208 protein-coding genes, 10 pseudogenes and 2 riboswitches (2 of these 220 cut by a window edge) are annotated in these 226,091 nt (G+C 61.0%); of the genes and pseudogenes, 98 read left to right on the top strand and 120 right to left on the bottom strand.

Annotated features, from left to right (window positions below):
* The 5 genes from FW789_RS05615 to FW789_RS05635 all read right to left on the bottom strand — a co-directional run.
* A protein-coding gene (locus tag FW789_RS05615; protein ID WP_103437182.1) for a sensor histidine kinase crosses the window boundary here: on the bottom strand, positions 1 to 1,043 show its 5' portion. 340 nt of this gene lie to the left of the window's left edge; 1,043 of the gene's 1,383 nt are visible here — the first part of the coding sequence; it begins with the start codon at positions 1,041 to 1,043; its stop codon lies off the left edge, out of view.
* Complete coding sequence (locus tag FW789_RS05620; RefSeq protein ID WP_101319013.1) at positions 1,021 to 1,701, bottom strand: response regulator transcription factor; 681 nt, start codon at positions 1,699 to 1,701, stop codon at positions 1,021 to 1,023. Before FW789_RS05620 ends, FW789_RS05615 begins: the two co-directional genes overlap by 23 nt.
* 167 nt (positions 1,702 to 1,868) lie before the next feature.
* Positions 1,869 to 2,888 carry a branched-chain amino acid aminotransferase gene (locus tag FW789_RS05625; protein ID WP_103437183.1) on the bottom strand — a complete coding sequence of 340 codons (1,020 nt, stop codon included), beginning with the start codon at positions 2,886 to 2,888 and terminating at the stop codon, positions 1,869 to 1,871.
* A 107-nt stretch (positions 2,889 to 2,995) separates the two neighbouring features.
* Positions 2,996 to 4,576, bottom strand: a complete 1,581-nt coding sequence (locus FW789_RS05630) for an ABC-F family ATP-binding cassette domain-containing protein (RefSeq protein ID WP_207074133.1) — start codon at positions 4,574 to 4,576, stop codon at positions 2,996 to 2,998.
* A gap of 188 nt (positions 4,577 to 4,764) precedes the next feature.
* Positions 4,765 to 5,130, bottom strand: coding sequence for a glyoxalase superfamily protein (locus tag FW789_RS05635; RefSeq protein WP_101319019.1), 366 nt, complete (start codon positions 5,128 to 5,130; stop codon positions 4,765 to 4,767).
* Between the two features lie 282 nt (positions 5,131 to 5,412).
* Between FW789_RS05635 and FW789_RS05640 the strand changes: the two genes are divergently transcribed.
* Genes FW789_RS05640 through ureG form a run of 8 tightly spaced genes read left to right on the top strand, consistent with a single transcriptional unit; the run spans position 5,413 to position 10,962 of the window.
* Entirely contained in the window at positions 5,413 to 6,246 is an 834-nt protein-coding gene (locus FW789_RS05640; RefSeq protein WP_207074131.1) for an urease accessory protein UreD, read from the top strand.
* Positions 6,247 to 6,256: 10 nt separating this feature from the next.
* Positions 6,257 to 6,559, top strand: a complete 303-nt coding sequence (locus FW789_RS05645; protein WP_101319021.1) for an urease subunit gamma — start codon at positions 6,257 to 6,259, stop codon at positions 6,557 to 6,559.
* Between the two features lie 10 nt (positions 6,560 to 6,569).
* Positions 6,570 to 6,887, top strand: coding sequence for an urease subunit beta (locus tag FW789_RS05650; protein ID WP_103437185.1), 318 nt, complete (start codon positions 6,570 to 6,572; stop codon positions 6,885 to 6,887).
* Positions 6,884 to 8,587, top strand: coding sequence for an urease subunit alpha (gene ureC / locus FW789_RS05655; RefSeq protein WP_207074130.1), 1,704 nt, complete (start codon positions 6,884 to 6,886; stop codon positions 8,585 to 8,587). The genes FW789_RS05650 and ureC overlap by 4 nt, the downstream gene beginning before the upstream one ends.
* A gap of 10 nt (positions 8,588 to 8,597) precedes the next feature.
* A complete protein-coding gene (ureE, locus tag FW789_RS05660; protein ID WP_150571947.1) occupies positions 8,598 to 9,095 on the top strand; it encodes an urease accessory protein UreE in 498 nt (165 codons plus the stop codon).
* A 12-nt stretch (positions 9,096 to 9,107) separates the two neighbouring features.
* Positions 9,108 to 9,653 carry a HupE/UreJ family protein gene (locus FW789_RS05665; protein ID WP_101319029.1) on the top strand — a complete coding sequence of 182 codons (546 nt, stop codon included), beginning with the start codon at positions 9,108 to 9,110 and terminating at the stop codon, positions 9,651 to 9,653.
* Positions 9,653 to 10,327 carry an urease accessory protein UreF gene (locus tag FW789_RS05670; protein ID WP_446431112.1) on the top strand — a complete coding sequence of 225 codons (675 nt, stop codon included), beginning with the start codon at positions 9,653 to 9,655 and terminating at the stop codon, positions 10,325 to 10,327. The genes FW789_RS05665 and FW789_RS05670 overlap by 1 nt, the downstream gene beginning before the upstream one ends.
* A gap of 11 nt (positions 10,328 to 10,338) precedes the next feature.
* Positions 10,339 to 10,962 carry an urease accessory protein UreG gene (ureG, locus tag FW789_RS05675; RefSeq protein WP_103437189.1) on the top strand — a complete coding sequence of 208 codons (624 nt, stop codon included), beginning with the start codon at positions 10,339 to 10,341 and terminating at the stop codon, positions 10,960 to 10,962.
* Between the two features lie 96 nt (positions 10,963 to 11,058).
* Here the strand turns inward: ureG and FW789_RS05680 are convergent, their stop codons facing one another.
* The 5 genes from FW789_RS05680 to FW789_RS05700 form a co-directional block, all read right to left on the bottom strand.
* Entirely contained in the window at positions 11,059 to 12,840 is a 1,782-nt protein-coding gene (locus tag FW789_RS05680; protein ID WP_446431113.1) for a hypothetical protein, read from the bottom strand.
* Positions 12,837 to 13,589 (bottom strand): hypothetical protein, encoded by a 753-nt coding sequence (locus FW789_RS05685; protein WP_207074127.1) that lies wholly within the window; start codon positions 13,587 to 13,589, stop codon positions 12,837 to 12,839. Before FW789_RS05685 ends, FW789_RS05680 begins: the two co-directional genes overlap by 4 nt.
* A gap of 239 nt (positions 13,590 to 13,828) precedes the next feature.
* Positions 13,829 to 14,125, bottom strand: coding sequence for a hypothetical protein (locus tag FW789_RS05690; protein WP_446431114.1), 297 nt, complete (start codon positions 14,123 to 14,125; stop codon positions 13,829 to 13,831).
* A gap of 125 nt (positions 14,126 to 14,250) precedes the next feature.
* Entirely contained in the window at positions 14,251 to 15,603 is a 1,353-nt protein-coding gene (locus FW789_RS05695; protein ID WP_446431115.1) for a GntP family permease, read from the bottom strand.
* 109 nt (positions 15,604 to 15,712) lie between these two features.
* Entirely contained in the window at positions 15,713 to 16,252 is a 540-nt protein-coding gene (locus tag FW789_RS05700; protein WP_103437194.1) for a gluconokinase, read from the bottom strand.
* Between the two features lie 206 nt (positions 16,253 to 16,458).
* Here FW789_RS05700 and FW789_RS05705 point away from each other — a divergent pair, with 206 nt between their 5' ends.
* The 3 genes and pseudogenes from FW789_RS05705 to FW789_RS05715 form a co-directional block, all read left to right on the top strand.
* Positions 16,459 to 17,478, top strand: coding sequence for a LacI family DNA-binding transcriptional regulator (locus tag FW789_RS05705; RefSeq protein WP_186698313.1), 1,020 nt, complete (start codon positions 16,459 to 16,461; stop codon positions 17,476 to 17,478).
* A 159-nt stretch (positions 17,479 to 17,637) separates the two neighbouring features.
* A pseudogene (locus tag FW789_RS05710) lies at positions 17,638 to 18,354 on the top strand (PAS domain-containing protein); the annotation flags it as partial.
* A gap of 108 nt (positions 18,355 to 18,462) precedes the next feature.
* A pseudogene (locus tag FW789_RS05715) lies at positions 18,463 to 18,891 on the top strand (methyl-accepting chemotaxis protein); the annotation flags it as partial.
* Here FW789_RS05715 and FW789_RS05720 read toward each other — a convergent pair.
* The 7 genes from FW789_RS05720 to FW789_RS05750 all read right to left on the bottom strand — a co-directional run bounded on the left by FW789_RS05720 (position 18,866) and on the right by FW789_RS05750 (position 25,356).
* Positions 18,866 to 22,123 (bottom strand): transporter substrate-binding domain-containing protein, encoded by a 3,258-nt coding sequence (locus FW789_RS05720; protein WP_446431116.1) that lies wholly within the window; start codon positions 22,121 to 22,123, stop codon positions 18,866 to 18,868. The pseudogene FW789_RS05715 and the gene FW789_RS05720 overlap by 26 nt on opposite strands.
* An 11-nt stretch (positions 22,124 to 22,134) precedes the next feature.
* Positions 22,135 to 22,749 carry a response regulator transcription factor gene (locus tag FW789_RS05725; protein ID WP_103437197.1) on the bottom strand — a complete coding sequence of 205 codons (615 nt, stop codon included), beginning with the start codon at positions 22,747 to 22,749 and terminating at the stop codon, positions 22,135 to 22,137.
* A gap of 227 nt (positions 22,750 to 22,976) precedes the next feature.
* Positions 22,977 to 23,219: a DUF1272 domain-containing protein gene (locus FW789_RS05730; RefSeq protein ID WP_103437198.1), complete on the bottom strand. Its 243-nt coding sequence runs from the start codon at positions 23,217 to 23,219 to the stop codon at positions 22,977 to 22,979.
* 61 nt (positions 23,220 to 23,280) lie between these two features.
* Positions 23,281 to 24,036 (bottom strand): precorrin-4 C(11)-methyltransferase, encoded by a 756-nt coding sequence (cobM, locus tag FW789_RS05735; RefSeq protein ID WP_207074124.1) that lies wholly within the window; start codon positions 24,034 to 24,036, stop codon positions 23,281 to 23,283.
* 30 nt (positions 24,037 to 24,066) lie between these two features.
* A complete protein-coding gene (locus FW789_RS05740) occupies positions 24,067 to 24,471 on the bottom strand; it encodes a cobalamin biosynthesis protein (protein WP_103437200.1) in 405 nt (134 codons plus the stop codon).
* A complete protein-coding gene (locus FW789_RS05745; protein WP_186698304.1) occupies positions 24,471 to 25,160 on the bottom strand; it encodes a CbtA family protein in 690 nt (229 codons plus the stop codon). The genes FW789_RS05740 and FW789_RS05745 overlap by 1 nt, the downstream gene beginning before the upstream one ends.
* Positions 25,161 to 25,170: 10 nt before the next feature.
* Positions 25,171 to 25,356, bottom strand: coding sequence for a CbtB domain-containing protein (locus tag FW789_RS05750; RefSeq protein WP_101319064.1), 186 nt, complete (start codon positions 25,354 to 25,356; stop codon positions 25,171 to 25,173).
* A gap of 99 nt (positions 25,357 to 25,455) precedes the next feature.
* A riboswitch (cobalamin riboswitch) is annotated at positions 25,456 to 25,679 on the bottom strand.
* A 117-nt stretch (positions 25,680 to 25,796) separates the two neighbouring features.
* A riboswitch (cobalamin riboswitch) is annotated at positions 25,797 to 25,993 on the top strand.
* 100 nt (positions 25,994 to 26,093) lie between these two features.
* Between FW789_RS05750 and cobW the strand changes: the two genes are divergently transcribed.
* Genes cobW through FW789_RS05770 form a run of 4 tightly spaced genes read left to right on the top strand, consistent with a single transcriptional unit; the run spans position 26,094 to position 32,612 of the window.
* Positions 26,094 to 27,161, top strand: a complete 1,068-nt coding sequence (gene cobW, locus FW789_RS05755; RefSeq protein ID WP_340610737.1) for a cobalamin biosynthesis protein CobW — start codon at positions 26,094 to 26,096, stop codon at positions 27,159 to 27,161.
* 3 nt (positions 27,162 to 27,164) lie between these two features.
* Positions 27,165 to 30,926, top strand: coding sequence for a cobaltochelatase subunit CobN (gene cobN, locus FW789_RS05760; RefSeq protein WP_446431117.1), 3,762 nt, complete (start codon positions 27,165 to 27,167; stop codon positions 30,924 to 30,926).
* Between the two features lies 1 nt (position 30,927).
* Positions 30,928 to 31,944 (top strand): ATP-binding protein, encoded by a 1,017-nt coding sequence (locus FW789_RS05765; protein ID WP_446431118.1) that lies wholly within the window; start codon positions 30,928 to 30,930, stop codon positions 31,942 to 31,944.
* A 53-nt stretch (positions 31,945 to 31,997) separates the two neighbouring features.
* The gene (locus FW789_RS05770; protein ID WP_103438766.1) at positions 31,998 to 32,612 is read left to right on the top strand and encodes a vWA domain-containing protein; all 615 of its coding nucleotides are present in this window, start codon (positions 31,998 to 32,000) and stop codon (positions 32,610 to 32,612) included.
* 125 nt (positions 32,613 to 32,737) lie between these two features.
* On the opposite strand, the gene FW789_RS05775 is transcribed toward FW789_RS05770, so the two are convergent.
* A complete protein-coding gene (locus FW789_RS05775) occupies positions 32,738 to 33,004 on the bottom strand; it encodes a hypothetical protein (RefSeq protein WP_101319072.1) in 267 nt (88 codons plus the stop codon).
* Positions 33,005 to 33,336: 332 nt separating this feature from the next.
* Between FW789_RS05775 and FW789_RS05780 the strand changes: the two genes are divergently transcribed.
* Entirely contained in the window at positions 33,337 to 34,662 is a 1,326-nt protein-coding gene (locus FW789_RS05780) for a sigma-54 dependent transcriptional regulator (RefSeq protein WP_101319074.1), read from the top strand.
* A gap of 51 nt (positions 34,663 to 34,713) precedes the next feature.
* On the opposite strand, the gene alkB is transcribed toward FW789_RS05780, so the two are convergent.
* Positions 34,714 to 35,358, bottom strand: a complete 645-nt coding sequence (alkB, locus tag FW789_RS05785; protein WP_207074118.1) for a DNA oxidative demethylase AlkB — start codon at positions 35,356 to 35,358, stop codon at positions 34,714 to 34,716.
* Between the two features lie 256 nt (positions 35,359 to 35,614).
* On the opposite strand from alkB, the gene FW789_RS05790 reads away from it, so the two are divergent.
* The gene (locus FW789_RS05790; RefSeq protein ID WP_103437205.1) at positions 35,615 to 35,911 is read left to right on the top strand and encodes a hypothetical protein; all 297 of its coding nucleotides are present in this window, start codon (positions 35,615 to 35,617) and stop codon (positions 35,909 to 35,911) included.
* A gap of 100 nt (positions 35,912 to 36,011) precedes the next feature.
* Here the strand turns inward: FW789_RS05790 and FW789_RS05795 are convergent, their stop codons facing one another.
* On the bottom strand, positions 36,012 to 36,146 hold the full coding sequence (locus tag FW789_RS05795) for a hypothetical protein (RefSeq protein ID WP_256585737.1): 135 nt from the start codon (positions 36,144 to 36,146) through the stop codon (positions 36,012 to 36,014).
* A gap of 124 nt (positions 36,147 to 36,270) precedes the next feature.
* On the opposite strand from FW789_RS05795, the gene FW789_RS05800 reads away from it, so the two are divergent.
* The gene (locus tag FW789_RS05800) at positions 36,271 to 36,771 is read left to right on the top strand and encodes a methylated-DNA--[protein]-cysteine S-methyltransferase (protein ID WP_446431119.1); all 501 of its coding nucleotides are present in this window, start codon (positions 36,271 to 36,273) and stop codon (positions 36,769 to 36,771) included.
* On the opposite strand, the gene FW789_RS05805 is transcribed toward FW789_RS05800, so the two are convergent.
* Positions 36,768 to 37,517 (bottom strand): carbon-nitrogen hydrolase family protein, encoded by a 750-nt coding sequence (locus tag FW789_RS05805; protein ID WP_186698290.1) that lies wholly within the window; start codon positions 37,515 to 37,517, stop codon positions 36,768 to 36,770. The genes FW789_RS05800 and FW789_RS05805 overlap by 4 nt on opposite strands.
* A gap of 87 nt (positions 37,518 to 37,604) precedes the next feature.
* Here FW789_RS05805 and FW789_RS05810 point away from each other — a divergent pair, with 87 nt between their 5' ends.
* Together FW789_RS05810 and FW789_RS05815 are read left to right on the top strand one after the other, a co-directional pair.
* A complete protein-coding gene (locus tag FW789_RS05810; protein WP_103437207.1) occupies positions 37,605 to 38,120 on the top strand; it encodes a DUF2867 domain-containing protein in 516 nt (171 codons plus the stop codon).
* A gap of 5 nt (positions 38,121 to 38,125) precedes the next feature.
* Positions 38,126 to 38,821: a metallophosphoesterase gene (locus FW789_RS05815; RefSeq protein WP_207074117.1), complete on the top strand. Its 696-nt coding sequence runs from the start codon at positions 38,126 to 38,128 to the stop codon at positions 38,819 to 38,821.
* On the opposite strand, the gene FW789_RS05820 is transcribed toward FW789_RS05815, so the two are convergent.
* Positions 38,799 to 39,419, bottom strand: a complete 621-nt coding sequence (locus tag FW789_RS05820) for a LysE family translocator (protein ID WP_446431120.1) — start codon at positions 39,417 to 39,419, stop codon at positions 38,799 to 38,801. The genes FW789_RS05815 and FW789_RS05820 overlap by 23 nt on opposite strands.
* 74 nt (positions 39,420 to 39,493) lie before the next feature.
* Positions 39,494 to 40,312 carry an AraC family transcriptional regulator gene (locus FW789_RS05825; protein WP_446431121.1) on the bottom strand — a complete coding sequence of 273 codons (819 nt, stop codon included), beginning with the start codon at positions 40,310 to 40,312 and terminating at the stop codon, positions 39,494 to 39,496.
* Between the two features lie 134 nt (positions 40,313 to 40,446).
* Here FW789_RS05825 and FW789_RS05830 point away from each other — a divergent pair, with 134 nt between their 5' ends.
* Positions 40,447 to 41,070, top strand: a complete 624-nt coding sequence (locus FW789_RS05830; protein ID WP_207074114.1) for a LysE family translocator — start codon at positions 40,447 to 40,449, stop codon at positions 41,068 to 41,070.
* On the opposite strand, the gene FW789_RS05835 is transcribed toward FW789_RS05830, so the two are convergent.
* The 13 genes from FW789_RS05835 to FW789_RS05895 all read right to left on the bottom strand — a co-directional run bounded on the left by FW789_RS05835 (position 41,067) and on the right by FW789_RS05895 (position 54,684).
* Positions 41,067 to 43,499: an autotransporter family protein gene (locus FW789_RS05835; protein ID WP_446431122.1), complete on the bottom strand. Its 2,433-nt coding sequence runs from the start codon at positions 43,497 to 43,499 to the stop codon at positions 41,067 to 41,069. The two genes, FW789_RS05830 and FW789_RS05835, sit on opposite strands and share 4 nt — an antisense overlap.
* Before the next feature lie 95 nt (positions 43,500 to 43,594).
* Complete coding sequence (locus FW789_RS05840; protein ID WP_101319093.1) at positions 43,595 to 43,870, bottom strand: peptidylprolyl isomerase; 276 nt, start codon at positions 43,868 to 43,870, stop codon at positions 43,595 to 43,597.
* Positions 43,871 to 43,944: 74 nt separating this feature from the next.
* On the bottom strand, positions 43,945 to 44,712 hold the full coding sequence (hbdH, locus tag FW789_RS05845) for a 3-hydroxybutyrate dehydrogenase (protein ID WP_103437213.1): 768 nt from the start codon (positions 44,710 to 44,712) through the stop codon (positions 43,945 to 43,947).
* 91 nt (positions 44,713 to 44,803) lie between these two features.
* A complete protein-coding gene (locus FW789_RS05850; RefSeq protein ID WP_207074111.1) occupies positions 44,804 to 45,466 on the bottom strand; it encodes a glycosyltransferase in 663 nt (220 codons plus the stop codon).
* Positions 45,463 to 46,062 (bottom strand): class I SAM-dependent methyltransferase, encoded by a 600-nt coding sequence (locus FW789_RS05855; RefSeq protein WP_411561733.1) that lies wholly within the window; start codon positions 46,060 to 46,062, stop codon positions 45,463 to 45,465. The genes FW789_RS05850 and FW789_RS05855 overlap by 4 nt, the downstream gene beginning before the upstream one ends.
* Positions 46,059 to 46,814 carry a PIG-L deacetylase family protein gene (locus FW789_RS05860; RefSeq protein WP_446431123.1) on the bottom strand — a complete coding sequence of 252 codons (756 nt, stop codon included), beginning with the start codon at positions 46,812 to 46,814 and terminating at the stop codon, positions 46,059 to 46,061. The genes FW789_RS05855 and FW789_RS05860 overlap by 4 nt, the downstream gene beginning before the upstream one ends.
* Positions 46,811 to 47,881 (bottom strand): acyl-CoA dehydrogenase, encoded by a 1,071-nt coding sequence (locus FW789_RS05865; RefSeq protein ID WP_446431124.1) that lies wholly within the window; start codon positions 47,879 to 47,881, stop codon positions 46,811 to 46,813. Before FW789_RS05865 ends, FW789_RS05860 begins: the two co-directional genes overlap by 4 nt.
* A gap of 94 nt (positions 47,882 to 47,975) precedes the next feature.
* Entirely contained in the window at positions 47,976 to 48,992 is a 1,017-nt protein-coding gene (locus FW789_RS05870; protein WP_446431125.1) for an ABC transporter permease, read from the bottom strand.
* Entirely contained in the window at positions 48,992 to 50,053 is a 1,062-nt protein-coding gene (locus FW789_RS05875; RefSeq protein WP_207074108.1) for a microcin C ABC transporter permease YejB, read from the bottom strand. The genes FW789_RS05870 and FW789_RS05875 overlap by 1 nt, the downstream gene beginning before the upstream one ends.
* Entirely contained in the window at positions 50,050 to 51,876 is a 1,827-nt protein-coding gene (locus FW789_RS05880) for an extracellular solute-binding protein (RefSeq protein WP_446431126.1), read from the bottom strand. Before FW789_RS05880 ends, FW789_RS05875 begins: the two co-directional genes overlap by 4 nt.
* 118 nt (positions 51,877 to 51,994) lie before the next feature.
* On the bottom strand, positions 51,995 to 52,276 hold the full coding sequence (locus FW789_RS05885; protein WP_101319110.1) for a peptidylprolyl isomerase: 282 nt from the start codon (positions 52,274 to 52,276) through the stop codon (positions 51,995 to 51,997).
* Positions 52,277 to 52,417: 141 nt separating this feature from the next.
* On the bottom strand, positions 52,418 to 53,485 hold the full coding sequence (locus tag FW789_RS05890; RefSeq protein WP_446431127.1) for a 3-deoxy-7-phosphoheptulonate synthase: 1,068 nt from the start codon (positions 53,483 to 53,485) through the stop codon (positions 52,418 to 52,420).
* A gap of 533 nt (positions 53,486 to 54,018) precedes the next feature.
* Positions 54,019 to 54,684 (bottom strand): response regulator, encoded by a 666-nt coding sequence (locus tag FW789_RS05895; protein WP_446431128.1) that lies wholly within the window; start codon positions 54,682 to 54,684, stop codon positions 54,019 to 54,021.
* A gap of 202 nt (positions 54,685 to 54,886) precedes the next feature.
* Between FW789_RS05895 and FW789_RS05900 the strand changes: the two genes are divergently transcribed.
* On the top strand, positions 54,887 to 55,522 hold the full coding sequence (locus tag FW789_RS05900; protein ID WP_446431129.1) for a response regulator: 636 nt from the start codon (positions 54,887 to 54,889) through the stop codon (positions 55,520 to 55,522).
* A 10-nt stretch (positions 55,523 to 55,532) separates the two neighbouring features.
* Here FW789_RS05900 and FW789_RS05905 read toward each other — a convergent pair whose 3' ends face one another.
* Together FW789_RS05905 and exaA are read right to left on the bottom strand one after the other, a co-directional pair.
* Positions 55,533 to 56,177: a pentapeptide repeat-containing protein gene (locus FW789_RS05905; protein WP_446431130.1), complete on the bottom strand. Its 645-nt coding sequence runs from the start codon at positions 56,175 to 56,177 to the stop codon at positions 55,533 to 55,535.
* A gap of 96 nt (positions 56,178 to 56,273) precedes the next feature.
* Complete coding sequence (gene exaA / locus FW789_RS05910) at positions 56,274 to 58,139, bottom strand: quinoprotein ethanol dehydrogenase (RefSeq protein ID WP_103437222.1); 1,866 nt, start codon at positions 58,137 to 58,139, stop codon at positions 56,274 to 56,276.
* Positions 58,140 to 58,396: 257 nt separating this feature from the next.
* On the opposite strand from exaA, the gene pedF reads away from it, so the two are divergent.
* On the top strand, positions 58,397 to 58,834 hold the full coding sequence (gene pedF / locus FW789_RS05915) for a cytochrome c-550 PedF (RefSeq protein ID WP_181087847.1): 438 nt from the start codon (positions 58,397 to 58,399) through the stop codon (positions 58,832 to 58,834).
* 155 nt (positions 58,835 to 58,989) lie between these two features.
* Here pedF and FW789_RS05920 read toward each other — a convergent pair whose 3' ends face one another.
* Together FW789_RS05920 and FW789_RS05925 are read right to left on the bottom strand one after the other, a co-directional pair.
* Positions 58,990 to 60,141, bottom strand: a complete 1,152-nt coding sequence (locus FW789_RS05920; RefSeq protein ID WP_186698260.1) for an acyl-CoA dehydrogenase family protein — start codon at positions 60,139 to 60,141, stop codon at positions 58,990 to 58,992.
* A gap of 16 nt (positions 60,142 to 60,157) precedes the next feature.
* Complete coding sequence (locus FW789_RS05925; RefSeq protein WP_103437225.1) at positions 60,158 to 61,228, bottom strand: enoyl-CoA hydratase/isomerase family protein; 1,071 nt, start codon at positions 61,226 to 61,228, stop codon at positions 60,158 to 60,160.
* A 340-nt stretch (positions 61,229 to 61,568) separates the two neighbouring features.
* Between FW789_RS05925 and FW789_RS05930 the strand changes: the two genes are divergently transcribed.
* A complete protein-coding gene (locus FW789_RS05930; protein WP_446431131.1) occupies positions 61,569 to 62,753 on the top strand; it encodes a porin in 1,185 nt (394 codons plus the stop codon).
* Between the two features lie 86 nt (positions 62,754 to 62,839).
* On the top strand, positions 62,840 to 63,376 hold the full coding sequence (locus FW789_RS05935; protein ID WP_411561725.1) for a sterol desaturase family protein: 537 nt from the start codon (positions 62,840 to 62,842) through the stop codon (positions 63,374 to 63,376).
* Here FW789_RS05935 and FW789_RS05940 read toward each other — a convergent pair.
* From FW789_RS05940 to fni, 5 genes and pseudogenes are all read right to left on the bottom strand, one after another.
* Positions 63,321 to 64,247, bottom strand: a pseudogene (locus tag FW789_RS05940) (phytoene/squalene synthase family protein); the annotation flags it as partial. The gene FW789_RS05935 and the pseudogene FW789_RS05940 overlap by 56 nt on opposite strands.
* Complete coding sequence (locus FW789_RS05945; RefSeq protein ID WP_103437228.1) at positions 64,244 to 65,734, bottom strand: phytoene desaturase; 1,491 nt, start codon at positions 65,732 to 65,734, stop codon at positions 64,244 to 64,246. The gene FW789_RS05945 and the pseudogene FW789_RS05940, both read right to left, overlap by 4 nt.
* Positions 65,731 to 66,897, bottom strand: coding sequence for a lycopene beta-cyclase CrtY (gene crtY, locus FW789_RS05950; protein ID WP_446431132.1), 1,167 nt, complete (start codon positions 66,895 to 66,897; stop codon positions 65,731 to 65,733). Before crtY ends, FW789_RS05945 begins: the two co-directional genes overlap by 4 nt.
* Positions 66,882 to 68,168, bottom strand: a complete 1,287-nt coding sequence (locus FW789_RS05955; RefSeq protein WP_446431133.1) for a glycosyltransferase — start codon at positions 68,166 to 68,168, stop codon at positions 66,882 to 66,884. Before FW789_RS05955 ends, crtY begins: the two co-directional genes overlap by 16 nt.
* Positions 68,165 to 69,211 (bottom strand): type 2 isopentenyl-diphosphate Delta-isomerase, encoded by a 1,047-nt coding sequence (gene fni / locus FW789_RS05960; protein WP_446431134.1) that lies wholly within the window; start codon positions 69,209 to 69,211, stop codon positions 68,165 to 68,167. Before fni ends, FW789_RS05955 begins: the two co-directional genes overlap by 4 nt.
* Before the next feature lie 165 nt (positions 69,212 to 69,376).
* Here fni and FW789_RS05965 point away from each other — a divergent pair, with 165 nt between their 5' ends.
* Together FW789_RS05965 and FW789_RS05970 are read left to right on the top strand one after the other, a co-directional pair.
* Entirely contained in the window at positions 69,377 to 70,357 is a 981-nt protein-coding gene (locus FW789_RS05965) for a polyprenyl synthetase family protein (RefSeq protein WP_411561721.1), read from the top strand.
* Complete coding sequence (locus FW789_RS05970; RefSeq protein ID WP_103437233.1) at positions 70,354 to 70,578, top strand: hypothetical protein; 225 nt, start codon at positions 70,354 to 70,356, stop codon at positions 70,576 to 70,578. Before FW789_RS05965 ends, FW789_RS05970 begins: the two co-directional genes overlap by 4 nt.
* A 79-nt stretch (positions 70,579 to 70,657) precedes the next feature.
* Here the strand turns inward: FW789_RS05970 and FW789_RS05975 are convergent, their stop codons facing one another.
* Both FW789_RS05975 and FW789_RS05980 read right to left on the bottom strand, forming a co-directional pair.
* Complete coding sequence (locus FW789_RS05975; protein WP_446431135.1) at positions 70,658 to 72,784, bottom strand: TonB-dependent siderophore receptor; 2,127 nt, start codon at positions 72,782 to 72,784, stop codon at positions 70,658 to 70,660.
* 161 nt (positions 72,785 to 72,945) lie between these two features.
* Complete coding sequence (locus tag FW789_RS05980; RefSeq protein ID WP_150569337.1) at positions 72,946 to 74,949, bottom strand: peptidase U32 family protein; 2,004 nt, start codon at positions 74,947 to 74,949, stop codon at positions 72,946 to 72,948.
* A gap of 177 nt (positions 74,950 to 75,126) precedes the next feature.
* Between FW789_RS05980 and FW789_RS05985 the strand changes: the two genes are divergently transcribed.
* The 3 genes from FW789_RS05985 to FW789_RS05995 are packed head-to-tail and all read left to right on the top strand — an operon-like array spanning position 75,127 to position 78,805.
* Positions 75,127 to 75,633 carry a (2Fe-2S)-binding protein gene (locus FW789_RS05985; protein ID WP_150569336.1) on the top strand — a complete coding sequence of 169 codons (507 nt, stop codon included), beginning with the start codon at positions 75,127 to 75,129 and terminating at the stop codon, positions 75,631 to 75,633.
* Positions 75,630 to 76,616 (top strand): FAD binding domain-containing protein, encoded by a 987-nt coding sequence (locus tag FW789_RS05990; protein ID WP_446431136.1) that lies wholly within the window; start codon positions 75,630 to 75,632, stop codon positions 76,614 to 76,616. Before FW789_RS05985 ends, FW789_RS05990 begins: the two co-directional genes overlap by 4 nt.
* Positions 76,616 to 78,805 (top strand): xanthine dehydrogenase family protein molybdopterin-binding subunit, encoded by a 2,190-nt coding sequence (locus FW789_RS05995; protein ID WP_411561718.1) that lies wholly within the window; start codon positions 76,616 to 76,618, stop codon positions 78,803 to 78,805. Before FW789_RS05990 ends, FW789_RS05995 begins: the two co-directional genes overlap by 1 nt.
* A gap of 54 nt (positions 78,806 to 78,859) precedes the next feature.
* Here FW789_RS05995 and FW789_RS06000 read toward each other — a convergent pair whose 3' ends face one another.
* Both FW789_RS06000 and FW789_RS06005 read right to left on the bottom strand, forming a co-directional pair.
* A complete protein-coding gene (locus FW789_RS06000) occupies positions 78,860 to 80,959 on the bottom strand; it encodes a TonB-dependent receptor family protein (RefSeq protein ID WP_446431137.1) in 2,100 nt (699 codons plus the stop codon).
* Between the two features lie 45 nt (positions 80,960 to 81,004).
* The gene (locus FW789_RS06005) at positions 81,005 to 81,385 is read right to left on the bottom strand and encodes a RidA family protein (protein WP_103437241.1); all 381 of its coding nucleotides are present in this window, start codon (positions 81,383 to 81,385) and stop codon (positions 81,005 to 81,007) included.
* Between the two features lie 164 nt (positions 81,386 to 81,549).
* Here FW789_RS06005 and FW789_RS06010 point away from each other — a divergent pair, with 164 nt between their 5' ends.
* Positions 81,550 to 82,248, top strand: coding sequence for a tRNA (adenine(22)-N(1))-methyltransferase (locus FW789_RS06010; RefSeq protein ID WP_103438769.1), 699 nt, complete (start codon positions 81,550 to 81,552; stop codon positions 82,246 to 82,248).
* Between the two features lie 4 nt (positions 82,249 to 82,252).
* On the opposite strand, the gene FW789_RS06015 is transcribed toward FW789_RS06010, so the two are convergent.
* Positions 82,253 to 82,522 carry a DUF2790 domain-containing protein gene (locus FW789_RS06015; RefSeq protein ID WP_446431138.1) on the bottom strand — a complete coding sequence of 90 codons (270 nt, stop codon included), beginning with the start codon at positions 82,520 to 82,522 and terminating at the stop codon, positions 82,253 to 82,255.
* A gap of 120 nt (positions 82,523 to 82,642) precedes the next feature.
* Here FW789_RS06015 and FW789_RS06020 point away from each other — a divergent pair, with 120 nt between their 5' ends.
* Entirely contained in the window at positions 82,643 to 83,575 is a 933-nt protein-coding gene (locus FW789_RS06020; protein ID WP_103437243.1) for a LysR family transcriptional regulator, read from the top strand.
* Between the two features lie 47 nt (positions 83,576 to 83,622).
* Here the strand turns inward: FW789_RS06020 and FW789_RS06025 are convergent, their stop codons facing one another.
* From FW789_RS06025 to FW789_RS06035, 3 genes are all read right to left on the bottom strand, one after another.
* A complete protein-coding gene (locus FW789_RS06025) occupies positions 83,623 to 83,904 on the bottom strand; it encodes a hypothetical protein (RefSeq protein ID WP_186698235.1) in 282 nt (93 codons plus the stop codon).
* Between the two features lie 96 nt (positions 83,905 to 84,000).
* On the bottom strand, positions 84,001 to 85,293 hold the full coding sequence (locus tag FW789_RS06030; RefSeq protein ID WP_101319166.1) for an MFS transporter: 1,293 nt from the start codon (positions 85,291 to 85,293) through the stop codon (positions 84,001 to 84,003).
* A gap of 214 nt (positions 85,294 to 85,507) precedes the next feature.
* Positions 85,508 to 86,434, bottom strand: coding sequence for a LysR family transcriptional regulator (locus FW789_RS06035; RefSeq protein WP_186698233.1), 927 nt, complete (start codon positions 86,432 to 86,434; stop codon positions 85,508 to 85,510).
* 93 nt (positions 86,435 to 86,527) lie between these two features.
* Here FW789_RS06035 and FW789_RS06040 point away from each other — a divergent pair, with 93 nt between their 5' ends.
* From FW789_RS06040 to FW789_RS06070, 7 genes are all read left to right on the top strand, one after another.
* Positions 86,528 to 87,475: a ketopantoate reductase family protein gene (locus FW789_RS06040; RefSeq protein WP_411561715.1), complete on the top strand. Its 948-nt coding sequence runs from the start codon at positions 86,528 to 86,530 to the stop codon at positions 87,473 to 87,475.
* The gene (locus tag FW789_RS06045) at positions 87,472 to 87,867 is read left to right on the top strand and encodes a VOC family protein (protein WP_101319171.1); all 396 of its coding nucleotides are present in this window, start codon (positions 87,472 to 87,474) and stop codon (positions 87,865 to 87,867) included. The genes FW789_RS06040 and FW789_RS06045 overlap by 4 nt, the downstream gene beginning before the upstream one ends.
* Positions 87,864 to 88,319: a MaoC family dehydratase gene (locus tag FW789_RS06050; RefSeq protein ID WP_186698228.1), complete on the top strand. Its 456-nt coding sequence runs from the start codon at positions 87,864 to 87,866 to the stop codon at positions 88,317 to 88,319. The genes FW789_RS06045 and FW789_RS06050 overlap by 4 nt, the downstream gene beginning before the upstream one ends.
* On the top strand, positions 88,316 to 89,548 hold the full coding sequence (locus FW789_RS06055) for a CaiB/BaiF CoA transferase family protein (protein ID WP_446431139.1): 1,233 nt from the start codon (positions 88,316 to 88,318) through the stop codon (positions 89,546 to 89,548). Before FW789_RS06050 ends, FW789_RS06055 begins: the two co-directional genes overlap by 4 nt.
* Complete coding sequence (aroE, locus tag FW789_RS06060) at positions 89,545 to 90,363, top strand: shikimate dehydrogenase (protein WP_186698224.1); 819 nt, start codon at positions 89,545 to 89,547, stop codon at positions 90,361 to 90,363. Before FW789_RS06055 ends, aroE begins: the two co-directional genes overlap by 4 nt.
* A 4-nt stretch (positions 90,364 to 90,367) precedes the next feature.
* Positions 90,368 to 90,805 (top strand): type II 3-dehydroquinate dehydratase, encoded by a 438-nt coding sequence (gene aroQ, locus FW789_RS06065; RefSeq protein ID WP_186698222.1) that lies wholly within the window; start codon positions 90,368 to 90,370, stop codon positions 90,803 to 90,805.
* A 114-nt stretch (positions 90,806 to 90,919) separates the two neighbouring features.
* On the top strand, positions 90,920 to 91,795 hold the full coding sequence (locus tag FW789_RS06070; protein ID WP_446431140.1) for an AEC family transporter: 876 nt from the start codon (positions 90,920 to 90,922) through the stop codon (positions 91,793 to 91,795).
* Between the two features lie 9 nt (positions 91,796 to 91,804).
* On the opposite strand, the gene FW789_RS06075 is transcribed toward FW789_RS06070, so the two are convergent.
* The 8 genes from FW789_RS06075 to FW789_RS06110 all read right to left on the bottom strand — a co-directional run bounded on the left by FW789_RS06075 (position 91,805) and on the right by FW789_RS06110 (position 102,000).
* Positions 91,805 to 92,947 (bottom strand): HlyD family secretion protein, encoded by a 1,143-nt coding sequence (locus tag FW789_RS06075; RefSeq protein ID WP_446431141.1) that lies wholly within the window; start codon positions 92,945 to 92,947, stop codon positions 91,805 to 91,807.
* Positions 92,944 to 94,593 carry an MFS transporter gene (locus tag FW789_RS06080; RefSeq protein WP_103437247.1) on the bottom strand — a complete coding sequence of 550 codons (1,650 nt, stop codon included), beginning with the start codon at positions 94,591 to 94,593 and terminating at the stop codon, positions 92,944 to 92,946. Before FW789_RS06080 ends, FW789_RS06075 begins: the two co-directional genes overlap by 4 nt.
* Before the next feature lie 86 nt (positions 94,594 to 94,679).
* Entirely contained in the window at positions 94,680 to 95,702 is a 1,023-nt protein-coding gene (locus FW789_RS06085) for an XdhC family protein (protein WP_103437248.1), read from the bottom strand.
* A gap of 107 nt (positions 95,703 to 95,809) precedes the next feature.
* The gene (locus FW789_RS06090; protein ID WP_103437249.1) at positions 95,810 to 97,156 is read right to left on the bottom strand and encodes a c-type cytochrome; all 1,347 of its coding nucleotides are present in this window, start codon (positions 97,154 to 97,156) and stop codon (positions 95,810 to 95,812) included.
* Between the two features lie 22 nt (positions 97,157 to 97,178).
* Positions 97,179 to 99,422, bottom strand: coding sequence for a molybdopterin cofactor-binding domain-containing protein (locus tag FW789_RS06095; RefSeq protein WP_446431142.1), 2,244 nt, complete (start codon positions 99,420 to 99,422; stop codon positions 97,179 to 97,181).
* A complete protein-coding gene (locus tag FW789_RS06100) occupies positions 99,419 to 99,877 on the bottom strand; it encodes a (2Fe-2S)-binding protein (RefSeq protein ID WP_103437251.1) in 459 nt (152 codons plus the stop codon). The genes FW789_RS06095 and FW789_RS06100 overlap by 4 nt, the downstream gene beginning before the upstream one ends.
* A gap of 154 nt (positions 99,878 to 100,031) precedes the next feature.
* Positions 100,032 to 100,922 carry a LysR family transcriptional regulator gene (locus FW789_RS06105; RefSeq protein ID WP_446431143.1) on the bottom strand — a complete coding sequence of 297 codons (891 nt, stop codon included), beginning with the start codon at positions 100,920 to 100,922 and terminating at the stop codon, positions 100,032 to 100,034.
* Positions 100,923 to 101,100: 178 nt separating this feature from the next.
* Positions 101,101 to 102,000: a LysR family transcriptional regulator gene (locus FW789_RS06110; RefSeq protein WP_103437253.1), complete on the bottom strand. Its 900-nt coding sequence runs from the start codon at positions 101,998 to 102,000 to the stop codon at positions 101,101 to 101,103.
* Positions 102,001 to 102,099: 99 nt separating this feature from the next.
* Between FW789_RS06110 and FW789_RS06115 the strand changes: the two are divergent.
* Positions 102,100 to 102,156 (top strand): annotated as a pseudogene (locus FW789_RS06115) (DUF1348 family protein); the annotation flags it as partial.
* A 25-nt stretch (positions 102,157 to 102,181) separates the two neighbouring features.
* Here FW789_RS06115 and FW789_RS06120 read toward each other — a convergent pair.
* The 3 genes and pseudogenes from FW789_RS06120 to FW789_RS06130 form a co-directional block, all read right to left on the bottom strand.
* Positions 102,182 to 102,703, bottom strand: coding sequence for a methyl-accepting chemotaxis protein (locus FW789_RS06120; RefSeq protein ID WP_258035208.1), 522 nt, complete (start codon positions 102,701 to 102,703; stop codon positions 102,182 to 102,184).
* Between the two features lie 30 nt (positions 102,704 to 102,733).
* Positions 102,734 to 103,234 (bottom strand): annotated as a pseudogene (locus FW789_RS06125) (PAS domain-containing protein); the annotation flags it as partial.
* Between the two features lie 142 nt (positions 103,235 to 103,376).
* Positions 103,377 to 103,592 carry a TIGR02450 family Trp-rich protein gene (locus FW789_RS06130; protein WP_103437256.1) on the bottom strand — a complete coding sequence of 72 codons (216 nt, stop codon included), beginning with the start codon at positions 103,590 to 103,592 and terminating at the stop codon, positions 103,377 to 103,379.
* 135 nt (positions 103,593 to 103,727) lie between these two features.
* Here FW789_RS06130 and FW789_RS06135 point away from each other — a divergent pair, with 135 nt between their 5' ends.
* The 18 genes from FW789_RS06135 (at position 103,728) to FW789_RS06220 (ending at position 123,801) form a co-directional block, all read left to right on the top strand.
* Positions 103,728 to 104,033 (top strand): DUF6482 family protein, encoded by a 306-nt coding sequence (locus FW789_RS06135; protein WP_446431237.1) that lies wholly within the window; start codon positions 103,728 to 103,730, stop codon positions 104,031 to 104,033.
* 296 nt (positions 104,034 to 104,329) lie between these two features.
* Positions 104,330 to 105,952: a methyl-accepting chemotaxis protein gene (locus tag FW789_RS06140; protein WP_446431144.1), complete on the top strand. Its 1,623-nt coding sequence runs from the start codon at positions 104,330 to 104,332 to the stop codon at positions 105,950 to 105,952.
* Between the two features lie 131 nt (positions 105,953 to 106,083).
* A complete protein-coding gene (locus FW789_RS06145; protein WP_103437259.1) occupies positions 106,084 to 107,325 on the top strand; it encodes a cystathionine gamma-synthase family protein in 1,242 nt (413 codons plus the stop codon).
* 141 nt (positions 107,326 to 107,466) lie between these two features.
* The gene (locus FW789_RS06150) at positions 107,467 to 108,906 is read left to right on the top strand and encodes an amino acid permease (RefSeq protein WP_103437260.1); all 1,440 of its coding nucleotides are present in this window, start codon (positions 107,467 to 107,469) and stop codon (positions 108,904 to 108,906) included.
* Between the two features lie 49 nt (positions 108,907 to 108,955).
* Complete coding sequence (locus tag FW789_RS06155; RefSeq protein ID WP_103437261.1) at positions 108,956 to 109,846, top strand: LysR substrate-binding domain-containing protein; 891 nt, start codon at positions 108,956 to 108,958, stop codon at positions 109,844 to 109,846.
* 32 nt (positions 109,847 to 109,878) lie between these two features.
* Positions 109,879 to 111,267, top strand: a complete 1,389-nt coding sequence (gene thrC / locus FW789_RS06160) for a threonine synthase (RefSeq protein WP_446431145.1) — start codon at positions 109,879 to 109,881, stop codon at positions 111,265 to 111,267.
* Positions 111,264 to 111,701: an Lrp/AsnC family transcriptional regulator gene (locus FW789_RS06165; RefSeq protein WP_103437263.1), complete on the top strand. Its 438-nt coding sequence runs from the start codon at positions 111,264 to 111,266 to the stop codon at positions 111,699 to 111,701. The genes thrC and FW789_RS06165 overlap by 4 nt, the downstream gene beginning before the upstream one ends.
* Before the next feature lie 103 nt (positions 111,702 to 111,804).
* A complete protein-coding gene (locus FW789_RS06170; RefSeq protein WP_446431146.1) occupies positions 111,805 to 112,845 on the top strand; it encodes a homoserine dehydrogenase in 1,041 nt (346 codons plus the stop codon).
* Positions 112,846 to 112,858: 13 nt separating this feature from the next.
* A complete protein-coding gene (locus FW789_RS06175; protein WP_446431147.1) occupies positions 112,859 to 114,277 on the top strand; it encodes an aldehyde dehydrogenase family protein in 1,419 nt (472 codons plus the stop codon).
* A 151-nt stretch (positions 114,278 to 114,428) separates the two neighbouring features.
* Positions 114,429 to 115,451 carry a LacI family DNA-binding transcriptional regulator gene (locus tag FW789_RS06180; RefSeq protein WP_446431148.1) on the top strand — a complete coding sequence of 341 codons (1,023 nt, stop codon included), beginning with the start codon at positions 114,429 to 114,431 and terminating at the stop codon, positions 115,449 to 115,451.
* Positions 115,452 to 115,514: 63 nt separating this feature from the next.
* On the top strand, positions 115,515 to 116,294 hold the full coding sequence (locus FW789_RS06185; protein WP_207074082.1) for an AP endonuclease: 780 nt from the start codon (positions 115,515 to 115,517) through the stop codon (positions 116,292 to 116,294).
* Positions 116,287 to 117,237, top strand: a complete 951-nt coding sequence (locus FW789_RS06190) for a sugar kinase (protein ID WP_446431149.1) — start codon at positions 116,287 to 116,289, stop codon at positions 117,235 to 117,237. The genes FW789_RS06185 and FW789_RS06190 overlap by 8 nt, the downstream gene beginning before the upstream one ends.
* 65 nt (positions 117,238 to 117,302) lie before the next feature.
* Positions 117,303 to 118,589 (top strand): MFS transporter, encoded by a 1,287-nt coding sequence (locus FW789_RS06195; RefSeq protein WP_103437269.1) that lies wholly within the window; start codon positions 117,303 to 117,305, stop codon positions 118,587 to 118,589.
* A gap of 9 nt (positions 118,590 to 118,598) precedes the next feature.
* Positions 118,599 to 119,579, top strand: a complete 981-nt coding sequence (locus tag FW789_RS06200; protein WP_103437270.1) for a 2-hydroxyacid dehydrogenase — start codon at positions 118,599 to 118,601, stop codon at positions 119,577 to 119,579.
* 251 nt (positions 119,580 to 119,830) lie between these two features.
* Entirely contained in the window at positions 119,831 to 120,553 is a 723-nt protein-coding gene (locus FW789_RS06205) for a GntR family transcriptional regulator (RefSeq protein WP_103437271.1), read from the top strand.
* Positions 120,550 to 121,338 (top strand): SDR family oxidoreductase, encoded by a 789-nt coding sequence (locus tag FW789_RS06210; RefSeq protein WP_446431150.1) that lies wholly within the window; start codon positions 120,550 to 120,552, stop codon positions 121,336 to 121,338. Before FW789_RS06205 ends, FW789_RS06210 begins: the two co-directional genes overlap by 4 nt.
* A gap of 91 nt (positions 121,339 to 121,429) precedes the next feature.
* On the top strand, positions 121,430 to 122,362 hold the full coding sequence (locus FW789_RS06215) for a 3-keto-5-aminohexanoate cleavage protein (protein ID WP_103437273.1): 933 nt from the start codon (positions 121,430 to 121,432) through the stop codon (positions 122,360 to 122,362).
* Between the two features lie 98 nt (positions 122,363 to 122,460).
* Entirely contained in the window at positions 122,461 to 123,801 is a 1,341-nt protein-coding gene (locus tag FW789_RS06220) for an MFS transporter (protein WP_207074076.1), read from the top strand.
* Between the two features lie 67 nt (positions 123,802 to 123,868).
* On the opposite strand, the gene FW789_RS06225 is transcribed toward FW789_RS06220, so the two are convergent.
* Complete coding sequence (locus FW789_RS06225; RefSeq protein WP_103437275.1) at positions 123,869 to 124,540, bottom strand: DUF3313 domain-containing protein; 672 nt, start codon at positions 124,538 to 124,540, stop codon at positions 123,869 to 123,871.
* 329 nt (positions 124,541 to 124,869) lie between these two features.
* Between FW789_RS06225 and FW789_RS06230 the strand changes: the two genes are divergently transcribed.
* Both FW789_RS06230 and FW789_RS06235 read left to right on the top strand, forming a co-directional pair.
* Entirely contained in the window at positions 124,870 to 127,737 is a 2,868-nt protein-coding gene (locus tag FW789_RS06230) for an HD domain-containing phosphohydrolase (protein WP_446431151.1), read from the top strand.
* Between the two features lie 107 nt (positions 127,738 to 127,844).
* Positions 127,845 to 129,029, top strand: coding sequence for an MFS transporter (locus tag FW789_RS06235; protein ID WP_103437276.1), 1,185 nt, complete (start codon positions 127,845 to 127,847; stop codon positions 129,027 to 129,029).
* A gap of 46 nt (positions 129,030 to 129,075) precedes the next feature.
* Here the strand turns inward: FW789_RS06235 and FW789_RS06240 are convergent, their stop codons facing one another.
* Both FW789_RS06240 and FW789_RS06245 read right to left on the bottom strand, forming a co-directional pair.
* Entirely contained in the window at positions 129,076 to 130,209 is a 1,134-nt protein-coding gene (locus FW789_RS06240) for an MFS transporter (RefSeq protein WP_446431238.1), read from the bottom strand.
* A gap of 195 nt (positions 130,210 to 130,404) precedes the next feature.
* Complete coding sequence (locus FW789_RS06245; protein ID WP_186698183.1) at positions 130,405 to 131,292, bottom strand: LysR family transcriptional regulator; 888 nt, start codon at positions 131,290 to 131,292, stop codon at positions 130,405 to 130,407.
* Between the two features lie 137 nt (positions 131,293 to 131,429).
* Here FW789_RS06245 and FW789_RS06250 point away from each other — a divergent pair, with 137 nt between their 5' ends.
* The 4 genes from FW789_RS06250 (at position 131,430) to FW789_RS06265 (ending at position 134,629) form a co-directional block, all read left to right on the top strand.
* Positions 131,430 to 132,785 (top strand): MFS transporter, encoded by a 1,356-nt coding sequence (locus FW789_RS06250; protein WP_103437277.1) that lies wholly within the window; start codon positions 131,430 to 131,432, stop codon positions 132,783 to 132,785.
* Between the two features lie 15 nt (positions 132,786 to 132,800).
* The gene (gene aroQ / locus FW789_RS06255; protein WP_186698178.1) at positions 132,801 to 133,238 is read left to right on the top strand and encodes a type II 3-dehydroquinate dehydratase; all 438 of its coding nucleotides are present in this window, start codon (positions 132,801 to 132,803) and stop codon (positions 133,236 to 133,238) included.
* Between the two features lie 255 nt (positions 133,239 to 133,493).
* On the top strand, positions 133,494 to 134,165 hold the full coding sequence (locus FW789_RS06260; protein ID WP_446431152.1) for a dTMP kinase: 672 nt from the start codon (positions 133,494 to 133,496) through the stop codon (positions 134,163 to 134,165).
* A complete protein-coding gene (locus FW789_RS06265) occupies positions 134,162 to 134,629 on the top strand; it encodes a PQQ-dependent sugar dehydrogenase (RefSeq protein WP_446431153.1) in 468 nt (155 codons plus the stop codon). The genes FW789_RS06260 and FW789_RS06265 overlap by 4 nt, the downstream gene beginning before the upstream one ends.
* 6 nt (positions 134,630 to 134,635) lie before the next feature.
* Here the strand turns inward: FW789_RS06265 and FW789_RS06270 are convergent, their stop codons facing one another.
* The 5 genes from FW789_RS06270 to FW789_RS06290 all read right to left on the bottom strand — a co-directional run bounded on the left by FW789_RS06270 (position 134,636) and on the right by FW789_RS06290 (position 139,888).
* Positions 134,636 to 135,370, bottom strand: coding sequence for a peptidase (locus tag FW789_RS06270; protein WP_446431154.1), 735 nt, complete (start codon positions 135,368 to 135,370; stop codon positions 134,636 to 134,638).
* Between the two features lie 77 nt (positions 135,371 to 135,447).
* Complete coding sequence (locus tag FW789_RS06275; RefSeq protein ID WP_446431155.1) at positions 135,448 to 136,227, bottom strand: transglutaminase family protein; 780 nt, start codon at positions 136,225 to 136,227, stop codon at positions 135,448 to 135,450.
* Positions 136,224 to 137,174, bottom strand: coding sequence for an alpha-E domain-containing protein (locus FW789_RS06280; RefSeq protein WP_207074068.1), 951 nt, complete (start codon positions 137,172 to 137,174; stop codon positions 136,224 to 136,226). The genes FW789_RS06275 and FW789_RS06280 overlap by 4 nt, the downstream gene beginning before the upstream one ends.
* A 3-nt stretch (positions 137,175 to 137,177) precedes the next feature.
* Positions 137,178 to 138,587 (bottom strand): circularly permuted type 2 ATP-grasp protein, encoded by a 1,410-nt coding sequence (locus tag FW789_RS06285; protein ID WP_103437281.1) that lies wholly within the window; start codon positions 138,585 to 138,587, stop codon positions 137,178 to 137,180.
* 254 nt (positions 138,588 to 138,841) lie between these two features.
* Complete coding sequence (locus FW789_RS06290; protein ID WP_446431239.1) at positions 138,842 to 139,888, bottom strand: diguanylate cyclase; 1,047 nt, start codon at positions 139,886 to 139,888, stop codon at positions 138,842 to 138,844.
* 231 nt (positions 139,889 to 140,119) lie between these two features.
* On the opposite strand from FW789_RS06290, the gene treS reads away from it, so the two are divergent.
* The 3 genes from treS to FW789_RS06305 all read left to right on the top strand — a co-directional run bounded on the left by treS (position 140,120) and on the right by FW789_RS06305 (position 143,076).
* Positions 140,120 to 142,183 carry a maltose alpha-D-glucosyltransferase gene (treS, locus tag FW789_RS06295; protein ID WP_446431156.1) on the top strand — a complete coding sequence of 688 codons (2,064 nt, stop codon included), beginning with the start codon at positions 140,120 to 140,122 and terminating at the stop codon, positions 142,181 to 142,183.
* A 138-nt stretch (positions 142,184 to 142,321) separates the two neighbouring features.
* The gene (locus tag FW789_RS06300) at positions 142,322 to 142,549 is read left to right on the top strand and encodes a hypothetical protein (protein ID WP_446431157.1); all 228 of its coding nucleotides are present in this window, start codon (positions 142,322 to 142,324) and stop codon (positions 142,547 to 142,549) included.
* A 77-nt stretch (positions 142,550 to 142,626) separates the two neighbouring features.
* A complete protein-coding gene (locus FW789_RS06305) occupies positions 142,627 to 143,076 on the top strand; it encodes a GNAT family N-acetyltransferase (RefSeq protein ID WP_207074065.1) in 450 nt (149 codons plus the stop codon).
* A 25-nt stretch (positions 143,077 to 143,101) separates the two neighbouring features.
* Here the strand turns inward: FW789_RS06305 and FW789_RS06310 are convergent, their stop codons facing one another.
* Positions 143,102 to 143,512 carry a YybH family protein gene (locus FW789_RS06310; protein WP_103437285.1) on the bottom strand — a complete coding sequence of 137 codons (411 nt, stop codon included), beginning with the start codon at positions 143,510 to 143,512 and terminating at the stop codon, positions 143,102 to 143,104.
* Positions 143,475 to 143,732 (bottom strand): annotated as a pseudogene (locus FW789_RS06315) (DMT family transporter); the annotation flags it as partial. The gene FW789_RS06310 and the pseudogene FW789_RS06315, both read right to left, overlap by 38 nt.
* A 202-nt stretch (positions 143,733 to 143,934) precedes the next feature.
* Here FW789_RS06315 and FW789_RS06320 point away from each other — a divergent pair.
* On the top strand, positions 143,935 to 144,192 hold the full coding sequence (locus FW789_RS06320; protein ID WP_103437286.1) for a hypothetical protein: 258 nt from the start codon (positions 143,935 to 143,937) through the stop codon (positions 144,190 to 144,192).
* Between the two features lie 27 nt (positions 144,193 to 144,219).
* Positions 144,220 to 144,456 carry a hypothetical protein gene (locus tag FW789_RS06325; protein ID WP_103437287.1) on the top strand — a complete coding sequence of 79 codons (237 nt, stop codon included), beginning with the start codon at positions 144,220 to 144,222 and terminating at the stop codon, positions 144,454 to 144,456.
* Positions 144,457 to 144,480: 24 nt separating this feature from the next.
* Here FW789_RS06325 and FW789_RS06330 read toward each other — a convergent pair whose 3' ends face one another.
* The gene (locus FW789_RS06330) at positions 144,481 to 148,209 is read right to left on the bottom strand and encodes an autotransporter domain-containing protein (RefSeq protein WP_446431158.1); all 3,729 of its coding nucleotides are present in this window, start codon (positions 148,207 to 148,209) and stop codon (positions 144,481 to 144,483) included.
* Between the two features lie 500 nt (positions 148,210 to 148,709).
* On the opposite strand from FW789_RS06330, the gene FW789_RS06335 reads away from it, so the two are divergent.
* The 3 genes from FW789_RS06335 to FW789_RS06345 all read left to right on the top strand — a co-directional run bounded on the left by FW789_RS06335 (position 148,710) and on the right by FW789_RS06345 (position 151,047).
* Positions 148,710 to 148,958, top strand: coding sequence for a CsbD family protein (locus FW789_RS06335; protein WP_101319281.1), 249 nt, complete (start codon positions 148,710 to 148,712; stop codon positions 148,956 to 148,958).
* Between the two features lie 325 nt (positions 148,959 to 149,283).
* Complete coding sequence (locus FW789_RS06340) at positions 149,284 to 150,012, top strand: AraC family transcriptional regulator (RefSeq protein WP_103437288.1); 729 nt, start codon at positions 149,284 to 149,286, stop codon at positions 150,010 to 150,012.
* A 78-nt stretch (positions 150,013 to 150,090) separates the two neighbouring features.
* Complete coding sequence (locus FW789_RS06345) at positions 150,091 to 151,047, top strand: DMT family transporter (protein ID WP_103437289.1); 957 nt, start codon at positions 150,091 to 150,093, stop codon at positions 151,045 to 151,047.
* 143 nt (positions 151,048 to 151,190) lie between these two features.
* Here FW789_RS06345 and FW789_RS06350 read toward each other — a convergent pair whose 3' ends face one another.
* The 5 genes from FW789_RS06350 to FW789_RS06370 all read right to left on the bottom strand — a co-directional run bounded on the left by FW789_RS06350 (position 151,191) and on the right by FW789_RS06370 (position 156,217).
* Positions 151,191 to 152,129: an alpha/beta hydrolase gene (locus tag FW789_RS06350; protein ID WP_103437290.1), complete on the bottom strand. Its 939-nt coding sequence runs from the start codon at positions 152,127 to 152,129 to the stop codon at positions 151,191 to 151,193.
* Between the two features lie 61 nt (positions 152,130 to 152,190).
* Positions 152,191 to 153,207, bottom strand: coding sequence for a transketolase family protein (locus FW789_RS06355; RefSeq protein WP_103437291.1), 1,017 nt, complete (start codon positions 153,205 to 153,207; stop codon positions 152,191 to 152,193).
* Positions 153,204 to 154,052, bottom strand: a complete 849-nt coding sequence (locus tag FW789_RS06360; protein WP_340610584.1) for a transketolase — start codon at positions 154,050 to 154,052, stop codon at positions 153,204 to 153,206. Before FW789_RS06360 ends, FW789_RS06355 begins: the two co-directional genes overlap by 4 nt.
* 17 nt (positions 154,053 to 154,069) lie before the next feature.
* The gene (locus FW789_RS06365) at positions 154,070 to 155,368 is read right to left on the bottom strand and encodes an MFS transporter (protein ID WP_207074056.1); all 1,299 of its coding nucleotides are present in this window, start codon (positions 155,366 to 155,368) and stop codon (positions 154,070 to 154,072) included.
* Between the two features lie 99 nt (positions 155,369 to 155,467).
* Entirely contained in the window at positions 155,468 to 156,217 is a 750-nt protein-coding gene (locus FW789_RS06370; RefSeq protein WP_103437294.1) for an SDR family NAD(P)-dependent oxidoreductase, read from the bottom strand.
* A 195-nt stretch (positions 156,218 to 156,412) separates the two neighbouring features.
* Here FW789_RS06370 and FW789_RS06375 point away from each other — a divergent pair, with 195 nt between their 5' ends.
* Positions 156,413 to 157,330: a LysR substrate-binding domain-containing protein gene (locus FW789_RS06375; RefSeq protein WP_446431159.1), complete on the top strand. Its 918-nt coding sequence runs from the start codon at positions 156,413 to 156,415 to the stop codon at positions 157,328 to 157,330.
* A 29-nt stretch (positions 157,331 to 157,359) separates the two neighbouring features.
* On the opposite strand, the gene FW789_RS06380 is transcribed toward FW789_RS06375, so the two are convergent.
* Positions 157,360 to 158,178: an alpha/beta fold hydrolase gene (locus FW789_RS06380; RefSeq protein ID WP_103437296.1), complete on the bottom strand. Its 819-nt coding sequence runs from the start codon at positions 158,176 to 158,178 to the stop codon at positions 157,360 to 157,362.
* 65 nt (positions 158,179 to 158,243) lie between these two features.
* Here FW789_RS06380 and FW789_RS06385 point away from each other — a divergent pair, with 65 nt between their 5' ends.
* On the top strand, positions 158,244 to 158,558 hold the full coding sequence (locus FW789_RS06385; RefSeq protein WP_446431160.1) for an ArsR/SmtB family transcription factor: 315 nt from the start codon (positions 158,244 to 158,246) through the stop codon (positions 158,556 to 158,558).
* A 1,038-nt stretch (positions 158,559 to 159,596) separates the two neighbouring features.
* Positions 159,597 to 159,671 (top strand): helix-turn-helix domain-containing protein, encoded by a 75-nt coding sequence (locus FW789_RS06390; protein ID WP_446431240.1) that lies wholly within the window; start codon positions 159,597 to 159,599, stop codon positions 159,669 to 159,671.
* A gap of 37 nt (positions 159,672 to 159,708) precedes the next feature.
* On the opposite strand, the gene FW789_RS06395 is transcribed toward FW789_RS06390, so the two are convergent.
* The 4 genes and pseudogenes from FW789_RS06395 to FW789_RS06410 form a co-directional block, all read right to left on the bottom strand.
* Positions 159,709 to 163,704, bottom strand: a complete 3,996-nt coding sequence (locus FW789_RS06395) for an NACHT domain-containing protein (protein WP_446431161.1) — start codon at positions 163,702 to 163,704, stop codon at positions 159,709 to 159,711.
* A 774-nt stretch (positions 163,705 to 164,478) separates the two neighbouring features.
* Positions 164,479 to 165,318: a hypothetical protein gene (locus FW789_RS06400; RefSeq protein ID WP_446431162.1), complete on the bottom strand. Its 840-nt coding sequence runs from the start codon at positions 165,316 to 165,318 to the stop codon at positions 164,479 to 164,481.
* Between the two features lie 153 nt (positions 165,319 to 165,471).
* Positions 165,472 to 165,771: pseudogene (locus FW789_RS06405) on the bottom strand (hypothetical protein); the annotation flags it as partial.
* A gap of 243 nt (positions 165,772 to 166,014) precedes the next feature.
* Positions 166,015 to 168,831, bottom strand: coding sequence for a tetratricopeptide repeat protein (locus FW789_RS06410; protein ID WP_446431163.1), 2,817 nt, complete (start codon positions 168,829 to 168,831; stop codon positions 166,015 to 166,017).
* A gap of 548 nt (positions 168,832 to 169,379) precedes the next feature.
* Between FW789_RS06410 and FW789_RS06415 the strand changes: the two genes are divergently transcribed.
* The 5 genes from FW789_RS06415 (at position 169,380) to FW789_RS06435 (ending at position 176,436) form a co-directional block, all read left to right on the top strand.
* Positions 169,380 to 170,435: a ComEC/Rec2 family competence protein gene (locus tag FW789_RS06415; protein WP_446431164.1), complete on the top strand. Its 1,056-nt coding sequence runs from the start codon at positions 169,380 to 169,382 to the stop codon at positions 170,433 to 170,435.
* Positions 170,436 to 171,719, top strand: a complete 1,284-nt coding sequence (locus tag FW789_RS06420) for an ABC-three component system protein (protein WP_446431165.1) — start codon at positions 170,436 to 170,438, stop codon at positions 171,717 to 171,719.
* Positions 171,697 to 172,245: an ABC-three component system middle component 1 gene (locus FW789_RS06425; protein WP_446431166.1), complete on the top strand. Its 549-nt coding sequence runs from the start codon at positions 171,697 to 171,699 to the stop codon at positions 172,243 to 172,245. Before FW789_RS06420 ends, FW789_RS06425 begins: the two co-directional genes overlap by 23 nt.
* Positions 172,226 to 175,348, top strand: coding sequence for a hypothetical protein (locus FW789_RS06430; RefSeq protein ID WP_446431167.1), 3,123 nt, complete (start codon positions 172,226 to 172,228; stop codon positions 175,346 to 175,348). The genes FW789_RS06425 and FW789_RS06430 overlap by 20 nt, the downstream gene beginning before the upstream one ends.
* Before the next feature lie 350 nt (positions 175,349 to 175,698).
* Positions 175,699 to 176,436: a DUF6710 family protein gene (locus tag FW789_RS06435; RefSeq protein ID WP_446431168.1), complete on the top strand. Its 738-nt coding sequence runs from the start codon at positions 175,699 to 175,701 to the stop codon at positions 176,434 to 176,436.
* Positions 176,437 to 176,514: 78 nt separating this feature from the next.
* Here the strand turns inward: FW789_RS06435 and FW789_RS06440 are convergent, their stop codons facing one another.
* Positions 176,515 to 176,919 carry a hypothetical protein gene (locus FW789_RS06440; RefSeq protein ID WP_446431169.1) on the bottom strand — a complete coding sequence of 135 codons (405 nt, stop codon included), beginning with the start codon at positions 176,917 to 176,919 and terminating at the stop codon, positions 176,515 to 176,517.
* 112 nt (positions 176,920 to 177,031) lie between these two features.
* On the opposite strand from FW789_RS06440, the gene FW789_RS06445 reads away from it, so the two are divergent.
* The gene (locus FW789_RS06445) at positions 177,032 to 177,301 is read left to right on the top strand and encodes a helix-turn-helix domain-containing protein (protein ID WP_446431170.1); all 270 of its coding nucleotides are present in this window, start codon (positions 177,032 to 177,034) and stop codon (positions 177,299 to 177,301) included.
* Between the two features lie 191 nt (positions 177,302 to 177,492).
* On the opposite strand, the gene FW789_RS06450 is transcribed toward FW789_RS06445, so the two are convergent.
* From FW789_RS06450 to FW789_RS06505, 12 genes and pseudogenes are all read right to left on the bottom strand, one after another.
* A complete protein-coding gene (locus tag FW789_RS06450; RefSeq protein ID WP_446431171.1) occupies positions 177,493 to 177,855 on the bottom strand; it encodes a hypothetical protein in 363 nt (120 codons plus the stop codon).
* Between the two features lie 41 nt (positions 177,856 to 177,896).
* A complete protein-coding gene (locus tag FW789_RS06455) occupies positions 177,897 to 179,999 on the bottom strand; it encodes a hypothetical protein (protein ID WP_446431172.1) in 2,103 nt (700 codons plus the stop codon).
* The gene (locus tag FW789_RS06460; protein WP_446431173.1) at positions 179,986 to 181,506 is read right to left on the bottom strand and encodes a tyrosine-type recombinase/integrase; all 1,521 of its coding nucleotides are present in this window, start codon (positions 181,504 to 181,506) and stop codon (positions 179,986 to 179,988) included. Before FW789_RS06460 ends, FW789_RS06455 begins: the two co-directional genes overlap by 14 nt.
* An 11-nt stretch (positions 181,507 to 181,517) precedes the next feature.
* A complete protein-coding gene (locus FW789_RS06465) occupies positions 181,518 to 182,771 on the bottom strand; it encodes a tyrosine-type recombinase/integrase (RefSeq protein WP_446431174.1) in 1,254 nt (417 codons plus the stop codon).
* Positions 182,772 to 183,313: 542 nt separating this feature from the next.
* Positions 183,314 to 183,535: a hypothetical protein gene (locus FW789_RS06470; RefSeq protein WP_446431175.1), complete on the bottom strand. Its 222-nt coding sequence runs from the start codon at positions 183,533 to 183,535 to the stop codon at positions 183,314 to 183,316.
* A 151-nt stretch (positions 183,536 to 183,686) separates the two neighbouring features.
* On the bottom strand, positions 183,687 to 184,997 hold the full coding sequence (locus FW789_RS06475) for an MFS transporter (RefSeq protein WP_446431176.1): 1,311 nt from the start codon (positions 184,995 to 184,997) through the stop codon (positions 183,687 to 183,689).
* 92 nt (positions 184,998 to 185,089) lie between these two features.
* A complete protein-coding gene (locus FW789_RS06480; RefSeq protein WP_207074052.1) occupies positions 185,090 to 186,307 on the bottom strand; it encodes a fumarylacetoacetate hydrolase family protein in 1,218 nt (405 codons plus the stop codon).
* Positions 186,308 to 186,333: 26 nt separating this feature from the next.
* Positions 186,334 to 187,391: pseudogene (locus FW789_RS06485) on the bottom strand (Ldh family oxidoreductase).
* Between the two features lie 4 nt (positions 187,392 to 187,395).
* Positions 187,396 to 188,988 (bottom strand): aldehyde dehydrogenase (NADP(+)), encoded by a 1,593-nt coding sequence (locus FW789_RS06490; protein ID WP_446431177.1) that lies wholly within the window; start codon positions 188,986 to 188,988, stop codon positions 187,396 to 187,398.
* Between the two features lie 35 nt (positions 188,989 to 189,023).
* A complete protein-coding gene (locus FW789_RS06495; RefSeq protein ID WP_446431178.1) occupies positions 189,024 to 190,565 on the bottom strand; it encodes a UxaA family hydrolase in 1,542 nt (513 codons plus the stop codon).
* 158 nt (positions 190,566 to 190,723) lie between these two features.
* A complete protein-coding gene (locus FW789_RS06500) occupies positions 190,724 to 191,692 on the bottom strand; it encodes a LysR family transcriptional regulator (protein ID WP_446431179.1) in 969 nt (322 codons plus the stop codon).
* Between the two features lie 34 nt (positions 191,693 to 191,726).
* A complete protein-coding gene (locus tag FW789_RS06505; protein WP_103437304.1) occupies positions 191,727 to 192,677 on the bottom strand; it encodes a LysR family transcriptional regulator in 951 nt (316 codons plus the stop codon).
* 100 nt (positions 192,678 to 192,777) lie between these two features.
* On the opposite strand from FW789_RS06505, the gene FW789_RS06510 reads away from it, so the two are divergent.
* The 3 genes from FW789_RS06510 (at position 192,778) to FW789_RS06520 (ending at position 195,780) form a co-directional block, all read left to right on the top strand.
* Positions 192,778 to 194,091 (top strand): L-fuconate dehydratase, encoded by a 1,314-nt coding sequence (locus tag FW789_RS06510; protein WP_150569265.1) that lies wholly within the window; start codon positions 192,778 to 192,780, stop codon positions 194,089 to 194,091.
* Between the two features lie 66 nt (positions 194,092 to 194,157).
* Positions 194,158 to 195,459 (top strand): MFS transporter, encoded by a 1,302-nt coding sequence (locus FW789_RS06515; RefSeq protein ID WP_411563125.1) that lies wholly within the window; start codon positions 194,158 to 194,160, stop codon positions 195,457 to 195,459.
* 153 nt (positions 195,460 to 195,612) lie between these two features.
* The gene (locus tag FW789_RS06520) at positions 195,613 to 195,780 is read left to right on the top strand and encodes a hypothetical protein (protein ID WP_181003859.1); all 168 of its coding nucleotides are present in this window, start codon (positions 195,613 to 195,615) and stop codon (positions 195,778 to 195,780) included.
* Positions 195,781 to 195,876: 96 nt separating this feature from the next.
* On the opposite strand, the gene FW789_RS06525 is transcribed toward FW789_RS06520, so the two are convergent.
* The 4 genes from FW789_RS06525 to FW789_RS06540 form a co-directional block, all read right to left on the bottom strand.
* Entirely contained in the window at positions 195,877 to 196,155 is a 279-nt protein-coding gene (locus FW789_RS06525) for a DUF6555 family protein (protein ID WP_103437307.1), read from the bottom strand.
* A 114-nt stretch (positions 196,156 to 196,269) separates the two neighbouring features.
* A complete protein-coding gene (locus FW789_RS06530; protein ID WP_103437308.1) occupies positions 196,270 to 196,809 on the bottom strand; it encodes a hypothetical protein in 540 nt (179 codons plus the stop codon).
* Positions 196,810 to 196,820: 11 nt separating this feature from the next.
* Positions 196,821 to 198,041 carry a zinc-dependent alcohol dehydrogenase gene (locus tag FW789_RS06535; RefSeq protein WP_103437309.1) on the bottom strand — a complete coding sequence of 407 codons (1,221 nt, stop codon included), beginning with the start codon at positions 198,039 to 198,041 and terminating at the stop codon, positions 196,821 to 196,823.
* Between the two features lie 114 nt (positions 198,042 to 198,155).
* Positions 198,156 to 198,707: an ATP-dependent Clp protease proteolytic subunit gene (locus tag FW789_RS06540; protein WP_103437310.1), complete on the bottom strand. Its 552-nt coding sequence runs from the start codon at positions 198,705 to 198,707 to the stop codon at positions 198,156 to 198,158.
* Between the two features lie 186 nt (positions 198,708 to 198,893).
* Between FW789_RS06540 and FW789_RS06545 the strand changes: the two genes are divergently transcribed.
* From FW789_RS06545 to FW789_RS06565, 5 genes are read left to right on the top strand one after another with little or no spacing between them, the layout of a single operon-like run.
* A complete protein-coding gene (locus FW789_RS06545) occupies positions 198,894 to 199,811 on the top strand; it encodes a DUF72 domain-containing protein (protein WP_207074048.1) in 918 nt (305 codons plus the stop codon).
* Positions 199,808 to 200,593 (top strand): endonuclease/exonuclease/phosphatase family protein, encoded by a 786-nt coding sequence (locus FW789_RS06550; RefSeq protein ID WP_103437312.1) that lies wholly within the window; start codon positions 199,808 to 199,810, stop codon positions 200,591 to 200,593. The genes FW789_RS06545 and FW789_RS06550 overlap by 4 nt, the downstream gene beginning before the upstream one ends.
* Positions 200,590 to 201,792 (top strand): cardiolipin synthase ClsB, encoded by a 1,203-nt coding sequence (gene clsB, locus FW789_RS06555; RefSeq protein ID WP_446431180.1) that lies wholly within the window; start codon positions 200,590 to 200,592, stop codon positions 201,790 to 201,792. Before FW789_RS06550 ends, clsB begins: the two co-directional genes overlap by 4 nt.
* Positions 201,792 to 202,751: a lysylphosphatidylglycerol synthase domain-containing protein gene (locus FW789_RS06560; RefSeq protein ID WP_186698097.1), complete on the top strand. Its 960-nt coding sequence runs from the start codon at positions 201,792 to 201,794 to the stop codon at positions 202,749 to 202,751. The genes clsB and FW789_RS06560 overlap by 1 nt, the downstream gene beginning before the upstream one ends.
* 50 nt (positions 202,752 to 202,801) lie before the next feature.
* Positions 202,802 to 203,230, top strand: coding sequence for a hypothetical protein (locus FW789_RS06565; RefSeq protein ID WP_103437315.1), 429 nt, complete (start codon positions 202,802 to 202,804; stop codon positions 203,228 to 203,230).
* 91 nt (positions 203,231 to 203,321) lie between these two features.
* On the opposite strand, the gene FW789_RS06570 is transcribed toward FW789_RS06565, so the two are convergent.
* Complete coding sequence (locus FW789_RS06570) at positions 203,322 to 203,552, bottom strand: metallothionein (protein WP_103437316.1); 231 nt, start codon at positions 203,550 to 203,552, stop codon at positions 203,322 to 203,324.
* Complete coding sequence (locus FW789_RS06575) at positions 203,549 to 204,031, bottom strand: phosphotransferase system, HPr-related protein (protein ID WP_181106290.1); 483 nt, start codon at positions 204,029 to 204,031, stop codon at positions 203,549 to 203,551. The genes FW789_RS06570 and FW789_RS06575 overlap by 4 nt, the downstream gene beginning before the upstream one ends.
* 188 nt (positions 204,032 to 204,219) lie before the next feature.
* On the opposite strand from FW789_RS06575, the gene ligD reads away from it, so the two are divergent.
* Positions 204,220 to 206,733 carry a DNA ligase D gene (gene ligD / locus FW789_RS06580; protein ID WP_446431181.1) on the top strand — a complete coding sequence of 838 codons (2,514 nt, stop codon included), beginning with the start codon at positions 204,220 to 204,222 and terminating at the stop codon, positions 206,731 to 206,733.
* Positions 206,733 to 206,981 (top strand): hypothetical protein, encoded by a 249-nt coding sequence (locus tag FW789_RS06585; RefSeq protein WP_446431182.1) that lies wholly within the window; start codon positions 206,733 to 206,735, stop codon positions 206,979 to 206,981. Before ligD ends, FW789_RS06585 begins: the two co-directional genes overlap by 1 nt.
* A gap of 41 nt (positions 206,982 to 207,022) precedes the next feature.
* Here FW789_RS06585 and ku read toward each other — a convergent pair whose 3' ends face one another.
* Positions 207,023 to 207,895 carry a non-homologous end joining protein Ku gene (gene ku / locus FW789_RS06590; RefSeq protein WP_446431183.1) on the bottom strand — a complete coding sequence of 291 codons (873 nt, stop codon included), beginning with the start codon at positions 207,893 to 207,895 and terminating at the stop codon, positions 207,023 to 207,025.
* Between the two features lie 18 nt (positions 207,896 to 207,913).
* Entirely contained in the window at positions 207,914 to 208,042 is a 129-nt protein-coding gene (locus FW789_RS06595; protein WP_277989744.1) for a PSPA7_2676 family Cys-rich small protein, read from the bottom strand.
* A 159-nt stretch (positions 208,043 to 208,201) separates the two neighbouring features.
* Here FW789_RS06595 and FW789_RS06600 point away from each other — a divergent pair, with 159 nt between their 5' ends.
* Positions 208,202 to 208,705, top strand: a complete 504-nt coding sequence (locus FW789_RS06600) for a CinA family protein (RefSeq protein ID WP_411563121.1) — start codon at positions 208,202 to 208,204, stop codon at positions 208,703 to 208,705.
* A gap of 11 nt (positions 208,706 to 208,716) precedes the next feature.
* Here FW789_RS06600 and FW789_RS06605 read toward each other — a convergent pair whose 3' ends face one another.
* From FW789_RS06605 to FW789_RS06640, 8 genes and pseudogenes are all read right to left on the bottom strand, one after another.
* On the bottom strand, positions 208,717 to 209,868 hold the full coding sequence (locus FW789_RS06605; protein ID WP_446431184.1) for a carboxylate-amine ligase: 1,152 nt from the start codon (positions 209,866 to 209,868) through the stop codon (positions 208,717 to 208,719).
* Positions 209,869 to 209,872: 4 nt separating this feature from the next.
* Positions 209,873 to 210,826 (bottom strand): methyltransferase, encoded by a 954-nt coding sequence (locus tag FW789_RS06610; protein ID WP_186698518.1) that lies wholly within the window; start codon positions 210,824 to 210,826, stop codon positions 209,873 to 209,875.
* On the bottom strand, positions 210,826 to 212,166 hold the full coding sequence (locus tag FW789_RS06615) for an iron-containing redox enzyme family protein (RefSeq protein WP_446431185.1): 1,341 nt from the start codon (positions 212,164 to 212,166) through the stop codon (positions 210,826 to 210,828). The genes FW789_RS06610 and FW789_RS06615 overlap by 1 nt, the downstream gene beginning before the upstream one ends.
* Positions 212,167 to 212,184: 18 nt before the next feature.
* The gene (locus FW789_RS06620; RefSeq protein WP_101319445.1) at positions 212,185 to 212,388 is read right to left on the bottom strand and encodes a hypothetical protein; all 204 of its coding nucleotides are present in this window, start codon (positions 212,386 to 212,388) and stop codon (positions 212,185 to 212,187) included.
* A gap of 55 nt (positions 212,389 to 212,443) precedes the next feature.
* Positions 212,444 to 212,563 (bottom strand): annotated as a pseudogene (locus FW789_RS06625) (KGG domain-containing protein); the annotation flags it as partial.
* Between the two features lie 176 nt (positions 212,564 to 212,739).
* Complete coding sequence (locus FW789_RS06630) at positions 212,740 to 214,035, bottom strand: NTP/NDP exchange transporter (protein WP_186698081.1); 1,296 nt, start codon at positions 214,033 to 214,035, stop codon at positions 212,740 to 212,742.
* Positions 214,036 to 214,039: 4 nt separating this feature from the next.
* Positions 214,040 to 214,948, bottom strand: coding sequence for an aldo/keto reductase (locus tag FW789_RS06635; protein ID WP_446431186.1), 909 nt, complete (start codon positions 214,946 to 214,948; stop codon positions 214,040 to 214,042).
* Positions 214,949 to 215,048: 100 nt separating this feature from the next.
* Positions 215,049 to 215,927: a Dyp-type peroxidase gene (locus FW789_RS06640; RefSeq protein ID WP_446431187.1), complete on the bottom strand. Its 879-nt coding sequence runs from the start codon at positions 215,925 to 215,927 to the stop codon at positions 215,049 to 215,051.
* A gap of 192 nt (positions 215,928 to 216,119) precedes the next feature.
* On the opposite strand from FW789_RS06640, the gene FW789_RS06645 reads away from it, so the two are divergent.
* A complete protein-coding gene (locus FW789_RS06645) occupies positions 216,120 to 217,025 on the top strand; it encodes a bile acid:sodium symporter family protein (RefSeq protein WP_103438776.1) in 906 nt (301 codons plus the stop codon).
* Positions 217,026 to 217,030: 5 nt separating this feature from the next.
* On the opposite strand, the gene FW789_RS06650 is transcribed toward FW789_RS06645, so the two are convergent.
* A complete protein-coding gene (locus FW789_RS06650) occupies positions 217,031 to 217,504 on the bottom strand; it encodes a sterol desaturase family protein (protein WP_411563118.1) in 474 nt (157 codons plus the stop codon).
* 95 nt (positions 217,505 to 217,599) lie between these two features.
* Between FW789_RS06650 and FW789_RS06655 the strand changes: the two are divergent.
* A pseudogene (locus tag FW789_RS06655) lies at positions 217,600 to 217,929 on the top strand (MgtC/SapB family protein); the annotation flags it as partial.
* A gap of 7 nt (positions 217,930 to 217,936) precedes the next feature.
* Here the strand turns inward: FW789_RS06655 and FW789_RS06660 are convergent.
* The 3 genes from FW789_RS06660 to FW789_RS06670 are packed head-to-tail and all read right to left on the bottom strand — an operon-like array spanning position 217,937 to position 220,561.
* Positions 217,937 to 219,490 (bottom strand): sensor domain-containing diguanylate cyclase, encoded by a 1,554-nt coding sequence (locus tag FW789_RS06660; protein WP_411563117.1) that lies wholly within the window; start codon positions 219,488 to 219,490, stop codon positions 217,937 to 217,939.
* A gap of 37 nt (positions 219,491 to 219,527) precedes the next feature.
* Entirely contained in the window at positions 219,528 to 220,322 is a 795-nt protein-coding gene (gene xth / locus FW789_RS06665; RefSeq protein WP_103437330.1) for an exodeoxyribonuclease III, read from the bottom strand.
* Positions 220,319 to 220,561 carry a hypothetical protein gene (locus FW789_RS06670; protein ID WP_101319466.1) on the bottom strand — a complete coding sequence of 81 codons (243 nt, stop codon included), beginning with the start codon at positions 220,559 to 220,561 and terminating at the stop codon, positions 220,319 to 220,321. The genes xth and FW789_RS06670 overlap by 4 nt, the downstream gene beginning before the upstream one ends.
* A 178-nt stretch (positions 220,562 to 220,739) precedes the next feature.
* Here FW789_RS06670 and FW789_RS06675 point away from each other — a divergent pair, with 178 nt between their 5' ends.
* Positions 220,740 to 221,240: a DUF4142 domain-containing protein gene (locus tag FW789_RS06675; protein WP_101319468.1), complete on the top strand. Its 501-nt coding sequence runs from the start codon at positions 220,740 to 220,742 to the stop codon at positions 221,238 to 221,240.
* A gap of 25 nt (positions 221,241 to 221,265) precedes the next feature.
* The gene (locus tag FW789_RS06680) at positions 221,266 to 221,517 is read left to right on the top strand and encodes a hypothetical protein (RefSeq protein WP_101319470.1); all 252 of its coding nucleotides are present in this window, start codon (positions 221,266 to 221,268) and stop codon (positions 221,515 to 221,517) included.
* A 79-nt stretch (positions 221,518 to 221,596) separates the two neighbouring features.
* Here FW789_RS06680 and FW789_RS06685 read toward each other — a convergent pair whose 3' ends face one another.
* Complete coding sequence (locus FW789_RS06685; RefSeq protein WP_181003798.1) at positions 221,597 to 221,773, bottom strand: DUF6021 family protein; 177 nt, start codon at positions 221,771 to 221,773, stop codon at positions 221,597 to 221,599.
* A gap of 59 nt (positions 221,774 to 221,832) precedes the next feature.
* Entirely contained in the window at positions 221,833 to 222,819 is a 987-nt protein-coding gene (locus tag FW789_RS06690) for a DNA-binding protein (RefSeq protein WP_103437332.1), read from the bottom strand.
* A gap of 293 nt (positions 222,820 to 223,112) precedes the next feature.
* Between FW789_RS06690 and FW789_RS06695 the strand changes: the two genes are divergently transcribed.
* Positions 223,113 to 225,437: a putative bifunctional diguanylate cyclase/phosphodiesterase gene (locus FW789_RS06695; protein ID WP_446431188.1), complete on the top strand. Its 2,325-nt coding sequence runs from the start codon at positions 223,113 to 223,115 to the stop codon at positions 225,435 to 225,437.
* Between the two features lie 91 nt (positions 225,438 to 225,528).
* On the top strand, positions 225,529 to 226,091 hold the 5' portion of the coding sequence (locus FW789_RS06700; RefSeq protein ID WP_446431189.1) for a site-specific integrase. It continues 388 nt past the right edge of the window; 563 of the gene's 951 nt are visible here — the first part of the coding sequence; it begins with the start codon at positions 225,529 to 225,531; its stop codon lies beyond the right edge, outside the window.

The raw sequence follows: 226,091 nt of genomic DNA on the forward strand, positions 1-226,091 counted from the left end.
AGCACCGACAACTGCGCTGGCTGCTCAAGTTGCAGCTCGATAGTGCGGTCCTCGGCCAGCGGCAGGTAGAAGTCATGCAGCTCGACCAGCAGCGCCTGTGGATCAAGCTGGACGAAGCCGGCGCGGCGCTGGCGGTCCTCCAGTTCACTGATCCGCAACAATCCGCGAAACCGCGCCATCAACGTGTCAGTCTCGCCGATGGCCTGATCCAGCGCCTCGGCCTGGGCAGAATCCTCGCTGCTCTGCTGGCGAATCCGATACAGCTGCGCACGTAGCCGCGTCAGGGGCGTGCGCAGGTCATGGGCAATGTTGTCGCAGACGCCTTTGACTTCATGCATCAGCCGCTCGATGCGGTCGAGCATGGCGTTGACGATGGCCGCCAGCATGTCCAGTTCATCGCGCCGGGCCGACAGTGGCAGGCGGTGGGTCAGGTCGCCGGCAACGATCAGTTCCGCGCTGGCCTGCACCGCGCGGATCCGCTTGAGCGGCCGTCTGCGCAGCAGGTACCAACCGGCAAAGCCTGGTATCAGGGTCAGGGAGATACCCCACAGCAACGCATCCAGGATGATTCGCGTGACCACGAACAACGAACCGTTGTCGCGGAACAGTACCAGCCAGCGACCGTCCTGCACCTTGATCGCAACCGCGTCGCAGGTTTCGTGGATCATGCCCGGGTCGGCGCTGTCCAGGCAGTGCTTGAGCTCATGCACCTTGCCGTCCAGGCGCAGCTCCTTGGGGATGGCGCGGATACGCCCGCCCAGTGGATTGAGCTGTGCGTCGAACAGGCCATAGGCGTCGAAACTGCGCTCTTCGAAAGCCTGGCTGGCGATCAGGGCGTCGTCCAGCTGCTTGCCGCTCATGTGCGCAAACAGATGCTGACGCTGCAGCATGGAATGACGGGTGAGCTTGTTCAGGTAGCTAGAAACCTCGAAATACAGCACCCCCATGAGGATGCTGCTCCAGGCCACGAAGAGAAAGCTGTACAGCGCCAGCAGGCGACTGGTGGACGAGCTCCAGCCTTTAGACGGGTTCAGCAATGGCATAGCCCGAGCCCCGCACGGTTCGAATCAGTGCGCACTGGCCGGGAGCGTCGATCTTCTTGCGCAAGCGGCCGATGTGCACGTCGATCAGGTTGGTGCCTGGGTCGAAGTGATAGCCCCACACCTCCTCGAAAATCATCATCCGGGTGATTACCTGGCCGGCGTGGCGCATCAGGTATTCGAGCAGCTTGTATTCGGTGGGCAGCAGGTTCAGCGTTTGCTCGCCGCGACGGGCTTCATGGCTGATCAGGTCCAGCTCGAGGTCCGCCACCTGCAGGCGGGTCTGGGTCATCGGCACGCTGTTACGGCGCAGCAATACTTCGACCCTGGCAGCCATTTCATCGGAGGCAAACGGCTTGGTCAGGTAATCGTCGCCGCCGGCACGCAAGCCGCGCACGCGTTCGTCAACGTCGGAAAGGGCGCTGATCATCAGGATCGGCGTGGCAATCTTCAGGCTGCGCAGGGTGGTGACGATGGTCAGGCCATCGACTTCGGGCAACATGCGGTCCACGGTGATCAGGTCGTAGCCACCGGCAATGGCCTTGGCCAGGCCTTCGCGGCCATTGTCTGCCCACTCTACATCCAGGCCGTGGCTGGTCAGTTCAGCGACGATTTCCTGGCCGGTGACGGCGTCGTCTTCGATGGTCAGTACGCGGGGCATGCTGGTTCCTGGGCGGCGAATTAAGGTTCGATTGTGCCAAAGAATAGCCAAACGGCGATTTAAGAAAAATTCATCTGGCTAAAAAGCACTACGGGGCAAGCCCACTCTCACCCAACCGCACGCGGTAGTGAGAGCAGACTTGCCCCGCAAGGACCTGGCGTTATCGCTTACGCGACCTTGACGATCCAGCCAGCCGGCGCTTCGACGTCGCCGCTCTGGATGCCGGTCAGCTCGTTGTACAGCTTGGTGGTGACCGGGCCGACTTCGGTTTCACTGTGGAACACATGCAGCTTGCCGTTGTACTGGATGCCACCAATTGGCGTGATCACTGCCGCGGTGCCACAGGCACCGGCCTCGACGAAGCGCTCGAGGTTGTTGATCTGTACGTCGCCTTCGACGACCTTCAGGCCTAGACGCGATTCGGCCAGCTCCATCAGCGACAGGCGGGTGATGCCGGGCAGTACCGAAGCCGACTTCGGCGTGACGAACTCGTTGTTGGCAGTGATGCCAAAGAAGTTGGCCGAACCGACTTCTTCGATCTTCGAGTGGGTCAGCGGGTCGAGGTAGATGCAATCGGCGAAGCCGGCTTTCTTCGCCTCATAGCCCGGCTGCAGGCTAGCCGCGTAGTTGCCACCGACTTTGGCGGCACCGGTGCCCTGCGGCGCGGCGCGGTCGAAATCGGAGATCAGGAACTTGTGCGGGGTCATGCCGCCCTTGAAGTACGAACCGACCGGGATCGCGAATACCGAGAAAATAAACTCAGGTGCAGTACGCACGCCGATATTGTCACCGGTACCGATGACGAACGGACGCAGGTACAGAGCGCCCTTGCCGTGTGGCGGCACGAACCGGTCGTTGGCCTTGACTACCTGTTTGCAGGCTTCGATGAACTGCTCGGTCGGCACCCGCGGCATCAGCAGGCGGTCGCAGCTGCGCTGCATACGCAGGGCGTTCTGATCCGGGCGGAACAGGTTGACGGTGCCATCCTTGCAGCGATAGGCCTTGAGGCCCTCAAAACATTGCTGGCCGTAGTGCAGAGCGGTCGAGCCTTCGCTGATGTGCAGCACGTTGTCATCGGTCAGGGTGCCCTTGTCCCACTCGCCATCGCGGAACACGGACAGGAAGCGCTTGTCAGTCTTGATGTAGTCGAAGCCCAGCTTGTCCCAGTTAATGCTCTCGTTACTCATGACACCCTCGATTGTCTTGCAGATGCCCGATCACTCGGGCTGCTGTTATTTGCGCACCACGCCACGATAATACATCCGCCGCAGATCGGAAACGTCCAGTCTCAGATTCATCCAAGCCGTAGCGAATCGTGCAGTTGCAGACGTTGTAGAAAAGCCTGGTCATGGGAGACCACCAGTAGACCACCGCAGAACTGATCGAGCATCCGTTCCAGCGCCAGCAGCGACGGCAGGTCGAGGTGATTGCTCGGTTCGTCCAACAGCAGCAGGTCGACCGGCCACTGGCGGTAGATGAGCCCGGCCAGAGCGGCCTTGAGCCGTTCGCCGCCGCTGAGCAGGGCAGTGGGCATCTCCACCCTTGCCGCGTCCAGGCCCAATTGCGCCAGGCGGGTCCGCACCTCGCTGTGGGCCAGCCCTGGGTTGGCCAGGCGCAGGAAGGCGAGGGCGCTCAGTTCGGCGGGCAGCAGGCTGTAATATTGGTCGAGCAGGGCGACCTCACCGTATACCTGAAAGCTACCTGCGCTGGCCTGGAGCTGGCCCGCCAGCACTTTCAACAGTGTCGATTTGCCGGTCCCGTTGGCGCCGATCACAGCCATGTGCTCACCGCTGCGCAGATGTAGATCGAGCGGCTTGCAGTTGCCCCGGGGCAACTGCAAGCCGCTGACGCTCAGCACCGATTTGCCTTGGCTGCGGCCAGCGTCCGGCACGTGCATGACGATGGGGCGGTTGCGTTCGACCTGCTCGTTGGCCTGGCGCAGTTGCGCGCGCAGCTTGGCCTCGGCTGCCTGGTGTTCGCGCTGCTGTCTACCGGCAGTGGCCTGGCTGCGCTGCTGCTGACGGCCGATAAGGATTTTTGCTTGATTGGCTTTTCTGGCCTGGCGCCCCGCGTCGGCTTGCCGCCGCTCGAGGCTCTCGCGTTGCTGTTGCAGCGCCTGCGTCTGACGGCGCCGTTCGTGCTTGAGGCGATCAAGGGTGTTCAGGGCACACGCCTGCTCATGCGCTTTGGCGTGCTCATAGTGCCGGTAGTCACCGGCGTAGCTGCGCAGGCCTTGCGGGGTTAGCTCGACAATCCGCTGCATGTGCCCAAGCAGGGTGCGATCGTGGCTGATTACCAGCAGGCCTTTGTCCCAGCCCAGCAGCATCTGGTGCAGTAGCTGGCGAGCATCCACGTCGAGGTGGTTGCTCGGCTCATCAAGGATCAGATAATCGGCCTGGCTAACCAGCGCGCCGATCAGCGCCACACGCATCGCCTGGCCCCCGCTCAAGCTCGCTGCATCGCGCTCCAGCTCAAGCTGGCCGAGCCCATGGCGGTCCAGCTGGGCTTGTACTCGCTCGCGGATATCCCAGCGTTCAGCCACTAGGTCGAAATCTACCGGGTCAGCGCTGCCTGCTTCTATACGCTGCAGCGCAGCAACGACCGAACCCACCTGCGCCAGCTCTGCCACTGTGCTGCACTGGCTTATAAAATGTTGATGAAGGTAATGCACCCGGCCGCTGCGCAGGCAGCAACCCTCGCTGGGTGCCAGCGAGCCGGCGAGTATCTGCCCGAGCAGGCTCTTGCCCACGCCATTGACACCGACCAGGCCGGTGCGGCGTTGGTCGAAGGATTCACTGATCGGGGCAAACAGCTGCCTGCCATCCGGCAAGGCCAAGGTGACGCCGTCCAGCGTCGGGATCGAGGTATTGGTCATGCACAACTCCACTCATGCCGCGACATCCCCAGGCGAGAGCTTAGGGCTGAAGGCTGGCCGTCGAGGTGACGGCGGCATCAATGGCGCATTGGACCAATACCTGTTTGAAGGGATGAAGGCCAAGCCTAGCGGATGCCCTGGCATGGGTAAAGCCTGAACCCGCTAGGCCGGCTGGCCGAGGGCAACCGTTAGTCTTCGCTCTGCTGGCAGAAGCGCAGGCGGTTGCCGAACGGATCCCAGATCTGCATCTGCAAGCCCCAATCGACGGTTTCGGCCTCGGGGCGGGCATAGCCGTACTGTTTGTCCTGCAGTTCACGCTCCAGCGCGCGCAGGTCGTCGATGCGGGCAAAGATGGTAGAGCCGGGCGAGGCGTCACCGTGGTGTTCCGACAGATGCAGGATCAGCCCATCGCGACGGATTTGTGCGTACAGCGGCAGATCCGGGCTGAACCGGTGCTCCCAATCGAGCGTGAACCCGAGAAAATCGAGATAGAACTCTTTGGCCTTGTCGACCGAGAAGATCCGCAGGATCGGGATGGCAGGGGCTAATTGCATGGTGACTTCCTTGGTCAGCTGAAGGCGCTACTGTAACCCGCTTCGCGTCCTCCAGCACCAAACTGGCAGCACTGAAACGGGGCCGGGCGGCGCCCTCTAAGTGTGCGGCATGCCCCCCGGTGCCCCTTGCCAGAGCGGTTTATGCCTCGCGCCAGGGCAAAGTTGGCCCGCAATCTGCAAAGCATCCCCAAAGCAAAATTGATCGACTGGTCAGACGCGGCGCGCAACGGCGCCACGCTGATCGGCTCAGGGCCGCAGGGCCGGGATTTTCAGGGGGCCAGGATGTCTTTGGCGCAACAGATCGAGCAGCAAGACGACGACAGCGGGTGGAGCGCCTACCTGCAACTGCGCTTTGTGCAACGCGACGGCGTGACCCGCCTTGGTGCGCGCAAGCATTTCGGACCTCTTTTGGTGCAGCGACCGTTTTACCCGGAAGGCAGCCCATGCCACGTGTACATCCTGCACCCGCCAGGCGGCATCGTCGCCGGCGACCGGCTTGAGCTGGACATCCAGCTGGAAGCCGGCAGCCACGCGCTGCTGACCATGCCCGGTGCGAGCAAGTTCTACCGCAGCATCGGCCCGACCGCACGCCTGCATCAGCACTTTCACCTGCAGGCCGGGAGCACCCTGGAATGGCTGCCTCAGGACAGCATCTTCTTTTCCGGCGCCAGGGCGAGCCTGGACAGCCGCTTCACTCTGGAGCCGGGTGCGCGTTTGCTCGCCTGGGAAACGCTATGCCTGGGCCGTCCGGTAATGAACGAGCGCTTCGAGCAAGGCGCGCTGGACAGCCGCCTGCGCGTCGAACTGCCGGGCGATCCGGGCCTGCACGAGCGCCTGCGCATCGAGGGCGGGCGCCTGGACAAGGTCGGCGGGCATCCACTGCTGGCGACCTTTTGCGCCGCGCCCGCTGACCAGGCGTTGCTGGAGCAGGTCCGCGAGCTGCTCGACAGCCTTGGCAACCCGGTCGGGGCAACCCTGCTGGGCGAGCTGCTGGTGATCCGCCTGCTCGATCACGACAACCAACATCTGCAACACACCCTGCAGCGCCTTTGGCATGTGCTGCGCCCGGCCGTTCTCGGCCTGGCGCCATGCTCGCCGCGCATCTGGGCTACCTGAGAGAGACGCCGTGGAACTGACCCCCAGAGAGAAAGACAAGCTGCTGCTGTTCACTGCCGCATTGCTGGCCGAGCGCCGCCTGGGCCGTGGCCTGAAGCTCAACTACCCGGAAGCCCTGGCGTTGATCAGCGCCGCGGTGATGGAGGGTGCCCGCGATGGCCGTACCGTCGCCGAACTGATGAGCCTTGGCCGTGAGGTGCTGCGGCGCGATCAGGTCATGCCCGGCGTACCGGAAATGATCCATGACGTGCAGGTCGAGGCAACCTTTCCTGACGGCACCAAATTGGTGACCGTTCATGATCCTATCGTCTGAGGAGGCCGGCATGATTCCGGGTGAAATCCAGGTCGCCGCTGGCGACATCGAGCTCAACGTGGGCCGGGCAACGGTCAGCGTCAAGGTTGCCAATCACGGTGACCGGCCGGTACAGGTCGGCTCGCATTACCACTTCTATGAAGTCAACGACGCGCTGGTGTTCGAGCGTGAGCCGACCCTGGGCTTTCGCCTGGATATCCCGGCCGGCACCGCGGTGCGCTTCGAGCCCGGCCAGGCGCGTACCGTGCAGTTGGTGGCCTACGCCGGCAAGCGCGAGATATATGGTTTTCAGGGCAAGGTGATGGGCCCATTGGAGGGCAGGCCATGAGCCGGCTGTCGCGTCGCGCCTATGCCGACATGTTCGGTCCGACCGTGGGCGACCGGGTGCGCCTGGCGGACACGGCGCTGTGGGTCGAGGTCGAGAAAGACTTCACCATCTATGGTGAAGAGGTCAAGTTCGGCGGCGGCAAGGTCATCCGTGACGGCATGGGTCAGGGCCAAATGTTGGCGGCCGAGGCGATGGACCTGGTCCTGACCAACGCACTGATCATCGACCACTGGGGCATCGTCAAGGCAGACATCGGCATCAAACACGGGCGGATTGCCATGATCGGCAAGGCCGGCAACCCGGATGTGCAGCCTGGCGTCACCGTACCGGTCGGCCCTGGCACCGAGGTCATCGCCGCCGAGGGCAAGATCGTCACTGCGGGCGGCATCGACTCGCATATCCACTTCATCTGCCCACAGCAGGTCGAAGAGGCCCTTACCAGTGGCGTCACCACGTTTATCGGCGGCGGGACCGGGCCGGCCACTGGCACCAACGCCACTACCTGCACACCTGGCCCTTGGTACATGGCGCGCATGCTGCAAGCGGCCGACAGCCTGCCGATCAATATCGGCCTGCTCGGCAAGGGCAATGCCTCGCGCCCTGAAGCGCTGCGCGAGCAGATCGCTGCTGGCGCAGTCGGGCTCAAGCTGCATGAAGACTGGGGATCGACTCCGGCTGCGATCGACTGCTGCCTGAGCGTGGCCGAAGAGATGGACATCCAGGTCGCGATCCACACCGACACACTCAATGAGTCGGGCTGTATCGAAGACACTCTTGCCGCCATCGGCGACCGCACCATTCATACCTTCCACACCGAAGGCGCCGGCGGCGGCCATGCCCCGGACATCATCCGCGCAGCAGGGCAGGCCAACGTGCTGCCTTCGTCGACCAATCCGACCTTGCCGTACACCGTCAATACCGTCGACGAACACCTCGACATGCTGATGGTTTGCCATCACCTCGACCCAAGCATTGCCGAAGACGTAGCGTTTGCCGAGTCGCGCATTCGCCGTGAGACGATTGCCGCCGAGGACATCCTCCATGACATGGGCGCATTTGCCATGACCTCGTCCGATTCGCAGGCCATGGGCCGAGTTGGCGAAGTGGTCATTCGCACCTGGCAAGTAGCCCATCAGATGAAGCTGCGCCGCGGCCCGCTGGCATCCGACAGCGACTACAGTGACAACTTCCGGGTCAAGCGCTACATCGCCAAGTACACCATCAACCCGGCAGTGACCCACGGCATCGCCCATGAAGTCGGCTCGCTGGAAGTCGGCAAGCTGGCTGACCTGGTGCTTTGGAAGCCTGCCTTCTTCGCGGTCAAACCGGCCTTGGTGATCAAGGGTGGGATGATCGTCACCGCGCCGATGGGCGATATCAACGGCTCGATTCCAACGCCGCAGCCTGTGCACTACCGGCCGATGTTCGGCGCACTGGGCGCCGCTCGCCATGCCACACGCATGACTTTCGTGTCGCAGGCAGCGCTCGATCAGGGCGTGGTCGAGCAGCTCAACCTGCAGAGCCTGATCGGCGTGGCCAAGGGCTGCCGCCAGGTGCGCAAGCGCGACATGGTCCTGAACACGCTGCAACCGCAGATCGAAGTCGATGCACAAACCTATCAGGTGCGTGCCGACGGCGAGCTGTTGGTGTGTGAACCAGCCAGCGAACTGCCGTTGGCGCAGCGCTATTTTCTGTTTTGAAGGAGCACCCATGATTGTTCTCAACCGGCGCATCAGCGCCGCCGACAGCGCCGAGCAGACGATTACCGGCACCGTGACCCTGAGTGTCGATAGCCGGATCAAGAGCCGCCTGCGGGTGACCCTGGACGATGGCCGTGATGCCGGCCTGATGCTTGAGCGTGGCCACCTGCTGCGTGGCGGCGAGCTACTCGGCGATGCCGACGGCGTGCACCTGGTGCGCGTGCTGGCTGCTGCAGAGTCGGTCTCGACCGTGCGCTGCAGCGACCCGTTGCTGCTGGCGAGGGCAGCCTATCATCTGGGCAACCGCCACGTGCCGTTGCAGATCGATGCCGGCCTGCTGCGTTATCAGCATGACTATGTGCTGGACGACATGGTCCGTGGCCTTGGCCTGCAGGTCACGGTCGAGCAGGCACCGTTCGAGCCTGAAGCCGGCGCTTACCAGAGTGCGCCACACAGCCATGCCCACGGCAATGATCACCCCTTCGTGCGTATGCCCGCTGCCCACTAATAAGGAACCCAGATGAAAAAGACACTCGCCCTTGCCCTACTGTTGGTGGCCGTACCGGCCTTCGCGCACCCCGGTCATGACAGCAGCCCGCTGCACGATGGCCTGCTGCATCCGTTGACCGGCCTTGATCACTTGCTGATGTTGCTCGGTACCGGCGTGCTGGCGGCCTTGACCCGGCGCAACTTGCTGTTGCCGCTGGCAACCCTGGCAGCGATGTTTGCCGGTGCTGTGTTTGGCCATCTGTTCGGTGGTGTGCTGGGCATGGAAAGCATGATCGTCGGCTCGCTATTGGTGGCAGCAGCGGCGTTGCTGGTACCTGGCCGGCAAGTGTTGCTGGCCCTGGCAATGCCGCTGTTCGCGCTGTTCCACGGCTGGGCACATGGCGTTGAAGCAACCCCAAGCGCCTTCTGGCTGTTCAGTGCCGGGTTCGTTACCGTCAGCGGTTTGCTGCTCGCCGCGGGCTTTACCGTCGGTTGCCTGCTACGCCGCCACGCCAAGCTGCAGAAAGCCTGTGGCGGCGGCCTGCTGGCGTCGGCCGCTGTCATGCTGGTCGGCTGATGGGCAGCGACCTGGCGTTGCTGCGTTTACTGCAGCTGGCCAGCCCGGGCCTGCCGGTGGGCGGCTTCACCTACTCGCAAGGCCTGGAATGGGCGGTCGAGGCCGGCTGGGTAAGCACCACCGAAGGTTTCTGCAACTGGCAGCGTGAGCAGTTGCACGACACCCTCGGTTATCTCGACTGGCCGCTGCTGGCCCGCCTGTACCGCGCGTGCGAGCGCGCTGACGTCGGGGCTTTCGGGCGCTGGAGTCAGTTTCTCCTGGCCAATCGCGAGACCGCCGAGCTGCGCCTTGAAGAGCGCCAGCGGGGTTACGCGCTGGCGCGCATTCTTGACGGCTGGCAGCTCGGGCAAGACCTTGCCTGGCGGCCGCAGCTTGAACTCACCCAGCTAGGCGCGATGGCATGGCTCGCCGTGCACTGGGCAATTCCTTTACGCCAGCTGGCGCTGGGGCTCGGCTTTGCCTGGCTGGAAGGCGCGGTCATGGCGGGCGTCAAGCTGGTGCCGTTTGGCCAGCAGGCGGCGCAGACCGTACTGCGCGACCTGGCCGCCGAACTGCCGGCGGTGCTGGACATGGCGCTGGAGCTGGAAGACGAGCAGTTGGGCGGCGGCCTGCCGCTGCTGGCCATCGCCTCGTCGCGTCACGAAACCCAATACACCCGTTTGTTCCGTTCTTGAGGACTGCCAACATGCAAAGCTATCAGCAACCCCTGCGCATCGGTGTCGGTGGCCCGGTCGGCTCCGGCAAGACTGCGCTGCTCGAGGCCCTGTGCAAGGCCATGCGTGATCACTACCAGATCGCCGTGGTCACCAATGACATCTATACCAAGGAAGATCAACGCATTCTTACCGAAGCCGGCGCCCTGGAGCCCGAGCGGATTGTCGGCGTGGAGACCGGCGGCTGTCCGCATACGGCGATCCGCGAAGACGCCTCTATGAACCTGGCTGCGGTCGAAGCACTGGCGCGCAAGTTCGGTAACCTTGAGGTTATCTTCGTCGAGAGCGGCGGTGACAACCTCAGCGCTACTTTCAGCCCCGAGCTGGCCGACCTGACCATTTACGTCATCGATGTTGCCGAGGGCGAGAAGATTCCGCGCAAGGGCGGCCCAGGGATTACCAAATCGGATTTGTTGGTGATCAACAAGACTGATCTGGCGCCCTATGTCGGCGCATCGCTTGAGGTCATGGAGCGTGATACCAATCGCATGCGTCCAGAGCGGCCCTGGACGTTCAGCAACTTGAAAAAGGGCGAAGGGCTGCAAGCGGTGATCGACTTTATCGTCGAGCGCGGCATGCTTGGTGTCAGGTCGTAAGGCACAAGCGACATCAGTCATGGCTGCAGCAACTGGTCGGCCCTTGAGGGGCCGACCAGTAGGGTTGGTTACCAGCGGGCTATCAGCGCTGCGGGATCAAGCGCTCAATTCGTCGCGGTAGCTGGCCAGGTAGGTCAAGCGCTGATGACTGGCCTTCTCACGGTCGTCGATGATCATTTTCAGGGTGAAAGATGCCTGGTCCAGATACGCTGGCAGCTCCTGGCCAGTAATGTACGTGCCTGACAGTTTGTTGAGTTTGCTCCAGCCATCCTTGAAGGTCTGGGCAAATCGGTCCGATACCACCCCAACCGCCAGCCACTGTCCTGCCTGGCTGATAAAGAATTCGTCGGTAGAGCGGACCAACTGGGCCAGGCGATTGGCACGCAGCCGTGCGCTATTGCCGGCGCTCTCATAGCTGGAAACCTGATCCGTCGCCTGGTCGAGGATGACCTGCATGAAATCGGAGAACGATTTGAAAAAGAAGGCCATTTCTTCAACGATTTCCTTGGTCCGTTTGAGCGCGCTCACGCTCAGGTTCAACGATCGAACGGCAAGTTCGATGTTCTGTTTCTCGTTGCGCTGACCGGCAAGCAGGGCAGTGAGGTTTACTAGCTCGGAAGCTTGCTCACGGCGGGTATTTTCGTATTCCTCGGCTTTACCGAGCATCTGCATCTGCATGTCGCGCAAATTGCCTGCTTGTTTGCGTTGCTCCTCACTCAGCGATGCGGCATGTTCGCCGATGGCTTTGAGCGCCGCCTCCAGTTGTGACAGCTCCTGGCTGAGTTCGCCTTGCCGTGCGGCTACCTTTTCAAGGTCGGCCTGGACATCGCTGATACGGCCATCGAGGGTACCCTTGGCCGGATCAGCGGCGTCGGCGTTGCGCTTGCTCAAGTCATCCAGGTTGGACTTCAACTTGTCACGCTGCTCGTTGAGCAGCGTTTGCTCTGCACGCAGCTCGGAGCGCGCTTTTTTCATCTGGATACCTTTGTGCAGGCCATCGGCCTGGTTCTGCTGGCCAAGCCCCGCCGCGGCCGCCATCGAGGCGCCGCCAATCACGGCCGATGCGCCGCCGGTAGCTCCCATGGCTACCATGGGCAGCAGCGCCCCCAGCATCTGTGCGCCGGTCTTCAAAAGCGACGCCCAGAACGATTTTTGCTCGGCGGTCTTCGCCTGTGAACCGTATTCCTGCGCCAGCTTTTCATAGCGGGCAACCTGTTGCTGCAAGTCGGCGACCAGACCCTCGAGCATCTCGCGCCGAGCATTAGCGATGACGAGTTCGCTCTGCAGCTTGCTATCTGCCTGAATGGTATCGCTTAGCGCGACTTCGCTGCGTGCGGTCGCGTCGGCGGTGTTACGGATGATGACATCGTATCTGTCCGCGATCGTGGTAAGGCTGTCGCGCACGGTAATTGCCGCTTGGGTGACTTCGTTGGCCATGGCCAGCAAATCAGCGGTGACGAATTCCTTGATTTCCTCCGGGTCACCGCCTTCCTTCACGTCAAGCCAGTCGGGTAGGCAGTTGCGCAAGGTAGTGCCGATTCTATTGGCGACGCGAATAGCACTCTTGATGCTTCGCTCACTCTCCTGCTGAGCGGTGATCAAGTCATTCATAATCGAGCCGATCCTGACGCGGATGTCTCCCTGCTCCTGGGGCGTGGTGTTGTAGGCGATGTAGAGCAGGTCGATGGCATGGTCGGTATCGTGCTTGGCCCGACTGGTGTCATAGGTGCCTTCGATCTTCTCGACATAGTTGGCGACCAGCGCAGTCTGCTCGGCAGGTAAGCGCAGCGGTGTGGCCCTGCTCAGCGCTTCGATATGGCTGCTTATAGCGCTATCGATACGGGCATTGCGGCTGATGAATGGAATGACTTCGCTCATGGGAATGGCCTTTTTGGTGGGTTATCGGGGCTGCAGTCCACTTCCCAGGAGGTCGGGAAGCGCACGCCTTGGTCGCGTAAAGGCGACCAGGCTTTTTCCAGAAGACGCCGGCCGGCGATCAGGTTGGCTTGAGCAGGCGGCTCAAGCAGGGCAAGGGCGTCGGCTTGGCATTTACGCGGATTGGCCGTGTTTCCAGCGCAGTCGTCGCCGGCAAACAGGAAATCGTCAACGTCGTGGGTAATGCTCTGCCTGGTTTCGCGTGACGAGGCCAGCAGCGACTTGACTGCTGCGATCTGGCGCTCGGCCGAGCGGCCGATGGCAATGCTGTATTGGATAGCCGCTATCTCGTTACTAATGCTGCGCAGAGCCTGGTCGTGTTCAGGTCGCCACGGTAGGGATTGGTAGCGCTGGCGTTCCTGTTGCAGCTGTCGCTCCAGACGCCCGCGTGCGGCTTCCAGCTCAGGCAGGCGCCTGATCTCGCCGCCGACACTGTTTTCGATGTGCTGAATACGGCTAATCATCAGTTTTTCCACGCTTTGCAGGTGTCCTGTGCAGACAGCCATGCGTGCCTCCAGCACGGGCTCCAGGCTGGCATGGGCTGCGTTGCCGTAAAGCACTGCACCCAGCGCGAGCAGCACGCACGGCTGAGCAAGCGATGAGTGCAACCTGTGGCACATTCGGAAAGTGATTTTCATTGGGCACCTCGCTACGAATTCCCTTGAACACCCGTCACGGACTGCTGCAAACACGCGCGACGGTGGTCCTCAGGTGGTGCCGGGATTAAGCCCCGGGCGCCATCTGCGAATAAGCAGGAAAGGCTCTACTTGGAGCTGAGCGCTGAGTTAAGTGAGGAAGCTCAAGCGTGGAGACGAGCCCGAGAGGGCGGAGGAGGGGTAACGCTTGAGGCCAAGCGTTACCAGGCGAGGGTCATCAGTTGCCTACGATCTGGCCAGCATTCGCCGCAAGCCATCGTCGGGCAAGCGTCATTTCAAGGCTGAGGGTTACTGCTGCCAGATCCCTCGCCCTTGCCCACGGGAGCGTCGGGAGTACCCATGCCCGGCAGCTTGTGATCATTGCTCTGGCTGGCAGGAGGACTGTCTGGATCATTGCCGTTCAGGCGAGGGTCAGTGTTGCGTGGCATGGGTGTTTCGATAGGATTGAGTGTGCTGTCTGCACCAGGCTTGGGCGCGCTGTTATGCGGGTCGTCCGGGTAGGTCGGGCCAGTACCGGCGGCCATGGCCAAAGGCGTTGCGAGCACGGCGGCAAGCAGCAGGAAGCGTTTCATGGGCAAGCTCCTTTGCGTGGATAAAGTGCCAGCCTTGCCGCTGAACAGAAGCTGATCACACGGCAAGGCCCTTATCTCACTTGAGCCTGACACCCCACGCTAGGTGCCAGTATCCCGACCAACGGTCAGACGAACTGCGCCAGCAACATGATGAAGATGATGCCGACCACCGACAGGATGGTCTCCATCATGCTCCAGGTCTTGAACGTTTCTGCTACGGTCATGTTGAAGTACTGCTTGACCAGCCAGAAACCGGCGTCGTTGACGTGGGACAGAATCAGCGAACCGGCGCCGGTGGCCAGCACCAGCAGCTCACGGTTGACCCCTGGTACCAACGCGATCACCGGTGCAACGATACCGGCGCCGGTGATGGTCGCTACCGTTGCCGAGCCTGTGGCGATCCGGATGACCGCCGCCACCAACCAGGCCAGCATGATTGGCGATATCTGCGCTTGCACCGCCATCTGGCCGATGACGTTGCCTACGCCAGTGTCAACCAGCATCTGCTTGAAGCCGCCGCCAGCGCCGACAATCAACACGATGGCAGCGGTGGGGGCCAGGCTCTGGTCAAGCATCTTCATGATCTGCTGACGGTTGAAGCCGCGCGCCGCGCCGAAGGTGTAGAACGCCAGCAGCAGCGCCGCGAGCAGGGCGGTGATCGGGTGGCCGATCAGGTCCATCCACTGGCGCACGAGGTTTTCAGCGGGCAGCACCACATCAGCAAACGTCTTCAGCAACATCAGCACTACCGGCAACAGCACGGTGATCAGGGTGATGCTGAAGCTTGGCAGGTTGCGCTGGTCGGACTCGCGAGCAATCTGGTCCATCAGCTCTTGCGACGGGTTGCCCGGGATGTAACGCGAGATGAAATTGCCGTACAGCGGGCCGGCGATGATTGCCGTCGGCAGCGCTACCAGCAAACCGTAGAAAATGGTCTTGCCGATGTCGGCATTGAAAATGCCGATCGCCAGCAGCGGGCCTGGATGCGGCGGGACCAGTCCATGCACGACGGACAGGCCTGCCAACAGCGGAATACCGATCTTGACCAAGGACACCCCGGTGCGCCGAGCTACGATGAACACCAGCGGGATCAGCAGCACGAAGCCGATTTCGAAGAACAGCGGGATGCCCACCAGAAATGCGGCGAACATCATGGCCCAGTGCACCTTCTGTTTGCCGAAGGCGCGGATCAGGGTCTGCGCGATCTGGTCAGCGCCGCCGGAGTCGGCCATCAGCTTGCCGAGCATGGTGCCCAGTGCAAGCACGATGCCGACAAAGCCAAGCACGCCGCCAAAGCCGTCCTGAAACGACTTCATGACCTTGGCAACGGGCATGCCCGAGGTCAGGCCGAGAAAGCCCGCAGCCAGGGTCAGGGCAACAAAAGGATGCACCTTGAAGTGGGTGATCAGCAGAATGAGCCCGATGATGGTCACCAGGGCATCGAGTAGCAGGAACGTATCGGTAGCCAGTCCGAACATGATTAATGAGCCTCGGTTTTGTCTTTGTTGTTAGGCGTAGCGTTATGGAACTTCTGGTGCTTTTTGACGTCGAGACAGCGCTGTCTTTGGTGAGCTGGTAAACCGCCGCTCAGGCGATTCGCGCCAATGTCCGCTCACCGCAGGGCTTTAACCAGTCGTGTACGCTTTCGGCCAATGCGGCTACCGGCTGGGTTGCGTCCAGCGCCAAAGTGAGTGGCTCGCCACGAGGGGATTCGAGGGCGGCAAACTGGCTTTCGATAAGGCTGGCAGGCATGAAGTGGCCAGGACGGGCCAGCACGCGCTTCTCGGCCTCGGCAGGGGTCAGTTCGAGGAACACGAAGCCCAGCTCAGGCACGGCTTCACGCAATGCATCGCGATAGCGGCGCTTCAACGCAGAGCAGGTCAGGATTGGTCGTTCGCCGGCCTTGAGCGTGGTCTGTAGTTCCTGGCCGAGCAGCACCAGCCAACCGGCACGGTCGGCATCATCGAGCGGCACGCCAGCGCTCATTTTTTCGATATTGGCAGCGGGGTGAAAAGCATCGCCTTCGATCAGCCGACCGCCACTGCGGGCGGCAATGGCAGCGCCGATGCAGCTTTTGCCGCAGCCTGCTACACCCATCACCACGATCGCGGACAGGGGAGAGTTCATCAGTACCTCCTGCAGGTAAGATAGCGCTGTCTCGACATGGGCGTCGATGTGTGGGCGCCACCCTCCCGGATGTTATTGGTCTTGTCTAACGCAGTATGGTCGCTCGACGCAGGGCAATTGAGAAAGATTACATTGCCTGTGTCCTGGGACAGCGCTACCTTAGTGGCCGTTCCCCACCCTTGGCAAGTAGTAAAATTACAACACCCATGTCACGCACCGGCTCCCGCACTACTGGTCGTCCCACCCTGGCAGAAGTTGCCAGGCTCTCCGGCGTTTCACCGATAACGGCCTCGCGGGCGTTGCGCGGGGTCGCCACCGTTGCCCCTGAACTGGCCGAAAAAGTCCTCGCTGCGGCGGCCACCCTGGGTTACATCGCCAACCCGGCAGCCCGCGCGCTGGCCTCGGCGCGCAGCCATTCGGTGGTGGTATTGATCCCATCGCTGTCCAACCAGCTGTTCATCGATACCCTCGAAGCGATCCACGCAGTGATGCGTCCGCGCGGTCTCGAAGTGCTCATCGGCAACTATCACTACGACGTTGATGAAGAAGAGAACCTGATCCGCAACTACCTCGCCTATCAGCCCTGTGGCGTACTGTTGACCGGCTTTGATCGCACCGAAGGTTCGCGCCATTTGCTGGCTGCCAGCCGAGTGCCCTGTGTGCACATGATGGAGCTGGGTGAGCAGGCAGATGCGGTGTCTGTAGGGTTCTCTCAGCAGCAGGCAGGCTACGCTGCCGCCCGCCATTTGATCGAGCGGGGTCGACGGCGGCTGGCGTTCATTGCCGCGCAGCTCGACCCGCGGGTAATGCAGCGCGCCGCAGGCTTTCGCCAGGCGTTGCTTGAGGCCGGATTGCAAGCGCCCGAACTGGAGCTGCTGGCCGCACAGCCCTCGTCAATTGGTCTTGGCGGCGAACTGTTCAGCCGCTTGTTGGCACAGGCGCCAGAGGTCGACGGGGTGTTCTTTTGTAACGATGACCTTGCTCAGGGCGCAGTCCTGCAGGCCCTGCGCCAAGGCATCGCAGTGCCGCAACGGGTGGCCATGGTCGGCTTCAACGACCTGCCAGGTTCTGCGCACATGGTGCCGCCGTTGACCTCGATCCGGACCCCGCGTGCTGCCGTTGGTCGGGCCGCGGCGCAAGCGCTGCTGGCGATGCTTGATGGCAAGCGGGTGAGCGCTACGCGTCAGGATCTGGGCTTTGAGCTGATGGTTCGGGAGAGTACCTGAAGCGGCTGATTGCAAGGTGATATCAGCGGCCTTGCGCCGTTTCGCCGGCGATCTATGCTGAGGGCACCCCGTCCACGCAAGGAGCCCGGCGTCATGTTCGATTACCATCGCAAATCCGATATCGTCGAAATCCAGCGCTGTCATCAGGCCTTGGTGGGGATGGAGGCCAGACTGGCCGCGATCAGTCGGTCGATGGCCATGATCGAGTTCACTGCCGACGGCACTATCATTGCCGCCAACGATAAATTCTGCCGGGCATTGGGCTATAGCGCCCAGGAGATCGCGGGCAAGCATCATCGCCTGTTCTGCGATCCGGAGTACGCCAAAAGCCCGGCTTACCAGCAATTGTGGCAAGCGCTGGGCAGAGGCGAGGCCATCAGCGGTACCTTCGAGCGCGTCGACAAGGCTGGCCGCGAGGTCTGGCTGCAAGCCAGTTACATGCCCGTGCTGGATGAGCAACAGCGCGTCACCAGTGTGATCAAGGTCGCTTCTGACATCACTCAGCGGATCCACGGCGAGCACGAAAGCGAAGCCCTGCTGCAGGCGATTGGCCGATCCATGGCAGTGATCGAATTCACACCACAGGGGCGGGTACTGACTGCCAATACCAACTTCTTGCAAACCATGGGCTACCGGCTCGAAGAAGTGGTGGGCCGTCATCATGGACTGTTTTGCCTCGCCCATGAGCGTGAGTCGGCCGAATACCGCGAGTTCTGGGCCTCACTTAACCGCGGTGAGTACCATTTGCACCGTTTCGAGCGAATCAACAAGCAAGGGCAGATTGTCTATCTGGAAGCTTCATACAACCCGATCTTCGATAACAAGGGCCGGTTGGTCAAAGTGGTCAAGTTCGCCAGCGACATCACCGCCCAAGTCAGCACTCAGCAAAGCGCTGCCGATGCCGCCCACGCCAGCTCCGTGCAGACTGACGCCTGCGCGCGTAAAGGCAGCGAGGTGGTGCAGCAGACCGTACAGGTGATCGAACAAATCTCTCAAGAGCTGAGCGACGCTGCGCGGACCATCGACGCTGTCAGCAAGCAGTCGGAGATCATCGGCCAGATTGTATTGACCATTCGCGGCATTGCCGACCAGACCAACCTGCTGGCACTCAACGCCGCAATCGAGGCGGCGCGCGCCGGTGAGCATGGCCGTGGTTTCGCTGTGGTAGCCGATGAAGTACGTAATCTCGCTGCACGCACCAGCAAGGCCACCCTGGAGATCGTCGATGTGGTCAGGCAGAACCATGACTTGTCACTGACTGCGGTCGCCAGCATGCAATCGAGCTTGTCGCACACAGGGCGCGGCGTGCAGTTGGTCAACGAGGCGGGCACGGTCATTCTGGAGATTCAGCAAGGCTCACGGCACGTTGTCGATGCAATCGGTCAGATCAGTTCGACGCTGCAATTGCATTGAGCCCAGCGCGCAGTTCACCTTGCAGGGTGTGCAGGCTTGCCTGCAATTGCTGGCGGGCGGCTGCGCTGGGTTGGTCCGAGGCCAAGACCTGCTCGAGTGTCTCGCAGTCGCGCACGACCCCGCGCACCTTGAGCATTTTCGCGCCGCCCTTGATGCGATGCGCAAGGGCGCGTAGCGCAGCGCTCGGCGGGTTTGCTCCCAATGCGTGCAGGGCGGCCAGGTCTTCAGCGGCAGTGCGTGCCAGTTGCTCGAGCAGACGTCTGATCAGTTGCTCGTCACCTTGGGTCAAATTACGCAACTGATCGATGTCGAATCCGCTTGGGCGCGGAGTCGGCGGATTCAATGCGTAGCGCGGCAAGTGCGCCTTGAGGGTATGCAGCCCGATCGGTTTGAACAGACAGTCGTTCATGCCGCTGTCCAGACAGCGGACGCGCTCCTCGGCCTGCGCGTTGGCAGTGACGCCAATGATGGTGCAGGCAGGCTGGCCACTTGCGCGTTCCAGCGCACGAATGCTGCGGCTGAGCTCATGACCATCCATGACCGGCATGCTGCAGTCGGTGATAACCAGATCGAACTCGCCCGCTTGCCAGCTGGTCAGGGCCAGTTGGCCGTTTTCAGCCAACGTCACCTGATGACCGAGGCTGTTCAGTTGTTTGTCGAGCAACAGCAGGTTGGCCGGGTAGTCGTCGACTACCAGAATGCGCAGAGGTTGACCGGGTTGCTGCTGGGTGGCCTCGCTCGTCTGCGGCTGCGATGCAGGCGTTGCGCTGGGCAGCGCCAGGCTGACCTCGACGCGTGTGCCAAGGCCCTCGACGCTTTGCAGCTGCAGCGTGCCGCCCATCAGTTGGGCCAGGCTGCGACTGATCACCAGACCCAGCCCTGCACCTTGCTGGGCGCGTGGGCCGTCGACCTGGGCAAAGCTGTTGAACAGGCGCGCCTGGTTGATGGGGTTGATACCCACGCCACTGTCTTGCACGCATAAGGTCAGTTGCAGCAGCTCTGCCGAGGCCGGCGCGCAGGTGAGGCTAACGAGGATCTCGCCGCGGTCGGTGAACTTGATCGCATTGCTCAGAAGATTGGCCAGGACCTGCTTGAAACGCAGCGGATCGACCAGCACCCAGAGTGGCTGCTCAGGCAGCTCGCTGCGCAGTTGCAGGCGTTTGATCCGGGCATTGCCGTCAAATACGCGCAAGCTGGCACGGACCAGTTCGATCAGATCGGTCGGCACCGGGGTCAGGGTCATGTGGCCAGCTTCGATGCGCGAGATGTCGAGGATGTCGCCAATCAGCTCAAGCAGACCAATTGCCGAATCGTGGGCAGTCTGCAAGGTCAGTGGGTCGCTGCGAGTGCCATCTTCCAGGGCCAGCTCCAGCAAGCCGATAACCGCGTTCATCGGCGTGCGAATCTCGTGGCTCATGGTGGCCAGGAAGGTGCTTTTAGCCTGACTGGCCTGCTCGGCAGCGTCCTTGGCCTGGCGTAGCTGCTCAAGCAGGCCCCGACTGAGGAGCAGTTGCGCCTGCAACGCCCGTTGGGCCTCGGTGCGCTGCTGGATCAGCTTGCGCAGGTAGGTGTTCCAGAACACGACACCGGCCAGCAACACGCCGCCGAGAACCAGCACCTGCAGGGCCAGGCTGCGATAATTGCGCCACGGGCTGTCACTGACCAGGGTGGTGTTGCGCCATCGGTTGACCAGTTGATCCAATTCGTCGGGCGGTATGCTCAGCAGCGCCTTGTCGACAATCGCATGCAGCTCCGGCTGATTGGCAGCCATGGCGAAGGCAGCCATCGCCGGTTCCTCGCCGAACAAGGCGGCAATGCGCAGGCGATTCTTGAACACATGATCTATGTAATAGCGCGCATTGATATGGCTGCTCAAGGCGACTTCTGCTTCACCGTTGGCCACCGCTTCCATCAGCCCCAGTGGTGAATCGACTTCCACCAGCTTGGCCTGTGGATGTTGGCGCTGCACCAGTGCACCCGGCGGAGAGCCACGTACTACTGCGATCCGGCGGTTGTCGATCAATGCCGCCGGGGTGCTGCCGGGGTTGCCGGCGCGGGTGACCAGCACCCGCGGACTGACCAGGTAGGGGCGAGTGAAGCGCAAGCGTGCCGCGCGCTCGCTGCCGTAACCGATCGCGCCGATCATTTGCGCCTCGCCCCGCAGCAGTTGGTCAACCATCTCCTGGACGGCTTCCACTTCGCTGATCTGAAAATCCAGCCCGGTGCGCAAGCTGATCTGCTTGAGCAGATCGAGGGCGACCCCACTGGGGCGTTGCTCGGCGTCGTTGAAGGTTAGCGGCGCCAGGGACGGCGTGACCAGCACCTGGACGCTGCGGTTATGTTCGATCCATTGTTGTTCGGCAGGGGTCAGCGGGGTGTTCAGGCGCTGGAGCAGGAGGCTGGTATTGCCGCTGCTCCAGCGACGCAGAATGTTCAGCCGCTCGCTGTCGCTGATGCGGCTCAGGGCCTGGTTGAGCAACCTGAGCAGGCGCGAGTTGTCGCGGCGTGTCGCGAAGGCGAACGAGCCGCCGGGCAGCGCCGAGAAATGGTCGATGCGCACCTGGCCTTGGTAGCTCTTGCCGATCAGGTAGTCGGTGCTGATTGCGTCGCCCAGGTAGACGTCGGCGTCGCCCATGGCGACCGCAGACAAGCCGCTCAAGGTCGAGCGATAAAGTTGCAGCTGTGCCTGCGGATACTGGGCCTTGACCGTACTGGCCGGCAAGTAATGGTCGACCATCGCCAGCCGCAGCCCAGCCAGGTCATCGCCGTGGCGCAGGGTCTGGACCTGTCGAGCGACGATCACCGGCAGGTCGTCTGCATATGCCTGGCTCAAGGTAAGCTCGGCATTGCTGGCTTCGGTTGCGTTGGAACTGCCCAGCAGATCGATTTGCCCGTCCTGCAAGGCTTTGATGGCCTGTTCGCGGCTGTCAAAGCGCTGCACTTGAACGGCTATGCCCAACTGCTCGCCGATCAAACCAGCATAGTCAGCATTGAGCCCTTCATGATCGGCTGGGGTGATATTGATTTCAAAAGGCAGGTAATCCGGCCCTGAGCTGCCGAGTACCAGCACCTTGTGCTGGTCCAGCCACTCGCGGTCATCGTCGGCAAGGTCCAGTGGAGCAGCAGCGCTGCTCGAGCGTGCCAGCAACTGCCGTGGCTGACTGTCAGCGAGCACGGCCGCAGACACGCCGCTAAGGCTGATCAGGAGTAGCAGTGTGCGCAGGCCGGTCATGACGTAAAGCTTCAGTTGACGTTGTTGCGCTTGGCCAGATCGACCATTTCCACCAGCGACTCCGACTTGAGCTTCTCCATGATGCGTCCGCGGTAGGTGCTGATGGTCTTGGCGCTAAGGTTCATGGATTCGCCAATGGCCTTGTTGTTTTCGCCCCGAGCCAGCCTGCGCAGTACCTCCATTTCACGGTTGGACAAGCTGTCCAGTCGGGCGCTTTCAGACTCCAGCGAATTGCTGTTGACCGACATTTGCGGAAAGGTCGAGTAGCCCTTGATCAGTGCCTTGAGGGCGAATACCACCGACTCGATGTCTTCATTCTTGTTGACGAAAGCGCCAATCCCGGCGTCCAGGCAGCGCCTGACGTAGAGGTCGGCAGGCTGCCCGGTTAGGGCCATGATCTTGGGTGGTGGGTCCAGCAGCTGCAGGCGCTTGATCACCTCCATGCCGTCCAGTTCGGGCAGGCCGATGTCAACGATCACTACCTGGGGTGAGAGTTTGCGGGCCAGTTCCACGGCTTCCTTACCGTCTTCGGCGGTGCCAATGACTCGAAAACGTTCGCGCTCAAGCAGCATGCGTACAGCCGTTAGAACGATTGGGTGGTCATCGACCAGCAGCACGGTAGTCATTGCTAGCTCCTGTGGTGAAGAGGGTCCGTTGCCTGAATCACACAGGAACGTAGCTGAGGGTTGATCCGCAAACCTCAGGCAGCGCGCAAGATACGTCGATTCTCAGTCCGTGGTAATGCCGAGTATAGGCGTGATGAACAAACCAGGTGATTCTGAGGAAAATTCCTACAAAAAAGTACGGTAACAATCCGGATGTGGCAGGCCTTCCGGCCTGCCGGCGGTAGGAATCAGGGGCAGGGCGCGTGGTCTTTGATGACGCGCTTAGTGGAGGCGGGGTTGTTGCTCAGTGCGTTACCAACGCGGGTCGGCCGGCTTTGCAGCTGACCAGCGCAGTTCGGGCAGCGTCCGTGCAGACGTTGTTCGGCACAGCTACGGCAATACGTGCATTCGAACGAGCAGATCATTGCATCCGGGCTGTCGCCGGGCAGTTCGACGGCGCAGCATTCACAGTTGGGGCGTAGTTCCAGCATGGGCGTGGTTCCGATAGCAACAAGGTTGGTCGAGTCTGCTCTGCGCTGGCGGCGCTGGCAATCAGCCGTTGCCGGGGCGATACAGGTGAGCGTGGCCGGCGCGATACAGGGCTGATTCGGCGAACGGTGTATCCCCCAGGACGTGACCGACCAGGATCAGCGCAGTTCGCCGAAAATCCCGTGTACTGATCAGTTCGACGATGTCCGCCAGCGTGCCTCTGACCCAGTCCTGATCAGGCCAGGTGGCGCGATGGATGACCGCAACCGGGCAGTCAGCACCGTAATGTGGCAGCAGCTCTGCAACGATCCGTGGCAGGTGCTTGACGCCGAGGTGAATCGCCAGGGTGCTGCCATGCCGGGCCAGATCGCCGAGTTGTTCGCCGGCGGGCATCGGCGAGCTGTCGCCGTAACGGGTGAGGATGACCGTTTGGGCGATGCCCGGCAGGGTCAGTTCACAACCCAGCAGTGCGGCGCTGGCCGCCGTTGCCGTTACCCCAGGGATGATCTGGTAGTCGATGCCCAGCTCGCGCAAGTGACGGATCTGCTCGCCGATGGCGCCATACAGGCTCGGGTCACCGCTGTGCACCCGCGCCACATCTTGGCCTAACGCATGCGCGCTGTGCATGGCGTCGATGATCTGCTCAAGGTGCAGTTCGGCGCTGTTGATGACAGTTTCGGCGCTGTGACCCTCGAGCACTGCGGCGGGGACCAGCGAGCCCGCGTAGATGATCACCGGGCAGTGCCGGATCAGGCGCTGGCCTTTGACCGTGATCAGTTCCGGATCGCCCGGGCCGGCGCCGATGAAGTAGACCGTCATGGCAAATCCTTGCAAATAAGATGGAGGCGATTATCCAGCACTGGCGAGGGCGAGGGTAGCGCCCGCCAACGTTTGCCGGGTGAGCACCAGCCGCGCGCTGCCGTGAGCATGCGCGGCAAAGGCCAGGGCGGTGCTTTCGGCTACGCCCCAGCAGCCGCTGTGGGCGAAGGCTGTAGCGGAGTGCTGGCTGAGCTGGGGGGCAAAACGCTGCAACTGCTCTGCGGGAAAAAACTCCAGCGCCAGTTGCAGGCGATCGGCCAGTTGATGCAGGCCAGCCTCGCTGACTTTCAGCTCGATACTGGCGATGCCCTGCACTGCATGCAGGGTTAAGCCAAGGCTGGCAAGACTTTGTAGCAGCAGGGCCTCAAGCAGGTCGGCGGGGCAGCCCTTGCGGCAGCCAACGCCGACATACACGGCGGGTCGCGGCTCAGACATCAAGCCTGCCGCGAACGGCGGAACAACCACGCACTGAGCAAGCCCAAGGCAATCCAGAAGGCGGCATTGGTCAGCCACGAGGCGATTTTGAACTGGGTTGCCAGGGCCTCAGGCGCAAGACTTTCATGCACGCTCGGCTGCGGCGCGCCGATCACGTGTGGCAGCGCCAACAGCAGTACGCCGACTACCTTCAGCAGCCAATGCTGGGCAAACACAATCAGGCCCAGGCCGACCGCAGTTGCGGCCGCAGTGCCGATCCACCAGGTCTGACGTTGGCCAAGGTTGGCTGCCGCCGTGCCCGGCAGCTCGGCCGGCAAGCCCAGGGTTGGCGCCAGGCAGAACACGGCAAAACCGGCCAGGCCCCACAGCGCTCCGGTGGCGACCCGGTTGGGTTCGCGCAGGCTGTACAGCGCTGCCAGCATCAGGGCAAAGCCGACCGCAACCACCAGGTTGCCGCCGGTGGTGGCCAGCACGCGCTGCCAGCCGTCTTCAGGCGCCCAGGCTTCGGCGCTGTGCTCGTGGGCAGCAACGGCGCTGTCATCATGCTCGTGCTGGCCAGCCGGCGCTGGGCTCTCGAAGGTTTCCGCTTCGAGGATCAACGGGCTGATCCAGAAGCTTTGCAGCAGGGTCAGCAGCAGGGCGGCGAGCAGGCCGCTGAACCCTGCAGTACGGGCAATGCGCGTGATCATGCGAGTCTACTCAGTGGCAGGGGAAGGCAGCGCTGTGGCGCGTATCGTGGGCTGCGTTGTGCACCGCTTCGATGTGCGAGAAACCGGCGAAGTACACCAGGCACAGGCCAACCAGGCTGGCGCCGACGGCGATGACCAGGCGTTGACTGAGGCTGACGGGGGTGGCGATGCTGTGTTTGGCACTGGTGATGGGCATGACGCAATCCTCTGCTTGTTATAGGCAGGGGGCAGGCGCACCGGCCCCGGGCGCGGATGGCCCAGGGCAATGCGACAGCGCCCGCCCACCGCGGGGTGTTGATATTCGACTACGCAGGCCGGTCTCCGGGCTCACGAGGAGGAGCAGGGCTCCTTGAAAAGCGTCACCTTCCCATGCCCTACAGCCTGGCACAGTGGTCAAGACACTTCGCTCGCTTACCGTTGCGGGGGCAGCACCGGAGTAGTCGGGCTCTCTATTGAGGCCAGCGACGCACCGGTTTCCCGTTTCACCCCATAGGGGGCACCTGAACGCAAGGCGCTAGCAAACCATGCCGCAGCGGCGCGCTGCAAGTGACAAGTTGCACGCCAGTGTGCATTCAGCCGCCTATATAAGGCAGATGACAGCCCCTAAAGCCGCTTGCAGCTTGCCGCCGGGGTGCGTAGCCTTGTCTGCTTCGAGGTTCTCCGGCGTGGCCGGAGCTAAGACGGGAACGCGGTCAAGCCGCGGCTGCCCCCGCAACTGTAAGCACTGATCAGGATCGACACAGCCACTGCGCCTTGCGCGGGAAGGCGTCATCTAACCGGCCCGGCGCCGGTGCGGTGCAAGCCAGGAGACCTGCCTCGAGACGATTTCGACTTTAATCCGGGCGGGGTGATCCGGAGGCGAACAAGCCCGGCTGTGACAGCCTGCGGCGCTCGTCCTGCATGCCCGCGCCATTCTGCCAAGGGCACGCATCCATGAAAACACTGGCCAAACTCCCCGTCACCATCGTCACCGGCTTCCTCGGCTCGGGCAAAACCACGTTGCTGCGGCACATGCTCGACAACGCCCAGGGTAGGCGCATCGCGGTGATCGTCAACGAGTTCGGCGAACTCGGTATCGACGGCGAAATCCTTAAACAATGCACCATCGGCTGTACCGAAGAAGAAGCCTACGGGCGTGTCTTCGAGCTGGCCAACGGCTGCCTGTGCTGCACCGTGCAGGAAGAGTTCTTCCCGGTCATGCGTGAACTGGTGGCACGTCGCGGCGATCTGGACCACATTCTGATCGAAACCAGCGGCCTGGCCTTGCCCAAACCGCTGGTGCAAGCCTTCCAGTGGCCAGAAATCCGCAACGCCTGCACGGTCGATGCGGTGATCACCGTGGTCGACAGCCCGGCAGTGGCTGCCGGCACCTTCGCAGCGTTCCCTGACCAGGTCGATGCCCAGCGCAAGCTCGACCCGAACCTGGATCATGAGTCGCCGCTGCACGAACTGTTTGCCGACCAGCTGGCCAGCGCTGACCTGGTGGTGCTGAACAAGGCTGACCTGATCGACGCCGAAGGCCTGGCCAAGGTTCGCGCCGAAGTCTGCGAAGAGCTGCCGCCGGCGGTCAAGGTCATCGAAGCCAGCAGCGGCCGCCTGCCGCTGGATGTGCTGCTGGGCCTGGGTGCCGAATCGGAAGCGCACATTGATGGGCGCCGAACTCATCATGACAGCCACCATGACGACGATGATCATGACGATCACGACCATGATGCCTTCGACTCGATCTCGCTGGATTTGCCAGAGGCCGATGAGCGCTTGCTGCTGACGGCCCTCAACCAGTTGGTAGTGGAGTTTGGCATCCTGCGCGTGAAAGGCTTTGCAGCCATCCCGGGCAAGCCGATGCGCCTGCTGATCCAGGGCGTAGGCACCCGCTTCGACAAGCATTTCGACCGGGCCTGGGGCGCTGACGAGGCGCGCATCACGCGCCTGGTACTGATTGGCCAGGAGCTTGACGCCAGTCAGCTCGAAGCCCGTCTGCGTCAGGCTCTGGAAGCCTGATCCATGCACCTGTTGCGCACCCAGCCCGGTGGTTTTGTCCCAGACGACAGTATTGCCGACCTCGGCCAGACTGCCGCCGAACTGGTCATTCTGTGCAGTGGTGACTCGCACCTGGCGCTGCTGGCCGAAACCGCGGAGCAGCTGCCTGGCGACTACCCCAGCGTGCGCCTGGCCAATCCCATGCAGGTGCAAAATCATGCCTCGGTCGACCTGTATGTCGACCAGGTGCTGCGCCATGCAAAGTTGATCCTGATATCACTGCACGGCGGCGTTGGCTACTGGCGCTACGGCATCGAGCAGTTGGTCGAGCTGGCGGCGCGCGGGGTTCAGGTGATCATGGTTCCGGGCGATGATCGGCCTGACCCCGAGCTCACCGGTTTGAGCACGGTCAGCAGCGACCAGGCCGAGCGCTTGTGGCACTACCTGCGCCAGGGCGGCAAGGCCAACGCGCTGAATCTGTTCAACTGCGTGGGCAACCTGTGGTTCCAGCGCGACTATGCCTGGCAGGAGCCGCAAGCGCTGGCCCGTACTGTGGTCTACCACCCAGCCAAGGCCAGTGCGCAGTTGCCGGACTGGTATGCCGACTGGGACCCTGCGCTGCCGGTGGCGCCGCTGCTGTTCTACCGCTCGCACCTGCAGGCGGCCAACACCGCGTTTATCGACGTGTTCTGTCAGCGTCTGCAGTTGGCGGGGCTCAACCCGTTGCCGATCGCTGTAGCCAGCCTTAAAGAGCGGGCCTGTCTCGATCAGGTTGAAGCGTGGATGGATGAGGCCGAGGCCGAGGTGGTGATCAACACCACTGGCTTTGCCTTGTCCAACCCCGAGCGCCCCAACGCGCGGCCCCTGCGCCGGGATGTACCGGTGTTGCAGGCGATCTGCGCGCAGGACAATCAATTGGGCTGGGAAACCAGCGAGCAGGGCCTCGGCGGCCGCGATCTGGCCATGCACATCGTGTTGCCGGAGCTGGACGGGCGGATCATCACCCGGCCGGTCAGCTTCAAGGACCTGGCCTGGCGCAGTGAACGCAGCCAGGCTGATGTGGTGTGCTATCGCGCCCACCCGGAACGCATGGACTTCGTCGCCGAGCTGGGCCGTCGCTGGGTCGCGCTGGCGCGCTTGCCGAATGAGCAAAAGCGTGTCGCGCTGATCCTCGCCAACTACCCGACCCGTGATGGCCGGATTGGTAACGGTGTCGGCCTGGACACGCCGGGTGCGGCCTTGAACATCCTTGAGGCGATGCGCGCTGCGGGTTATCCGCTGGACGAGCTGCCGGCCACCGGCACCGCGCTGATCCAGCACTTGCTCGGCGGCGTGACCAACGACCTCGACAATCTCGATCAGCGCCCGTGCGCGCAGAGCCTGAGCCTGGCCGACTACCAGGCCGCGTTCGCTCGGTTGCCGGCAGAAAACCAGGCGGCCGTGCTAGCCCGTTGGGGCGCCCCTGAAACGGACCCGATGTGCCGCAGCGGCCGCATGATGGTCGCGGGCCTGCGCTTTGGGCAGACCTTCGTCGGTATCCAACCGGCGCGCGGTTATCAGGTGGACCACAGTGCGGTGTACCACGACCCGGATCTGGTTCCGCCGCATGGCTACCTGGCCTTTCACTTCTGGCTGCGCCACGCTTATGCAGCGGACGCCGTCATTCATGTCGGCAAGCATGGCAACCTCGAGTGGTTGCCAGGCAAGGGCGTCGGTCTGTCGGCGCAGTGCTGGCCCGACGCGCTGCTGGGGCCGATGCCGAATATCTACCCGTTTATCGTCAACGACCCGGGCGAGGGCGCCCAGGCCAAACGCCGCACCCAGGCGGTGATCATCGACCACCTGATGCCGCCGCTGACCCGCGCCGAGAGCTACGGCCCGCTGCGTGATCTCGAACAGCTGGCCGACGAATACTACGAAGCCCAGCTGCTTGATCCGCGCCGTGCGCAAGAGCTGCAGCGCGACATTCTGGCGCTGGTCAAGGCCAACCATATCGACCGAGAGCTGCAGCTTGAAGGTCAGCTGGATGATGCTGCCGTGTGGCTGCCGCGCCTGGATACCTACTTGTGCGATTTGAAAGAGTCGCAGATTCGCGATGGTTTGCACGTGTTCGGCCAATCGCCGCAAGGCCGCCTGCGCAGCGATACGCTGCTGGCATTGCTGCGGGTCGAGCGCGGTGACGGCAAAGGCGGCAACGCCAGCCTGATTCGTGCTCTGGGCAAAGCCTTCGAGCTCGGCTTCGATCCGCTCGACTGCGACCTCGGTCAGCCTTGGCAAGGGCCACGGCCGGCCATGTTGCAGGCGCTGGACGACGCGGCCTGGCGCACCCACGGTGATACGCGCGAGCGCCTTGAACAACTGGCATTGACGTTGATTGAACAAACGCTGGCCGGCAGCCTGAAGCTGCCCACCGAAGAACAATGGCACGGCGTGGCACAGGTACTTGAAGAGCTGCTCTCGGTTGTCGCGCCAAACCTCGACAGCTGTGGCGGCGCCGAGCTCGAGGGCCTGCTCGCGGCACTGGCTGGGCGCTTCGTCGCGGCAGGCCCCAGTGGCGCGCCGAGCCGCGGCCGGCTTGATGTGCTGCCAACTGGGCGCAATTTCTACACCGTCGATGTGCGCAACTTACCCACCACCACTGCGTGGCGACTGGGCTTCGCCTCGGCCAACCTGATTCTTGAGCGGCACCTGCAAGACCATGGCGATCATTTACGCCAACTCGGCCTTTCGGTCTGGGGCACCGCGACCATGCGTACCGGTGGCGACGACATTGCCCAAGCCATGGCCTTGATGGGCGTACGCCCGGTGTGGGCCACCGGTAGCCAGCGCGTCGACGACTTCGAGATCCTGCCGGTGAGTTTGCTCGACCGGCCACGGGTCGACGTCACCCTGCGTGTATCAGGCTTCTTCCGTGATGCGTTCGGTAACCTGATCCGCCTGTTCGACGCCGCCGTGCAGGCAGTCGCAGCACTGGACGAGCCAGATCACCTCAACCCGCTGGCGGCCCGCGTGCGGGCTGAGCGTCAGGCCCTGATCGAGCAAGGCGTCGAAGCCGAGCAGGCTGCGCGCCAGGCTGGTTGGCGGGTGTTCGGCGCCAAGCCCGGTGCCTATGGAGCCGGGGTGCAGAACGCCATCGACGGCCGCCTGTGGCAGGACCGCAAGGACCTGGCGCAGGTCTACCTCAACTACGGCGGCTACGCTTACGGCGCCAGTGACGAGGGCACGCCCGCCCGTGCCCAGTTCGCCACGCGGCTGGGCCAGGTACAGGCAGTGCTGCAGAATCAGGACAACCACGAGCACGACCTGCTCGATTCCAACGATTATTACCAGTTCCAGGGCGGCATGCTGGCCGCTGCCGAAACCTTGCACGGCGAGGCGGTAGCGAGTTACCACGGCGATCACAGCCAGGTTGACCGACCACGCATCCGCACTCTCAAGGAAGAGCTCAACCGGGTTATCCGTGCGCGGGCGCTGAACCCAAAGTGGATCGACGGCGCCAAGCGCCACGGCTATAAAGGCGCGTTCGAACTGGCAGCGACGGTCGACAACCTGTTCGCCTTCGACGCTACCACGCACCTGATCGACGATCATCATTACCAGGCGCTGGCCGAGGCCTATGTGCTTGCCCCGGCGACCCGTGAATTCATGCGCGAGCACAACCCCGAGGCCCTGCGCGACCTGACCGAGCGTTTGCTGGAGGCCCAGCAACGCGGCCTCTGGGAAGAACCCGGCAGTTACCGTGAAGCCCTTGAGGAGCAGTTGCTCGAAGGTGAGGAAGACCACTGAAATGATTGAACCGATGCAGTTTCCGCTGGCCGCTGTGGTCGGCGCCGAGGCGCTCAAGCTGGCGTTGTGCCTGACCGCAATCGACCCAAAGATCGGCGGGGTGCTGATCGAAGGCCCGCGCGGCATGGCCAAGAGCACCCTGGCCCGTGGCCTGGCAGACCTGCTCGGCAGCGCCGAGCAGCAGCCACCCTTTGTCACCTTGCCGCTGGGCGCGACCGAAGAGCGTCTGGTCGGCACGCTGGACCTCGACGCAGCGCTGGGCCAGGGCAAAGCGCAGTTTTCCCCTGGAGTGCTGGCCCACGCCGATGGCGGCGTACTGTATGTCGACGAAGTCAACCTGCTGCCCGATCCGCTGGTTGACTTGTTGCTGGACGTTGCTGCCAGCGGCACCAACCGCATAGAACGCGACGGCATCTCCCATCGTCATTCGGCGCGGTTTGTTTTGATCGGCACGATGAACCCGGAGGAGGGCGAGCTGCGCCCGCAACTGCTTGATCGCTTCGGCCTGAACGTGTCGCTGGACGAATTGCCCGAGCCGCAGGCACGCCAGCAGATCATCCGCCGGCGCTTGGCCTTCGACAGCGATCCGCAAGGCTTCTGCGCCGAGTGGGCCGGTGCCCAGCAGGACCTGCGCGAGCGCTGCCAGGCAGCGCGCGCGCGCCTGGAACAGATTGCGCTGGATGACCAGGCCCTGGCCTGGATTACCGAACGCTGTTTTGCTGCCGGGGTCGATGGCCTGCGCGCAGATCTGGTCTGGCTGCGAGCTGCACGTGCTCACGCTGCCTGGCGCGGCAGCGAGCACATCGATGAAGAAGACGTCACCGCCGTAGCCGAGTTTGCCTTGCGCCATCGCCGCCGCGAAGCCCCAGCCCAGCAACCGCCAAGCCCGGCGACGGCGCAGTCGCCAGCCAGCAGCAAGGCCAGCGCGGGGCAGGGCGGCGACAGTGGTGCACTGCCAGCCCAACCGGTTGCAGCGGGGCTGCGGCGCGAGGTACCAAACTGGGCAAAAAAGCCCTGAGCATCCGTCAGCAAGGTTTGTCCGCGGCGGATGCCAAGCCCCGGCCAGGCAGCTTGCGCGGTGCTGCGCGTGGACAGGCGCGCAAGGCCGCTGCCGGGCGTGTCGCCTGGCCGGCGACCCTGCTCAAGGGCCGGCCAAAGCAGCGTGGCGATTTGTGCTGGCAGCAGCGTCAGGGGCAACCGGCAGAGCTGTGGCTGGTGATTGTCGACGCCTCGGCGTCAACCCGCCGACATCAGGCGCTTGCCCAGACCAAGGGCGTGCTTGCCGAGCTGTTCGATCAAGCCTATCGCCAACGCGCACGTCTGGCTCTGCTGACCGCTAGTGGCCGTTCGGCCCAGTGGCAGCGGCATGGGCTGAAAGCTTCGGCGGCGCTCCAGCCCTGGTTGCAGGCCCTCGGCGCGGGTGGCGGCACGCCGCTGATCAGCGCCTTGGAGCAAGCTCGGCAATGGCTGCAGGCACGACACCAGCGTCATCCGCAGGAGGTCCAGCGTTGCCTGGTGTTTACCGATGGTCGCCTGCAACGCTGGGGCGCGCTGCAGCCGATGCCCTGCACGACCTGGTTGATCGACATGGAATTGGCGCCAGTGCGGGTCGGTAAAGGCAGATTGCTAGCGCAGCAATTGCAGGCCGAGTATCAGCATATCGAGCACTTCAAGCAGCTGCGCTGATATATAAGGACGTTACAAATGGCGGCTGCGACAGGATGTCGCGCTAACGAGAGAGTTGCCATCAAGGCACAGTGCGAGTTGCTAAAAGTGCGCGCCAGGCACGCACTTTTAGCATGAACAAATGCTTACTTGGGCATTGACCAAGGTTGCAAGTCATAACCCTTCTGACACAGTTCGGCGCGCACTTCCTCGATCAGGCTGGCCCACTGCGCCGGGTCTGAATAAATACGCGAGGAGACTTGCTTGCTGCCGATACGGGTGTTGGTCCGGTCGATCACTGCCAGGCTCAGTTCACCAGTACCGTTGGGTGCATCCCAGGCAACGCACTGGAAGGGTTCGAAGGCGTGGTCGGCAATCAGCAGTGCTTCGTTGACACGGAGCGGGGCATTCATGGTTCGGTCTCTCTATGGTCCCAAACAGCGAAAGTAAGTCCGCGCTGTATCAAAGGTGCCAGGGTAAATAGCGCGGGGTTATGGATACTGATGCTCGATGAGTAGGATGAAGTCACAGCCTTGACGAATTTTTTTTGCAAATAGTCCAATCCGCGCAGGTGCCCGGCTCAGACGGCAACAATTTGTAAAAGCCGGCGTGTAGCGGAGTTGCCGGTGGGCATTCGGCAGACCAACGGTACTGGGTAAGTTGGAGTTCGTTGCTACTGTTAATTCGGGCGCTGCAACGTACTGTTTCTACTTAAAAAACCAACATTTGGCGCCAAGGAACGGTCATGCTCGAAGCTGCAGCGCAACGTCGCCTGTTGATCGTCGACCCGTGCGACGACTGCCACCGTCTGTTACCGGGCCTGCGCGGTGCCGGTTGGGACGTGCACAGCTGCACCCTGGCGGCGGCGCTTGAGCATCCTTGCGATGTAGGTGTCCTGCGCCTGCAAGCGTCGCACCTGCAGGCGCCTGATGCGGTCAAGGACATGATCAAGCGCAGCAATACCGAATGGATCGCCGTGCTCAATGCCGAGCAACTGCGTGCGCAGAACGTTGGCGACTTTGTCTGCGAGTGGTTTTTTGACTTTCATACCTTGCCGTTCGACGTTTCTCGGGTGCAGGTAACCCTGGGCCGCGCCTTCGGCATGGCCCGCCTGCGTGGCAAGGGCGCAGTGCAGGTGGACAAGCCCGAGCATGAACTGCTGGGTGACAGCCGGCCGATACGCGAGCTGCGCAAGCTGCTCGGCAAGCTGGCGCCGACCGAGTCGCCAGTACTCATCCGCGGCGAGAGCGGTACCGGCAAGGAGCTCGTCGCGCGGACTCTGCACCGGCAGTCGCAGCGGCACGATAAGCCGTTTATCGCGATCAACTGCGGGGCGATCCCTGAGCATCTGATCCAGTCCGAGCTGTTTGGCCACGAGAAGGGTGCATTCACCGGCGCGCACCAGCGTAAGGTCGGGCGCATTGAGGCAGCCAACGGTGGGACCCTGTTCCTCGATGAAATTGGCGATCTACCGCTTGAGCTGCAGGCCAATCTGCTGCGTTTTCTGCAGGAAAAGCACATCGAGCGTGTTGGCGGCGATCAACTGATCCCTGTTGATGTGCGGGTTTTGGCTGCTACCCATGTGGACCTTGAGCAAGCCATCGAGCGCGGCAAGTTTCGCGAAGACCTGTATTACCGGCTCAACGTGCTGCAGGTGGTCACTGCGCCCCTGCGCGATCGGCACGGTGATCTGTCGATGCTGGCCAGCCATTTTGCCCAGTTTTACAGCCTGGAGACCGGGCGCAGGCCGCGCTCGTTCAGCGACAGCGCGCTGGCCGCGATGGGCCGGCATGAGTGGCCGGGCAATGTGCGCGAGCTGGCCAATCGGGTCAGGCGCGGGCTGGTGTTGGCCGAGGGCCGGCAGATCGAGGCGCAGGATCTGGGTTTGCAGGTGCTGGTACCCGAGGAGCAGCCGCTGGCGACGCTGGAGGATTACAAGCACCGTGCTGAGCGCCAGGCCTTGTGCGATGTGCTCAACCGGCATTCGGACAATCTGAGTATCGCCGCCAAGGTGCTGGGCATCTCTCGACCCACCTTCTATCGACTCTTGCACAAACACCAGATCCGTTGATTGGGACGTGCAATTGCTTTCCTGCTGCTCTTGGACATTGAGCTCGGCCAGTTAACCCGCCCGGCGCAGGGTGAGGTTGATCCGGCGTGCGCCCATCCGTGGGTGGTTGCCGGGCTTGACCGGCATTACCCCGTGAAAGCGCAGGCGGTCTTCGCCGCCCCATACCAGTACGTCACCGTGATTGAGGGCGATGCGCTGGGTCGGATCCTTGCGTTGCATCCCGCCGAACAGAAACACCGCCGGCAACCCTAGCGAGATGGACACGATCGGATGGGCGAAGTCGTTTTCGTCGTGGTCCTGGTGCAGGCTCAGCTTGGTGTCGGCAAGGTAGTGGTTGATCAGGCAGGCATCGGGGGTGAAATCATCGAAGCCAGCGGTTTGAGCCGCGTTACGGGCGACCTGCAAGAAGCTCTCAGGCAGGGCTGGCCAGGGCTGTTGGGTGAGCGGATCGTGCGTGCTGTAGCGGTAACCTTGCTGGTCGCTGACCCAGCCAAGCGAGCCGCAATTGGTGAGCGCGACGGCCATGGCCTGGCCACCTGGGGTGCGCATGTGCCGAAACGGGGCTGCGCGCAGGATTGGCCGCAGGTCGTCCAGCAGGGTTTCGACCTGAGGCAGGACAAAACCTGGAAGCAGGACCGTCTGCGCAGCCAGGCGCTGCGGGGATGGGCCGAACAGGTCGAGGTCGGACTGAATCATCTGGCTAAGGCTTGGCGTCGGTGGTTTGGGTTCAGGTGTAGCTAGCGATGCAACCCATACTAACGGCAGGTTGCGCGTCATGTCGCGCTGGTCCGCTCGGCGGAGCTCCTACCAGACAACGCCAAGGCGTCTGCAAACGTGGTTCGGCAACTGGTAACGTACTGCCAAGTCTACGCCTTGATCCGGCGCTGGCAGGTCAGGCCAAACTGAGCTATTGCTGATGAACTGGCGGTGAGGCCGCGCGTGGAGGTAAACGATGAAACGAGTATTGAGCATCATCGCATTGGTATCGCTGGCCGGCGTCGCCAACGCAGAGATCCCGATGGTGAACGCAACCTGTCCGGGCAACCTTGAGGTTCATGCCGATGAAGGCGGGCCGTTGTTCATCAATGGCAAAGAAGCCAAGCTGAAGAAGATCAATGACAATTACTTCGAGGCCAAAGGCAGCGGTGTGACCGTATCGTTATCGCTCAGCCCTGATGGTACGCCGAGTATTTCCTATACCGGCAAAGGCGGGGCGAATGGCATGTGCGAAATAGCCGAAGAAGATTAGATCGTGAAGGTTGCCACAAGGGTTCACCAATCGCCCTTCGCACAACCTGACCCTCCTCAGCGCGAGCTATGTGCTCCAAACCAGCGGGTAGCAAAGGCCGTCAGCGCACTTCGCAGACCCACTTGTGGTTGCACCGGTACGGGGTGCGTGTAAACCGAACCTGGACCAGACGGGTCAGCCCCTGCTGGGCCAGGACATCGGTGAGCTGGGTGAGTGTCTCTGCTTCGATAGTCATCGCTGTTACCTCTTCAGATTACTTTGCTCATGATTATCGACTGGCACACCCGCGCAACAATTCAATTTGATTAGCTCGGCATCGATTGCAGTAAGCTGATGATTCTTTGCTCATGGTCCGCCTTATGCCCAGTTCATTCATGCTCATGCCTTCGCCCGTTGGCGTGCTCACCCTGGTCGCCCGCGATGACCGCCTGGCTGCGGTACTGTGGGAGCAGGAGCGAGCAAACCGGGTGCGTTTGGGTGAGCTGCTGCGTGACGACGAGCATCCGCTGCTGCAGCAGACCGCGCTGCAGTTGGGTGAATATTTCGCCGGGCAGCGGCGCCACTTCGAGCTTGAGCTGGACTTTGCCGGCACCGCGTTTCAGCGTGAGGTGTGGTCGGCGTTGCTGACCATCCCGTTTGGCGAAACCCGCAGCTACGGCGACATTGCCCGACAGATCGGCAAGCCGAGTGCGGTGCGCGCAGTTGGCGCGGCCAATGGGTGCAACCCGCTGTCGATCATCGCGCCGTGCCACCGGGTGATTGGCGCCTCGGGTAGTCTGACCGGGTTTGCCGGCGGCTTGCAGGCCAAGCAGTTTTTGCTGGCTCTGGAAGGGCGCCAGAGCCTGGCCCTGGATTTTTAACGGCCGTCAGGCAGCTCGGGTAACGCAATCACCGCAGCACTGGCGCTGGAAGTGTCGAGCATGAGCAGGCCTTCGCTGTGCTCATCCAGCGCTGCCAGCAGCCGGCCCTGGCTGTCCCAGGCTGCCGAGCAGCCGGCGCCAATGAAGGTGTCCGCCGGGCCCACGCAATTGGCCAGCAATACAGGCATGCTCAGCCGGCTGGCAACGGCGGGATAATGGGCAAAACCTTCACCGATGCCTTTGGCTGATTTGGCTACGCTGACCAGATACACCTCTGCGCCGTCTTTGCGGGCCTGCATCGCGTGCTCAAGAAACATCGACTCATAGCAGATCGCCGGAGCGACCCGCAGCTCACCTGCAGTGAACACCAACTGATTGTCCCCTGCGGTAAAGAAGTCCATCTCGTCGGCATGCAAGCGCTGTTTCGCGTACACCAGTGCAGGTTTCGCAGGGCGCAGAATCGGCATACCGATCTGCACGCCACTTGCGGCCTGCAGCGGCAAGCCCAACGCCACGCTTACTCCAAGCTGGTCACACAGCATTTGCACCGGCTCCAGCCAGACCGAGTCTGCGGTTTGCGCCAGCGCTTGGGCGAGGGCGGGCTCGTAGCCGCTCAGGGATAACTCTGGAAACACCACCAACTGCGCGCCGGCACGTGCCGCCTGCTCGATGCAGTACAGGTGTCGACGCAGGTTGCCAGCCAGGTCACCCCTGAGCGCTGCCAGTTGTACTGCACACAGTTTCATGACCAATCCCTGGATGACGCCGCTGAAACACCGAGGATACTATCGGAGCAATTACCCACGCCAGTGGGACCCACGGACGGAGACGAGATGAGCCAGCAAGCAGCTATTCCACCTGATTCATTGATCTGGCCCAGCGCCCAGCAAGCCAGCTTTAGTCATTGTCAGTCGATCACGCTCGTGGACCATGGGCTGCCGGCGATGGCGCATTACCTGCAGATGATGCGCGGCATGCCGCGCTGGATCGACAATTTGATGGTGCTGCGCAATCGACTGGTCCAGATGGTGGGGCTCAAGGATCTGGGCCGGCTCAGCGCAGTCAATTCGCAGCGCTCTCCGGGCAGCTATGAAGCAGGGCAGCGGGTGGGCATTTTTACGCTACTGGCCAATACTGATGATGAGGTGCTGCTGGTCGACAGAGATCGCCATCTGGATGTGCATGTAGCCTTGCTGCGTCGACCGTCTGCACAGACCGGGCAGTGTGAGGTAGTGGTTAGCACCGTGGTGCGAACCCACAACCTGTTGGGACGTCTGTATATGTTGCCCGTGGCGCCGTTTCACCGGCTGATAGCACCGATTGCCTTGCGTCGTTTGCGAAAGGGGTAGTTGCAATGCAGCGTTTCCAGCAGGTAGCCGCCAATGAGCTGGGCAGGGACTTGGCAGTTGGTGATATCCACGGTCATTTTCCGCGTTTGCAGCAGTGCCTGGACGAGGTGGCGTTCGATCCGCAGGTTGATCGCTTGTTCAGCGTCGGCGATCTGGTCGACCGCGGGCCGCACAGTGAAGAGGCCCTGCAGTGGCTGGCGCAGCCTTGGTTCCATGCAGTGCAGGGCAACCACGAAGCGCTGGCGGTGAGTTATCTGTGCGGCGACCCGCTGGATCTGGACATGTACCGCGCGGCAGGCGGCGGCTGGTTTCTGGATTTGCCCAGTGCTGAGCAGCAACGCTATGCCAGTGTTTTCGTTACCCTGCCGCTGGCCCTGCAGGTGGCCACCGCAGAGGGGCCGATCGGCCTGGTGCATGCCGATAGCCCATTCAATGAGTGGTCACAGTTACGTACCAGCCTGTTGGGTGAGGATGACCCGCGTGTCCGCGAGATCTGCCAATGGTCGCGGCGGCGTTTGCGTGAGGGCGATACGCATACGGTAGAGGGCTTGAGAGCGCTACTGGTGGGGCATACCGCGGTGCTGCAGGTAAAACAGCTGGGCAATGTCTGGCACCTGGATACCGGCGGCTGGAACAAGGGCCATTTCAGCCTGCTGGATATGCAGCGGCTGGTCCTGCTCAGCCCCGCCACAGATGAATAAGCACGACGCTGGCGAGCAGAATCAGCAGTGCCCCTGAGGCACGTTCCAGCCATGGCAAGGCGTGGATGAAGCGGCTAAGCAAGCGGCGGTTGCCAATGGCGCAGGCGACCAGCAGGTCCCACAGCAACACCACGCCGAACATCCAGCTGGCATAGGCAAGTTTCCACGCGTTGCTGGTACTGGCGAGCATGCTTGCCAGGCTTACGTAGAACAGCGCGTTCTTCGGGTTGAGAATGGCCGAAGCAAAGCCCATCAGCAGGCACCTCAACCAGCCTTGCGCGGCCTGCACGGGTTCGCTTTCGACCTCACCAAAGCTGCTTTCGCCGGCATGGCGCAGGAACAGTCCGCCGATGTACAGCAAGTAGGCGCAGCCTGCGATTTGCAGCGCGATAAACAGTGCACTGCCGTCCTTGAGCACCGATACCCCGGTAAACGCTGCACCGATAAATACGCCGTTCGCCAGTGCGATACCCAGGCAGGCGCCGCTGGCTACCCGCCAGCCGGCTTTGATCGAGCTGCGCGCAACCAGAAAGAAGTCAGGGCCGGGTGACAGCAGCGCGAGGAAATGGGCGCTGGCGACTATCAGAAATTGCTCCATGGGGCGGCACTACTCAGGCATTGGAGGCGCAATTCTGCGGCCCGCCCGGGATAGCGTATTGAACAATATTGCAGTCAGCGCATCAGGCGATAGCGCCCCGGCGTTGTGCCGGCATGCGCCTTGAAGACCCGCTGAAAATGGCTCTGGTCGGCAAAGCCCAGTTTATAGGCGACTTCTGCCAACGGCAGGCCTTGGCGTAGGCACTGCCGTGCCCGATTGACCCGCGCATTGAGCAGGTAGGCGTGCGGGGTCAGGCCGGTGGCCGCCTGGAATGCGCGGATCAGCTGATAACGTCCAAGCCCGGCTTGGGCTGCGAGAGAGGCCAGACTGAGCTCGGCCAACTCGGCCTGGTCGATAGCCGCGATAACGTCCACAAGGGCGGCACCGCTCAAGGACGGTGCAGGAGCTGTCGGAGAGGGCGCATACGCTGAGAAGTCGTGCTCGGCCATGAATTGGACCAGCGCAGTCTCTTTGTGCAGCGGCGCGGCGGCGGAGAACAGCAGCGTGTTCAGTTGACAAAAGTGTCGATAGGCCTGCGGGCAGCGGCTGATTCTTGCCGGTCCGCCACGGTCGCCTGCGACGACGCCGGATTCTGCGCGCAACTGACTTAGCCACTGCGCATCGATGTGCACCATCTGATAACTCCAGGCCTGCCCGGATTCAGGGTTGCACGCATGCACCCGCTGCGCGGGCACCAGTACCAGAGCGCCCGGGCTCAAGCGTTGCTGGCCTGCACCGGCACCGCTGAAGCGGCTGAAGCCGGCATCGACGGCGCCAATCGAGAAGGTCGGATGGCTGTGCGCCTTGTAGCAGGCACGGCTGTGACAGGCGCGTCTGCTCTCGACGAAGGGTAACGCCGGGTCATGCCAGATTTCGCTGCTTGCGGTGTGCATCAGTGGCCTGTTTGAGTTGCTGTGCAGACCTGCGAGTCTACCTGCTCGGTACTGTGCCGGCCATTTGCCGCGTGACTGTGCTTGACCCGGTTCCAGAGCGGGGCGACCCTTCGCAGGTATCGAGGAGAACAACAATGGACATGTCGAGCCTGCTGCTATTCGTCCCCGCCTGCTTTGCCCTGAACATGGCGCCTGGACCGAACAACCTGCTGTCACTGCATAATGCCAGCCGTTATGGCCTGCATACTGCCTGCCTGGCCGGGGCCGGCCGAATTCTGGCGTTCAGCGGCATGATCGCCCTGGCAGCGATGGGCCTCGCTGTGGTGCTGCATACCAGCGCCTGGCTGTTTCTGACCATCAAGTTGATCGGGGCGGGCTACCTGTTCTATATCGCCTGGCAGCTATGGCGGGCGCCGGTGGGTGAGGCAGCTTTGGGAAGCGGCGAGCCTCGCGGGATCTGGCGGCTGGCCCGGCAGGAGTTCTGGGTGGCGGCGGGCAATCCAAAAGCCATATTGCTGTTCACCGCGTTTTTGCCGCAGTTCGTCAGCACCGACAGTCCCATGCCGGTAGGCGAGCAGTTCCTCTGGTTGGGCGTGTGGTTCCTGTTGCTGGAATGGGCAGCCATCGCCATCTATGGCGCACTCGGTGCCTACCTGCAGCGTTGGTTCAACCAGCCGCGGCCTCGGCGGTTGTTCAACCGGGTCAGTGCCTCACTGTTAGGCCTCGCCGGCGTGGGCTTGCTGGCTGCGCGTCGCTAGTACTGCCAGCGCAACCCCAGGTTGATGCCGCTGCTTTGTTGCTGATGGCTGTCGAGGTTGGTGCTGTACTGAACACCGACATGTACGCCCAGCGCTTTGTTGACCTGGGCTACCAGACCGCTTTCAAGCTGCAGTGAGGTGTAGCGGTAATCGGTCTTGATCGTGTCGACACCGTCAAAGACCAGGCTGTCAGGGCCGCCGTCGCCGTGCCACAGGTTCAGTTGTAGGTAAGGTTGCAGCATGCGCTTGTCGGCATCGGTGAACGTGCCCTCGAGGCGAGCGCCGAGCCTGCCGGTCAACTCCAGTTGAGCATCGTGGCTCACCTGCGCGACGCCATCGCCCGCGCTGTCCAGTTTCACTTTCTGGGCAATCAGCTGGGCTTGCGGCTCCAGCGTCCAGTGCTCGGACAGGGCAAGCGGGTAGCCGCCCTCCAATGAGCCGGACCAGCTGCGACCGTCGAGATCGAGTTGCCTGCCACGTTCTGAGCGAGCACGACCGCTCAGATCGGTAAACTGGAGTACCGCATCGAGATAGCTGCCCTGTGCGCCTACCCGTGTCCAGTAGGCACCGACGCTATCGCCCTCCAACCGCAGTTTGCCAACATCGACGTTCCGCTGGGCCAAGGCAAAGCCTGTGGCATCGGCGTCCAGGCGACTGTGGCTGAAATAGACACCAAACTGCTGGCGTACACCGTCTGCGTCTACATGGGCATAGAGATCCTGGCCGACCTTGTAGCCCTGATAGTCACCGTCCAGCCCTGGGCTGACGGTGCCGCTCCATTGCTGGCGAATGGCACCGCCGTATGCCTGCCCCCAACTGGCGCCGAGTGAGCCGGATCCAGCCAACAGGCGCTGATCGCCCTGGCGTTGATGGAATGTGCCCAAAGCCTGCCTGACGATGATACCTGCGGCGCGTGGCGCGGCAGCGTACAGCGCGACCTCGGGGCGATACAGCGGGATATCTTGGCCTGGCTGGACGGTCGGCAGCGCGGCCTGGCCGGGTGCAACGGCCGTGACCGGCGCAGCTATTGCCACTTCGCCTGGTGGCGCCTCAGGTGCGGCGACAAGGCTCGAGCGCAGGTACCAGCTGTTCTCGCTGCCCGCTGTCACACCCCCTTTGAACAGTCGATAGTCATAGGCGCCCGCCGAGAGCACCTGGCTTTGCACGAACGCGGTGTTGCTGCTGGTAGCACCCTCGCGCGCTTCGACCACTTGAATGCCATTATGCGAGGTCGAAGCGCCTGAACCAGCGAGGTTGGTCACCTGCAAGGCAGTGCTGCCGCTCAGCGTGCCCTGGCTGACGACCAGCCGGTCAGAGGCGGCGCCGTCACCCGCGAGCACACTGTTGATGCGCAAAATGCCATTGTCACCCTGATAATTGCCCAGCACCTGCAGGCGTCCTTGAGCGTCGCCGCCGCTGCCTAGGTCAAGTGTGCCAGCGTTGATCAGGGACGCGTTCTGGCCAGGAGCAAAAGGGCTGACACTGCCTTGGCGGGAGATCACGCTGCTGCTGGGGGCGACGGTCAGCACACCCGTGCCACTGTTGGCGTCGCCCAGTACCAGCGAGTCATTGAGTGTCAGCCGGCTCGCATCTTTCAGTATGATTTTTTCGAATTGGCTATAGAGTGCGCCACCCGTGGGCTGACTGGCCTCGAAGGTCAGTGTGTCCTCGCCTACGCCGCCGTTGATGGCGGTGCGCAGCGCCTGAGTGTCCAGGTTCTTGAGCAGGGCTGTGTCATCATCGGCGCCGAGGTCCACTCGGCCACCGATAGTGCCGCCGTCCCAGACAAAGCGATCGTTGCCAAAACTGAGCAGAATGTTGCCACCCACGCGCCCACCATGGATCAACACCTGGTCATCGCCACCGCTGACACTGATGTTACCGCCCACGTCGCCCGCAAAAATCTCCACCAGATCGGTGTCGAAAGCGGTGCTGATATTACGATCGATGGTACCGCCGCGCATGATGAACACATTCTTGTCGAGCAACATGTTGACGTTGCCGATCCGTCCTGCGGTCATTTGCGCGTAGTCGCCGCTGAGAAAAGTGCCGACGATATGCCCGCCGGTCATGCTGAAGGTGTCCAGGCCATCGCCTTGATTGAGGTTGCCGCGGATGATGCCGCCGCTCATGGTGAAATCGTCGATGCCACCCCCCTGATCAACGTTGCCGCCGATTTCACCTGAGGCCATGGTGAGCGCGTCCTTGCCATCGCCAAAGGAGACATTGCCGGTGATCACCCCATTACCGCCAGCGGGGAAGGACAGGCTGTTGTCGCCCGCATTGTCCGTCAACGAGGGCGCGCTGCCACTGTCGCAGACATGCGCGTCGTTACCAGGGCCTGGAGTGAAGCTACAGGCGGCCTGAACATGAGCAGTGCTCAGCAGCGGTAAGCTAACTATGAAGCAAAGCGTGGTTGGGCGAATCATACAGACCTCCGATGTCCTCGACTTGGGCGAGTTTCAGAGGTCGCATCCTGTGCTGGCAACTGGCAAAACTGATGGGTGGCAAGGCGCCATCAGTATCAGTCGCGGTACACCACCTGGACCAGGTGATAACCAAACTTGGATTTGATCGGGCCGTGGATTTCGCGCACGGCTTTCTTGAAGATCACCTGGTCAATTGCGCCGACCATCTGCCCGGGGCGCACTTCGCCCAGGTCGCCGCCACGCTTGGCAGAGGGGCAGGTTGAGAACTTCTTGGCCAGCACGTCAAACGCCTCGCCCTTGGCGATACGCTGCTTGAGCTGCTCGGCTTCAGCGGCGGTCTTGACCAGAATATGGCGGGCTTGAGCTTTCATGGGACACCTGCGTACCGGGAAAAAAAGGCGGCCATTATGCCTGATCGCGGCGCGCACGGCTGGCCGCTCGACGGTTACTGGGCGAGCCAGCCGCCATCCACGTTCCACGCAGCGCCACGGACCTGGCTGCCGGCCTCGCTGCACAGGAACACCACCAGCTCACCCAGATGCGCAGGGGTGACGAACGCGCCTGAGGGCTGCTTCTCGGCCAGCAGATCGTGCTGTGCCTGCGTCAGATCGACACCTGCCGCGATGCGATCGTCAATCTGCTTTTGCACCAGCGGGGTGAGCACGAAGCCTGGGCAGATGGCATTGCAGGTGACGTTGCTGGCGGCGGTTTCCAGGCCAACCACCTTGGTCAGGCCGATCACCCCGTGCTTGGCTGCCACGTAGGCCGATTTGCCGACCGAGCCCACCAGGCCATGCACCGAGGCGATATTGATGATCCGCCCCCAGTTGCGCTCACGCATGCCCGGCAACACCAGGCGGGTGCCGTGGAACACTGCGGAGAGGTTCAAGGCGATGATCTTGTCCCAGCTCTCGGCGGGGAACTGCTCGACCGGGGCGACATGCTGGATACCGGCATTGTTGACGAGAATATCGACGCCGCCAAAGCGCTCGGCAAACGCGAACAGCTCTTCGAGCTGGGCGATGTCAGAGAGGTCAGCCGGATGATGGGCGACTTGCACGCCGTGTTGATTGATTTCGGCAAGGGCAGCGCTTGCATCGCCAAAACCGTTGAGAACGATATTGGCACCCGCGCCGGCCAGCACCTTGGCTATACCCAGGCCGATGCCGCTGGTTGAACCGGTGACCAGTGCAGTTTTACCTTGTAGAGACATGCAAAGCTCCTGGAGTGCTGGCGCTTGTGGGCAGCGCCTCGGCGAGGAACTTGAGGGTAGCACTTCTGTCTCTGCAGATGCCTGCCCCGCACTAGCCTGTTACGGTTTCCAGCCCAGCTAGATAATCGCCAAAACCCTCGCGTGCACGGCTGTCACGGCGGCTGCTGGTGGCTACGCTGTGCCTGGCGGTCCAGACTATCTGTGCGCCTTGAGCCTCAAGCGCCCGCACCAGGTGCACGTCTTCATGGGCGGCCAGCGGAGCAAAGCCGCCAGCCAGGGTATAGGCTCTGGCGCAGATGCCAAGGTTGGCCCCATGAATATGCCGGTGGCCCTCACGAGCTTCATAGCGGCTGAGGTACAACTTGCGCAGCGCTGCCGTCTGCCACGGCTGCCAGCGCTCGATATGCACCGTGCCGCAAACTGCCTGCGCTTCGCAGGCCAGTTGCGACAACAGCCAGTGGCCGGGCACGCAGCTGTCGGCGTCAGTGCACGCCAACCAGGTTGCGCCGCGCTCCAGCATCAGTGCCGCGCCCGCCTGGCGCGCGGCACCGACACTGCCCGCGTTGACGCTCAGCGTCTCCACCTGATGACGGCGGGCAATGGCTGCGCTGCTGTCCGTGCAGCGATCCAGCACCACCAGTACTTCTACCTGATGCCCGGCCTCGCGTGCCAGCGCGGCGGCGGCATTGACTGACTTCAGGCAGCGGCCAAGGCGGCGTGCCTCGTTATGGGCGGGGATGATCACGGCAATCATGCGCACCTCTCGTCGACATCGACCACGCGGGGCTGACACGACCAGTACTCGAGCAGGAAGTCAGCCTCTTCATGGCGAAACTGGGCGTACAACGGTAAATGTCTGGCGAGCATCGCATGCACCTGGCGGCCGTTCTGCGGGCATCCGGCGATCGGGTGAAGCCAGTGGCAAAGGACCAGGCCACCGTCATCGTCCAGGCTGGCTACCGCTTGTTCAAGCACCTGCAACCAGTCGGTAGGGTCCAGGTAGTAGCCAACCTCGCTCAGGACAATAAGATCGAAACGCTCAGCTGGCCAGTCACCCGGCAAGCGCCCGCGCTCGACGCTGACATGCTCCATACCGGCTGTGCGCTGGCGGGCCAACTCTACGGCGGTCGGATCAAGGTCCTGGCATACCAGCTCCGCGCAACGCTCAGCCAGCAGCACACTCAGTTCGCCGTTGGCGCAGGCAGGTTCAAATGCGCGCTCATAGCGCTGGCGCGGCAGGCTGGCGACCAGCAGCTCGCGCTTGCGCCGTTCATACCAGCGGCTGCGGAATGCCCATGGGTCATCATTACCGGCGTACAGGTCGGCGAAATACTGCGAATCAACACTCATAGAAACACCAGTTCGAAAGGTTGCAGCAGGCAGTCGAGCAAATGTTGCGGCAGCACCGGCGGCTGGCTGTCATCGGCCTCCAGTTGGCTTGAATGGGCGCCGATGGCTTTGCGCTTGCGGGTTTGGCGCAAGTCGTCGAGCGGGTAGCGGTGCGCGCGTGACCATGGTAGGCGTGGATCATCCGGTTCAGCCCAGTGCCAGGCCCATACCGGCACCTCAGCCAATTGCGCGCTGCGCGCCTGAGCCGCCTGCGCGGCGGCGCGGCCTACGGCTTCGTGGTCGCAGTGGCCGTCGTTGCGCCAGGTGGCCATGAGCAGGTCATCCGGCTTGAGCAATTGATTGAGATGGTTGACCAGAAATGCCTCGTCGCGGCGCACGGCACCGTCTTTCAGACTCAGCCGGCGCCAGTCCAGTTTGTTCAGGTCCAGATCCAGCTGCTGCAAGGCGTGGCGGCTTTCAAGCGGCCGCTGCCGGCGCAGCCGGTGCTCGCTCCACTGGGCAGAATCCGGGTGGCTGCCCTCGCCATCGGTTACCGATACCAGCACCAGATCCTCCTCACGGCCTTGGAAGCCGGCCAGTAGCCCGCCGGCCATGAGGATTTCGTCGTCTGGGTGCGGTGCCAGTAGCACCAGCCGGCGACCGGGCGGGCACAGCGTGTTAGCGTCGATCCACTTGCTGCGGGCCAGGTGCGCAGAATGCTGCCAGTCTGCCCAAGCGGTGCCGGTGCTCGCCTGGATCAAGTTCTTGGTCATAGCTGCCAGGCTCCTGCTGGCTGTTGTGCCAGCTGTTGTCCAAGGGTTGCCAGGTCCCGCTCGGCGTGGCTCTGGCGCAGGTAAACGGGTAAGTCGGCGCTGAGCCGGGCGAAGTGGCTATCACGGCAGAACGGCGTCGCACCAAGGGCGCGGCCCACATGATGAATAACGCACTCTGCTGCCTGTTCGACCTGGGCACGTACGCGGCGCACCGGCAAACTGGCGTCTGCCTGCGGATGTTGATCAATCCAGGCGGCGCACTCGTGCAGCCCGGCCCTTGCGGCGGACAACGCCCCGTCAACGGCGCCGAGGTGGGCGTCACCGTGGGGGTCCGGGCGTGTCTTGCTCCGCTGCTGATGTAGATACTCCCCGAGCGCTTCGGCGGCGCCATACCAACAAGCGGCAATGCCGCCACCGCCCTGCCAGAAGCCAGGGCGAGCGAGGTACTGCCCAGGCTCGCCGACGGCAACGCCCATCGCTCCGTCGAAGACGATGTCGGCGCTGGCTGTGGCAGCCATGCCGAGCGCCTGCCACTTTTCCAGCTCAATCCGCAGGCCAGGCTGGCGCAGATCAACGGCTACCAGTTGCGGCTGGTCATCGTCGGCCCAGGCAGTGATCAGGGCATGGTCGACCTGCAGCGCGCCGGAGCACCAGGCTTTGCGGCCCGCGAGGCGCAGCTGCTCGCCGCTGCGCGAATTGATCAGCGTGCGGGCATCCGGTGGCTCTGCAGCCCACACCGCCCATATGCCATTGCCAGCAAGCCGCGCAGCACCGCATTCGGCCAAAATCGCCAGGGCATCGGTATGGCCTTCGTAAAGTTTGGCCAGGGTCAGATCGCAGCCGCCAATCTGCGCCAGCATCCGCCAACGTTGAAGCGTCTGGCCATGGCCGGGCAATGGCAGTTGGTCGAGCTGTGCCGCTTGCAGTGTGTGCATCAGCTCGGGCAGTTGAGTGTCCACATTCACCTGTAGCGGTCGCTCGGCGAATGCCTGCAGCAGTGGGAGTAACTGATGTTGCGGCTGGCCAGCAGTTTCCGTACGCAGGCACGCCTGCAGGGGCTTCTCCATGATGGCTCCAGGACAATCGACAAGTCTCTAGAGTGGGAGAGGGCGGAGCAGTCCAGAGTTCAATCGATTCGCGGCGCGGGCAGTTGTGCCGCGCTTAAGCACGCGGATCGAATGCCTCGCGCAGCGCATCGCCGATGAACACCAGCAACGACAGGATCAACGCCAAGGCAAAAAATGCGGTAAAGCCCAACCATGGCGCTTGCAGATGCTGCTTGCCCTGGGTCACCAGTTCACCCAGCGACGCGCTGCCGGCGGGCATGCCGAAACCGAGGAAGTCCAGAGCCGTCAGGGTGGTGATCGCCCCGGTGAGCATGAATGGGACGTAGGTCAGGGTCGCATTCATGGCATTGGGCAGAACATGGCGCAGCATCACCTGCATGTCCGTCAGGCCAAGCGCACGTGCCGCCTTGACGTATTCAAGGTTGCGCCCGCGGAGAAACTCGGCACGCACCACGTCGACCAGCGCCAGCCAGGAAAACAGCGCCATGATCCCCAGCAACCACCAGAAATCCGGCTCGACGAAACCGCTGAGAATGATCAACAGGTACAGCACCGGCAGGCCGGACCAGACTTCCAGCAGGCGCTGGCCAAGCAAGTCGACCCAGCCGCCGTAATAGCCCTGCAAAGCGCCGGCAGATATGCCAATCAGGACGCTGATGGCGGTCAAGGCGAACGCGAACAGCAGTGACACGCGCGTGCCGTACAGCACCCGAGCCAGCACGTCCCGGCCTTGATCATCGGTACCCAGCCAATTGCTCGCGGAGGGTGGGCTGGGGGTGGGTACCTGCAGATCGTAGTTGGGGGTGTCGGCACTGAACGGGATCGGCGCAAACAGCATCCAGCCGCCCTGATCCCCGATCAGCTGGCGCACATATTGACTGCGATAGTCGGGCTGGAACGGTAACTGGCCGCCAAACTGCTGCTCGGTGTAGCGTTTGAGGGCCGGTACATACAACTCGCCCTTGTAGCCGAGCAGCAGCGGCTTGTCGTTGGCGACCAGTTCGGCGCCCAGGGTCAGCACCAGCAGGCCGGCAAACAGCCACAGGGCAATCCAGCCGCGGCGGTTGCGGCGAAAGCGTTGCAGGCGGCGCAGGGTGACGGGCGAGAGCATCAGTGCGCCCTCCCGTCGAAGTCGATCCGCGGGTCCAGTACGGTGTAGCAGAGGTCACCGATCAGGCGAATCAGCAGCCCGGCCAGGGTGAAGATGAACAGCGTGCCGAACACCACCGGATAATCGCGCGAAACCGCTGCTTCATAACTCATGCGGCCCAGGCCATCGAGCGAGAAGATCACTTCGATCAGCAGGGATCCGGCGAAAAACACCGTGATCAGCGCCTGGGGTATGCCGGCCACTACCAGCAACATGGCATTGCGCAGCACATGCCCGTAGAGCACCCGCCGCTCGCTCAGGCCTTTGGCGCGAGCAGTCACCACGTATTGACGAGAGATTTCTTCGAGAAACGCATTCTTGGTCAGCAGGGTAAGCGTGGCGAAACCGCCGATTACCAAGGCGCCTACAGGCAATACCAGATGCCAGAAGTAGTCGGCGACCTTGCCCAGCACACTCAACTGATCGAAGTCCTCGGAAACCAGCCCGCGCACCGGGAACCAGTTCAACGAGGTGCCACCGGCAAACATCACGATCAACAGCAGGGCGAACAAGAATGAGGGCAGGGCGTAGCCGATCACGATCAGCGCGCTGCTCCAGGCATCGAAGCGGCTACCGTGGCGCACGGCCTTACGGATGCCCAGGGGGATCGACACCAGGTAAGTGATCAAGGTCGCCCAGAAGCCCAGCGACAAGGTCACCGGCAGCTTCTCCACGATCAGGTCGGTAACCTTTGCCCCGCGAAAGAAACTGTTGCCAAAATCCAGCCGGGCGTACTGACCCAGCATCAGCCAAAGCCGCTCGGGGGCAGTCTTGTCGAAGCCGTATTGGCGCTTGATCTCCTCGATCAGTTTCGGGTCCAGGCCACGGGTGGCCCGGGACTGTGCATGAACCACTTCGCTGCCGGCGCCTGGCGTACTGCCACCGCCGAGACCCTGCAAGCGCGCTACCGCCTGTTCGACCGGCCCGCCAGGCGCGGCCTGAACGATGGCGAAGTTGACCAGCAGAATGGCCAGCAGGGTTGGGATGATCAGCAGCAAGCGGCGCAGGATATAAGCGGTCATGGCGAAGCCTTCAGCCGTTTGGCCATCTGCTCATTGGTCAGTGCGGTCGGGCTGACCTCCCACCAGCTGTCCAGGCCTTCATCATAGGCGGCCTGGACCTTGGGTCGGCCAAAGCGGTTCCACCATACCGTGGAGCTGCCGGGCGGGTAGTAGTTGGGGATCCAGTAGTAATTCCATTGCATCACCCGGTCCAGTGCATGCGCGTAACGGCGCATGCTGGCCTGGCTGTCGGCCTGTATCAGCCCAGCCAGCAGGCTATCCACGGCGGGGTCCTTGAGCACCATCAGGTTGTTCGAACCTGGATCGTTGGCGGCCGCCGAGCCGAAGTAGTTAAACAGTTCGCTGCCGGGCGAGAGGGTCACCGGATAGCCGGTGACGATCATGTCGTAGTCGCGCGCCATCAGCCGGTTGACGTATTGCGCCGAGTCGACGTTGCGAATGTTCAAGGTGACGCCGATCTGCGCCAGGTTGCGCTTCCACGGCAGCAGCATGCGCTCAAGCCCTGCCTGGCCGTTGAGAAAGGTGAACTCGCACGGCTGGCCCTCGGCGTTGACCAGGCGGTCACCAAGCGGCCGCCAGCCGGCAGCTTGTAGCAGTGCCAGTGCCTGAAGTTGTTGCTGGCGGACGATCCCTGAAGCATCGGTCACCGGCGCGGTGAACACCTGCGTAAAGACCTCGTCCGGCACGCGACCGCGTAGCGGCTCAAGCAACTTCAACTCTTGCGCGTCCGGCAACGCACGGGCAGCCAGCGGGGTGTTGGCGAAGATGCTCTGCTGGCGGATGTACATGCCGCGCATCATCTGCCGGTTGCTCCACTCGAAATCCCAGAGCATGGCCAGCGCCTGGCGTGTGCGGCGATCCTTGAACATCGACTGGTCGAGGTTGAATACAAAACCCTGGGCCACCTGCGGCTTGGCTGGGCCCAGGTGGGCGCGCTGCAAACGACCGTCGTCCAGCTGCGCGCCGTTGTAACCGAGGGTGTAGGCGGTGGCCGAGAACTCGCGGTTATAGTCAAAACCGCCACCACGCAGCACCTGCCGGGCAACCTCGGTATCGCCAAAGAACTCGATGCGCATGCGTTCGAAATTGTAGCGGCCACGGTTGACCGGCAGGTCCATCGCCCACCAGTTCGGGTCGCGCTCGAAGGTGATGCTGCGGCCATTGTCGATCTTGCCGATGCGGTACGGGCCGCTGCCCAGCGGTTTGCCGAAGCCCGCACCCGTGGCGAAGTCGCGCTGCTGCCAGTCGTGCTCAGGCAGTACCGGCAGGGTGGCCAGATCCAGCGCCAAGGTGCGCCCATGGGGTTGTTTGAAGTCGAAGCGGACAGTGCGCGGGCCCTCTATGACAACCGCCGCAACCTCGGCAAACTGCGTGCGAAACTTCAGGCTGCCTTTGCTTAACAACAGCTCATAGGTAAAGCGCACGTCTTCTGCGCGGACGGGTTTGCCGTCGGCGAACGTCGCGCGGGGATCGATCTCGAAGCGCAACCAGGCGTCGTCCGGCCCGCGTTCCATGCGCCGAGCAATCAGGCCGTAGACCGTGTAGGGCTCGTCGAACGAACGTACTGCCAGTGGCGCATACAACCAACCGTCGACTTCGCTGACGCCGGTGCCTTGGTCGATGTAGGGCAGGACATGGTCGAACTGGCCAATCTCCATCGCCGAGCGGCGCAGGCTGCCGCCTTTGGGGGCGTGAGGGTTGACGTAGTCGAAATGCTGGAAGGTGGCGGGGTAGCGTGGTGCTTCGTCATAGACCGTAAGGGCGTGCCTGGGCTCCGCCTGGGCGAAGGTAACAAGGCAACCGGCAAGCAGCACTGTCGCCACACGACAAAAGCGCCCAATACGCGCGACAGCGCCTCCCTGGCGTGCGCCAGGTCGGTCGCCATCGCAAGCCATGCCCGGCGCCGCAGCGAAACTGCAGAGGCGGGCAGGCAGGACTGGATCAGTCCTGACGGCTGGTCACTTCCAGCAGGTGGTAGCCGAACTGGGTCTTGACCGGACCTTGAACTTCATTCAGCGGCGCGCTGAAGACCACGGTGTCGAACTCCTTGACCATCTGGCCTGGGCCAAACGAACCCAGATCACCGCCTTGGCGGCTGGATGGGCAGCTGGAGTTGGCCTTGGCGACTTCAGCGAAATCGGCGCCGCCCTGGATCTGCGCTTTGAGCTCGTTGCACTTGTCTTCGCTGCTGACCAGGATGTGGCGGGCGGTGGCTTTGGCCATGGGAAATGCTCCTTTTGAATGAGTCCGCAAGCCTAGCGCAAACCACACGCGGTTGTCTGCCATGGTTGTTGTCGCTGACAGCCAACACCGTTTGCAGGGCGCCGCAAGTGCCGCTGCTGCGCGCCGTGTCTGCGCCGGGTACTACTGACGCAGGCGCATGGCGCAGCGTTGCAACAGTCGCTCGCTGGCCTCCCAGCCAAGGCATCCGTCGGTGATCGATACCCCGTAGGCGAGGTCGCCTTTGCCGAGGGCCTGGCAGCCATCGTACAGATGCCCCTCAAGCATCATGCCAACCACCGATTGATCCCCCGCCAGCCGCTGTGCCAGCACATCGTCGAACACGGCTGGCTGCCGAGCTGGGTCCTTGCCGCTGTTGGCATGGCTGCAGTCGACCAAGATGCGCGCAGCGAGCCCCGCCTTGGCCAGGCTCTGTCGCGCACGAGCTATGCTCTGCGCATCGTAGTTAGGCCCATCATGGCCGCCGCGCAGGACCAGGTGGGTGTCTGCGTTGCCCAGCGTTTCGATGATCGCCGGATGACCCTGAGCGTCCATGCCAAAGTGCCGATGCGGATGGGCGGCGCTGCGCATGGCATCGGTCGCAACCGTGATGCCGCCGTCGGTGCCGTTCTTGAACCCCACCGGCAGCCGCAGACCGCTGACCATCTCGCGGTGAATCTGCGACTCGGTGGTGCGTGCACCAATCGCTGCCCAACTGAGCAGGTCATCGAAGTAGCCGGCAGCCATCGGCTGGAGCAATTCGGTGGCGATCGGCAAGCCGCGTTCAAGCATGCTCAGCATCAAACCACGGGACAGGGCGATACCGGCGTGCATGTCGTCGCTGCCATCCAGATGCGGGTCGTAGGCCAGGCCCTTCCAGCCGACTGTAGTACGCGGCTTTTCGACGTAGGCGCGTATCACCAGCAGCAGCTTGTCCTCGACCTTACGGCTGAGTGCAGCGAGGCGGTCGGCGTATTCCAGCGCTGAGCGTGGGTCATGAATCGAACACGGGCCGACAATCACCAGCAGGCGCGAGTCACGGCCTTCGAGAATGGCGCGGATGGCCTGGCGGTGCTGCTCCACTTGCTGGGCAAGTTCAGGCGTGAGTGGCATTTGCTGCTTGAGCAGGTGCGGGCTGGGCAGACGTTGGCTGACAGCGGAATTGGCAGCAACAGGTTGGGTCAGGGGCAGGGCGAGGGTAGCGGCTTGCATAGTTCTGTTTCCCTGGGCGGACAGCGGGTTCAGGCCCGCGTGGTCGGCCCTATCGAGGTGTTCGACAAATCGTCAAATGCGGTTCTTGTGCGGCATCGCCACCGGAAATCGACCGAACGGAGGCGGCAGGCTGGCCCGAACGGGATTGGCTAAATCGCCAGGTATAGGTGGCTGCGCGGTAGGAAGTGCGGTAGTTCATGTTGAAATCCTCGATATGTTTGGTGTTTTTCAAAGGTCTGGAAATGCAAAACCCCCGGTCGGGAAGCCGACCGGGGGTTGAGTATTCTCATGTTCGGCGGCCCCTCGAAGAGTGGGCGCCGGTGGGTATCAGCGGCGCCTAGTGGCTAAACCAATACCCAAAATAAACGGTGGAGACGACCGAACCAGGCACGACAGCCAGCAGCCGGCGCGCAGTGCGTGCGGTGCAGGTGGCAGTGTGGTGGTGGCTGTGGGTCATGTTGTACTCCAGTAATTAAGTCCGAGCTTACTGCACTTGCAACGGCGCATTCAATGGCTGAATGCGCTTTTTTTCCTCAGCGCCGCAGGTAGGCGGTGAAGTCGATATCGCCGGCGCTGAGGATCGCCTGCACCCGGTTGTGCACATTGAGCTTGCGCAGGATCGCCGATACGTGAGCCTTGACCGTGGTCTCGGCAATGTCCAGGTGGTAGGCAATCTGCTTGTTCGATTCGCCCTTGGTCATCCGCTCAAGTACCAGCAGTTGCTTGCGGGTCAGCGCCTGCAGCAGCTCCGGGGCGAAGCTCTGCGCTTCGCTGACCGCACGGCGGGCGCCGGGCTTCTGCGTGCGAATGATGTCCGGTGGCAAGTAGACGTTGCCGTTGAGAATCTGCTCGATGGCGTCGGTCATCTGCGCCCGCGGTGAGGACTTGGTGATGAAGCCGACCGCGCCATAGGTAATGGCCTGGAGCACCACCTGCTTGTCCTGCTCGGCCGAGACGATTACCACCGGAATGGTCGGCGCCTCGTTGCGCAGGTTCATCAAACCGCCCAGACCGTGCATGCCGGGCATGTTCAGGTCGAGCAGGATCAAGTCGAGGTCGTCGTTTTCGCAGGTCATCGCCAAAGCGCTGTCGAGGTCGGCGGTTTCCATCACCTCGCTGCCTGGAAATCCATCGGCAATCACGTTGTGCATGGCCTCGCGGAACAATGGGTGATCGTCGGCGATAAGAATCTTGTACATGGCTGTGCACCTTATTGTTGTATGTGTGCTCGCACGCAGGGGCAGTTTGCTTGGCAGCAGCCCTCGTTATGCCGCTATTAAGAGCCGGTAGCAAGGCTTTGTGAATGCGACCATCGCCATGCGAAGCAGTACCAAAGTAGTAGGTCTGGGCAGCGGCAGGGCTTCTAGCATGGAGGCCTGCACTGTACAGGAGGCACAAGGCATGGCCATTTTGCTGGTAGACGACCACCCGTTGCTGCGCGCCGGCATTACCGCGACCCTGGCCCAGGCGTTGCCGCAGATGCCCTTGCTGCAGGCCAGCGATGGCGAGCAGGCGCTGGCCATGGTGCAGGCGCAGGTGCCGGGGCTGGTGATCATGGATTTCGACCTGCCGGGCATCAGTGGCCTGGAAACCACCCGCCGTCTGCGCCAGCGTTTGCCACAGCTACGCGTGCTGTTTCTCAGTGAACATGCGCAACTGAGCCTGGTGCGTCAGGCATTGGCGGCTGGGGCTTGCGGCTTTCTGTCCAAGCAGATCACCCCTGAGGTACTGGTCGAGGCGGTGCGCAAGGCCCTTAGCGGACATGCCTATATCGAGCAGGGCTTGGCGACCGCGTTGGCCTGTCAGCCCGCGCAGGCTGAGACCGACTGCCTGCATGGCCTGACGCCGCGCGAGGCCGAGATTTTCCTGCTGCTGGCCAAGGGCACGGCGTTGCGCAGTATTGCCACCCAGCTGTGTATCAGCAGCAAGACCGTGTCCAATCACCTGACCCTGCTCAAGAGCAAGTTGCGCGTCAGCAGCCAAGCGGAGCTGGTCCACCTGGCACTGCAGGCAGGGTTGCTCAAAGCGGTCGCCTGAACAGACCGGATTACTTCCAGGTCTGCGGGCAGCCTTTGCAGCCTTCCATGTTGCTGTCCTGGAAATTCGCATAGTGCTGACGGGTGCCGCGCAGGTCAGCATTTTCCAGATTGCTTTCGCCAAGCTTGGCTTCCTGCAGATTGGCATCGGCCAGGCTTGCGCCCTTCAAGTCGGCTTTGCTCAGCCAGGTCATCTCAAGGTCAGCCGCATGCAGCTTGGCGCCGTGCAGTTTGGCCCCGGACAGGCGTGCGAATTCCAGATAGGCCGCCGACAAATCGGCATTTTCAAAATTGGCGCCTTGCCCGTACATGCCCCAGGCCTGCACTGCGACCAGTGTTGCGTTCTGCAGTTGCGCCAGACGCAGGTTGCTTTGCTGCAGGCTGGCACGGGTCAGGTTGGCGCCGCGCAGGTCGGCTTTTTCCAGGTTGGCCAGATCCAGCCGGGTATGGCGCAGGTTGGCCTCGCGCAGGTCGGCGCCAGACAGGTCGATCTTGCGCAGGTCCTGATTGCTCAGATCGGCGCCGCGCAGGTTGGCGTTGGCGCACTTGCTTTCGGCGGCGATCACGCAGCCATTGATGGTAAGTGGGGCATCGCCCAGTTCATCGGCAACAACCGGGCTGAGCGCCAGAATCAACGCGAAGGGAAGGTAGTTCATGGTGGCTCCTCAGAGGAGGGCGAGGCCCTCGTTCACGGCGCTTGGCCGCAGCCACAACCAGCGCACGAGGCGCTGGTGGGGCCGCAGCCAGGCAACTCAGCGCTGGGCTGTCTTGCTCTTGCTGTCCCAGGCCGGGATCTTGAATACCCAGAACGAGCCACCCTGTGCCACAGGTTTGGTCAGCTCGGCCATGTCGCCACCCCACAGCGGTACCGCGCCACCGTAGCCGACGGTTACGCCGATGTACTGCTCACCGTCCTGGTCCCAGGTGATCGGCGGCGAGACGATGCCGCTGCCGGTCTGGAATTTCCAAAGCTCCTCGCCGGTCTTGGCGTTGAACGCCTTGAAGTAACCGTCGCCGGTACCGGTGAACACCAGGTTGCCTTTGGTTGCCAGCACGCCAGCCCAGAGCGGCAGGCGCTCCTTGTGCTCCCAGACCATCTTGCCGGTGGTCGGGTCCATCGCGCGCAGGGTGCCGACGTGGTCGTCATACATGCGTTTGATGCGGAAGCCCATGCCCAGGTACGCCGAGCCCTTCTTGTAGTTGACCTCTTCGGTCCAGTATTCCTCTTTCCACTGGTTGGCCGGCACGTAGAACAGCCCGGTGTCCTGGCTGTATGCCATCGGGTTCCAGTTCTTGCCACCGAGGAACGGCGGCGAAACTTCGACTGGCTTGCCCTTGGTCTGGCCTGGCTCAGGCTTGGCCGGACGCTGCCCTTCGTTTTCAACCGGGCGTCCAGTCTTGAGGTCGATGTGGCTGGCCCAGGTGATGTTGTCGGCGAACGGGAAGGCGTTCTTCAACTTGCCGTTGGTGCGGTCGACCACGTAGAAGAAGCCGTTGCGGTCAGCATGTGCGGTGGCTTTGAATTGCTTGCCGTCCTTGTCCTTGTAATCGAACAGGACCAGTTCGTTGTTGCCGGAGAAGTCCCAGGCATCGTTCGGCGTGTGCTGGTAGAACCACTTGACCTCACCGGTGGTGGGGTCGACGCCGACCTGGCCGGAGGTGTACAGGCTGTCGTAGTCGTGCGGGTTGCCGTCCTTGGAGGTGCGCGCCCAGGTGTTCCACGGGCCAGGGTTGCCGGCGCCGACAATGATGGTATTGGTTTCGGCATCGAAGCTGGCGCTCTGCCAAGGGGCGCCGCCGCCGTGGCTCCAGGCCTCGACCTTGCCGGTTGGCGAGCTTGGATCATCCGGCCAGGACGGCGCTTTGACGTCGCCGGTCGGGGTGCTGTCCTTGCCGTTCAGGCGGCCCATGTGCCCTTCGACAAACGGTCGCATCCAGACTTCTTCGCCGGTGTCCGGGTCACGTGCATACAGCTGACCCACCACGCCGAACTCATCGCCCGAGCTGCCGTGAATCAGCAGTACCTTGCCGCTCTTCTGGTCTTTGATCAGGGTTGGCGCGCCGGTCATGGTGTAGCCGGCGCTATGGTCGCCGAACTTCTTGTTCCAGACCACCTTGCCGGTGTCCTTGTTCAGCGCCACCACCCGTGCATCGAGAGTGCCGAAGAAGATCTTGTCGCCGTAGATGGCCGCGCCCCGGTTGACCACGTCACAGCAGGGGCGAATGTCGTCCGGCAGGCGGTGGTTGTAGGTCCACAGGCGCTTGCCGGTCTTGGCGTCGAGGGCAAATACCCGCGAGTAGGAGCCGGTGACGTAGATCACGCCATCGTTGATGATCGCCTGGGATTCCTGGCCACGTTGTTTTTCGTCACCGAAAGAAAACGACCAGGCCGGGGTCAGTTTGAATACGTTCTGGTCATTCACCAGCGCCAGTGGGCTCCAGCGCTGGGCGTTGGTGCCCATGCCGTATTGCAGCACGTTGCCGGTGGTCTTGTGGTCGTCGGCGATATCTTCCCAGGTAACCGACTTGGCCTGGGCAGCGCCGCCGCAGGCCAGGCTGGCCAGGAGCAGGGCGGCAGAAAGAGGCGAAAGCAGGACGGGTGATGTTCTTGTTGTCATGGTGGAGTTCCCAGTGAGGTTGTGCCTGGTTAGCCTGGAACGCCGCCGCTGATCGAGATACGGAAAAAGTCCCGGTCACTGCGGGAAATCTTCCCAGTCCGGGCATGATTTGGCACTGCGCCGCAAGCGCTACTACCAAGGGATAAGGGCGCGACCCCCAAAGCAGCATGTGGCCGCAGGCACTGGCTTTCTAGGATGGTCAGGCCGCCTCCGTTCGAGAGGCGCAGCGTGCAACTTCAGCAGTCGAGGGCAGAACAATGACAACCCCTAAAAGCGCCTGGCACCTTTCCCTGTTGCTGGCTGGCCTGTGCGCCGCCGGTGGCAGCTTCGCCCACGGCAACGTAACGCCATCGGCGGTCAACACCGATGGGCTGGAGCCCTTGGGCAGTGAATGGCGTAGCGAAAACCCCTACCGCAACAGCAAGGATCATGACAAGGCGCTGTCGATTGGCGCGTCGGCCTATAACCAGAACTGCGCCGCGTGCCATGGCCTGGAGGCCAAGTCCGGTGGCATCGCCCCTGATCTGCGGATGCTCGATGAAGGCGCGGTGGGTGATGAGTGGTTTGTCGAGCGGGTGCGCAACGGCGCGGTGCGCGATGGCCGCGTGTACATGCCAAAGATGGCCGACTTCCTCAGTCAGGAAGCGTTGTGGGCGGTGCGCACGTATCTGGATAGCGTGCACGTCAGCGAGTGATCGAGTTGGGCAATACAATGCTGGGGGCGCTTTGCGCCCCTTTCGCGACACAAGGCCGCTCCTACATGGACCGCGTTAGCCTGGGTGTACGCGGTGCGTGAGCGGCCTTGTGTCGCGAAAGGGCTGCAAAGCAGCCCCGGCGCACTCAACCACACTTACAGCGGGTAGTGCCTCAACTCCCGCGCAATCAACATCCGTTGAATTTCGCTCGATCCTTCATAAATCTGGGTAATCCGCGCATCGCGGTAGTAGCGCTCCACCGGATAATCCTCCAGATACCCGTAACCACCGTGCACCTGAATCGCCATCGAGCAGACCCGCTCAGCCATTTCCGAAGCGAACAGCTTGGCCTGCGAAGCCTCTGATAGGCACGGCTTGCCGGCACTGCGCAGGCGCGCCGCGTGCAGGATCAGTAAGCGAGTGGCATTGACCTGGACCTGCATGTCGGCGAGCAGGTTGGCGATGCTTTGGTGCTCGTTGATCGGCTTGCCGAACTGGATGCGGTCTCGCGAGTACACCAGTGCTGCTTCGAATGCCGCACGGGCGATGCCCAGCGCCTGGGCGGCGATACCGATGCGGCCGCCTTCCAGGTTCGACAGTGCAATCGCCAGGCCCTTGCCACGCTCGCCGAGCATGTTGGCTGCGGGGATGCGGCAGTTGTCGAGGCTCACGGCACAGGTGTCGGACGCGCGAATGCCCATCTTGTGTTCACTGCGGTCGACCTTGAAGCCAGGGTTGTCGGTCGGTACCAGAAACGCCGACAGGCCTTTTTTGCCCAAGTCGGGGTCAGTCACTGCAAAGACGATCGCCAGACCGGCGCGGCGGGCATTGCTGACAAACTGCTTGCTGCCGTTGATCACCCATTCGCCATCGATCAGTTCCGCACGGGTGCGCAAGTTGTGCGCCTCGGAGCCGGCCTGCGGTTCGGTCAGGCAGAAGCAGCCAATCACTTCGCCGCTGGCCAGGCGTGGCAGCCAGTGCTGCTGTTGTTCAGGCGTGCCGTAGGCCAGCAGCGGGCCGCAGCCTACCGAGTTGTGAATGCTCATCAAGGCGCCGGTCGCGCCGTCGCCAGCCGAGATTTCCTCGACCGCCAGGGCATAGGCCACGTAGTCGGTGAAACTGCCGCCAAACTGCTCCGGCACGACCATGCCAAGCAAGCCCAGCTCACCCATCTTGCGCACCACACCGTCGTCGATCCAGGCGGCTTTTTCCCAGGCCTGGGCATGCGGGGCGATTTCGCCGCGGGCAAAATCGCGTGCCATGTCGCGGATCATGATCTGTTCTTCGTTCAGTTCCAGGTCTTGCATCTGCGTACTCCCAGGCTCACAGCCCTTCGAAGAATTGGTCGACCCGCGCCTGCGCTAGCTCTGCCAGGGTCGGCGGGTTCCAGCGTGGCTGCTTGTCTTTGTCGATGATCAGGGCGCGCACGCCCTCGATGATGTCGCCATGGGCGAACCACTGCCGGTCCAGGTGCAGCTCCATGGCAAAGCACGCCTCCAGGCCAAGTTTGCGCCCGCGCCGGAGCATCTCCAGGGTCACGGCCATGGCCAGCGGCGAGCGGCTTTGCAGCAGGTCGGCGGTGGCCAGCGCCCAGGCCTGGCTGTCGCCGATCCGCACCGTGCGCAGTTGTTCGATGATGCTGGCAAGGTCGGCCTGGGCGAAGTAGTGGTCGATCACCGGGCGCAGCTTGGCCAGCGGCGCGTCGGCCAGTACCTGGGTGCCGAGGCGGGCCAGGGCTCCCTGCAGGTCCTTGAGCGGATGCTGACCGAAGCTGAGCTGGTCCAGGGCCTGATCGAGCTGAGCGAGCTTGTCGCTGCTCAGGTACCAGTTGGCGAGGCCGCAATACAAGGCATCGGCCGCCTGGATCTGGCAGCCGCTGACGCCCAGGTAGGTGCCCAGTTCGCCCGGCACGCGCGACAGGAAGTAACTGCCGCCGACGTCCGGGAAGTAACCGATGGCGGTTTCCGGCATGCCCAGCCGGCTGCGCTCGGTAACCACGCGCAGGTCGGCGCCTTGTGCCAGGCCCATGCCGCCGCCCAGCGTGAAGCCGTCCATCAACACCAGGGTCGGTTTGGGGTAGTGATGGATGCACAGGTCGAGGGCGTATTCCTCGACGAAGAACTCTTCATGCAGGCTGCTGCCGGCTTTGAAGCTGTCGTACAGCGAGCGGATATCACCGCCGGCGCAGAAGCCTTTTGGCCCTTCACCGCGCAGGACCACAGCCTGCACCTGCGGGTCGGCCGCCCAGGCGTCGAGCGCCTGCTGCAGGCTGCGCACCATGTCCAGGGTCAGCGCGTTGAGCCCGGCCGGGCGATTCAAGGTGAGGTAGCCAATCTGATTGCGGACTTCAGCCAGCACATGATCGGTGGATGAAATTCGAGCGTGCGCGGTCATCGCGATCTCCCTGCTTTGTTATTGATTTTCCAAGTGAAGTCTGGAGTGCACTGGAGGATCAAAGGATCCTGCCATGCAAATATGTCCTGCACAATCGACATATCTGCAGCAGCTGACTGCATGAATGTGCCATGTACCCGCTTTGTGCACCCCGCCTTGCGAGTGAGTTACTGCCACTTTAGCCGAGTGCGCCCCAAGGAGCGGGTCGTAGTGCTTGCAGGTGCAAGCCGCTCGGCACCGGCCAAGGAACTGGCCAATCGCCGCCAAGGCAGCGTAGGGCCGCGTGCGTGGGCTTTCGATAATCGCCTGGACACCTGTCCAACCGATTGCGGAGCGCGTCATGCACAACAACAATAACAACTCCCACCGTCGTATCCTGCCGCTGCTTGGCGGCCTTGCCAGCCTGGCCTTGGCCCCATTGGCGGGGGCCGAGATCATGCTCTACGACAAGGACCAGACCACCTTTTCCACCGACGGCTACATCAACGCCTTCTACGTCAACAGCGATATCGACCGCGCCGGCGAGCAATATGATCGGCGCCAGTCACGGGTGAAAATGGGCTTTCTGCCCAATACCCTTGGTTTCAACATGACGCGCCAGATCGACGATCTCAAGCTGGGTGGACGTGCCTCGTTCTGGGTCAGCATCAACGACAGTGAAACCAACGGCACCGACACCGCCATCGATGTCCGCCAGTTCTACGGCACGGTGGCCAACCCGGAGTGGGGCGAGGTGTTGATCGGCAAAGACTTCGGTTTGTTTGCCCGCTCCAACATCCTCCTCGATGAACTGCTCACTGGCTACGGCCAGGTCAGCGACACTCTTGGCCTGGTTGACGGCGGCGGGGTCTCGTTCGGCAACATCGGCAGCGGCTATCCCTATCCTTTCCCGACCTCGCAGATCACCTACCGCACACCGGTAATGGACGGCCTGCGCGTGGCCGTGGGGATCATGGACCCGGTCGACACCAACGACGACAGCGCGGTCGGCAAGGCCTATCAGGAGAATCCGCGCACCGAGAGCGAGATCACCTACCAGTTCGATCTGGGCGGCGCGAAGATCTACAGCTGGCTCAACGGCAGTTACCAGACCTCCGACAACACCGACAGCAACGTCGACTCGGTGACTTCCAAAGGTCTTGGCTACGGCGTACAAGCCAAGATGGGTGCGTTCTCGCTGACAGGCTCGGGCTTCAGCGCCAAGGGCATCAACCCGTTCTTCACCAACAATGCTGGCGAGGCGACCCTGCGTGAGGTCGACAGCCAGGGTTATCTGGTGCAGGGCTCGTACACCTTTGGCAAAAACCGCCTGGCGCTGTCGTATGGCAAGACCAAGGATGACGGCAACGGTGCAGTGAACACTGGCGCCGACTATGAAACCCGCGGCATTGCCCTGTTTCGCGAAATCAATGCCAACTTGAAACTGGTCGCCGAATACAACCAGTTCGAGATCGATGGCCACGAGGGCGATGCGCAAAACGAGGACACCGATACCATGGCCCTGGGGGCTGTGCTGACCTGGTAAGCGGGCGGCTGGCGCGGCGGCATGCCGCTGCAATACGCTGGGGCATTTGTTGTATGCTCACAGGCATTGCCAGGAGATGCCGCGCCATGCTCACCAGTCTGCTGACGTTTCTGATCACCCTTGCCGCCATGGAAGGCGTTGCCTATCTGGCCCACAAGTACATCATGCATGGCTTTGGCTGGGGCTGGCACCGCTCGCATCACGAGCCACGCCACGGTGTGTTCGAAAAGAACGACCTGTACGCCGTAGTGTTTGCCGGGCTGGCCATCACCCTGATTGCGTTGGGCACTGCCGGCTGGTATCCACTGCAGTGGATCGGTGCCGGCATGACCGGCTATGGCCTGCTCTACTTCATCGCTCATGACGGCCTGGTGCACCGGCGCTGGCCGCTGCGGATCGTGCCGCGCCATGGCTACCTCAAGCGCCTGTACCAGGCCCACCTGATGCACCATGCGGTGCAGGGCAAGGACGGCTGCGTGTCGTTTGGTTTTCTCTACTCGCCTACGATTGAGCAGTTGAAGGCGCAGCTGCGTGCGCGTCATGGTGGACCGTTGCGCGAGCAGCGAGTGGACGCTGCCAAAGCTGCAGCGCCCGTGGCGGATAGCGACGCCAGCCGCGGCTGAGAGCCTGCCACAGGCCACTGGCAACGGCGGCGAGTTTCTCCCCCTTGCTGGTCGAAAGGCGCCCGTCCCAGGCGGCATCACCCGCCGCCAGAATCTTCAGGCCGATGCGCCGATACACCGAACCCGCTGTTGCCACAGCCCATGCTGAACGCCAGGGCAGGGCGCTCAAACCGGCCTGGGCGCTGGCATAGTAGGGCTCTGCCTGCTCCACCAGACGTGTGCCCATGCGCGCCACGGCAGTACGGTGGCGTGGTTCGGCAAGCTGTTCGGCAGTGACCGCAAACTCGTCCAGCCAGACTTGCGGCAGATAGCAGCGGCCAACCTTGGCATCATCGACGATATCCCGGGCAATATTGGTCAGTTGCATGGCCAGGCCAAGGTCGCAGGCGCGATCGAGCACGGCGTCATCGCGTACGCCCATGACCCGCGCCATCATCAGGCCGACCACGCCGGCCACGTGGTAGCAATAACCCAGTGTTTGCTCTAGCGTCTGGTAGCGCTGGCCGGCAACGTCCTGCTCAAACCCCGCCAGCAGGTCGAACGCCTCTGCCTGCGGTACACCATGGCGCCGGGCAACTTCGCGCAGTGCAGCAAAGGCGGGGTCGGTGACCGGCTGATCGGCGCAGGCAGCTGCGGTTTGCTGATACAGGCCGGCCAAACGCTGGCGGGCTTCCTCAGTCTCCAGCACGCTAGCCTGATGGCCGGCTTGCTGGCCGTCGATCACGTCGTCGCAGTGGCGGCACCAGGCGTACAACAGCACTGCGCTGCGGCGGGTGACCGGGTCGAACAGGCGCGAGGCCGCAGCGAAGCTTTTCGAGCCGACGGCGATGCTGTGTTCGGCGTGGGCGAGCAGTTGCTCATCGCCACTCATCGCTGCAGATCCTCGAGCATCAAGCCTGCGGTGGCCTTGGCCGAGCCGATCACGCCCGGAACGCCAGCGCCTGGGTGGGTCCCGGCGCCGACCAGGTAGAGGTTGCTCACCTGCGCATCACGATTATGCGGGCGGAACCAGGCACTTTGGGTCAACACCGGCTCCAGCGAGAACGCCGAGCCCAGGTGGGCGTTGAGCTCGTCACGAAAATCTACCGGGGTGAAGCTGCGGCAAGTGACCAGGTCTTCGCGCAGCCCAGGGATGTAGTAGCGCTCGAGGTAATCGAGGATTTTCTCCTGGTAGCGTGGGCCTTCGACCGCCCAATCGACTGGCGCGTTGCCCAGGTGCGGCACTGGCGCGAGCACGTAATGGCTGGAGCAGCCGTCCGGCGCCATGTCCGGGTCGGTCGCGCAGGGCGAGTGCAGATACAGCGAGAAGTCTTCCGGCAGGTTGGGGCCGTTGAAGATTTCCTGCACCAGCTCACGGTAGCGCGGGCCGAAGCAAACCGTATGGTGACGCAGCTGCGGCTGCCGGCGCTTGAGGCCGAAATGCACAACGAACAACGAGTTGCTGAAGCGCTTGCTTTTCAACCGGCGTGCTTCGGATTGACCGCGCCGGTGCGCGCCGAGCAGGTCGGCGTAGGTATGCACCACGTCGGCGTTGGAGGCGATCGCATCGGCCGTCCAGTGGCGGCCGTCGCGGCTGCGCGCACCGATCAGGCGGTCGCCCTGGGTATCGAAGCTGACCACGTCGGCGTTCAGTTCGAGGGTGCCACCGAGGTCGGTGAACAGCCGCGCCATGCCCTCGACCAGCGCGCCGGTGCCGCCTTTGGCAAACCACACGCCCCACTCACGCTCCAAGGCGTGGATCAAGGTGTAGATGGCTGAAGTGGCGAATGGATTGCCGCCCACCAGCAGGGCATGGAAGGAGAACACCTGGCGCAACTGCGGGTTGCGGATGTACTGTCCGACCATGCTGTAGACACTGCGCCAGGCCTGCAAACGGGCCAGTTGCGGGGCGGCATGGAGCATGTCGCGGAAGGTCAGGAACGGCACCGCACCAAGCTTGATATAGCCCTCTTCGAGGACTGCTCGGGAGTACTTCAAAAAGCTCTGATAGCCGGCGACATCGGCCGGCTCCATGGCGTGGATCTGCTGCTCGAGCTCGGCTTGATCGTTGCTGTAGTCGAACTGCGTGCCGTCTTCCCAGCACAGCCGGTAGAACGGCGCGACCGGCAGCAGCTCGACGTAATCGGCCATCGGCTTGCCGGCCAGCTCGAACAGCGCTTCGATCGCGGTCGGGTCGGTGATCACCGTCGGGCCGGCGTCAAAGGTATAGCCCTGGTCGTGGTAGACGTAGGCACGCCCGCCCGGCAAGTCGCGACGCTCCAGCAACGTGGTGTGAATCCCGGCCGCTTGCAGGCGAATGGCCAATGCCAGGCCGCCGAGGCCTGCACCAATCACCAGCGCGGTTTTGCCTTGGGTCATGACTGCTCCTTGAAATGCTGTGGAGAATGGCGCAACGCCGCCCGTAGCGCTTGGCCGACGGGGACTGGCGGTTTGCCCGAAAGAATGCGCAGGCGATCAGCCGCAGAGCTTTGGCCTGCATAAAAACGTGCGATCAAGCCTTCCGGCAGGCGATAGAAGCGCTGCATGACCTGCCAGCGCTGCTGCGCGCTGCCAGCCAGGAACAGCATGCGATTGAGCAGCCGATAAAAGCCCTGGCCGCGCCAGCGCTGCGCTAGATACGTGCCCATCGCCCGGTGCAGTTGCGCACTGCTGTCAAACGGCTGCGTTGCCAGCCAGTCGGCCAGGCGCACCGCCTCCGGCAGTGAATAACCGGTCGTACAGTGGCACAGCCCGGCGCGTAGCCCGGATGAGACCTGGCCGTGCTGCTGCGCCCACCAGGCCGGAAAGTCTTCTGCCAGGGTGATCGGCAAGTCGCCTTGTTCTTCGCGCAGGCACTCGGCGACCCGCCAACCGTGCTGACGCAGATAGTCATCGATATTGCTGCGCAACAGCGCTGCAACTGGCGGGCTGTGGTCGACGTAGTGGGTGTCCTCGATCAGCAGGGTATCGGCGCTGAACGGCAACACGTAGACAAAGCGGTAACCGTTGCCCTGGGCGACTCGGGCATCCATCAGGATCGGTGCTTGCAAGCCGTGGGGCTGCTCAAGCCGCAGCACCTGGCCTAGAAACGCCTGGCGGCCAAGCACCCGGTGCGGGCTGGCCTCGGCGCCACGGCCATCGATGGTGACCCGCGCCTGCAGCACCTCGCCGCTGGCCAGGTTGACCTGCTCCGGCGCAAGCGAGGTGATCTCGCAGCCGGTACGCAGTGCCGGCCCCAAGGCCTGGGTGATGACCTCGGCAAAGCGCTCGCTGGTGATGCTCGCATAGCCACTGGCCAGCCGCCGCGACAAGTGCGGGAAGTGCACGTGGTAGGCCGGCCAGCGCTTGATCACCAACGGCTCCAGCCAACGCTGCTGGGCGGGCGTAAGGTCGGCATCATGGAACGACCAGGTATGGTTGCCACCCAGGCTGGCGTCACGCTCAAGGCACAGCAGTTTCAGCTCAGGCCGCAGTTGGCTCAGGCGCCAGGCGATCAGGCCATTGGCCAGGCCGCCACCGGCAAGGATCAGGTCGTAATGCATGGTGAATTCTCTGCCAGTATCGGTTGTTGACTGCACAGTGCAGCCTCGACGATGTCCGCCGCCTTGGCCACACCACCGGCTGTGGCCAGTTCGCGCTGCAGCGCAGTCAGCCTGGGCAGCGGTTCGCGCAGCAGGTGGGCGAGGGCGCTGCGGATGGCGCTGACACTGGCCCGTCGCGACAGCGCCACGCCCAGACGATGATAGGCAACCCGCGCCGCCACGCCCGGCTGATCGAATGCAATCGGCATGACCAACAGCGGCGTGGCCGCGGCGATGGCATCCAGCACGGTGTTCAGGCCGCCATGGCTGATGACCACGTCGGCGCGGCGCACCGCCCATTGCTGGGGTGCGAAGTCGGTCACGAAAGTAGCGCCCTGTTGCCGCAACTGCGCTTGCTGAGCGTGATCAAGGCCGCCGCAGTGGGCGATCAGCAGCTGCACATCCAGCGTCTGGCAGGCCTGGCTGATCTTGCTGAACAACTCGAAGCGATGGCCCTGCAAGGTGCCCAGGCTGGCAAACACCAGTGGCCGCGCCGGATCCAGGGGCAAGTCGGCGGCGTCCTGCTGCGCCGCCACCCGCAGCGGTCCAACTGCATGAAAGTGCGCCGGCAACGCCTGGCGCGGGAAATCAAAGCTGGGCACGGTCTGGCTGATTTGCGCCAGCGGCGACAGCCAGTCATGCAAACCCTCACGTTCGACCAGGCCATGTTCGCGGCAGGCTTGGCGCAGCACGCGCCCCAGTGGCTGCATCAACCAGTCGAAGACCTCGGTGCTGCCGCGGTACAGGCGCCGCTTGAAGCGGCTTTGGCCGTAGTCGAATGGCATCACCGGCAAGGGTATGCCGGGTTCGCGGTTGATCGGCAGCGCGCACGCGATGGATATCCAGGGAATACCCGCCACTTCCGCCGCCAGCGCCCCGGCCGGCTCCATCTGGTCACAGAGCATGGCATCCACCTGCTGCGCAGCGAGCGCCTCGGGCAGGCAGGCGCAGAGCATCGCGCCGGTGCTCGCCAACTGGTCGATCAAACGGCGCAGATGCATCGGCCCACTGGGGATGGCGGCCAGGCGCAAGGTCTGTTCAAGATGGTCGTCGGCAAGCCGCCCGTGGCCAACCGCGACAAAGCCGATGCGTGGGTCGCTGAGCCAGCGCTGCGCGGCAGGTTGGTGAAAAAAACTCACGCGGTGGCCGCGCTCGACCAGCTCCCCGGCCAGCGCCTGCAAGGCCTGGAAATGGCTGGGGTAGGGCGGGGCGACCACCGCAAAGTGACTCATGACAGGTCCAGCCCGGCCGCCAGCAAGCGCGCCCGACGCAGCGCTGCCAGGTCACGCGAGCCGGTGCAGAAGCACGCGACGCGCAGCTGGCGAATGATGATCTCGAAGTGCTCGACCACCGCCTCGGTCGACTCGGTGGCGGCCTGCAACACGCCGGCTGCCTGACCGACGAGATTAGCGCCGAGGCGGATCGCCTTGGCCGCATCGATGCCGTCACGAATACCGCCGGAGGCAATCAGCACGCTATGGGGCAAGGACCGGCGCAATGTCTGCAGACACAGCGGCGTCGGAATGCCCCAGTCCGCGAAAGCCATGGCCACAGCGCGATCGGCGTGGGTGCTGGCACGCTCGGCTTCAACCGCTGCCCAGCTGGTGCCGCCGGTGCCGGCCACGTCGATCACCTGCACGCCGGCCGCGAGCAGGTCGCGGGCCACGCTCGGCGAGATCCCGGCGCCGACTTCTTTGATGATCACTGGCACCGGCAGCGCTGCAGTCAGCGCCGAGATCTGCGCGAGCACGCCGCGCCAGTCGCGGTCACCTTCGGGCTGCACTGCTTCCTGCAGCGGGTTGAGGTGGATGATCAAGGCGCTGGCTTCGAGCATATCGACGGCGCGTCGGGCCAGATCCAGGCCGTCGGCTTCGCGCAGTTGCGCCGCGCCAAGGTTGGCCAGCAGCGGGATATCCGGGGCCAGCCGGCGTAGCTCGCGGGTCAGGCCCTGGTCGTCGGCGCTGCGCAGGCTGACTCGCTGCGAGCCGACACCCATGGCAATCCCCAGCGCCTGCGCAGCCTCGGCCAGATGGCGGTTGATGCGTGTGGCGCGCTCGGCGCCACCGGTCATCGAGCTGATCAGCAGCGGCGCGCGCAATGGCATACCCAGCAAGGAGCTGCTCAGGTCGATGCTGTCAAGGCACAGTTCAGGCAGGGCGCAGTGCTCGAAACGGACCGCGGCCCAGCCTGCATCGGCATGCGCGGTGGTTTTATCTGCGCCCAATACGATGTCAAGATGATCGTCCTTGCGCTGGCTCAACACGCTTTTTTTCATTCCGGCTCCGCTGGCAATGAATCATTGGGTGAAAATCATGGCCTTACCTTGTACAACGCTAGTAGCTTTGTACAGCTATGCTGGGAAACAGTACAGTTCTGGCAACGGCCCCTGATAGTCGTTCCGTCAACTCGCGGCCTAGACCGCACCACCGAAGAGGCCAGGATGACCACTATCGCCCGCACAACCTCGGCCACTGACGCCGACTTCGCTGTTTACCTTGCTCGCATGCGGGCAGAGCTGGACAGCCGCCTCAGCGCGCTGCTGCCAGAGGTCAGTCACGAACGCGATCTGCTCGCCGCCGCCATGCGCGACAGCGCCCTGGCGCCGGGCAAACGCCTGCGTCCGTTGCTGTTGCTGCTGACTGCCGAGAGCTTAGGTGGTTGTAAAGCGGCAGCGCTGGATCTGGGCTGTGCGACCGAGATGGTGCACGCCGCCTCGCTGGTGCTCGATGACTTGCCCTGCATGGACAACGCCGCGCTGCGTCGTGGCCGGCCCACGCTGCACCTGGCGTTTGGCGAGGACGTTGCCATCCTTGCCGCCATTGCCTTGCTGTCGCGCGCCTTTGGCGTGGTGGCGGCGCTACACACGGTCGAGCCGGAGCAGCGCAATCGCCTGATCGCGATCATGTCGCAAACCATCGGTGCCCACGGCCTGGTCAAAGGCCAACTGCAAGACCTGCGTGACGGTGCAACAGTGCGCAGTGCCGAGCAGATCGCCGAGACCAATCAGCTCAAGACCGGCGTGCTGTTTGCCGCGATCATGGACATGGCCTGCCTGCTCGGCCACGCCCATGAAGGCGTGCGGCAGCCTTTGCAGCGCTTTGCCAGCGAGCTGGGCCAGGCGTTCCAGCTGCAGGATGATCTGCGCGATTGTGACCCGGACACCGGCAAGGACCTGGGCAAGGACGCCGGCAAGTCGACACTGTTTGCCTTGTGCGGCGAAACCCAGGCTCGCCATCGCCTGCACAGTCACCTTGAGGCTGCCGAGCAGTGCCTGGAGCAGGTATTTCTTGCCGAGCAACCGATTGGTAGCCTGCTGCGTGCAGTGTTCGCCAATGTACGTTCACCCGTGGCCCAATCAAACTTTTGCGCCAGCGTGCGATCTGCTGAAGTACAGGTAGATATCTCAAGGAGCACGCCATGACCGACCACGACCCGCAACACACCGGCGACAAGGTGCCACGTCCACTGTCCTCCGAGCAGACCCAGCAAGGCCAGCGCGTAGAGGGCAAACCGCTGGAGCGGCCGGACCCGGACACCGAAACGGTCGACAAGGTGATTACGCCCACCTCGATCAAGGAGCTGGAAGAGCAGACCGCAGAGATCGAGCGGCGCCTTCGTGAGGCGCGGGAGAAGGGTTTGTAATTGCTTGAAGGCCAGCCTGCTGATTGCCAGCAGGCTGGGACGCTTGGCACCGCGCCTGCAAGGGCGCGGTTGATCAACGTCAGAAGGTATAGGCAACCCCGGCCTGCACAGTGCGTGGCTCACCTGGGTAGGCGTAGCGGTTGAACGCGCTTTCGTCATAGCCTTTGTTGAATACGTTACGCACATCCAGATTCAGCCGCACATGCTCGTTCAACTGATAGAAGCTCAGCAGGTCGACCACGGTGTATTGCTCCATGGTGTAAGTGCTGGCGGCCGTCTGACCCTGGCGGTCATCCACGTATTTGACGCCCATGCCCATACCGAAACCTTTGGCCAGGCCGTCCTGGAATTCGTAGGTGTTGAGCAGGCTGAAGCTATTGCGTGGGATGTTGGCCAGACGGGTGCCGGTAGGCAGGGTCGTGTCCTTGGTGACTTCAGCATCCACATACGCGTAGCCACCGATTACCCGCCATTCAGGTGTCAGGTTGCCGGCCACGTTGATATCCAGGCCACGGCTGCGGACTTCACCGGCGGCAATGCTGAAGGTGCCGGTTGGGTCGGCGGGATCGCGGGCCAGTACGTTCTCTTTGACGATGTGATAGATCGCCGCGTCGATGCTCAGTTGGCGATCCAGGGGCTCCCACTTGACGCCCAGTTCGTAGGATTTGCCCTTTTCAGGGTCGAAGCCGTTGCCCTGCATGCTCGCGCCGCTGTTTGGTTTGAACGAGCGTGCGGTGTTGGCATACACGGCGACAGTTTCGGTCAGGTCGTAGATCGCACCCAGGCGCGGGGTGACGGCGTTGTCTGCTGCGTCCCAGCCAGTGGTGCCTGGCAGGTAGTTTTCGTACTCGTGCTCGAAGCGCTCGAGCCTCACACCAGCCAGCACCTTGAAACGCTCGGTCAGGGCGACTTGATCTTGCACGAAAGCCGACCAGGTCTTGAGATTTTCCTTGTCATGCGTGGTGGTGCGGGTCAGAGCAGGGCGTGGCTGGCCGAGGACTGGATTGTAGATATCGATCGGGTAGGCGCCAGACCCGTTGGCGGAGCGCTGGATGATCGATTTGTAATCGTAGTCTTCGTATTCGATACCGGTCAGCAGCGTGTGAGCGAAGCCTGCAGTTTCGAAGTGGCCGGTCAGATTGAGCTGGTAGTCACGATCAGTCCACTCCAGCTTGCGATAGTTGAAGTTGCGCCCGAGGGTACGGCCATCACCTTGCAGGCTGTTGGCTTCGACGGCATTCCCTTTCAAGCTGCCCTCCAGCCACTGCATACCGCCAGCCAGGGTCCAATTGTCATTGAGCAGATGCTCAAAGCGCAGCTGGGCCATGTTGTTGTCGTTGTGCAGCAGGTTGTCGCTGCCTTTTTCCCAGACGTTGGTGTCACGCGAGGCGCTGCCGCGCTGGGTGTCATAGCGGGTCAAACCACGGTCGAGCGGGTGGTTGTTGCGCATGAAATCGCCTTCGAAGACGATCTTGGTGCTGTCGTTGGCCTGCCAGCTGAGTACCGGGGCGACGTCGTAGCGCTCGCTGTCAACGTCATCGCGGAAGCTCTCGCCGCCTTCGCCCAATACGTTCAGGCGATAGGCCAGGCTGCCGTCCTCGCTGAGCGGGCCAGTGGCGTCCAGTGTTGCACGGTGCATGCCCTGGTCATCGAACTGGCTGCCTAGGGTCACTTTGGACTCAGGCAGCGGCTGTTTGCTGACGATGTTGAAAGTGCCGCCGGGATCGCCACGGCCATACAGGCTGCTGGCCGGCCCGCGCAGCACTTCCAGGCGCTCGACGGTGTTGGCGTCCGGCGCGTTGGGGTAGCCGCGGTTGATCGGGAAGCCGTTGCGGTAGTAATCACCGGTGGTGAAGCCGCGCACGGTGACGTTGGTCAGGCCCTGGCCGCCGAAGTTGTTGGCCCGGCCCACGCCGCCGGCGTAATCCAGCGCGTCCTGCAGGCGGGTTGCGCCAGTGTCTTCGAGCACATCCTTGGGTACCACGCTGACTGACTGCGGGGTTTCATGCAGGGCGGTATCGGTGCGGGTAGCGCTGGCCGAGCGGGTGGCGCGGTAGCCGATCACAGGGCCATCGGCGCGTTCGCGCTCGCTGGCGGCATCGATGTTGACGGCTTGCAGCTCGACCGTTTGGGCCGGTTCGGCATCAGCCAAAGCCACAGGGGAGATACCATTGAGCAGACAAAGGGAAACGAACGCACGGCGCATGGACGATACGATCCTGGCAGGGGAAGATGCGCGGGATCATATCTGGAAACAATTCTCGTTTACAGAAATATTTTGCGTACTAACGTACCAGGTTTTGGCTGCAATCGTTGGGGTGATTGCCGAGCGAGCCGCAGCGCTGACAAAGCGCTGCGGCAGGCCGATCAGTGCGGAGCGCGGATGATCGTCTTGAGCAGGTCTTCCGGGCTGATATGCCCAACCACCTGCTGCACGCCGCCACTGCCTGGCGAAGGCAGGTCGATGATGTGCGAGCGCATCTTGCCGACAACATGCATCTCACACGGCTTGCAATCGAACTTCAAGGTCAGCACTTCATCGCCCTGGATCAATTGCATCGGTGCGACCTTGGTGCGTACGCCGGTCACGCCTTTGGCCTGTTTCGGGCACAGGTTGAACGAGAACCGCAAACAGTGCTTGGTGATCATCACCGGCACTTCGCCCAGCTCTTCGTGAGCCTCGTAGGCGGCGTCGATCAACTGCACACCATGACGGTGATAAAACGCCCGGGCCTTCTCGTTGTAGACGTTGGCCAGGAACGACAGGTGCGATTCCGGATACACCGGCGGTGGGTTGCTTTCGGCCTTGCGTGCACCGCGTGGGTGGGCAGCGATCCGTGCTGCGGTCAGCGCCTCGATGGCCTCACGGCGCAGGGCCTTGAGCTGCGAGTTGGGGATGAAGAACGCCTGCGGTGCATCCAGCTCGATAGCGCTGGCGTGGTACTGGGTGGTGCCCAGTTGGCCGAGCAGGTCATGCAGTTGATCGAGCGCCTGTTGCGGCTTGTTGGCCGGGCCAAACGGGCCGTCGAGGGCGACGCTGACGCTGATGCCTTCTTCACTGGTGGCGGTCAGCTGCAGACGCTGTTCGCTCAGTTGCGCCTGCCAGGCCACGCCGACCCGGCGTTCAGCGGAGGTGCGCTGCAAGGCCTGCTGCCAGTTGTGATCGAGGTTGCGCGACAGTGGATGGTTCGGCTTGAGCCGGTACATGCCATCCGGCATCTCGTTGGGCTCGACCCGGTAACGGTAGCGCGGTGCACCGTCTTCCTCGAACTCGCCCTTGAGCTCGGCGATGTTGGCGCGGAACCCCACCACTTCGCGCTTGACCAGCACGTTGAGGCCGTCACCGTTGCTCAATGGCACCTCGGTGACCACCTGCATGTCACGCTTGCCGACCTTTTCCACCACGCCTACCGGCAGGCCGGTAAAGGTGGGCGAGTCGAACGCGCCGATGTCGATCTTGCGGTCGCTGACGAAGTAGTCGGTGCTGCCGCGGTGGAAGGTCTTGTCCGGGTCGGGCATGAAGAAGTGTTCGGTGCGGCCACTGGAAGCTCGCGCCAGCTCGGGGCGGTTCTCCAGAATCGCATCGAGCTCTTTGCGGTAATGGGCAGTGATGTTCTTCACATAGCCCATGTCCTTGTAGCGGCCCTCGATCTTGAACGAACGCACGCCGGCATCGACCAGATCGCTGAGGTTGGCGGTCTGGTTGTTGTCTTTCATCGACAGCAGGTGCTTCTCGAACGCTACTACTCGGCCCTGATCATCCTTGAGCGTGTACGGCAGGCGGCAGGCCTGCGAGCAGTCGCCACGGTTGGCACTGCGCCCGGTCTGCGCCTGGGAGATGTTGCACTGGCCGGAGAACGCCACGCACAGCGCGCCATGGATGAAGAATTCGATGGCCGCATCGGTTTCGCTGGCAATCGCGCGGATCTCTTGCAGGTTGAGTTCCCGCGCCAGCACCAGCTGGGAGAAACCGGCCTGATCAAGGAAACGCGCCCGAGCCAGGGTGCGGATGTCGGTCTGGGTGCTGGCGTGCAGCTCGATCGGCGGGATGTCCAGCTCCATCACCCCAAGGTCCTGCACGATCAACGCATCGACGCCGGCATCGTACAGCTGATGGATCAGCTTGCGCGCTGGCTCCAGCTCGTTGTCATGGAGGATGGTGTTGATGGTGGTGAAAACCCGCGCATGGTAGCGCCGGGCGAACTCGACCAGTTCGGCGATCTCGCTGACTTCGTTGCAGGCGTTGTGCCGCGCGCCGAAGCTCGGGCCGCCGATATAGATGGCGTCAGCGCCGTGCAGGATGGCTTCGCGGGCAATCGCCACGTCGCGGGCAGGGCTGAGCAGTTCCAGGTGATTCTTGGGCAAGGACATGGCTTTATTTTTCGGGCTGTCACGGTTTAGGCGGGCATTGTAACGGTGAAACGCTCACGCGGCACCTGCGCACTGCCCGATGGTGAGCCGGTACTGGTCAATTAGCTTGAACGCCTGCGCTTGCCACCCGGTCGTACCTGAAAACATAGCCCGACCGACCGTGATGAGGCCCCGACCATGAGCGACACCCCGACCGACCCTAGCGGCCAGGCCATCAGCCTGACCTTGAACGGAACGCCCCGGCAGCTGCAGGTGCAGCCCTGGACCACCCTGCTTGACCTGCTGCGCGAGCAGCTCGACCTGACCGGCACTAAGAAAGGCTGCGACCACGGCCAGTGCGGCGCCTGCACGGTGCTGCGCAATGGCCGCCGGGTCAACGCCTGCCTGACCCTGGCGATCATGTGCGATGGCGACCAACTGACCACCATCGAAGGGGTCGCAGACGGCGACAGCCTGCACCCGCTGCAACAAGCCTTCATCGAGCATGATGCCTTCCAGTGCGGCTACTGCACCCCCGGGCAGATCTGCTCGGCGCTGGGCATGGCCAACGAAGGCCGCGTGCGCAGCCGTGACGATATCAAGGAAGCCATGAGTGGCAACCTTTGCCGCTGCGGTGCCTACAGCAATATTCTCGATGCCGTGGAAGCGACCTTGCCGTTGATTCATGGAGGGCCGCGGCCATGACTCCGTTCCAGTACAGCAAGCCCACCAGCATCGACGCCGCTTTGGCCCTGACCGGCCCACAGGCGCGGTTTATCGCTGGCGGCACCAACCTGCTCGACCTGATGAAAGAAAACCTCGACCAGCCCGAACACCTGATCGACATCACCGGCCTGCCGCTGGACCAGGTCAGCCAAACCGAGGCGGGCGGGCTGCTGATCGGTGCGCTGGTAAGCAACGCCGACCTGGCCTGGCATCCCCTCGTCGAACAGGGCTATCCGCTGCTCAGCCAGGCGATCCTGGCAGGTGCATCGCCGCAGCTGCGCAACATGGCCAGCACTGGTGGCAATTTGCTGCAGCGCACCCGTTGCTACTACTTCTATGACGCCAGCACGCCGTGCAACAAGCGCGAACCTGGCTCGGGCTGCCCAGCCCGTGATGGCCTCAACCGCATCCATGCGATTCTCGGCGCCAGTGGCAGCTGCGTTGCGGTGCACCCCTCGGACATGTGTGTGGCGCTGGCAGCGCTGGAGGCGCGGGTACATGTGCAGGGCAAGGCTGGCGTACGCCAGATCGACTTTGCCGACTTCCATCGCCTGCCGGGTGACAGCCCGCAGCGCGACAACCAGCTGGCAGACGATGAGTTGATTACCGCCATCGAGCTGCCGGCGCCGCAGTTCAGCCAGCACAGCCACTACCTCAAGGTCCGCGATCGGGAGTCCTATGCGTTTGCGCTGATCTCGGTTGCCGCCGCGCTGGAACTGGACGGCGACAACATCGTCAGCGCGCGGTTGGCACTCGGCGGGGTTGCGCACAAACCTTGGCGCAACCCCGCAGTCGAGCAAATGCTGCAGGGCCGTGCTGCCAGCAGCGAAAGCTTTGCCGCAGCTGCAGACATGCTCTTGGCTGATGCCAAGCCACTGGCGCACAACGCCTTCAAGATCAAGCTGGCCCACGCGGCCATCGTCCGCGCCTTCACTGAAGCTGCCGCAACAGGAGTTGCCTGATGAATACCTTGAAACCCGTTAGCGGCCAGCCCATGGACCGCGTCGACGGCCCGGCCAAGGTCACCGGTCAGGCCCGTTACGCGGCCGAATACCCCACCCCTGATTTGCTCCATGGCAGCGTGGTCTCGAGCACCATCGCTCGCGGCCGCGTGCGCCATATCGACTGCGAGGCAGCATTGCGCCTGCCAGGCGTGGTGGCGGTGCTGCACCATCAGAACCGGCCAAAGCTGGCGGGCGAAGATGAGCAGTACGAAGACGCTGATTCGGCCGATGGCTCGCCGTTTCGCCCGCTATACAACGACCGTGTGCTCTACAGCGGTCAGCCGCTGGCACTGGTCGTCGCCGACAACCTCGAACTGGCCCGGCATGCCGGCACGCTGGTGCGCATCGAATACGAAACCGACGCCCATCAGACCGATCTGCTTGCCGGGCAGGCCCATCCCGCGCCGGCTGAGCTACCCAAACCCCGCGGCGACTTCCAGCAAGCCTATGACGCTGCCAAGATCCGGGTCGATGCCACATACAGCACCCCTATCGAGCATCACAACCCGATGGAGCCGCACGCGTCCACGGTCATCTACCACCCAGGCGGCAATCTGGAAGTCCACGACAAGACCCAAGGTACGCAAAATTGCCGTGATTACCTGCACAGCGTGTTCGGCTTGCCCAAGGAGAAACTGCGAGTATTCGCGGCCTATGTCGGCGGCGCCTTCGGCTCTGGTTTGCGCCCGCAGTATCAGTTGCCACTGGCAGTGATGGCGGCGCTGCAACTGCAGCGCTCAGTGCGCGTCACCCTGACGCGCCAGCAAATGTTCACCTTCGGCTACCGCCCACGCACTGTGCAGCAGTTGCGCCTGGCCGCTGACGCGCAGGGCAAGCTGCAGGCGATCCATCATGCGGCTACCGGCCAGACCTCGCGTTTCGAAGACTTCACCGAGCACGTGGTCGAATGGAGCGGCATGCTCTACCAGTGTGACAACGTGGCCCTGGACTACCGCCTGGTGCCGCTGGATGTCTACACGCCGCTGGACATGCGTGCCCCCGGTGCGGCGCTGGGCTTGATCGGCCTGGAGTGCGCGATGGACGAGCTGGCAGTGGAGCTGGGCATGGACCCGGTCGAGCTGCGCCGGCACAACTTTGCCGAGAGCAACGGCAACGAGGGTAAACCGTATTCCAGCAAAGCCCTGCTGGACTGCTACAGCCAAGGTGCCGAACGCTTTGGCTGGGCCGCGCGCAATCCGCAGCCACGCAGCATGCGCGAAGGCCATGAGTTAATCGGCTGGGGCATGGCCGGCGGGGTCTGGGAAGCGATGCAGATGAAAGCCAGCGCCCGTGCGCGCCTCGATGCCCACGGCCAGTTGGTGGTGAGCAGCGCGACCACCGATATCGGCACCGGTACCTATACCGTCATGACCCAGATCGCGGCTGACGCGATGGGCATGGCGCCGGGCGAGGTGACCTTCCTGCTGGGCGATTCGGCGCTGCCGACCGCGCCATTGCAGGGCGGCTCGTTTACGGTGTCATCGGTCGGTTCAGCAGTGCGCCAGGCCTGTGAAGTGCTGCGTGGCAAACTGCTGATGGCGGCGCGCAGCTGCTACCCGGAGCTGGCCGGTCATCCGGCTGAGGACATGGTTATCAGTGAGGGTGAGCTGCACGCTGGTCGCCGCCGTTATCCGCTGGGCGAGATACTGCCGCGCAGTGGTCTGGAGGCGAAGGTGGTGTGCGAGCCCGATGCCCGCCGTGACGGCTATGCAACGGCAACGCACTCAGCGGTATTCGTTGAGGTGCGGGTCGATGAAGAGCTCGGTACGGTGCGTCTTGGGCGGGTGGTCAGCGCGATTGCAGCGGGGCGGGTGATCAATCCGAAGATGGCCCGCAGCCAGATTCTCGGTGGGGTGGTCTGGGGCGTCAGCATGGCGCTGCATGAAGAGACCTTGATCGACCATGAGCTGGGCCGCTACATGAACCACAACCTGGCTGAGTACCACATTCCGGTACAGGCGGATTTCGCTGACATCGATGTGCTGTTCGTAGATGAACCGGACGAGATCGTCAACGCGCTCGGCTCCAAGGGCGTGGGCGAGATCGGCATCGTCGGGGTGCCAGCGGCGGTGGCCAATGCGGTGTATCACGCAACCGGCAAGCGGATGCGTGAGTTCCCGTTGACGATTGATCGAGTGCTTGGTTGAGGCTGACTCCGGCTGCAGCGGCCTGGATCGAGGCTGCTGCAGTCGGGGCAGCGGTCAGAACTGGTATTCCATGCCGGCGCCGGCGTACCAGGAGCGGCCGGGGGCTGCTTCGTAGTAGCGCTGGTTGCCATCGCCGACAATCACCGAACCGACGTATTGGCGATCGGTCAGGTTGTCCAACCGCAGCAGTTGATGGAAGGTCCATGGGCCAAGGTTCTGCTCGAAGCGCGTGCGCCAGTTGAATACGGTATAGGCCGGCGCAGCAGTCTGTTGATTGCTATCCTCAACGTAGACTTTGCTGCGATATTGGCCCTCAAGGCCCATGCTGATCCCTGGATGCGGTTTCCATACGAGCTCGGTATATAGACTGCTGCGCGGTACGCCAGGCAAATTGTTGCCTTTCTCGATGGTGCTGCTGCCTTGGCTGACGGATTCGTCATAGGTTGCATCAAGCAGCGTGTAGGCGATGTTGGCCTGCCATTGTTCGCTCAGCTCCCGTTGTACACCAAGCTCCAGGCCGCGTCGCAGTGTCTGACCGGCGTTTTGGTAACTAGTGCGACCGTTGCTTGAAGCAAATACCACTACTTCGTCTTCGGTCTGGATCTCGAACAGAGCCAGGTTTATCCGGGTGCGCTCGTCCGGGCGGGCTTTAAGGCCGATCTCATACTGGGTGCTGGTCGCGGGTTTGAGGCCGAAGTTGAAGCCTTCCACGGCACCTGGCGCATAGGCCATCTCGGCCTGCGTCGGGGTCTCGAACGCCTTGCCAGCGCTGACGTAGCCGTGCAGCTCAGGGGTGAAGGCGTACATCACCGACAGTGTAGGCGTGGTGCGTTGATACTTTTTCGAGCCGCTGGAATCGCCATTGGCCAGGTACTTGTCGTTGACCTCCATTTCCATGCTGCTGCGGCGCACGCCAGCATCGACGGTCCAGCGGTCGAGTTCCCAGTGGGCTTGTAGATAAGGGTCGAGGCTGGTGGCGGTGTCCTTCTCGTCGCGACGCAGTTCACCTTTGACTCCAGGGGTGTCGCCGCTGAAGTTCTGGAAGCCGCGGCGGTCATCCGTGCTGCGGTCGTAATCCGCGCCGGCGGTGAGGGTCAGGGCACCGTAGGCGACTTCGATCGGTTGAATCCAGCGCAAGGTGCCACCGTGGAACTCCCGGTCGAAATCGACCACGCCGCCACCGCGCTGGTTTGCCGCAGTGATCACGCCGTTGATATCTCTCGGAATGGACAGATACTGAATCACACTACGCTTGCCCGCATACAGATTGAACTGCAACGTCGCGTCACCGAAGTAACGCTCGTAATTCATCCCAACTTGCTGGTGATGGATGCTTTTGCGCGTGTTGTATTCTTCGGCGCGGCTGATCACTGAGCGGGGATCATCCTTGTAACCTTGCCAGGTCTGTCCCAACGGGTCCTGGGTGCCGTTCTGCTCCAAAGTGCTGAAGATCAGTGCCAGGCGGCTGTCTTCATCAGGGCGTACATGCACCTTGGCAAAGGTCTGGTCGCGCCGCGCCGCACTGTGGTCGCGGTAGCCGTCGGTGTCCAGCCGGGAAGCATCGAGGACAAACCCGGCGTAGTCGTTGCCGCCCTCACCGTAGACATGGTTCTTGTTGAAGCCATCGCTGCCAAAGGTGGTGTCGACGCCGACCTTGGGCGCCCCAGCACCATCGCGGGAGAACATCTGGATCACCCCGCCGGCATTGCTGCCGTAAATCGCCGACGCAGGGCCGCGCAGCACTTCGATGCGCTCGGCCACATCGAGGTTGAGCGAGGCTGCCTGGCCCTGGCCGTCGGGCGTACTTGCCGGGATTCCATCGCTGAGCAGCTTGATCCCGCGAATGCCAAATGCCGACCGAGCGCCATACCCGCGAGAAGATATCTGCAGGTCCTGGGCGTAGTTCTGACGGTTCTGCACCACCAGCCCGGGCACGCGATTGAGCGCCTCGGACAAATTGACCCCCAACTGGCCATCAGCGATCTGCGCGCGCTCCACGGTATCGATGGAGTAGGGCAGGTCGAAGCTCTGGTTGGGTGCATAGGTGCCCGTGACCACCACCGGCTCGAGCAGGTTGAAGGTGGTCGCAGGCTCGGCATGGGCCAGGCTGCACAGGCCGAGGGTTGGCAGTAGAACGGTGAAATGGCGACGCATGGGGCTTCCTGCTGCTTCAAAACGGTGGTGACGGGTGGGCCAGGGTCAGGCCTTTGCGGCCATAGCGGTTACTTCGACGCGCATACCTTCTACCGCCAATGCCGCCACGCCAACGGCCGCTCGGACCGGCCATGGCTGGCTGAAGAAGCGCTGGTACACCTCGTTGAATGCAGGCCGGTCGGCCATGTCGGTGAGGTAGATGGTCAAGTGCAGCACACGGTCCATGGAACTGCCAGCGCGCTCCAGCGCAGTTTTCAGCGCCTGCAGGGTGCATTCGCTCTGCTCGACAATACCGCCCAGCTCCAGGCTGCCGTCTGCCCGGGTCGGGATCTGCGTGCTCACCAGCAAATTGCCGAAGCCGGTCACGTCGGACGAGATTGAGTCCGGGTCTGGGTCTGGAATGAAGGTGATGTCTGCATTTGCCATGGGAATAGATGCCTAGCACGGGAGGAAAGGCGCAAGCCTACGTGAGCGAGCCGGGCCGGTCGAGCCGCCGCTGGGCCATTGAAATTGAAATAGTAGGCATAGCCGGTCAGAATCGCGGCCATTTGGCCGAGCGCACAGCCTCGGTTATGCAGAAGGAACAGGGCTTGAACGAACACACACTGTCGCAGCGCCTGGAGCGGGTCGCGGCGAACGTGCCGGCATCAGCGCGGCTGGCGGATATTGGCTCGGACCACGGTTACCTGCCGGTGGCGTTGATGCTGCGCGGGGCGATCGAGTTTGCCGTGGCTGGCGAAGTGGCGCAGACGCCGTTTCACTCGGCGCAGCGCAAGGTGCGTAAAAATGGCCTGGAGCAGCGTATTGCCGTGCGCCTGGCGGATGGCCTGGCGGCGATCGAGGCGGGTGACCGGATCGATGTGGTCAGCCTGTGCGGTATGGGCGGCGAGACCATGTGCGAGATATTCGAGCGCGGCAAGCACTACCTCACCGGCACCGAGCAGTTGATCATGCAGCCCAACGGTGGCGAGCAGGAGCTGCGCACCTGGCTGATGAAAAACGGTTACCGCATCGAGCATGAAGAGGTGCTGCGCGAGAACCGCTTCGACTACGAAATCATCGTTGCCGTGCCGGCTGCTGACGTGGTCTACACGCCGCAGCAGCTATTGTTTGGCCCGTGCTTGATGGAGCAGCGCAGCGAGGCGTTTCTGGGCAAGTGGCGCCGCGTGCTGCGTCAGCGCCAGCAGACCCTGGCGCACTTCGAGCATGCGCAAGAGGTGCCGCAGGCCAAGGCCCGGCTGTTCAGCGAGCAGGTCGAGTGGATTACTCAACTGCTGGCCGGGGCCTGATCGATTACATCTGCGAGCAGTTGCCCATCTCGCGGAAGCTGATGTCGTGGCGCTGGCCTTGCTGGTCCAGATAGGCCATCCGCGCGGTGCCCACCTTGCAGTCTTCGATGTCGCTTGCCGGGGTAATGGAGATCACCTTGGCAATGTCCAACGGCATGCCGTAGTGGTATTGCTCAACCGCTGCGGGTGCTGGTTGTTGATTGCCCTGGTCCGCGTAGGCAACGGTGGTGGCCACTGAGCTGAGAACGGCAAAAATTGCGATAACGGCTTTCATGATGAGCTCCTCGATTACGTATGAGCCATGATGCATTGCTTGGCGATTCACAATAAATGGCCTGCAACGTGATAAATTGCTGCTCTTGATGTACGAATTAAACTTCAGGAGCGCGCTTCCATGGACATGCTGCATGCCATGCGGACTTTCACCCGGGTAGTCGATTGCGGCAGTTTCGCGGGCGCCGCCAATGCCCTCGACATCTCTGCCGCCCAGGTCTCACGCATCGTCGCCGAGCTCGAAAACCAGTTGCAGACTCGCCTGCTGCACCGCACTACCCGGCGCCTGCGCATGAGCGAGGCGGGCGAGCGTTTCCTTGAGCGGGCGCGGCAGATCCTGTTGCTCAGTGAAGAAGCCATGGACGAGGCGCGCGGTGCCCACCTGACCCCGCGCGGGCGGCTGCGGGTGCACTCCACCCATGGCTTGGGCCTGCTGATGATGCCGCTGGTGGCGGCCTATCAGGCGGCCTGCCCGGAAGTGGTGATGGAGCTGACCCTCTCGCAGCGCAATCCCGATCCGCTTGATGAGGGCCACGACGTGGTCATCACCATCGGCCGCGGCTTGCCGGATTCGCAGCTGATTGCCATCCCCCTGGGCGGCATCTACAGCATCCTTTGTGCCTCACCTGACTATCTGGCGCGTCACGGAGTGCCCGAGCGTCCAGAGGACTTGCAGCAGCATGTGTGCATGCGCATGGGCGACCCATTGTTCGAAGAGGACTGGGTGTTTGAACAAGCGGCCGAGAGCTGCGTGATTCAACCGCAGCAGACCTTCCTGACCAACGTCGCGGATGCCATGTTGCAGGCTACCGAGCTGGGTATGGGGATTGGCTTGATTCCGTATTTTTCCGCGACCAGAGCGATCGAGCAGGGACGGCTATGCCGGGTCTTGGCGCCGCATCGCCTGCGTCAGCGGGAGATTTATGCGATCTACCCGTCCCGGCACTATCTGGATGCCAAGGTGCGGACCTGGCTGGACATGCTCAAGGAGCAATTGCCGCTGATGTTCCAGGCGCATGAACAGATAGTCGAAGAACAGCGCCACTGGCGCTGATTGAACTGAAGCGCGGCGCTGCAGGTTTCCCCACAGCGCCCCTGCGATCAATGATCGTCTTGCTCGGCACTGCTCGAGTCGCTTGGCCCAGGGGTCTTGCCTTCTGCGCCATCGGAATCGGTACCGGTATCGCTGCTGTCATTATCCGGGCTTCCGCCTGGTGTGTTGACGCTGCTGCCGTCACCGGCGGTGCTGCCACGCGGTTGGTCGCCAGAGGACTGTTCAGTGGTGGACTTGCCGCTGTTCATGTCTGTGGCAGCAATGCTGACGGTAGAAGCAAGGCCCAACGACAGGGCAAGAACTAACGGAAGCGGGCGGAAGCGAACCATGGTGAATCTCCTATAAGGATGATCGTCATGTGTTCGGCCACGCCAGCGGGGGCAGGGTGCCCGTCGGGCGACGAGCGGTCATGCCCCCGGCGCGGGTCAGGCGTGTTCTGCAGCAGGCGCCGGCGCCTGGGTTTCAGCCATCGATGGGTGCTCCTGCACAGCATGGCGCAGTTCTTCGGTCACCCGCAGTTCGGCGCCACTCGGCGAGAACGTGGTGCTCGCAGCAAACGGCGCGGGATGCTCCGGTGCCGGGCGCTTGCCGCGGCGCCAGAGGAAGAAGCTGACCATGGCCAGGTTTATCACGGCAAATGCCCAGAACAGGCCGACTTCGCCGTACGAGGTCATCACCGGCGAAATCGCCAGCGGCGCCATTGCCGAGCCCAGCGAGTTGATCAGCAGCAGGCCCTGGATCATCGGCACCAGCGCATCCGCTGGGGCGCGGTCGGCAGCGCTGCTGACCGACACCGGGTACACCGCGAACACACAGCCGCCGAGCAGGAACAGCATTGCTGGCAACAGCACCGAGTTGGCCGGCAGCAGGCCGATCACCAGCGACAGCACGGTGCACAGCGCGGCCAGCGTGATCAACACATCCTGGCGGTCCTTGCGGTCGGACCAGCGCCCCACCGGATATTGCAGCAGCATGGCGCCGAGAATCACCCAGGCCATCATGGTGCCGACTTCACCCACCGCCAGACCGATACGCTGCAAGTACAGCGGCAGCAAGGTATACACCGCGGCGATTGCCACTCCCGAACCAAAGCAACCGACCAGGCCGGTAGGGGCCACGCCCAGCAGTTGCCGGGGTTTGAGCGGTTCGACCTGATCGAGCACCGGCGATACCTGCGGCAGGATCACGATCGGCAGCACCGACAGCGCCGCCAGCATGCCGGCAACCATGTATGGCGCGCTGGCGCCCAGGCCAGTGATCTCGCCCAACGCAGCCTGAGCCAGCACGCCAGCACCGTAGAAGGCGATCATATAAAGGGCCAGCAGGCGCCCGCGGATCTTCGCGTCGCCGGCCATCAGCAACCAGCTTTCAATCACCAGAAACACGCCGACGGCAGCCCAGCCGTTGATCAGGCGCATGGCCATCCACCAGGTGGTGTCGTAGAACAGGCCCTGCATCAGGCTGGTGGCGGCGATCAGCGCGGCGAAGCTGCTGTAGGCTCGGATGTGGCCGATGCGCAGGATCAGCCGGTCATTGAACAGGGCGCCCAGGGTCAGGCCGATGAAGTAGGCCGAAGAGACGATACCGATCATCGTCGCCGATTCGCCCGCCGTACCCAGTTGCAGTGTGGTCAACGAAGACATGAAACCATTGCCCAGGGCCATGATGAACAGCCCAAGCAGGGGCGCCAGCGCCATGGCCAGCAAACGCGGAGACATACATACCTCAAGAAGAAATCAGCAGATGTGTGCCTTTTTGCCGCGCAGGCTGGGCCGGGCCGTTGCGGACCGGTAGCGAGGGTGCCTGTAGCAGGGTGACTGGCGAAAAGGAGGCGCGATTTTAAGCGTTATCCTGGATTTGCCAAGGGGGCTGGCCCTGCGACCATCCGCCGCAGGATCAACGGTCGGGGTGTTGATGCAGCAGCCCGCGCTGTCAGGCGTGGCCATCAGCCAGCCGTGGCGGCTGAAACAACTGCCGAATCAACTCGCGCAACCAGCGATTGCCGCTGTCCTGGTGGTAGCGTGCGTGCCAGTGCTGCTTGACCGTGAAGCCGTCGACCGCAAGCGGGCAATCGGTCATCTGCAGGCCGTGCATGGCGGCCAGTGTCTGGCCGATATGCCGAGGGAGCGTCGCGAGCAGGTCGGTCGAGCCGACCACCATGCCCAAACCGAGAAAGCCGGGCAGCTCAAGCATCACCCGGCGCTCGATGCCGGCCCGGGTCAGAGCCGCCTCGAGCAATTTCTGGCCGGTGCCGGCACTGACTTGCACGTGTCCCTCGGTCCGGTAGCGGGTGATGCTCATGGGCTCGCCTTCGGTGGCATGCTTGGGGTTGCTCAGGCACACCCAGTCCTGCTCGAACAACACCTGCTGGTACATGCCGCCGCCCAGCCAGGGCACAAAACCAATGGCCAGGTCGGCTTCGCCTGATTCCAGCGCGCTTTCGGTATTGCCGTCGATGCGTGCCGCTTCCAGGCGGATGCCCGGCGCGTGCGAGCGCAGATGATTGAGGATGCTCGGCAGCAAGGTGATGTGGCTGGCATCGCTGACGCATAAGCGAAAACGCCGCTGCGCGGTCGCGGCGATGAATTGTGGCTCGGAGGCGGTCAGTCGGCGCAGCGATTCGAGCACCTCACGGCACGGCCCGATCAACTGGTCGGCCCGCGGCGTGGGCGCCATGCCGCCGGGGGTGCGCACAAACAAGGGGTCGTTCAGCTGCTCGCGCAGGCGTGCCAGCCAGATGCTGATGGTGGGCTGGCTCTGGCCCAGTTGCTCGGCGGCGCGGGTCACGCTGCGGCAGTTGTAGAGGACATCGAACAGGCGCAGCAGCTTGGGATCTGGCAGGGCATCCAACGACGTCATTATTGTAATTCTCAATAGTGCTATTGAGGCCATTGTATAGCCCAAATAAGCCCGCCTGCCTAATGTGGTCGCAAAGCACAGGAGGCTTGCGACGTGAAAATCTGCATTCTTGGAGCCGGCGCCCTCGGTTGCGCCATTGGCGCTGCCTTGAGCGAGGCGGGGCACGAAACCTGGTTGTTGAACCGCGGCCAGGCGCATGTCGATGCGATCAACCAGCACGGCCTGCACGTCGATGATGAGCGTGGCGAGCGCCACGTGCGGGTCAACGCCAGCATCGATGCCGAAGAGATCGGTACGGCCGATCTGGTGGTGGTGCTGGTCAAGTCGTTCCATACCGCTGAAGCGATTGCCGGCGCCAGTGCCTTGATCGGCCCGCAGACGCTGGTGCTGTCCCTGCAGAACGGCCTGGGGCACGAGGACATTCTAGCCGAGGCAGTGGGCCGTGAGCGTGTACTCGCGGGCAAGACCTACGTCGGTGGCGTGCTGCTGGCGCCCGGCTCGATTCGCGCCGGGGTAGTGGGCAAGCAGACCTTCATCGGCGAGCTCGACGGTCAGTTGACGCCGCGGGTGCAGGCCATTGCCGACGCCTTCAACGGCGCCGGGCTGGCCACCAGTGTCAGCGACAACATCCTCGGCACCATGTGGGACAAGCTGCTGGTCAACGTCGCCACCGGCGCGCTCAGCGGCATCACCATGCTCAGCTATGGCCAGCTGTACAGCGAACCGCTGCTCGAGAGCACGGCCAAGGCAGCGGTGGCCGAAGCCATCGCGGTCGCCGAGCGGGCCGGTATCCGCCTCAGCCTGACCAGCCCAGAAGCCGCCTGGCAACTGGCTGCCGAAGGCCTGCCGGCGAGTTTTCGCACCTCGATGCTGCAGAGCCTGGAAAAAGGCTCGATCACCGAAATCGATTTCATCAACGGCTCCGTTGTGCGCTGGGGCCAGCGCCATGGCGTGCCCACACCGGTCAACGCAACCCTGGTGGCCTGCATCAAAGGCATTGAACGCGCCATGGGCGACTATCAAAAGAGGGACTTCAAGTGACTGCCAAAGCCTACCTTGAACACGTTGCATTCTTCGTCAAGGACATCCACTGGCACATCGGCTTTTTCAGCGAGGTGTGCGGCATGACCATGCGTGAAGTCCAGGGCAGCCTCGAGCAGCCTGCGCAGTACTGGACCCTGGGCGGGTTGCAGTTCATCCATCAGCCGGACTTTGCCGGCCCGGAAGGACGCATGGCCCACCTGGGCATCATGTGCGAAGACCTCGAGGCCAGCCTGGCTGCTGCGCAGCGCTTCGGCGTCACGCCATTGCCGCAAGGCTTCAACTGGTTCCGCCTGCCGGATGGCCTGGCGATCGAGCTGATTCAGGCCCGTCCGGTCAGCTGCGTAGCCCAGGCATTGGCGATTGACCCACGTGCACAGGAGCAAGCATGAACGTAGTGGAAAAATTCTGGGACGATGCCCGTGAAGGCGACGAGTGCATCAGCCCAAGCTATACCGTGACCCGTGAGCGCATTCTGGCCTACGCCGACCTTACCGGTGACCACACCCCGGTCCACGTCGACGAGGCTTACGCCAACGCCAGCCACTTCGGCTGCCTGGTTGCCCATGGCTTGTTCGGCCTGTCGATTGCCGACGGCCTCAAGACCCAATGCGAATACCGCTTCGTGCCCGGCATGTCGCTGGGCTGGACCTGGGACTTCCTCTTGCCGATCAAGGTCAACGACGTGCTCCACGTGCGCATGCGCGTCGGCTCGATGCGCGCAAGCAAGAGCCGCCCAGGCTGGGGCATCGTGGTCTTGCCGTCGGAGCTGATCAACCAGCACGGCGAAGTGGCGCAGCGTGGCGAGCACCGGTTGATGGTCCCAAGGAGGGCGCAGGCATGAGTCAGGCATTACCACTCGCAGGCATCCGCGTCATCGATTACAGCCACTTTCTCGCCGGCCCGTATGTTGGCCGCTGCCTGGCTGCGCTGGGCGCCGAAGTGATCAAGGTCGAGCGCCCAGGTACAGGTGATGCTGGGCGCCAGCATGCCTTTACCCTCGACGAGCAGCAGAGCGGTTACTTTCTGCAACTGAACATGGGCAAGCAGGGCGCCAGCGTCAACATGCGCGACCCGCGCGGCAAGGCCTTCATGCAGCGCCTGACCGACTCGGCCGACGTATTCATCGAAAACTACCGCCCCGGTGCACTGGAAAAGCTCGGTCTGGGCTACAGCGAGCTGTCGGCGCGCAACCCGCGGCTGGTCTATTGCTCGATCTCGGCCTATGGCCACACCGGGCCTGATGCGCACCGCGCAGGCTTCGGCCTGATCGCCGAAGCCAAGAGCGGCATCATGCAGATGGTCGGCGTGCCGGGCGAGGCGCCGCCGTTGCTGCGTATTTCGCTGGGTGACATGTACACCGGCATTCATGCCGTAGCTGCAATCAACGCGGCGCTGTTGGGCCGGGTCAGCAGTGGCCGCGGCCAGCATATCGACATGGCCCTCTACGACACGCTGGTGTCGATGCACGAATACGCCGTGCAGTGCTACACGCTGTCCGACGGCATCGTGCTGCCCGAGCAGACTGGGCATGACATGCCGACGTCGACCCTGTACGGGGTCTTCCGCGCCGCCGATGGTAACCTGGTCATCGCTGCGCAGGTGGACGACGCCTGGCAGCGCTTCGCCGCCATGCTCGAAGCCAACGGCGGCCCGAGCGGCTTTGGCAGCGACAGCCGCTTCCACAGCCTGAACGGGCGCAACGCCAATCGCGAGGACATTCTGGCGGTGGTGCGCGAGTGGGTCGGCGCGCGGCGGGTGGCGGATATACTCGCTTTGCTCGACAGCATCGACATCCCCAGCGCCAAGGTCCAGCGCATCGACGAGGTGCTCGCCGACCCGCAGATCAAAGCCCGCAACATGGTCATCGAACAGGAGCACCCGCGCTACGGCACCTTGCGCCTGCCTAACCTGCCGTTTCGCTTCTCGGACTGCGATACCACCATTCACCAGGTCGCCCCGGACCTCGGCCAGCACAACGCCGAAATCGCCGCCGGGCTTGGTTTCAGCCCTGAACAGATCGCTGCGATGCAGGCAGATGGGGTCTTGTTCAGCCACGGAGATGCAACATGACTGACCGCTATGCAGTGATCGGGCGGCCGATCAACCACACCAAATCGCCGCTGATTCACGGCCTGTTTGCCCAGGTCAGTGAGCAGGTACTTGAATACGGCGCCATCGAAGGCGAACTTGACGGCTTCGAAGCGCAGGTACTGGGCTTTCGCGAGTCGGGCGGGCTGGGCATGAACATCACTGCGCCGTTCAAGCTGCGCGCGTTCGAGCTGGCCGACCGGCGCAGCGAGCGCGCCCAGCTGGCCGGGGCCGCCAACGCGCTGAAGTTCGAAGACGGGCGCATCGTTGCGGACAACTTCGATGGCATCGGCTTGCTGCGCGATATCGAAAGCAACCTTGGCCAGCCGCTGCGCAACCGCCGGGTGCTGTTGCTCGGCGCCGGTGGTGCAGTGCGCGGTGCGCTGCTGCCGTTTCTGCAGGCAGCGCCGCTGGAGCTGGTCATCGTCAACCGCGATATGTCCAAAGCCGTGGCGCTGCGCAATGAAGTCGACCACCCGCTGCTGCGCATCAGCCGTTACGAAGAGCTGCAGGGCGAGACCTTCGATATCGTTATCAATGCCACCTCGGCCAGCCTCAGCGGTGAGCTGCCGCCGGTGCCTGCTGACGTATTGAACGGTGCCCAGCTGGCCTACGAGCTGGCCTATGGCAAGGGCCTCACGCCATTCCTGCGGCTGGCCCGCGAGCAGGGCGTGCCGAACCTGGCCGACGGCGTCGGCATGCTGGTCGAGCAGGCGGCAGAGGCATTTGCCTGGTGGCGCGGGGTGCGGCCTGAGACGCGCACTGTGATCAACCAACTGACCATCCCACTCGAGTAGCGCCATGAGCGTCAATATCCTGATGCTGCACGGCGTCAACCACAACATGTTCGGCAAACGGGACCCACGCCAGTACGGCACGGCCACGTTGGCAGACATCGATCAGGCCTTACAGGCGCTGGGTGAGGAACTCGGCGCGCGCATCGAGAGCTTTCAGAGCAACTACGAAGGGGCGATGTGCGAGCGTATTCACCAGGCCTACGAAGAGCGGGTCGATGCCGTGCTGATCAATGCCGGGGCCTGGACCCACTACAGCTACGGCATTCGCGATGCGCTGGCGATTCTGGAAGTGCCGGTGGTAGAAGTGCACATGTCGAACATCCATGCCCGCGAGGCGTTTCGTCATCACTCGGTGTTCGCCGAGGTGGTACGCGGGCAAATTTGTGGGTTTGGCGTTGATACTTACCGGCTGGCGTTGCGAGCAGCGATGGGCATGCTCTGATTGCAGCTGATCTGTTTGCGTTTTATCCACCGCCAGAACGCCGACCGCGAGGCTGCTGGGGCATACTGGGATCTTTTTCGGGCGATCAGCGCTGATCGCTGGTGAGGGCAAGGCATGCTGGCTTCGTTGTTCGCTGTTCTGGCACCGGTGTTTATCGTCGCGGGCATTGGCTACGGCTGGGCCCGCAGCGGTATCGACTATCCCACCGAATTCATCGCCCGACTGGTGATGAACATCGGCACCCCAGCCTTGGTGCTGTCGACCTTGAGCCGGACCAAACTGGACCAGTCGGCCTTTACCAATATGGCGTTGGCCTGCGTACTGTGCATGGCTGGCATGGCCTTGGTCGGGCTGCTGGTCAGCCGCTTGTCTGGCCTGCACTGGCGCGTCTTGTTGCCGGCGTTCATGTATCCCAATACCGGCAACATGGGCCTGCCAATCAGCCTGTACGCCTTTGGCGAGCATGGCCTGGCGCTGGCGGTGGCGTTCTTTCTGACCTTGTCGATCTTCCAGTTCACCGTGGGCATTGCCGTGGCTGGCGGCGCCAGCTCGTTCAAGGCGCTGCTGCGCAACCCGATCGTGATCAGCCTGGCGGGGGCCATGCCGATCATCTTTCTGCAATGGGAATTGCCCAAGTGGCTGGCCAATACCGTCAACCTGCTGGGCGGCATGACCATCCCGTTGATGCTGCTGACCCTCGGCGTGTCGCTGGCCAGCATCCGCCTGCAGCAGGTCGGCAAGGGCATGCTGCTGGGCGGGCTGCGGATCGTTCTGGGTGGCGCGGTTGGCTGGGCAGTGGGTGAGCTGCTTGACCTGGAAACCATGGCCAGGGCCATCCTGGTGTTGCAATCGTCGATGCCGGTGGCAGTGTTCAACTACCTGCTGGCCGTGCGCGCCAAGCGCTCACCTGACGAGGTCGCCAACCTGGTGATGTGCTCGACGATCCTGTCGTTCGTCTGGTTGCCGCTGGTGCTGGCCTGGTGGCTGTAACCCGCAGCCCTAGTCGCTTGAATGCTCGGCGCGGGTATCTATGCCGACCACCACCGACATCCCTGGGCGCAGGCGCTTGGCGTCGGGCTGGTCCGGGTCGACGGTGATCCGCACCGGGATCCGTTGCGCGATCTTGACGAAGTTGCCGGTGGCGTTGTCGGCTTGCAGCAAGGCGAACTCGGAGCCGGTCGCGGGTGAGATCTGCTGCACGTGGCCGCGCAGTTTCAAGTGATCGAGCGCATCGACGCTGAAGGTTACCGGCTGGCCAATGCGTACCTTGGCCATCTGGGTTTCCTTCATGTTGGCGATGATCCAGTGGTTGTCCGGGACCAGCGGCATCAACTGCGCACCTGAATTGACATACGCACCCAGGCGCGTGCCGATCTGGCCGAGCTGGCCATCGCGCGGTGCTGTGACGCGGGTGTTGTCCAGGTCGATGCGGGCCAGTTCGACCGCGGCCTTGGCGTTTTCTACCGAGGCTTCCAGCGAGGCGCGGTTGACGATCACCGTCTCTACGTCCTGGCGCGCGATCTCCAGCGCGGCCTTGGCCTGGGCCAGGCTTGCCACTGATGCTGCATGATTGGCGCGGCTGACATCCAGCTCGCGGCGCGATACCGAACCGTCGCTGACCAGCGCCTGATTGCGGCGCAGGTCAGCCTGGCTCTTGTCGGCCTGGGCGGCAGCATCGGTGATCGCCGCCTGGCGCTGGACGATGGTCGCCTCGGCGCTCTTGCGCTGCTGCAGGTTGTTGGCCAGCGCGGCCTGCTGTTGCTGTAATTGCGCAACGGCCTGGGCCAGGCGCTGGGTGTAGATGCGGTCATCAAGGCGCACCAGCAGGTCGCCGGCCTTGACGTACTGGAAGTCCTGCACCGGCACTTCGACGACATAGCCGGACAGCTGCGGGCCGATCAGCGTGACCTGGCCACGCACCAGCGCGTTTTCGGTGCTCTCGATATCGCTGCCAAATGGCGGCAGTTGCCAGGCATACAGCACCAGCAGGATGCCGGCCAGGGCCACACCGGCAAAGGTCAGGACAGACAATACCCGCACTCGTCGCGAGCCGCCGGGGTTGCTCGGCTGCGTGGGCGGGGTCTGACCTTCCGGAGTTTCGGCAATGGCGTTGGTAGAGGTGATCGGTGTTTCTTCATTCATTGATTCGAAGCGCCGCGGTTTGAGTCGGAAAGGGCCGCCTGGCGGGTCGTGTGCCAGACCCACAGGCTGCGCAGCGAAATCCAGAGCATGGTCAGTATGGCAATCCCGGCGATCAGCAGGAATACATCGTTGTAAGCCAGCACGTTGGCTTCGCGGGTGGCGGCATTGGCCAACAAGCGGGTGCCGACTTCAATGCGCAGGGCCGGGTCGGCAATGACTCCAGCATAGCCGCCGCCACCGCTTTGGACCCGGGCGTTTACCAGGGGTTCGAGGCGGCTCAGCTGTTCGCTGAGGTTGCTCGAGTGGAATTTCTCGCGCACGGTCTGGAAGGTGCCGAGCAAGGCCGCGCCAAGCAAGCCGCCGAGGTTGTTGCAGATGCCGAACAGTACCGAAAAGCTGACCAGGTTGCGCGGGTTGGCGCGCACGTGGCCGATGCCCAACGCCATCGATGGGCCGAGGAAGAAGGTGCTGCCAAACGCCAGCATGAACTGGCTCAGGTACATCTGCGCTGGCCGGGTCAGGTTGCTCGAGCTGCTGTCCATGTAGGCGCCGACAGCCATCAGCGCCAGCGAGCCGAACAGCGGCAGCACCAGGTGCTTGGGGTTGATGGTCAGGGCACTGGTGACCAGCCCGGCCACGGCGCCCAGCAGCATCACCGCATACAGGCTGCGCAGCTGCTCGGTGCCCAGGTTGAGCGTTTGCAGAAAGCCCACCGCGCCGGTCGATTGCTCGGAGGTGACCATGCGGATCAGGATCACGCACAGGGCCAGGCGGATCACCGCGGCGCTGCTCAGCCAGCGGGTCATCAACAACGGGTTGCTGCGGTTGTGCTCGATCGCCAGCCCGGCGCAGATCAAACCGATCGAGGCCGCCAGCGCCATGCCGATCCACGGCGTGTCCAGCCACCATTCGATGCGCCCCAGCGACAGCGCGGCGCAGAGCAGGGCGGTGCCGCTGGCCATCAGGCCGAAAGTGAGAAAATCCAGCGGTTCGAAGGTCTTGAAACGGTCGCCAGGCGGCAACTTCAGCAGTAATACGCAGCCCAGCGCGGTCAGCGCCAGGCCCAGTTCGAACATGTACAAACCGCGCCATTCGGCAATCTGCAGCAGGTCTTCGGAGAAGATCCGCGCCAGCGGTATCGCCAGCTGCGAGGCACCCAGGCCGAGCACCATGGCTTTGAGTCGCCAACGCTCGGGGAAGGCCTGAATCATGTAGTACAGGCCCAGCGAGCTCAGCGCTGCACCGACCATACCGTGGGCTGCGCGCACGGCGATGGCCGAGTTAATGTCGTTGACGAACAAGTGGGCGAAGGTGACCAGTGCATACAGCACCAGAAACACCTCGGTGAACGCGCGCAGGCCAAACTGCTGACGAAACTTCACCAGCAGCAGGTTCATCGACACGTTGGTCATCACGAACGCCGCCGGCAGCCAGGCCATTTCGGCGCTGGTGGCACCGAGCGCGCCTTGCAGGAAGGTCAGGTTGGCGGTCACCAGAGCATTGCCCAGGCCGCCGGTGATCGCCACCAGCAGGCCCACCGCGCCGTAGGCGAGGCGGGTCAGCGGTGGATGCAGCGGGGTCGACGGCGAGCCGGGAATGGTCGGCTTTTCGTGGGGGAGCCACTGGCGTGGTGCGTACTTGTCCATCGGAAGGGCTTGGCCTTGGTCAACTTGCGAAACTGTACGTCAGATCAGTCAAGCGGGTGAAGCTGCTGCAGCAATTTTAGCGCTGCTCAACCGGCCAGCAACTCAAGCTCTTGCGCGCGTTTGGCTTCGGTAACCGACAGCTCGCCCGGCAGTTCGACATTGTTTTTGCAAGCGAGAATCTCCGCCATCACACTCACGGCAATCTCGGCTGGGGTCTTGCTGCCAATGTAAATACCGATAGGACCGTGTAACCGTTTGAGTGACGCCTCGGTTTCGCCAAAGTGCTCGATCAACCGCTCACGTCGTTGCTGGCTATTGCGCCGCGAGCCGATTGCGCCGATATAGAACGCCGGGCCGTGCAGGGCTTCGAGCAGGGCCAGGTCATCCAGCTTGGGGTCGTGGCTCAGGGCCAGAATGCAGGTGCGCAGGTCCGGCACGAACGCCCGCACCACGTCATCCGGCATGCCAACCACCTGCTCGACACCGGCAACACTCCAGCCCGCCATGTGTTCCGGTCGCGGATCGCACACGGTGACCTTGAAACCATTGAACTGGGCCATGGTAGCCACATACTCGGCCAAAGCGCCGGCGCCGATCAGCAACATCCGGTAACCAGGACCAAGGGTGCTGACCATGCGCGCGCCGTCGAAGCTGAATTGCTCTGGCGTCGAAGTGTGTTCCAGCGTCGCCGTGCCGCTGGCCAGATCCAGGCTGCGTCGGGCCAGGCCGCCCGCATCCAGCCGCTCCAGCAGCAGGCCAAGGGCTTGATGACAGGGATTGAATTCGAGCACCAACTCCAGGGTGCCGCCGCAGGGCAGGCCAAAGCGGTGGGCTTCATCGGCGCTGACGCCGTAGCACACCACCTGCGGCAAACCGTCGCTCACACCGCTGCCACCGTAGGCGCGGGTGTAGCGGTGGACCAGGTCATCTTCGATGCAGCCGCCGGAAACACTGCCGATCACCCGGCCGTCCTCGCGCAGGGCCATCATCGAGCCGACCGGGCGTGGCGACGAGCCCCAGGTGCGGGCAACGGTCGCCAGCAGCACCTGCTCGCCAGCCGCCAACCAGTCGCGGGCGGTGCGCAGGACCATCAGGTCAATGCTTTCCATCGGTGTTCCTTGATCTGTTTGTGCACTATGCAGTCATGCTCGCTGACGGTAATCGCCCCGCGAGCACTCCTGTCTTACTGAGCATCGCAGCAGGCTTGAGGTTCCTTTCAACGCATCTGCAGGATGATTGGGCTGCTGCTGGCCGGGTCGGTGTGCTCGCGCAGCTTGGCCACGTCCTTGGCGGGCACTGCAGTGCCGGTGTTGCCCCAACTGCTGCGGACAAAGCTCAGTACCTCGGCGATTTGCTGATCGCTCAGCTGCTCGCGGAATGACGGCATGCGGTAGGCATCCGGCACGCCGGCGGCAACCACCCGTTGGGCACCGTTGAGGGTGATGTTGATGGCCGAGGCGTTGTGCTCGGCCAACGCTGAGGTAGCTCCGGCGAGTGGCGGCATCCATTGAGCCTGACCGCGGCCATCCAACCCGTGGCAACTGGCGCAGGCGGTGACGTAGGTATGCGCTCCGGGCTTGTCCAGCTGCTGCGCAGCCGATATGGCTTGATATTGCCAAGGCGGGCCATCGCGTTTCGGGTCGCCCGGCAACGACTTGAGGTAGTGGGCAATCGCTGCCAGGTCTTCATCGCTCATGAACTGCGTCGAGTTGTTGAAGGCCTCGGTCATCGAGCCGTAGACCACCGCATGCTGGTTGCGCCCGGTTTTGAGGAAGCGGGCAATGTCGGCTTCGCTCCAGCGGCCCAGGCCGGTGTTGTGGTCATTGCGCAGGCTCGGCGCGTACCAGCCGTCGAGCAAGGCCCCAGAGACGAAGGTAGCGCCGCGCTCGCTCAGGGCTTTTTCATCAAAGGCGATGCCGCGTGGGGTATGGCAACTGCCGCAATGGCCGGGGCCCTGTACCAGGTAGGCGCCACGGTTCCACTGGGCATTCTGCTCAGGTTTGGCGGCGTAGGGTTCGGCCTCGGTGAACAGGCCGTTCCACAGTGCGATTGGCCAGCGCAGGTTCAACGGCCAGGGGATTTCCCCGGGCTTGTTGGGCTGGTCGGCTGCTTGCACGCCCTGCATGAAGAAGGCGTACAGCGCCTGCACGTCTTCGTCGCTGAGCTTGGCATAGGACGGGTATGGCATGGCTGGGTACAAGCGGCGCCCGCCGGGCGCGACGCCGTGGCGCACGGCTTGGTCGAACTCGGCCAGGCTGTACTTGCCAATGCCGTGATCGGGGTCGGGGGTGATGTTGGTGGCGTAGATTGCCCCCAACGGAGTCGCCATCTTCAGGCCGCCGGCAAACGGCGCGGCCTCCGGCAGGCTGTGGCAGGCCACGCAGTCGCTGAGGCGGGCGACGTACTCCCCGCGCTGGACCAAGGCCAGGTCGGCATTGCTCTGGGGTGTTGCGGTAAACGGCGACGCTGGTTCACGGGTGACGTACCAGGCCAGCAGGCCGGCCGCGATCAGGCACGGCACGGCGAACAGGGCCAAGGGTCTTGCAAGGCTTTTTCGAGTCATGTGCAGGTCGTCCTGGGCCAGCTTAGCTGAAGGTGTAGCGTGACAGTGGCATGCTGCGGATGCGCTGGCCGGTCAGCTGCGCTACCGCGTTGGCGACTGCCGGGGCGACCGCAGGCAAGGGTGGTTCGCCGATGCCGCCCATCTTCTCGCCGCTTTCGACAATGCGTACATGCACCCGGGCCATGCGCGCCGCCGGCAGGATCGGATACAGGTCGTAGTTGCGTGCGCGCGGCTTGCCATCGACGTAGACCGCTTCTTCGAGCAATGCTTGCGACAGCCCCAGCGAGACCGCGCCGTTGACCTGAGCCTCGACGATGGCTGGGTTGACGATGCTGCCAGGGTCGATGGCCTGCCAGATGTCATGCACTTTGACCTGGCCGTTCTCGATCGAGACCTCAGCGATTACTGCTGCATGCGAGCCAAACGGTGAGGCCATGGCTACGCCGCGGGCACGCTTGCTGCCGTCTTCGGCGGTGAACGGGCCCCGTTTCCAGCCACCAGACAGGTCGGCCACCGCCTTGAGCAGGGTGCTCAGGCGTTGGTTACCCTGCAGCAGGTGCATGCGCAGCGCATAGGGGTCCTGGCCGCCTTTGTCGGCCAGTTCGTCGAGGAACGCTTCATAGAAGAAGTCGTTCATCGAGTTGCCCACCGAGCGCCAGTAGCCGAGCATTGCCGGGCCCTTGACATAGATCTGCGCGACGCGACGGTTGGCGATCGCGTACGACTTGCCAGACAAACCTTCGAGTGCCGTCGGATCGCCTTTTTCCGCTGGGCTGCCGGCGATTGCTTCGGTCGGGCCTTCGGTAGCGCTGACTGCTTCAATTGCCACCGGCATGCCGTTGGCGTCCAGCCCGGCACGGAACTTGACCACCGCCATCGGCCGTAGCACGTCGCGGACAAATTCTTCTTCGCGGCTCCAGATCAATTTGATCGGCCGGCCGACGGCCTTGGCCAGGGCGATCGCTTGCGGATAGGGGTTGGCGCTGTCGTAAAGGAAATGCCGGCCAAAGAACCCACCGAGCAGCGGCGAGTGCAGGGTGATCTGCGCAAGATCGAGGCCGGTGCGCTTGGCGATGTCGGCGCGGAACATGTCGGGTGCCTGGTTCGGCAGCCAGACTTCGAGCGAGCCATCGTCGTTGTAGCGGGCCAGTGCTGAAGGTGGCTCCAGCTGCGCGTGGTTGACGAACTGATTGTGGTAAGTGGCCTCGACCTTGGTCTTGGCGCCTTCCAGGGCTTTACTGAAATCGCCTTCAAGCTCTTCTTCGCGCTGCGGCCCGGTCTGCGCCGCCAGGTGCTCGCGGAAGCCGTCGCTGGAGAAGTCCGCCGGCATCGGCCGCACCTTGGAGTCCGCAGTCGGCTCCTGCCATTGCACCTGCAGCGCTTCGGCAGCGCGCTTGGCGTGCCACCAGCGCTCGGCAACCACTGCCACTGCGCCCGGCAGCTGATGCACCGAGTGCACGCCCTTCATGGCCTTGACCTGCGCCTCGTTGCGCACATCAGCTACGGTCATGCCCAGGCGTGGCGCGTGCTGCACGGCGGCGTGGAGCATGCCGTCGACTTTCAGGTCGATGGCGTAGACCGCCTTGCCGGTGGATTTGTCGTAGGCGTCGAGACGTTTGACCGGCTTGCCGATCCAGCGGAACTGGTTCGGGTCGCGCAAGGTGATGCTGTCTGGATCGGGCACCGGCAGGTCCATGGCCGCGCCGGCCAGCTCACCGTAGCTCAGCGAACGGCCGGAGCTTGCGTGAATGACCCGACCCGGCTCGGTGCTCAGTTCGCTGACCGGTACGCCCAGCTTGGTGCTGGCGGCCTGTACCAGCATGGCCCGGCCGAGGGCGCCCAGGCGCCGCATGACCGGGTAGCTCAGGCGCACCGACATGCTCCCGCCGGTAATACGCATGCCGTTTTCCAGCACCACGTAAGCTTCACCGGGCGGCGCGGCTTCGACCATGAAGGTGGCAGGATCGGCATCCAGCTCCTCGCCGACAATCTGCGCCATCGCCGTGAAGGTGCCTTGGCCACCTTCCATGAACGGGCTGAGCAGGCGGATGCTGTTGTCCGGGCGGATTTCCAGGAACGCCGGCACCTGAGTGCCCCGCGCTGGGGTTGCCGCAGCAGCGGCTTGTACCCGCGAAGTGCCTAGCGGCAGGCCGAAGCCCAGCACCAGAGCGCCAATGGCGCTGCCGGCGAGAAAGCGCCGGCGCGACAGGTTGACCGGTTGATCGAGCGCGAGCAGATCGGCGGGGTAGACGACAGGCTTGGTCATACCACGTCCTCCCGCTTGGCCAGTGCATGCACGGCGTCATGGATCGCGTTGTAGGTGCCGCAACGGCAGAGGTTGATCATCGCCGCAGAAATCTGCTCATCGCTGGGCTTGGGGGTGTGCTTGAGCAGGGCAGTGGCGGCCATGACCTGGCCGGACTGGCAGTAGCCGCACTGTGCGACCTGTTTGTCGACCCAGGCAGCGACCACGCGCTTGCCGACATCGTCGGCCTCGATGGCTTCGATGGTGGTGACCTCCCGGCCAACCACGCCGGCAATCGGCGTTACGCAGGCGCGCACCACATTGCCGTCGACCAGCACTGAACAGGCGCCGCATTGGGCCAGGCCGCAGCCGTATTTGGTGCCGGTCATGCCCAGGTCATCACGGATTACCCACAGCAGTGGAGTATCCGCGTCGGCATCGACCTCGTAGGTCTTTTGGTTGATTCGAAGCTGCATGGCTCACCCGTAATCAGTCGGTTGGATGGATCTCTAGTTTTTATCAGGCCGCCAATGCCCCAGGCCCTGCGCACCCCATGCGGAAAAACTAGCACAAGGTGGTCAAGGCGCAGCCTGCGGCTGCTCAAGCGGTCGGCGGCGTTGCTCATTTCATTCAGTTCAGGCGCAGTGCTTCGATCACGACCTGCATGGCGCGTGAGGTCTCGCGCTGCGCCGAGTAATACAAGTGGTAGCCAGGAAAGCTGCGCCACCACGTTTCAAGCACGGGCACAGCCCGGCCAGCCGCCAGATGGGCGGCAGCCAGATCGTGCGGGACATAGGCCAGGCCATGGCCGTCGAGGGCGGCATTGAGCACCTGGTAGATGCCGTTGAACACCAGCCGGCCCTCGACCCGCACGCTGATTTCGCGCTCGCCTTGCTTGAGCTCCCAGGCATACAGGTTGCCCTGGGTTGGCAGACGCAGGTTGATACAGGCGTGTTGGCTGAGTTGCTCCGGGGTTTCTGGCGTGTGCCGTTCGGCGAAATAAGCGGGCGCAGCGATGATTGCCAGGCGCATGTCCGGGCTGATGCACACCGAGCGGATGTCCTTGCCCAGGCTGTCCCCCAGGCGTACGCCAAAGTCAAACCGGCCCTGGACGATATCGGAGAAGGCGTAATCGCTTTGCAGCTCCAGGTTCAAGCGCGGGTAGCGCGCCAGCAGGCTTTGCAATTTTGGCCAGAGCAAGCTGTCGATGGCATGGTCGCTGGCGGTGATGCGCACGGTGCCGCTGGGCATATCGCCGAGTTCGGCGACCGCGTGCAGTTGTGCTTCGATCAGCTCAAGGCGCGGTGCCACCTCGGCGATCAAGCGTTCGCCTGCCTCGGTAACCGAGACGCTGCGCGTTGTGCGCGTCAGCAGGCGCACACCGAGGCGCGTTTCCAGGTCGCGGATGGTGTGGCTGAGCATCGATTGCGACATGGCCAACTGTGCCGCGGCGCGGGTGAAGCTGCGCTCGCGAGCAACGACGATCAACGCCTGAAGTTGGCTGTAATGCTCTCTGGCCATTGCAGCAGTCCTGAAATCCAGTGGTGTGCGCTAATAATTGGCGCAGAGACGACACTGTAGGCGGGATGGGCGGCCCTAGAAACCTGCATAAACTGCATGCAGCTATGAGCCTGGTTGATAAATACCGGTGTAGCGTGCGTGGCTGTAGCACGTTTGGCGAGCCGGGCAAGGTAATTGACTAGACGCGCAGTGCCGCGATCAGCAGGGCCATCGCCCCTGACGGTTGCCGCCGACTGGGGTAATAGAGGTGCAGACCGGGCCACACCGGGCTGAAGTCTTCGAGCATCTGCAGCAGCTGCCCGGACTGCACATACTGCCCAACCAGTTCCGCAGGCAGATAGGCGACGCCAAGCCCGGCCAGTACGGCTTCCACGGCGTCGGAGGTGTTGTTGAAGACCAGTTGCCCGTCCACACGCAGATTGACTTCGCGGCCATCGACTGCAAATTCCCACGCCCATAAATTGCCCCGCGTCGGCAGGCGCAGGTTGATGCAGTTGTGCTGCAACAGGTCGCTTGGCGTCTGCGCCATACCGTGATGCTGCAGGTAAGCCGGGGTGGCGACAACTGCATAGGGCGCATCCGCAGCGATGCGCACGGCGATCATATCCTGTGCCACTGCCTCGCCGAGCCTGACGCCGGCATCGAAACGTTCGGCAACAATGTCGACGAAGCCGCTGTTGGTCGACAGCTCGACCTTGATCCCCGGATGTGCCGGCAAAAACAGCTTGAGCTTGGTCATCAGCACCGCCCGCACAGCGTGATCGGAGGCGGTGATGCGGATCGTGCCGGTAGGGCTGTTGCTCAACTCGGTCAGCGCCTGCAACTGCGTGTCGATGGCCTCGAATTGTGGGGCGACGTTCGCCAGCAGTTGCTCGCCGGCCTCTGTCATCGTCACGTTGCGCGAGTTGCGTGACAGCAGGCTGACGCCCAGGCGGGCTTCCAGGGCGCGTACGGCGTGGCTGACGGCTGTCTGTGACACGCCCAGCCGCGCTGCTGCTTTGGTGAAACTACGCGCGTGCGCGACGGCAAAGAACACACTCAGGCCGGAGAACGCATCGCGCAAAGTCTTGGGGTCCATGGAGGGCACTTCACTGGGGAACTGTCGGGCAAACTACAGGGATGGCCTGACGATGAACAGCGTTCTGGTTGAGCGCTGGAGTGAGCAGATAGAGCTAGGCGCTTTGCCTACGAGAAGCATGAGGATTCGGGCCGCTGGTTTCGCTCGTATGGCAATGAGAGATCGCTTGGCGGCCCCATGATCAGCGTTGCTGGCGTTGCTCCAGACGCTGGGCGAACTGGCCAATCACTTCAACCACCCGCTGCGCACCGCGCTGAATATCCTCGATCACCGCGCCAGCCTTGTGCGCCAGCTCAACACCTTGCTCGGTCTTCAGCGTACTCGCCTGCATGCTCGCCACAGCCTGGCGGGCCAGTTCGCGGTTCTTGCCGACCACTTCACTGATCGCCACGGTGGCCTTGCTGGTGCGCTGCGCCAGGTTGCGCACTTCATCGGCGACCACGGCAAAGCCGCGGCCTTGGTCGCCGGCGCGGGCGGCTTCGATCGCCGCGTTGAGGGCCAGCAGGTTGGTCTGCTCGGCGATGCTGCGGATGGCATCGACAATGGTGCCGATCTGCTCGGACTGCTCACTCAGCGCACTGATCGCCTGGCCCATCTGCGTGAGCTCGTCGGCAATGCTCTGCACCATGTTTACGGTCTGTTGCACCACTGCAGAACCCTGCTGGGTACACTCATCGGTGTGCTGAGACGTCTCGAAGGCCACCAGTGCAGCTTGCGATTCGGCCTCGCGCTGCTCGATCTCAGGGGTGATATCACTGGCAAACTTGACGATGCCATAGAGCTTGCCGTGCTCGTCATACAGCGGGTTGTAGGTAGCCTGCAGCCAGACGGTGGCGCCGCGACTGTCCAGGCGCGGGAATTGGCCTGCCTTGAACGTGCCACGATTCAGCGCTGCCCAGAACTCGCGATAGGCGTCACTTTTCGCTTCGCTGGCAGAGCAGAACATCTGGTGATGCTGACCGCGTACCTGATCCAGGCGATAGCCCATGACCTTGAGGAAGTTGGCGTTGGCATTGATCACGCGCCCGTCAAGAGTAAACTCGATGACGGCCATCGAACGTTCAATGGCGTTGATGACGCTGGCCTGTCCCTGGGCGTGCTGCTGGGCTACACCATGCTCGTCCTGGAGCGTGGCGACGGTCTTGCGCAGCGCAGCCACTTCAGCCTCGAGCGCGGCTTGACTGGCGTGTTCCGCATGCAACAACTGCTGGTGGGTGCTGGCGCGGATAAACATGGCGGCGGGCCTCGGGAACAGAATCTGCGTGTTGGCACGGTGCCCACACAGTAGGTGCCATTAAGCCACTACCGCCAATAATTGTACAAATATTTATTACTGTACAAGTATGAGAACTTAATTGTCCCGTTCGCGGTCAGGCTCACTTCCAGCCCAGCAGCCACCGGGTGGAGTCGCGCAGTTCCTGCCAGTCGAACACTTCACTGCGCCCGGTCAGCACCGCCTGCATCTCGACTTGCAGCGGTGTGCCTTCGTCATCACACAGCAATTGGGTGACGATGAAGTGCTTCTCGCGGTTTAGCGGCGCGCGAGCTGTCCATTTCGACAGCGCCAGTTTGCGGGGGTTGAACCTGTTCATGAGAGCTCCATGCGCGGTGGCTGCTGATATCTTTGCGTCTAGGCTATAGACTTATACACGTATTGCAAATTGTACAAGAATCGCCATTTTGTCACAGGGAGCTCCCACATGACCGACGCTACCCGCACTACCTCGATCACCTTGCAGCAGTTGCGCAGTCTTGCTGATGCGGGTTCAGTCGACGAGCTTGAACTGCTGTCTCTGGAGGGCGGCATTTACCTGCTCAGGGTGCATACCGCAACAGGCCTGCAGACTTTGGCCGGGGAGGGCGGCAGGCCGATGCACCTGCGCTCGTCGACGCACTTGCGCAGTTTGCTCGCGGGCTTCTCGGCAATGCGCTGCGTGCTCGTCCAGCATGTGGTCCACGATGAGATGTGCGGCCAGCGCGAAGGGCAGATCGAGCCATTGCGCCTGCCATTGTCACTGGAGCAGACGTGGTAGCCGCAAGTACTCCGCGACTGGGCCTGATACTCGGGGACCAGCTGTCATCCGACCTGAGATCGATCCAGGCACTGGACCCGCAGCGTGACATCCTGGATGAGGTGAAATATTGCTCTGAGCGCTGCCGCCGAGCGCGGCGCAGCGCCGTGGGCGAGGACACTCAGGCAGGTTGCTGAGCGCCACGCTGGAACTGTTCGATTATCGAGCATGATCCGCTTTTGAGCGCTCAATTTTGGCCAAAAGGCGCCGAACGTAATGGGTAGTGCAGCTCACCCTTCGCATTCGGAAGTCTAGCCATGTCCTTGCGCCACTTGAATATTGCCACTCGCTCTTACTTGAGTTTCAGCCTGATCGCCGCACTGGTGGTGATCCTCGGCGGGTTTTCCATCAACAAGATCTCCACCATGCGCGAAGCGGTGGTGTACACCGAACAGGTGACCAACGTCGGCACGCGCTACCTTGGCGAAGTGCGCAGCCACATGCTGGGGCTGCGTATCATCACCATGCGCATGGCCATCGCCCGTCAGCCTGCACAACTGGCGCCCACCCTGGCGCGCCTGGAGGAGCTCAAAGGCCTGCTGGACAAGGGCCTGCAGGGCTACAGCGCGGTGATGCCGGCGCAGGCCAAGCCGGTGTTTGCCGAGATGCAGCAATTGATCAGCCAATATCGGGTACTGCTCGACCAGTACAAGGGCTTGTCCGATCAGAATCGGCTGGAGCCGATGCAGGGCATGCTCAGCGGCACCATGCAGGATATCTCCACCCGCACCGGAGAGCTGTATGACAGCCTGGTCAAGCTCAGCAGCGAGGCGGCCGCCGCACATACCGCCGAGGCCCGCAAGGACTATCAGCGCGCCTTGTGGCTGACTGCGAGCGTGGTCGGCCTGGTACTACTCCTGACAATCAGCCTGGCCTGGCTGCTTACCCGCAGCATTGTCAGCCCGCTGCGTGCGGCGATTGCCGTGGCCCAGGACATCGCCGACGGTGACCTGTCGCAGGCGGTGGTGGCTAGCGGCAACGATGAAGCCAGCCAGTTGATGCGTGCATTGGCGGCCATGCAGGCGAGCCTCAAGGATGCGCTGCGCCTGATCGGTGACTCGTCCCAGCAACTGGCAGCAGCCAGTGAACAGATGTCGGCGATCACTCGGCAGACCTCCAATGACCTCAGCCGGCAAACCGACGAGATCCAGCAAGCCGCTACGGCAGTCACCGAGATGAGCGTGGCGGTGGAAGAGGTGGCGCGCAACACCGTCAGCACCTCGAGCATTTCACGCGAGTCCGAAGAAGCGGCCCAGCGCGGGCGTGAGCGGGTAGCTGAGGCCATTCGCTCGATCGGCAAGATGCGCCATGACGTGCACGAGGCCTCGGCGCAGATCGAGGCGTTGTCGGTGCAGTCGCAGGAGGTGGGCAAGGTGCTGGATGTGATCGGAGCGATTGCCGGGCAAACCAACCTGCTGGCGCTCAATGCGGCCATCGAAGCCGCACGGGCCGGTGAGGCTGGCCGAGGCTTTGCGGTCGTGGCCGATGAAGTTAGAGCGCTGGCCGCGCGCACCCAGAGCTCGACGCTGGAGATCGAGGAAATGGTCAATGCCATCCGCACCGGTACCGCGCGGGTGGTCGACTCGATGCTCAGCAACAGTCAGCAGGTTGCGCATACCCTGGAAGTGGCGGAGTTGGCCGGCGAGGCGCTGGATCAGATCACCAGCGGCGCCTCGACCATCCACGAGCGCAATCTGGTAGTGGCCAGCGCCACCGAAGAGCAGGCGCAAGTCGCGCGCGAGGTTGATCGTAACCTGCTGAACATCCGCGATCTGGCCCTGCAGACCTCGGAAGGCGCCGACCAGATCAGCGCAGCCAGCCAGGAACTGGCCAACCTGTCGATTGGTTTGAACGGGATGATGAAACGCTTTCAGCTGTGAAACACCCCCAGCCATTAAAATAAACCGCCCTCAGGCCAGCATTACATCGTTTTTCAGCGCTGCTGGCCTTCCCTATAGTCCTCGCATACCCAAACGGAGCACCGACGTGCTCCCTTGATGCGAGACTGGCTATGAACAACAAGAAAACCCTCGACGCCAAGGTCGGCGCCGGCACCCGCGTAGTGTGGGGCGGCGAGCAGGTCAGCCACCCTTACAACGCTACCCAGACGCCGATCGTGGCCAGCGCCGCCTATGGCTACGACGATATCGACACCTGGTATGACGTGGCGCTGGGCAATCAGCCTGGGTTTATCTACAGCCGCATGAGCAACCCCACCGTTGCCGTGCTTGAAGACAAACTGTGCGCGCTGGAGGCCGCCGAGTCCGCAGTCGCCTTCAGCTCTGGCATGGCCGCCATCAGTGGCGTGCTGCACAGCCTGCTGGCCTGTGGCCAACGGGTGGTGTCGACCCGCGACAGCTATGGCGGCACCAACAAGATCTTCGAAGAGTTCCTGCCGCGAATGGGCGTTGAGGTAACCCTGTGCGACACCTACGACACCGAGGCCATCGAGCGAGAGATCGCCCGTGGCTGCAACGTGGTGTACCTGGAAACCCCCACCAATCCGACCCTGAAGGTGCTGGACATCCGCCGCCTGGTCGCAGCGGCCAAGCGGGTAGGGGCGCTGGTGGTGGCGGACAATACCTTCGCCACGCCGTTGAACCAGAACCCGCTGGCGCTTGGTGTTGACGTAGTGGTGCACAGCGCAACCAAGTTCCTCTCCGGCCACGGCGATGTGCTGGGCGGTATTGCCTGCGGCGCTGAAACACTGATGAGCAAGGTGCGCCACTACCGCGAAATCAACGGCGCCGCGCTGGACCCGTTCTCGGCCTACCTGATCATCCGCGGGATCAAGACGCTGGCCCTGCGCCTGCGTCAGCAGCAAGCGAGTGCCCAGGCGCTGGCGGAGTACCTGTGCACCGAGCCTTTGGTCGAAGCAGTCAACTACCCGGGCCTGGCCGAGCACCCTGGGCATGCCATTGCCCGCGCGCAGATGCGTGGCTTTGGCGCGATTGTCAGCTTCGTGCTCAAAGGTGGCATGCGCGATGTAGCGCAGTTGCTGCCGCTGCTCAAGTACGCCCACCGTGCCGGCAACCTGGGTGCGGTAGAAACCATCTATGGCCCGGCGCGCACCACCAGCCATGTTGAAAACACCCTGGAAGAGCGTCAGGCACTGGGCATTTCCGAAGGCCTGGTGCGCATCTCGGTCGGTATCGAAGACACCGCCGACCTGCTCGCGGACCTGCGTGATGCCTGCACCGTGTTGCGCGAGCGACAGCGTACGCAACCTCAGTGCACTGCAGTGCACGCCTAGCGTGAGCTCAAGGCCTGGCGATAAAAACGTCGCCAGGTCGCTTCATGAAAACCGACAATAACAACAACTGCTGGCTGCCGGACTCACCGTGGCGTCATCGCGGCGGGGCGTGTTCGCCATCACTTTCATGAGAATAAAACCATGCACTCTGAGCACAATGACGCACAGGCCGGCAGCGGCCCTGCGTTCAACAAAGACATGCAAACCCGCCACATCGTCATGCTGGCGTTGGGCGGTGTGATCGGCACTGGCCTGTTCCTCACTTCCGGCTACACCGTCAACCAGGCCGGTCCGCTGGGCGCAGTGATCGCCTACATGATTGGCGCGGTAATGGTCTATCTGGTCATGGTCTGCCTGGGCGAGTTGGCCGTGCAGATGCCGGAAACCGGCTCGTTCAGCAGCTACGCCACCCGCTACCTGGGGCCCGGCACCGGCTACACCGTGGCCTGGCTGTACTGGCTGACCTGGGCGGTGGCCATCGGCTCGGAGTTCACCGCCGCCGGCATCCTGATGGTGCGCTGGTTCCCGGAAACGCCGGTGTGGATCTGGAGCGCGCTGTTTGCGCTGGCGGTGTTCATCAGCAATGTAGTGTCGGTGCGGCTGTTTGCCGAAACCGAATTCTGGCTGTCGCTGATCAAGGTACTGACGGTGGTGGTGTTCATTGCCATCGGCGGTGGCGCGATATGCGGGCTGTTCGATGTGCAGCATGCGCAGGGCGCGGGGCTGAGCAACTTTACCCGTGAAGGGCTGTTCCCGACCGGCTTCTTGCCGATCGCCATGACCTTGCTGGCGGTTTCGTTCGCGTTCTCCGGGACCGAGCTGATCGGCATTGCCGCAGGTGAAGCGGCCGATCCGCAGACCAGCGTGCCGAAGGCGATCCGCACCACCATCGTGCGCCTGGCGCTGTTCTTCGTCGGCACCATCTTCGTGCTCGCCACCTTGCTGCCGCGCGAACAGGCCGGCCTGGTCGAAAGCCCGTTCGTGCTGGTGTTCGAGCTGATCGGCATTCCGTACTCGGCCGATATCATGAACTTCGTGATCCTCACCGCGCTGCTGTCGGCGGCCAACTCTGGCCTGTATGCAGCCTCGCGGATGCTCTGGACCCTCAGCGATCAGGGCCATATGCCCAAGTGCTATGCCCGCCTGTCGCGGCGCGGCACGCCGGTCAACGCGATCATCCTGAGCATGGCCGGGGCCGTGGCCTCGTTGCTCAGCAGTGTACTGGCGCCGGATACCGTGTACCTGGCACTGGTGTCGATTTCGGGGCTGGCCGTGGTGGTGGTGTGGATGAGCATTGCCGCCAGCCAGATTGCCTTCCGCCGCCACTACGTAGCTAACGGCGGCCGAGTCGAAGATCTGCACTTTCGCGTGCGTGGCTATCCTTGGGTACCCTTGGGCGCGATCGCTTGCTGCCTGCTGGCCTGTATCGGTATTGCCTTTGACCCGGCGCAACGGGTAGCGCTGTACTTCGGCCTGCCGTTCATAGCGTGGTGCTACTTCGTCTACTGGGTGACCCGCAACAAACGTGCGCAACGCCTGCGCGCCGAGGCTGGCGTGCAGCGTCCGGCTAGCGCTGCCTGAGCCGCACAGGCGATAGTGCACGCAGTCAATTGCCGAAGAGGTTGCGCCGATGAATCAAAAAACCCTACCGCCGCTGAATTGGCTGCGGGCGTTCGAAGTGTCGGCGCGTTACCTCAACTTCACCCACGCGGCCGAGGAGCTGTGCCTGACCCAGGGCGCGGTCAGCCAGCAGATCCGCCAGCTGGAGAGCCACCTTGGGGTCGCGTTGTTCAAGCGCCTGCCACGCGGGCTGGGCCTGACCGAAGAAGGCCAGTCCTATCTGCCGGTGGTGCAGGACGCCATCAGCCGGCTGGCAGTGGGCACCAACGAGATCTTCGGCCACAACCAGCGCCGCCCGGTGAAGGTGCGTGGCAGCTTGAGTTTCCTGCAGTACTGGCTGGCACCGCGGCTGGCGGACTTTTGCCAAGAGCACCCGCTGATCGATATCCGTTTCATCAGCAACCTGTGGGTGAAAGAGCCTGACGGTGAAGACGATCTGGAGATTCGCTGGGGTGCTGGCAGTTGGCCTGGGCTGGTGTCGCAGCGCTTGACCTGGGATGTGCTGCAACCGGTCTGTTCGCCGGCGCTGCTCGCCGCAGCTCCGCTGCAGCACCCGTGTGACCTGGCCCGGCATGCGCTGCTGCATGTGCTGGGTTATGAAGAGGGCTGGGGCTATTGGCTCAAGCGAGTCGGTGCCGATGCCGTGGATTACTCGCGCGGTTTGCAGTTCGACACCATGGTTTCCACCCTGCGCATGGCCGAGCTGGGCCAGGGCGTGGCCTTGGCGCGCTCATCCATCGTCGAGGATCTGCTCGCGTCTGGCGCGCTGGTCGCGCCGTTCAGCCAGCGTATCGAAGCCAGCGAATCGTTCTATCTGGTCCGCGCCCAGGGCGAAACCCTGAGCACCGAGGCCGCCGCATTTTCCACCTGGCTGGTGGCACAGGCCCATCGTCATTTTTAGACCTTATCGCGTAGCTCTTATCAGGAGTCATCATGCATTACGTAAGCACCCGCGGCGCAGCTGGGCTGGCCGATTTTCGCCGGGTAGTGCTCTCTGGGCTTGCCGACGATGGCGGCTTGTTCGTGCCCCAGGCCGTGCCGCAATACACCCCGGAGCAGATCGGCAGCTGGTCGTGGCTGCCGTTCGACGAGCTGGTCTGGCGGGTGGTCTCGCCCTACGTGGGCGGAGCAATGGACGAAGCTGCGTTGCGCGCGCTGCTCAGTGACAGTTACCGCGACTTCGATCATCGGGCGATCACGCCGTTAAGGCAGATCGGCCATAACGAATGGATTCTGGAGCTGTTCCATGGCCCGACGCAGTCGTCCAAGGATTTTGCTGCGCAGTTGCAGGCGCGCCTGGTTGCGCACTTTCTGCCGCAACAACAGGGCAGGGCGCTGGTGATCGGTGCCACCAACGGCGAGACCGGGCTGGCCGCGATCGAGGCCTTTGCTGGCTGCTCCGACGCTCAACTGGCCGTGTTGTACCCCGAGCAGGGTGTGCCGCCGGCGCAGTTGGCGGCCTTGCACCAGGCAAACCCGCAACAGGTCGCGCTGATCCCGGTAGCGGGCAGTTTCGACGACTGTCAGACCCTGGTGTCGCGCCTGCTGCGCCAGTGGCCGTTGCCTGAGGTGACGCCGATCTGCTTCAACTCGACCAACTGGGTCGGGGTGCTGGCGCAGATCGTCTATTACTTTCACGCCGCGCTGCAGCTTGGCGGCGGCACGCGGCCGGTGGCCTTCAGCGTACCCGCGGCGAGCTTTGCCGAAATCTACGCAGGCTACATCGCGCAGAAGATGGGCTTGCCGATCAACCAGGTGATCGTTTCGACCAACAGCAACGACGCCCTCCATCACTTCATCCAGCGCAACCGCTACTCGACCCGGCAAAGCAGCCGCACCTCGTCGCCGGCGATGGACTTCTCGCTGTACTCCAACCTTGAGCGGTTTATCTGGGAGCTGTACGACCATGATGGCCATGCGGTGAGGGCGTTGATGGAGCACTTCGAGGCGTGCGGTGAGCTTAGCATCGGCAATCAGCAATGGTTGCGGGCGCGGGTGCTGTTCGACTCACATGCGGTTGAGGAGCTGCAGATTCGCGAAGAAGTCCTGCGCTTGTTTGCCGAGACCGGCGCGGCCGTTGATCCACATACTGCCGTGGGCGCGTTGTCTGGGCGGATTCAGCGACGCAGCCTGGGCGCGCCGATGGTCACCCTCGGGCAAATCGCGCCGAGCAAATCGGCTGGTCTACTGGCGGAGCTTGGGGTCTGGCCTGGCCCGGTTGCCGCCCTGGCCGAACCGGACGAGGTGCGCACGGGCCTGCAAACGGGGGATCTGGCCAGCTTGATCCAGGCGCTGCGCCAAGCAACGCAGGCGCGGCCATGAAGCGCATTCTTGATCCACTGGACGAACATATCCTGGCCGAGCTGACCGCCAATGCGCGGATCGGCCACGCCGAGCTGGGCGCCAAGGTCAATCTGTCGCGTAACGCGGTGCGCCAGCGGATCGAGCGGCTGGAGCGCGATGGCGCAATCCAGGGCTATACCATCCGCCTCGGCGATTCGCGGCGGGCCTCGTCATTGATCAGCGCGGTGATCTTTGTCTACCGCTATGACCGCATGCGCGGCGCCGATGTGCTGGCCGGCTTGCGCGGCATTCCCGAGGTAGTCCAATGCGAAGTGCTCAGTGGTGAGTTCGACCTGATGCTGCGGGTCAATGCAGCCTCGCCCGAGCGTGTGCACATGGTCTGGAAAGAGATCGCCGGCATGTCCGGGGTGGAAAACACAGTGACCTCGTTCGTGCTCTCGGCCGAGCACTGAGGCGAGCAAAACGACCAACAAATGCAGCATTCTGACCAATTCAACTGACTGCGGTGAACCCTTAGGCTGACTCCATCAAACAACGCCTGAGAGCAACGCAGACATGACTGAATATAAAATTGCATTGGTGGGTTTTGGTGGGGTCAACCGTGGCCTGGCGCAACTGGTTGCCGAGCGTAATGCCCGCTGGCAGGCAAGCCTGGGTTTCAGCCTGAAGATCGTCGGCGTCAGCGATATCTTCCTTGGCTCGATCGTCAACCGCGATGGTCTCGATGCCGCCCAGCTGGTGGCCCTGCCAGCCGAGAAAGGCGCCTTTGCCAAGCTGCACGGTGGCACCGCCGAAGCTTTCACCGAGACAGTGATCAGGCAATCCGGCGCTGACATCATCGCGGAGGCGACTTTCACCAATCCTGTCGACGGCGAACCCGCCACCACTTTCTGCCGCTGGGCGCTGGAAAGCGGCATTCATGTGGTCACCACCAACAAGGGCCCGATTGCCCTGCACGGCAGTGAGCTCAAGGCGCTGGCGCAGCGCAACAACGTCGCGTTCGAGTACGAAGGTTCGGTCATGAGCGGTACGCCGGTGATTCGCCTGGCCAGGCAAGCGCTGGCCGGTGCTGAAGTGCAAGGTTTCGAAGGTATCCTCAACGGCACCTCCAACTATGTTCTGACCCGCATGCAGGAAGGCCTGAGCTTTGCTACGGCGGTCGCACAGGCGCAGCAGCTGGGCTACGCCGAAGCTGACCCAAGCGCCGACGTCGATGGCTATGACGTGCGCCTGAAAGTGGTGATCCTCGCCAACGAACTGCTCAACGCCAAGCTGCAGATCAGCGACGTCGCCTGCTCGGGTATCAGCAACATCAGCGCTGAAGACATCGCCACCGCCAGCCGCAATGGCCAGTGCTGGAAGCTGATCGGTGCGGCCCAGCGCCAGGCCGACGGTTCGGTGCAAGCCAGCGTCGCTGCACGTTTGTTGCCACTTAGCCATCCACTGGCCGGCATCAGCGGGGCAACCAATGCGGTCTCGTTCACCACTGAGCTGGTCGGTGCAGTCACGGTGTCCGGCCCGGGGGCAGGCAAGATCGAAACCGCCTTTGCCTTGCTCTCGGACATCGTCGCCATCCACACCAGCCAGCAGCAGTAAGCGGAGAGCAGCCATGAGCGTAGCTAGCAAGGTCAATGTGCAACTGGTCGAAGCGCAGCAGATCGATGTGTTCAGCCCTTACGACGGCCGCCTGATCGGCAGCGTGCCGTGCCTGGATGCCAGCGCGATACCGGCCATCCTCGAGCGTGCCCGCCAAGGTGTGCGCCAGGCCGCGGCAATGCCGCGCCATCAGCGCGCACGTGTGTTGGAGGAGGCGGCGCGGCGGGTGCAGGAGCAAGCCCAGGCGTTTGCCGAATTGATCGTCGCCGAGGCCGGCAAGACCTTGCGCCAGGCCGAGAAAGAGGTCAAACGCTGCGTCAATACCCTCAAGCTGTCGGCTGAAGAGGCGCGGCGCAATGCCGGTGAGGTGGTGCCGTTCGAGGCCTATGAGGGCTCGGAATCGCGCCAGGGCTGGTTCAGCCGAGAGCCGTTGGGGTTAATCGTCGCGATCACCCCGTACAACGACCCGCTCAATCTGGTCGCACACAAGCTCGGGCCAGCGATTGCCGGTGGCAATGGCTTGATCCTGAAACCGTCCGAGCTGGCGCCGCTGTCTGCCCTGAAGCTGGTCGAATGCCTGCTGCAGGCGGGTTTGCCGGAAGCGGTGGTCACTGCCGTGACCGGTGGTGTCGAGTTGGGCAAGGCGCTGGTCGAACTGCGCGAGGTGCGCATGGTGTCGTTCACCGGCGGTTTTGTTACCGGCGAGTCGATTGCCCGCAGTGCTGGCCTGAAAAAGCTGGCGATGGACTTGGGCGGCAACGCGCCGGTGCTGGTGCTGGAAGACTGCGACCTGGAACCCACGGTCGAGTCGTGTGTCTCCGGGGCGTTCTGGGCGGCGGGGCAGAACTGCATCGGCACCCAGCGGATCTTGGTGCAACGGCCGATCTATGAAGCGTTCCGCGCACGCTTTGTCGCCCAGGCACGGGCCTTGGTGCTGGGAGACCCGGCCCTGCGTGAAACCGATGTCGGGCCGATGGTGACTGAACAGGCTGCGCGCCGCACTGAACAGTTGGTCAACGACGCGCTCAGCGAGGGTGCGCAGCTGCTCTGCGGTCACCAGCGCAAGGGCGCCAGTTACGCGCCAACGGTGCTGGAGCAGGTCAGTCATGCCAGCCAGATCTGGCAGCAAGAGGTGTTTGCGCCGGTGGTGATTCTTGAGCCGTTCGACCAGCTGGACGAAGCAGTGGCGCTGGCCAATGCTCCGGAATACAGCCTGCACGCCGGAGTCTTCACCCGTGACCTGGCCAAGGCGTTGAAGCTTGCCAGGCAGATAGAAGCGGGCGGGGTGATGATCAATGATTCGTCGGACTATCGCTTCGATGCCATGCCGTTTGGCGGCTTCAAATACGGCAGTCTCGGTCGGGAGGGGGTGCGCTTTGCTTATGAGGACATGACCCAGCCGAAAGTGGTGTGCATCAACGATCTGAGCTGACGGCAGCATGCTGTCCTGCGCCGGTTTGGCGGCAGGGCAGCGTGACATGCAGAGCAGATCCGACGAACGGTAGGTGACTTAGGTCTCGACTTTTGATGTATTGAAACCGGTTTCATAACCCGTCTCAAACAATAATCACAAGAGACCTCAGATGACTGATACAGCGTCCAGCCCGCGCGAGCGGGTCACCATCAGCCAGGTTGCACGGGTCGCCGGCGTATCCAAGGCGACCGTGTCGCGTTATATCGGTGGCGACCGTCAGTTGCTCGCCGATGCCACTGCGCAGCATCTGGCCGAGGTCATCGAGCGTCTTGGCTACCGGCCAAACCAAATGGCCAGGGGCCTCAAGCGCGGCCAGACGCGCCTGATCGGCATGCTGGTCGCCGACATTCTCAACCCCTATTCAGTGGCCGTGATGCGCGGTGTTGAAACTGCCTGTCGCGAGCACGGCTACAGCCTGGTGCTGTGCAACACCAACCGCGATGACGAGCAAGAGAGCCATCACCTGCGCGTGCTGCAGTCATACAACGTCGAAGGGCTGATCGTGAACACCCTTGGCCACCATCAGGGCGAGCTGCTGGCGTTGCACCGGGATATCCCCATGGTGCTGGTCGACCGCCAGGTGCCGCAGCTCAATGCCGACATGGTCGGGCTGGATAACGCCGACGCAGTCGAGCAGGCGCTGGACCACCTGCAGGCTCGCGGCTACCGCGACATTCTGGCAGTCAGCGAGCCGCTGGATGGCACCAGCTCGCGACTGGAACGGGTGCAGGCCTTTACCGCATCGATCAATCGCCGCCCCGGCATGCGCCAGCAGATCCTTGAGTGTGCGGCTGATTTGCCCGCATGTCTGGGCAATTTCCTTGGTGCCAGCGGGCATGGCCCGCAAGCGATTTTCACCTTCAACGGCGTGGCCACCCTGGCCGTCACTCGCGCCTTGCACGAGCGCGGCTGCAGATTGTTCGAGGATGTCGGCCTGCTCGCCCTCGACGAACTCGACTGGCACCCGTTGGTCGGCAGCGGCATTACCGCGCTGGCGCAACCAACCGAACGCATCGGCGCAATGGCTTTCAATTGCCTGCTTGAGCGGTTGCGTGGCGGTAACGCTGCTGCGCAGCGCATCGACCTCAAGGCCGAACTGATCATTCGCGGATCGACCAACCCCCGTATTTGAACAACGGAGTCACGTCCGTTTGCTTTGCATCGAAATGAAACCGGTTTCATAAGGACAATAACAATGCGCTCGAACCCCGTTTCCATCAGCCTTTCCAGCTACGGCGCCGACTTGGTCCGCCAGCGTGGCCAGGCTAGTTTCGTGCCGATGCTGGCTGCGGCCGGCGTCAATCGAGTCGAGCTGCGCGAAGAACTGTTCGCCAGCCCGCCGGACTGCCCGCAGCTGTCTGCCGCAATCCGCACGTCAGGCATGGAATGCCTGTATTCCTCGCCGCTGGAGCTGTGGCTGGAGGACGGCCAATTGAACCCGGCGTTGCCTGCCAGCCTACAGACCTCCAGGTCCGTGGGCGCGGTGGCACTCAAGGTTTCCCTTGGTCACTATCAGCCGCGCTGTGACCTGACGGCGCTGGCTGCGCAACTCTCGGCGGATGGCCCAATGCTGCTGGTTGAAAACGACCAGACTGCGCACGGCGGGCGGATCGAACCGATGCTGCAGTTTCTTCTGCGCTGTGAATCCATTGCACTGGCGCTGGGCATGACTTTCGATATTGGCAACTGGCGCTGGCAGGGTGAGTCGGCAGTTCAAGCCGCTCACGAGCTGGGCCGCTGGGTGCGCTATGTGCACTGCAAGGCGGTCGAGCGCCAGGCTAATGGGCGCCTGGTCGCAGTGCCGCCACGCGCAGCCGATCTGCTGGCCTGGGAAGCGCTGTTCGCCGAGTTCAGACCGGCTGTGATGCGCGCGGTCGAGTTTCCTCTGGTCGGTGACGACCTGCTGGCGGTAACCCGCGCCCAGGTCAACAACCTGGCTCGGCTTGCGCTGACTGCGGAGGTGAGCCATGCCTGACCATGATGTGTTGTGCTTTGGCGAGACCATGGCCATGTTCGTCGCCGAACAAACCGGCGAACTGGCGCAGGTCGGCCAGTTCGGCAAACGCATTGCCGGTGCCGACAGCAATGTTGCGATCGGTTTGTCGCGGCTGGGCTTCAAGGTGCGTTGGCTGAGCCGGGTCGGCAATGACTCGTTGGGCCGCTTCGTGCTGGACAGCCTGCTCAAGGAGGGCCTGGATTGCTCGGCGGTACAAGTCGACCCCGTGCATGCCACCGGCTTTCAGCTCAAGGCCCGCTGCGATGATGGCAGCGACCCCGCCGTCGAATATTTCCGCCGCAACTCGGCTGCCAGTCATCTGTCGCCGCAGCTGCTGAACGCACAATTGATCAGCGCCGGGCATGTGCATGCCACCGGTATTCCGCTGGCGCTGTCGGCCGGCTGCCGGGCGTTGTCGCATGCGCTGGTCGACGCCATGCGCAGCGCTGGCCGGAGCATCTCGTTCGACCCCAACCTGCGCCCATCGTTATGGCCTGATCAGGCCAGCATGATCCGCGAGGTCAACGCGCTGGCAGTCAAAGCCAACTGGGTGCTGCCAGGCCTTGAAGAGGGCCGTTTGCTCACCGGTCGACAAAGCCCAGCTGATATCGCCGCGTTTTATCTGCAGCAAGGCGTCGAGCTTGTCGTGATCAAGCTGGGCGGCGAGGGCGCTTATTTCTGCAGCGCAGACGCTGAGGGCTGGGTGCCGGCATTCGCTGTTGCGCAGGTGGTCGATACCGTGGGTGCAGGCGATGCCTTTGCAGTGGGCGTGCTCAGTGGCCTGCTCGAAGGCTACCCACTGGGTGAAGCGGTTGCCCGCGGCAATTGGTGCGGCAGCCGCGCGGTGCAGTCGCGCGGGGATATGGAAGGCCTGCCGCTGCGCAGTGAACTGGAACTGTACAACCGGCGCAGCTGCGCCTGAAACGCTGATCGCCGGTTAGCCGGCACCTGGTGCAACAAAAACAACCAAGCTCAGGAGCACACCTCATGCAAACGACCAGCCTTGCGCGTCGCCGGTGGTGGTACATCATCCCGATCGTGTTCATTACCTACAGCCTGGCCTATCTGGACCGCGCCAATTACGGCTTTGCCGCAGCTTCCGGCATGGCCGACGACCTCAAGATCACCCCAGCCTTGTCGTCCTTGCTCGGTGCGTTGTTCTTTCTCGGCTACTTCTTCTTTCAAGTGCCCGGGGCGATCTATGCGGAAAAGCGCAGCGTCAAGAAGCTGATCTTCGTCAGCCTGATCCTCTGGGGTGGGCTGGCGACGCTGACCGGGATGATCAGCAATGTCTATTTTCTGATAGCCATTCGCTTTCTGCTCGGGGTGGTCGAGGCAGCAGTGATGCCGGCGATGCTGATCTACCTGTGCCATTGGTTTACTCGCGCCGAACGCTCGCGGGCCAACACCTTCCTGATGCTCGGCAATCCGGTGACGATCCTGTGGATGTCGGTGGTGTCGGGCTACCTGATCAAGCATTACGACTGGCGCTGGATGTTCATCATCGAAGGCCTGCCGGCGGTGCTCTGGGCGTTTATCTGGTGGCGCCTCGCGGCGGACAAACCGGCCCAGGTGAGCTGGCTCAGCAGGCATGAGAAGGACCAGTTGCAAGCGGCGCTGGCGGCTGAGCAGCAGGGCATCAAACCGGTGAAGAATTACCGCGAGGCGTTCCGCTCGCCGCAGGTCATCGTGCTGTCGTTGCAGTACTTCTGCTGGAGCATCGGCGTGTACGGCTTTGTGCTGTGGCTGCCGTCGATCCTCAAGCAGGCCGCCAATGTCGATATCGTCACCGCCGGCTGGTTGTCATCGGTACCGTACCTGGCGGCGGTGCTGGCCATGGTCGGCGTGTCGTGGGCCTCGGACCGGCTGCAGAAGCGCAAGCGCTTCGTCTGGCCACCGCTGCTGATCGCCGCGCTGGCGTTCTACGGCTCGTATGCGCTGGGCAGCGAGCACTTCTGGTGGTCGTACTCCCTGCTGGTCCTGGCCGGAGCCTGCATGTATGCGCCATACGGGCCGTTTTTCGCGATCGTGCCGGAGATTCTGCCGAGCAACGTCGCAGGCGGGGCCATGGCCTTGATCAACAGCATGGGCGCACTGGGCTCGTTCGGTGGCTCGTGGCTGGTGGGCTACCTGAATGGCGCCACCGGCGGGCCAGGCGCCTCTTATCTGTTCATGTGCGGTGCACTGCTGACGGCGGTTGCCCTCACGGTCGCACTGCGTACCCCTCAGGGTCAGCCCAAGCGTCGCGCTGCGGGCCTGGCATTGAATCACTAAGGAACTGCCATGAAAAAGACCATAGTCCTCTACAAGCGCTTGTCCGATGATTTGCTCGGCCGCCTGCGCGAGCAGGCCGAAGTGATCTTCGTCGACACCGCGCAGGCGGATGGCCTGGCCCGCCTGCGCGATGCCTTGCCCCACGCCCATGGCCTGCTCGGGGCCAGCCTGCGCCTGGACAGCAGCCTGCTGGACCTGGCGCCGCAGCTGGAAGCGGTGGCCAGCGTCTCGGTGGGGGTCGACAACTACGACATCGCTGACCTGACCCGGCGCGGCATCGTCCTTACCAATACCCCCGATGTGCTTACCGAAACCACCGCCGATACTGGCTTTGCCTTGATCCTGGCGACGGCGCGCAGGGTGGTCGAACTTGCCAGTTGGGTGCGGGCAGGGCACTGGCAGGCCAACCTGGGGCCGGCTCACTTCGGCACCGATGTGCACGGCAAAACTCTGGGCATCGTTGGTATGGGACGCATTGGCGAAGCGTTGGTCAAGCGTGCGGCGGCGGGGTTTGGCATGCGCGTGGTGTATCACAGCCGTCAGCCCAAGCCCGCGGTCGAGGCGCTTTATGGCGCGGCCTGCCGCAGCCTTGATGGATTGCTGGAGGAGTCTGACTTTGTCTGCCTGACCGTACCGTTGAGTGCTGCTACAGAAGGGCTGATCGGCGCGCGGGAACTTGGCCTGATGAAACCCGAAGCCATCCTCATCAACATCTCGCGTGGCCGGGTGGTGGATGAGACCGCGCTGATCGAAGCGCTACGTGAACAGCGCATTCGTGGGGCAGGGCTGGATGTGTTCGTCAAGGAGCCGTTGGCGGTTGATTCGCCGTTGCTGCAATTGGACAACGTGGTGGCAACGCCGCACATCGGCTCGGCAACCCACGAAACCCGCCAGGCCATGGCCCGCTGCGCGGTAGATAATCTGCTCTGTGCGTTGGCAGATCAGCGGCCGCAGAATTTGGTCAATCCGCAGGTGTGGGCTATGCGCTAGTCGGCATTGCTGGGGGCGCTTTGCGCCCCTTTCGCGACACAAGGCCGCTCCTGCAGACCGCGCACGATCGACTTACGCGGTCCCCGTAGATACAAGGAGCGGCCTTGCCGGGGCGCCGGACCGGTCGGAAAGGGCTGTAAAACAGCCCCGGCGTTCTCGAGCAAAACCCACCGTCGCGTTGAAATCAATTGACATATGTTATTTGTGATCACATATTGAAGCCATAACAACGCCAATATGTGAGTCTGTCCATGACTGATCGCCCAACCCTCCTGCCGGTAATGCGCCAGGTGTCGCGCGACACACTGCAGGACCAGGTCTACCGCCAGATCCGTGAAGCGCTGATGAGCGGTCGCTTTCAGCCCGGCCAGAAGCTGACCATCCGCGGCCTGGCCGAAGCCTTGGGCTCAAGCCCGATGCCCGTACGAGAGGCGCTTAACCGCCTGAGTGCCGAAAACGCCTTTGAAGTCACCGAAACAGCCCGCCTGCGGGTGCGCATGATGACTCCAGAGCGCCTGCGCGAAATCCGCGACGCGCGGGTGGCGCTCGAAGGCCTGCTGGCCGAGAAAGCCGTGGTGCTGCTGACCCAGCGCGACCTGACCGATATCACCCAACTCTGCGAACAGATGCAGCACGCCGCCGACAACGTCGATGTGGCGCGTTATCTGTGGACCAACTTTGCCTTTCACCGGCGCATCTATGCTGTGGCCAACGCCGAGTTGACCGTCGCTGCGGTGGAGAACTTCTGGCTGCACATGGGCCCATGCTTTGCCCTGGTCGCGCCGGACAAGGCCCACCTGCAACGCTCGATGGAGGCGCACAACCGCATCGTCGAAGCCTTGCAGGCCGGTGATGGCGCCGCTGCGCGAGCGGCGGTCACCGACGACATCATGCAGGCGGCCGACTCGCTGGCACGCCTGATCGTCAAGAGCGACCGTTCCAGGTCGCCTGCTTCAGGAGTTAAAAAAGCATGAGCGTTCTGAACCGACTGATCCCCTACAGCGGCCTGCGCGTATTGATCTCTGGCGGCGCCGCCGGCATCGGCGAGGTGCTGGCTGCGGCGTACATGGAGGCCGGCGCCAAAGTGCATGTCTGCGATGTCAGCGAAGCGGCCCTGGCGGCGTTTCGTGATCGCTACCCGAATAGCCTGGCAACCAAGGCTGATGTCGGCGACCCAGCGCAGATCGAAGCCGTGTTCAAGCTCCAGCGCGAGCAGTTCGGCGGCCTCGATGTGCTGATCAACAACGCCGGGATCGCCGGGCCGACGGCGGGCATAGACGCCGTCACCGACGAAGAATGGCAGCGCACCGTCGATATCAACCTGACCGGGCAATACCGCTTCGCCCACCATGCGGTGCCGCTGCTCAAAGCCTCGCCGAATGCCCACCTGATTCACATCGCCTCGGTGGCGGGGCGCCTTGGCTATGCCTGGCGTACGCCTTATGCCGCAACCAAATGGGCGATCGTCGGGCTGATGAAGTCCCTGGCCAGCGAGCTGGGCGAGAGCGATATCCGCGTCAACGCCTTGCTCCCGGGCATCGTCGAAGGGCCACGCATGGACGGCGTGATTCGCGCCCGGGCCGAGCAGTTGAACGTGCCTGAGGCGGCGATGCGTGACGAGTACCTGCAGAAGATCTCGCTCAAGCGCATGGTCACCGCCGAAGACGTCGCCGCCATGGCGCTGTTCCTGTGTTCACCGGCGGCACGCAACGTGACCGGCCAGGCCATCAGCGTGGATGGCAACGTCGAGTACCTGTAACGGCTCGACCCCTCATGCAGTAACGGCGGGGCTGCAGCCCTGCTGCTGACGTATTCACTTTCTCACCAAGAACAAGAATGGAGAAATTCGCATGTCCAGAAAACGCCCGATCATCATTACTTGCGCGGTCACTGGCGCTATTCACACGCCGTCGATGTCGCCGCATCTGCCGATCACCCCGCAGCAAATTGCCGATGCCGCCATTGGTGCCGCCGAAGCCGGTGCTGCCATCGTCCACCTGCATGCACGTGACCCGATCGATGGCCGGCCCAGCCAGGACGTCGACCTGTTCCGCCAGTTCTTGCCGCAGATCAAGGCCAAGAGCGACGTCGTCATCAACATCACCACCGGCGGTGCGCCAACCATGGGCGTTGAAGAGCGCCTGCAGCCGGTGGCTCAGCTCAAGCCAGAGCTGGCTTCACTGAACATGGGTTCGATGAACTTCGGCCTGTACGAAATGCTCGAGCGCTTCACCGAGTTCAAGCATGACTGGGAGCGGCCATATCTGGCAGAAAGTGACGACCGGATCTTCCGCAATACCTTCCGCGACATCGCGCACATACTCAACGCCTGTGCCGAGAACCGCACCCGTTTCGAAATCGAGTGCTACGACATCGGCCACCTGTATACCGCCGCGCATTTCCTCCAGCGCGGCCTGCTCAAGGCACCGATATTCATCCAGTCAGTGTTTGGCCTGCGCGGCGGTATCGGTGGCCACCCGGAAGACCTCGCGCACATGCGCCGTACGGCTGATCGGCTGTTTGGCGACGCTTATCAATGGTCGATCCTGGGCGCCGGGCGCAATCAGATCCCGCTGGGTACCATGGGCCTGGCAATGGGCAGTCACGTACGGGTTGGCCTGGAGGATTCGTTGTGGGACGGCCCAGGCCAACTGGCCGCGTCCAATGCCGACCAGGTCAAACGCATCCGGACAGTGATCGAAGCGCTCGGCGCGCGAGTAGCAACGCCGGATGAAGCCCGCGAAATGCTCGACCTCAAAGGCAAGGACAAGGTCGACTTCTAGCCCCGGCGTGACCTCGCGGATTCTGCGCAGCGGGGCGTCGGGCCCGGCTGCCAGCACCTTCAGCATTCACCGGCTACTCAAGCCATGAGGTTTGTGCGATGACAATTACAAGAAACATCGATAGCGCTGCCACACCCCGTGATTCAGCCACGCTGAACAAGGTTATCTTCATCAAGCTGATGCCGTTGCTGATTGCGGCGTACATCCTGAGCTTTCTCGACCGCACCAACATCGCCCTGGCCAAGCATCAGCTGGATGTGGATCTGGGCATTTCGGCGGCGGCCTATGGGCTGGGCGCCGGCTTGTTCTTTCTGACCTATGCGCTGTCGGAAGTACCCAGCAACCTGATCATGCACAAGGTCGGCGCGCGCTTCTGGATCGCCCGCATCATGGTGACCTGGGGCCTGATCTCGGCCGCGATGGCGTTTGTTCAGGGCGAAACCTCGTTTTACATCCTGCGTCTGCTGCTGGGCGTGGCCGAGGCGGGGCTGTTCCCCGGCGTGATGCTCTATCTAACCTATTGGTTTGGCCGCGAGCAACGTGCGCGGGCGATTGGCTACTTCCTCCTGGGTGTGTGCTTCGCCAATATCATCGGCGGCCCGCTGGGCGCGTTGCTGATGCAGCTGGACGGCGTGTGGGGCTGGCGTGGTTGGCAGTGGATGTTCATGCTCGAAGGCCTGCCGGCAGTGTTCTTCGCCTATGTCGTATGGAAGAAACTACCGGACCGGCCGAGCAAGGCGCCATGGCTGAGCCCGGCTGAAGCCGAGCAGATCGAACGCGGCCTGGCGGCTGAGCAGGACGAAGGCGCAGGGCAGGGCGGCCATTCGCTCAAGCAGTGCCTGACGCCGCAGATCTTCCTGGCGATCCTGGTGTACTTCTGCCATCAGATCACGGTGTATACGGTGATCTTCTTCCTGCCGGGAATCATCGGCAAATACGGCGAGTTGACCACGCTGCAGATAGGCTTGTTGACCTCGTTGCCGTGGATCGCCGCAGCCGTGGGTGCGATGGCGCTGCCGCGCTTTGCCACTACCCCACAACGGGCACGGATGATGCTGGTGTGCGGGTTGCTGACCATGGCCGCCGGGCTGGGTATCGCCTCGCTGGCAGGGCCGGTGCTGAGCCTGATGGGCTTCTGCCTGTCGGCGCTGATGTTCTTTGTGGTGCAGTCGATCATCTTCCTGTACCCGGCCTCACGCCTCAAAGGCGCGGCCCTGGCCGGTGGGCTGGGCTTCGTCAACTCATGTGGGCTGTTGGGCGGCTTTGTCGGCCCGTCGGTGATGGGTATGATCGAGCAAACCACCGGTAACGCCATGAACGGGATGAAGATCATCGCGGTGATCCTGGTGCTCGCCGCGCTGGCTGCGCTGCGCCTGCGTCAAGGGCATGAGCGCAAGGTCCCCAAGGCTGAAGCGCATGGACGCCGACAGGTAGTTTGAGTCCACGCTGGTCTGCTCTGGCTGACGTTGCCGGCCAGAGCAGCCCTTTTGCGGTTGTAACCTTGGACTATTTGTTGTTGACCTGCTCGAACGACTTGGCCATGTCTCTGGCCCAGCCATCGAGTACCGCTTTCACATCCTTGGTCTGCATGACCTGGTCGGCGTTATCCAGTTCGGCGCCCGCACCTTTGCGCACCACCTGCGCCACCACTTTGTTGTTGCCCGCGTCGATGAAGGCCGCTTCAGTGGCGAGGCTGGTGTCCTGATCACGGATACCGGTCGCGGTGCTCACGCCGGCTGCGATCAAGGCAATCGGGATCACTTCATAGGCTTGCAGGCTCTTGGTGCTCGCACTCACCCCGGTAATCGCCGGCCGCACGATCAACACCCCCGGGCCTGGTCCCTTGGCCAACGGCATGACCTTGGCCATTTCCCGCTGCAGGGCCTGATCGTAGTACTGGGTAATGCCTTGCAGGGTGCTGGCGGGAATCTTGGCCGTGGGCTGCGGCTTTGGATACAGCTGGCTCGGTTCGATATAGACCATGGTGTAGCGGCGTGCATCGAGCTTCGGATCGACCCAGCGCATCACCGGCGCACCGGAAGGTGAAGTCTCCTGCTTGAGCAAACTGTAATCCTTGAGGAATCCAGAATACTGGTTGGACTCGACGTACTTGCTGGCACAGCCAGACACTGCAAGTGTTGCCACGCACAACGCGGTCAGCAGTAACTTTGACTTCATGTTGTTGCTCCTTGTGGACCGATCTCTGCCGAGATCGCACTGCCGAGGGGGAATCGCCACGTCGCGCGGCCTTTCACACTATCCAGCTGCAGCGTTGCGATTGGTGTCAAACAGGGTGGTGCTAGTTGCCCTGTGGGCCCGCATTGCTCATGTAATGAGCCCAGCCGAGTCCAGTACATGACAGCGCTGTTACTTGGCACACCTGGGCAACCGTCAATCAGCATAGTCCAGCCATGTGTAAGTAAAGAGTTGGGCTAGGATTAGCTGGAACAGACGCGGCGGGCATTCGAGCTGCGGACTACAACGAATGCCAAAGAAGGTCCAGACCCTTGAACACCTCACGTCGCGGCTTCTCCCTGCAAGTGCTGATTGGCCTGGCAATCATGTTCAGTACGCTGACGCTTGGGGCAGTGCTGGCCTACCAGGGCTACCGCAGCATCGAGCATACGTTGCTGGCTGCGTCGGCCGACACCAGTCGCCAGTTGGCGCGCACCATCAACGAGCGTGCGCAGCGCTTGATCAACCCGGTACTCAGCTCGATCCGTCTGCTTGCCCATGACTCGCTTGCCGAGGCCGTCACGCTGCAGCAACGGCTTGATCGTTTGCCCTTGCTCGCGGCCAGCCTGGACGCCAACAGCATGCTCAGCGCGGTGTATGTGGGCTATGCCAATGGCGAGTTCGTGCTGTTACGGGCGCTGCGCGACGAGGCCGACAGCCAGAGCGTGCATGCGCCCGCAGGTGCCGCGTACCTGTTGCAAAGCATCAGCCTGGACGGCAGTGGGCAGATGCTCGGTGAGTGGCGCTTTTACGACCGAGGTCTGACGCTGCTGCAAACCCAGGCCAAACCGGACTACCACTTTGACCCGCGGACGCGGCCCTGGTTTGTCGAGGGCCTGGCCAGCGCGACTACCCAGTTGACCAAGCCATATGTCTTTTTCACCACCAAGGAGATCGGCCTGACGGTTGCCCAACGCAGCATCACTGGGCACGCAGTGCTGGGCATGGACGCCTCGGTCAACGACCTGGGCGGCGAAGTGGCTGACCTGCGCACCACCCCCGGCACGCAGATGGCGGTGGTGGGCAGTGATGGCGAGGTAGTGTTTTACCCAGATCTGCAGCGGGTAGTGGTCCAGGACGCTGCGGCGCTGCGTTTGTCGCGCCTGGACGAGCTGGCGGTCGACAGCCTCAGCTGGCTGTTCGTCAACAATTACCAGAGCGCAGACCCGGTCCACTATCAGGCGGCCGGCCAGGACTGGTACGGCGTGCAGGTTCCGCTTTCGTCATTCACCCAGCACGACATCCGCCTGCTGATCGCAGTACCCGCGGCTGAGCTACTGGGCGGCGCGCGGCAGATGCTGATGGCCGAAGCGCGCTGGGCGATTCTTCTGATCGGGGTCCTGCTGCTGATCGGCTGGGCCCTGGCGCGGCGTATTGGCCAGCCGCTGCAGGCGCTGACCGAGCAAGTACAGGCTCTGGCCAGTTTTGACTTCAGCCGGCGCGTCGGGGTCGAATCACGGATCAGCGAGGTCAGCGCGCTGAGCGAGGTGCTCGGCGGCATGTCGCGCACCATTCACAACTTCCAGGCGATCACCCTCAGCCTGAGCCGGGAAACCAATCTGGAAGATATGCTTCGCCAGGTGCTGGGTGAACTGGTGGAGGCGACTGCCGTAACCAGCGGTGCTGTCTATCTGGCCGGCGAAGACAGCGAGGTATTACGCCTGGCAGCGCACTATCGCGATGAGCGCTATCCCGCTGACCTACAGCTTGGCGTGCACGAGCCGCATCAACTGAATAGCGCAGTGGAGCAGGCGATGCCTGGCCAGACGCCGACCATGGCCGTGGCGCTGAATGACCGCAGTGGGCAGCGCCTTGGGCTGTTGGTGTTGCAACTGGGCCCGGCGCAGCTGCACTCGGGCGGCATTGCACCGGCATTTCGCCAGTTTGTCGAGGAGCTGTCCGGGGCGGCCGCAGTGGCCATAGAGACACGCCAGTTGATCGAGGCCCAGCAACGCCTGCTCGATGGCATCATCCAGCTGCTCGCTGATGCCACCGATGCCAAAAGCCCCTATACCGGGGGCCACTGCCAGCGTGTGCCGGTGCTGGCGCAAATGCTCATGGACAGTGTCATTGCCGCAAACAGTGGGCCTTACGCGCAGTTCCACATGAACGCACTGGAACGCTATGAGTTCAGGATCGCGGCGTGGCTGCATGACTGCGGCAAGGTCACCAGCCCGGAGTACGTAGTCGACAAGGCGACCAAGCTGGAGACCTTGAACAACCGCATCCACGAGATCCGCACCCGCTTCGAAGTGCTCTGGCGCGATGCCGAGTTGCTCTATTGGCAGCGCCTGGCTGAGGGTGGCGAGCAGCAGGCGCTGCAAGCAGCGCTGGAGGATGCCCGGGTGCAGTTGCAGGAAGAGTTCGCCTTTATCGCCAATGCCAACATCGGCGGCGAGTTCATGTCCGATGCTGATATCGAGCGCTTGCGCACCATTGGTTCGCGCCCGTGGCTGCGCAACTTCGATAACCGCCTGGGCTTGTCCCGTGACGAGGCAGAACGTCTGGCGCCAGTGGCCTCGGCATTGCTGCCGGCGCCTGAGCAACTACTGGCTGACCGTGTCGACCACCTGGTGCCATGGGGTGAGCGCAAGCCGCCAGTCGACAAGCACGACCCACGCAATATCTGGGGCTTTGACATGCGCCTGCCGGCCCATGCTTACAATTATGGCGAACTGCACAACCTGAGTATCCGTCGCGGCACCCTGACTGACGAAGAGCGCTTCAAGATCAACGAGCACATCGTGCAGACCATCATCATGCTCAACACCTTGCCGTTGCCCAGCCACCTCAAGCGCGTACCGGAGATTGCCGGCAACCATCACGAGAAGATGGACGGCAGCGGCTACCCACGTGGTTTGAAGAGAGACGACATGAGCATCGCCGAACGAGTGATGGCGATTGCCGATATCTTCGAGGCACTGAGTGCGGCTGACCGGCCCTATAAGGCGGCCAAGTCGTTGTCGGAGTCAGTCAAGATTCTCGGCTTCATGGCCCGCGACCAGCACATCGACCCAGGGCTGTTCCGCCTGTTTTTAAGCAGCGGCGTGTACCGCGAGTACGGCGAGCGTTTTCTGCGCAGTGACCAGCTTGACGACGTCGATATCGAGCCTTATCTGCGCGCATTCGCAGGGTCTTGAGGGCGTCTGGAGGGTGCCTGCCGACTATCGATTGCGCTCATGAAAGTTTGACCGATGAGTCAAATCTGCCTAGGGTAGCCCGCTCTGTTTTTCTGTTTGAGCGTGTTATGACTACCCCGTACAAGCTGCCGGCAACCGTCTACCTGCTGGGTTTGACCATCTTCACCCTGGTCACCGCCGAGTTCATGGTCGCCGGGATGATGCCGGCATTGGCTGATGCCTTCTCCGTCAGCCTGGCCCAGGTCGGCAACCTGATTGCTTTCTATGCATTGGGCATGGCCCTCGGTGGGCCGCCGCTCACAGTGCTGTTAATTTCTCGCGGCATCGGTAACAAGCGGGCGTTGATCGCCTTGTTGGTCGTCTATTTATTGGCCGCCGGGGTGTCCGCCGTGGCGCCGAGCTACACCATCCTGCTGGCGGCGCGGGTGATCATGGGTGTGGCCAGTGCAGCCTGCATCGGCCTGTGCATGACTCTGTGTGCCGGGCTGGTACCGTTGGCCGCGCGGGGCAGGGCGATTGCGGTGGTGCTGGCGGGGCTGATGCTGTCGCCGGTGGCCGGCGTGCCGCTGACCACGGTGATCGAGCAGGTCGCCGGCTGGCGCGCCAGTGCCTGGATGATCGTTGCCCTGGCGCTGCTGTGCACCTTACTGGTCGCACGCCAGCTGCCGCAGGACGTCGCCGGCCAGCAGCCCAGCCTGCGTCGGCAACTGGACGACCTGAAAAGCCGCAGCCTGTGGGGTGCCTACGTCACCAGCGGGCTGATCATCGGTGCGACCTTTGCCGCATTCAGCTACATCACACCGATCTTGATCAACGAAGTCGGCATATCGCCCGCTTACGTCGCACCGCTGCTGGCGCTGTACGGCGTCGCCAACGTGCTTGGCAACCTGTTCATCGGACGTATCGCCGAGCGGCACACCTTCCGCGCCTTGGGTTGGGGGCTGGCGTTGTTGGTGCTGGCCATGGCCGGCTTTGCGCTGGGCGGCGAGCATCGCTGGTTGAATTTGCTGTGCTTTATCCTGATCGGTTTTACCGGCGTGGCGCTCAACCCAGCGATGGTCGCGCGGGTGATGAAGGCCGCCGAGCCGGGCGCGTTGGTCAATACCCTGCACACCTCGGTCATCACCGCTGGTTTGGCCTTTGGCAGTTGGGCGGGGGGCGAGGCGATCGATGCGGGCTTTGGCCTGCGTGCGCCGCTGTGGGTTGGCGCGGCGCTGGCCGGACTGGGCCTGATCAGCCTGGCGCGGCCACTGCTCAATGCCCGCACGCCTGCGGCAAGGCCGTATGCCTGATTGAAGCAGGGCGCAACAGTCAGTACTGTTGCGCCCACGTGTTTGCTTAGTGGCCGCCCTTCATGCGGCGCGCCAGCAGATACAGGCCCAGGCCGACCAACGCGGTCGCGGCGCCGATGTAACCCGTGCTGGTCCAGCCCAGTCCAGCAGTAATCGCCATGCCGCCCAGCCACGGCCCCAGCGCATTGGCCAGGTTGAACGCTGCGTGGTTGGATGCCGCCGCCAGGCTCGGCGCCTCGTGAGCGATGTCCATCAAGCGAATCTGCAGCGGCGCTGCCAGGGCGATCATGCTGCCGACCAGGGCGATGCCGAGCATGACTGACCACAGTGCATGGGCGGCGTAGGTGAAGAACAGCAGCACGCCGATCGACCAGAGCAACACCAGGCCTACCGCACGGAACTGCAGCCGATCAAACAGCTTGCCACCGGCAATATTGCCGATGATGCCGCCGGCGCCAAATGCCGCCAGGGCAAAGGGGATCATCTGTGCCGAAGTGCCGGTCACCTCGAGCATGGTGGGCGCCAGATAGCTGAACACGCAGAACATCCCTGCAAAGCCGACTGCGGCAATGCCCAGCGCCATCCACACTTGCGGCAAGCGGAACGCCTGCAATTCCTTGCGCGGATCGCTGCGTGCTTCATCGTCACGCTGCGGCACGTAACGCCAAACCAGGGCAATGGTGCATAGCGCGATTACGCCCACCAGCAAGAATGCCGACCGCCAGCCAAAGTACTGCCCCAGCAGGGTTGCCACGGGGTTGCCCAGCAGCATGGCCAGGGTCAGCCCGAGCATCACTCGCGCCACCGCCCCGGCCCGCTGGTTACTCGCGACCATGCTCGAGGCCACCACCGCCGCGATACCAAAATAGGCGCCATGGGGCAGGCCGCTGATAAAGCGGAACGCCACCAGGCCGCCGAATGATGGGGCCAAAGCTGTCGCCAGGTTGCCCGCGGCATACAGCGCCATCAGCAACAGCAGCATGTGCTTGCGCAGCAGCTTGGCGCCGAGAATCGCCAGCGCCGGTGCACCGACTACCACGCCCAGGGCGTAGGCACTGATCGCGTGGCCGACTTGGGGTTCGCTCAGGTGCAGGTTGCGGGCAATGTCGGGCATCAGGCCCATGATCGCGAACTCGCCAGTGCCGATGGCGAAGCTGCCCAGGGCCATGGCGGCCTCCATTTTCGCCACGGTGGCTTTGGAGGCGGTTGGGGAAGGGGCTTGGTGAACTGACATCGGGATCCTTGTTGAAATACGCTGAAACGTTTAACTGTGCAGTTTATGGATGTGAACACGCTCCGTCGAGGCGGTTCATCGCTTGGCCAGGCGATGCTGAAAATGCCTGAGGAGTACAGATGTACTCCGCATTGAAAAAGCTCATCTCAACCAACTTTGCGCCTCTTCCAGAAAATGCATGACTGCCCGTGAGCGCTCGTCCACGCGGGTGATCAACGACAGCTCGCTGTGCATGTCGGCCTGCTCGAGTTCGAGCGTACGGATGCCCGGCATGCTCAGTTGGGTGAGGGTTTGCGGGAGAATGCTGATGCCGATACCTGCTGCAATCAGGCCAGGAATGCTCATCAACGAAGGCACTTGCATGACGTTGGCAGGGTGCAACTGATACTGCCGACACAGCTGCAGTATGTGTGAGGTCAGGCCGATGCCGAGCGGGTCCTCGAGGAAGATGAACTTCTCTTGGCGCAGGCTCGCCAGATCGCCGTTGAAGGTATCTGCCAGGGGATGGTTGTCAGGCATCAGCAGGACCAGCCTGGATGTACTGAAGCAGTGGGTGCGCAGGCGGGCGGGCAAATGGTCCTTGAAGATCCGGGCGAAGCCGATGTCGAGCGTGCCTTCCAGCAGTTTGTCGAACTGAGCCTGAATGCGCGCATCGAGCAGGGTCACCTTGACTTCCGGATAGCTGCTGAAATAGTGCCGAATCAACTGGGGCAGATTGGCCTCGAGCAGTGCCGAGTGGTAGCCGATGGTAATTTCACCGATCTCTCCGCGCCGAGCGCGCTTGGCGGCGGCCACGGCCAGCTCACTGGAATGCAGGGCATCCCGCGCATGCGGTAGAAACGCCGCGCCAGCGGCGGTCAGTTCGACGCCGCGATTGGCCCGGCGAAACAGCGTGACGGCCAGCTCGCTCTCCAGCGTCTTGATCAGCTGACTCAAGGCAGGTTGGGCAACCTGCAAGTGCTCGGCGGCCTTGCTGAAGTGCTGAAACTCGGCGGCGCAGACGAACGCGCGCAGATGACGTAGCTCCATGATTCGACCTGTATAAGGCTAGCTTATGAATTTATCCGGTTTTCGATAATTATCTTGCAGGTAAAAGCGCCTAGAGTCGACTCACATGCACAACCGTCCGCTACGGGCGCTCGATAACAATAATGATTGAGACACTCATGAAAACGACAGATGCCTCTGCTGCAGACAGTCAGATGTCCAGAAAGGCGGTCACCGCCGCCACCATCGGTACCGCGCTGGAGTGGTTCGACTTCACCCTTTACGGCGCGGTAGCTGCAACGGTCCTGCCCAAGCTGTTCTTCCCGGCCATGGAGCCTACCTCCGGCTTGCTCGCCTCGTTGGCGACCTTTGGCGTCGGGCTGGCGGCGCGGCCACTGGGCGCGATCACCTGCGGCTATCTGGGTGACAAACTCGGCCGGCGCAACCTGATGCTCGCGACCGTCAGCTTGATGGGCCTGGCCTCGGTGCTGATGGGGCTGCTACCGACCTACGCGCAGGTGGGGATCTGGGCGCCGATCATGTTGGTGATCCTGCGCATCATCCAGGGCTTCGCGCTGGGCGGCGAGTCGACTGGCGCGCAGCTGATGGCTCTGGAACATGCACGCTCGGATCGGCGCGGGTTCTATTCAGGGCTACTCGGCTTGTGCTCGCCACTCAGTCAGATACTTGCCAACGGCGCATTGCTTGGCCTGGCCGCGTTGCTCAGTACCGAACAGTTCGAGTCGTTCGGTTGGCGGATACCCTTCCTGATGAGTTTCGTGCTGGTGGTGGTCGCCATCTTCATCCGGCTCAAGGTCAGTGAAACACCTGCCTTCGTTGCCCTGCAAAAGACCCAAACGCCCCATGCGGGCAGCCCGCTGAAAGATGTCCTGAAGACCCACTCACGGACCATTCTGCGCTTGATGCTGTTCTTCTGCTCGCCGGCGGCGTTGTTCTACCTGATCGTCATCTTCAGCCTGAGCTACCTGGTCAAAAACCTCGGCATGAGCCAGTCCATGGGCTTCATGTCACTGATGGTGGCCAACGTCTGCGCCATCTTCGGTGCGCTGGCCGGCGGCTACCTGAGCGATCGTTGGGGGCGCAAGAAGGCCTTGGCGTTTGGCTCCTGCATGACCCTGGCGATCCTGATGGTCTACTTCCCGATGCTCAATACTCAGCAACCGGCAATGATCATGGCGGCGATGGGGCTGTTCCTCGGTTTCACCCAGTTCCAGAGTGGCATCCAGCCCGTCGCCTTTGCCGAAGCGTTCCCGACCAACGTGCGTTACAGCGGTTCGGCCCTGGCCTACACGGGTGCCAACCTGCTGATCGGCGGGCCGATGCCTATCCTCGCCGTGTGGCTGATGAGCCAGACCGGCAATTCACCCTGGCTGCTGGTGGCTATCTGCGCCGCGATCAACCTGGTCTCGCTGGCGATGATTCTGATCGGCCCGGAAACCCGCGGCATCGATCTCGACCAAGCCGACGGCGACGCCACTGTGCAGGCCAACGCGTCACCCCAGTACCTCAAATAAATGCAGAGTCCGACCATGAATCGTTCAGTCTTTATCCTCAACGGCCCCAACCTGAACATGCTGGGCCGCCGCGAACCCGAAATCTACGGCACGACGACTCTGGCCGAGGTGCAGCACGATTGCGCGCAACTGGCCAACAAACTGGACCTGTCCTGTGAGTTTCGCCAGACCAATCATGAAGGGATCATGGTTGACTGGTTGCAGGAAGCCTTCGAGCGCGAGGCGGCAGTGATCATCAACCCCGCAGGCTTTTCGTTCCATTCCATCCCGGTGCTGGATGCGATGAAGTTGATCAAGGCGCCGTTGCTGGAGGTGCATATTTCCAACATCCATGCACGCGATGAACTGCATCGCCATTCGATTACCTCGACGGTGGCCAATGGCGTGATAGCAGGCCTTGGGGTTGAAGGGTATCAACTGGCACTGCGGGCGATAGCTCGTCGGCTGGGCTGAGGTCAAGGTCGGCACTTGGCTCTTTAGGGACTGCTGCGCAGCCCTTTCGCGACACAAGGCCGCTACGGGGACCGCGTTGGACTTGCCTGACGCGGTCGCGTAGGAGCGGCCTTGTGTCGCGAAAGGGGCGCGCAGCGCCCCCAGTTTTGCCAGCCGACATCAATTCAGAAGAATTAACAATGACCAGGAGGCGCTAGCTTAAGGCCAAAGCACTTCCCACCCGCACTCACCAAGCAGGGTAGAATGCGGCTCGATATGAGCGCATTGAAGGTAGTGATCTTGCTTAGCGCAGGCCCGGTAAGTCGTCCGTTGTTCATTGCCTTCGATGGCCCCAAAGGCACGGGTAAAACCACGCTTCTGGAAACCGTGACTCAGGCGTTGCGCGTAGAGGGCAACAAAGTCATCCGCCTGTGCGAGAAAAAAAGTGATCCGTTTCGCGGCCAGACCATGGCGCTGGTCAACCAGGTGGCGCGAACGCCGTGTGCGGACCTTGAGTTGCAAATCTGCCAACGCCTGGCCGACAGCCGCGCCTGGATTTCACAGCACGTCCTGCCCAAGCAGCCCGCCGACAGCATCATCCTGATCGACCGCTGGTATCCCTCCGATGCTGCCTTTCGCCGCCTGGTGCCGTTTGCGCAGATCCTTCAGCTGAACCTTGAGCGTGAAGTGCAGGTACCCGACCTGCACGTTGGCGTCGTCACCGCCCCGCACATTTCATGGGCCAGGGCAGCGGCACGTTCGCGTGGGTTGAACAGTACCGTGATGCACACGCTGCAAGAGCACGTCGCCTCCAGCGAAGCATTTGAGCAAGCGGTTGCCGAGCACGGCTGGGTGTTGTGCCGTAACGAGGCAACCGTCGAGGAGGCGACGATGCAGGTGGTTGCCGAGATTCAGAGGGTGCTGGCCGGCGCCTCAGGCAGGAAATGACTCATCAAAGTCAGGCTCTCGATTGCATTCATGTACCCCGCGAATCGCGGATCAGCATCGCTGAAGGCTTTGGCAACTTTCTGCGCATCCTCCAGGCTGTCCCAAGTCGCCAGGTCTGCGAACACTCGATCAGTGCCGAGGGGGCTGTAGGCACGGTATTCAATCAAGCCAGGAAAACCTTTCAAAGCCCTTCACGCAATGCCGGGTATAGCGATAGATCGAACGCACCGAAACGCCAATTCTCTAGCCAGACGCCAGACTGGCGTGGCAATTTGCTGGTACCTGCGCTCAAGGAACGGGCGGTGGGTCGAGTATTGCGCAACGGCCGCCAAGTGGTCGGGCAGCAACTGCTGCTGGCAGACCTGAAGGCGCGGATGCGCGATGTGAGGGTTGCACCGGACGGTTCTATCTACGTCCTCACCGACGGGCCTGACGCCAGGCTATTGCGCATCGTCGAACCCTGAGCCGGATCAATCGGCCATGAACTCACGCGGCGGCGGCTGCAGATCGGCCAGCAGATTCTTCAGACCATCGCTCCATTGCCGGCGAATATGGCTGTAGTACGGGTCATCCTGATGGATGCGCACCGGCGCCTTAGCGGCAAAGCTGTCCTTGGCATACACCAGCAGATCCAGCGGCATGCCAACTGACAGATTGCTGCGGATGGTCGAGTCGAACGAAATCAGGCCGCAGCGCAGCGCCTCGTCCAAAGGGGTGTGGTAGGTCAGGTTGCGATCAAGAATCGGCCGGCCGTACTTGCTCTCGCCAAGCTGCAGAAACGGCGTGTCCTGGGTGGCCTGGAAGAAGTTTCCCTGGGCGTAGACGTTATAGATGCCCATCTCGGCGCCGGCGATCTGGCCGCCGACCATGATCGTGCAGCTCAGGTCGATCAGTGCGGTCAGCTTGCTGCGGTCGCGGCTCATGACTTCGCGCAGCGTATCGGCAACCAGCACCGTGGCGTCGTACAGCGAGGTGACATTCAGCAAGTGGGTGCCGCTGCCGCGGCTACGCTGATCGAGCAGGCTGACCACCGATTGCGAAGTGGCCAGGTTGCCTGCGGTCTGCAACACGATCAGGCGTTCACCTGGCGCGCTGAAGACGAACAACTTGCGAAAAGTGGAGATCTGGTCGATGCCTGCGTTGGTGCGTGAGTCGCAGATGAACACCAGTCCGTCTGCCACGTGCATGGCGACGCAATAGGTCATGCTGGTTACCTTGTGCTGTGGGAATAGAGGCCCCGTCCTGGCGATCTTGACGGGGCTTTCATGACGGGGCTTTGTCGCTACTGGCGATGCACGTGAACGCTGGCCTGCATCGATTCGGTGCCGCCACCGCGACGTACACCGCGGACCGGGCAGGCATCAAGGTAGTCGAGGCCGATTGCCAGCTTCAGGTGACGCTCGGGGCGGGTGATGCGGTTGGTCACATCGAAGCTGTACCAGGCGTCATCGATCCAGGCTTCGGCCCAGGCGTGGCTGGCCAGGTGGGTTTCGTCCTCGGTGCACAGATAGCCGGACACATAGCGCGCTGGAATGCCCAAACTGCGGGCGCAGGCGAGAAAGGCGTGGGTGTGGTCCTGGCATACGCCGGCACCGCCGTTGAAGGCTTCGATGGCAGTAGTGACTACCGAGGTTGTACCCGGGCTGTACGGCATCTGGTCGGCCAGGCCCTGCATCAGTGTGGTCAGTGCGGCGCGGTCACGGTGTTCACCGCAGTGCTGGCGGGCAAAGGCCTTGAGCGTGTCATCGGCCTGGGTCAGGTGACTGGTGCGCAAAAACGGCAGGGGCGACTGCTCGCCGGCTTCGTGCTCGCATTCGGAGTCGATTTCGACCTGGCCGCTGGCGGTCAGGGCCAGGTGGCCGTGGGGTTTGTCCAGGGTCAGCACATGCAGGATATTGCCGTAGGGGTCGATCTGGCTGTTGACCTTGCGCGGCAGCTCCAACTGCCAGTCGAGGATGCGCTGGCGCTCGCTGCTGCGCGGGGTCAGGCGCAGCAGCTGGATGCTGTTGCTGACATCGCTGGCGTAGCTGTAGGTGGTGTCGTGACGGATAGACAGTTTCATACGACCTCCAGGTAGGAATTGTGCACGCTCTGGCCCAACTGGTGGATACGGCCGATGAAATCGGTCAGCCACAGGTGCAGGCCGGCGTCGAGGATTTCGTCGATGCCGGTGTAGCGCAGGCGCGCATTGAGTTCGGCGGCCATGCGCTGGGCGGCGCGACCGGTGTTGCCCGGCAGGCCGGCGAGGATCTGGTCCAGCTCGTCGATACAGGAATGCAGCGAGCGCGGTACGTCGACCCGCAGCAACAACAGCTCCGACACCGGTCGTGCGCTGGGCGCGTTGCGATAGATCTCGTTGAACGCCTCATAAGAGGTCAGGGCGCGCAGCAGGGCGCTCCACTGGTAATAGCCGCGGGCCGAGTCGTCACTGACTTCTTCGGAGGTTTCGCCGAACATTTCATAGCGCGCATCGAGCAGGCGCAGGGTGTTGTCGGCACGCTCGAGAAAGGTCCCCAGACGGATGAAACTGTAAGCGTCGTTGCGCATGATGGTGCCGGAGGTGGCGCCACGGAACAGGTGCGAGCGCTCCTTGACCCAGTCGCAGAACTGGCTGATGCCGTAGCGGCCGAGGCCGTTGCTGGCGATGTTGCGCATTTCGATCCAGGTCGCGTTGATGTTTTCCCACATGTCAGCGGTGATGCGCCCGCGCACGGCGTGGGCATTGGTCCGCGCTGCCTGTAGGCAGCAATAGATGCTGCTCGGGTTTTCGGCATCGAGGGCGAAGAAGTGCAGCATGCGCTCGGAGTCGAGCTCGTTGTGCTTGCGCAGATAGTCGTCCAGGGTGCCCGAGGCCAGCAGCGACATGGCCAGTTCAGCATGCCCATCGGAGCGGCCGGCCTGGGGCATCAACGACAGCGAATAGCTGACCTCAAGCATGCGCGCGAGGTTTTCGGCACGTTCCAGGTAGCGCGACATCCAGTACAGATCGGAAGCGGTTCTTGAGAGCATCGGTCAGTCCTCCACCACCCAGGTGTCCTTGGTACCGCCGCCCTGCGACGAGTTGACCACCAGCGAGCCTTCCTGCAACGCCACGCGGGTCAGGCCGCCAGGCACCAGGCGGGTCTCGCTGCCGGACAAGACGAACGGGCGCAGGTCGATATGGCGCGGGGCGATGCCTTGTTCGATGAAGGTCGGGCAAGTCGACAGGCACAAGGTCGGCTGGGCGATGTAGGCATGCGGGCGGGCTTTGATGCGCGCGCGGAAGTCCTCGATCTGCGCTGCCGTTGCCGCCGGCCCAACCAACATGCCGTAACCGCCGGAGCCCTGGGTCTCTTTGACCACCAGTTCAGGCAAGTTGGCCAGCACGTGGGACAAGTCGGCAGGCTTGCGGCATTGCCAGGTGGGGACGTTCTTGAGGATGGGCTCTTCGCTGAGGTAGAAGCGGATCATGTCGCCCACATAGGGGTAGATCGACTTGTCGTCGGCCACGCCGGTGCCGACGGCATTGGCCAGCACCACATTGCCGGCGCGGTACACCGAGATCAGGCCGGGCACGCCAAGGGTCGAGTCCGGGTTGAAAGACAACGGGTCGAGGTAGTCGTCATCCAGGCGTCGGTAGATCACGTCGACCCGCTGCGGCCCGGCGGTGGTGCGCATATACAGATGCTCGTCACGCACGAACAGGTCGGCGCCTTCGACCAGTTCGATGCCCATCTCGCGGGCAAGAAACGCATGTTCGAAATAGGCACTGTTGAAGCGCCCGGGGGTGAGCACCACGGCGGTCGGGTTGTCCAGCGGGCTGGCGCTCTTGAGTGTGTCCAGCAGCATGTTCGGGTAGTGGTCGATCGGTGCGATGCGCTGCGCGGCGAACAGCTCGGGGAACAGGCGCATCATCATCTTGCGGTCTTCAAGCATGTAGCTGACGCCGCTTGGGGTGCGCAGGTTGTCTTCCAGCACGTAATAAGTGCCATCGCTGTCGCGCACCAGATCGACACCGGCGATGTGCGCGTACAGCCCACGGTGCAGGTTCAAGCCCTGCATTGCGACCTGATAGCCCTCGTTGGCCAATACCTGTTCGGGCGGAATGATGCCGGCCTTGAGAATGCGTTGGTCGTGGTAGATGTCGTGCAGGAACAGGTTCAGCGCCTGCACCCGCTGAATGCAGCCGCGCTCGACAATGCGCCACTCACTGGCGCGGATGCTGCGCGGGATAATGTCGAAGGGGATCAGGCGCTCGGTGTCCTGCGCGTCACCATAGAGAGTAAAGGTGATGCCCGCGCGGTGGAACAGCAGGTCGGCCTCGCGTCGACGTTGTTCCAGCAATTCCAGCGGTGTATTGGCCAACCAGCGCGAAAAAGCCTGGTAGTGGGAGCGGCAACTTCCGTTTGCCTCATACATTTCATCGAAAAAAGCCCGGGACATACCCACTCCTTGCTACGCATCGTCAGCAGCGTTGTCGCATACCTGATCAGCGTTGCAATGAAGGTGCCGAAACGGGCAGGGCAGTGAGTGAAGTCTCGAATTGATGCAGAAATTGCGATTGCGCGCTGTTTAGCATCAGAAAAACGACGCAGTGAAGGCTTTTACGCTCAATCCCCGTCAACGGCGGGAAGGCGTGGCGCATCAAACAGGTGCACGATGCCAGGCTTTGCCGAAGTTGCCCCAAACGGGGGCGCTCAGGCGGTGGTGCGAGCGAGCTCGACCAGTTCAACCCGGTTGCGGCCGGCGGCCTTGGCGCGGTACATGGCCTTGTCGGCGCAGACCAGCAATGCGTCCAGATCACTTTCGGCAGTTGTGGCACAGACCAGGCCGATGCTTGCCGTCACGCCGTGCTCACTGCTCACGTTGAGTTGGGCGATCAATGCCCGCAGGCGCTCGGCAATCTCGACGGCCTCGGCCTGGGGCGTGTTGGGCAGCAACAGTGCGAACTCTTCACCGCCGAGCCTGCCGGCGATGCCATCGTCGCGCAGGCAGGCACTGATGACCGTGCCGATGCGTTGCAGGACCCGATCCCCCGCCGCATGGCCGAAGGTGTCATTGATCTGTTTGAAATAGTCGATGTCCAGCATCAACACAGCGACCAGCCCGCTCTGCTGCTTACATAAGGCATGCTGGGCCGAGGCATGATCGAAGAACGCCCGGCGATTATTCAAACCGGTCAGGCCGTCTGTGCAGGAGGCAATGATAGCCAGCCGGTGAGCATGTTCCATCTCATGCTTCAGGCGCCAAGCAGTCTCCAGTGCTGAAGACAGACTGCGGGTGGCACTGACGACAAACGAGGCAAACACCAGCACCGCCAGGGCTATGCCTTGTTGCAAGGCAGAAGGCTGCAGTAACAACCAGATCGTGCAAGGCAGCAGCACCAGAGCAATGGACACCAGGGTCATATTGCGAAAGGACGAGTAACACGACACCGCGCTGACCGACATGCCTACTGCAAACAGAATGATCAGCGTCTGCCCGACCAGATCACCGACCGGCATCACCGCAAGCGCGCCAAGGCCCCAGATGCCTGCCGACAATGCCAAGGTCAGCCAGTAGCGGCGCTCCCACTGTTGCGGCGAGCGCTGGTTGGGCGCGGCGCGGCGGTAGGTGATGAACATCACGGTACGCAGCAGCGTGGTCGCGGTCAGCACGCTCATCCAGGTGATCACCGCTTCGTGATCAAAGCGCTCCCAGCCCATCCAGCACAGCATCGCTGCAGCCAGGTAGCTGCCCAGCACCGCCGGCGCCGATTGCACGAACAGCTGCTTGAGCCGATCGGTCCTGACGTGCTGGGTGATCTCGGGGCGAAGGTCGGGGGCGTTCATGGCGTGAGGCCGCAGCTCTGGATACGGGTGCGGCATTGTGTCATTGCGCCAGCGCCGCGCAAAGCGCTCCAGGCGAACGTTCATTGCTGCCATGCGTCATACCCTAAAGCCTGCGTACATTCACTTTTGCCTTGTGGGGAGCTTATGACAGATCAGGACGAGTACATTAAATGGCTCGAAGCGCGTTCCATGCTCAAGATTTCCCAGGACCGGGCCAAGCTCTACGGCGGCCAGTCGCGGCTGTGGATGAACGCCTATGCCGAGTCGCAGCCGCGCCGGGCGATTGAAATATCCTCGGTGTGGTTGACGGTGTACCCCGATGCGATTGTCTCGCCTGAAGGGTCTTCGGTACTTCAGGCGCTGGGCCATGAAGCGCTCTGGAAGCAGTTGTCCGAGATTGGCATCCAAGGCATTCACACCGGTCCGATCAAGCAGGCCGGCGGGATCAGCGGTGATCAGTTCACACCAAGCGTGGACGGTAATTTCGACCGCATCAGTTTTGACGTCGACCCGCTGTTCGGTACCGAAGAAGAATTGGTGCGCATGAGCAGGATCGCCGCCGCGCACAACGCGGTGACCATCGATGACCTGATCCCCGCACACACCGGCAAGGGCGCGGACTTCAGGCTGGCCGAGCGGGCCTATGGCTTGTATCCGGGCTTGTATCACATGGTCGAGATTCGTCAGGAAGACTGGCACCTGCTGCCTGACGTGCCCGCGGGCCGCGACGCCGTCAACCTGTCACCAGCGGTGTGCGACGAGTTGAAGGCGCGGCATTACATTGTCGGCCAGTTGCAACGGGTGATCTTCTTCGAGCCGGGGGTCAAGGACACCGATTGGAGCGCAACACCAGCGATCACCGGCGTCGACGGCATCGAACGGCGCTGGGTCTATCTGCATTATTTCAAGGAAGGGCAGCCGTCGCTGAACTGGCTCGATCCATCGTTTACCGCCCAGCAGATGATCCTCGGTGACGCGCTGTATGCCCTCGACTGCCATGGCGCACGCGGTATCCGCCTGGATGCCAACGGCTTCCTCGGCGTCGAAGCCCGCGCCGAAGGCCCGGCCTGGTCCGAGAGCCATCCGTTATCGATCACCGGCAACCAGATCCTCGGTGGGATGATCCGCAAGGCCGGCGGCTTCAGCTTCCAGGAACTGAACCTGACCCTGGATGACATCGCCCAAATGTCCAAGGGCGGCGCCGATCTATCCTACGACTTCGTTACTCGGCCAGCCTACCAGCACGCACTGCTGACTGGCGATACCGAGTTCCTGCGCCTGATGCTGCAGCAGATGCACGCGTTCAAGATCGACCCTGCCTCGCTGATCCATGCCCTGCAGAACCATGACGAGTTGACCACCGAGCTGGTGCATTTCTGGACCCTGCATGCCCATGACATGTTCATGTACAAGGGCCAGACCATCCCCGGCAGCATCCTGCGCGAGCATATTCGTGAAGAGATGCATGAGCGCCTGTCTGGCGAGCATGCGCCGTACAACCTGCGCTTCGTCACCAACGGCATCTCCTGCACCACCGCGAGTCTGATCACTGCCACGCTGGGGATTCGTGACCTGGAGCTGATCACTGAGGACGATATTGCCCAGATCCAGAAGATCCACCTGTTGCTGGTGATGTACAACGCCATGCAGCCTGGGGTGTTTGCGCTGTCGGGCTGGGACATGGTCGGCGCACTGCCACTGCCGGCCGAGGCTGTCGCCGAGCGCATGCTCGATGGTGACACGCGCTGGATTCACCGCGGTGGCTATGACCTGGCGGGGCTGGCACCTGAGGAGCAAGCATCCGTGCGGGGTATCCCAAAGGCCCGCGACCTGTATGGCAGCCTGGACAGCCAGCTGCAACGCAGCGATTCGTTTGCCAGCATGGTGAAAAAGATCCTCGCGGTGCGTCAGGCCTATGGCATCGCCAGCAGCAAGCAGATTCTGGTGCCGGAAGTCGACAGTCCTGGCTTGCTGGTCATGGTGCATGAACTGCCTGCCGGCAAGGGTATCCAGATCAGCGCGCTCAACTTCAGTGCTGAAGTCATCAGCGAGGAACTGACATTGGCCGGCTTCACTCCGGGGACCGTGGTCGACATGATCAATGAAACGGTCGAAGGCGACCTCAGCGAGGACGGGCGCTTGATGATCAACCTGGAACCTTACGAAGCGCTGTCGCTGCGGATCGTCAACAGCAGCGGGCATTTCTGAAGCCCGGCCTCGTTCTGTGATACCAGGCCAGCGACCGCGCTGGTCTGGTTTTCCTGAGCGTGGCTAGAAGCCAATCGAACCAAAAAGCTGTCTCTCTGATCAGGATAAGGGTCTAGTCCAGCACATGAGAATCTGACCATGCATACCTTTACCTTGGAATACCTCTTCAACGGCGAGCTCCGCACTCACCAGCTCGAGCTCAAGCAAGATCACCTTGCAACCCATGAGGCCGCGCTACACCTGATCATGTTGCACCATGGTGATGGGGAAAACAGCCTGGTCATGCCTGCCGCCGATGCGACCCCTGCAGAAGTTCTGGAACAAGCGGCGTTGCTTGGCATAACTGAAGTCAGCGTAGTGTTTTAAAGTCCATCAACTGGTAAAAGGACCTTCCGCTGGGCGCCATACAGTACCGGCGTTTGAAATAGCTGAAGGGACTCGTCATGCAGAAAACAATCAGGCTGGCCAACAGCGCTGATATCGATGCGATTTTCCACATCCGTACAAGCGTTCGAGAAAATCACCTGTCGCGTGAGCAACTGACGCAGATGGGCATCATCCCGGAAGCCATTCAGCAAGCACTCGCTGATGCCCCGTGCATCTGGATTGCTGAAGTCGAGGGTGTCCCGGCAGGCTTTTCAATGGCTGATAGCGGTGATGCTTGTGTGTTCGCAGCATTCGTACTGCCCCAGTTCGAGGAGCAGGGCCTGGGTCGCTCCCTTATGGAATGCGCAGAGTGCTTCCTTTTTCAGCAGCATGAGACGATATGGCTGGAAACTGCGGAGGCCAGTCGCGCCAGCGGTTTTTATCGCAAGCTCGGCTGGCGCTGCGTGGAGCAGTTGCCTGGAGGCGATATTCGCATGGAGAAGCGCCGGCAGCAGGCTGATACATAGTTTGCCGGCACCCCTGACTTGATTCCTACGGCTCGACGATGTTGTCCAGCAGTGTCGTTCCGTAGGAGTTGTCGACGGCGCATAGCCATTGGTCCGCGATAAATCGAAATACGTAAGTTGCTCTGCGCGAAATCTCGGTTTTGCCACCTGCCTTGTCAGTGGCTTGCAACAACGTTTCCATGACGACGAGGGCGACATCAGCGCCTTGAATGACTTGCATCTCGCCCTGCGTGACAACAATGCTGTGATTGAAGTGCTCCGCAATAGCGACAAATGCGCGGCGGATGCTGTCTTTGCCGGTGACCGTCAAACCCGGTTTGACCACCAGCGTTGCGTCGTCGGCATAAAACTTCATTAACTCGTCGAAATCTTCGGCGGTGATCGCGTGATCAGCGGCCTCAATTGTCGCTTTGAGCGTTCGGGTAAGTGCATCCATTGCTGTGCTCCTGCGTGAAAATGCTGTAGACCGCCAACCCGGCGCCTGTGATCACGGCGATAAGCCCTGACATCTCTATGGACGTTGGCAGCCTGGCGTTAAAGAGTAAGCCGAGCAGGGCGGCAAACAAAGACTCCGGTGAGATCAGTTGACCTGAGAGCACCATCGGTAGCCGCCGTGTCGCGGCGTTCCAGGCCCAGGCGCCAATCACCGAAGACACAGCAGAGGAGCGGTAATACCCGCGGGGTGGCCCCGATTAGTGTCAATGGGTGCGACTCCCTGGCCTGTCCAATCATCCAGCATGGATGCAAAGCCAGTACCCCACCTGGCGTGTACATAGTAGCGTTGCACATTCGACGAACTGCCACGGTCCGTTGTCTGTCTGCCCACGGATCGGGCCACTCACGAACTAGGATGTCAGCATGGAACGTGTTCAAGCGGTAAGCCAAGCGGCGATTGATGAGGCGCTGATCGTCTTTGCTCGTTATAAGATTGGAGCGATCAGGATTTTCGACCTGGAGCGCGCCATGAGTTACGAAGTTGGCGAAGCGTTGGCCAAAAGTGATCTGGTGAGGTTTTCGATTGCCAAGATGGCTTCCGGTCGTTATCGCATCAGTGATGAAGGGGAGAACGCCATTACCGAAGCCGGTCGCGCTCGCCTAGAGCGGCTGCGGGGGTAAGGAGACAAGGCTTCCTGTGAGCAGCCGATGAGCATACGCAGCCTCGTAAAAAACTTGCCGGCGGACCCTGCCAGACCAGGCTGGGTGCTGGGCTGGGGCGTGCTGCGCGACCGCCATCCGTGGCATCTGGTCGATGTATATGCTGACCTGACTACCGCCAGGATAGAGGCCGAACGCCGCGGCGACAGTTACGTCGTGGAGTTCGGCTCACACCGCATCGGCTCAAGCGAATTCATCTGCGGCGTCAGCTTGCCCGAGGGCTGACGGGCAACCAGGCCGCGGGGGATGTTAAAACCGATAGCCAGCACGCAGCGACAGCGCATCCGAGCGCGACTGCTGCCCCAGTGCCCGCGTGCCTTGGTAGCCAATCCCTGTGCTCAGCCCCGATCCCCACAGCAGATCGAGCCCGAGCGATGCAGCCAGCGTGTCGTCACCGAAGCCTTCGGTAGTGATCGTGTAGGTTGAATTGCCAACATCGGCATAGCCAAGGCGGGCGCTGGATTCGGAATTGAAGGTGTGGCTGAACTCCAGGCGCGAGCGCAGCGTCAGGTAGGCCCAGCTCAATGGAATCCCGTACTGCCCACGCAGACCGGCCACGCCCGACACCAGTGAAAAGCGCTGCTGGGCGTAATCGAGGTTGTTGGCATCCGCATTCGACTCCTGATAGCCGTGCAGCCAGGTCGTAGAGGTATCCAGGCGGCCATAGGGCGATACCAGCCAGTTCTGGCTTTTCAGCTCGTAGCCAGAGCTTAGCGAGGCGAACAGCTGATCGCCATCGCGGCTGCCTTTGGCGTAGCCGCCGGAGTCAGTCACGAAGCGCTCACTGTCGAATTGCAGGCGGCTGTAGCCGAGCAGTGCATCGACAAATACCGCGCTCGGGTGATAACTGGCATAGGCAGCCACGCTGTAGGACTTGCCGCGGTTAGTGCTGCCGGCAGAGCCGATATCACTCTTGTCGCTGCCATAGCCAACCCCCACTCCGGCTGTCAGCGCACGGCTCAAGCGAAAGTCGATCCCGCTGCTGACGCCAATCAGGGTGCTGCTGACCTTGCTGCCGCCGCGCTCGGTATTGCCGAAATCAACATAGCCCCCTGTCCATACCGATACATTGCCGCTGGCAGGCGCAGTGAGGTCCTGGTCGGTTGGATCTGCATGCATCAGTTGCGGCTGGTCGTCGGCCAGCATCTGTGTGGCTGCGAGCAGATCGAGATCGGTCTGCTCGCTGTCGGCCGCCTGGCCTGGCTTGTTCCGTGCGTGTGCCTGCGTGGGGTTGAAGCGCAGATTGAAGGCGTTGCGGTGCCCGTCCGGGCTATGCAGTTGCTCAAGACGGTCAGTGAAGTTGGTGACCTGCGCCCGGGCGAACTGCTGAGCACTTTGGGTCTGCGCATTGAGCACGCCGATGACTTCGGCGTCCTTGCCTGGGTCGGGCCGTGCATTGATCTGCAGGGTCAGTGTTGCAACCTGCGAGACACCCCAGGCGTTTGCCAGGGTGAAGCGCAAGGTGACGGTGCCACTGGCCCTGGCCGCTGCCGTGAATTCAAGGGCGGTCTGGTTCAGGCGTACGCTGCCCAACGCCTGTGACGGTGTGTCGAGCAGGGTTGCAGAGGTGAACGGGCCACCGGTCGCGCCCGCAGTCAGGTTCAGGGCGACACTCTGGCCGGCCGCAACCGACGCACTGACATCGGCTGCCTCGGGGGTGACGCCGTTGCTGAGCAGCGAGTAATTGGCCGTCATCTGGGTGCCGTTGGCATCGGTCACGCTGATCGAAAATGAGCCACTGCCGGTAGCAGTCGGCGTGCCGAACAGGCTGCCGGATACCGGGTCCAGCGTCAGCCCGGCCGGCAGCCCGGCCGCACTGAAGCGATAGGGGCTGACGCCGCCGCTGGCACTCACATTCTGCCGGTAGATGCTGCCCACGGTGGCAGCGGGCAACGCGCCGGCTGCCGGAGCCAGCACCAGGGTAGCAGGGCTGACCGTGATGGAAACGCTGGCAGCAGCCGAAGTGCCACTGGCATTGCTGGCACTGTAGCTGAAGCTGTCACTGCCCGAGAATCCTGCTTGGGGCGTGTAGCGAATGCTGGTGCCACTGGCGACCGCCGTGCCATGCAACGGCAACGATGTGACGGTCACGGTGGTAGCAGCGCCACCCGAGAGTCCCAAGGCAATGAGGTTGTTCGACGAGTTGGCGGCGACCACTGCGGATACCGCCGCGACTGTGGGCAAGGCGGTGCCAATGGCCAGCGTGTAGTTGGTACTGCCGGCATTGCCAACATTATCCGTGGCCGTGACTGCAACGCTATAGGCGCCGGCCAGGGTAGGTGTGCCGCTGATCACTCCGCTGCTGGTGTCGAGGGTCAAGCCGCTCGGCAAGCCGGTCGCGGCATAGTGATAAGGCGCAGTGCCGCCGGATGCCAGCAGCGAGGTGCTGTAACTGGACGCGACCGTGCCGCCGGGGAGCGGGCCGCTGGCCGGGCTGAGTGCAAGCGCCACCGCCGTGACGGTAATGGTTACAGTCGCCGGCGCAGAGGTGCCGGCCGCGTTGGTAACGGTATAACTGAAGCTGTCGACCCCGGCGAAGCCCGCTGCAGGCGTGTAGCGCAGGGCGAGGCCAGACGCCGTGGCGGTACCATGCATCGGCTGGCTGGCGATCGCCGCGCTGTCGGCAGGGCCGCCGGACAGGCTGAGGGTGAGCGCGTTGCCTGTGCTGTTGGCGGCAACGCTTGCCGATACGGCGCTCGCCACCGGCGCCTGCGCCACGATCGAGAGGGTGTAGTTGGTGGTGACGGTCGCGCCGTAGGCGTCGGTGACGATGACCGATGGCGTGTAGCTGCCGGCAATGGAGGGCGTTCCGCTGAGCACGCCGGAAGTGGAATTCAGCGACAGCCCAGCTGGTAGTCCGCTGGCTGCGTAGCCATAGGACGCCGTGCCCCCAGCACTGGTGATGGTCTGGCTGTAACTGCTGCCGACCTGGCCTGCGGGCAAAGCACCGGCAGACGGAGTGATGATCAGTGTTGGCTGCGAGACGCTGACAGTGACTGTTGCCGGCGCAGAAGTGCCTGAGCTGTTGCTCGCGGTATAGGTGAAGGTGTCGCTGCCTGAATAGCCCGAGATAGGCGTGTAACTGATGCTGGTTCCGCTCGCGGTGGCGGTGCCATGGCTGGCTGGGGTGGCGACGGCGACCGAACTGGCTGTGCCGGTGATGGCCAGGCTGATCGGGTTGTTTGCGCTGTTGGCACTCACGTTGGCCGTAACCGCACTGGCCAGTGGCGCGGCTTGGGCCCTGTCGACGGTGATGGTGTAAGACTTGCTAGTGACTCCATCCGCAGCCGTGATCAGCAGCGTGAAGACGTTCGAACCCACTGCGAGGCCGATGGGCGGGGAAGCGCTGCCTGAGTTTACCGGTGTGCCATTCACTGTGACCGTGCTGTTGTTGTCTGTGGTGGTCGGTGTGAGGGAGAGGGTGGTTGTAGCGTTGCCGACCGAAGCGGTGTAGCTGGTGGTGGCCGTGCTGAAAGCTGGCGTCAGGCTGCCTGTCGAGAGCGTCAGGCTGGATAGGGTGGCATCCGTGGATACTGCGCTGAGGCTGGTGCAGCTGAACACCAGATTGCTGATCTGGCCATTGGAGGTTGTAGCCCGAATGGCTACACCATTGGCCTCCAGACTGCCTGCGGGGACGGTCATACTGACCGTGTGCGGCGTATTGGTGGTGCTGTTCGCTGCGTTGTAGGTCTGAAAACCGGCAAGGTTGTAGCGCGCGAGGCTAATGCTGTCAGCAGCGGTTGGATTGCCCTGGGACGCCGTCCCGCTATCACTGAACGTCAGCGTCAGCGCGTCCCCCGGGAGAAAGTCCGAGGCGGGGTATCTGCTTGCACCGAATGACAGCGCAGTCGAACCGGACAAGTTGTTTATCGCCGTGCAGCCGTTTGACAGCGCAAATGCCGGAGCGACGTTGAATACGGTCAATGCGGCCACGGCCACCCCAGCGCGTAGCCACTGGCCAAACGATATACGGCGCATTTATCACCCGGATTTTAAGCTTTGATCAAGCAGTTATTGGTAGCTGGCGAAACGGATAACGCCCGTGTCTTGCCATGAATACTCACTACAGCCTCAGAGCTGATAGATAGAGCAGGGCGCTGATAGGGGCCAGGATGGCGTTTGGTCAGTCGCTCTGAGGGATATCGGCACGTGCGTGCCGAACTTGACGCCTTCCCGTTGAGGAACGCGATGACCCGGATACCTTGCGGCTTCATTTTCACCGTTAAAGCGAAAGTATTGCCGGAATGCGGGGTTTTTTCTGCGGGGTTTGCCAGGTGAAGATCATCGCCAAGGACCAAGTGGGTCCCCAAGCTCATTGTTCTGGAGAACTATGATGGATGCGTCCGCCAAATTCGCAATATGACCGGTGCGCATCGACGTTGAACTATTCATGACACCTGTCACCCTAACCTTGTGCAGCTATCTACGGCTCAGGCAGACCCTGAGCCTCCCCACTGACACACGAAGGTTTGACGAACATGAAGAGTGAACAGGTTGAAGGCGTAGTAGAACAAGTTGCCGGTAAAGCCCAAAGCGCTGTCGGGAAGCTGTTTGGTGATTCCAGCCTCGAGGCAGAAGGTGCGGGCCGCCAGGCATGCGGTCAAGTGACCCAGGCCTACGGCGATGCAATGAACAGCGTGTCCACCTTCGTCAAAGAAAAGCCAGTGACTGCGATGGCTATTGGCGCGATTGCCCTGTTGGTGCTGGATCGCGTTCTGCGCCGCTGAGTCCAGGCAGGAGCGTCTAGTAATTCTCCCGGTTAGCCGTTGAATGCGAGAGGCACTGCTTGAGCCTCCGCGAGCTCCAGCATTGAACACAATCTGTACTACTGTTGGGCCTCCGTCTGATTAGCTGGAGGCTCAATTGTTTCCGCATCTCCCTGGACTATCCGTTAGCACGCCGCAATCTGCTGTCCTGCTGGAAAGCAGGCCATGAGCAAAAGGGATATGATCCGGTGAGTTCCGAGGCCGCTCGCGCTGACAGTGTTAAGGGCTGTGGAGTAGGGCAGTAACACACACCATCGGATAACCTGCCGGAGCGGAAGGTGCAGTAATGTTTTTAAGCCTCGAAGTGCGCAGCTATGAGCGGGACACCCCTCACCATCACCACGAGCATGCTCAATTGGTCCTGCCGATTCGCGGCCGTATGGACATAGACGTAAACGGTCGCGGCGGCTGCATCGATCAGTCATTGGCGGCACTTGTGGAACCTGGCTCAGAGCACTCGCAACACTGCGATATCGATAGCCGCTTTTTGGTCCTTGACTGCGCGCCTTCCACGCTGGAAACGCTCCACGTCGAGCGCCTGGCTCGAAACATCTATGTGCCGATTCCCCCCGCAACGCGTCGGCTCATCGAGTTCGCCGAGTTGATAGGTCATGCGCAACTCTCCATCGCGACGTGCCAGCTGGGGCCCTTGTTGTTGTCCTCCCTGAGCCCGGACGCTGCCTGTTTTACCGACCCTATAGAGCGGTTGATCGGTCGTCTTCGGAGCAATCCTGGAGCCCATTGGAACAATGAAACCATGGCTCGGTTTGCCAACATGAGCGTGAGCCAGCTGCATCAGCGATTCCGGCAAGTGTTCGACATGAGTCCGCAGGCCTGGTTGACCGAGTTGCGTGTGCAGGAAGCGCAGCGATGGTTACGTGGAACCGCCTTGCCCATTGCTGAAATAGCCTTGCGTGCGGGCTTCAGCGACCAGGCATCGCTGACACGCACCATGCAGCGCCTGAAAGCCACGACCCCGGCGGCCTATCGTCGTGCGCAGCAACAGCCCGGGTAAAGAATTGCGCAGTTAGCGACAATATTCACCGAATCAGCTGCTCCAGACTTCACACATCAAGTTTGGAGCGCGGGTGAAATGGGTGCAGATCGATTATTGCTGAAAGGTATCCTCTACGGGGTGTGCGCGGGTCTGTGCTGGGGGGTGATCTTCCTCGGCCCGCAACTGACCCCCGAACTGAGCGGCCTGCAATTCGCCGTGCTGAGGTTTCTTTGCTATGGCGTGATTTCAGGGGCGCTGCTCGCACCTCGCTGGAAACGCGTGTGCGCCAAGCTCAGCAAGGCAGACTGGAAGTCGCTGTTCTGGCTCAGCCTGATAGGAAATCTCATCTACTACACGCTGGTGGGCACCGGTGTGCAGTTGGTTGGCATAGCTACAACATCGCTGATTGTCGGGCTGATTCCGGTGCTCATCACACTGGCAGGTCGGCATGACGAAAATGCCGTTCCGCTGCGCAAGCTCGTTCCTTCACTGTGCTGTGCAGTGGGCGGGGTAACGCTCATCAGTTGGCATGCAATTACCAACGGCGACCGAACCGATATTCTCACCAACATCGCAGGGATTCTGTGCGCGGCGGGCGCGTTAGTATCCTGGAGCTGGTTCGCGGTGAGTAACGCTCGGCGTCTGGTTCAGGTCGCCAGCGTTTCCTCCAACGACTGGGCACTGCTGACAGGGGTCATGACGGGCGCTCAATCATTGCTCCTGGCGCTACCTGTGCTGGGGTGGCAGACCGGAACGTACGGCAACACTGAATGGCTTGATTTTCTTCTGGTAGCTGGCGGAGTAGCTTTTCTGTCTTCCGTGGTGGGCGGCGCATGCTGGAACCAGGCGAGCCGGCTCCTGCCCTTGGCACTGAGTGGGCAAGTGCTCGTGATAGAGACATTGGCTGCGCTGCTTATTGGCTTTTTATGGGAGCATCGGCTTCCTGACCCATACGAAATTGCAGCAATTGCGCTGCTGGTTACAGGTGTTGTCTGGTGTCTGAATTGTCACCGGACTCAGCATCACGGGGATAGCCGGGTCATGCCGCTTTAGGAAGCGCACCGGGTGAGCAGGTGGCAGCTACTGCCACATGACTGATCACGCTCAATGTCGCACTGACTGTTAGATACCACCATGGCTTCGCCAGCCCAAGCCGTATCGATGATCGCCAAGCGGCTCCTGGCCGGTGCGTCAACCTAGCCGAGGAGTCGCTCAAGCGCTCGTTCGATATCGAGTTTGGCCTGCGACGTAATCGTCCCAGGGTGTTGGTCGAACATGTGTGGTGCCCCAGGGTAAACATGAAGTTCTACCGGCACACCGGAGCGAGACAACCTCATCGCGAAGTCGACGCTCTCTTCCATGAACAAATCCAGCGCACCTACCGAGATAAAGGTGGGAGGTAAATTGTTCAGGTCCTGCTGCATAGCTGCTGAGAAGTAGCCAATGCGCTCGTCATCAAGACCGTAGTTTCCACGCAGGGCTTCCCAGCAAAACTGATTGGCTTGAGGCTGCCAGCCAATTTTCCCTGTGGTGATATTGGTAAACGGCGATTCGGCACGCCCTGAGCGATAGTCCAGCATCGGATAGATCAAGACCTGCCCCATGAGCGGATACTCACCCCGGTCGCGCGCCAATATTGCCAAGGCTGCAGCTAGCCCGCCGCCGGCACTGTGCCCCATCACAACTAGTCTTCGAGTGTCGGCCTTGAGGTCTTGATGATTGCTGAATATCCAGGCCAGTGCTGTGTAGCAATCTTCAAGTGGAGCAGGGAATGGATGTTCAGGTGCAAGTCGGTAATCAACAGCGACGATCACCGTATGCAGGTGTTGCGCCAGATCGGCCAGATAATCGTCCGCCATTTCAGGCTGACCGAGTACGAAGCCGCCGCCGTGAACGTAGAGAATCACTGGACAGGTTTTGCCATCAGTTACCGTCTCGGGTCTGTAGAGACAAAGGCGCAATTGTGCACGGTCCAGCCCATCAGCCCAGACCGTCTGACAACGCGCCTGGTTTCGGGGCTTGAAAGTCGCATGGACACGCTGTCTGATGCCAGGCAGCGCATCCAGCGACCAAATCTCAGCGCCGCTGGCTAAAAAGCTGCGGAAATCGGGGTCAAGCAGTTCATGTGGTTTCACTGTTGCGCACCTTTTCCCGTCGTGATGAGGCGCTTCTGATCGAAGCGCCCTGAAGATTACGCTACAGCCACGCTTTGATTTGCGCACAAACGGCTGTGGTGGAGATGCCATATCGATCATGCAGCGTCGGCAGCGCACCGGCGTCGAGGAAGGCATCAGGCAGCGCGATCTGCCTGAAAGTTGGCGTCACGCCATTGCGTAGCAGCAAGCCGGCAACCGCCTCACCCAAACCGCCGATGATCGAGCTGTTTTCTGCGGTGACGACCAAACGTCCAGACTTGCGCGCCTCGGCGAGGATGGTTTGTTCGTCCAGCGGCTTGATTGTCGGTACGTGCAGCACGGCGACGTCTACGCCATCGGCTTGCAGTGCCTTGGCTGCTTCCAGCGAGCGCATGGTCATGAGCCCGGTGGAGATGATCAGGACATCTTTGCCAGTGCGCAGCGTCTTGGCCTTGCCGATCTCGAATTTATAGCCGTATTCATCCAACACCAGCGGCACGTTGCCGCGCAGCAGGCGCATATAAACCGGGCCTTGATGCGCTGCGATCGCAGGCACTGCCTGTTCTATCTCCAAGGCATCGCACGGGTCGACGATCATAAGGTTAGGCATGGCACGGAAGATCGCCAGATCGTCAGTCGCCTGGTGGCTTGGGCCATAGCCGGTGGTGAGCCCAGGCAAGCCGCAGACGATCTTGACGTTGAGGTTCTCTTCGGCGATGGCCATGCAGATGAAATCATAAGCGCGGCGTGAAGCGAACACGGCGTAGGTGGTGGCAAAAGGCACGAAGCCTTCGCGGGCCATACCGGCCGCGGCGCTCATCAGCAATTGCTCGGCCATGCCCATCTGATAGAAGCGATCGGGGTGCGCTTTGGCGAAGATATGCAGGTCGGTGTACTTGGACAAGTCAGCGGAGAGGCCGACGATATCCGCACGTTGCTCGGCAAGCGCCGCCAGGGCATGGCCGAACGGTGCCGATCTGGTGGCCTGGCCTTCAGAGGCAATGGAGGCAATCATCGCCGAGGTGGTCAGGCGCTTCTTGGCCGGTGCGCCAGTCGAAGTAGGGGCGGCGTTGCTCATTGGTGTTTTCCTTCTTCAAGGTTGTTCAGGGCCAGATCCCATTCGTGTTCTTCCACGCGAATGAAGTGGGTTTTCTCTCGGGTTTCCAGGAACGGCACACCCTTGCCCATTTTTGTGTCGCAGATGATCACGCGGGGCTGTGCGCCTGGGTGGCTGCGGGCAGCATCGAAGGCGGCGACCAGTGCATCGATGTCATTGCCATCGACCCGCTGGGTAAACCAGCCAAACGACTGCCAGCGCTCAACGATGGGTTCGAAAGACAGGATTTCACTCGAATAACCGTCGGCCTGCTGGTTGTTCACATCGACAATGGCGATCAGGTTGTCGAGCTTCCAGTGCGAGGCCGACATCACCGCTTCCCAGGTAGAGCCTTCATTCAGCTCGCCGTCAGACAGCAGGTTGTAAACGAAGGAGGCTGAATCTTTGCGCTTGAGCGCGAGGCAGGCGCCAACCGCAATGCCCAGGCCTTGGCCCAACGAGCCACCGGTAATTTCCATGCCAGGGGTGTAGGCGGCCATGCCCGACATCGGCAGGCGGCTGTCGTCGGCCCCGTAGGTTTCCAGCTCTTCGAGCGGGATGATCTGCGCTTCGATCAAGGCTGCATACAGCGCAATGGCGTAGTGCCCAATCGACAGGTAGAAGCGGTCACGCTGCTCCCACTCGGGATCTTCGGGGCGATGGTTCATTGCGTGAAAATACGAAACCGCAAGCAGATCCGCAGCACCGAGGGCTTGGCCAACATAGCCTTGACCCTGGACTTGACCCATTTTCAGCGCATGCCGGCGGATGCTATGTGCGCGTTCGACAAGGGTAATTGCGGCTGCGGATGAAGGATTGTTAGTCATGATGAAACTCCATTAACTCAACGATTGACCAGGGCGGCAGGGATGCGCAGTACCAGCGTGGCGCCGGCAAACAGCACGCCGGTAATCAGGTACATGCCGATGGCGCTGGAGCCGGTCACTGTGGTGATCCAGCCAATCAAGTAAGGCGAGCAGAATCCAGCGAGGTTGGCGAAGCTGTTGACCGCCGCAATACCCGCCGCCGCAGAAACGCCACCCAGCAATGTGGTGGGCAGCATCCAGAACAAGGACGTTGCGGACAGGATTCCGGAGGCAGCAAGGCAGAGACTGAGGATGGACAGGGTCACATTGCCACCCACCATCGCGGCCAGGCTCAGGCCGATAGCGCCGGCGATCATGGGCACGATCAGGTGCCAGCGCCGCTCGCGGTATTTGTCACCACTGCGCCCGACCAGCAGCATTGCCACGATCGCGCAGAGATAGGGCAGGCTGGTCAGAAAACCGATATGCAATGGATCGGTAACTCCCGCGTTACGTACCAGGGTCGGCAACCAGAAGGTGATCGCGTACTGGCCCATAACCACGCAGAAGTAGATGGCGGCCAGCAACCACAGACGGCGGTCGCGAATGAACTCGCCGACGGAGGCATGGGTGACTTTCTGCTGGTTGTCTTCTGCCAGTTCACGGGTGATCAAGGCCTTTTCTTCGTCATTCAGCCAAGTGGCTTGATGCACCCCATCTTTGAGGTAACTCAACACCAGCAGGCCGACAACGACTGTCGGAATCGCCTCCAGGACGAACATCCATTGCCATCCCGCCCAACCATGCACGCCGGCAAAGTGGTTCATGATCCAGCCGGAAAGAGGGCCACCGACCATGCCCGAGAGTGGAATGGCGATGAACCACAGCACGGTCATGCGAGCACGACGATAAGACGGGAACCAGTAGGTGAGATACAGCAATAGCCCGGGCGCGAGGCCGGCTTCGGCGATGCCGAGCAAGAAACGCAGCGCGTAGAACTGCCAAGCTGTCTCGACGAAGGCGAACAGTGCAGAAATGATGCCCCAGGTGATCATGATCCGGGCGATCCACATCCGTGCGCCAACCTTGTGCAGGATGATGTTGCTCGGTACCTCGCAAAGGAAGTAACCGATGAAGAACATGCCGGCGCCAAGCCCGTACACCGTTTCGCTGAGGGCCAGGTCGTTCATCATTTGCAGCTTGGCAAAGCCGACGTTGACGCGATCAAGGTACGCGCACAGGTAGCACAGCATCAGGAACGGCATCAGGCGCCAGGCCGTTTTACGGTAGGCGGAGGCACGCACGGTCGAAACCGCTTCCAGCGACAGGGTAGTCATGATGGTCTGATCTCTTGTTTTTATTGACTGCCAGGCCAACAGACCTGGCTATGTCATCGATCCAGAACCGCACGGGCCGCGCAGGCCCGCCAGGTGTGATCAGTGAATCAGCATGCCGCCGTTCACATCCAGCGTGATGCCTGTGAGGTAAGAGGATAGGTCGCTGGCCAGGAACAGGGCAGCGTTGGCAACGTCCTGCGCGGCGCCTAGGCGGCCCAGCGGAATGCCTTCGATGATCGCGTGGCGGCGCTCGTCCTGCATCAGCCCGCCAGTGATATCGGTGTGGATCAAACCAGGGGTGATCGAGTTGACGCGAATGTTGTCAGGCCCCAGTTCACGCGCCATGGCTTTGCCCAGGCCCAGAACGCCGGCCTTGGCTGCGCTGTAGTGCGGGCCGCCGAAGATACCGCCGCCACGCTGGGCAGAAACCGAAGACATGCACACGATGCTGCCGGCAGACTGTTGACGCATCAGCGGGATCACGGCTTGGGACATCAGCAGCGTGCCACGCAGGCTCACATCCAGCACCTTGTCGTAGTCTGAAGGGCGGATGTCGAGGGTCTTCAGCGGTTGGGTGATGCCCGCATTGTTGATGAGCACATCGATGCGACCGTAGTGCTCGATGACCTTGGCGACGGCCTGCTGAACCTGCGCTTCGTCGGCAACGTTGGCAGCGAGGCCGAGGTGGCCTTCACCGAGCGATGCAGCGGCATCGCGGGCAGCGGATTCGTCCAGGTCAATGATCACCACATGAGCGCCGTGCTGGGCAAACGTGGTAGCGGTAGCGCGGCCAATGCCACGGGCAGATGCAGCACCGGTGATGATTGCGACTTTGCCTTGAAGAAGCATGGTGGTTTACCTCGAATTGTTTTTATTAAGGTCGATCTGCGAAAAATCGATGGGCTCAGCTTGTTCTCCACAGGTGGCCTGAGCAATAAGCCGAATGTCACTCGATGCTGAAAAAAATTCAGCACTCGTCAAGGCCGCAACGTGGTGATTGAATGGAAGTAGTCCGATACCTACAAGAAATGCCATGGAGGTGCCATGCGCACTGATGCCGATGCACCGATCATCCTGCCACCGCTGAGAGCAATTCAGGCCTTCGAGCAAACGGCTCGCTTCGGCAACGTCGCCAGGGCAGCGGAAGTGCTGGATTTGACTCCGTCAGCGGTCAGCCATCAACTGGCCAAGCTCGAGGGCATGATCGGCAGGCAGTTATTCGTCCGGGCCGCACGCGGTGTTTCTCTAACGCCGGTCGGGGAGCAATACCTCAAGGAAATCTCCGGCATCCTGCATAGCCTTGCGGTGGCCACCGAACGCGCCGCCAGCGATGTCAGCCTCGACTGTTTGCGCCTGCACTCATCGCCCAGCTTTGGCCTGCTCTGGCTGATGCCCCGACTGGAAGCTTTTCGCGCGAGTCACCCAGATATTCAGCTCAATCTTTCCTGCTCATACGAGTCGCTGCACTTCAGCCGGGACAAGATCGATGTGGACATCCGCCATGGCACGCCCAACTGGCCCAGTTACGAGGTGCGTACCGTGCGCAATGAGAATTTCGCTGTGCTGTGTTCGCCTAAGCTGCTCGCGCAGTGGCCTGTTGGAGCGGCAGCGGATCTGCTGGACCGCGATCTGGTGCTGTCGGAAGCCACGCTGCTGAAGTGGCCGCAGTGGTTTGCCCAGCATGGTTTGGCTCGGCCTGAACGGCCTTACGCGCTGAGTTTCGATCGGTCTTACATGTCGCTGGAAGCCGCCAGCCATGGGCTTGGGTTCGCACTGGAAAGCACCCTGCTTGCGCAGAAGTACCTGGCGGCTGGCACGTTGGTCGAGGTTGCGCCGCAATCACTTAGCGCGCCGGTGGCGGCGCATCATCTTGTGTTTCCGAAGGCCCACTCGAACTTTCCACGCGTACGGCGCTTTCTGGAGTGGATGGAAAGTGAGCTGGGGCATGAGTTTGCTTATTGAGGCTGCCGGCATCCGGTGGGAGCGAATATTCAGCCTGCGCCGATTTGTTTCAACAGCGCCGCCACAATGGCCTCGGGCCGGTCTTCTTGCATGAGATGACCGCAATTCTCGACTCGAATACAGGGCTGCTGGGCAATCAGCTCGGCAAGACGCTCGCCCTGCGCATACGGAATCCAAGCGTCTTCAGCGCCCCACAAAACCGACACCGGGCAATCAAGGCTTGTATATAGCGGCTGAATCTCGTCAGTGAACGCTTGATCCATCTGCGCGATCTGCCGATAGAACGCAGGCTGACCAACTTCACCCACCCAAGGGGCACTGTAGATGCGCAGGGCTTCTTCACTCAACGGGTTCGCTGCTGAGGTTTGCAGGTAAGCAGCCAGCAGCGCGCGGTGCATGTAATCGGGCATTCCAGCAAATGCTGCCTCGTGTTGGCGGACATGCTGGACGAACGGCGAGCCCCACGGAGCCAAAGCGACTGCGTCGAACAGGGTAAGAGACGCGTAGCGCAGGCCGTTCAGGTAGTACGCTCGCAGGGCAGTAGCACCGCCAAAGTCATGTGCGAGCACGTCTGGCCGGTTCAAGCCCCATTCTTTGAAGAGCGCAGTGAGCACGTTGTTCTGGACGGCCAGCGAAACGTCTTGACCCGCCCTCATCTCAGACTGGCCATACCCGACCAGATCGAAGTAGTACACGGTGCGATGGCCAGCTAGCAGGGGAACGATGCGCCTCCAGACCTGGGAGGAAAAAGGCGTGCCGTGGATGGCTACCAAGGGGGCGCCTGACCCCATCTTTCCCCATCTGACGGCGTTGCCTTCGATGATTGACGTGTAGGGTAGATCCAGCATGGCTCACCTCATATTGTCATTTAGCTAAATGACTATATGATGCCGCAATGGACAGATCAATACAGATGAAAGCGATGAGCAGCGCGGTTCGGGTAATGATACTTCGATTGCTTGCGAAGCCTCATGAACACTTTGCAGATCAGTGGTCGGCAGATCCTGCTGAACTCGGCGTTTGCATGACGCTAATTGCCAAGGCGCTGGGTGTCGCTCAGCCGACCGCAAGCCGGCATTTGGAGATTCTTGTGCAGGCGGGGTTTGTAACGGTGGCCAAGAAGCACAGATGGTCGTATTGCGCGCGTAATGAGCCGATGATCGCCGAGTATCTAGAGTGGCTGGCGCGGGAATTGGCGGTAGGGAAGGGCTCACAGGGGGCGGTGTGAACCCTCAACAGCAAACTCGGTTTTTCGCAGCTTTGGAGGAGGGTATTTCGTGGGTAATGGTCGTGACCAATACCGTGATGCCTATCCAACACATAGTACATTTTCAATGGCTAGGCACATCGAGTCGGCATTAAGTTGAGAGAGCTGCGAGTGGCAGGCAGGCTCTCAGTCTTGTGCGTTTCGAAAACCACGTGGTTTCACACTGCTCTTAAGCGTCGGTGGAATTCATAGAGCGTTCTCGCTGATACACTGCTTTTTGTTCTGACAATTGCCAATCGGCTGGAGTGAAATGGATATCAGAGATTTTGCCTCGCTCATAAATTTGATATGAGAAAGTGTTCGGTCATGTCAGGCGGTGGTAGTTTTGGATTGGCTGACCTTTAGACCTCACCGGTCGAGTTTTTATCGCTGGCGGAGGACGATTTTGAGCGGGGCGGACTGGCGGCGCTAGTCAACGCTACAGCCAATGCAAAACGTGCCATTGTCAGCCAGCTAGATCAATTGTTGACCTCTTTTGGCTATCCGTCGTTCAGATGGAACGTGCCGAAGAAGATTGAACGGCTGGCTCTGAATGTTGACTTCGCTCAGGCGTCCGGAGACCTGAAGGTTGCCGGGGAAACTGGTTACGTTTAGCAGACGTAGCTTGTGCTAGCCAGTTTTCAGCGCCAGGTGTAGAAACGGACATTCGTGACAGGTAAACCTAAGAAAGGATGTGGGGATGGTAACGCATGAGGCTGATTTTTCACCGTCCGGGGTTTTGTGTAAAACCGACAGGGGTTAGTGGAAGTGGACACAAGACCCGCAGCGCGGAAAATAATACTCTATTTAACTTATGGGCGATGACCGATGTTCATAAGCCGTCCCGAGCCCAGTAGTAGTGTGAGCTGTACGGTCAAATACAGGTGCGGTTGTTCACAGATTTATGTTCATGATGTGTCTGTTTGAATTGTTAAGTAATGAATTTCGAGACTGAAATCTCCAAAAAGGTGATCAGCCTTGCCCAAACCGAGCGCCGAACCATTCTCGGCGCTACGGGCATTGGACTACAACGTCACGCGCACCGCGGCAGCGTTGGGTATCACGCGGCCGACGCTCTGTAAAAAGCTTAAGTAGTACAACGCGAATGTGTGAGAAGCCCGGGAAAGGAGGCTCAAGCGTCCACAGTATTGCGAGCGAGATCAAGTACGACGATTTTCACGCGCCCTTGTGCAACTGCCTGGCAACGTGCTTGTAGCATCTGGGCCATTTCTTCCGGGGACGAAGGCGCCGCGACACCTCTACCTGGCCCCTGAAGTCTGGCGTGCTTGCCGAACCATAGGACGAGATAGATACCTAGGCCGCCAGCCTTATGATCGGTCGTATAGAGCCTGTCGAGCTGTCGATCCGCTGCATCCCAGACTGCGGGATGCCACTGGCCCTTGATCTCGATAGGCAGGCTTGCGCTTGGGCTTTGGGTCGAGCACATGATGTCGACCTCCTTGTCAGCAGCTATATGTTTCTCAGGATCATACACAACGCCTGCGGAGCCCTGGCGAAGAAGTGCGAGAAGATAATCCCGGCAACGGTCTTCCTTTTGGTGATTTATCTGATCATCGAGGTAGAAACCTCTCCAGGAGTCTATATCGTCACTCTTGATCATGGCCTGTATGGCTCTGAGCTCCTCTATTACCCAGGCTTGCAAGTCAACAGAACTGCGGGGTGGTTCGTCCCTTGTGATAGCAATCAGATCCCCCAGTGTTGGAGGGGTGAACGTCGATTCGTGGCAAAGGCGCTGCTGCCTGGACTTTGCGTCGAGTAACAGCGTTGTATAGGTATCGCGTGGAGCGTCGCTGAGTCTAGTCAAAGCGTCTATTGCTTCGGGAGTTGTGAGGCTCCCCAAGGTATGGATGAGCTGGGCGAGCCCCCCTTCGTTGCTGCCAAACCACGCCGGTTCGACGATTTCGCCAATAGGGGTCTCGGAGTGTGGCCACGACGAGCGGAAGTTGGAAATTGTCCACTCGACCAGCGAGACGTCCAGTTTGATCGTGTGTCCATCGGTGCCGTGGTAATACCCGATCACTAGGTAGCGAAGGTAATCCAGCAATTGCTCTTGCACCGGAGCAGCAGCTAATCGGTCAGCTGTCTTTTCAAAGTCGATCGCCAGTTCGACAACGTCCCAAATCAATTGGTGCTCCGAAGGCAGTGAGCGGCGAGTCTGGGTGAGCGTTTTCAGCAGATCATACTCACCGGCGTCCAGAAGCATTTTTACAAGCTGTTTCTCACGAATGCAGGGTATCGATGGTAATCGGTGCAGCCATTCTGCAGCCAAACTCGCAGCTACTTCGTTGGCTTTTTTGTAATGCAAGAGCTCGTCCAGTGCGTCGCTGCCAGCGTCCGTCAGGACTCGGGGTTCGTAAGCTAATCGCAGTGCCTCCCGCCACAACCCTCTCGTTTGCAGCTCAGCGTCGAGCACCAAGCGCACAGGCTGTGGATCATGGGAGATCCAGAGACGAAACGCTAACGATGCAGTTATTAACTGAAGGTCTGTGAGATCGCTGAAGCCCATTCCTATTCTGTGGCGTTCAGAGATCGCCGCTATGATGACCAGCGGTGAAATCCCCTCCGGTCCGCCGATTTCAGGGGGATCAAAAAACCAATCCTGGGTTGAGTAAAACCCGGCCACCTCTGAACTTGAAAGCGTGCAAGGAATGCGCTGCAGGTAAGCCTCGAATCCGCTCAGCGCATCTTGGGCCAGCTCTTTGTCCAGCCACTCAGCCAGGCATTTGTCAGCCGTAGCTTCAGAGCTATAGTCCCGCGCTCGGCCCAAATAGACCATTGCCGGTCGTACCAGGTGTTCAAAGCGTCCATCCCGAAGGAACCTGGCGTTGCGCTGATAATCTAGCAAAAGTTCGGCCCGTTTCCGCTCACGTTCTTGATCGTTGATCCGGGTTGTCGTGCTGATGAGTTCAGCAATCGCCTCTTGCGTCGGCCCGAGTGGTAATTGGTCGAGCCATTGCAGCCGCTCAGGATAATTCGATGCAAAAGCGCGAGCCGCCACGCGCAAGTCAGCGCCCTGATCGTCGCTGTGCGACATCAGTGTTACCACCGACCGCCAACGCTCATCGTTCAGCTCATTGGGGTCGAGGACATCGAGCAGCGAAATGGCATCGGCCTCTGTGCACCAAAGAGCGTTGGATATACACCCCAAGTCGTAATGCCGACTACCCATGGTTGATTCGCCATCGTCCCTCAGCAAGGCAAGTTGTTGCAGGGCGCGTCGCAGACCATGATCGTTTTCGAGATAGTCGTGAACATCGCTGCGTGGAAATTGAAAGGCCCCATGAGAGGTTGCGAACTGTAGCCAGCGCAATAGATCGCTTGCGACGATGGCGGGGCTGTGAAAATAACTGGAGGTTAAGCGCATCACCAGATTTGCAAGCTCCGGTCTTTGTGGTGACTCGGCAGGCAACTCCAAAGCGATCGCAGCTTCTGTCAGACAATCAAGAAACCTGCTTATCCGCTCCTTGGGAAGGTGATCAATCAATGCATCATATTTGTTGTCTGCTTCACCCACGCGAAAGTCCTGGTGCGCGCAGGCGATCACCCATTTCACAATGTCGGCATCATCGAACGAGGCGTAACCTTTCAAACCAGCCAGATCCAGCCCCAGTCGTGCGCCGTCATCAGTATCTTGTGACGTGAGTAGCTGAATCAGCTCGTACGACTGTTCCGTCGACAGTGAATGGTACAACCCCTCAAGGGCCGCACGTCTGGGTGCAAAAAACTCTGCACAGTTGCGTACAATCGTTTGAAGCGTCGAGACCAACTTGTCCGCGATGCCAGTCCCCTTGATCGATTGAAGCAATATCAGCCGAAGCGTGAACGATTGCTGTGGCTGTTCCAGCAACGTCACCACTTCGCTTTCCATTCCCGGCCTGATCAAGCCTCTTAGTGATAGGCCGTGGGGGGGCGGTATAAATCCCGGATTGCGCGATGCCAATTGGCCCAGCGCAAGCAAAAGGGCGCGTACCTGAGGTAGTGCCAAGCGTTCGGGGTCACCGTATTCGATGACGCCTATGGGGTCTGTCGAGATCACCTCCGACATGAGATTAGGGTAGAGAGCCAGCCATCCATGCACACCACGCAAGCTTGCGGGGACGAGCCCGGTTCTATGAAATAAAGCGAATAAGCGTCGGCGTTTGCGCGGTGAGTCAGCCTGTCTTGAAAGCCAGCGAGCGGCCAGGTACTCGCCTAGGCTTCGATGGGTGTAGTTGAAACTATCCACTCCAACTGAATCGAACAGCCGTGTTCCAAGTACCTGCGAAAGGCAACCGCCGCCTGGTAACTCGCTCGCTTCTTTCAGCGGTAGCGCATGACGGCGACCAGATGTGCGACTGATGGAGTCGAAGTCACCTAGGATTAGTGCGGTGCACGCAGCTCCCGCAGCATCGAGTGCATCTCGCTCTGTGGGTGCTACCGCTGATTTGCTGGGCTTGTGCTCACTGAGCGACTGCGAAATCGCAAGTTCGAACAAGCCAGCGCGTCCCTCTGGAAGAGGTGATCCCGACGCGGCCGCGCCCATAATCAAGCCAAGAGTGTGCGGGTTCCCAAGCCAGTCATCGAGCCGACGGGCCCTAAGATATGCAATGAGATTGCATGCGCCCGTTTCGCCTAGTCGCTTGCGGAGAATCTGTTGAACCTGTTCGTCAGTAAGCGCCTTCAGATGCAGCTCTAAATGGGGTTTGTCGTAGAGCCCAAGACTTTCAAAAAGCTCGGCGCTCTCGGCATCCCGCCAGTCCGATGCGCGACATGACAGAATGAACCGGGGATAACCGAGGTTGGCCAGCGACACAAGCGTTTTTAACAAAGCGTCCGTTGAGGAGGAGGCCGCCAGCTCATCGAGGGCGTCGATCACCAGCACTTGAGTGGTGTCCAGGGGGTGTATTGGAGCGAGAGGAAGGCTCAAATGCCGCGTTGTGACAAACCGATAACCATGAGTGTCCGCTAACCACTTCAGCAGTGCGGTTTTTCCCATTCCGGCTTCACCCAGAATGATCAGTGGTCGATGGTCTTTGCGAAATAAAGAGTCGAGCTCGGAGTGTTCAAACTCGACTATTTCATCACTTTGGTGACGCCAGAGGGTTCTGGGGAGAAAATCTGAGTCCATTCAACGATTGGCCGTAACAGAAAGGGATGGAATTTCCGAGAATCTTATCAGTATTCCCCCCTAAGACAGAGCGTCTCGCTGTCAGATCGCCACCAGCCTGTAGTGGACTAATGAAACCAGGCACCCATTTAGGCGATTCCAGCTACGAGCTATGAGTCTGAAATCGCCACACCTATTAGGGCTCACTTCTGTATCACGACGAATTGGCCCTTAGAGGCTTAATTCTTGACCACGGGTACGCGCGGACAGGTTGCTCCGGACGACTTGGTTATTCTCCACCGGAGCCGCGTCATCACCCGATCGAAACTCGCCCAGGTCACGTTTGCTGGTCTCTGGCGAGAGTACAAGGCGATAAAGGTGATCCCCCTCATGCCAATTGCTAAACAAGCCACAGGCCACGACGCTCCTCTCGCCCACACCGACAAGCTCACAGCAGTTATGGGAGCTAACCCGCGCGCAAGTGCAGCGCTGATTTCTCTACCCAAAGCCAGGCTGCTGAAGTCCCTGGCGAGCGGCGGAGGCAGCGCTACATAGAATGCATCCGGGGAAAGGGTAGGTACTCACGCGCCCGACTGACATACCCCTTCCGAGGGCAACGTCACCTCATGCATGAAGGAGGCGCTCACGCAGACTGCCTGGACAGCCTCCCTAGGTCTATCGGTGATTACTCTCCATTGAGCCGCGGCCGAGATGATGCAAAAGCCGAGTCAAAACGGAGTCCCCTGTCTCGCTCCGCCCTGCGCTTCTCACTACCAGGCTCGATGAGAAGGAGGACTATAACCAAGGCGATCTCCCATAAGATTTCGATTGAAGAAACTGCAGCATATGGCGTTTAAACCGATACCCCAGGAAAAATCTGAACACACGGCTACGTTCCTGAACGCCATACTGCTTCATCAGCTGAACAGTTAGCTTCGGAAACGGGATGAGGAACTCTCCTTCCTTCAGCCTGAAAGGAGCATCTGCGCCGCCTGAAATTTGGTTTGCGCTTGAACATTGGAGTAACCAATGATTGGAAAACCAGACTTTCCGGATTGCTAGCGTGCTGGCATCTAACATCTGACGCGTCTGGTTCTGAGCCAGATACGGAATGTTATGTGCTTGTGCTAGAGACACACGATTCTTGCCTTCGCCTGCCTGAATAAAAGGGAAGGGCTTATACCAGTGCGCCAGCGCCCCGATACGCGTGCTATCTTTCGCTGTGTCTTCATTAAACTCTGCAAAAAGCTCGAGCGCTTCTTTGCGGCTTTTTTGAGCGTGCCCTTGCCATGGGGCACCTGCGACCAGATTTGCAGATATTGATATTAGTTTCTTGTCATCTTTCGTAAATTCATAAAAAGGGCTGACCAGTAACTCGGCAAAGGCATCTGCCATCAAGACGTAGTTTCCACCAAGAGATTTGTTCCTTGGCACAGGGATGCCCAATTTGATGAGATCAGCTGTTGCAGGATGAGTTGCCCAATTGCTGCCGGCCTTTTCGATTGAAGCCTTGAGAGCGATAGCGTCGCGGATAACAGCTTCTGCTTCTTTCGCCGCCTTATCCAGTTCCATTACGTAAACTGGCGCACCAAGCGCTTGGCTTTGCTTTTCGTCCTTTACAATTGAGACTTTCACATACTGCTCCAAATCAACATTTTCTCAAAAACTCCACACGTATTGATAGACGCACGAAGAACAAGTGCTACACGATTCATTGTGATAGATAGGCTTCAGCTACAGAGGCGATCAGGCCCGGTTACAGCCCGGGCGCGGTCAATCAGGACGTACCTACTCGCTCACCGACACTTGGATTCTGCCCGGCCATGGGGTTTCCTGCGCGGTCACGCCCTCAGGGGTGGGAACAAGTGACCATATGCGTGCTTCGATCCCATCATTCTAAAGTTTTCGCATGAAGTAGCGGGCCTGAAGGGCATCGTGGGTGGCGATTACTACCTGGAAGCCATGATCAATGATGTAGTCCTGAAGCACATCAAAGACTGACGCCGCGTGCGCCAGGTCATGATGCGGGGTAGGGTCGTCCAGAAGGAGTCCGCGCCACGGAGACCACTGATGCTCTAACGCCATTGCAGTCACGCAGAACATCAGCGGCCTTTTTTACACGTCGTTCGGCTTCGACGACATTTGGGTCGATAGCCGCCAGAGCCTTGGCGACACGCTCATGTAATGCGACCGCGCCATGCTCTTCGCCACACAACGGGCAATCACCGCGGTTGCTAGGCAAGCAGGCTGGCCAAGTCACCTACCTGAATCGCGTGCCAAGACCGATAAGGGCAATAGTGTCCACTTATTTTTAAGCGGACGTCATCGCCCTTATCGGAACGCCAAATGCGCCAGCGGCAACAGGCTCATTTTCTCCAGTGCCGTCAGGCGGTCTGAAAGTTCCTGTTGGTACTGGGCCCCATCGCTATGCTTTATAGCCAGTCTTGCGTGTTCTATCGCGTCGGGTATGTTCCCGAAGTGCCTTAAACAGCGGCTCACCATGTCAAAGTACGAAGCAAGATTCTTGGCTGCTCGCTCATCACCCTGAGCCCCAGCGAGAGCGGCCCGAGCCGTTTGAAGGGACTCTGGGAGTTGTAGGGCCAACTCTGCCTCCGCACGGCGGTAGAGGACCCAGTGGTTGACGTCTTTCGATGGTAAGTCATCAATTAAGCGCAACGCACGATCCGGCTGGCCAGCAATTGTGAAAACTTTTGCAATGCCGCGAGTGGCATACGAATCCGGTACCTTGTCCGCGAGAAGTGTTTCAGCGTAAACAACGCTTAAGCCTGACAATCTTCTTGCCAGCGCCTCATCTCCCGACCGTTGCGCACTCTGCGCCACATTGGCTAACGACTCACTAACGCTGAGCAAATGCTTCTTGCCAATCGAGGCGGGTGAGACTTCAAACATGTCTCCTACGGCGCTAACGAGCGCGAAGCTGACACTCGGGTGCCGGTAGCTGAATTTCGAGGTAAACGCAAAAAAGGCATCATAAAACTGGTCGAGCCCTTCGAGCGCTGCTTGGCTGATCACCTCGCCAAGCACCTTGATGGTGTTTTCGTCTCCATTCAATTGTTCAATCAGTACAGGGTAGGATCGTAGACTACTTAACGCTGCCATCGCCACACGCAAGGGCACGGCGGCTGGATCGTCTAACATTTGCGTGACCAGACGATGTAATGACCGCTGCCCGGCCGCCTTGGCCTGCGGGGTGGCTTCGTATTGCGTGCCCAAATGCGCAATTTGACCATGCGTCGCATGCCAAGTGGGCTCCAGCTCCAGCAACTGCTCGAACGTTGATAATGCTTGGTCAACCTTACCGAGGCGGCGATATGTCTTGCCCAGATGATGCAGAAGCTCCGCTTCGTTTCTGCCCACAGCGTTGCCCAAGGCATGCTCGTACTCCTTAGCGCAGACCGCGTAGAAGTTAGGCCGATCCTGGTGGTTTAGGGTGTAAGCGTACTGCTCACGCGCATCAATCGTGGCCATAAGCGCAGCCAAGCTTCCGTCAGGAATAATCGGCTTGCTTGCATAGCTTCCAAAGACCTCATGCTTGGTCTCTTCGATCTGCAGCAATGCGTACAGCAACCAATCGGGGGCACGCTCTCCACGTCGATTATGCTCCGCCAGTAGTTGGGCTCGGGACAAATGAATCTGCCGCAGCGCGGACGGAGACATCTCTCCTTGAAGTTTATCGATGTAGCGCTCGACTTCGCTGACCATATCTTTTGAACTGTCAGCCGTTCGAACGGCTTGGCACACCAGATCATGGACAACCAGAACACCAGGTACACTCGCCGGTGATAGGAACGCCAACTTCTGAAGCTCCGACTTTGGCACGTTACGAATGAAGTGGTTAAGAAATCCGCCGTCATGCATTGCCAGGCCAGAATTCGCAATCTTCTCCAGAGCGGCTAGGGGCGCACCATTCAACCGTCTCAGAATGCCTCTAAGGATTGAAACGCCGTCGTTGCCGCTAAGCACCTCCGGAGACGCCAATACGTCTTCGTAGAACTCATCGCGTTCTATGCCCTGAGATTCAATGACGCTTCGGGCCGTGGCTAACACCAAAGGCAAAAAAATACACGCATCCACAAAGCGCTGGCTAATTTCACGTGGTTGCGCAGGATCTTCGCCGAGAATACGCATAGCCACTTCCCTGGACAGCCGGGGTAGGGGCACGTGCGACCGCGCATCAGGAACGGCGATCTGCGATGTCACGATCACGACACCACCTTTTCCGAATCCAGTCTGCAGCTCCGCGAACACAGTCGGATCTACGGCTTGATCAAGACGGTCGACTACCAAGATGGTCTTGGCCGAATTAAAGCTGCCTACCACGTTCAGCGGCTTTCCGCCGCGCACACGGGTTACCGCAGAAAGCGAGGTATCGGGATGCCAATCGCCGCTGGCGAGCCAGATGTAGTTATCAAAGTTCTCTTCTTCATGGTGCACGAAGTCGATAGCTGCCTGTGTCTTACCCGACCCACTCAAGCCATGCAGTACCGCTACTGAACGACCTCCGGCAAAGTGATTGCGCAGAGCGGCAAGGGCAGACTCATTTGACTGATGATTAGCGCACTGGGCAGGGAGGCGGCCAAAATATTCGAAGTTGTCGAGTGCTTGGCCGAACTCGGGAAAAAAGGCTCTGAAAAAGGTCGCTGCGTCCGGCCGCTCGCCGGCGAGGTCGTAAATTCGTCTGGCGATCTCCCGCGCATCGAGGATGATGAGCGCGTCTCCCAGCTCTTGCGCTAAGGTGGTGCTGTTGAACTTTGCCCTGAAAGAAGGAATTTCTTCTTCGGTAGACATTAAATAGATCTTGGTTGCACCGGTGCGAGGACGATGCTTTTCTGCGCTTCGTACATCCTGCTCAATTTTCTGGTACACCGTTGCATTTCCGATGCCGGTATCCTTGAAATAACCAGACTCGGTGCTGTACTGGGCAATGATCGTCGAATCATCGGAGAACGAGTCAACGGTATACCCGACAAACTGGTAGTCCTTGTTGATCCCGTGATGCACGAGTCTCTTATTTTCCAGGAGCTCGACCAATCCATGTCCGACCAGCTCCAGATGCATAGGATCCAGTGCCGAAATCTCGTCAATCAATCGACTGGTAATGCGCTTCTTGATTGATTCGAAAAGCATCGGCAACTCCATTCCTGTCTGAATTGCGCGAATCTTACCGCCGCTCGGTGCGTGATTGCGGTTTATTTGCATCAGCTTGAATCGCCCAGAGTTTCCTGGACGCTCCCAAGGGCCCACACAGCGCGCCAGCTGGCTAGCGGACGCCTTGATCCTGATTCAGTCTATAGGGACCCGCGCGCCCATGAACTGTAGCCCATTCACCGTACCCACCACCTTCAGTGATTGGTTAGCCAGTGTGGCTGAGTTCTGACCGGCGCACGGAATGTAACGGGTGACGCACCAGGACAGGTACTGCTTCAGCAAGCGCAGGTACTGATCACGGGTACCCGGATCGACATGCGGAAAAAGTGCCGTTTCAGCTTTGCCGATTCGGGCGACCAGGTTGTCGGCTTGACGGCTGCTTTCGAACTAGATGGGCAATTGAATAAGGTGTCGACATCTACAGAGCAGATTTTGCAAGCCCTGCGACGACTGATGACAAATTTTCCCCTCCCGAAGAGATTCTGATTAGTGGCATAATGGAAGCATAAGCAGCTAAGGGAGCTAGCATGAGCACCACCATTCAGATCCTCCACGCTTCACATGGCGACTGCATTTTCCTGCGCCATGAACAGGACGGAAATACATTCAACCTTCTGATTGATGGCGGCCCCCCTGATACATTTGGTCAATTATACGGATACGCTAAGCCCCTTCGCTTGCTTCTTGAAGAATTAAAGGCAAGAGGAGAGTTTATTGACCTGGCTGTAATCACTCATGTCGATGACGATCATATTGGCGGCTTCCTAGAGGCCATGTCATTTGATGATTATCTGCCTTCTCTAGTTAAAGAATTTTGGTTCAACTCATATGGACTTATATCTTCTGAGTACGGTGAATTAGATACTAATAAAAATGAGGTTAAAGGTGTTGCCGGAACAGAAAAAAAGACTAGCATCACCCAGGGGGTGACACTAGAGGAAAAGCTCAGCCGGCTTAATTGGTATAAGCAGGTGATTCATAATGAAGTTTCACCGATTACCAGGTCAGGGTTGGAATTCACAATCCTATCCCCTTCAGTAAAGGCACTCAAAAGGCTTGGTAGAGCATGGGAGAGAGAATATCCTCCGGCAGAAAAAAAGACTGCAAAAAAAGAAAGCGATCATAAATTTCCCTTCTCGCACTTCTTAAATGGGGATCGTTTTAAGTCTGATCGGTCCATCCCGAATGGCAGCTCAATAGCGTTCATTTTGAGAATTGGGGATGTCAGGCTTCTGCTTTTGGCGGACTCATATGCAAGCACCGTACAGCGCAAACTGAAGTTGTTAGGATATAGCCCGAACAACCCACTGAAATGCAACCTTGTGAAAGTTTCGCATCATGGGAGTAAAGGCAATACAAGCCAAGGGTTACTCTCACTTATTTCCTCGAAAAAATATGTTGTTTCAACAGATGGCTCGATATTTGGGCATCCGGACAAAAGAACAATTGCAAGAATATTAAGCGCCCAGGCAGATAGCAATGTATATTTTAATTACGAATCTGTAATAAGAGGCATTTTGCAACCTGAAGACGCAGATTATGCGAACAGACTACATGTTTGTGAAGGAAAAATGGTAATTTAAATGTCCATTTATGAATTCATCAGAGAGCAAGCAGTCAAGGTGAACGGCGGAAGTGGTGCATTGGTTCACTGCCTCTCGGAGGACTATTCTTATGTGCTCACTGCGAAGCATACCCTGAAGCCACATAATAGAGTTGAAACTTGGAGTGGCAAAATTCTCGATGTTATAGGTGTATATTCTCATGCGGATGATTGCGCTTTATTAAAAATTCCACTTATTGATGATTTGCCACTCAATCGATATAAAAATAATAGGCTTGATTATAAGGCTGAAGCGGTTTTCGCAGGATTCCCCGACTATCGCGCTAACGAAGCAACGCCTGAGGCGAAATTTCAAACCTATGATGGAAAAATAAAGCAATTTGAAAAGGGATTTTATTTAACGATAGATGGCCTACCAGCGAGAGGTCTCATAGAAGGAGCTTCTGGTGGAGGAGTATATCTTGTCGTAGGTGGAACGCCGTATCTAATTGGTATAGAGATCGAGATGGCCGGCCCTCAGCCTCAAGAACCTGGGGTTGTGCGGTGTTACGACCTGACAAGATATGATGAGATTGTTAACGAATACAACTTATCACCAATACTTCCTTCGTTCTTATCTTGTTTCAATAAAATAAGAGCTAGTACGTTCAATTACACTCTCAATAGCCCCAGAATACTCCAAGCCTTACGCCGGGAGCTCCACCGCAAGGCGTACAGCTTAGTTCAAGGGGGGATCCCTAAGCCCTATGAATTGCTAGCACTATATGACAAGTGCTTGATTGTTAATGGGCAGGAAGATGAGGCAATGTATGATTTAGAGCTTTGGTCTGCTTATGCCGAATACTTAGTTTTACATTCTTTATTGAATGATGCAGACATAATGGATCTCACCTATCTGAAAGGAATGGAGAGAGTCAGTAGGTTTGTTTATTCGAGAAGCAAAGATGCTTGGCTTCAAGACCTTAATAACATCATATCCTCTGCTCGAAAGTTACTTGATGATGGGGGTGTGTTGGTCGTCTCAAGTGGCGATGTGGGAAGCCCGCCGATCGCAGATAAAAATTTCATAAAATATTTAGTTGAAGATATTGCTGCGCCCGCTGCTGAGTATGATGACGATGATGGAGCACGCATTGATATGGGGATTGAGAGTGGCGATGTACCCTTTAGTTTTGCGCTATTAGGCAGCCTCCATCGGGAGTGTATAACGAGAAATGAACAAGCATTTCTGGGGCTAAACTCACTCCAGTTAATGGAGCTTTTTAAGGATAAATACTCCAATGAATTTAACAAGTGCAAATAGTGATCGTATCTCGGAGATTAAAGATAAATTCCCGGACTTCGCCTTTAATTTGTTTACGGCGGGAAATTCCGAGTTCATCAGTTGCATCGCATGCTGGGCCGAAAACTCGCAAAAACTTGAGCAAAACTGGAATGCAATTCAAAATGTGCTAGCGCTAGCTTACAAAGCGGAGAGAAAGGTTGCTAGATGGAATGTCTACATAGCATTCTTTTGCAAAGATTCAGTGAGTCGACCACTCAAGCTATTGATTGAAAATGATAAATTTACAGCTAGAAAATTAGTATTCGACTCATGCACTGATAGCGAATTTTGGCTGAAAGAAGAATTTGCTCTAAAGCGCCTAAACCATGAAATTTTTGAGGTCGATTTGGCAGTCTCAAAGAACTTTGGGACGTTAGTCGAGTACAAGCCCTCATCGCTTGTTTCGCACCTAAAGGATTACACTCGCGCGACTGCAGAGGGCAAAGTACAGATGATTGAACAGTTGTTAGCGGAGCATTGCGATCATGAAAATAAAGAAAGTTGAGGTTCAGGCATTCAGAGCATATCTAGAGAAAGCCAATGGAACATTTGATTTCATGGTGCCCGACCAAGATGGCGTTGATGTTCCCGCAAACTTTATTTCGCTCTATGCTCCGAATGGCTTTGGGAAAAGCTCTTTTTATGATGCAGTAGAGTGGGCTATGACCAATGGGTCAGAGCGTTTCAGTGATGGGGTATATGAGGCTGCCGCTCGCGGATCGAAGTTGGAAGATGAGGCACTTCGCATTCTGCGAAACACCGAAGCGCCAGACGATCTCGAAACTTTGGTCTCAGTCTCGACCACTGTTCAGGATTTTGTGCGCAGCCCAGGCATTATCCGGAAAGACAGTATTGATGTCGACTTTAAGGAAAAGAAGCTGGCCGAAGGGGCTGAGGCCTATCGAACAATATTCCTATCACAAGATGCGATAGATCATTTTATCCGTGGAGTCAATCCGGAAAGCCGTTACCAGACATTCATCGACGTCTACGGTGAAGAAAGCGAGCTGTTACGCCGGGAGGTACAGGCAGCATATTTGGGCGTGGGCGAGCAAATTGAGAAATGCAAAGCCACGGAAAAAAAATTATCTGCTGAAATAGAAGCCCCTTTAAACAATCATCTCGTTGAAACTTTTATTGAAGTTACTAATGAGTTAAGAGTGTCTGGAGTTTGTCTTCGAGCACTGCAAGAGACAATCGGCGATACGAAGCTCGACGAGCTAGCGGAGGAGTTGATTACATCGAGTTCGAAAGCTCAGCATGATCTAGAGTTATTAGCTGCGAGGGAACTGGCATTAAATGAGCTAGCAGAAGGGCTCATAAACAACATTAGTGATTCAGATGAGTTGGCTCGCCAGCTGACCAAAGAGCGAAGCTTGTTAGACGCGCTAGGGGAAGTAGGCAAAAGAGATGCTTTGCTGCAGGCGCAGGCCGAATACGTAACAGAAATTAACCGCCGTACAGACGAGCTTCAACGACTTGAGTCCGTGATCGCAGTTAGCGAAAAATATCGCTCGTTACACGGTAAAAAGTTAGCACTTGGAAGTGAGCTAGGCGCTCAAAACCTGGAATCTAAATCGCTCGAGTTGAAGCGTGATCAGTTTACCGCTCAGAGGAGGGAGTTGCTGAAGCGCCTTACGGATCTTCAGGAGCGAAAAGCCACATGGGATATACTCCGCTCTAACTCGATTAATATATACGAAAATATTGAAAGGTCGACAAAAGACCAAGTTGAGCTTGATGTTGGGTTGAGGGATTCTACAGCCAAAATAGCTTTGCTCATAGCCAAGTTGGCCGATCAGACGGATTCGCTTTCAGCTATAAATCAAATGCCTGAAGATGTTTTTGAAATGGGCATTAAGGACTTGGCATTGCTTGGTCTTGACGCTGATCACCATTCTGAGCTTCGAGCCGCTAGAGCTGAGAACGTGCTCATTGAGCGGAAGCTCGACACTATCAATCACGTGATACAAGATCTGGAATCTCAAGCTAACGCATTTGGAAAGCTTGCGGCAGTTGCGGGAGAGATTTTATCAAGTCATCCCGGCCGTAATTGTCCCCTATGTCAAAAAGATCACGGTTCTTTCGAAGCTCTTCAGGCTGCGATAGACAGTAATGGGAAGTTGCAAGGAGTTCTCAAGGAAAATTCCGATCGAAGAAGTGTAGAAACTGACAATCTTGCGAAATCTAAAAAACTGCTATCGGATATGGCAGCAGTGCTATCGAATCACAGGGAAAAAACAATTAGGCAGCTCGAAGTTGAGATACGAAGCACAACAGACGAGGAGTTATCTGCGAAGCGAAAAAAATCCTCGATTGAGGCAAGGCTAGCTTCGTTGAAGCAAGAGATGATCTTGAATAAAGCCATTGTTTTGAACTTGGCTCCGGATCAACTTTCAACTAAGATAACTGAGGAACTTAAGGGCTTTTCGGCTCAAATCGAAGCGAGCCAAGCAGAGTTAGACACAGTGGATAAAGAACTTGAGTCGCTCAGCTCGATAAAGGTCTCCACTTTTTCAAAAGCTTCTGACATTAACACGCAATTGACGCAAATTGATGCCGATCAAGATTACACTTTAGTCTTCTCTTTTCTTGAAGAATACAAATGTGATCCTTCAGGCACGGACAAAGACCTCGAAATTTTTACCGCCGAGCTAAGAAGTAAAATAAAAGATTTTGAAACTTTGTGGTCAGAGGCAGATGATGTCGTTAAGTCTATTAAAGAGAGTTTGGAGAATGCCAATCTGCCTGCAGATAGCCTATTAATTGAGAATGATCTTGACCTGTGCATTGCAAGGCTGTCTGAACTGCGCGGGAGAATAGAGTCTTACAGCTCGAGGTTCATAACGCTTTTAGGTGTGTCGCAAGCTGATCATGCAGACTATGAAGAACGTTTAGGTGCAGCAATAGAGGAAACGCTTGCAGGTAAACAAAAGGCAAATGACTCCTCTGTCAAATTAGGTGAGTTGCGAGCTTTGCTTGACTCTATCAGTCCTGTGATTAGCAGGGAGGTTGCCAGGAGGGAGATGGGCTCTACCATTCAGCGACGTGTCGAATATGAATCATTAAGAGAACAGATTGGGGCAGAACTCACCGTCATTAACGAAGTGCTAGAGCGCCAACTCGACACGGTTTTCCAAACGGATCTGATAAATGAAATATATAGAAAAATCGACCCCCATCCTAACTTCAGTAAAGTAAGATTTTCTTGCGGGTTTGGACTGAAAAATAGACCCACCTTGAATGTGATGGTAAGGGACAAGGAGTCGGAGAAAGAGATTTCTCCTTTGCTTTATTTTAGTGCGGCTCAGCTGAATATCCTGAGCCTGAGTATTTTTCTGGCGCGGGCGCTGAACGCCAAATCTCCCACGGGAGAATCGCTTGACCTCATCTTGATTGATGACCCAATTCACTCGATGGATTCTATTAATGTGCTATCGACTATTGATTTACTTCGAGGCATTGCGATCAATCACGACAAGCAGATAGTCATATCGACTCATGATGAGAATTTTTACGAGCTGTTGAAGAGAAAGGTTCCTGCAGGGTTGTGTCTATCAAAGTTCCTGAAGTTGAAGAGCTTCGGTCGAGTCGAGGTGGATGATTAAACAGTAATTTAGGATGGGATTCCGGGGCTTTGCCGTTGCTCAGAGCCGTGGTGCCTAACATAAGCGAGCCCACAGCCTGCAAAGCTTGGCTGCACCAGGGTGACACCTTTTGATTGCCTGCGGTATGAACTTTGAGAGTGATGGCCGGCGCTCAGTGGCCTAATGAAAACCTGAAGGATTGAAAGCGGCGCTCGAAGATCTGGTGCCTGCCGAACTGGCTGCCACGACGTCCGTAGTAGTATTGGATGTTTCCAATGCCACGCGGGCAGCGAAAGTGCGTAAGAATGGGGAGTTAGATAAGGCTGAAACCGCCAAACCAATGGCATCGAAGCACGTACCGGAGTCAAAAATTGAGTAACAATTCCGAAATAGATACTCAGCGCTTAGATACTGAGGCAGGATTCAAGCAGCTTCTAAAGACGGCGAGACGGATTGCCGAGATCAATCCGCGTGGCCTATCCGACCTCGTTCGAGCGATCCTCAGGCCGCTTCAGTCGGAGTATCTGTTATGTGTCGCCGAACGTGGTCAAGATGCATTTGAGAATATAGAGTCAATGTGGTTTTTTGGCGAAGCAATTCGTGACCGATTGTTTTCTGCCGACGGAATGTCCTGGCGGGGTGAGAGCTTGCCCAGTCAATCATTCCTCATCAAACTAGCAAGTCATATAGTGCTTCCTTGGCCTTGGAGTATGAACAGCTATGTCAGCGCGATCGCTACTATTGGGTCTGGCAAAACGTCTCACAATCGACAGGAGGCCAGCCGAAGGTGCCTTCGCGAATCACAGGGCGCCTGGGTGCAGGATGACAACCATCGAATAGAACTATGGTTGCCCTGGGGAATAGGATTCGTGAATGGGGGAAATCATTCAATTACCGCTGGTGTCCTAGCGGGTGAAGGCGAGGTGATACCCGACAAGGTCTACGACATGAGCTTTTTGCTTGATGATCTTCATTGCGACGGCCGATTTTTTTACGACACCAACACTGGGCTCGTAGCCTCGGCAGTCAAAGACGCAAGAAGGGCGGCCGTTTTTGAAATAGGCCGGATGATGAGAGAATTTGACTGTCCTGCTTTTAACTGCACGTAGGGCCACGTCAGCTCAATCGCCTTTACGTGGTCTTCATTCGAGATGTGTGCCGGTAAGGAAGATGTGGCGAACGACGAACTAGCCAAGTGAGAATACTACTCTGGTGATGTTACCTTGCTCCATTTCCAGTCCAACATCACTTGAATTGGTGTATACCGCACCTTCTTTGACCCTGAAACGGTAGTGACGGGCAGCGCCTTTTGACGTTGGGATGTAGGTTATCTCCGTGAGTTGCTCCATTAGCCATCTGTCCTCGCCATTCATGGCGGGCGGCGTAGCTAGCTGAATTGACTCGATTGTTATACTCGCAGATTCGGCCAGGCTCAGCTCCTCGAGCGTCTGCACGTCGGAAATCATCAACATGTGTCGCGAGCTGGGATCGCCAGATTTGAAGGCCGTGAGGTAAAACCACGGAAGCAGGATTATCTGCTCTACACGCGACCACAGCTGGAGGTCCGGCTCCAGCTTGGAAGACAGGATCATTGCATCTCGCTGGTAGGTTCTAAACATGAAAATACCCCCGAAATGAACACTATAGGTTGTAGCCCTATAGAGTGCAAAAAAGGCCTTATCTTCCCATTTGCGAGTAAAGCAAATGGAAGTAAAAAAAGCCTTCGGGTTAGCGCTTCGCGCCTTGCGTATCAGCAGGGGGTTAACCCAAGAGGATTTTTCTTTAGTGAGCAGCCGTACATTCTTAAGCTCGCTGGAAAGAGGTATCAAAGGTGCGACCTTAGAGAAGGTCGACGAGCTGGCGGGCACAATGGGGGTGCATCCGGTTTCGGTCATCGTGGCCTGCTATCTTGAAAAAGACCCGGACATCAAGCTGGAAGATATCTTTGAGCAGGTCCGTAGCGATCTTGGGTAATACGAAACGCCCATGCGGGGCTATAATTTTCTGAGGCAGTGCGCCGTGCCAATAGCCAATCCCGATAGGGCTGTAGGTCTGCGGCTCGTGATGATAGAAACGACGCTCCCCAAAGCTAATCAAAATTTCCGTCCTAACCTGGATCGCCTGCTTGATCAGGCTTTACCAGACAAATGCGAACAACCGTCTGCCTATCGCTTTCGTAAGGAGTCCATCACGTCTTCGACATCCACGCCTTTCAACAAGCACGTTTGTGCGATCACGGAGAGGGCTTCGTAGAGCCTGTCGCGCTGTGTAATCAAGGTGGCATTTTCAGCCTGTAGATGAGCAATGCGCTCTTCGAAGCTTCTCCGCCGGCGGGCACCGTCCGGATCTATTCCGCTTTCCTTCAGTTGTGCGATACGGGCGGACTCGATCCGCCGACCACGATCACCTACTAAGGTCGCACGGCTTGTCAGGCCCAATCGACGCTGCACTTCGGCGCGTGAGATCGGCGCGAGCTCCAATCCCAAGCTAACCATTTGGGCGAGGAGGGCGTCGATTGCCTCGTCCAACGTGCCGCCCCTCAGTGTCTGTCTTTGCGTCATGATCGCCCCTAGTCATCTGAAACCGAACTGTGCCGTTTATCCGTGTCCGCAAATGTCATTGGATGACCATTTGGAAACACGCGTTGCACACCTGCATTGGTATCGCGTTCAAGGACCGATTTTAAATTGTTGAGCTTGTCCTCCTGATCCGCCAGCCATACATCGCTGCCTGCCTCTCCGGCGCCGGCATCACGCATGATAGTAATTGCGGTCGTAAGATTCTCGGCTTGTTTCACAAGGTTGGCCCGTTCCGATGGAGTGCCCATCAGATGGAGATGCGAGCAGCCATTCCAGCACTGAAGATGCTTAGGGCAGGGCGCTTGGGAGAAATCGTGAATGCAACCTCCGAAGGGTGTCACATGCAGCGCCGTGGCATGTACGGTGAGGAATGCTTCTGCTGTGGCGGTGCCTTTATCTGACAGCAAAGCATGGTAACTGTCGGTCAACGCACCCTGAATGCGCTTGTCTCTTATGCCTGTATGTAGAAAATCGATGCGCTCGTGATGGCTATTGAACGCCAAGAACTCCTGATGGGCGGCGGTGTTTTCTTCAATGCTCGTGTGTTGGTAATAGACATTCTGGTCGAGACGTTTTCGCCCCAGGGCCAACGCTTGCTGAACATCGCTCATACCGGTCAGGTCGTAAATGGTATTTCGCCAGTGTCGAGGTTGGTGACTTGTTAGCCTAATCGGAGTTCCATCAGACTCGGTCAATGACCGACGCGAAAAAATGGACGGATACTTTTCATCATTACCCAGCGCGCGATTGATATCCACGAGGGTTACCCGACGCGGGATTGCCCGAAACACATTTGCTTCCCGCCCACCGAGGCGGAATTGACCATCAAACGCGATGGCTAATGTTTCGCTGGTTTTTAGGACAACACAGAGCTTACCTCCAACATTTTCAGTAAGCGCTGCATGACCCCGAAGTTTGGGAACGAGAAAACGTTCAATATCACCGGCCAAGTATCTGTTCAGGCTTGTCCTACGGCCGGGCTCCCTGTAGGGGTCGATTCCGTTTCGGGATAAATACACATTTAGGTTCCTGTAGGTGTCTCGGTTTTGGCTTAATCCGATCCAATGCAGAACTTCATCTTGTGACATCGAGGTCTGCGGTGAGTAATCCCAAAGACGCCCTGGATGGGCTTCTTGCCACCTAGCGAGCTCTCGCTGCTCTTGGGTCAGCATCTTCAATCGTTCGACCGCGCGCCTAGCTAAAGGAACGTCGCTTTCTGCGAACCAATGAACTCGGGATTGAAATTGCTTTTCCGCAAAGTACCTGATTCCGCATTCGACTATGGGTTTACCATTGGCATCCACAACCACCTTTCCTGCCGTCCCTTTGATCGGCCTTTCGACCCAACAGTCATAGGGAATTACTGTTACCTCATTACCCCGTTGCCCAGTCACGATCAACAAATCGATCACACGCAGCAAAATTTCTTCGCCCTCACTGATCGGGTGGTTCGAGCATAAGGCGTAGGCTTCCATCGCCTCACGAGAAGGCAATCTGTCATCAGATTTACGCTGTCTTACCGCACGATCAGGATCGTGCAATGAAATGTAGTCGTGGCGGCGTTTCTCTGGTTTTGCATCATGCTCGAAGTGGATGGCGATCTCGGTTAATTGCAGATTATCAATCGCATCCGCTATTACTTGAAGATGAGAGACCGCGTCATAGAGATTCTTGTAGCCACTTTCGCGGAGAAAGCCTACGACGCGATCAAAATCGCCTCGCGTCAACTGTGTGGGGTCGGATACGCCGCGTTCAAACAAAGGGTTGTACAGCCGCCGGACAGCAATATTGTAGGCCGCAACCATCGAAAACTTCAGACTCCGGGTGCGTTGCAGATACACAATCAAGGCCTTACTAAAATCCTGGAAAGTGAAGGGGAGTGGCCCCTTAGGCGGGGCGGGATAGCCTGTCTTCTCAAGGGCTTGCCGATGCGTTTCGAAGGTAAGAGCATGCTGGTTATCTCGTTGTGGTAACCAACTTCCGACGCCCCACACCGGTGACGCCCACGGCGTTGAAATTGGTAACGACTGAAAAATCGCTTGTTCCTGTGTAATAAAGCCATCGAGGCTCTGCCTTGCCCTAGACTGCGTCATCTGCGGCATCCTCCGTGTGTTTCCGGCAGCGCTCGATCGTAGCGCTTACCGCCAGGATGGTTGTCTGATGCTGGGCGAGGGGCCGGTTGTGAATGAGATCTCCGGCTTGTTCTGCCATGTCTATGAACCGTTGCGCTTCTCGTTGCAGCGCCTCTTTTACCTGCTCATGGCGGCCGTCAGCGAAGGGGTGAAACTTCTTGCAGGTGTAGCAGGCGTAGACGGGATTGTAGGGGCAGTGCGTATGAACCGGGAGGGCGCATGCACCGATGTCCCCAATGTACTGTGTGTCGATCACGCCACGGATCGCTCTTTCGGCAACAGTATCGCGGCGTTGTACGACTTCCCCCGTCAAGAGACTGCGCATAATGCGTTGATAAGCGGGACTCTTGCCGAGTGCTTTCTCTTTGATCCGGGCAATGTTGGGGGTTGCCGTTACGTAAGCACGCGCCGCAACCGTGCTGTTGTGGCCGAGCAGTTCGGCAATCATGTCTGCCGGAGTTCCCTGGTCCGCCAAACCTTGCCCGAGGTGATGACGCAGCAACATGGTTACCTGGTTCGGCTTGTCTATCCCGGCTTCACACAGCTCGTGTTTTAGGCCCACACCGATTTCGGTTACAGACATGCGTCTTCCGTTAGGACTTACAAACAATGGTTCGCAGTCGCCGCCAAAGCGGCGTCGCATTTCCGAAATATGCTGCGAGATTTTCTCCCCCAGCCGGGTGGTTATTTTGCGGGGCCGTCGCTCAGGTCTGCGTTGACCGACCTTTTTGGCCATGGGTAGCCAGAGGGTGTAGTACCTTTCATGATCAGCGCTTTCGATGAACTCAAAATCCGCAATGTCAAGCGAATGGAATTGAATCGAACGCGGGCCTAGTTCGAAACTTAAGTGGAGCATCATGTTGAGCTGAGCTTCACTCCAGTCTTTGGTCTGGATATCGCGTTCAATTCGCTGCAGTAGCCGGATCTCTTCATCAAGGGCTAAACCGGACTGGGATAGAAATATACGTTCGTACGGATCAAGGCGGCTCGTCTTGATTTCTTTAAGTGCTAGATATGTTTCTTTGTCAAAGCCCAATATTCCTCGATTAAGGGCCCAGCGATAAAACGTTCTGAAAAAAATAGTGCTCTCGCGAAATTTCGCCCAAGTACTTATGGTCGTGACCACCTCTTGTCGCGTCCAAGGAAACTTGGCTGAAATATCGCTCTCAGCTAGTCGCCCGAACACCCCGGATGCTTTGAATGCCGTTACCGGTGCATACTTTTCCAGTGCATAGGCCACGAACGCTTTGGCGATTTGCATGAGGTTAGGATTCAGGTGGAGCGCAGCCCAATCTATTTTCATAGCCGTTCCGCCGTCGTACCACGTCCAAACGCTCAATCGAGTATCGACGTATCTTGGCTGGTCATTAGTGCGAGTTCGAATCGCAACCTGAGCCGGGCCCTCGAACACGTAGGCCGGAAAAGAGGAGGAGGGTGAAGCGTGTTCTTGATCGGCTGATTTGGTCACGGCGAACCTCCTTAACTGTCAAGTCGGCTCCAGGCTGCCGAGGCACGCTGGGCGTTGTGGAGGTTGGCCGACTCGGCTAGATAACGACTTGCATAACGGCGTGGCATCGTCGAAGTGTCAGACCAACCGCAGACTCGCCGGAGTTCGTCGGTGGCCCGCTCGAGGTCATACCCAAGCTTCTCGACCAGGTAAGCCAAAAACCGGTCGGCAAAGGTGTGGCGAAAGTCATGCGCGGAAAGTGTAGGCAACAACCCCGGATGAGCCAGTTCAATGGTCAGAAACAGCCGATCAAGGACGTTAGACAACGCGCGGATCGACAGCGGAAGGCCTCGGTCAGAGATGAACAAATAGCGGTACAGCAATTTCATTGGTTTGCCATTACGCAGGGGGCGTCGCTCGCCTTGGATATAACGCTCGTAGACCTCATACAACTGCGCGGAGATACCTACTGTCCGTCCGTGTGTTTTCAGCGCAGGCTCTTCAGCGCGCGGGTCGCCGGGATCATGTTCGCGGTCATTGATGCTGACATAGGCATGCTGAGAACCCTCATTGATATCCGTGGTGTAAAGCTTCAGAAGCTCTCCGCGACGGATACCGGTCTCCAGCAGCAATTCAATCATTAGCCAATTTCGCAACTGCATTCGGTCCGGAAAAGGATTCTCCGCAGCGCCCGGGCGAATCAGTGTGCGAATGATCTGTAGTTGCGTATCTGTCAGGCTGCGGTAACGAGTGCGGTCCGGCTGAGCATTGATGATGTGGCTTTCAAAGCGCCGTTCAATGACGTCGGCAACATCTGCAAATACGACCTCAATATTAGCCAGAGCGATTGAGTTCTGACGGGCGCGGGGGATGTAACGGGTGACGCACCAGGACAGGTACTGCTTAAGCAACCGCAGGTATTGATCACGGGTACGCGGATCGATCTGCGGAAAAGGTGCCGTTGCGGCTGTGCCAATTCGGGCGACCAGGTTGTCGGCTTGACGGCCGCTTTGGAGCCAGATGGCGTAACCATCCAGCAAAGCCAAAATCGCCTCAAAGTGGCAGGCCATGATGGCCTCATCGATATTCAGATCTCGGGCTTTGGCATAGGTGTAGAAAGCCTGGATCGCGCGCAGATGTGCCGCAGCTGTGTTGTAAGCGCGGTACCTTAGCTTGAGTTGAACGTAGATGAACGGGACAAGCATGGGCAATGGCGCCGCATCTCCGGTCTGCACGAGCAGCGGTACACGCTGACCTGAAGAGAAACGGCATTGAATCAGCTTCATCGGCAGCCACCTTATTCAATGACTCGCCATGAACACGAAGTACATGGCCCGTTGAGAGAGTGGACGTCAGAAGCGGGTTTGTCGAATCAGTGTCTTATGAGCCTCATGAACATTTCTAACATGGCATCTGGTTTAACATAATATACATTATGCGTACATTCATATTGAGCTGCCGGGGCATGGGTTGGCCAGATTTGAAGCCTGCATTCGGTCTTGATCACTGCGCTGCAGATCGAGCTTGGACCTCCGCGATGTAGCCCAGCACGAACGAATCCCGCGAGCCTCGCTCCTTGGGATAGCCAACCACGCTGCCCAACGTCCACCGCAGCAACCTCAACAATATTGGATCGGAAAAATCCCAGCTGGCCGACTCGTACTGATACTGGCTGCTGGTGAACACATAGCGATACCCTTCGAATAAGTGTTCCTGACTGTTCAGGGCCAGGCTCTCGCGAATCGCTCCAGGCATAGCGTGAAACAGCGTAAGCAAATCGTGAGCGTCACGCTTCTGTTTGGGTGGAATCTTGCCGATTGACTGCAACCTACTGATGAGCCGTTTTGAGTGCATCGACGTCGAGCTTGTAGATTTCACCGGCCGTACCTTGATGCTGATCTGGCACGGAAATAAAGCTTTTCAACAGTATTTCCAGGCCGATCTCTGCGTTGACCATGGCAACGCTGGAGAGATTTTGGGCGTCCAAAAGCTCAGAGGCTTTGAGGTATCTATGGGCGCTTTCAAGCATCCAGCCAGGAAAGTGACTCATTGAAAGGTAACTCTTGAGTGTCATGCCAGCTGAAGGTAGCCCACCAGGTGAGCTACCCTGCCCTTATTATATGACTCTAAAGAATAACTACGCTAAATAGTCATTTAGTTTAGTTATATAGTCCTTTCCTTTCACCAGGCCTGCACGCCTTTCACTGCGTCACCTCCCGCAACACCTCGTCCTTGGCCACCTCCCCACCAATCGGCGCCTTAAGCAGCAGGAAGTACGCCACCGCCGAACACAACGCCACCACTGCGCTGATCATGAACGCCGTGTTGAACGACCCCGAGTACTGAATACTAAAGCCCGTAACGATCGGCGCGACCGACCCGGCAATATACCCACCAAAGTTCTGGATCGAACCAAACGAGGCCACCCGCGGGCTGTCGACGATGGTGTTGACGATCATCCACGCCGTGGCACTGGCCATGTTAATGCTGAATAACGCCAGGCACAGCAGAATCACACACCCGGTAAGCCCGGTGACGTACGACAGCGGCAAGGTAAACAGCGCTGCCAGCACCAGGCCGGTGATCACGCTGAACTTGCGGCTACCGAGAATGCTCATGCCCCGCTTCACCAGCCGATCACAGAAGCGGCCGGCGACGATGGTCCCTACCGCACCAAAGCCATAGGCCAACGACACCACCCAGGCAGTCTTGTATAAGTCCAGGCCATGCTCGCGCTCAAAGTAACCGGGTAGCCAGGTCAGGTGCAGCCAGAGCATGTAGATCACGCCCATGAAACCCAGCACGGCGCCCCAAGTGCTGCGATGCTTGAACAGGTCGAGCCAGCCGGCAAAGTACGACACCTTGGGTGCTTGCGGGGCGGCGGCAGGTGCCACGTACTCGCTGGGCAGCGCTTTGCCTTCGGCCGCCAGCTCGGCCAGGTACTGCGCCTTGCTTTTGTAGAAGGTCAGCCAGCACACCGCCAGCACTACGCCCAGCAACCCAGTGATGATGAACATGCCGCGCCAGCCGTAGTTGACCATCAACAGCGTCAACAATGGAGGTGCCAGGCAAGGCCCGAGGCAGGTCGACGACCAGACGATGCCGGTAGGTGTGCCGCGTTCGTTGGCATCGAACCATTCCGACAGCGCCTTGGCTGCCGACGGGAACATCGGCGCCTCGCCGATCCCCAGCAGCACGCGCAGGCCCATGAAGCCGGCGAAGCTGTTGACCAGGCCGAAGGTGGTCTGGGCGACCGACCAGGCCAGCAACGATGCGCCGAGGGCGATCTTGCTGCCCAGGCGGTCAATGATCATGCCCATCGGTAACTGGGCGAAGGCATAGGCAATGGAGAACGCCGACAGCAGGATGCCCATCTGCGAGGGGCTGATCATCATGTCTTTCTGGATCGAGGTGTTGGCGATCGACAGCGCACTGCGGTCCAGGTAGTTGACGATACCGATCAACAGCAGGAACACCACCGTGATGCTCTGGTACTTCTTCAGTTTGTTCATTGCGTGGCCTTTATTATTATTGTTGCAGCGCGTTCAGCGCCCAGGCGATCCGTCATTGCTGTCGCGTTCATCCATGGTCGGTTACGGTTGGATCAGGGTTGCCGCGCGGTCACTGCCGCGTCGAGCAGGCCGCGGCGGCTGAGGCTGTCAATCAGCGAGCGCAGGCCGAAGTTCCACTGCGGCGCCTGGTCGCTGGTGGTCACCCGATTGCTCAAGGCACCCAGCTGTGCGCTGCTGATGGTGACTACGTCGCCAGGCTTGTGAGTAAAGCCATTGCCCGGTTGGTCGCGGTCTTGCTTGGGGGCGAACAGGGTACCGAGAAACAGCACCAGGCCGTCCGGGTACTGGTGGTTTTCGTTGAGGGTCTGCTGCACCAGGTCGAGCGGGTCGCGGCTGATCTGCTGCATCGAGCTGCGGCCCGAGAGGATGAAGCCCTCCTCCCCTTCAACCCGCAGGTCGACTTCGGCGTTACGCACGTCGTCGAGGCTGAAACCTTCGTCGAACAGACGCAGCAGCGGGCCCAGCGAGGTCGAGGCGTTGTTGTCCTTGGCTTTGGACAGCAGCAAGGCACTGCGCCCTTCGAAGTCACGCAGGTTGACGTCGTTACCAAGCATGGCGCCCTTGATGCTGCCGTCGCTGGACACTGCCAGTACCACTTCCGGTTCCGGGTTGTTCCAGCTTGATTTGGGATGGATGCCGATGTCGGCGCCGTGGCCGACTGCCGAAAGCGGCTGGGCCTTGGTGAAGACTTCGGCATCCGGGCCGATGCCGACCTCCAGATACTGCGACCACAAGCCCTGCTCCACCAGCACGGCGCGCAACGCCTCGGCCTGGGCCGAACCTGGAACGATCTGTGACAGGTCTGCACCGATCCGGCTGGCCAGCGTGTCGCGGATCGCATCAGCCTTGGCCGGGTCGCCCTTGGCTTGCTCCTCGACCACACGTTCCAGCAGGCTGGCGGCAAAGGTCACGCCGGCAGCTTTGACGGCCTGCAGATCAATCGGTGCCAGCAGCCAGGGTTTGCTGATGTCACGTTGGCGCGGATCGCTGTTGGCAAGCAGCGCCGGCAGCTCGGTCAGCGCATCGGCCAACGGCAGCGAGCGCAGATAAGCCACCGGGTCAGCCACTTCGAGCAGCGCCGAAACCGTGGCGACGTGGGCGCTGATGTCATGCACTGCGCCCTCCTTCACCAATACTACTGCCGGGCCTTGCTCGGGCAGCCATACCCGCCCTACCCAGCTGCCACTGTTACAAACGGCGGCATCGTGGCTCAACGGCAACGACGGCTTGCTGTTCGATTGATCTGTCATGTCTCTACCTTTTTTGTAGTTGTCTATCAGTGACCAAGCGCGGCCACTTGCAATTGGGCGGCGAGCTGGTTGAGGTCTGCGACCAGAGTCGGCGCCAGGCTTACGCCCTGGGCCAAGGCCTTGCTGCGCAGGGCCAGGCCGGCTTGCCCAGGCAGGCGCACCGGGCGCTCCGGATCTACTGGGCGGCTGGCGAGGATCAGTTGGCCGAGGAAGCTGGTTTCGTCTGTAAACGCCTGTAGGCCGCCAAAGAAGCGCGGATCAATTACTACCGCAGTGGCCGACGCGCCCCATTGATCAGGGCAGTCCTTGCGGCCATGGCCGGCCAGGCCCGAGGTCAGCGCTTCGACCAGAATCGCCAGAGCGAAGCCCTTGTGGCCGAAGCCCTGGCCACCCAGCGGCAAGATGCTGCCCTGCGGGCTGGTGAAGAAGTCCGCAGGGTCGTCACTCGCCTTGCCTTCGTTGCTCATCAGCACCGGGTGCGCCAGTTTGCTGCCGTTATCCCGGCATTGGCTGACCATGGCCATGGTCACGGTGGACATGCTCACATCGAGCAGGATCGGTTCGCCGCGGGTTGGGATACCGGCAGCAATCGGGTTCGGTGTGTAGATCGGGTCAACGCCGCCATGGGCGCAGACCAACCCCACAGAGGGGTCTGAGGAATACACCAGCGCGACCAAGCCACGGTCGGTGTATGGCTTCAGGTAGGCCGCCAGGCAGCCAATATGCGCAGCGCGGCGGACCACGGCGATGCCGATGCCCTGCGCGCTGGCCCCGCTGGCCGCACAGTCCAACGCACGGCTGACGCAGTACGGGCCAGTACATAGTTGCCGTCGAACAGGCTGGCAACACCGCTGTCGGAGACCTGCTCCAGCGCTGCCGCCTGAGCCTTGACCTGGCCACTCAACATGCCGCCAATGTAGCGGCTGACCAGATTCAGGCCATGGGTGCGATGGCCGAGCAACTCGCCTTCGAGCAGCACTCGGGTTACCACTTGGGCGACCTCCGCGTCGGCGCCGGCATTTTCAAACAGGCGCTCGACAAACGTGCTGAGCGCGTTCACTTCATAGCGGATGGCTTCGCTCATACGCTCAGCTCCCGGTTTGGTTGAGCGCTGCCGAGCTCGGCTGACCATCCAACAAGCGCTGAATGCCCAGCGGGTTGGCGTTCTGCAAGGCCGGCGGCAGCATGGCGTCAGGGATGTTCTGGTAACACACCGGGCGCAGGAAGCGGTCGATGGCCAGGGTGCCAACCGAGGTGCCACGGGCATCGGAGGTCGCCGGATACGGGCCGCCATGCACCATCGCATCGCACACCTCGACGCCGGTCGGATAGCCGTTGAGCAACACTCGGCCGACCTTCACTTCCAGTGCGCCAAGCAGCGAGCCGTGGTCAGCCAGGTCTTGCTCATCCGCCAGCAACGTTGCTGTCAGCTGGCCGCGCAGAGCGTTCACGGCTTGCAGGAGTTGCTCGGCATCATCGACCCGAACCACCACAGTGCACGGACCAAACACCTCTTCCTGCAGCAGCTCGTCCTGTTCCAGCAGCAGGCTGACATCTGCCTCGAACAGCTGCGGCTGGGCCTGATTGCCCTGTTGCCGGGCACCGCTCAGGTGCTCGATACCAGGGTGCGCGAGCAACGTCTGCAGGCCTTTGTCGTAGCTGCGCAGGGTGCCGGGGTTGAGCATGGTTTGCGCCGGCTGATCAGCCATGTGCCCGCGCAATTGCTCGATAAAAGCAGTGAAGGCTGGCGAGCGAATGCCCAGCACCAGGCCGGGATTGGTGCAGAATTGCCCGCAGCCCTGTACCACCGAGGCGGTCAGGTCCTTGGCTAGCTGGGCACCGCGACTTGCCAGTGCCTTCGGCAGTGCCAGCACCGGGTTTATGCTCGACATCTCGGCAAATACCGGGATCGGCTGCGGTCGCGCTGCCGCCATATCGCACAACGCCCGCCCGCCTTTGAGCGAACCGGTAAAGCCCACCGCCTGGATGCCCGGGTGTTTGACCAGTGCTTCCCCCACGCCGCTGCCGAAGATCATGTTGAACACGCCCGCCGGCATGCCAGTGCGCTCGGCGGCGCGGATCAACGCTTCGGCAACGCGCTCGGCGGTAGCCATATGGCCGCTGTGGGCTTTGAACACGACCGGGCAGCCGGCGGCCAATGCCGCAGCGGTATCGCCTCCCGCGGTGGAGAACGCCAGCGGGAAGTTGCTGGCACCGAACACGGCCACCGGGCCAACGCCGATGCGGTATTGACGCAGGTCGGGGCGTGGCAACGGCGTGCGCGCTGGCAGCGCTTGATCAATACGAGCGCCATAGAAATCGCCACGGCGCAGGACCTTGGCAAACAGACGCATCTGGCCGCTGGTGCGACCCCGTTCGCCTTGGATTCGCGCGCTGGGCAGCGCGGTTTCCTGGCAGGTCAGGTTGACGAAGTCTTCACCGAGGGTATCGAGCTCGTCGGCGATCGCCTCAAGAAACTCTGCGCGGCGCACTGCCGGCAAATTGCGAAACGTTGGGAACGCAGCACTGGCCGCCGCCACGGCGTTGTCGACCTCGGTCAAGGTCGCTTGATGAAAGCCGCCCGCTAACTGCTCGCCGGTATGGGCGTCGATGCTGTAGACCAGGGTGTCGCCAAGTGCGCTGCGCTGGCCGCCGATGAAGTTGAATCCGTTAACGTGCATAAAAAATTGCCTCGAAAGATGAAGGGGGCTGTCAGTCAGGTCACGGCACCGATCTGCCAGGGCACGAACTCGTTCTGCCCATAGCCGTGCTGTTCGCTCTTGCTGCGCTCACCCGAGGCGATGCGCAGCATCTGTTGAAAGATGTAGGCACCACGTTCTTCGATACTGGTGGAGCCATCGGCGATGCCGCCGCAGTTGACGTCCATGTCCTCTTCCTGGTGCTCGAACACCCGGCTGTTGGTGGCCAGCTTGATCGACGGCGCGGGCGCGCAGCCGTAGGCCGAGCCCCGGCCGGTGGTGAAGGCAATCAGGTTGGCGCCGCCTGCGACCTGGCCGGTGGCGGAGACGGGGTCATAACCTGGGGTGTCCATGAACACCAGGCCTTGAGCGCGCACCGCCTCGGCGTATTGATAGACGTCGACCAGATTGCTCGAGCCGGCCTTGGCCACCGCTCCGAGGGATTTCTCCAGAATGGTGGTCAGGCCCCCGGCTTTGTTACCCGCCGAAGGGTTGTTGTTGAGCTCGGCGTTCATGCGCTGGCAGTAGTCTTCCCACCAATGAATGCGTGCGATCAGTTTCTCGCCGACCTCACGGCTCACCGCCCGGCGCGTCAGCAGGTGCTCGGCGCCATAGATCTCCGGTGTTTCCGAGAGGATCGCTGTGCCGCCTGCCGCGACCAGGCGGTCAACTGCATTGCCCAGTGCCGGGTTGGCGGTGATCCCCGAGTAACCATCGGAGCCGCCGCATTGCAGGCCAACCACGAGGTGCCGAGCGCTGACCGGCTCACGTTTGACTCGGTTGGCGTCGGCCAGCAGCGTCTTGACCTGCTCGATGCCGGCGGCGATGGTCTTTGAGGTGCCGCCAATGCCCTGGATAGTAAAGGTGCGCAGTTGCTCGCTGGCTTTCAGGCCCTGGGTTTCCAGCAGACTCTCGATCTGGTTGGTTTCACAGCCCAGACCGATGATCAGCACAGCGGCGAAATTGGGATGTATCGCATAGCCTGCCAAGGTACGGCGCAACAGACCCAGCGCTTCGCCACTGGGGTCCACTGCGCAACCGGCACCGTGGGTCAGGGCGACCACGCCGTCAATATTCGGGTAGTCGGCGAGTGCCTCGGGGTGGATATCGCGGCGGAAATGATCAGCCACTGCCCGGGCGACGGTTGCCGAGCAATTCACCGAGGTAAGGATGCCAATGTAGTTGCGTGTGGCGACGCGGCCGTCGCCGCGCACAATCCCCTGAAATACTGCTTCAGTAGCAGCCAGGCTGCGTGCATCGACGCCAAAGGCATAGTCGCGGGAGAAGTCACCCATCTGCACGTTGTGCACATGGACGTGATCGCCAGGTTCGATGGTTTGCGAGGCGAAACCGATAATCTGGCCGTAACGGCGCAGTGGCTGGCCCTGCTCCAAACGCTCGGTAGCAACTTTGTGCCCCGACGGGATGGGTTGGCGCACGGTGATCGCTTCGCCGTCCAGCTCAAGGCCTTCAGGCAGCGCCTGGCGTGCAATCACGACGTTGTCCAGCGGGTTGAGGCGGATGACCGCAGGGTCGGCGCAGCGGGCAATCAGTTCCATGGGACCTCTCAGGGTACGGCTGACTTCTTGTTATGGCGTCGCCCGTTTGCTGCTGGGCGAATCTGCCACCACTGTATGAAGCCTTACCGATAATTCCCAATGAGATGAACCGATCAGCCGATAACCAGTAGTTATCAATGCGTCAAATCGACCCTCGTTTAGAAATCGCTACCGCTGCCCTCCTCCATGCGCCGCTGCTGGGCAAACTCCAGCAGGATATCGATGAACTCCCGCGCAGAGCCGGTTGGCGGCTGATCCTTGCGGGTGATCACGCCGTACTCCAGCGGCGATAGATGCAGCGGGCTCTGCAGCTCCTTGAACAGGCCGCTGCTCAGCTGCGCGGCAACCATCGAGCGCGGCAGCATGGCGATCATCGGTGCCGACTGCAGCAGTTGCAGGAACATCGGCATTGAGATGGTTTCAACGCTATCGGCGGGTGTGGCAATGCCGGCCACCTTGAAGGCCTGCTCCAGCCGCCCGCGCAACGGCGTACCCAGCGGGTACAGCACCCACGGCCACTCCGCGAGCGCCTCGAGCGGCGTGCTGGCCAGCTGATTAAGCGGGTGACTGCTGTTGACCACCAAGGCAAACGGTTCAGGTTCCAGCGGCTGAAAGTCGAACACCTGGCTGAAGCGCTCCTCGGTGAAACGGCCGATCATGATGTCGAGCTTGTTCTGCTCGAGCATCGTCAGCAGGTGGTCACTGGAATGCTCCACCACCTCGATCGACAGCAACGGGCTACGTGCTTTGATCGCAGCGATGGCCTGCGGCAGCACCCGCGGCGTCGAGGCAAAAATCCCGCCCACCCGGATAAACCCATGGCCGCCCTTGCGCAGGCGGTTGAGCTGGTCGACAAACTGCTGCGACTCGGCCAATGCGCCCTGGGCGTACTTGACCACGTATTCGCCAAGCTCGGTCGGCGGCATGCTGCGCGGCAGACGCTCGAACAGAGCAAAGCCAAACTGCTCCTCGAGATCGCGCAGCATCTTGCTCAACGCTGGCTGGCTCAGGTTCATCAGGTTGGCGGTGGCGTGCATGTTGCGGGTACGGGCCAGGCTGTCGATCAGCACCAGGTGCTTGAAGCGCAGCCAGTTGCAAAAGCTGGAGTGGATGATGTCGGACGGCATCAGAAAACGGCCTCAGGCAGGTAGACAAACATGGCTATTGTGGGGCTCGCAGGTACTGCAGCAACGTTTCCAGTGCCACCGAGCGCGGCCGTGAACGCAGCGTCAGCAAACCCAGGTTGGCCAGGCTGATCGGCAGCTCCACCGGCAGGATCGCGACCATCCCGTACTGGGCGTAATGCGCGGCGACATCGTTTGGCACCACGGCGATCATGTCGGAAGCCTCCAGCATGGCGGTGGTCGCCAGAATCGAGGCAGTCTCGACGATGTCCAGCGATTGCACCATCCCCCCGGCCTGCAGCGCACTCTCGACCCGCCGCCGCATCGGGCTGCCGATCGGGTGCAGGATCCACGTCAACGCGACCAGATCAGCCAGCTGCAATGTGCTCGCTGCAGCCATTGGGTGGCCAGCGCGGGCGATCACGCGCATCTGTTCACCGCCTTCGAACAACTCGATGTTGAGGTCCTGGCTGTCGCTCTGATCCGGCAAGCGCCCTACCACAAGGTCGAAGTCACCGCGCAGCAACGCCGGCAGCAAGGTATCGCTGGTACCCACTTCAAGCGAGATGCGCACCTTGGGGTGGTCGCGCTTGTAGGCCAGCACGGCCTTGGTCAGCAAGCCCGGCACCGGCCCCATTACGCTGCCTACCCGCACCAGCCCGGCGGCGCCACGCGCAAGCTCGGCTATCTGCGCCTGGGCGTGCTCGAACTCGTGCAGCGCACTTTGCGCGTAGCGAATCATCACCTCGCCGTACAGGGTTGGCTGCATGCCACGCGGCAGGCGCTCGAACAAGCGCACTTCAAGGCGCTCCTCGAGCTGTTGCAGCAGCAGGCTCGCAGCAGGCTGGGTGGTGTGCATGGCCGCAGCAGCGCGGCGCAGGTTGCCGAACTCGCCCAAGGCGTTGAGCAGGGTTATCTGACGGCTGGAGATCTTCAGCGGGCCAAGACTGCGCGGCGCCTGCGAGGTGTCTGCTGGGGTCTGAGGCATATCAATTCTGATATCCATAGTTAGGAATTGGCGATTATGCCTGTATCGCTCAGCAACCTACAGTCAGGTCTCCAGAGGTAACCCAGAACAAGAGACCGCCATGAGCATACGCATTACCCATCTGAGCGTTCGCGACATTCGCTTTCCGACTTCGCTGTCACTGGACGGCTCCGATGCCATGAACAGCGCGCCTGACTACTCAGCCGCCTACGTCGTGCTGCACACCGATGCCGGCGAGCTCGAAGGCCATGGCTTGACCTTCACCATTGGCCGCGGCAACGAGATCTGCGCCGCTGCGGTGCAGTCGTTGGCGCCGCTGATCGTCGGCCAGACCCTGGAAGAGATCACTGCAGACATGGGTGGTTTCTGGCACCGCTTCACCGTGGGTGACAGCCAACTGCGCTGGCTCGGCCCGGAAAAAGGCGTCATCCACCTGGCCACTGCCGCCATCGTCAACGCCGTGTGGGACTTGTGGGCCAAGCATGAAGGCAAGCCAGTGTGGAAGCTGCTGGCCGACATGAGCCCCGAGCAACTGGTCGCGTGCCTGGACTTCAGCTACGTCACCGACGTGCTCACCCCGGAAGAAGCCATCGCCCTGCTCCGCCGCCAGGTGCCGGGCAAGGCCCAACGCGAGGCGCAGATGCTTCGCGAAGGTTACCCCGGCTACACCACCGCGCCCGGCTGGCTCGGCTACAGCGAAGAGAAGATGCGCCGCCTGGCACGTGAAGCGGTCGAGGACGGCTGGACCCATATCAAGCAGAAGATCGGCGCCGACCTGGAAGAAGACATTCGCCGCGCCAGCATCCTGCGTGACGAGATCGGCTGGGAGCGAACCTTGATGATGGACGCCAATCAGGTCTGGGGGGTCGAGGAGTCCGTCAGCAACATGCGCCGGCTGGCAGCCTTTGCCCCGCTGTGGATCGAAGAACCAACCAGCCCCGATGACATCCTTGGCCATGCCACGATCCGCCAGCGCATCGCGCCGATTGGTGTCGCCACCGGCGAGCATTGCCACAACCGGGTGATGTTCAAGCAGATGTTCCAGGCCGGCGCGCTGGACTTCTGTCAGCTCGATGCAGCACGCCTGGGCGGCCTCAACGAGGTACTGATCGTGCTGCTGATGGCTGCCAAGTACGACGTACCGGTGTGCCCGCACGGCGGCGGTGTCGGCCTGTGCGAGTATGTGCAGAACATTGCCCTGTTCGACTACATCGCCGTTTCCGCCTCGCTGCACAACCGGGTGCTGGAGTACGTCGACCATCTGCATGAACACTTCATCGACCCCGTGGTGATCCGCCGCGGCCGCTACATGCCGCCGCAGCGCCCGGGCTACAGCATTGAAATGCACGCCGAGACCCTGGAGCGTTACCAGTATCCCGACGGCGCAGTCTGGCTGGACATCCAGCGTGGTTGATTGACCTACCGCAGCGCGACGCACCACCGCTGCGCGCTGTTACTCATAGCTTTCGGGGAAAAAACAATGACAATCCTCACGCAACCGACAGCGGCTGCCGCGCCTGCTGTTGCGGCTGATCAGCGCCTGAACAGCCTGCTTCTGCGCAAACTGATGCCACTGCTGGTCATCGTCTATGTAATGAGTTTTCTCGACCGCACCAACATCGCCCTGGCCAAGGCCAGCATGGGCGTTGACCTCGGCTTGTCGGCTGCTGCGTATGGGCTGGGCGCGGGTCTGTTCTTCCTGACCTACGCCTTGGCCGAGGTGCCGAGCAACCTGATCATGCAACGGGTCGGCGCGCGCTTCTGGATTACACGCATCATGATCACCTGGGGCCTGCTGTCTGCCGGCATGGCTTTCGTCGAGGGTGAGACTTCGTTCTACGTCATGCGCCTGCTGCTGGGCGTCGCCGAGGCGGGACTGTTTCCCGGCGTCATGCTCTACCTGACCTACTGGTTCGACCGTGAACAACGCGCCCGCGCCACGGGCTATTTCCTGCTCGGCGTGTGCCTGGCCAACATCCTCAGCGGGCCGCTGGGCGGTGCCTTGCTGGAAATGGACGGCGTGCTCGGCTGGCATGGTTGGCAGTGGTTGTTCGTGCTTGAAGGCTTGCCCGCCGTAGCGCTAGCGTATGTCGTCTGGAAAAAGCTGCCCGATGGGCCGAGTTCGGCACCGTGGTTATCGCCCGCTGATGCGCAGGACATCGAGCGCCGGCTGGCGGCTGAACGTGCCGCTGCACCGCAGCAGAGCAAGCTGTCGCAGATGTTTCGCGACAAGCAGATCTGGTTGGCGATCGCCGTGTACTTTGTGCATCAGATCACCATCTACACCGTGATCTTTTTCCTGCCCGGGATCATCGGCACTTACGGCGCACTGTCGCCCTTGCAGATTGGCCTGCTCACGTCGGTGCCGTGGATCGCTGCTGCAATTGGCGCGGCAACCCTGCCACGCCTGGCCACTTCACCAAACCGTTGCCGCACGCTGCTGTTCTTCGGCCTGCTGACCATGGCCGCCGGGCTGCTGCTGGCTTCAGTAGCCAACTCGTTCATTGGCCTGATCGGGTTCTCGCTGACGGCATTGATGCTGTTCGTGGTGCAGTCGGTCATCTTCGTCTTCCCCTCCAGTCGCTTGAGCGGCAATGCGCTGGCTGCCGGGCTGGCATTTGTCACGACTTGCGGTTTGCTCGGGGGCTTTGTCGGCCCATCGGTGATGGGCTTGATCGAGCAAGCAACCGGCAGCACCCGCAATGGCTTGTGGATCATTGCTTCGATGCTGGTTCTGGCTGCGCTGCTCAGCATGCGCTTGCGCCAGGGTCAGGAGCCGTAACCGCCATTGGTCGGGGAACCTCCCTTTGCAAACGACTGCTACCTGCCCACAGCGCTCATAACTACTGAGGGTGGTGCAACGGCGTCACCCCTCACTCCTGTGCTTGGCCTGCCTGCTGGCAGGCCTTTTTTTCATTCAGCCGAGGGAATGATCATGCGCGAGCAACTGATGATGGGTGGCGGCAGTGTTGAAGACGATTGGCCAGAATTGGTCCCGGACCGCCCCGATGGGCAAGCAGACGACCCAGATGCTGACCCTAACCTGACTGACCCGGACGAGCGCCCTGGCGTCCCCGCCAGTGATCCTGAATCAGGCGCCTGACCTGGCCGTAGGCTTCCAGCAGACAAAACAAAGCCGCTCCCAATCAGGAGCGGCTTTGTTCACACAGCCCGACAGTAACTGCTGCCTACCGCTTGTTCAGGCAGTAGGCAGCATCGACTGGTTGGCACCGGCACTGGAGGTAGGTTTGCTACCCGATGGCCTCCAGCTCACTTCACTGATCCCGTATCGTTCGGCCATGGGCCTGCTGACCTTGCGAATTTTTTCACGACCAAACTTGGGAATAATGCCAATACCGGCGTCACAACTAGCCCAGTGCCAAGCCTCGGCGTTATCCATCCGATCCAGCCGGATGATGAAGCTGCGCGTTTCACCGTGCAGCTTGTAATCGACGATATAAAGCTCTGGGGTAGGCATCGCAGGGGGCCTCCTCTTCTCCATGGATGACAACTAGTGGAACCGGTGCGATCGCGAAGATTCAAATTTTTGTCGAACAATGCACATCAACGGCTTGCGGCGCCCCCGCGCGCTTCAGGCACCGGCAGGGTCGAGCTGCAGCAGCAGGCCGAATCCACCCAGCAAGACCCAGAAAATCAGAAACAACCACGGCGTACGGATCGAAAACAGCAGCGATTTGCGGTAACCACGATGGGTTGACTCAGACTCGCTGAACAACGGCCAATCATCGTACGCAAAACCCATGCTTGGCTCGTTGTGTAACAGGTGACTTTGCTTGAAATGCCAGTGGTCGATGATGCCGTACGAGGCGCGAATTCCAGGCCACGCATTGAGTGAGCTGATGATGCCCAGCAACGCCAAAAACGCAGGCACAACCAGCGTAAAAAGCCTGCCCCAGCTGGGATTGCCGTTGGCCATGCAGGACGCATAGGCAATTACCAGAAAAGACTGTGCCGACAGATAAGCATCTGTGCGGTTGGCAAGAATCGTGGTCTCGAACTGGATTTCTCGGCGGTAGAACTCCAACCGCTCGCGGGGGGTTTCGAATGTTACCCCCTGCGGCGGCGGAGCAAGATCCTCGCTGGTGATCGATGTGATGATGCGTTCCGTCATTACTACTCCTCTCAGCTGCTCGCAGCGGGTCCAAGCCGCCCATTGGTTACCGGGTCTGTGGCAACACCTGGGGTCAATACGACCTTGCGGCAGCGTTCTTGCTGTTCGTCGAACATCTCATAACCGCGCACTGCATCTTCCAGGCTGAGGCGATGGGTGATGATTGCTTCGGGATTGAGCCGTCCTGCTTCGATATGTTCGAGCAGTTCAGGCAGGAAACGTTGTACGTGGGTTTGGCCCATCTTGAAGGTCAGGCCTTTGTCGAATGCATCACCGAACAAGAAGCCATGGATGAAGCCGGCATATACGCCGGGCACACTGACTACGCCACCACGGCGCACTGCTGCCATGCACTGGCGCAGCGCCTTGCCGTTGCTCCCTTCAAGCTTCAGCGCAGTCAGTACCGATTCCGCAGTACTGCCCTTAGCCTCAAAACCCACTGCATCAATGGCCGCGTCAACGCCGCGCATGCCTGCGGTCTGGCGAATGATGGTGTCAGCAGGGTCGTCGTCATGATCAAAATCGATCGGAATCACACCGTAGGCGCGCTTGGCATAGTCCAGCCGATAAGCATGCTTATCAACCATGAAAATCTGCTCGACCCCGAGCATGCGTGCGCACGCAGCACTCAGCAGTCCTACCGGACCTGCCCCATAAATAGCCAGAGAAGAACCCTGGCCAACTCCTGCATTGGTCACTGCCTGCCAGGCGGTGGGCAGAATGTCTGACAGGAACAGGACTTTGTCATCGCTCAGCGTGCCTGGCACCTTGAACGGACCGACATTGGCCTTCGGCACCCGTACATACTCGGCCTGGCCGCCGGGAATGCCGCCATACAGGTGGCTATAGCCAAACAACGCCGCACCGGAGGGGATCAACTTCTTATTGAGGATCGCCCCGCGTCCGGTATTGGTCGTCTCACAAGCGGCAAACAGGTCATTTTGGCAAAAGAAGCAGCTGCCACAGGCAATCACGAACGGGATGACAACACGATCTCCACGCTGAACCGCGGTGACTTCGCTGCCAACCTCTTCAACAATCCCCATGAACTCATGACCGAGAATATCGCCCTCTTCGAGCGCAGGTATCCTGCCGTGATACAGGTGCAGATCGGAGCCACAGATGGCAGTGGCGGTTACTCGCAGCAGAATGTCGTCCTTCTCTTGAATGCCAGGGTCAGCAACAGTATCAACCCGGACATCTCCAGCGCCGTGAAAGGTCAATGCGCGCATATTTGTCGCCTCCAAGTGCAGCTGCTCAGTAGTTACGAGCCGGCCCAAATGGGATCGGCTCCATCAACATTCGCTGCGACTGACCAGCGGCGCCAAATACCGCCCTGCAAGATTTCAGGCGTGAACGCTCCATTGAACCGAATCGATACTGATCGGCAGCTCATCGATAGTGTGGATCAGGCCGCCCGCAATTGCCTCCTCAGCATTCAAGATGCGTGGTTTGGCCAGCAAATAGTGCTCTGTATCCAATGGTTGCTCAGCGCCAGCCGTGCGCTCTGCGACTATTTGCGCGTAGAACTGCAAGTCGTAATCAAGGCTCATGGCGTACTCGGACATACGTGCGTGATCGACTGAGCCGTGCAGCGTCCAGTGGAATGGGTGAAAGAGGAACTTGCTCATGCGACAGGCCGTGCGCTGTTCACCCGCCAGAAACAGGATATTGCCCATCGATTCGACCGTGCCGAGATTGTGCGTATGGACCAGTACCGGCAACGAGCGCAGGAAGTTGTACAGCGTGAAACCGTAACTGCAGTCGCCGCCCATGGTGGCGATGTTCAACTGAAGTGTTTGCGCGCCTTGGTTGAGGGCTCGCGAACAGGTGTTGATCAGGTTACCGCAGGTCGAAGAAGTGATCGGGCCGGTGAAGTGAATGATGTGACGGGCCATGCGTGCCTCCTGAGGTGGTGGGCCTTGGATGCCGGTGCATATATCAAGGTGGAATCTTCAAGCCAGGCAAAGTTCAAAATTGCTGGTGGCGCTGCGTAATAGGGCGCCCACTGGTCAACCCACGCTGAACCCTGACGCTCACGCAGAGGTCGCAGTTAAAGACTGATTCTGCACAAGGACTCCACCGTGAGCGACATTCGCATCGGCATATCCGGATGGCGTTATGGCCCCTGGCGCAAGGACTTCTACCCGGAAGGCCTGCGCCAGAAGGATGAACTCGCGTTTGCGTCACGAGCAGTCAACAGCATTGAAATCAACGGCTCTTTCTACGCGCTGCAAACCCCAGCACGATATGCGCAATGGCGCGATGAAACACCAGACGACTTCATCTTCTCGATCAAGGCCCCGCGCTATATCACTCATACCCGCCGGCTCAAGGATATCGAAGAGCCGTTGGCGAATTTCTTCGCCTCCGGTCCACTGATGCTGGGTGACAAGCTTGGTCCGATGCTGTGGCAGTTCCCGGCCACGATGAAGTTCGATGAAGAACGCTTCAAGGCTTTCTTCGAGCAGCTCCCTCGCGATCGCCGGGCCGCCTGCCGCTGTGCCGAGCAGTGCGCCGAACGCCTGCGCGGCAATGGCGCGACCGCCATCACCGGTAATGCCCCCTTGCGCCACGCCATCGAGATCCGTCACGAGAGCTTCCTCTGCGCCGCATTCATCAAACTGCTTCGCAAACACAACATGGCTCTGGTGGTCGCCGACAGTGCCGGCAAGTGGCCCTATGTCGAAGACGTGACCGCAGATTTTGTCTATATGCGCCTGCATGGCGATGTCGAGCTCTACAGCAGCGGCTATACCGCACGCGCCCTGCGCCGCTGGCGCCAGCGCATCGAAGCCTGGAGCCAAGGTGGCCAGGCGGAAGACGCCCATCTGGTGGTGCCCGGCGCACCGCGCAAGCGCGCCCAGCGCGACGTCTACTGCTACTTCGACAACGACCAGAAAGTCCATGCCCCTTATGACGCACGGCGTCTGTTATCCAAGCTCAAGCTCGATGGCGAACTGGTCACCGAGCCTGGCGTCGAACCGCAGGTGGACCTATGAACCAACCGCTACACGAAGCGCGCTGCAGCGTCGGCAGCGTTACTGCCGTGCATGGCATTAACGTGCTGACGATCAACGTGCACAAAGGTTTTACCTTCTTCAATCGGCGCTTCATCTTGCCCGAGCTGCGCGAAGCGGTACGCAGCACCGGCGCCGATCTGGTGTTTTTGCAAGAAGTACATGGCACTCATCTGCAACATGCCGAGCGCCATCCGACCTGGCCAACCACGCCGCAATACGAGTTTCTTGCCGACAGCATGTGGTCGCAGTTCGCCTACGGGCGCAATGCGGTGTACCCCCATGGCGACCACGGCAACGCGTTGCTGTCCAAATTCCCCATCATCGAGCACCGTAATCTGGACGTCTCGATCGACGGTAATGAAGAGCGCGGCCTGCTCCACTGCCGCCTGCAGGTGCCTGGCCATGATCAGGTGCACGCAGTGTGTGTTCATCTGGGCCTGCGTGAGGCTCACCGGCAACGCCAGGTGCAGCTGTTGCTGGAATTGCTCGACAGCTTGCCGGCCAAGGCACCAGTGATCGTCGCCGGCGACTTCAACGACTGGCGCCTCAAGGCCGACAGCGTGCTCAGCGAGCACCTGGTCGAGGCCTTTGGCGACCGCTTCGGCATGCCTGCGCGCAGCTTCCCGGCACGCCTGCCGCTGCTGCGGCTGGACCGCATCTACCTACGCAATGCCCTGCCGCGCTCGGCGCAGGTGCTATCCAAATACCCATGGTCGCATCTGTCCGACCATGCCCCCCTGGCCGCGGAGATCAGCCTATGACGTTATCCTGGACTGAAGGCAACACTGTGCAGTTGCTGATCAATGGCGAGGAGTTTTACCCCCGTGTCTTCGAGGCAATGGGCGAAGCGCAGGAGGAAATCCTGCTTGAGACGTTCATCATCTTCGATGACAAGGTTGGCCAGCAGCTGCAGCGGGTGCTGATCGAAGCTGCCCAGCGCGGCGTGCGTGTCGAGCTAGTGGCTGACGGCTACGGCACCGGCGAGCTGCCGGATGCGTTCATCGCAGCGATGACCGAAGCGGGTGTGCGCTTCCACGCCTTCGATCCGCAGCCGAAAGTGGCTGGCCTGCGTACCAATCTGTTCCATCGCCTGCACCGCAAGATCGTGGTGATCGACGCTGAGCGGGCGTTCATTGGCGGGATCAATTACAGCGCCGATCACCTGGGCGACTTCGGGCCGATGGCCAAGCAGGATTACGCGGTGGAAGTCACCGGTCCCGTGGTCGCCCAGGTGCACGCTTCGAGTATCAGGCTGATGAAGCCGGTGCTGGCCGGACCCAAGCGGGTCAAACCGGTGACAGAGCCGGCGGGGTCGGTGCGCGCCGTGCTGGTCGAGCGTGACAACCGCAAGCACCGCAACGATATCGAAGAGCAGTATCTGCAGGCCATACGCGGTGCGCGCAAGCGCATCATCATCGCCAATGCGTATTTCTTCCCGGGCTACAGGCTGCTGCGCGAGCTACGCAATGCCTCTCGCCGTGGCATCGAGGTAACGCTCATTCTGCAAGGGCAACCAGACATGCGTTGGGTGCGCGCGCTGTCGCGACTGCTCTACAACTACCTGCTACGCGACAACGTACAGATTCACGAATACTGCCTGCGCCCATTGCACGGCAAGGTTGCCCTGGTCGATGACGAATGGTCGACAGTCGGCTCGAGCAACCTCGACCCGCTAAGCCTTGCGTTCAATCTGGAAGCCAACCTGCTGATCAAGGATCGTGCGTTTAACCAGCAACTGTACGAGCACCTCAGCCAACTGGCCGGCAATCACTGCAAGACCGTCACCCTTGAGCGGATGATTCGTGGCTACTGGTGGCGAGCGCCATTAATTTTTGCCGGCTTCCACCTGACCCGATACTTCCCGCGGATTGCCGGCGTGCTGCCAGCCCATCGGCAACGGCTGAAATCGCTGCAACCTGAAGTCAGTACCCAAGGTGGACTGCGTGAGGGCAATACCTGATGGAACGGAAAACCTGGCTCACCTGGGGCAAGCGCCTGTTCACCCTGCTGTTCATGTTGATGATCCCGGTATTGCTGTATTACCTGGCGCGCAACCTCGACTGGAATGAAGTCCGTCAGTCGCTGCTGGCCTACAAGCCTGGCACGTTGATCGTCGGCCTCGGCCTGGCTCTTTGCAGTTATCTGGTGTTCGCCAGCTACGATCTGCTCGGGCGCGCCTACACCGGCCACAAGCTGCCTGCCCGGCAGGTACTGCCGGTGGCCTTCGTCTGCTATGCGTTCAACCTCAACTTCACCACCTGGGTCGGCGGGGTCGCCCTGCGCTACCGCCTGTACGGCCGTCTGGGCCTGGATAACGCCACCATCACGCGCATCCTCACCTTGGGTCTGTTGACCAACTGGATGGGCTACATGCTGCTGGCCGGTAGCGTGTTTGCCATGCGCCTGGTCAAGCTGCCTGAGAGCTGGTCGGTGGGTGCCACCGGGCTGCAACTCATCGGTGTCCTGATGATCGCCGTATCGGTCGGCTACGTGCTGGCCTGCGGTTACGCCAAACGGCGCACCTGGCATATCCGCAAGCACGAGATCACCCTGCCCTCCCTACGCCTGGCGCTGTGTCAGGTTGCCTTGGGCGCCAGCAACTGGGCGCTGATGGCAGTGCTGATCTATTGGCTGCTGCCGGGTGATGTGTTCTATCCGTCCATTCTCGGTGTATTGCTGATCAGCTGTGTAGCGGGCGTGGTGGCGCACATCCCGGCCGGGCTCGGTGTGCTGGAAACGGTGTTCCTGGCCCTGCTGCAAGGCCAGCTCAGCCAGGGCAGCCTGGTCGCCGGGCTACTCGGTTATCGCACCCTGTACTACCTGATACCGCTGGTGCTGGCGGTGATCGCTTATCTGATTCTGGAGAAACGCGCCAAGGCCCTGCGCCAGCAGGACAAGGCGCAATTGCACAAAACCTGAGCATCAACAAAAGCGGCCGACCGTAAAGGCCAAGGCCCGGGAGACAAACCATGTGTATCCGTGCCTTGCTTTTACTCGGTGCATGCCTGGCCAGCAGTCACGTGCTGGCTGAGGCCTGCGACGTCGTGACCCGCTCCTCCAGCGACGCAGTCAAGCCTGTTGAAGGCCACACCTGCTACAGCTACAGCAACATGCCCGCCGAGGCCATCAACTGGTCGTGCAGCAACGAGAGCAAGGAGATGCTCAGCACCGACAAGCGCAAGGTCGCGAAATGCGCCGAAGGCAGTGTCGGTAGCTGTATTGCCCAGTTGACCCAGGAAACCCTGGCCAATCCCAAGTCGATGGGCCGCGATGAACCCGCCACGCGGCCAGCGATCGGCAAGGACGCCCGGGTGATCACTTACTACTACGACACGCCAAGCCTGGGCCAGGCGCGCACGGATTGCGACCGCAGCAACGGTATCTGGCAGACCCACTAGAAGTGGTCCGACACAGGTCGGCCCCGGCCTGGCTCGAAGCTGCTCAACCTGCAGCAGCCTCGAGCCACACCGGGGCCGATTTCAGGACGGCTCAGGGCGAGATGGGATCGCTGGCCGGGAAAGTCTCATCAAGGGCGTTGTCGACATTGCTTTCATTCGGTTGCGCAGTCTCGCCGCATTTGCAGTCGCCCATGCGGCAAGGCTCGCCATTGCGGTGACCGCTGGCGCAGGCTTCGCAGCAGTAGCCCTTGCCGTCTTGCAGGAGGGTATTGGCGTTTATCGTGCAAGCGCAGTCAAGGCATGCACAGCGTAGTTCGGTCATGATTCGCGGCTCCGGTTGGATGCTTCATCGTCTACAGGTGAGACCTCATCGGTCCATGGCTCGCCATCTAGCGGCGCTGAGCGCGCCAGCTCTGCTTCGTCGAGGCCAAATCCGCCGCCGATTTCCTCGACGTCTACTTCACGCAAGACCTGGTCGGCCGGGTCTCCACCATCACCTGGCTCGTGCGGGTCGCGAGCGCCGGTCTGATCGAACAAAGTGTCTGGGCTCAGGTCGTCCAAGGTCACGTTGTCTTCGTGCAGGCTCTCGGTCAGAGCCTCGCCACCGGTCATGCCGCTCTCGGCCACACGCTCTGGCGGGAAGTCATGTTCGACTTCAGCCAGTGAGCGTTCGTCGCCGGCCCGGCCCTGGCGCTCATCGTCGCGGTCGCTGAAGTCCAGCTCGTGCACACTGCCCATCCGATCCTGAATGTCGTCGATCTCGGCAGGCGTGCGGGTTTTCGGGTCGTTAGGCTGAGCCATGTGCTGCTCTCCATCAGGTGGGTTCATAAAGTCGACCACCCCGGTTCGCAGATGACTCAAATTTGTTTATCAGGTGCAGACCAAATCCTCGCAGCCGTTGATATCCCCGCGCCCGTCACAGATGGAACTCCCTGCGCCGCCCTCGCCTCCCAAGTTCATAGAGCCTGGGATTTGAACAGGAGCCCGAGATGAGCGAACCCCTGCAGGAATATCAACGCAAACGCGATTTCAACGCCACACCCGAACCCGCCGGCAAGCCACGCCGCAGCAAAAAGCCACAGGCATTGCAGTACTGCATCCAGAAACACGATGCCAGCCACCTGCACTACGATTTCCGCCTGGAACTGGACGGCACCCTGAAAAGCTGGGCAATTCCCAAAGGCCCTTCACTGGACCCAAAAGTGCGCAGGCTCGCTGTACATGTCGAAGACCATCCGCTGGATTACGCCGAATTCGAAGGCAATATCCCCGACGGCCACTATGGCGCCGGCGACGTGATTGTCTGGGACCGTGGTGTGTGGGAGCCCGAAGGTGACGCACACGCAGCCTACGCCAAGGGCAAGCTGCGCTTCCGCCTGCAGGGCGAAAAACTCTCAGGCGTGTGGAATCTGTTTCGTACTCGTCTGGTAGGCAAGAAAGAACAATGGATGCTGGTCAAATCGCATGACGGCGATGCGCGTAGTGAAGACGAATACAGCATCGTCGAGGCTCTGCCTGACAGCGTGATCAGTGACCGCACACTGGTGCCGCGCAAAGCAGTAAAGTCTCCCGCCAAAACGGCCAAGAAAGCAACGCCTGCTGCCAAGCGCAGCGCCAGTAAAACCAAAGCCGAGCTACCTGAGAAACTGCAGCCTCAGCTGGCCACTCTTGTCGATGCCGCGCCTGCCGGCGACTGGCGCTACGAGGTCAAGTTCGATGGCTACCGCATCCTTGCCCGGATCGACGGCGATGATGTGCGCCTGTTTACTCGCAATGGCCACGACTGGAGCGCGAAGATGCCCCACCAGGTGGAGGCGCTGCGCACGCTCAAGCTAAAGCAAGCCTGGCTCGATGGTGAAATGGTGGTGGCCAACGAACAGGGCGCTGCAGACTTTCAGGCATTGCAGAATGCCTTCGATACGCAGAACGACGAGCAGATTACCTATTACCTGTTCGACCTGCTGTTCCTGGGTGGCGAAGACCTGCGTCAGGTGCCGCTGCAAGATCGCCGCGAAGCGTTGCACCAGCTGCTTGAGCACAATGAGCGGGATTGCCTCAAGTACTCGGCCGACTTCGACGAGCCGGTCGAATCGCTGCTGCAGAGTGCCTGCAAGCTGGAACTTGAAGGGCTGATCGGCAAGCGAGCCGACAGCGTCTACTCAGGCCGACGCAGCAATGACTGGATCAAGCTCAAGTGCCAGCTGCGCCAGGAGTTCGTGATCGTCGGCTATACCGATCCTAAAGGCAGCCGCAGCGGGTTTGGCGCCTTGCTGCTGGCCCTGCACGACAAGCCCAGCGGTGAGCTGCGCTATGCCGGCAAGGTGGGCACCGGCTTTACTGCCACGACGTTGGCCAGCATCCATGCACGCCTGAAACCTCTCGAAGTCGCCAAGCCGGCGCTCGCCAAACCTCCAACAGGCGCAGATGCGCGTGGCGTGCATTGGCTCAAACCGAAACTGCTGGCCGAAATTGCCTACGCACAGATCACCCGCGACGGCATTGTGCGCCATGCGGTTTTCCACGGTCTGCGTGACGACAAACCGGCCAAGGCCATCGACCTGGAGCGTGCAATGCCAAAAACCGCCGTTGCTAAAAAATCCTCTAACAAATCCAGCGATGAAGAAAACCTCGGTGAACTGCGCCTAACTCACCCCGACCGGGTGATCGACGCCAGCAGCGGCGCCACCAAGCGGCAGGTCGCCGAGTACTATGCCTCGGTCGCCGATTGGCTCATGCCGCAACTCAAGGACCGCCCAGTGGCACTGGTACGCGCACCGGATGGTCTGGAAGGTGAACTGTTCTTCCAGAAAAACGCCGGCCAGCTGCACCTGCCCGGCGTGCTTGGCTACGACAAGGTCGAGGCTGGCCAGGCGGCCATGGTCATCAACAGGCCTGAGACCTTGCTTGGCGCGGTACAGATGAACACGCTCGAGCTGCACACCTGGAACGCCACCAACAAGGATTTCGACAAGCCAGACCGCTTCGTGCTCGACCTCGATCCTGATCCTGCGCTGCCTTGGAAAGCCATGCTGGAAGCCACCCAGCTGACCCTGACCCTGCTCGATGAGCTTGGCCTCAAAGTATTTCTCAAGACCAGCGGCGGCAAGGGCATCCACGTGGTGGTGCCGCTGACCCGCCGCGCCGGATGGGACGAGGTCAAAGACTTCAGCCATGCTTTGGTCAATTACCTGGCCAAGCTGTTCCCCGAGCGCCTGAGCGCCGTGTCCGGGCCAAAGAACCGCGTCGGGCGGATCTTTATCGACTACCTGCGCAATGGCAAAGGTGCCACCACTGCCTGCGCCTACAGCCTGCGCGCACGCGAAGGCCTGCCGGTGTCGGTACCGATCTGGCGTGAGGAGCTGACCGAGCTCAAGGGTGCCAACCAATGGACGATCAATAACCTGCACGAGCGTTTGGCTGAGATTGAAGATCCATGGGCCGATATGGCCAAGACGCGGCAGTCAATTACCGCTGGCATGCGCAAAAAGATGGGGCTCAAGTGATGGTGGACTGGATCGACCTTCTGCAGTGGCCGGCCATGCTGCTTACCGTAATTGCCGCCTGGTGCATCGGTTCACGCCGACCCCATCGGCGGCGGATGGGTTTCTGCTGCTTTATCAGCAGTAATCTGTTGTGGGTGATCTGGGGCTGGTCTATCGAGGCCTGGGCGTTGATTGCACTGCAGTTCTGCCTGGGCGCGATGAACCTGCGCGGCTGGAAGAAAAACCTGGAGGCCGAAATGACTCACTGACCGTACAAAGGGGTAGCCGCGCAACCCCTCGTCGGTACGCCTCAGGAGGCTTTGCGTGTGCGCTTGGCGGGTTTCTTTTGTGTAGTCTTGGCAGGCTCGGGCGCTTTCTTCTTGGCTGCACCGGGCTTGCCCCCGAGGCTGCGTTTGAGCAACTCGGTAAGGTCGATAATATCTGCGCTTTTCTCGCCCTTGTCGCCCTCGGCCTTCTCCACCACGGCGATCTTGCCCTTGCTGGCCTTCTCTTCGACCAGGTCCATGATCGTCTGCCGGAACGCATCATGATATTCGTCCGGCGTCCACGGCCCGCTCATGTCTTCGACCAGGCGCTTGGCCATGTCCAGTTCACGCTTGTCGACCTTGATATCGGTTACGCTCTTGTCTAGCTCCAGCGTATCGAGGCCGCGCACTTCTTCTGGCCAGCGCAGGGTGATCATCACCAGTGCATCATCCAGCGGGCGCAACAGCGCCAAGTGCTGGCGGGTATGCAAGACCACCGTGGCCAAGGCCACCTTGCCGGTGCTTTCCAGGGTTTCGCGCAGCAGCGCATAAACCTTGCCACCGCGCTTGTCCGGGCTCAGGTAGTACGGCGTATCAAAGTGCTGCAGGGGAATATCGCCGGCCTCGACAAATGAGAAGATATCGATGGTCTGGGTGGCCTCAGGGCGCGCCTTGCGGATCTCGTCTTCACTGATCACCACATATTGGCCTTTCTGGTATTCCACGCCTTTGACGATGTTGTCCTTGTCGATTTCCTTGCCGGTGACCTTGTTGATGCGCTTGTAGCCCACCGGCTCCATGCTGCGTTTGTCGAGCCAGTCGAAATCGACCCGTTCGGTACGCACGGCGGTATTGAGTGAAACGGGGATGTGCACGAGGCCAAAACTGATCGCGCCTCTCCAGATTGCCCGGGCCATGGTCAGCTCCTGAAATTGCTAGGGTTGTCCAGGCTGGAATGAGCGCAGCGCACCGCAGCGCTCGCAACATTGGCATTCCAGCCCGGCTTGTCGGTGATTGAGCAGAGTCCGCCATTGGCAGCCCCGCAGCAGGCAGTAAAACTTCATCAGCCACCTCCACGGCCTGAACCACTTCAGGCCCTTAATGTAAAGGACTGCGTGGCGAGATGAAGGTTTGATCGGGATGCCGCACGGCCTGGCTCAAGCGCTCTGAACCAATCATCAGGACCAAGCGTCAATCGCAAAAGACACTCAAGGTGCCCCGTCATGTCGCAAGCTCAAGTCCAGGCTGTACTCGATTATCTGAAGCAGCAACACCTGCTGCTGACCACTGCCGAGTCCTGCACCGCAGGGCGCATGGTTGCGTTGCTGGCCGAAAGCCCAGGCACCGGTGAGGTGCTCGAGAGCGGCTATGTGGTGTACTCGCCTGAAGCGAAAAAACGCCTGCTGGGGGTGAGCGATATCACCATCGAGCGCTATGGATTGACCAGTGAGGCGGTAGCTTGGGAAATGGCGATGGGTGCCCTGCGCGACAGCACCGCTACCGTTGCAATCGCCACCACCGGAGTTGCCGGGCCAGAGTGTGCCGACGGTATAGCGCCGGGAACACTGTGCTTTGCCTGGGCCTTCGCCGGCGAGCCGCTGGCGGTTTTCACCCGAACCCAACGCTTTTTCGGAACTCGCACCGAGGTGCTGCAACAGGGCGCGCTGTATGGATTGACACGCTTGAGCCATTACCACCAACGCTGGTTACGCGGTGAGCGGGCTTGATCCAGATCGGCTCAGGGCTGAGTAAGGTTGAGGTTACTCATCGACCAGGCACCTTGACCTTCTGCAACGACCATTTCAACCACCTCGCGCAGCCCCTGGCGTTTATCTCGCCTGGCCAATCTCGCATGTTCAAGGCATTCCAGCTGCCGATCAGCACTGGTGCCTTCAGTCAAAATGCGCTGCGCCTGCATGAATGCCCGTTCGGCATCGACCGAGTCAGGCGGGTGCTGCCCTCGTAGCTGCGCCAGCCAACCCAACGCGGATACCGGCTGTTGCTGTTCAAGCCCGATGAACTGCCCATGGCGACCATGGCGCATAGCCCGCCAGTAGTTCTCTTGGGTAATCCAGTGGGTTTCGCGACTGGCCGGCGCCGGAGCGTAATGAGGCATGACGCAACACTCCACCAGATGGCGAAACAAACCTGCAATGCACAGCGCATCTTCCAGCCGAGGGCAACCATCGCTGATACGCAGTTCCACGGTGGCAAAGCGCTGGGATGGCCGCAGCGCCCACCAGAATGCGCCATCGCTAGCCAGCGAGCCGGTCCGCTGCAGCAACCCGCGATAGCGTTGATACGCAGTCCAGTCTGCCAGCGGCTCTGGCAGGCCCATATGTGGCCACTCGCCGCAAATCGCCCGGCGGTAGCTCATGTAGCCGGTGTTCTCCCCGCTCCACAGCGGTGAAGAACTGCTCAGCAGCAGGAACATCGGCAACCAGTACACCACTTGGTTGATCAGCTGAATGCGATCGCAGCCAGGTGGCACGCCGACATGCACATGCAGCCCCGAGAGCAGACTACGCCGCGCCACGTGCTGGTAATCATCGAATAATTGCCAGTATCGCGGGGTGGTCCTCGGACGCTGGCGTTGCCACTGCGCGCTGGGGTGACTGCCAGCACAATAGAGGGCAGCGCCCTCCTCGGCCAACGCTTCGTTCAGGCGCTGGCGGCTATCACCGAAAAACTGCTGGGCCTGGCGCACGTGATCGAATATCGGCGAGGCGACTTCGATCTGGCAGCGGAACATTTCTTCGGCGAAATACTGCCCCATGACTTCGCGGCACAGATTACCCACCACTGGCGAAGGTGTAGCCAGCACCTTGCCGGTGGCTGTTTCTACCAGCAGGTATTCTTCTTCGATGCCGAAGGTACAAGGCTTGAACATACGCTCATCCGATTCGGGTAACGCTTAACGCAACTGCTGCAATCCGCTCGACCTGCTCATAACCTGGTTCACTCAACTGTTCGCCGAACACATCCGGATCAAGCTCGCGGTAGACCCAACTCCAGCGTGGCCCGGCCAAAAGCGCACGTGCCGCTTCAAGCAATGGGTCACGGCCGTCGATCATGGCCACTCCGGTATACAGCAGCAGCGTGCCCCCCGGGCCGAGGCGCTCACAGCCTTGTTCGATGATCTGTAATGACAACTGCGCGCCTAGTGAGCCGCCGCCGTGGCGATACTGGCGCTGCTGGGTGTCGAGCATGTAGGGGGGATTGGCGACGATCAGGTCGAACGTGCCAGTGACACCGTCGAGAATATTGCTGCGCTGCACTGAAACATTGGTCAACCCTGCCAGGGCGGCATTAACTGTGGTGTAACGCAGCGCCAGCGGGTTGATATCCACCGCACTGACCTGAGCGTGCTGGGCAGCCCTGGCGATCAGCAGCGCGCCAACCCCGCTGCCGCAGCCAATATCTACTGCATGCTCCACGGGCGTTGTGCAGCGCTGCAGATGCTCGTGGATGACCTGGGCAAATCGGTAACTGTCCGGGCCGAAGAATACTGCATCGCTGGCCTCGGTCGGATAGGCAGAATGCACCAGGAGCAGATCTTCCAGAGTCGACCAGCGCACCTTGCTGCGCAGCGACTCGCCGTGCTCGTCCAATACTTGAGCCTCGGCCAGCTGCTGCAGTTGGTCCGCCGACAAAAGCCCCGCAGCAAATGGCCTGCTCCAGCCAAAAACGTCGCGCAGTGTGCAAGCGCGCTGGGCCTCAGGTCGCGCATTGTTACGCGCATGTGTGGCTGGGCTGACGCAGGTAAACCTATAGCCGTCAGCACGCAGGCGCTTGCCTAATTGCAACAAGGCCTCGTCAGCCTGAATCTGTTCTTCGCTGGCTGGAATCAATGAGCGTTCTCCTGGATAAGACCGGTAGCGCGAATAAACGCTCGGGTAGCTTCCAACCCCGCCGGCAAGGCATGCCGGTTACCTGCCATACGGGCGATGAGCGTTTCCAACGGTGCGGTCGAATGCTTCTGCACACTGCTTGGCGCGTCAAGCTGCAGCCCAGTCTCCCAGCTTCCGGGGGCAACGCGGCGGATTCTTGGGCCTTGCCAATCAGCGCTGATCCAGTCGTACCACAGCTGCTTTTCATAAGCGCTGAACACGCCGAACATAGGTGCAGTGGGGCCCTCCATGACGCGCCAGAAGCGGCTCTCGGCCGGGTCCTGTCCGCGCACAACCCACTTTTGCGCTTGCAGCGCATCGAGGAAGCCGGCCATGCCGTCTGGTTCAGCCAGCCATTGATTGATGGTGCGGCCCTGCAGGCGGCAATGGTCGGAATGCATGAACTGGCCGAACAGGCGCTTGCGTTCCAGCGAGCTGATCAGTTCCTGTTCAAGATCGAAGCTGGCGATAAGCGCGGTGGCAGATTCACCGAGCTCGTTCAGCCGATAACCCTGACGAACCCGTTGGTAGTAGGCCCCGGCGTCGCTTTCCGGCAGCAATTGCAGCAGTGCCTGAATCGATTTGTGCGCGTGGCCGGTTGCAGCATTGTCGATGGTGACGTGCAGCTGGAAGTAGTGGCCGTCGATGCCCAGTTCTGCCAGTTCATAGGTGGTGATCAACAGGTGCAGCGGCGGTTGCTCATAGCCCAAGTTGTAGCCAATAGCCTCGGCCTCGAAGGCATCGCCGTGCGCGCCCAGGGCCAGTTGAACATTACCTTGCAGATAACGCTCATCGACAAGTGGCAGCAGCTCCAGGCAGCCAAGGCGGCTGAGCAGGCGCTGATAGATCAGTACGTGGTTGCAACGCGGATCACCGTCACCCAGCTCTTCTAAAAAGGTACGGATAAGGCCGTGATAGCGAGGGTCCTGCCAGTGCTGCAAAAAGCCATGCAGCCAGGCACCATCGACCGCTTTGGTCGGGGCCACTTGCTGGATGTACCACAGTGCCTGGGCGCGGTTGGCAAAATAACGGCGTGGCCCGCCTTCGCGGCGCTGGGTCAGGTAAGTCGCGAACTCCGCAGCCACCTGAGCACTGTGGCGCACCGCCCAGCCGCTCAGCTGAGCAGGCGAAGCTGGCAGATCATCCGCCAGTTGCTCGGCGCGCTTGAGCTGCCTGGCAAGCCATTGCGCGCTGTCGACGCTGTGGCCGTGCAGGAGTGCCTGGTAGCGCTGTTCGAAGCTGTCTTCCGTGGTCAAGGCCGGAACCATGGGGGCGGCCTTGCGGGTCATCACCGTCATGACTCATTCCTCGTGCACTTATTGGTTTTTGTTGTCCTGCGGCATGGGCTCTGGCCCTGGCGCGGGTTGTGGAGCGGGTGTCTGGTGCTGCTGCATCTGCAGTGAGGGCTTGCTTTCATCGGCATCTTTGGCTGGGTGGCTGTCGTCGCGGTCGAAACAGCCGGTCAGTACTGCCAGGCTGCCGAGCAGGCAAACGGTAGGTGCTATAGACCGTGGGCGCATGATCTGTCTCCTTCAGCAACGCCGCGCCGGCGGGACCGGCGCGGCGTCATTTCACTTACGAACGTCCGCCCTTGCGGCCGGAATCACTGGACTCACCACCACCTGACTTCTGTCCGCCCTTACGGCCGGCTTCAGAAGCTTTTTCGCGATCATTAGCGAAGTTGCCCGGGTTTTTCGTTCCACCCTGGCTACCGGTCATGTTGGTGTCTTTCTTGTCCATGGTGCGTAACCTCTCGTAGCTACTGGAATGCACGGTGATGAGCCGCACATAGCTGGGAGTGCCGCGATAACAGCGGATTCGCTTTATTTCCGAAAAGTTCGGACCAATGGCATTAAAAGCCCGATCAGGCGTTATTTAGCGCGCAACGCTTGGGCAGGTTGCTCGAGCTGGCGTTGCCGACGTCCTAGCCAGCCGCCGACCCCGGCCCAGCTCAAGGCAAGAGCTGCGCCGATCAGCATCGCCAGCTGCGGATGCTCGCCGAGGAGGTCCAGGCCGCGCTTGAGCCAACCACTCAAGGCGTCGCCACCGCGATAGACCACAGTGTCGATAAAGCTCTTGGCCTTGTACTTGGCTTCGGCCGGTAGCACCGTAAAAAGCATCTCGCGACCGGGCCGCACCAGTGCGTACTCGCCAGCACGGCGTATCACCATCACCCCTACAAACACGGCAAAGGTCGGCGCCAGGGCCAGCCAGACAAAGCCCAGGGCCATCAGCAGCGGTACGCCAATCAGCAGCACGCCGACACCCAACCGCCGCGCGAGCCTGCCAGTGATAAACAGCTGGGTGAGGATCGCCAGCGCTTGCACCACGCTGTCGATAAGACCGAACACCTGCGTCTGCTGAGTCCGATCAGTGAAGGTTTCACTAACAATGCGGGCCTGTTCGAAGTACAAAAAGGTGCTGACACTGGCAAGCAGCACCACGAACAGGGCAATGCCCAGCAGATAGGGCGAACGCAAGACTGCCGTCGCCCCGGCAAATGGATTGCCACCCAGCGGCTTGTTCGGCGGCAGTTCAGCAGTCAGCTCCAGAGGATGCTGCGAACGCCAGTGCAGCAGGTAAGCGCTCGCGGCGATGCTGCCGAGCAGCAGCAGGCTGGCCAATAACAGCAATCCGCTGTGGCCCAAGGGTGCGACCAGCAAGGTTCCCAGCACTGGCCCAGCCAAACCACCTGCGCTGGCTCCGGCAGCAAGCAAACCGAACAGGCGCTTGCCCTGTTCTGTGGAAAATAGGTCCGCCAGTACGCTCCAGGCCAGGGAAATCGCCAGCAGATTGAACACAGATAACCAGATGTAGAACGCACGGGCTGTCCACAGCGCCTGTTGGTCGACGGCAAACAGCCCCGCAAACAACATCAGGTTGCTGACAAAGAAGCCGTAGGTCCACGGCAGAATGCGCTTGCGTTTGACCCGCGATGCCAGCCAGCCAAACAGCGGCAGGCACATCAGCGTGGCGATGAAGGTGCCGGTGAACAGCCACTGAAGATTGTCGATGCCGCCGGCGATGCCCATGGTTTCGCGCACCGGGCGCAGCATGAAATAGCCGGTAAACAGCAGAAAGAACATCACCAGGCCGGCGGCCACTGCCGGCCCTTCGCCAGGTTGCAGGTTCAGGCTGTTGCCCAGCCGCTCACGCCAATGGCTCATGAGCCTAGCCAAACAGTTTAATCAGCGCGCGCTGTTGCGCCTCGCTCAGCAACTGACCTTGGCCGGCTTTGAGCTGGTCGATCTGGCGATCGGGGCGGCCGGTGGCGGGGATCACCGCCGTCACGGCCGGGTGGCTGATGGCGAACTTCAGAAACAGCTGCGCCCAACTGCTTGCGCCTACCTGTGCCGCCCAGTCTGGCAAGGCCATGTCCTTGACCCGGGCAAACAGGCGGCCATCGTCAAAGGCACGATTGATCAGCACCGCAACGCCCTTGTCCTGGCACAACGGCAACAATTGGCGAGCGGCCTCGGGCGCATTTACCGAGTAATTGATCTGGACGAAATCCAGCGGCTCCTTGCGCACGATCTGCGCGACCTGTTCATGACTGCTGGACAGGTAATGGGTGATGCCGACATAGCGGGTCTTGCCCTGCGCCTTCAGTTCACGGGCATAAGGCAGCTGCCGCTGCCAGTCGCGCAGGTTGTGGATCTGCAATAGGTCAACCCGATCGGTGCGCAGGCTGCGCAAGGTGCCCGCCCACTGCGCCTCGGCAGCGGCCTTGCTGTCAGCGGCAATTTTGGTCGCAAGGAAGCACTGGCGATGCCAGCCGCCCTCCTCCAGTAACTGGCCAAGAATGGCATCAGCACCGCCGTAATTGGGCGAGGTGTCGATGATTCGCCCGCCGCCAGCAAAGAACGCCTGCAGAACCTGCTGGAGCCGCTGATACTCGGCACTCCCTGCTTCCACTTCGAAGCTGCCAGAGGTGCCGGCGCCAATCACCGGCAGCGCCTCGCCAGTGCCAGGCACCTTGCGGGTCAGCAAGCTGTCGGCGGAAGCTGCCAGCAACCAGGGGCTGCTGGCCAGCAAGCCCAATGCTGCACCAGTGCGTAGGACATCACGACGCGCATACATGGAAAAGCCCCTGTCATAAACCGGAAACTTTCAAGGCTAGCCGTGATGGCGCAAGCTGTCGGGGCATTCTGTATCTGGATGTTTGGCCGCTTGGCCAGGGTCAGCCGAGCAGCAGACGCAGGTCCAGCCCCTGTTCAGTCATCGGCGGGCACCAGTAATAACCGCCAGTCAACGGCCGGCTGAAGCGATAGAGGGCATCCACCACGCCGTCTTCCAGGCCGCTCATGCGCCGCAGCTGGACATCGAAAGCGTCGAACGAACGGCCAAGCGCGACAAACGCCAGGCCTGCGCCGCGGTCGTCAGCCCACGACACCGAACGACGCACCATGAACGCTTCCGGCGCGTAGCTTTCCTGGGCAGTACGTTTGACGTGCGCCGATTCCGGCGCATCGTCGAGCTCTTCGTTATCTTGAAGCCGGCGGCCAATGATGTCGTCCTGCTCGGCCTGGGGCAGCGACTTGAAGTAGCCGAGGTCATGCTTCCACAACTGGAACGCTGCGTAGCTCGAACCCGCCAGGCCGGGCTCAGCGTCGGCGACGATGGCAGCCTCGACCGCAGCGTCGTCACTTGGATTTTCAGTGCCATCTTCGTAACCGGTAAGGTCTCGACCGCCCTGGTGCAGGAAGCCGTCGATGCTGTCGACCAAGTGCAGCGCCGGCGCCAGCTGAGCGATCAGCGCCTGGCTGCGCAGATACAGGTCACCACGTTCTTCGCCACGCAGCCACAGCCACAGCGCGTGCTGGGTGCTTGGGTTGTGTACCACTGCATCGAGCTCAGGAAACGCCTGCAAACCCGGAATTGCCCGGCCCAGCGCGGTCGCCATTGGCAGGCCGACGCCAGCAATCAGGCTGCGCCCGTCGACTTCGGCGAGCAGCGCATCGAGTACGCCAGGCAGGGCTTGCGCGCTGTGCAGGGTAAAAAACAGGTGACGGGCATGAACCGGCACCGGGGTGGCAAGCAGACCTTGCTGGAACGGCATGACGGGCGAATCCTCGGCAAAAGCGCGAATCCTACTGCGCTGATGGCTCGACCGCAACGCGGCCAGATCGCACAGCGCAGGCTGATTGCCATGGATCCGTTAACAAAACTTTACCAAGGCATGGCGTATTGCGATTACCTCTCATCAAAAGCCACCTACACTGCTCGCAATCCATTGTTCGAGACTGCCGCCATGACCGCCTCACCTTTGCTCACCGCCATGCTGCCGATCGCCTTGGGGATCATCATGCTCGGCCTTGGCCTGTCGCTGACCCTCGCTGACTTTGCTCGGGTAGCCAAGTACCCCAAACCGGTGGTCATAGGCTTGGCGTGCCAGATCCTGCTGCTGCCATTGGTGTGCTTCCTGATTGCCAATGGCTTTGGCCTGGAGTCGGCACTGGCGGTGGGCTTGATGCTGCTGGCAGCCTCGCCGGGCGGTACTACCGCCAACCTGTTCAGCCACCTGGCACACGGTGATGTCGCGTTGAATATCACCCTCACTGCGGTCAACTCACTCATCGCAATCCTGACCATGCCGCTGCTGGTCAACTTGTCGCTGAGCTGGTTCATGGCCTCTGATCAGGTCATTCCACTGCAATTTGCCAAGGTCATGCAGGTGTTTGCCATCGTTCTGCTGCCGGTGGCGCTGGGGATGATGATCCGGCGCTGGGCGCCAACCTTTGCCGGGCGCATGGAGAAGCCGATGAAATTGGTGGCGGCCTTGTTCCTGGCCTTCACCATCGTTCTCGCGCTGACCAAGGATTGGCAGACGGTGCTCGAGTACGCGCCCGTAGTGGGCGCGGCGGCGTTGCTGTTCAACCTGCTGAGCCTGGGGGTCGGCTACTACCTGCCGCGCTTGCTGAACATCCCCAAGCGCCAGGCGATCGCGATCGGCATGGAAATCGGCATCCACAACGGCACCCTGGCGATTGCCTTGGCGCTGAGCCCGTCACTACTTAACAACCCCACCATGGCGGTGCCGGCGGCAATCTACAGCCTGATCATGTTCTTTACCGCCGCAGGCTTTGGCTGGTGGGTCAGCCGTGGTCACCAGGCTGAAGGGGTTAGCGAAGGACGCCGCGAAACGGTCGGCGACTGAAACGGTTATTTGAGCGCAGTTTTGCTGCGCTCACACAATTGACGCCTGAGCACGCGCAGGGGCGGCGCATAGAAGAAGCCAAACGACACGCAACCCTCGCGTCCCTTGACTGCGTGATGCAACCGATGCGCGCGGTGCAGCCGCTTCAGGTAGCGGTTGACCGGCCGCAGCCGGCGCGGCCAGTGCCGGTGAAACAGCCCATCATGGGCCACTACATACAGCAGGCCGTAACCTGCCACACCCGCGCCAACCCACTGCAACGGCGCATGCCCGGCCTTGCCCAGCGCCACCAGCGCTGCGGCAATCAGCGCCAAAGCCACCAGGTAGACATCATTGGTCTCCAGCACGCCCAACTGCGGCTGATGGTGCGAGCGGTGCAACCACCAGCCCCAGCCATGCATGATGTACTTGTGCGCGAGCGTGCCGACGCCCTCCATGGTCACCAGGGTGCCGAGCAGGACGGCCAGATTGAACAGCATGGGAGAATCCGCAGTGAGTGGGCAAAGCAGCAAGGTTACCACTGCCCGCTGTAGGCTTCAGCCTGCCAGACGCAGAGAAACGTCGTTATGAAGCCATTGTCATGTTACTGCCGTTGACCCTCGCCCAGGTGTATACCGCAGCAACGCTATGGTGCACGGCGGCAATCGGCGTGCTGTGCAGCGTTGGTCTGTTGCTCGAGGCGACGCTGGGCAGCCTGATGCTGCACAGCCTGAGCGACCCAGGGCTGCGCCTGCAGTCGCTGCACAGTGAAGACCTGCCCGACTCGGTACGCCTGGAAGTACGCGCGCAGTTACTGGGCAACGCTCAGGCCGCTGCCCAGCTGGAGCGTCTGGTCAGCCGGGTGAGTCTGGAAAAAGGCGTGAGCGCGGTGCGCTGGCAAGTTCGCGAGTCGGCAGCTGACTGAACGCTGATCAGCCCTGCGCCTGGGCCATGCAATAGCGGTCCCGGCCCTGGCGCTTGGCTTCGTAAAGCGCGGCGTCGGCTTCAGCTACAAGCGCTTGCGAACTGATTGGTTGCTGCGCCGGATGAGCCACCGCGATACCGGCGCTGGCCGACACTACGCCAAACGGGCTGCCGGCGTGCTCGATAGCCAACCGGCGCAACTGCTGCAATGTCTCCTGCACGATCAGGCCGGCCCCATGGCCATCGGTGTCAGGCAGCAACAGGGTGAACTCTTCCCCGCCATAGCGCACCGCAAGGTCCGCGGGCCGCTTCAGCGCCTGCCCCAGCACTTCCCCGACCCGCCGCAAACATTGGTCGCCTGCCAGGTGGCCATATCGGTCGTTATAGGCCTTGAAAAAATCCAGATCCATCATCACCAGCGCCACCGGATAGCCTTGCCGCCGCGCCCTGGCGATCTCGACATCCAATACGGCGTCGAGCCGGCGCCGGTTGCCGAGCCCGGTCAGGCTGTCGGTCAGCGCCAGGTCCTTGAGCGTCTGGTGCGCCTGGTGCAAGGCGCGTTCGATGACAATGCGCTCACGTAGCTGACGCAGCACCACCCAACCGAACAGCGAAAGCCCGAGCAGCAACACCAACAAGACGCCGATCGACTTGATCACATCCTGGCGCCATGCCGCCAGGATCGCATCGCGCGACAGGCCGGCCTGCACCACCAACGGGTAACTGGTCAGCCCACGGTAGGCATACAGCCTGGGTGTGCCGTCAACCACCGCTACAGTCTCGACCATGCCCTCGTTGGCATACGGCAGGTAGTTGCGAAACACTTCGCTGTCTGCCAGGCTGCTGCCCAGCACCTGCTCGACAAACGGCCTGCGCACCAGAATCGTACCGTCGCGCTTGGCCAGCACCAGCGCGCCGCTCTGGTCGATCTTGAAGTCGCCGTAGTAACGCACGAACCAGTCGACCTTGATCGTGCCCAACAGCACCCCGGCAAAGCTGCCATCGGGATAATTCAGACGGCGCGAAATGGGGATGATCAATTCTTCGGTAGAGCGGCTCTTGACCACCGAGCCGATCCTGATCTGCCGGCCCGTATGCTCACGGTGATAGATGAAGTAGTCGCGGTCGGCATTGTTGGCCTTCGGCGCTGTGACCGTATGATCGGTTGCCAGCCAGGTGCCATCCGCGCCGTACACGAACAGGCCATGCAACTGCGGCATTATTTGTACTTGTTGACGCAAGAGCGCGTGCAGCCGCGGCCGATCGAGGTTGGTGAAGCCATCGCCCTCGAGGCGTTCAGCCAATGCGGCGGTAATCGCATCCACCTGCCGTATCGAGTCCTCGGCGTGCTGAGCACTGGCTCTGGCGAGGTTGACCACCGAGTTTTCAGCAAAGATGAAGGCTGCGCGATAGTCACGCCAGATCCGCCAGGCCTCGGTCGCGACGAATACCAGCATGACCACGGCCATGAACGCCAACACCAGGCGAAACATCGCCACGGCGCGGCCTTCACTGCTGGCAGCGAAAAGGCCGTGCTCATCAGGCTTATAGGTAAAAGGCATGCAAATCCCTTACGCTCGCTTGGCCTTTGACTATAGATCAGCGATGTTTGCGCGTACCCAGTTCGATCCAGGTCGGCGCGTGGTCACTGGCCTTGGGCTCATTACGGACCCAGGCATCGACGCCCGCGTTTTTCAGATACGGCACCAGCTCGGCATTGAGCAACAGGTGGTCGATGCGCAGCCCGGCATTGCGTTCCCAATGCTTGCGAAAGTAATCCCAGAAGGTAAACACCTGCTCATCCGGGTACAGATGCCGCAACGCATCCGTCCAGCCCTGATCCAGCAGGCGTTGGTAGCAGGCCCGGGATTCGGGCTGGAGCAAGGCATCCTTGCGCCATGAGCGCGGGTCATAGATGTCCTTGTCGGTGGGTACCACGTTGAAGTCGCCGGCGAGCACAGTTGGGTGGCCGCTGTCGAGCAGCCCTTGGGCATGTTCGATCAGGCGCTCGAACCACTCCAGTTTGTAATCGAACTTCGGCCCCGGCTGCGGATTGCCATTGGGCAGATACAGGCACGCCACCAGCACGCCGTGGACAGCGGCCTCGAGGTATCGGCTCTGCGGATCATGTTCCATGCCTGGCAAGCCGCGGCGCACCTCCAGCGGCTCGGCGCCGCGGGCCAGAATCGCCACGCCGTTCCACGACGGCTGCCCCTGAAACAGGCAGCTGTAGCCTGCTGCTTCGATGGCCTGCAACGGAAACGTCTGATCTGGCGCCTTCAGCTCCTGCAAGCAGGCAATGTCCGGCTGCTCCCGCTCAAGCCAGGCGAGCAATGCCGGCAAACGGCTGCGGATGCCGTTGATATTGAAGGTGGCGATCTTCAGCGCTTTCATGTGTCAGGGTCGTTGACGTGGGCCTGCACGGCTTCCTGCAGGGCGTTGACATGGGCCTCGTCGGCCAGTTGTTTCAGCGCCAACCAGTCGTCCCAGTCCAGCCCGCCGTCATCGCGCAAGGCTTCAGCCGTGCGGATCAACTCGTGGTGATAGGCGTCGGGCGACTCGCGCCGGTAGCTGACGTCATCATATTGCGCGTACCAGGCCGCCAGTTCGGGAATGCTGCGTTCAATGCTCATGCGTTTACTCCTGCCTGAACCTTTGAATGTCTGAACCCTGCTCGCCGCGCATCGTTCCCATTAGTGCGCCAGCTAGTGCGCCAGCGGCACAACGACAACAAAAAAATTAAACCTTTGCTGCATGCCAATGCTCAACCTTAGGCGACATTGACGTCGCGCCAACGCAAAGGTGTGAGAAATGAACAATCTGTTCCTGAAACGAATCGGACTGTCCGTCGCCCTGGGCATGGCCTCTTTGCATGCAATGGCGGCAAGCTCCGACGACTTCGTTGACGCAGCTGCCGAGTCCGGCATCGCTGAAGTCGTGACCAGCAATCTGGCTCTGGAAAAAACCCAGAGCGCCGACATCAAGACCTTTGCCCAGCAGATGGTCGCAGACCATACCAAGGCTAATCAGAAGCTCGGCGACATCGCCAAAAAGCATGACATCAGCGTGCCTGACGAGGCCGCGATGACCGACAAGGTCAAGAAAGTCATCCTTGAATGGCGTGACGAGTCGTTCGACAAGTCGTATGTGAACAACCAGGTCGCAGCGCACGAAAAAGCCGTCGAGCTGTTCAAGAAAGAGGCTGCTTCAGGCGACAAGCCAGACCTGAAAGCCTTCGCTGGCGAGACCCTGCCGGCACTGGAGAAGCACCTGGAGCATGCCAAACAGCTGCAGGCTAAATACGACAAGTAACCCGAATTGGCGAGGCTAAGTATTTATGAGTAACGACCCACTTCGTGATGAAGTTCTAACCCGCCTCTTGCACGCGCACCCGCAAGGCCTGGGCAAGGAAGTGCTGGATAACTATCGCGGCGAGAAAGTCGTGGCCGGTATGCTCAAGACGCTGCAGGACGACGGCTTGATCCATGATGGTAGCGTTGAGGTTGATGCCGAGCATCAGATCAGCGTGCAGTATCCGATCAAACTGTCCAGCGCCGGCGTCGAAGCCGCCAAACGGGTCGAAGCCTAATCGACTCGTTCGCTCCTGCACCTTGTGCAGGAGCAGCTCGCGCCGCCAAGGCGCGAGCTTCCCTTCTTGAATTCCTGCCTTAGTGCTTCTTCTCGATATCGCGCGGCGGAACTGCTGGGCCCTGTGGGTCTACCTGCGGATCGTCCAGGTCTGGCGAGTCCGGATCAAAACCCAGGTCGTTATTTTCAGTGGCCTCATCTGAAGAGTGCGGGCCCCTATTCGGGTGCTCGTGCTCGTGGCTTTTCTCGTTGGACATGCGCAGATCTCCCATGAATGTCTATGGAAGAACCCTGCACAGCGGTAAAGTTTGATTTATTAATCCGCGCCCACATCACCGCGCTGCAAACTGGCCAGAGCATCGCTGCGGCTGACCAGCTCTGCCTTTAGAAAATCGAGCTGGCGGGCCTGCTCGGCGCAAAGTTCGCGCTTCTGCTCCAGTTGCTGCGTCTGCCCTTCCAGCTGGCGACGCACTTCATCACTGGCCCCCTGCGCCTGTGCCAGAATCGTGCGCAAACCCTGCACTTGGGCGTCGCGCTGCTCCAACTGATCATTGATGACCTTGAGTTCAGCGGCGGCCTGGCGAGCCTCGGCCTGCAGCCGCTCGTTGTCGCGATGCAGGCGAGTGGCCTCCTCCTGCCTGACGATCAAGCTCTGCTGCAACTGGCGCAGCTCTACCTGCAACTGCTGTACCTGCCCCTCGTGCCGGCGCTGCTCCTGCTCACGCTGCTCGCGGCTGGCGGTGCGGTAGTGTTCAAGTGCGTCGCGAGCGTGGCGATGCTTGTCCTCAAGCGAAGTGATCTGCTCATCCTTATCGGCCAGGCGCAGCTGCTGCTCGCCAAGCGCCTGATTGAGGCTGGCGCTGCGCAACTGTTCGGTTTGCAACGTGCTCTGGGTGGACGCGAGCTTTTCCGACTCGGCCTGCAGGGCATTGGTCTGAATCTGGATTTGCTGCTGCGCCGCAGCGAGTGCCTGCTGGGCGATGCTCAGCTGAGCCTGGAGCTGATCACGCTGCTCGGTGAACTCGCTTTCAGCTGCTTCGATGCGCGCATCGCTCTCCTCTCGCAACTGATCCGCCAGTTGTTCGACGAGCCGCGCCAAAGGCTCACTCAGGTTACCGGCAGCCAATTGGGTCGCCGCAGGATGCTGGCTCTCAAGTTCCTTCAAGTAACGGTGAATGGTGGTCTTGGAGCCGGTATTACCCATTTCGATACGTACCGCATCAATGCTCGGGCGCTCGCCACGGGCAATCAAGGCCTGCCGCGCCTGCTGCACTACTGCCTTGTTGATTCCGCCCCGGGCCATGTCTGCTCCTACGATTTCGTAATGTGGTACGTACTATGTAATTACATATTGATTATGTGCCCGCCGACGGGCTTTAACAAGCCGTTGCTAACGTTCAATAATCACGGCTTATCGCATGTGATGGCATTTAATCTGCGCTGCTCAGTGAGTGGACACAGCCGAGCTGTACAAACAGTCGAAATCGCAGTCTTGCAGGGTGTACAGCCGTGAGTAGCAAATCGCCACTAGTCATAAGGTTGTCATTCAACTGTCGTATTTTCAGGGGACTACTCAAGGCCGGGAAACGAACAGCAGTGATCCGCCTAACCCCCTCCTCTGCAAAGCTCCTGCCGCTGCTTCTACTGATGCTGTGCGCAGTCACTCTCACCTTTCTCTGGGGGCTGCATGCAACCCAGAAGAATGCTGCGCACCAAGAGGCGCTTGCGGCCAAGGCCGCCGAACATCTGAACCTGGCCAGCGTTGTCGCACAGAGCCTGCGCCAGTTGGTTGATCGTGCTCAGGCTGTGGGTCGCAGCACTCTGCAAGACGTGACGAAGCCGGCTCAGGATCGCCTCAGCCTGGTGAAGATCCTGGCCGCAGACCCGCTGCTCAAACGCATGAGCCTTTACGACAGCAACGGCGCACGGGTCTTTTCCAGTGATGCTGACGAACCGCAACGCCTGCCCAGTGAGTGGCTCGACCAACTGAAAATCCATGTGGCGCGCTACGGCTTCAAACCCTTCCTGGCACAAGCGCTGCCCAATGCCAGCGACACGTCGGAGCGACCCGTGCCGTTTCTAGTGCCCCTGTCCAACCTGCCTGGGCGCCAGATCGACAGCGTACTGTTGGTGCATCTGGACATCGGCTACCTCGCGCTGCTGTTCCAGCACATCGATCTGGGCGCCAGTGGCTTCATGCGCTTGCTGCAGGATGACGGCCAGGAGCGCCTGCGTATCGATGGCAGCGGCGTGGTGGTGACCGGCGAGGCGCTGCTACCGGTGCCGCCAGACACTGGCGCAGACGCCGGCAGCCTCACTCAATTCGCCGCGGATGGCACCTATCAGAGCTTGTATCGGCGAGCCGCAGATCGTGGTTTCAGCGTTGTCGTCAGTCAACGCCACGAAGAAATCCTCAAACCGAGCACAGCCAACTTCGCCCGCCAGTTCTGGCTGAACCTGTGCATGACCATCATGATCCTCGCCAGCCTGGCCTGGAGCCTGCGTTTACTGAGCAAGCGCCAGGAGGCGTTCAGCGCCCTGGAGCAGGCGCAGCAGGTCAACCAAGAACTGATCGAGCGCCTCGAAGAGGCCCATCGGCGCAGCAGCCACGCAGCGGCAACCGATCACCTCAGCGGCCTGCATAACCGTCGCCAGTTCGTCGAAGTAGCCAGCAAGACGCTGACCCGCCAGCGCGGCAAGCGCCGCTTGATGGCGATCCTGTTCATTGACATGGACCGCTTCAAGTCAATCAACGACTCGCTCGGCCACCGCATCGGCGACCTGCTGTTGCAGGCCGTCGCCGGGCGCATTCAGCGCATGCTGGAAGACGGCGACGAGGCTTCGCGCTTCGGCGGTGACGAGTTCGTTGTGCTGCTCGCTGGCGAGCGCAGTGAAGACCAGCTGGACAACTGGGTGCGCGCTCTGGTCGAAAAGCTTTCGGCCACCTACGCGCTGGATGGCCAGGAGGTCAATACCAGCCCCAGCGTCGGCGTCAGCATCTGCCCGCGCGACGGCCAGGACATCGACGCACTGATCCGTAACGCCGACGCCGCCATGTACTCGGCCAAGCAGGCCGGGCGCGCTCAGTATCGCTTTTTCGACCCGTCGCTGAACGTCAGCGACCTTCACGCGTTCAACCTTGAGCAGGCGTTTGGCAGTGCCCTGGCCGAGCGTCAGTTCGTTTTGCATTTCCAGCCGCAGATCCGGCTCGACAACCTGCAGGTGGTGGGTTACGAGGCCCTGGTGCGCTGGGATCACCCGGAGTTCGGCCTGCTCTACCCTGACCGCTTCATCGGCCTCGCCGAGCGCAGCGGCTTCATCGTCGCGCTGGGTTGGGAGGTGCTGCGCATGGCCTGTGAGGAACTGGCCAGCTGGACCGCACGCGATCCGCACACACGGATCGCCGTCAACGTCTCGGCGCTGCAGCTGCGCCAGGCCGATTTCAGCGAACGATTGTTGAATGAGCTGGACCAGCTCGGCATCGCTGCGCAGCGCCTGGAACTGGAGATTACCGAGACCACCGTGCTCGATCCGGAAGGCACTGCGGTCGATCACCTGCAGCGCCTGCGCGCCGCGGGTATCGGCATCAGCCTGGACGACTTCGGCAGTGGTTACGCCGGCTTCGCCCATCTGCACGCGCTGCCCCTGAGCAAGTTGAAGATTGACCGGGCACTGATCGCGCCGCTATGCAACAGCTACGATGACAGCCCGATCGTGTCCTCGACCATCATCCTGGCCAAACGCCTGGGCCTGGAGGTAGTTGCCGAGGGCGTCGAAACCCGCGAACAGGTGGTCTGCCTGAAGCTCGCCGGCTGCGACATCGCCCAGGGCTACCACTTCAGTCGGCCGTTATCGCCTACGCAACTTCACGAGTATGCGCCCTTCAAGGCCATCGAAGAGCAGCTCTGCCTGGAGCACTGAGGCTGTACTGACGCTTGACCAGCCCCCACGTTGGTCAGCAGCCTGCGGCTGGTTTATTGTGTGGGCTTCTGTTCACCACAATCCTGCCCCCATGACCGACATCGAGCGCTACGTCCGCGCCGCCACGCGTGACAATACCCGGCGCAGTTACCAGGCCGCCGTCGAGCATTTCGAGGTGCGCTGGGGCGGTTTTCTGCCGGCCACCGCCGACAGTATCGCCCGCTACCTGGTCGAGCACGCTGAACAGCACGCGGTCAGTACGCTGCGCCTACGCCTGGCGGCCCTGAGCCAATGGCATATCAGTCAGGGCTTTCCCGATCCGACCAAGGCACCCTTGGTGCGGCAGGTCCTGCGCGGCATACGCACCTTGCACCCGGCGCCGGCCAAACAGGCCGCGCCGCTGTTGCTGCAACATCTGCAGACCGCCGTCGCACGCCTTGAACAAGAAGCGCAGCTGGCGCGTGAACGAAATGACATGCCCGGCTTGTTACGTGCGCGCCGGGATGCGGCCTTGCTACTGCTCGGTTTTTGGCGTGGCTTGCGCGGCGATGAGCTGGCACGCCTGCGCGTCGAGCATATTCAGGCCCAGGCCGGTGTCGGCCTTACCCTGTACCTGCCGCGCAGCAAAGGCGACCGCGAGGCACTTGGCGTACA

This window comes from Pseudomonas sp. 1121_17, from assembly GCF_052850745.1.

What these genes read in the sequence shown, in the direction of transcription:
- FW789_RS05620 (WP_101319013.1), bottom strand. Translation starts at nt 1,701, where the DNA reads ATGCCCCGCGTACTGACCATCGAAGACGACGCCGTCACCGGCCAGGAA.
- FW789_RS05625 (WP_103437183.1), bottom strand. Translation starts at nt 2,888, where the DNA reads ATGAGTAACGAGAGCATTAACTGGGACAAGCTGGGCTTCGACTACATC.
- FW789_RS05630 (WP_207074133.1), bottom strand. Translation starts at nt 4,576, where the DNA reads ATGACCAATACCTCGATCCCGACGCTGGACGGCGTCACCTTGGCCTTG.
- FW789_RS05635 (WP_101319019.1), bottom strand. Translation starts at nt 5,130, where the DNA reads ATGCAATTAGCCCCTGCCATCCCGATCCTGCGGATCTTCTCGGTCGAC.
- FW789_RS05640 (WP_207074131.1), top strand. Translation starts at nt 5,413, where the DNA reads ATGTCTTTGGCGCAACAGATCGAGCAGCAAGACGACGACAGCGGGTGG.
- FW789_RS05650 (WP_103437185.1), top strand. Translation starts at nt 6,570, where the DNA reads ATGATTCCGGGTGAAATCCAGGTCGCCGCTGGCGACATCGAGCTCAAC.
- ureC (WP_207074130.1), top strand. Translation starts at nt 6,884, where the DNA reads ATGAGCCGGCTGTCGCGTCGCGCCTATGCCGACATGTTCGGTCCGACC.
- ureE (WP_150571947.1), top strand. Translation starts at nt 8,598, where the DNA reads ATGATTGTTCTCAACCGGCGCATCAGCGCCGCCGACAGCGCCGAGCAG.
- FW789_RS05665 (WP_101319029.1), top strand. Translation starts at nt 9,108, where the DNA reads ATGAAAAAGACACTCGCCCTTGCCCTACTGTTGGTGGCCGTACCGGCC.
- FW789_RS05670 (WP_446431112.1), top strand. Translation starts at nt 9,653, where the DNA reads ATGGGCAGCGACCTGGCGTTGCTGCGTTTACTGCAGCTGGCCAGCCCG.
- ureG (WP_103437189.1), top strand. Translation starts at nt 10,339, where the DNA reads ATGCAAAGCTATCAGCAACCCCTGCGCATCGGTGTCGGTGGCCCGGTC.
- FW789_RS05680 (WP_446431113.1), bottom strand. Translation starts at nt 12,840, where the DNA reads ATGAGCGAAGTCATTCCATTCATCAGCCGCAATGCCCGTATCGATAGC.
- FW789_RS05690 (WP_446431114.1), bottom strand. Translation starts at nt 14,125, where the DNA reads ATGAAACGCTTCCTGCTGCTTGCCGCCGTGCTCGCAACGCCTTTGGCC.
- FW789_RS05695 (WP_446431115.1), bottom strand. Translation starts at nt 15,603, where the DNA reads ATGTTCGGACTGGCTACCGATACGTTCCTGCTACTCGATGCCCTGGTG.
- FW789_RS05700 (WP_103437194.1), bottom strand. Translation starts at nt 16,252, where the DNA reads ATGAACTCTCCCCTGTCCGCGATCGTGGTGATGGGTGTAGCAGGCTGC.
- FW789_RS05705 (WP_186698313.1), top strand. Translation starts at nt 16,459, where the DNA reads ATGTCACGCACCGGCTCCCGCACTACTGGTCGTCCCACCCTGGCAGAA.
- FW789_RS05720 (WP_446431116.1), bottom strand. Translation starts at nt 22,123, where the DNA reads ATGACCGGCCTGCGCACACTGCTACTCCTGATCAGCCTTAGCGGCGTG.
- FW789_RS05725 (WP_103437197.1), bottom strand. Translation starts at nt 22,749, where the DNA reads ATGACTACCGTGCTGCTGGTCGATGACCACCCAATCGTTCTAACGGCT.
- FW789_RS05730 (WP_103437198.1), bottom strand. Translation starts at nt 23,219, where the DNA reads ATGCTGGAACTACGCCCCAACTGTGAATGCTGCGCCGTCGAACTGCCC.
- cobM (WP_207074124.1), bottom strand. Translation starts at nt 24,036, where the DNA reads ATGACGGTCTACTTCATCGGCGCCGGCCCGGGCGATCCGGAACTGATC.
- FW789_RS05740 (WP_103437200.1), bottom strand. Translation starts at nt 24,471, where the DNA reads ATGTCTGAGCCGCGACCCGCCGTGTATGTCGGCGTTGGCTGCCGCAAG.
- FW789_RS05745 (WP_186698304.1), bottom strand. Translation starts at nt 25,160, where the DNA reads ATGATCACGCGCATTGCCCGTACTGCAGGGTTCAGCGGCCTGCTCGCC.
- FW789_RS05750 (WP_101319064.1), bottom strand. Translation starts at nt 25,356, where the DNA reads ATGCCCATCACCAGTGCCAAACACAGCATCGCCACCCCCGTCAGCCTC.
- cobW (WP_340610737.1), top strand. Translation starts at nt 26,094, where the DNA reads ATGAAAACACTGGCCAAACTCCCCGTCACCATCGTCACCGGCTTCCTC.
- cobN (WP_446431117.1), top strand. Translation starts at nt 27,165, where the DNA reads ATGCACCTGTTGCGCACCCAGCCCGGTGGTTTTGTCCCAGACGACAGT.
- FW789_RS05765 (WP_446431118.1), top strand. Translation starts at nt 30,928, where the DNA reads ATGATTGAACCGATGCAGTTTCCGCTGGCCGCTGTGGTCGGCGCCGAG.
- FW789_RS05775 (WP_101319072.1), bottom strand. Translation starts at nt 33,004, where the DNA reads ATGAATGCCCCGCTCCGTGTCAACGAAGCACTGCTGATTGCCGACCAC.
- FW789_RS05780 (WP_101319074.1), top strand. Translation starts at nt 33,337, where the DNA reads ATGCTCGAAGCTGCAGCGCAACGTCGCCTGTTGATCGTCGACCCGTGC.
- alkB (WP_207074118.1), bottom strand. Translation starts at nt 35,358, where the DNA reads ATGATTCAGTCCGACCTCGACCTGTTCGGCCCATCCCCGCAGCGCCTG.
- FW789_RS05790 (WP_103437205.1), top strand. Translation starts at nt 35,615, where the DNA reads ATGAAACGAGTATTGAGCATCATCGCATTGGTATCGCTGGCCGGCGTC.
- FW789_RS05795 (WP_256585737.1), bottom strand. Translation starts at nt 36,146, where the DNA reads ATGACTATCGAAGCAGAGACACTCACCCAGCTCACCGATGTCCTGGCC.
- FW789_RS05800 (WP_446431119.1), top strand. Translation starts at nt 36,271, where the DNA reads ATGCCCAGTTCATTCATGCTCATGCCTTCGCCCGTTGGCGTGCTCACC.
- FW789_RS05805 (WP_186698290.1), bottom strand. Translation starts at nt 37,517, where the DNA reads ATGAAACTGTGTGCAGTACAACTGGCAGCGCTCAGGGGTGACCTGGCT.
- FW789_RS05810 (WP_103437207.1), top strand. Translation starts at nt 37,605, where the DNA reads ATGAGCCAGCAAGCAGCTATTCCACCTGATTCATTGATCTGGCCCAGC.
- FW789_RS05815 (WP_207074117.1), top strand. Translation starts at nt 38,126, where the DNA reads ATGCAGCGTTTCCAGCAGGTAGCCGCCAATGAGCTGGGCAGGGACTTG.
- FW789_RS05820 (WP_446431120.1), bottom strand. Translation starts at nt 39,419, where the DNA reads ATGGAGCAATTTCTGATAGTCGCCAGCGCCCATTTCCTCGCGCTGCTG.
- FW789_RS05825 (WP_446431121.1), bottom strand. Translation starts at nt 40,312, where the DNA reads ATGCACACCGCAAGCAGCGAAATCTGGCATGACCCGGCGTTACCCTTC.
- FW789_RS05830 (WP_207074114.1), top strand. Translation starts at nt 40,447, where the DNA reads ATGGACATGTCGAGCCTGCTGCTATTCGTCCCCGCCTGCTTTGCCCTG.
- FW789_RS05835 (WP_446431122.1), bottom strand. Translation starts at nt 43,499, where the DNA reads ATGATTCGCCCAACCACGCTTTGCTTCATAGTTAGCTTACCGCTGCTG.
- FW789_RS05840 (WP_101319093.1), bottom strand. Translation starts at nt 43,870, where the DNA reads ATGAAAGCTCAAGCCCGCCATATTCTGGTCAAGACCGCCGCTGAAGCC.
- hbdH (WP_103437213.1), bottom strand. Translation starts at nt 44,712, where the DNA reads ATGTCTCTACAAGGTAAAACTGCACTGGTCACCGGTTCAACCAGCGGC.
- FW789_RS05850 (WP_207074111.1), bottom strand. Translation starts at nt 45,466, where the DNA reads ATGATTGCCGTGATCATCCCCGCCCATAACGAGGCACGCCGCCTTGGC.
- FW789_RS05855 (WP_411561733.1), bottom strand. Translation starts at nt 46,062, where the DNA reads ATGAGTGTTGATTCGCAGTATTTCGCCGACCTGTACGCCGGTAATGAT.
- FW789_RS05860 (WP_446431123.1), bottom strand. Translation starts at nt 46,814, where the DNA reads ATGACCAAGAACTTGATCCAGGCGAGCACCGGCACCGCTTGGGCAGAC.
- FW789_RS05865 (WP_446431124.1), bottom strand. Translation starts at nt 47,881, where the DNA reads ATGGAGAAGCCCCTGCAGGCGTGCCTGCGTACGGAAACTGCTGGCCAG.
- FW789_RS05870 (WP_446431125.1), bottom strand. Translation starts at nt 48,992, where the DNA reads ATGCTCTCGCCCGTCACCCTGCGCCGCCTGCAACGCTTTCGCCGCAAC.
- FW789_RS05875 (WP_207074108.1), bottom strand. Translation starts at nt 50,053, where the DNA reads ATGACCGCTTATATCCTGCGCCGCTTGCTGCTGATCATCCCAACCCTG.
- FW789_RS05885 (WP_101319110.1), bottom strand. Translation starts at nt 52,276, where the DNA reads ATGGCCAAAGCCACCGCCCGCCACATCCTGGTCAGCAGCGAAGACAAG.
- FW789_RS05890 (WP_446431127.1), bottom strand. Translation starts at nt 53,485, where the DNA reads ATGCAAGCCGCTACCCTCGCCCTGCCCCTGACCCAACCTGTTGCTGCC.
- FW789_RS05895 (WP_446431128.1), bottom strand. Translation starts at nt 54,684, where the DNA reads ATGTACAAGATTCTTATCGCCGACGATCACCCATTGTTCCGCGAGGCC.
- FW789_RS05900 (WP_446431129.1), top strand. Translation starts at nt 54,887, where the DNA reads ATGGCCATTTTGCTGGTAGACGACCACCCGTTGCTGCGCGCCGGCATT.
- FW789_RS05905 (WP_446431130.1), bottom strand. Translation starts at nt 56,177, where the DNA reads ATGAACTACCTTCCCTTCGCGTTGATTCTGGCGCTCAGCCCGGTTGTT.
- exaA (WP_103437222.1), bottom strand. Translation starts at nt 58,139, where the DNA reads ATGACAACAAGAACATCACCCGTCCTGCTTTCGCCTCTTTCTGCCGCC.
- pedF (WP_181087847.1), top strand. Translation starts at nt 58,397, where the DNA reads ATGACAACCCCTAAAAGCGCCTGGCACCTTTCCCTGTTGCTGGCTGGC.
- FW789_RS05920 (WP_186698260.1), bottom strand. Translation starts at nt 60,141, where the DNA reads ATGCAAGACCTGGAACTGAACGAAGAACAGATCATGATCCGCGACATG.
- FW789_RS05925 (WP_103437225.1), bottom strand. Translation starts at nt 61,228, where the DNA reads ATGACCGCGCACGCTCGAATTTCATCCACCGATCATGTGCTGGCTGAA.
- FW789_RS05930 (WP_446431131.1), top strand. Translation starts at nt 61,569, where the DNA reads ATGCACAACAACAATAACAACTCCCACCGTCGTATCCTGCCGCTGCTT.
- FW789_RS05935 (WP_411561725.1), top strand. Translation starts at nt 62,840, where the DNA reads ATGCTCACCAGTCTGCTGACGTTTCTGATCACCCTTGCCGCCATGGAA.
- FW789_RS05945 (WP_103437228.1), bottom strand. Translation starts at nt 65,734, where the DNA reads ATGACCCAAGGCAAAACCGCGCTGGTGATTGGTGCAGGCCTCGGCGGC.
- crtY (WP_446431132.1), bottom strand. Translation starts at nt 66,897, where the DNA reads ATGCATTACGACCTGATCCTTGCCGGTGGCGGCCTGGCCAATGGCCTG.
- FW789_RS05955 (WP_446431133.1), bottom strand. Translation starts at nt 68,168, where the DNA reads ATGAGTCACTTTGCGGTGGTCGCCCCGCCCTACCCCAGCCATTTCCAG.
- fni (WP_446431134.1), bottom strand. Translation starts at nt 69,211, where the DNA reads ATGAAAAAAAGCGTGTTGAGCCAGCGCAAGGACGATCATCTTGACATC.
- FW789_RS05965 (WP_411561721.1), top strand. Translation starts at nt 69,377, where the DNA reads ATGACCACTATCGCCCGCACAACCTCGGCCACTGACGCCGACTTCGCT.
- FW789_RS05970 (WP_103437233.1), top strand. Translation starts at nt 70,354, where the DNA reads ATGACCGACCACGACCCGCAACACACCGGCGACAAGGTGCCACGTCCA.
- FW789_RS05975 (WP_446431135.1), bottom strand. Translation starts at nt 72,784, where the DNA reads ATGCGCCGTGCGTTCGTTTCCCTTTGTCTGCTCAATGGTATCTCCCCT.
- FW789_RS05980 (WP_150569337.1), bottom strand. Translation starts at nt 74,949, where the DNA reads ATGTCCTTGCCCAAGAATCACCTGGAACTGCTCAGCCCTGCCCGCGAC.
- FW789_RS05985 (WP_150569336.1), top strand. Translation starts at nt 75,127, where the DNA reads ATGAGCGACACCCCGACCGACCCTAGCGGCCAGGCCATCAGCCTGACC.
- FW789_RS05990 (WP_446431136.1), top strand. Translation starts at nt 75,630, where the DNA reads ATGACTCCGTTCCAGTACAGCAAGCCCACCAGCATCGACGCCGCTTTG.
- FW789_RS05995 (WP_411561718.1), top strand. Translation starts at nt 76,616, where the DNA reads ATGAATACCTTGAAACCCGTTAGCGGCCAGCCCATGGACCGCGTCGAC.
- FW789_RS06000 (WP_446431137.1), bottom strand. Translation starts at nt 80,959, where the DNA reads ATGCGTCGCCATTTCACCGTTCTACTGCCAACCCTCGGCCTGTGCAGC.
- FW789_RS06005 (WP_103437241.1), bottom strand. Translation starts at nt 81,385, where the DNA reads ATGGCAAATGCAGACATCACCTTCATTCCAGACCCAGACCCGGACTCA.
- FW789_RS06015 (WP_446431138.1), bottom strand. Translation starts at nt 82,522, where the DNA reads ATGAAAGCCGTTATCGCAATTTTTGCCGTTCTCAGCTCAGTGGCCACC.
- FW789_RS06020 (WP_103437243.1), top strand. Translation starts at nt 82,643, where the DNA reads ATGGACATGCTGCATGCCATGCGGACTTTCACCCGGGTAGTCGATTGC.
- FW789_RS06025 (WP_186698235.1), bottom strand. Translation starts at nt 83,904, where the DNA reads ATGGTTCGCTTCCGCCCGCTTCCGTTAGTTCTTGCCCTGTCGTTGGGC.
- FW789_RS06030 (WP_101319166.1), bottom strand. Translation starts at nt 85,293, where the DNA reads ATGTCTCCGCGTTTGCTGGCCATGGCGCTGGCGCCCCTGCTTGGGCTG.
- FW789_RS06035 (WP_186698233.1), bottom strand. Translation starts at nt 86,434, where the DNA reads ATGACGTCGTTGGATGCCCTGCCAGATCCCAAGCTGCTGCGCCTGTTC.
- FW789_RS06050 (WP_186698228.1), top strand. Translation starts at nt 87,864, where the DNA reads ATGAACGTAGTGGAAAAATTCTGGGACGATGCCCGTGAAGGCGACGAG.
- FW789_RS06055 (WP_446431139.1), top strand. Translation starts at nt 88,316, where the DNA reads ATGAGTCAGGCATTACCACTCGCAGGCATCCGCGTCATCGATTACAGC.
- aroE (WP_186698224.1), top strand. Translation starts at nt 89,545, where the DNA reads ATGACTGACCGCTATGCAGTGATCGGGCGGCCGATCAACCACACCAAA.
- aroQ (WP_186698222.1), top strand. Translation starts at nt 90,368, where the DNA reads ATGAGCGTCAATATCCTGATGCTGCACGGCGTCAACCACAACATGTTC.
- FW789_RS06070 (WP_446431140.1), top strand. Translation starts at nt 90,920, where the DNA reads ATGCTGGCTTCGTTGTTCGCTGTTCTGGCACCGGTGTTTATCGTCGCG.
- FW789_RS06075 (WP_446431141.1), bottom strand. Translation starts at nt 92,947, where the DNA reads ATGAATGAAGAAACACCGATCACCTCTACCAACGCCATTGCCGAAACT.
- FW789_RS06080 (WP_103437247.1), bottom strand. Translation starts at nt 94,593, where the DNA reads ATGGACAAGTACGCACCACGCCAGTGGCTCCCCCACGAAAAGCCGACC.
- FW789_RS06085 (WP_103437248.1), bottom strand. Translation starts at nt 95,702, where the DNA reads ATGGAAAGCATTGACCTGATGGTCCTGCGCACCGCCCGCGACTGGTTG.
- FW789_RS06090 (WP_103437249.1), bottom strand. Translation starts at nt 97,156, where the DNA reads ATGACTCGAAAAAGCCTTGCAAGACCCTTGGCCCTGTTCGCCGTGCCG.
- FW789_RS06095 (WP_446431142.1), bottom strand. Translation starts at nt 99,422, where the DNA reads ATGACCAAGCCTGTCGTCTACCCCGCCGATCTGCTCGCGCTCGATCAA.
- FW789_RS06100 (WP_103437251.1), bottom strand. Translation starts at nt 99,877, where the DNA reads ATGCAGCTTCGAATCAACCAAAAGACCTACGAGGTCGATGCCGACGCG.
- FW789_RS06105 (WP_446431143.1), bottom strand. Translation starts at nt 100,922, where the DNA reads ATGGCCAGAGAGCATTACAGCCAACTTCAGGCGTTGATCGTCGTTGCT.
- FW789_RS06110 (WP_103437253.1), bottom strand. Translation starts at nt 102,000, where the DNA reads ATGGACCCCAAGACTTTGCGCGATGCGTTCTCCGGCCTGAGTGTGTTC.
- FW789_RS06130 (WP_103437256.1), bottom strand. Translation starts at nt 103,592, where the DNA reads ATGAACAGGTTCAACCCCCGCAAACTGGCGCTGTCGAAATGGACAGCT.
- FW789_RS06140 (WP_446431144.1), top strand. Translation starts at nt 104,330, where the DNA reads ATGTCCTTGCGCCACTTGAATATTGCCACTCGCTCTTACTTGAGTTTC.
- FW789_RS06145 (WP_103437259.1), top strand. Translation starts at nt 106,084, where the DNA reads ATGAACAACAAGAAAACCCTCGACGCCAAGGTCGGCGCCGGCACCCGC.
- FW789_RS06150 (WP_103437260.1), top strand. Translation starts at nt 107,467, where the DNA reads ATGCACTCTGAGCACAATGACGCACAGGCCGGCAGCGGCCCTGCGTTC.
- FW789_RS06155 (WP_103437261.1), top strand. Translation starts at nt 108,956, where the DNA reads ATGAATCAAAAAACCCTACCGCCGCTGAATTGGCTGCGGGCGTTCGAA.
- thrC (WP_446431145.1), top strand. Translation starts at nt 109,879, where the DNA reads ATGCATTACGTAAGCACCCGCGGCGCAGCTGGGCTGGCCGATTTTCGC.
- FW789_RS06165 (WP_103437263.1), top strand. Translation starts at nt 111,264, where the DNA reads ATGAAGCGCATTCTTGATCCACTGGACGAACATATCCTGGCCGAGCTG.
- FW789_RS06170 (WP_446431146.1), top strand. Translation starts at nt 111,805, where the DNA reads ATGACTGAATATAAAATTGCATTGGTGGGTTTTGGTGGGGTCAACCGT.
- FW789_RS06175 (WP_446431147.1), top strand. Translation starts at nt 112,859, where the DNA reads ATGAGCGTAGCTAGCAAGGTCAATGTGCAACTGGTCGAAGCGCAGCAG.
- FW789_RS06180 (WP_446431148.1), top strand. Translation starts at nt 114,429, where the DNA reads ATGACTGATACAGCGTCCAGCCCGCGCGAGCGGGTCACCATCAGCCAG.
- FW789_RS06185 (WP_207074082.1), top strand. Translation starts at nt 115,515, where the DNA reads ATGCGCTCGAACCCCGTTTCCATCAGCCTTTCCAGCTACGGCGCCGAC.
- FW789_RS06190 (WP_446431149.1), top strand. Translation starts at nt 116,287, where the DNA reads ATGCCTGACCATGATGTGTTGTGCTTTGGCGAGACCATGGCCATGTTC.
- FW789_RS06195 (WP_103437269.1), top strand. Translation starts at nt 117,303, where the DNA reads ATGCAAACGACCAGCCTTGCGCGTCGCCGGTGGTGGTACATCATCCCG.
- FW789_RS06200 (WP_103437270.1), top strand. Translation starts at nt 118,599, where the DNA reads ATGAAAAAGACCATAGTCCTCTACAAGCGCTTGTCCGATGATTTGCTC.
- FW789_RS06205 (WP_103437271.1), top strand. Translation starts at nt 119,831, where the DNA reads ATGACTGATCGCCCAACCCTCCTGCCGGTAATGCGCCAGGTGTCGCGC.
- FW789_RS06210 (WP_446431150.1), top strand. Translation starts at nt 120,550, where the DNA reads ATGAGCGTTCTGAACCGACTGATCCCCTACAGCGGCCTGCGCGTATTG.
- FW789_RS06215 (WP_103437273.1), top strand. Translation starts at nt 121,430, where the DNA reads ATGTCCAGAAAACGCCCGATCATCATTACTTGCGCGGTCACTGGCGCT.
- FW789_RS06220 (WP_207074076.1), top strand. Translation starts at nt 122,461, where the DNA reads ATGACAATTACAAGAAACATCGATAGCGCTGCCACACCCCGTGATTCA.
- FW789_RS06225 (WP_103437275.1), bottom strand. Translation starts at nt 124,540, where the DNA reads ATGAAGTCAAAGTTACTGCTGACCGCGTTGTGCGTGGCAACACTTGCA.
- FW789_RS06235 (WP_103437276.1), top strand. Translation starts at nt 127,845, where the DNA reads ATGACTACCCCGTACAAGCTGCCGGCAACCGTCTACCTGCTGGGTTTG.
- FW789_RS06240 (WP_446431238.1), bottom strand. Translation starts at nt 130,209, where the DNA reads ATGGAGGCCGCCATGGCCCTGGGCAGCTTCGCCATCGGCACTGGCGAG.
- FW789_RS06245 (WP_186698183.1), bottom strand. Translation starts at nt 131,292, where the DNA reads ATGGAGCTACGTCATCTGCGCGCGTTCGTCTGCGCCGCCGAGTTTCAG.
- FW789_RS06250 (WP_103437277.1), top strand. Translation starts at nt 131,430, where the DNA reads ATGAAAACGACAGATGCCTCTGCTGCAGACAGTCAGATGTCCAGAAAG.
- aroQ (WP_186698178.1), top strand. Translation starts at nt 132,801, where the DNA reads ATGAATCGTTCAGTCTTTATCCTCAACGGCCCCAACCTGAACATGCTG.
- FW789_RS06260 (WP_446431152.1), top strand. Translation starts at nt 133,494, where the DNA reads ATGAGCGCATTGAAGGTAGTGATCTTGCTTAGCGCAGGCCCGGTAAGT.
- FW789_RS06265 (WP_446431153.1), top strand. Translation starts at nt 134,162, where the DNA reads ATGACTCATCAAAGTCAGGCTCTCGATTGCATTCATGTACCCCGCGAA.
- FW789_RS06270 (WP_446431154.1), bottom strand. Translation starts at nt 135,370, where the DNA reads ATGACCTATTGCGTCGCCATGCACGTGGCAGACGGACTGGTGTTCATC.
- FW789_RS06275 (WP_446431155.1), bottom strand. Translation starts at nt 136,227, where the DNA reads ATGAAACTGTCTATCCGTCACGACACCACCTACAGCTACGCCAGCGAT.
- FW789_RS06280 (WP_207074068.1), bottom strand. Translation starts at nt 137,174, where the DNA reads ATGCTCTCAAGAACCGCTTCCGATCTGTACTGGATGTCGCGCTACCTG.
- FW789_RS06285 (WP_103437281.1), bottom strand. Translation starts at nt 138,587, where the DNA reads ATGTCCCGGGCTTTTTTCGATGAAATGTATGAGGCAAACGGAAGTTGC.
- treS (WP_446431156.1), top strand. Translation starts at nt 140,120, where the DNA reads ATGACAGATCAGGACGAGTACATTAAATGGCTCGAAGCGCGTTCCATG.
- FW789_RS06300 (WP_446431157.1), top strand. Translation starts at nt 142,322, where the DNA reads ATGCATACCTTTACCTTGGAATACCTCTTCAACGGCGAGCTCCGCACT.
- FW789_RS06305 (WP_207074065.1), top strand. Translation starts at nt 142,627, where the DNA reads ATGCAGAAAACAATCAGGCTGGCCAACAGCGCTGATATCGATGCGATT.
- FW789_RS06310 (WP_103437285.1), bottom strand. Translation starts at nt 143,512, where the DNA reads ATGGATGCACTTACCCGAACGCTCAAAGCGACAATTGAGGCCGCTGAT.
- FW789_RS06320 (WP_103437286.1), top strand. Translation starts at nt 143,935, where the DNA reads ATGGAACGTGTTCAAGCGGTAAGCCAAGCGGCGATTGATGAGGCGCTG.
- FW789_RS06325 (WP_103437287.1), top strand. Translation starts at nt 144,220, where the DNA reads ATGAGCATACGCAGCCTCGTAAAAAACTTGCCGGCGGACCCTGCCAGA.
- FW789_RS06330 (WP_446431158.1), bottom strand. Translation starts at nt 148,209, where the DNA reads ATGCGCCGTATATCGTTTGGCCAGTGGCTACGCGCTGGGGTGGCCGTG.
- FW789_RS06335 (WP_101319281.1), top strand. Translation starts at nt 148,710, where the DNA reads ATGAAGAGTGAACAGGTTGAAGGCGTAGTAGAACAAGTTGCCGGTAAA.
- FW789_RS06340 (WP_103437288.1), top strand. Translation starts at nt 149,284, where the DNA reads ATGTTTTTAAGCCTCGAAGTGCGCAGCTATGAGCGGGACACCCCTCAC.
- FW789_RS06345 (WP_103437289.1), top strand. Translation starts at nt 150,091, where the DNA reads ATGGGTGCAGATCGATTATTGCTGAAAGGTATCCTCTACGGGGTGTGC.
- FW789_RS06355 (WP_103437291.1), bottom strand. Translation starts at nt 153,207, where the DNA reads ATGAGCAACGCCGCCCCTACTTCGACTGGCGCACCGGCCAAGAAGCGC.
- FW789_RS06360 (WP_340610584.1), bottom strand. Translation starts at nt 154,052, where the DNA reads ATGACTAACAATCCTTCATCCGCAGCCGCAATTACCCTTGTCGAACGC.
- FW789_RS06365 (WP_207074056.1), bottom strand. Translation starts at nt 155,368, where the DNA reads ATGACTACCCTGTCGCTGGAAGCGGTTTCGACCGTGCGTGCCTCCGCC.
- FW789_RS06370 (WP_103437294.1), bottom strand. Translation starts at nt 156,217, where the DNA reads ATGCTTCTTCAAGGCAAAGTCGCAATCATCACCGGTGCTGCATCTGCC.
- FW789_RS06375 (WP_446431159.1), top strand. Translation starts at nt 156,413, where the DNA reads ATGCGCACTGATGCCGATGCACCGATCATCCTGCCACCGCTGAGAGCA.
- FW789_RS06380 (WP_103437296.1), bottom strand. Translation starts at nt 158,178, where the DNA reads ATGCTGGATCTACCCTACACGTCAATCATCGAAGGCAACGCCGTCAGA.
- FW789_RS06385 (WP_446431160.1), top strand. Translation starts at nt 158,244, where the DNA reads ATGAAAGCGATGAGCAGCGCGGTTCGGGTAATGATACTTCGATTGCTT.
- FW789_RS06395 (WP_446431161.1), bottom strand. Translation starts at nt 163,704, where the DNA reads ATGGACTCAGATTTTCTCCCCAGAACCCTCTGGCGTCACCAAAGTGAT.
- FW789_RS06410 (WP_446431163.1), bottom strand. Translation starts at nt 168,831, where the DNA reads ATGCTTTTCGAATCAATCAAGAAGCGCATTACCAGTCGATTGATTGAC.
- FW789_RS06415 (WP_446431164.1), top strand. Translation starts at nt 169,380, where the DNA reads ATGAGCACCACCATTCAGATCCTCCACGCTTCACATGGCGACTGCATT.
- FW789_RS06420 (WP_446431165.1), top strand. Translation starts at nt 170,436, where the DNA reads ATGTCCATTTATGAATTCATCAGAGAGCAAGCAGTCAAGGTGAACGGC.
- FW789_RS06425 (WP_446431166.1), top strand. Translation starts at nt 171,697, where the DNA reads ATGAATTTAACAAGTGCAAATAGTGATCGTATCTCGGAGATTAAAGAT.
- FW789_RS06430 (WP_446431167.1), top strand. Translation starts at nt 172,226, where the DNA reads ATGAAAATAAAGAAAGTTGAGGTTCAGGCATTCAGAGCATATCTAGAG.
- FW789_RS06440 (WP_446431169.1), bottom strand. Translation starts at nt 176,919, where the DNA reads ATGATCCTGTCTTCCAAGCTGGAGCCGGACCTCCAGCTGTGGTCGCGT.
- FW789_RS06445 (WP_446431170.1), top strand. Translation starts at nt 177,032, where the DNA reads ATGGAAGTAAAAAAAGCCTTCGGGTTAGCGCTTCGCGCCTTGCGTATC.
- FW789_RS06455 (WP_446431172.1), bottom strand. Translation starts at nt 179,999, where the DNA reads ATGACGCAGTCTAGGGCAAGGCAGAGCCTCGATGGCTTTATTACACAG.
- FW789_RS06465 (WP_446431174.1), bottom strand. Translation starts at nt 182,771, where the DNA reads ATGAAGCTGATTCAATGCCGTTTCTCTTCAGGTCAGCGTGTACCGCTG.
- FW789_RS06470 (WP_446431175.1), bottom strand. Translation starts at nt 183,535, where the DNA reads ATGAGTCACTTTCCTGGCTGGATGCTTGAAAGCGCCCATAGATACCTC.
- FW789_RS06475 (WP_446431176.1), bottom strand. Translation starts at nt 184,997, where the DNA reads ATGAACAAACTGAAGAAGTACCAGAGCATCACGGTGGTGTTCCTGCTG.
- FW789_RS06480 (WP_207074052.1), bottom strand. Translation starts at nt 186,307, where the DNA reads ATGACAGATCAATCGAACAGCAAGCCGTCGTTGCCGTTGAGCCACGAT.
- FW789_RS06490 (WP_446431177.1), bottom strand. Translation starts at nt 188,988, where the DNA reads ATGCACGTTAACGGATTCAACTTCATCGGCGGCCAGCGCAGCGCACTT.
- FW789_RS06495 (WP_446431178.1), bottom strand. Translation starts at nt 190,565, where the DNA reads ATGGAACTGATTGCCCGCTGCGCCGACCCTGCGGTCATCCGCCTCAAC.
- FW789_RS06500 (WP_446431179.1), bottom strand. Translation starts at nt 191,692, where the DNA reads ATGCCGTCCGACATCATCCACTCCAGCTTTTGCAACTGGCTGCGCTTC.
- FW789_RS06505 (WP_103437304.1), bottom strand. Translation starts at nt 192,677, where the DNA reads ATGCCTCAGACCCCAGCAGACACCTCGCAGGCGCCGCGCAGTCTTGGC.
- FW789_RS06510 (WP_150569265.1), top strand. Translation starts at nt 192,778, where the DNA reads ATGAGCATACGCATTACCCATCTGAGCGTTCGCGACATTCGCTTTCCG.
- FW789_RS06515 (WP_411563125.1), top strand. Translation starts at nt 194,158, where the DNA reads ATGACAATCCTCACGCAACCGACAGCGGCTGCCGCGCCTGCTGTTGCG.
- FW789_RS06520 (WP_181003859.1), top strand. Translation starts at nt 195,613, where the DNA reads ATGCGCGAGCAACTGATGATGGGTGGCGGCAGTGTTGAAGACGATTGG.
- FW789_RS06525 (WP_103437307.1), bottom strand. Translation starts at nt 196,155, where the DNA reads ATGCCTACCCCAGAGCTTTATATCGTCGATTACAAGCTGCACGGTGAA.
- FW789_RS06530 (WP_103437308.1), bottom strand. Translation starts at nt 196,809, where the DNA reads ATGACGGAACGCATCATCACATCGATCACCAGCGAGGATCTTGCTCCG.
- FW789_RS06535 (WP_103437309.1), bottom strand. Translation starts at nt 198,041, where the DNA reads ATGCGCGCATTGACCTTTCACGGCGCTGGAGATGTCCGGGTTGATACT.
- FW789_RS06540 (WP_103437310.1), bottom strand. Translation starts at nt 198,707, where the DNA reads ATGGCCCGTCACATCATTCACTTCACCGGCCCGATCACTTCTTCGACC.
- FW789_RS06550 (WP_103437312.1), top strand. Translation starts at nt 199,808, where the DNA reads ATGAACCAACCGCTACACGAAGCGCGCTGCAGCGTCGGCAGCGTTACT.
- clsB (WP_446431180.1), top strand. Translation starts at nt 200,590, where the DNA reads ATGACGTTATCCTGGACTGAAGGCAACACTGTGCAGTTGCTGATCAAT.
- FW789_RS06560 (WP_186698097.1), top strand. Translation starts at nt 201,792, where the DNA reads ATGGAACGGAAAACCTGGCTCACCTGGGGCAAGCGCCTGTTCACCCTG.
- FW789_RS06565 (WP_103437315.1), top strand. Translation starts at nt 202,802, where the DNA reads ATGTGTATCCGTGCCTTGCTTTTACTCGGTGCATGCCTGGCCAGCAGT.
- FW789_RS06570 (WP_103437316.1), bottom strand. Translation starts at nt 203,552, where the DNA reads ATGACCGAACTACGCTGTGCATGCCTTGACTGCGCTTGCACGATAAAC.
- FW789_RS06575 (WP_181106290.1), bottom strand. Translation starts at nt 204,031, where the DNA reads ATGGCTCAGCCTAACGACCCGAAAACCCGCACGCCTGCCGAGATCGAC.
- ligD (WP_446431181.1), top strand. Translation starts at nt 204,220, where the DNA reads ATGAGCGAACCCCTGCAGGAATATCAACGCAAACGCGATTTCAACGCC.
- FW789_RS06585 (WP_446431182.1), top strand. Translation starts at nt 206,733, where the DNA reads ATGGTGGACTGGATCGACCTTCTGCAGTGGCCGGCCATGCTGCTTACC.
- ku (WP_446431183.1), bottom strand. Translation starts at nt 207,895, where the DNA reads ATGGCCCGGGCAATCTGGAGAGGCGCGATCAGTTTTGGCCTCGTGCAC.
- FW789_RS06595 (WP_277989744.1), bottom strand. Translation starts at nt 208,042, where the DNA reads ATGAAGTTTTACTGCCTGCTGCGGGGCTGCCAATGGCGGACTCTGCTC.
- FW789_RS06600 (WP_411563121.1), top strand. Translation starts at nt 208,202, where the DNA reads ATGTCGCAAGCTCAAGTCCAGGCTGTACTCGATTATCTGAAGCAGCAA.
- FW789_RS06605 (WP_446431184.1), bottom strand. Translation starts at nt 209,868, where the DNA reads ATGTTCAAGCCTTGTACCTTCGGCATCGAAGAAGAATACCTGCTGGTA.
- FW789_RS06615 (WP_446431185.1), bottom strand. Translation starts at nt 212,166, where the DNA reads ATGACGGTGATGACCCGCAAGGCCGCCCCCATGGTTCCGGCCTTGACC.
- FW789_RS06620 (WP_101319445.1), bottom strand. Translation starts at nt 212,388, where the DNA reads ATGCGCCCACGGTCTATAGCACCTACCGTTTGCCTGCTCGGCAGCCTG.
- FW789_RS06630 (WP_186698081.1), bottom strand. Translation starts at nt 214,035, where the DNA reads ATGAGCCATTGGCGTGAGCGGCTGGGCAACAGCCTGAACCTGCAACCT.
- FW789_RS06635 (WP_446431186.1), bottom strand. Translation starts at nt 214,948, where the DNA reads ATGTATGCGCGTCGTGATGTCCTACGCACTGGTGCAGCATTGGGCTTG.
- FW789_RS06640 (WP_446431187.1), bottom strand. Translation starts at nt 215,927, where the DNA reads ATGCCGTTCCAGCAAGGTCTGCTTGCCACCCCGGTGCCGGTTCATGCC.
- FW789_RS06645 (WP_103438776.1), top strand. Translation starts at nt 216,120, where the DNA reads ATGACCGCCTCACCTTTGCTCACCGCCATGCTGCCGATCGCCTTGGGG.
- FW789_RS06650 (WP_411563118.1), bottom strand. Translation starts at nt 217,504, where the DNA reads ATGCTGTTCAATCTGGCCGTCCTGCTCGGCACCCTGGTGACCATGGAG.
- FW789_RS06660 (WP_411563117.1), bottom strand. Translation starts at nt 219,490, where the DNA reads ATGCCTTTTACCTATAAGCCTGATGAGCACGGCCTTTTCGCTGCCAGC.
- xth (WP_103437330.1), bottom strand. Translation starts at nt 220,322, where the DNA reads ATGAAAGCGCTGAAGATCGCCACCTTCAATATCAACGGCATCCGCAGC.
- FW789_RS06670 (WP_101319466.1), bottom strand. Translation starts at nt 220,561, where the DNA reads ATGAGCATTGAACGCAGCATTCCCGAACTGGCGGCCTGGTACGCGCAA.
- FW789_RS06675 (WP_101319468.1), top strand. Translation starts at nt 220,740, where the DNA reads ATGAACAATCTGTTCCTGAAACGAATCGGACTGTCCGTCGCCCTGGGC.
- FW789_RS06680 (WP_101319470.1), top strand. Translation starts at nt 221,266, where the DNA reads ATGAGTAACGACCCACTTCGTGATGAAGTTCTAACCCGCCTCTTGCAC.
- FW789_RS06685 (WP_181003798.1), bottom strand. Translation starts at nt 221,773, where the DNA reads ATGTCCAACGAGAAAAGCCACGAGCACGAGCACCCGAATAGGGGCCCG.
- FW789_RS06690 (WP_103437332.1), bottom strand. Translation starts at nt 222,819, where the DNA reads ATGGCCCGGGGCGGAATCAACAAGGCAGTAGTGCAGCAGGCGCGGCAG.